This is a genomic window from Rosenbergiella australiborealis (genome assembly GCF_018494035.1).
GTDB classification, from domain to species: domain Bacteria; phylum Pseudomonadota; class Gammaproteobacteria; order Enterobacterales; family Enterobacteriaceae; genus Rosenbergiella; species Rosenbergiella australiborealis.
Genome location: NZ_JABBFO010000001.1, coordinates 288,358 through 519,043 on the forward strand (window position 1 = coordinate 288,358; position 230,686 = coordinate 519,043).

The following is a 230,686-nucleotide window of genomic DNA, read 5'->3' on the forward strand; positions in this document are numbered from 1 at the left end:
CGGTCGGCTTTATTCGTCACCTACCGCACGATCTTGTGGCGGCATTTAAGGCGACGTTACAAGAGACACGTGAAGCGACACTGTTATTACATGTGATTGATGCCGCTGATCTCCGGGTCAACGAAAATATCGATGCGGTCGATGAAGTGCTCGCCGAAATTGAGGCGGATGACATCCCGACTCTTCATATTATGAATAAGATCGATCAATTAGAGGGTTTTGAACCGCGTATTGATCGTAATGAAGAGGGAGTGCCTATTAGAGTATGGTTATCCGCCCAAAGTGGTGTCGGTTTATCGTTACTTTGGCAGGCGCTTTCTGAACGCCTTTCAGGCGAGATTGCTCAGCATACGCTTTGCCTTCCACCGGAAGCAGGGCGTTTGCGTAGTCGTTTTTATCAGCTTGATGCTATTAGAGAAGAATGGAATCAAGATGACGGCTCAATCGGCTTACATGTTCGTTTGCCGATCGTTGAATGGCATCGCTTGGGTAAACAGTATCCTTCATTATCAAGCTACGTTATAAAATAAGTTTTTCGGCCCCTAGTTTGGGGCCTCCACAATGTCACTAAATGGAGATTAGTATGATGTGGAAACACCCGGGTAATCAGGAAACCCGATACCGTCCTCTCGCGCACAATAGCGGCGCTGATTCTCAACATGCAAGTTTACAACATGGCCCGCCGGATCTGGATAAACTGATTCGTCACTATCTGACGAAATGTTTTTTCCGCGTAAAACACCGTCATGGAGGTACCCCCCCGTTAAACAATAAAAACTATCTGCTTTTAGTGTTACCTATCGTCATCGTCCTATCTGGCCTGTGGTTTGTAAGCGGTTTCTATACAATTGGTGAAGCAGAACGTGGCGTCGTCACACGATTAGGAAAATTTCATCACTTAGTTCAGCCTGGTCTTAATTGGCACCCACCTTTTATTGACCGAGTGACGGCTGTCAATGTGGCCTCAGTGAAGGAATTGGCGACAACCGGCAGTATGCTTACAGCAGATGAGAATGTGGTACGAGTAGAAATGAACGTACAATATCGCGTAGTTGATCCAGAGCGTTATCTCTATTCCGTGGTTAATGCGGAAGATAGTTTACGCCAGGCGACCGATAGCGCGTTACGTGGCGTGATTGGACGGTCAACGATGGATCGCGTGCTAACAGAGGGTCGAACGGTGGTGCGTAGTGAGACTCAACGCGAAATCGAACAGACAATACTGCCTTATCAAATGGGGCTAGCGGTCTTGGATGTTAACTTCCAAGCCGCTCGCCCGCCTGAAGAGGTGAAGGCGGCTTTTGATGATGCGATTGCCGCTCGCGAAAACCGTGAGCAGTACGTCAGAGAAGCAGAAGCCTATGCCAATGAAGTTCAGCCTAGGGCCAACGGACAAGCCCAACGTATTCTTGAAGATGCCCGGGCATATAAAGCAAGAACGGTACTTGAAGCAGAAGGTGAGGCTGCCCGATTTAGTAAAATTTTACCGGAATATCGTGCGGCGCCTGCGGTCACCAAACAGCGCCTTTATATTGAAACGATGGAAAAAATTCTCGCAGGTACTCCCAAGGTACTTAATGGCCAGCATGGTAATACGGTAACTTTGCTTCCTTTAGATCAACTCTTCAAACGCCAAGAACATCCACCATCGGTGGGGTCATCCGAAAGTGAAAAAACAGAATTTGGCGTTGATGGACGGCACTTAGGAGATTTCTATCGCCAAGGAGGGCGTGATAATGAGTAAAGTCGTACTGGCAATCTGTTTAAGTGTGTTCGTTGTGTTATGCAATGCATGGTTCATTATTCCAGAAGGTGGCCGTGGCATTGTCGTTCGTTTTGGTAAGGTACTGCGCGATGAGCAAAGTATCCCTGTGGTTTACCAGCCGGGATTGCATGTAAAGTGGCCACTAGTCTCCACTGTTAAAATCTTGGATGCCCGTATTCAGACCCTAGATAATCAAGCCGATCGTTTTGTCACTAAAGAGAAAAAAGATCTGATCGTGGATTCTTATATCAAATGGCGAATCAGTGATTTTAGTCGTTACTATCTGGCTACAGGTGGGGGTGATCTATCACGTGCTGAACTATTGTTAAAACGTAAATTTAGTGATCGGCTACGTTCGGAAATAGGCAGACTTGATGTTAAAGATATAGTGACCGATTCGCGTGGACGGCTGACGACCGATGTGAGGGATACCCTGAATAAAGGCAGTGCTAACGTGGAACAGGATGAGAGCGATCTTGGTATGCCAACACAGGTTGATCCGGCCGAGGTTGATAATCTGCACGTCAACAGTATGGCTGCGTTAGGGATTGATGTTGTCGATGTACGAATTAAGCAAATTAACCTACCCGCAGAAGTGTCAGAAGCTATCTTTAATCGTATGCGGGCTGAACGTGAATCAGTAGCGAGGAGTCAGCGTTCGCAAGGTAAAGAGGAAGCTGAAAAACTGCGTGCTCAAGCTGATTATGGTGTCACTAAAACGTTATCTGAGGCACAGAAGCAGGCTTTAATTCTGCGCGGGGAAGGTGAAGCTGAAGCCGCTGCTATATTTGCTACAACCTACTCTCAAGACCCACAATTTTTTAGCTTTTTACGCTCACTCTCGGCCTATGAAAAGAGTTTTCAATCGAGTAATTCGTTGCTTTTTTTAGATGCTGATAGCGAGTTTTTACGCTTTATGAAATCGCCATAGCACTGTATTTAACTTTAATTCCGAGTAAACTAGAGGGCGGTGATGTTACCGCCTCTTTTTTATGTCAAGGAATCCTCATGCATTCAGCGATATGGACAGCCGTTTCATTGTTTTTAATTGTGGAAGGACTTGGCCCAATGTTACTGCCTAAGGTCTGGAAAAGAGGTATCATTACTCTTATTAGCTCACCAGAAAAGTTATTAAGGCGCTTTGGTGGTGCCTTTGTGGTGGCAGGGTTAGTAATATTTTATATGGTAAATAAGTAGACAGTTGAGTGATCGTGCTAATTACTGTTTTTTTTTGGTGAAAAATTAAGGTGTTAAGAAAAAAGCGAATTTCGACTATTAAAAAAGCTGAAACCGATAAAAGCTGGTGGTAGAATCCATTTTTAAGCAATCAATGGTTTTAGAAAATGGGTAATAATGTTGTCGTACTTGGCACCCAATGGGGTGACGAAGGCAAAGGTAAAATTGTAGATTTGCTGACTGAGCGTGCAAAGTATGTCGTCCGTTATCAAGGTGGACACAATGCAGGTCATACGCTTGTCATCAACGGTGAAAAAACCGTTCTTCACTTAATTCCTTCAGGTATCCTGCGTGATAACGTTACTAGTATCATCGGTAATGGTGTCGTGCTCTCTCCAGAAGCTCTGATGAAAGAGATGAAAGGCCTGGAAGATCGTGGTGTCCCAGTACGTGAACGTTTGCTGATTTCTGAAGCCTGTCCTTTGATCTTGCAATATCATGTTGCTATGGATATGGCACGTGAGAAAGCACGTGGCGCAAAAGCAATTGGTACAACTGGCCGGGGCATTGGTCCTGCTTACGAAGACAAAGTGGCTCGCCGTGGCTTACGCGTTGGCGACCTTTTTGATAAAGAAGGTTTTGCCGTTAAGCTGAAAGAAATTGTTGAATACTACAATTTCCAACTGGTGCATTACTACAAAGAACCTGCTGTCGATTACGACGCTATCTTAAATGATACTCTAGCGATGGCTGACATATTGACCTCAATGGTTGTCGATGTTTCAGACCTGCTCGATAAAGCGCGCTTACGTGGCGACTTTATGATGTTTGAAGGTGCTCAGGGTACGCTTCTCGATATCGATCACGGTACTTACCCTTATGTGACCTCCTCAAACACTACGGCGGGTGGTGTTGCGACCGGATGTGGTCTTGGCCCTCGCTATATTGATTACGTGCTGGGCATTGTCAAAGCCTACTCGACCCGCGTGGGTGCTGGTCCATTCCCGACTGAACTTTTCGATGATATCGGTGAATTCTTAGGTAAAAAAGGTAATGAGTTCGGTGCAACGACTGGACGCCGCCGTCGTACCGGTTGGCTGGATATTGTTGCAGTACGTCGTGCTGTGCAAATCAACTCTCTTTCAGGTTTTTGTCTAACTAAACTGGATGTTTTAGACGGTTTAAAAGAAGTGAAAATCTGTGTTGGTTATCGTTTACCGAACGGTAAAGAAGTTGATACTACGCCGCTAGCAGCAGAAAATTGGGAAGGCCTTACCCCGATTTATGAAACAATGCCGGGTTGGGATGAGACGACTTTCGGGGTAAAAACCCGTGACGGTCTGCCACAAGCCGCGCTGAATTACATTAAGCGCATTGAAGAATTAACCGGTATTCCTGTCGATATTATTTCTACAGGTCCGGATCGTAGTGAAACAATGATCTTAAGAGATCCGTTTGACAGCTAATGTTATAAGAATGGCCGGTCTTAAATCGGCCATTGTTTTTCTGACCTGCCTGATTAAATCTTCCTCGTATTGTTCCCTATGTATTGACCTGAAAACAAAAGGCCCGCACTATCGATATTGGTTTATAATTTTATTGGACCAATTATCTTTTTCTCCGGAATATTATTGGGATTGATGTGCAACTGACCAGTCTTACTGATAACAAGTTATGTACATTAATTTTCATGGTTAATTTACCCGTGGAATCCGCGAGATTAGTCACTAAAACGACTACGCATTATTTTATCCCTTATCAGCAGAGGGGCATCATGATTCCTAAGCTGAGTCGTGAAGCCTTTATTAAATCTAGCCGGCGAAAAACCAATCGAATTGGCCTTACTCGGCTGGTAAAACAGAACAATATCGGGGATGTTCTGGGCACTTTGAAATCCCGACAACAGGTTGATAGCGACCTTTGCTTAATTACATCGTCCTGTCATCTGAGCAGAGTACTCTCAAAAGCGATGAATAAATTTATTGCTAAGCGAGTGAGTGATACCTTGGTAGATATCGCGGGTGGCTGGAACTTAAAACGGATTTTCAATGTTGAAAATACCGTAGAGAACTTATTTTAAAGACATTGGAGGACCCTATGTCACAAGATCCTTTTATACAGCGGGAAACGGAAAAATATGAAAATCCGATCCCTAGCCGCGAGTTTATTCTCGCCCATTTAGAGAAGCGAGAAACACCTGCTCGCCGTGATGAGATTGCGGCAGAACTAAACATAACGAGCGAAGAGCAACTTGAGGCTTTACGCCGTCGATTAAGAGCGATGGAGCGTGATGGTCAGTTAGTTTTCACCCGTCGTCAATGTTATGTCTTACCTGAACGTTTAGATTTGATTCGCGGAAAAGTGATTGGCCACCGTGACGGATACGGTTTTTTGCGTGCAGAAGGCTATAAAGACGACTTTTATCTTTCTGCAGAACAGATGAAGCTCTGTTTACACGGCGATATTATTCTCGCGCAACCGATGGGAGCAGACCGTAAAGGTCGACGTGAAGCGAGAATGGTTAGGGTCGTGGAACCGCGTAATCCACAAATCGTTGGGCGTTACTTTACCGATGCTGGCGCTGGGTTCGTTGTCCCGGATGACAGTCGTTTAAGTTTTGATATCTTAATTGAAGCCGATCCTACTATGCAGGCTCGTATGGGTGCTGTTGTGGTGGTTACCCTAGAGAAACGCCCAACACGTAGAATGAAAGCGATCGGAAAAATTACTGAAATTCTTGGTGATGAAATGGGGACTAGCTTAGCCGTTGATATGGCGCTGCGTACTCATGAAATCCCGAATGAATGGCCGAGTGACGTCGATGCTGAAATCAATCATCTGAGTGAAGTTGTCCCGGAAAGTGCTAAACAGGGGCGTGTTGATTTACGTCAACTACCACTAGTCACCATCGATGGGGAAGATGCACGCGACTTCGATGATGCCGTCTACTGTGAGAAAAAACGTGGGGGTGGATGGCGATTATGGGTAGCGATTGCTGATGTGACTTATTATGTGCGTCCGGGAACGGCCCTTGACCACGAAGCGGAGAAACGAGGGACGTCGGTCTATTTTCCAACCCAAGTTGTACCGATGCTTCCAGAAGTTCTGTCAAACGGTCTATGTTCACTCAATCCTCAAGTGGATCGCCTCTGCTTAGTGTGTGAAATGACGATTTCAGCACGCGGTAAACTTACCGGTTACAAACATTACGAAGCGGTTATGAACTCTCACGCGCGATTGACCTATAATAAAGTCTGGTCAATTTTAGAAGGCGACGAAGCTCTGCGTGAACAGTACGCTGCTCGGGTTAACGATCTCGAGGAGCTTTACGCTATGTACCAAGTGTTGGAGACAGCACGTAGCCAACGTGGCGGTATTTCTTTTGAGACGGAAGAGCCTAAGTTTATTTTTAATGCAGAGCGCCGTATTGAGCGTGTTGAGCGTCTACGCCGTAACCCTGCTCATAAATTAATCGAAGAATGTATGATTTTGGCAAATATTGCCTCCGCACGGTTTGCCGAGAAATATCAAGAACCTGTGCTATTCCGTGACCATGACCGTCCGACAGACGAAAGTATTAAAAGTTTCCGTAAAGTATTAGGGGAACTAGGTTTAACACTTGGTGGGGGGAATAAACCAACGCCGTTAGATTATGCACAACTCCTCGAGGCGGTTGCGGAGCGTCCGGATGCAGAAATGTTACAAACCATGCTGCTGCGTTCTATGAAACAGGCGATTTATGATCCAGAAAATCGTGGTCACTTTGGTCTAGCCTTAACCTCCTATGCACATTTTACTTCGCCAATTCGTCGTTACCCTGATTTATTGCTTCATCGCTCACTCAAGTATTTGATTGCTAAAGCAGAAGGTCAGGCGGTTGAGACGGTTACCGCAGGGGGGGGCTGTCATTATGATATGCAGCAAATGTTACAACTGGGTCAGCACTGTTCATTGACGGAGCGCCGGGCTGATGAAGCAACCCGTGATGTGGCTGACTGGCTAAAATGCGACTTTATGCAAGACCAAGTTGGAAACGCGTTTACAGGTGTTATCTCTAGTGTAACCAATTTTGGCTTTTTCGTTCGTCTTGCGGATCTTTTCATTGATGGCTTAGTTCATGTATCAACCCTTGATAACGACTATTACCGTTACGACCAAATTGGCCAACGATTAACAGGTGAAGCCAGTGGGCAGGTATTCCGTCTCGGTGACACTGTTGAAGTTAGAGTCGATGCGGTACATATGGATGAGCGTAAGATCGATTTTGCATTGATCTCAAGTCAGCGAAAGGCCCGCGGCGAGGGTAAAACCGAAAAGGATCGCGCGAAGAAAGCAACCTCTGACACAGTAAAAAAACGTCGGAAGGGAGCGAAAAAAGCGAATTTCGAGCCAGACAGTACTTTTCGTGGAACGAAGCAAAAAGCCAGCGATAGCCATCCTAAAACGGCAAAGAAAAAATCTAAAAAAGTCTCTGAAAAAACCCGTAAAATAGCGGAAGCTACAAAAGCTAAACGTAGTGCGAAGAAAAGTCGCTCAGAATAAGAGCAAGCAGAATATGCTGGCAATGTTTTGTTGCCAGCCACCTCAAGGTAATTGATAGAAAAACTATGAGTGAAAAAATTTTTGGCATCCACGCGGTTCAAGCCTTACTGGAACGCCAACCTCAGCGCTTCCAACAGGTCTTTATCTTAAAAGGTCGTGACGATCGCCGCCTACAACCGTTGATTCAGCAGTTGGAATCACAGGGTATTACGCTACAAGTTGCTACTCGGCAATGGTTAGATGAAGCATCTGAAGGTGCTGTTCATCAAGGTATTCTCGCGTTAGTAAAACCTGGACGTCAATATCAGGAAGGGGACTTACCCGACCTACTTGAGAATATCGAGAAACCGTTGATCCTTATTCTCGATGGCGTCACTGACCCCCATAATCTCGGTGCGTGTTTACGGAGTGCTGATGCTGCCGGTGTCGCCGCTGTGATTGTTCCAAAAGACCGCTCCGCAGCGTTAAATGCCGTCGCCAAGAAAGTTGCATGCGGTGCAGCAGAAACGGTTCCGTTAATTCGGGTCACTAATCTGGCGCGAACCATGCGATTACTGCAAGAATATCATATCTGGATTGTTGGTACGGCCGGCGAAGCTGATCATACGCTTTATCAAAGCAAAATGACCGGGGGAATGGCTCTAGTGATGGGTGCTGAAGGGGAAGGTATGCGTCGCCTTACGCGCGAGCATTGCGATGAACTGATTAGTATTCCTATGGCAGGTTCTGTCTCTTCGTTAAATGTCTCCGTGGCAACAGGGATCTGTTTATTTGAGGCTGTACGTCAGCGTCAATAGCCGCAGGATTGAGCATTTTCTTTTTACGAGAAGATGCTTAGTCTTTTAATCTGTTCGGAGGGAGTTATCCATTTTAAGGTCAGTTTGCAAACGGCTAAATACGGCTCGATTATTCAGGTACACAAAATAGTTACACTTCTCTTATCGCATCCTCTATTTTCTCTATTTCTTAAAAACTCAATAAGTTTGAACCCTCTGATCGGTAAAGGGGAGAGCTTGCTTCATTATTGAGCAAAGTGTGTATGGTTCAGCCTCTTTTTTATACGGGGGGTTGATTTCATTATGGAATGATTTATGCATGTTTCTGGGTGCACTCTGTGGTGCTACTTTTTTGGAGCTTATTTTGAATCGTTCAAATCAATCCTTAACCCCGTTAGAGTCCACTCAACAGGCATTAGATTTTATTCATAGTGATTATCTCACCTCTGAGCAACTTGCTCTTCTCAATGAACTGACCATTAACGGCTTTCGCCAGCATATTAATCCGGGATTTTTAGAGTACCGCAAATCGGTCACCTCGGGTGGGGGATATGCTGCCGTTGAATGGCGTGCCACGAGTCTAAATACCCTAGCGGATACCCGTGGAAATGAGTATATCGACTGTTTAGGTGGTTATGGTATTTTCAGCGTAGGCCATTGTAACCCAACGGTCGTCGATGCAGTTGAACAGCAATTACATAAGCAACCCTTGCATAGTCAAGAATTACTTGACCCATTGCGGGCTTTACTCGCCCAGACCTTAGCGGGATTAGCGCCTGGTGAACTGAATTATTGTTTCTTTGGTAATAGCGGTACCGAGTCTGTGGAAGCAGCACTGAAATTAGCCAAAGTATATCAGGCCCCAAATGGGAAATTCAGTTTTATCGCTACCAATGGTGCCTTTCATGGCAAGTCATTGGGGGCGTTATCCGCCACCGCAAAACCTGTTTTTCGCGAGCCTTTTCAACCTCTCGTTCCTGGTTTTCACCATGTTGATTTCGGTGATATTGATGATATGCGGGCAAAAGTCGCTGAATGTGCGGCACGAGGAGAAGGAATTGCGGCGATTATTCTTGAACCGATTCAGGGCGAAGGGGGGGTTATTTTACCGCCGGATGATTATTTGCCAGCAGTACGAGCCTTATGTGATGAGATCGGGGCATTGCTCATTCTTGACGAAGTACAAACCGGTATGGGAAGAACAGGTAAAATGTTTGCCTGCGAACATTATGGTGTTGAACCCGATATTCTCTGCTTAGCCAAAGCACTGGGCGGTGGTGTGATGCCAATTAGTGCGACTATCGCCAGTAAGCGTATTTTTTCGGTACTTTTTGATAATCCGTTTTTACACACGACGACATTTGGTGGCAACCCAATGGCCTGTGCGGCCGCGTTGGCAACGATTAATGTCTTATTACGGGATGACCTTGCCCAACAGGCGGAGATTAAAGGGGAGTTTCTACTGCGTGGCTTACAAGAGTGTGCGAAGCGTTATCCACAGCTTATCGCAGAAGCCAGGGGTATGGGATTCTTACAAGCCTTGGAGTTTCGTGATAATGAAACCGGTTATGCTTTTGCGAGTGAAATGTTCCGTCGTGGTGTGTTAGTTGCGGGGACGTTGAATAATGCCCGCACTGTACGTATCGAACCCCCCCTAACGTTAACGCTCGAACAGTGTCAACAAGTTCTTGAGCATGTTGAACATGTGTTAGCTAAGTTATCCTCAATGGTGGAACATGTCTCGGTGACGGAGACATCGACATCAATGTTACATTAATCATCTCCCACCGCCTAATAGGCGGTGGGAGTCTTTCTTAGTGGCTAAAAACAAGCTCTCGTTTCGTCCACCAAAACCATACCATCCACCCTATACCGATAGCGGTCCATACCAAACCCAGTCGCATTGCATCTTGATCTAAGTTCAGCCACATTACGCCAACAGAAAGTATTCCCAAGACGGGAATGATCAGGTGAGTCACCCACTGCGTCACCGTGCGTAATTGTTTTTGTTGGATAGCATAATAGGCAATTACCGATACATTAACAGAAGTGAAGGCCACTAAGGCACCAAAACTAATCAGCGATACCGCTGTATCAAGGTTAAAAAAGACGGCCGACATCGCTAATGCCCCTACGAATAACACACAGTAGAGTGGGCAGCCTAGTTTGGGGTGGATATAGCGAAATTTAGCGATAGGGAAAATACCATCTCTACCCATTATGTGCAGTAAACGTGCGGCACTGGCATGAGAGGCTAAGCCAGAAGCGAATGTGTTAACAAGAATCGCTACTAAAAAGAGTGATTGGAAAAACTTGCCACCGACATATAGGACAATTTCAGGCATCGCTTCAGTGGGATTTTTAAAGGCGACGTTGGTCGGGAAGTAGAGCTGGGTAAACCAAGCGGCAACAAAGAAAATAAGGCCCCCAATCAGCGCCGTTAACATAACTGCTCGGGGAATAGTACGATGAGGTTGGTGAGATTCATCGGAAAGAGTAGTGACTGCATCAAATCCGAGAAAAGAAAAGCAGAGTACTGCCGCGCCACTAATCAAGGGCAGTAAAGTATGATCACCGTTCCACAGTGGTTGTAGTGTCCAAACTGCATCATTACCGTGCTGATGGCCAACACCTTGAATCACCAACCAAACAAATACCGCCATCAACAACACTGGGAGGCCGACAAATAAAAAGTTGAGGTTGGCCAGTAAGCGAATATTACGGCTATTTACCCAAGTGACTAAACTTGTGAAAGCAACAATCCATAGCCAAGATGGAATTTCAGGGAACAATGAACGCAGATAAATGCCTGCTAAAAGTGCATTAATCATCGGTAATAGCATGTAGTCTAACAGTGACGCCCATCCGACCAAAAAGCCCGCTCGGTTTCCACAGGTTTTTCGCGCATAGGTGTAAGCTGATCCAGCATTGGGGAAATTTTTAACCATTTTCCCGTAGCTAAAAGCCGTGAGTAAGACGGCGAAAAGCGCCAGTAAGTAGGCAAGTGGGACGCGACCTGAGGTCATCCCTGATACGATACCAAAAGTGTCGAATACCGTCATAGGTGTCATGTAGGCTATCCCGACAATGACGACCTGCCATAATCCTAAATTACGTTTATATGTTACATTTTGAGTCATTCAATACCACCTTGGACAAGATTCGATAAATAGTATTTAAGCAATTTCTATGCCCAGTGCTTAGTGGAGGCAGCGTAGAAACGAATTTTAGCGAGCTAAAATAGGCCTTTTTTCCAAGGAGTAAAGAATAAATAGACGGGCGAGATAAAGAGTCTTAGGTTGGGAAGATATAGCGGTGTTGAGCTTAACAATTAACCCACTTTAATCAGTGGGTTAGGAGACTTATTTTACGGCTACTTTTTCATCGCCATAATTAAAAGCATCGGGATGGTTGTCAAGGCTACCGCTCAGGGCAGCGTAAAGTACGGTTTTGCCATCAATGGACAGTTCGTCACTAATATTAAGCCATTGCAGGGTTTCGCGATGTGATTTCTCATTATTTTGCAAATAGAGTCCACTCATCTGTTTTAATTTCGCTGAGTAGAGCACGGCAAATTGCTGGTTACCACAGTTATGAGGTTTACAGACAGTATATACCTGATAGCTATTGCCCTTGAGTACTACGGTTTTTGCCGGGGACTCTACTCCTCCAGTTTTAATCCACCTTGGTAAAGATTGGTGGCTAATTAATGCGTTGAGTGCTTTTCCCCCTTCAGGGGTGTTGATTAAGTCACTAAACATCGGGTCAGCAGCAAAGGCGCTGTGTGCGATCATGAATGACGCGATGATACTGAAGCGTTTTAACATACATCCTCCTTTCATTATTGCTGTTAAGTATAGCCACTAAGGCCGTGGTATCAGAAGAAAGTCGTTAGAGTAATAAATAACGGCGTGGTTGGCTTGTATTTAAGCGCTAGTACCAGTATGATTACGCGTCAAATTTTTCAACCGCATTTTAAAACGTTCCTTGCTTCCATGGGCCGCGGTTGACCCTGACAGGAGGCTGAATAATCCGTAAGGAGCAACCGATGCGTCATTACGAAATCGTATTTATGGTTCATCCTGACCAGAGCGAACAGGTTCCTGGCATGATCGAGCGTTACACTGGTGCTATCACTGGTGCAGAAGGCAAGATCCACCGTCTGGAAGACTGGGGCCGCCGTCAGTTGGCTTACCCAATTAACAAATTGCACAAAGCTCACTACGTTCTGCTGAACGTTGAAGCGCCGCAAGAAGTGATTGATGAGCTGGAAACAAACTTCCGCTTCAACGACGCCGTTATCCGCAGCATGGTCATGCGCGTTAAGCATGCGGTAACTGAAGCATCACCAATGGTTAAAGCAAAAGAAGAACGTCGTGATCGTCGTGATGACTTTGCAAATGAAGCCGCTGATGACTCAGATGCTGAGGATTCTGAAGAGTAATTCTTGATGGTGGCTAACCGTCTACAGCTGTCTGGGCATGTTTGCACAGCGGTGGTAAGAAAAACTAGCCCCTCAGGAATCCCGCATTGTCAATTTGTGCTAGAGCATGAATCGATGCAACGGGAAGCCGGTATCAACCGGCTAGCTGTTTGTCGTATCCCTGTGATTATCAGTGGACATGAACATCAGTTAATTACTCAACATATAACGGTCGGTAAGCAGCTTTTACTGCAAGGTTTTGTTCATAGCCATAAGGCGAGAACAGGCCAAAGTAAACTTGTGCTGCATGCCGAGCAGATTGAATTGATAGATTCTGGAGACTAGCCAAATGGCACGTTATTTCCGTCGTCGCAAGTTCTGCCGTTTCACCGCGGAAGGCGTTCAAGAGATCGATTATAAAGATATCGCAACGCTAAAAAATTACATCACTGAAAGCGGTAAGATTGTACCAAGCCGTATTACCGGTACCCGTGCAAAATACCAGCGTCAGCTGGCCCGTGCTATCAAGCGCGCGCGTTACCTGTCTCTGTTACCGTACACTGATCGTCATCAGTAATCGGTAGCTGTCCATTAACGACTTTAAGAGGATAAGGTAATGCAAGTTATTCTGCTTGATAAAGTAGCAAACCTGGGCAACCTAGGTGATCAGGTTAACGTGAAAGCGGGTTACGCCCGTAACTTCCTGGTACCACAAGGTAAAGCTGTCCCAGCAACTAAAAATAACATCGAGTTTTTTGAAACTCGTCGTGCTGAGTTAGAAGCTAAATTAGCGGAAACTCTGGCTGCTGCTAACGCTCGTGCTGAGAAAATCAATGCACTGGGCTCAGTCACCCTCGCAACTAAAGCGGGTGACGGCGGTAAACTGTTCGGTTCAATCGGTACTCGCGATATCGCTGATGCTGTGACCGCTGCAGGTGTTGCTGTTGCTAAAAGTGAAGTGCGTTTACCAAATGGTGTTCTTCGCACCACTGGTGACCACGAAGTTGATTTCCAAGTTCACGGCGAAGTTTTCGCTAAACTGGTTATCAAAATCGCTGCTGAGTAATATCAGTTGTGAGAAAAATGCCGGCGTAAGCCGGCATTTTTGCTTTCATTATTGCACACGTAAAAAACGTCCATCCTTCTGACGGACGAATAATACCTGCCCTTGGGTATTTTCCAGCGTTAATCCCGTCACATCTCCTTGTAATGTCATCCGTATTTTCACCTGCTGACCCGCAGAGAGTGTACTCAATGGTTTATCATTTCCTTGTACACTGACCATGGCATAGAGTGACTCCGTCGGTAATCCATGATCACGGAAGAGTTGTGCTAAGGTTTCGCCTTCAGCCACAGAATACCGATGCCAAACACCTTGTGAATCACTTTCTTCAGTCAGCATGGCTGGAGGATCGATGTGGTGTAACGTAACATCGGGTTTAGGCGTTGGGCCAGGTAGTAGAAGACCAATAATAATGATGAGTAGGGCGATGGCTAGCGCTCGTCGATGCCAAACCGAAAGCGAGGCAACAATGGGGCAAAGTCGGGGGTGTACTTTTGTGGAATAACACTGCTTAATAGTGTTCAGCAATGCCAATATCTTCTCCTTCATCACTGCCTCCATTAGCCTTGGGCTAAGATTTCACTACCGTAATGGTCACTATTGTTAATCTTTCTTAAGAAAAAGTCATTACTCCGCGGATCAATTTTACCAATAGCTCACACACTGCTATTCTTGCGGTTCAATTTATTTAGAGAAAAGGAACAGAAATGACGACTCTTTCTTTTGACAGTGTCGAAACGCAAGCAAGCTATGGCATCGGTCTGCAAGTTGGACAGCAATTATCAGAATCAGGATTACAAGGTCTTGAGCCTGAAGCTCTGCTCGCCGGTTTGCGTGATGCGCTGGAAGGAAACTCGCCGGCTGTACCTATGGATGTTTTGCATCGTGCATTACGTGAGATGCATGAACGTGCTGAAGCGGTTCGAGAAGAACGTACGAAAGAAATGGCCGCTGAAGGTGCTAAATTCTTGGAAGAGAATCGCCAACGTGAAGGTGTTAACAGTACCGAATCAGGCTTACAATTTCGTGTGTTAACACAGGGTGAAGGTGCGATTCCTTCCCGCCAAGATCGTGTTCGTGTTCATTACACGGGTAAACTCACTGATGGCACAGTATTCGATAGTTCTGTCGCCCGGGGTGAACCGGCGGAATTCCCAGTAAGTGGGGTTATCGCAGGTTGGATTGAAGCATTAACGCTGATGCCAGTCGGGTCGAAGTGGGAGCTGGTTATTCCTCAACACTTAGCTTATGGCGAACGCGGCGCGGGTGCATCAATTCCACCGTTTAGCACGCTGGTGTTTGAAGTCGAATTACTCGAAATTCTTTAACAGCAGAATGATGATTAACCGGCCTTGTGCCGGTTTTTTTTCGCCCCTGTAATAAGGTTTACCCTGACCCTTTTTTAGCGTAGGGTCATCGGCAACCTAATAGAGTTCATAACCATAATGCGCGTTGATAGGAGGCTGACAATGTTAGAACAGATTAATCATATTGCACGCTTAGCCGGTGAAGAGATTTTGAAAATCTACCATCGCGCAGAAGGCCTCGGCGTTCAAGTAAAAGCCGACGATTCTCCGGTGACGGCTGCTGATCTTGCAGCGAATAAAATCATTATTGAAGGCTTACAGGCTTTAACACCCGATATTCCTATTTTATCTGAAGAGTCTACTGTTGAATGGTCAGAACGACAGCATTGGACACGTTATTGGCTTGTAGATCCGCTTGATGGAACTAAAGAGTTTATTAAACGTAATGGTGAATTTACCGTTAATATTGCGCTTATCGACAATGGAAAGCCTGTGTTGGGTGTCGTTTATGCTCCTGTGTTAGAAACCTTATATTGCGCAGCAGAAGGTAAGGCATGGAAAGAGGTTAAACAACAAGGGCTTGAGACGATACAGGTAGCCATTGCTCATCCTCCTTTAGTCGTCGTCAGCCGCTCCCATGCGAATAATGATCCGGAATTGAAAGATTATCTCCAACAGCTCGGTGAGCACCAAACGGTCGCAATCGGTTCTTCTTTGAAGTTTTGCCTAGTTGCAGAAGGACAAGCTCAGCTTTATCCACGCTTTGGCCCGACCAATATTTGGGATACCGGAGCAGGTCATGCCGTTGCGCTTGCTGCAGGGGCTCGAGTCACTGATTGGCATGGTATTCCTCTCGATTACACTCCACGAGAATCGTTTTTAAATCCCAATTTCCGTGTTTCACTCTTCTAAATAGTCCGTTTTTTTGTTCCCTTATTTGAGGGAGCAAAAAAATATAGGATTGCCATAAATTTGTCACTCAACTTGCCGATAATCTCCATAAGTTTCTTCTTAGTGAGAAATAAAGCGCTTAGATTTCCGTATCAATCACCGCCTTATACCGATAAGCACTTTTATTGATATGTTAATCAAAGATTGTTTGTATGTGCTTTTTGTGTTTTCTGGATAACAAACTACACTCTATCTCAGAATGCAGGAGCAAAGAGAGAAAGATAAAGTGAAAATTTATAAACGCTATAACCCAATTCAGATCGCCCGCTACGTGAAGACGTTATTTAAAGGCGTGATTTATATAAAAGATATTGGTGAATTTCATTTTGACCAAGGACGGGTATTAAAACCTTTGAACAGTGATATTCAGCGACTCAGCATCATGTCTGAAATTAATCGTCAGGTTAACGAATTACAAATAAAATTTTAGACGTTTGGCCACAGCCCTATGATTGCTGTGGCCGAATTTTCTGGCCGTTTTTTTTATCCCATCCTAGAAATCTTGTTTTTCTCCTACGGATATAGTATTGGATGCGAATAAGTCTTTTCTATTTTTCATATCGACCCATCCGCAAGATATTCCATATTTAATACCTCATAGTGAAATAAAAAATTTACGGTTTTCGATAAGATTATCAGACGGTGTGTTGTCGTCTGGACTAGTCGCAGCAAAGTTAAAAGTTTGGCTTCATCTGTACGATTTATTAATGTTGTTTTCAGAAGATGTTTACGTGATATACGTAGTAAAGTCCCACGGTAGAATAAATTTTAGAGTGAGATTATTTGTGACAAATAGCCAACGTTTGAACTATGCAATTGATCTTAGAAAAAAAGGATTTTTTGAGGAAAGCAGGAATATACTTTTATCGTTATTAGCATCTGATAGTGGGCAAGGTACCCTCTATCTCAACATAGCATGGTCGTATGACAACCAAGGTTTAGAAAAAGAAGCGTTAGAGTATTACACTAAGTCGCTAAATGAAACGCTATCTGAAGATGAGTATTTTGAAGCCAAGTTTGGACTAGCCTGTACACATCGATGCTTAGGTAATCTTCACGATGCGGAGCTAATTTTTGAGATATTGATTAAGGACTATCCGTCTAAAACAGAAATCGTTCCGTTCTTTGCACTTTGCCTAATGTCATTAGATAAAATGGGTCGAGCTTGTGAACTTCTGTTTGAACTTTTAATTCAACATTCACCGACTCAAGCTATTTCTAGCTATCGACGTGCACTCTTGGAGTATTATTCTCCGCGATAATATGGGTTCGTTTTAGGGAGGCCACGAATAGGGTGGAAGGTATAAATCGTTATATTTAGAGGGTAATGTTAATTTTCGTTCTAGGTCGACGCTGATTACTTTATGTGGAACATAATCAAGGACTGTTCACTCAGTTGCTGACTCGGAGCGGTCGGTTTCAGTTTAAATTGCCTGAGAAACCTCGCTCCCCGCGATGGTAAACCATCACGGAGAACGTAGCGGCCGTCGTTAATGATTATTTCCCATTAATTTCGTCGATGACCTGTCCTGCTGGTGTCAACGGAGTAGGGCGTTCATCAATCACGCGTGTAACAAGTAATTGGTCGATGCGGTAATTATCAATATCGACGACTTCAAATTTGTAACCAGAGAAAATGACAAAGTCTGTACGTTTAGGAATTTTACGCAGCATATACATCATAAAGCCGCCAATAGTTTCGTAGTTGCCGGAGTGAGGAAACTCTTCGATATGCAGCACCCGCACTACGTCATCAATCGGCGTTCCGCCTTCGACTAGCCATGAGTTTGCGTCACGGGCGACAATCTGCTCTTCAAAACCTTGTCCCACTAAATCGCCCATTAATGTGGTCATGACATCGTTAAGCGTAATGATACCGACTACTAGCGCGTACTCATTCATGATGACCGCAAAATCTTCACCGGCAGTTTTAAAACTCTCTAAGGCTTCAGAAAGCGTTAACGTATCCGGGACAATTAATGCAGAACGAATCTGAACACCGCTACTTAATGTCATGCTTTGATTGCCTAACACACGCAATAGCAGCTCTTTAGAGTCGACATAACCGACAATATGGTCAATATCGCCGTTACAAACTAAGAACTTGGAATGGGGATGATCGGCGATCTTCGATTTTAGTACCGATTCTTCCTCATTAAGATCAAACCAGACAATATTTTCACGCGAAGTCATTGATGAAGGGACGGTGCGCGATTCTAACTCAAAAACATTTTCAATTAATTCGTGTTCTTGTTTACGAAGCACCCCCGCTAAAGCACCGGCTTCAACCACTGCATAAATATCGTCCGGCGTAATATCGTCTTTACGATCCATTGGAATTTTAAAGAGGCGGAAGACATTGTTCGCCATACCATTAAAAAACCATACTAGGGGGCGGAAGATCAATAAACAGATACGCATCGGGCCAATAATACGCAGCGCAATGGCTTCGGGTGCAATCATCCCGATACGTTTCGGTGTCAGGTCAGCGAAGAGAATAAATAAGCTGGTTACGATGGTAAATGAACAAATAAAACTTAATTGCTCTGATAACTCAGGTGAAAGAAAGCGCCGGAAGAAATCTGAGAAGACCGGCATAAAAGCTGAATCACCGACGATGCCCCCTAAGATGGCGACCGCATTGACGCCAATTTGCACGACGGTAAAAAACATACCCGGTGACTCTTGGAGTTTGAGCACATGCTCAGCACGAATATCGCCATCATTAGCGAGGAGTTTGAGCTTGATTTTACGCGCCGCGGCCAGAGAGATTTCTGACATGGCGAAGAAAAAACTAATAACAATTAATACTAGGATGACAAGTAAGCTATCTAACATAAGAAGTCCGAAGTTTATAAGCTTGTCATTTTTGGCCTGGGCAACTTCTCAACAAAGCAACGTTCAGGCAGTCAGTGAGGAAGAACACGTTATCCGTGCCAAAAATGTCTGTTAGGGCATATTCACTATGAATAATGCTCAGCAACAGAAAAGACAGTAATGACTGCCTACGCAGAGTATAGCAGTTGCGATGATTAAGTCGCTAGAGGGAAATGTGCAGAATTGCAGCATTATCGATTGCTTTACGATCACCGGTTGTAATTTATGCAGGGTTTTTGGACAATGGGATAATCGATTAGAAAAATTATCTTTTGATTTTTGATTTCTCAGGTCCGATAGAGACTATGCTTATAACTCTGTGTATATTTTAATTAATTTACGCGATTTGCTGTTGCAAATGGATGGTTAACAGGAGAGTTCGTGTCACGTTTAACACTTTATAGTATGGCAGCACTTTTGTTAGCCACCCCTTCATTATTGCAGGCAGCCACAGTTAGGGTAAACCTTGAAGGGCTTTCTGGTGAATTACAAAATAATGTCAGGATCAGGCTATCTACCATTACCAGTGAAGAAATCAGTGCAGATGGTCGTTTTCAAGCGCGTCTGGATGCTGTGATTAAACTCGGGCTACGGGCTCTCGGTTATTATCAACCTATTATCACTTACCGACTCTCTCCTGAACAGGCACTACCTTCTGGCCAAGTGTTAACGATTCATGTTGACCCCGGCGTACCGGTTAAGATTGGCGGTAGCACGATCCTGGTGGAGGGTGAAGGGAAGAGTGATACTGATTACCAGCAGTGGGTTGAAAAAGGACGCCCAACAGTTGGGGCAGTGCTTAATCACGGCGATTACGATAAATTTAAATCAGGGTTTTCGAGTATTGCCTTACGAAAAGGCTATTTCGATGGTGTATATCGTAAAAGCGAGTTAGGCGTATCACTTCCTCTCCATAAAGCGTTTTGGGATATTGATTATGATACGGGGCAGCGTTATCGCTTCGGCAAAGTGACCTTTACTGGTTCGCAAATACGGCAAGAGTATCTCGAAAAGTTAGTCCCTTTTCATGAAGGCGACTATTACGATTCGCGTAGTCTTGCCGAATTGAACCGTCGCCTATCTGCAATGGGATGGTTTGGATCTGTCGTTGCTGCGCCTGAATTTAAGGGGTCGCAAAAAACAAAAGTTTTACCGATAAATACAGCGCTTACTCCAGCGGTAAAAAATAGTTTAGAAGTCGGTGCCGGTTTTTCGACTGATGTTGGCCCACAACTTAAATCAACATGGAATCGACCTTGGGTTAATGAATATGGGCACAGTATTACTGCGACCACCTATCTTTCTCAACCTGAGCAACAACTTGATTTTACCTACAAAATACCTCTTTTAAAAAACCCACTTGAACAGTATTACCTGATCAAAGGGGGGCTTAAACGCACTGACTTAAACGATACGAAGGCAGATTCGACAACAATTGTTGGGTCGCGTTATTGGGAAAACAGTAGTGGTTGGCAGAAAGCGATAAATCTGACTTGGCGTTTAGATCACTATACCCAAGGAACCTATACCAATACGACAATGTTACTTTATCCAGGTGTTAGTGTGAATAGGACACGCTCACGGGGCGGATTAATGCCCACGTGGGGGGATACACAGCGTTATTCGGTTGATTTCTCGGATACTACTTGGGGGTCAGGCGCTAATTTCGTTATTTTGCAGGCGTCTAATGTATGGATACGTACTTATGCGGAAAGAAACCGCTTTGTGGTACGTGGAAACCTAGGTTGGATAGAAACGGATGATTTCGACAAAGTCCCACCTGACCTGCGTTTCTTCGCCGGGGGAGATCGCAGTATTCGCGGTTATAAATATAAAAATATCTCTCCTCGCGATAGCGAGAATAATTTAACCGGTGCGAGCAAAATGGCGACGGGCTCTTTTGAATACCAATATAACGTTACCGGTAAATGGTGGGGGGCAGCCTTCATTGATAGCGGTGAGGCGGTTAATAACATCAAAGATACTGATATTAAAACTGGGGCAGGGGTCGGTGTTCGTTGGGCCTCGCCGGTAGGGCCGATTAAATTTGATATTGCCACACCTATTGGTGACAAAGATAACCACAGTCTCCAATTTTACATTGGCTTAGGACCTGAATTATGAGTTGGTGGAAAAAGGGGCTTATCGGCCTACTCGTCGTCGTATTACTCTTAATCACAACGGTAGCCTGGTTAGTGGGCACCACGTCTGGCTTACATCTACTTTTTAAGGGGGCAAATCGTTGGGTCCCTGGTTTGCATATTGCTGAGGTTCAAGGTGGTTGGCGTAATCTCCTTTTGCGTGATATTACCTACCAGATGCCGGGTGTTGCGGTAAGAAGTGGACAGTTTCATCTTGCCGTAAATACGTCATGTCTATGGCATTCGTCAGTGTGTGTTGATGATCTCGCGTTAAGTGATGTGAGTGTGGTGGTCGACACCAGTAAAATGACACCTTCTGCCCCCGTTAAACAAACCGAAAGTACGCCGTTAACGAATATTTCCACGCCTTACCCACTAACACTTCAACGACTCGCTTTGCAAAATATTAATGTGAAGGTTGATGGTACAAGTATTGCTCTGGGAGAATTTAGTACAGGTATCACTTGGCAAAAACGGCAAATTACATTAGCTCCGACTCAGATCACTAATTTCCTGTTGGCGTTGCCAACGGTGACCCAAGTTGCAGTAGAAAAAGCGGCAGAAACGACACAAAAAGCGATAACCCAAACGCCTGAACAGGCTGCACAGCAAAAGAAAGCGGCCGACGAACAAGCCCGGATCGCCGCCCAACAACCGCCGCTGGGGGATACCTTACGAGCGCTATTTGCTAAGCCACTACTCAATTTACCCGCTGTGACTTTACCAGTTGATGTCGATGTGCAGGGAATTACTGCCCATAATTTACAAGTTACAGGTGATACCAATTTAACCATTACTCAGCTTATGCTGAAAGCTAACGCTATTAACAATCATATCGCGTTACAACAACTGCAAGTACAGGCGATTCAAGGGCAACTTCATGCGAGTGGCGACGTCAATTTGGCGGATAACTGGCCTGTGAATCTGACCCTTAATAGCACCGTCAATGTCGATCCCATTAAGGGACAAAAGGTGAAGTTGCAGTTAAAAGGAAACATGAAACAGCAGGTTAACCTTGGTATCAATCTATCGGGGCCAGTCAAAGCCCAGCTTGATGCTATGGCCCAACCTGCCACTATTGGGTTACCTTTCTCCTTAGCCGTTAATAGTCCGCGTATTCGTTGGCCCTTAACTGGGCCTGCTGAGATTCAAGTGGATAATCTTAATCTCAACACATCCGGTAAAGCATCAGATTATCAGATCCACCTGGCTTCCTATGTAACAGGAACCAGTATTCCGCCTGCGCAAATTACGGTAAATGGTAAGGGTGATCTGGGGCAGTTTAATTTAGATCGATTACGTCTGGCAGTGTTACAGGGGAATATCGACCTGACAGCCTTGGTTGATTGGAATAAAGCAATTAGCTGGCACAGTGATTTGACCTTAAATAATATCAATACTACCCGTCAATATCCGGATTGGCCTGCGAAATTGAACGGTGAAATAACCACGAAAGGCAGCTTATTTGGTGGAACGTGGCAAGTAAGTGTTCCGAAAATCGATATAAAAGGGAATGTTAAACAGAGCCCCGTTAACATTGAAGGTAGCCTACAGGGGAATAGTTATATGCAGTGGAATGTCCCGCGACTGCTTGTGGCGTTGGGGCGTAATCACCTTGATATTCAAGGTAAATTGAATGAGACATTAATGTTGGATGCGACGATTGATGCACCAGCATTAGACAATGCGTTGCCGGGACTCGGTGGTACGATTAAAGGCGTGGTGAAGGCAAGAGGAACGCTAAAACAGCCACAGCTCCAGGCCGACCTTCAGGGCCGAGCTTTGCGCTGGCAGCAACTACGCTTACAGTCATTGGCGTTGACGGGGAATGTCACCTCGGCTGAGCAAATTTCCGGTAAGTTAATGTTAAATTTACAGAAATTTCAGCAAGACGGTATCGATATCAATCAGATCTTGCTGAATGCTGGTGGTAACGAGCAAGCCCATCAATTAACGCTTAAGGTTACAGGAAAGCCTGTTGCTGGCGAATTAGCATTAACCGGACATTTCGATCGCCAGCAACAGCGTTGGCAGGGAAGTTTATTGCGTAGTCAATTTACAACCCCTGTCGGTAATGTCACTCTCAGTCGTGCTGTGAGCTTAGATTATCAAAATAGTCGACGCACTATTACCGTCGGGAGTCATTGTTGGTTAAACCCTAATGCAGAGATTTGTGTCCCTGAACCGATTGTTGCAGGGCCAGAGGGGCATGCACACTTACAGATTCGACGCTTCGATCTCGCAATGTTGAAGTCCTTTTTACCTGCGCAAACACAACTCTCTGGACGTTTTAGTGGTGATACCCGTGTAAACTGGACTGAGAAGGGCGGCTTGCCTGATGCTAACTTGAGCTTAATTGGCCAAGGGGTCGAAGTTCGTCAATATGTTCAAGGTAATACTCTGCCTATCGCGTTTGATCGATTAGAGGTGAAAGCAGCATTGGTAAAAGGTAAAGCCCAATTACAATGGCTGATTAAGCTGGTGAACAATGGGCAATTGACCGGTAATGTACAGATTGCGGATCCTGAAAATCGTCGATTACTCGGGGGAAATGTTAATATAGATAATCTTTCCCTAGCACTGCTTAATCCGGCATTGATGAAAGGGGAAAGTGTACAAGGTATTTTAGACAGCCGGTTACGACTTGGCGGATCGTTACAAAATCCTCAAATTTTCGGGCAGCTTAATTTAAAAAATGCGAAAGCGTTAACCAGTGCCATGCCAGTGGAACTGACCGATGCTAATCTCTCGATGTTTTTTAATGGTATGTCATCGACACTGGATGGTCTGATCCAAACGGGACATGGAAATCTCTCTCTTTCGGGGAATGCGGATTGGCGACAGTTAGACAATTGGCGTGCACATATTGCTGCCAAAGGTGAAAAAATCCGAGTAACTGTTCCGCCAATGGTACGAATGGATGTCTCCCCAGATATCACTTTTGATGCAACGCCCGCGGCCTTCAACCTAAATGGTAGAGTCGACATTCCTTGGGCAAGGATTATCGTGCAAGACTTGCCACAGAGTGCAGTGGGCGTATCTTCGGATGAAGTGATGTTAAACGCACAATTGCAACCGATTCAACCGACGACAGCCAGTATGGCGATTAATAGTAATTTAATCATACATGTCGGTAATGATGTGAAGATCTCAGCCTTTGGACTAAACGCCAGTCTCAACGGTGACCTTAGTGTTGGGCAAGGGAAAAATGGATTGGGCTTGAATGGACAAATTAATATTGCTTCAGGTCGTTTCCATGCCTATGGTCAAGATTTAATCGTCCGCAAAGGGCAGCTTCAGTTCTCTGGTCCACCGGATCAACCTTATGTCAATCTTGAAGCTATTCGTAATCCTGATGCCACAGAGGACAATGTAACCGCTGGAATTCGTGTAACAGGATTAGCAGATGAGCCGAAAGTTGAGGTATTCTCTGATCCGACCATGTCACAACAAGCAGCCCTGTCTTATCTATTAAGAGGGCAAGGCCTTGGCGAAGGTGATGACAGTAATGCACTAACTTCGGCTTTAGTGGGGTTAGGGGTTGCACAAAGTGGTCAGGTTATGGGTAAAATCGGCGAGACTTTCGGTGTCAGCGATTTAGCGCTAGATACTTCTGGCGTAGGTAATAGCCAGCAAGTCCAAGTTAGTGGCTATGTGTTACCAGGCCTACAAGTAAAATACGGAGTGGGAATCTTCGATTCGTTAGCAACGCTTACGCTACGCTATCGTTTGATGCCTAAACTCTACCTGGAAGCAGTGTCTGGCGCAGATCAGGCACTGGATGTGCTTTATAAGTTTGAGTTTTAGCTATGCGAATCATTGTCTATGGCAGTTTAAGACGTAAGCAGGGAAATAGTCATTGGATGACCAATGCTCAATGGCTCGGCGACTATCAAGTTGAGGGCTATGAGCTGTATAATTTAGGCCACTATCCAGGGGTAATCCCCGGTGAAGGGAAGATTGAAGGCGAAGTTTATCGTATTGACGCAATGACGCTAGGGGAACTTGATGCGTTGAGAACCAAAGGGGGGGAGTACAAGCGCCAGCTTGTTCCTACACCTTATGGCAGCGCATGGATGTATATTTACCAACGATCTGTTGCTGGCCGTCAGCATATTCCGAGTGGAAATTGGCTTGATAGGGTAGATCACGCGTAAGACAAAAACGCCGTCATTACATTTGACGGCGTTTTTCTTTCTGAAAAAGATTTTACTTCTGTTTTGCACGCTCGAAAGAAGAGACGATTTCAGCTTTCGCTGCTGCAGCATCACCCCAACCTTCAACCTTCACCCACTTACCTTTTTCTAATGCTTTATATTGCTCGAAAAAGTGTGCGATTTGGCCACGTAGTAATTCAGGCAGATCGTTAACGTCTTTAATGTGGTCGTATTCTTTAGACAGTTTGCTGTGTGGAACAGCAATCACCTTAGCATCTTCACCCGATTCATCTGTCATTTTTAATACGCCAACAGGACGACAACGGATCACTGAACCTGGTTGTAGTGGGTAAGGTGTTGGAACAAGCACGTCAACCGGATCACCATCTAAAGAGAGGGTATGGTTGATGTATCCATAGTTGCATGGATAGAACATTGCCGTTGCCATAAAGCGGTCAACAAAGAGAGCGCCTGATTCTTTATCAACTTCATATTTAATCGGTGCCGCATTTGCAGGGATTTCAATAACAACGTTGATATCTTCAGGTAAGTCTTTACCCGCTTCGACGAGGTTCAAGCTCATGGTTGATTCCTATTACCAGTAAAATTTGTGGTGCGTATTATAACGAATTACGCACCGGTATGGTTCGATTTTTTATCTGCCTAGCTATTTTCACTGATAAAACGTTCAACATCTTCAACCATCTGCCGGTTACCCACGTAAAATGGGCAACGCTCATGAATTGTTTTCGGTTTCAAATCGAGAATACGGTTTACCCCATCGCTGGCCTTACCACCGGCTTGTTCTGCCAAGAACGCCATTGGATTGCATTCGTACAGTAAGCGTAATTTACCTTTTGGATAGCTAGCAGTTTGCGGATAAAGATAAATCCCACCTTTTAATAGATTTCGGTGGAAATCCGCGACTAATGAACCGATATAGCGAGAAGTGTAGGGGCGATGAGTCGCAGTGTCTTCCTCTTGACAAAATTTCAGGTATTTTTTTACCCCAACAGGGAAGTGAACATAATAGCCTTCGTTGATCGAATACATTTTACCAATAGCTGGATAAGTAAGACGCTCTTGATTTAAGCAGAATACCCCTAGAGAAGGGTCGTAAGTAAAGGCATTGACACCATTACCTGTGGTGTAAACCAGCATGGTTGACGAGCCGTAGACTACGTAACCGGCGGCGACTTGTTGGCTACCTGGCTGCATAAAATCTTCTTCAGTAATCGGTGTGCCAACTGGCGAGATACGGTGATAAATAGAAAAGATCGTTCCAACAGAGACGTTCACGTCAATATTAGAGGAGCCGTCTAGGGGATCCATTAATACAACATAGCGCCCATCTTCAACACCATCAAAAATAACGAATTCATCTTCTTCTTCTGAAGCAATACCTGCAACAATTCCCCGAGCTTTCAGTGCTGATTTCAACTTTTCGTTAGCATATAAGTCGAGCTTCATTTGCTGCTCGCCCTGAACATTCTCAATACCGTTCGCGCCGAGAATATCTAATAACCCAGCTTTATTGATATCACGATGAATAATTTTCGCGCCAAGTTTAATTGCTGAAAGAAGGGCGGTTAGTTCACCAGTGGCGTGGGGGAAGTCTGCTTGTTTTTCAACAATAAATTCGCCTAAAGTCTTCATTGCGTATCCTGCTTGTTAGTTGGCTAATTTTTTAGTGACGATACAGCCAAGCTACACCGCGGTTAGGATCAAATCAATGCTGCGAGTTGCTCCTGAATGCGATATAGGTAAACTGTACAAAAAACTTAGTGGTAGATCTATTTATGCGAATTCATATTCTCGGTATTTGTGGGACATTCATGGGCGGCCTAGCGATTCTCGCGCGCTCATTAGGGCATGAAGTGACAGGATCGGATGCAAATGTTTATCCACCGATGAGTACGTTGTTAGAGCAAGAAGGCATTAGTCTTACCCAAGGTTATGATCCTCAACAATTAGTACCCGCACCTGACTTAGTGATTATTGGCAACGCTATGACCCGCGGTAATCCCTGTGTTGAAGCGGTATTAGAAAATAATATTCCCTACCTTTCCGGCCCACAGTGGTTGCATGATTTTGTATTGCGTGATCGGTGGGTGTTAGCCGTTGCAGGTACGCATGGTAAAACAACAACAGCGGGTATGCTGACGTGGATTCTTGAGTCTTGTGGCATGGCTCCGGGGTTTGTGATTGGTGGCGTACCGGGTAATTTTAGCGTGTCAGCGCGATTAGGTGAGACACCATTCTTTGTGATCGAAGCAGACGAATACGACAGTGCCTTCTTCGATAAACGTTCAAAGTTTGTACATTACTGCCCACGCACGTTAGTTTTAAATAATTTAGAGTTTGACCACGCCGATATCTTTGAAGACTTGAATGCCGTGAAGAAGCAGTTTCACCATTTACTGCGTATCGTGCCGGGGCAAGGTAAAGTTATTTGGCCGGAACAGGATGCTAACTTACGTAGCGTTGTTGCAATGGGCTGCTGGAGCGAACAAGAGACAACTGGGGCTCAGGGGCAATGGCGAGCACAGAAAAATTGTCCTGATGCTTCACGTTGGACGATTTACCTCAATAATGAAGCCGTTGGTGATATCGAATGGGGGTTAGTGGGCGAGCATAATATGCACAATGGCTTGATGGCAGTTGCTGCGGCTCGACATATCGGTATTACGCCACACGATGCAGCAAATGCATTGAATAGCTTTATTAACGCCCGACGTCGTTTGGAGCTTCGGGGGGTGGTCAATGGTATTGAGGTGTATGATGATTTTGCGCATCATCCTACCGCGATTCTCGCTACATTATCAGCTTTACGCAGTAAAGTTGGTGGCACACGTCGTATTATTGCCGTTTTGGAGCCTCGTTCTAACACCATGAAATTGGGTGTCAGTAAAAATGAGCTTGCTCCTTCGTTAGCTCGCGCCGATGAGGTGTTTTTATTTCAACCCAGTCACATTCCTTGGCGGGTCTCAGATGTCGCTGATGCCTGTGTTCAGCCAGTGCAATGGAGTGCGGATATTAATAATTTAGTCACGATGATTACGAAGTCGGTTAAGCCAGGCGATGTCATTTTAGTCATGAGCAATGGTGGCTTTGAAGGGATCCATCAAAAACTGTTGGACAGTCTGTCGACTTTACACGCAGTGTAATCGAGTTATGCCGCTCAGTGTTGACGCTGGGCGGCAATGAACGATTAGGCTCCGGCCAGTTCACGCAAGTATTGGAAAATCTGGCGCGATGATTTCGGTGGCTTATTCGTTGCTTTCTCTTTTTGTGCATTACGGATCAAGCTGCGAAGCTGTTGGCGATCCGCCGTAGGATACAGCTCAATCACTTCATCCATCGCACTATCACCTTGCTCAATCAGACGATCACGCAGGACTTCTAATTTATGGAAAAGGGCAACTTGTTGGTTGTGTCTGTTTTTCAGCTTATCGAGCGCGAGGCGGATTGGCTGCTCGTCACGTGAACGCAGCATTTTACCAATTAATTGAATTTGGCGACGGCGTCCTTCTTTTTTGATCCGTTGCGCTAATTCAATGGCTTGACGTAGCTCTTCATCAAGTGGGATTCGATCGAGTTCATTTTTACTTAACTCCATCATCTCCATACCGAGACGCTTAAGCTCTTCTGCATCACGTTTGATTTCGCTTTTACTGACCCAGATAATCTCTTCGTCTTCTTCATCTTGCGGATCAGGTTGGTGGTCGAGCCACTCATCGGGCGGGTTAATCATGGTAGGGCTCCTAAAAAAAGTGGCTTATGCTATCAGGTTACAGCCAGACTGCGAAATTGTTCTCTGACTCTGTTAAACTCATTCTACCTTCAGATAACAGCAGATGGCAGAGCAATGAGTGAATCTCTTCAAGTTTTAGAACAACAACAGGTTCTTGAACAAGCAGTCGAACATGCCTTAGCATTCGCAAAAACCCGCACTGACGGCGCAGAAGTTGCGGTAAATAAGACTACAGGCCTGAGTGTGAGTACTCGCTATGGCGAGGTAGAAAATGTTGAATTCAATAGTGATGGTGCGCTCGGCATTACTGTCTATTTAGGACAACGTAAAGGGAGCGCGTCATCGACGGATTTAAGTCCAGCAGCGATTGAGCGCGCGGTACAGGCGGCGACAGATATTGCCCGTTATACCTCTGAAGACCCTTTCTCCGCAGTTGCCGATGCCTCGTTGCTGGCTTGGGATGCCCCAGATTTAGACCTCTATCATCCCGTTGATATTACGCCAGACCAAGCGATTAGCTACGCCGCCGCTGCTGAGCAGGCCGCATTACAAAGTGATTCGCGGATTGTTAACAGTGAAGGCGGAAGTTTTAGTAGTCATGCAGGCATTCGAGTTTTCGGGAATAGTCATGGTTTTCTGAAAAGCTATAGCTCGACGCGTCATTCACTGTTTAGCTCGGTCATTGCGGAACAAGATGGACAGATGGAGCGGGACTATGCGTATACATCGGGTCGTGATTTCGCCGATCTAAAGAGCGCAGAGTGGGTGGGTAAAGAGTGCGCGCGACGCACGTTATCACGACTCTCGCCACAAAAACTGTCGACGCGCAAAGCACCGGTCTTATTTGCACCTGAAGTAGCGAGTGGATTAATCGGTCATCTTGTCGGTGCGATCAGTGGTAGTAGTGTTTATCGTAAATCGACATTTTTGCTTGATAGCCTAGGGAAGCAAATTTTTCCGGAATGGTTATCAATTGTTGAGAAACCACATCTACTGAAGGGAACTGCTTCTTCGCCTTTTGATAGTGAAGGCGTGCGGACTCAAGACCGTACTATTGTTTCTCAAGGGATCCTACAGACATGGTTACTGACTAGCTATTCAGCACGTAAACTTGGCTTACAGAGTACGGGTCATGCAGGTGGGATCCATAACTGGCGTTTAGCTGGCCAAGGTCAGAGCTTTGAGCAACTACTTAAGCGTATGGGAACCGGATTAGTGGTGACTGAGCTCATGGGTCAGGGTGTGAGCGCCATGACGGGTGATTACTCCCGAGGCGCTGCTGGATTTTGGGTGGAGAATGGTGAAATTCAGTATCCAGTTAGTGAAATTACGATTGCCAGTAATCTCCAAGATATGTGGCGTACGATGGTAACAGTCGGGGATGATATTGATGAGCGAGGCAATATCCAATGCGGTTCCATTTTGTTAGAACAGATGAGTATTGCCGGCCAGTAATAAGAGGGAAACAGCGATGCGAACAGTGAGTCTCGTTATACTTAGCACAACACTACTTTGTTCCGCGCTATCGCTTTCTGCTCAAGCTGCGGATTTAGAAGGCGATATGATGAGCCTTTCCGATGGGCTGAGTACGGTGACAAGCAGTAACAATAATCAAGCGATGCAGCAGGCACTGACTGATATGCGTCATGCAGCAGAAGATGCCAAGACGGCAACGCCTCCATCGTTAGCGGGTAGCGCGCCACAAAGCCCAGCGATGCAGGGATGGCGTAGCGCTTTTGACCAACTGCTTGGGAAAATTTCACAAGCCGATCAGCTAGTTAAACAAGGGAAGTTAACCGAAGCGAAGCAAGTCGCACAGCAGATTGCGGTACTGCGAAATGAAAACCACCGTAAATACCGGTAGAGTATTTATCCTATCAGTGACGATTTCTCATTACTGAGATCAGCCAGGTAAGGGCGCGCGTTGTACAGCCAACTTGGGAAGGGTAGGGCTCTATCGGCGTTAGTGGCTGACGAAAAATTCGGCTGAGCGACCAATAAAAAAGAGGTTACTGCAAAGCAGTAACCTCTTTTCAAAAAAAGGTGAAGCTGACCGATAAGCCGGGTTCTGTCGTGGACAGTCATTCCTCTAGGCCAGCAATCGCTCACTGGCTCAAGCAGCCTACCCGGGTTCAGTACGGGCCGTACCATGTGAACCCCTATTTGGCCTTGCTCCGGGTGGAGTTTACCGTGCCACGGACTGTTGCCAGCCGCGCGGTGCGCTCTTACCGCACCCTTTCACCCTTACCTGATCCCCTACGGGCCATCGGCGGTTTGCTCTCTGTTGCACTGGTCGTAGGCTTGCGCCTCCCAGGCGTTACCTGGCACCCTGCCCTATGGAGCCCGGACTTTCCTCCCCTCCGCCCGTCTCCCTTTCGGGACGACGACGAAGCGGCGACTGTCTGGTCAGCTTCGGCGGCGGATGATAGGGGAATTCGCCGCAATTGTCACGTTTTTCTGTTATTTACTCCGCCGATTGTTGTGTTAATGCATATTTATAAAGGGCATTTTTCTTTACTCCGTGGATCTCTGCGGCCAGCGCGGCGGCTTTTTTCAGGGGCAGTTCCGTTTGTAAAAGCGCAAGGGTGCGTAGGGATTCGATCGGCAGTGTCTCTTCCTGAGATTGATAGCCTGCGACAATGAGTACCATTTCACCTTTACGGCGATTATCATCTTCTTGTACCCACGCGAGTAATTCAGCAACTGGGGCACCGTAAATAGATTCCCACGTTTTGGTTATTTCACGGGCGAGAACGACATGTCGATCTTCCCCTAGCTCGGCCACCATATCGGCCAAACAATCGAGTAAACGATGGGTCGACTCGTAAAAAATTAAGGTGCGCGGTTCTTCAACTAATGCCCGTAGTGCATCACGCCGACCTTTACTTTTTGCCGGAAGAAATCCTTCGTAACAAAAACGATCGGAAGGTAAGCCCGAGGCACTTAATGCGGTGATTGCTGCGCATGCACCGGGCAGCGGGACCACTTTTAGACCTGCTTGACGACAGCGCGTGACAAGGTGATAGCCGGGATCGTTGATCAAAGGGGTTCCAGCATCGGAAACCAACGCTATACTTTCACCTTGTTGCAATTTATTTATCAGCACATCTGCTTTTTGCTGTTCATTGTGGTCATGTAATGAGAATAAGCGCGCATTGATGGCGAAATGTTGTAGAAGCATACCGGTATGGCGTGTATCTTCTGCTGCAACAAGATCGACACTGGCTAATATGGTGAGTGCGCGTTGGGTAATATCGGCCAAGTTACCAATAGGGGTAGGAACAATATATAATGTCCCTACAGAAATCTCTGACTGATCGAGTTGTTTCATTGTTTCATCCGAATTGCCGTTTTACTATAAGGCGTTCTGAAAAAAACATAATAGGTACTCTATGCTTTCTTCATGTGTGAATCGTCGTAACGCAGGGCGTTTTGTTCCTGTTGTGTTGGCCGGATTGATTTTGGCGGCTTGTAGTGTAAATCAAGATACTCAAGCCCCGTCGGCTACTGTTCAAGCCACTGCGAATCAAGGGTCTGCCTATTATCTACAACAGATGCAGCATAGCCAAGATGATAGCAGGACTCACTGGCAATTACTTGCAATACGCGCATTGCTGGATGAGGGGAAAATGCCAGAAGCGGCACAGCAGCTGCAACAATTACCCCATTCACTGGCGGGTGAGCAGCAGGTTGAGAGCCATTTACTCAAGGCCCAATATGCGATCAGTCAACAGCAATTTCCCGATGCTGCACGGCAACTCACGGCGTTACCTGTCTCCCAGTTGAATGATAACCAACGGCAGCGCTATTATCATTTACTCATTGCCAGTGCGCCCGCAGAAGCACCCATAGATTTGCTACGTGCCTATATCGCCCTACAACCAACACTTTCCGCCGTTGACCAGCAAAAAAATCTCGACGCTACTTGGCAAGTGTTAGTCACCATTCCTCAGAGTCAAGTGGGCAATATTACCATTAACGCCAATGAGAATATTTTGCAAGGTTGGTTGGACTTACTGGGCGTGTACTATCAAAATCGCGATCAGCAGGATAATTTAAAACGTGCGGTCAAAGATTGGCAGACCCGTTATCCTGACAACCCGGCCTCAAAAACTTTACCGACTGGGTTACTTCAAGTGATGAATCTCTCAGCCGCATCCACCAATACTATTGCCTTACTTCTCCCGTTGACTGGCCCGGGTGCCGTATTCTCAAAAGCAATCGAGCAAGGGTTTGAAGATGCGCGTAACGGCAACTTATCTGCGAGTGTGCCTGAGGTCAATAATGCGGTAATTCAGGCGCCTCAAACGCAGATCAGTCCTACAGCGAACACTGTTGTTAGCCCATCGGCAACGTCTATCCCGACGCAACCCGTCGCATCGGTTACTCCTTCTACTGCTAGCCCAACAGCTTCTGTTCCGGGAACAGCCAGTGCGAATACCGCTGCACAAATTAAAGTGTACGATACCAATGGTCATCCTATCGACCAATTGTTACAACAAGCGCAACAAGACGGTGCCACCTTGGTGGTAGGCCCTTTGCTTAAAGAGGATGTTGCTAAAGCGGTGACTACGCAAACCACGCTGAATATCTTAGCGTTGAATGAGCCGACTGATTTACAAAATCATCCTAATGTTTGTTACTTTGCGTTATCCCCTGAGAACGAAGCTCGGGATGCGGCGCAACATATGTGGGCTCAAGGTAAACGCTCTCCCATTTTATTGTTGCCTAACAACTCGTTAGGGGATCGCGTCGCGAATGCCTTTACCCGTCAATGGCAAGCACTAGGGGGCTCAACAGTACTGCGTCAAACAATTGGCTCAGAGAGCGACTTACGAAGTGAAATTAATAGTAAGGCTGGCATCAGCCTAACCGGGGTTCCCGTGATACCGGCTACAAGCCAAGCGACCTCATCCTCAGCTATAACAGTGGCAGGAATGACCTTTGATGCCCCAATGTCGCAGCCTGTTTCTAGTAGTGGGGATGTCGATTCGGTGTATATCGTCGCCAATCAAGCATCTCTAGATTTAATTAAGCCGCTTATCACGATGAAAATTGGTTCGCAAAGCCATGTCGCTTTTTACGCGAACTCCCTGAGTTCTCAAGCAGGGGCAGGGCCTGATTTCCGATTTGAAATGGAAGGATTACAGTTTAGCGATATCCCTCTTCTTTCTGGTGCTAATCCCGCCTTAAAACAGCGTGTTACTGCGCAATTCGATCAGGATTATACCCTTACCCGGTTGTATGCGATGGGCGTCGATGCGTGGACACTGGCAAACCATTTTACACCGCTTCGTCAACAGGCCGGATACCAAATTCAGGGTAATACTGGACTGCTTCAAGCAACGCAAAATTGTGTGATAAACAGGACGTTATCATGGAACCAATATACCCACGGAGATATTGTGCCCGTCAATTAACCCGTAAGCAGCAAGGTGAGCTAATGGAAAAGCTCGCCTGCGATTATTTACAGCGTGCAGGGTTATACTCGGTCGCAAAAAATGTCACCTATCGACAAGGTGAGCTGGATCTGATTATGCTAGACGGGCTAACCTATGTTTTCGTTGAAGTGCGCTATCGTAAAAATCATCATTTTGGCGGTGCAGCAGCGAGTATTACTTGGCGTAAACAGCAGAAAATTAAGACTGCGGCGGCATACTGGTTATTAACCCAAAATAAGTGTTTATCAACAGCTGATTGTCGGTTTGATGTGATTGCGATAACCGGATCGCAGATTGACTGGATAAAAAACGCTTTTTATTGAGATTAACAAAGTTAGGTGATGGAGTGCAGGATAGAATTAAAGCGTGTTTTACTGAAAGTATACAAACACAAATCGCGGCTGCTGAGGCACTCCCCGATGCTATCTCACGTGCGACGGTGGTGATCGTTCAGTGTTTATTAAACGGCAATAAAGTGCTCAGCTGCGGTAATGGCGCATCCTCGGCAAATGCCCAGCACTTTACTGCCACAATGATTAATCAATTTGAGAATGAACGACCGAGCCTTCCTGCTTTTTGTTTAAGTGCAGATAATATTATGCTGACTGCGATTGGTAATGAACGCCAGCATGACGAAATATATGCAAAGCAAGTGCGGGCATTAGGTCAAGCGGGTGACATTTTATTAGCGATTTCAACGCGCGGTAATAGCCCGGACATCGTGAAAGCTGTTGAAGCAGCGGTAACTCGTGATATGACAATTGTAGCCTTGACCGGTTTTGATGGCGGAGTCTTGGCCGGGCTCTTAGGGCCGCAGGATGTTGAAATCAGGATCCCGTCACACCGTAATGCTCGTATTCAAGAAATGCATATGCTGACAGTGAATTGTTTAAGTGAGTTAATTGATAATTCACTTTTCCCGCATCAGGAAGGTTAAGGAGAAAAGTCATGAAATTACCCTTTGTAGTTATTTTATTAGGTAGCACGCTAGCCCTGCAAGGATGTGCGGCTGTGCTAATCGGATCAGCGGGTGTTGCTACCAAGTCGGCCACCGATGCGCGTACGGTAGGCACTCAGGTAGATGATGGTACCTTGGAGCTTCGTGTTGCGAATGCCTTAGCTACCAATAAAGAGCTTAAATCGACTGCCCATATCAACGAAACCGCTTATCAAGGAAAAGTGTTACTGACAGGGCAAGCACCTAGTCAGGCCTTGGCTGATAAGGCTCGAGAAATTGCGGCGAAAACTGAGGGAACCACTGAGGTGTATAATGAGATCCGCATTGGTAGTAATGTCAGTTTAGGAACATCCTCAACAGATACCTGGATTACGACAAAAATTCGTTCTCAACTCCTCGCCAGTGACCAAGTGAAATCGTCCAGTATCAAAGTTACTACTGAAAATGGTGAAGTTTTCCTAATGGGATTAGTGACAGCAGCGGAAGGACAAGCTGCCGCGGAGCTGGCTAGTCGAGTCAATGGTGTGAAGCACGTCACCACGGTATATACTTTTTTAAAGTGAACCTATGCTTAAAGAGCGCGCATTAACCTTAGAAGCCTTACGTGTGATGGATGCCATTGAACGGCGAGGAAGTTTTGCTGCCGCAGCGGAAGAGCTGGGTAAAGTGCCTTCTGCACTCAGTTATACCATGCAAAAGCTAGAAGAAGAGCTTGATGTCGTTCTCTTTGACCGATCAGGTCACCGTACTAAATTTACTAATGTTGGACGATTGCTGCTAGAGCGTGGTCGCTTTCTTCTTGATGGGGCAGAAAAATTAGCCCGCGATGCGGAAGCCTTAGCAAGAGGTTGGGAACCGCAATTGACCATAGTGTGTGAAGCGTTGGTCAATTGTGAATACCTCTATCCGTTAGTTAATAAGTTGACAGAAAAAAGTCATACTCAGCTCAATTTACTGACCGAGGTATTAGCAGGGGCTTGGGAGAGTTTGGAAGAGGGACGTGCTGATATCGTTATTGCTCCTACACTGCACTATCGGACTTCCACAGAGATCAACAGTCGCAAACTGTGTAGTATTAAAAGCCTTTATGTAGCGAGTGTTGATCATCCTATTCTTCAAGAGCCTGATCCTGATGCAGAATCTGTACGCCTAAAGTATCGAGGAATCGCTGTTGCTGATTCTGCTCGTAAAAGACCGGCGATTACCGTACAGGTTCTGGATAGGCAAAGCCGCTTGACTGTAAGTAGCATTGAAAATAAGTACCATGCCATTATCGCCGGTTTAGGGGTTGGGACTTTACCTTATCCGATGATTGAGGACGATTTGCGTCAAGGACGTTTGAAAGTTATTTCTGATACTTATCAACGTGATATCGATGTGATTATGGCTTGGCGGCGAGACAGTATGGGCGAGGCAAAATCTTGGGCCTTACGTGAGATACCGAAGATTTTTGCCAAGCGATTCCCGCATATTTAGCGGGAGTCGCTTAGGAAGTGTTAGCGAGGAATTAGTTTTTTAATCATTCGCCAGCTACTCCAAAGTCCAAACCCTTTTTTGACTAGCTTACCTAAGGTTTTGGGGCGCCGAGCGACCCATAGCGTGAGTAGGCTTCCACCAATCGCGAAGTATCGGCGGGCGGCATAGGCAGCAGACCATATCTGGTCATAACGTGAAGTGGCAACAATCCACTGCTGCTGACAAGACGCAAGATCCATACGCTGCGTTTGAATAGTGGTTAGCAATTCTTGCTTGCGAGCTTCACGTTGATGACGGTTCATGCTTGCTTCTCCTCGAGTTGTTTACGGTCAGTATCCAACTCCTTACGGGTGTGCTTGAGTAGCGTCGAACGGCGTGATTTCACTAGCGCCCAGACCCCGAAGATTACCGCAAGTGCAAAAAGAACAACGGTAGTGATGATGATGGCATAGAGCCTTGCACTTGGCGGAACAGCAAGTATGACAAGGATCATCAAACTCATTAAGCCAAAGGCAGTAAAGATCATCGTCAGGCCTACCATCAGTAGCATTTGTAAGAGGTTGGCTTTCTCTTCTTCTAATTCAACGATAGCTAAGCGGATACGGGTCTCAGCAATACTGACTAGGGTGGTTAATATGCGTTGTCCCACACCTAGGATCCCTTGTCCTGGTGCTGAGCCAGGTCTTGAGCTACTCATCTTAGCGCCGAGAAATAAGAATGCCGACGACTAAACCGATCGCCGCGCCGAGTCCAACACCATGCCAAGGTTTATCATGAATATAGGTGTCAGCTTTTTGTGCAGCGTCACGGGTAGATTGAGCGAGACGTTCGCTTGAATCACCCAATTGGTCGCGTGTATTTTGCAAAGCATCCTGTGCTTTCTGATGTAAGCGAGAAAGTTCAGTACGAGATTTGTTGCTACCTTGATTTAACACTTCTTCGAGCGTGTCTGCTAATGAAGCTAACTCTGCGCGTAGATCGTTGGAAGCATTATTTTTCGACATCAGAGACTCCTTTAGGGGGGAATTAAGTCCAGTTTACTCAATCCATAGAGACGGGGTTTGCTTGATGGCCCTTTCGCTATGTACTTCAATTAAGTATAGATGGGCTTTTTGAAAGTTCAACGATAGGAATTAATATATTCTCAACATTACTCAATACGATAGCTATCATCAAAAATTCTTTTAAGCACTTTTTCGGCAGCGCGACTGTCTTCCGTCGAATTGAAGCTGATCACTAAGGAATCGCTTCCAGAGGTGATACTTTTTATCGTGATTCCTTCTGCACTGAGGTGCTGGTAAAGGAAAAAGCCATCAGGTAATGAGATACCCCGATTAGTCACATTAATTTTTACTACAGCCTCAGGAGCTTGCCAAGCGTGTTGGTAGGCGAATACGCCCACAGTCAGCAGGATTAAAAAGATAACAGTCCCGAAGATGAGCTGTCGTTGAGAGTGAATCAGAGGTATACGCATTAATGTTGAGGCCTTGAAGCCGCTTTACGTTTACGCCAGAGTAGAACTAATGAACCAATAAACCCTGCCACTAATAAAACGACGGGTAATAACATTAGGCAAAACATTAGCTTATCTTCGTACTTCTGAAATAATGATGTTTTCCCTATCGCATAACCTGCACAAGTTAAAATCATTACCCACAGAAAGCCACTTAACCAGTTGAAGATTTGAAAGCGAGTGCTGCGTAAACCTGAAACGCCGGCTAACGTTGGTAATAACGTGCGGACGAAGGCGATAAAACGCGCAATAAGTAGTGCAGCAAGACCATGACGTTCAAAAAGCGTATGGGTACGTTCATGATATTTTTGTGGAATATGAGACAGCCATTTCTTCACCAATGGGGTATTGCCCAGCCATCGGCCTTGAATATAGCTTAGCCAACAGCCCAAACTTGCCGCAGTGGTAAGGATAAAAATAGTCAATGGGAAGCCCATCGTTCCTTTGGCAATTAATACACCGACTAAGATGAGCAAGCTATCACCCGGCAAAAATGCTGCAGGTAAGAGTCCGTTTTCGAGGCTAATAATAATAAACAAGATACCGTAAAGCGCCCAGACTAATGAGGGGTCGGCGAGTGTGTTGAAATCCTGATGCCAGAGTGCGGTGAGCAGGGCCTGTAAAGTATCCATCTACTTTTCCTAATGAATAAGGTAACTGGCACCAGTGCCAATCTATGACACACTAACGCCTATACACTGTGATTATGTACCGTGAAAACGATATGGTAAGTAAACGTTTATCAACTTCCTTGCTTGCATAATCGGATTAAGTGTAACAAAAATTTAGGTTGATAAACATTTTAATTGTCCTATAGCCGTGAGTTTTACGTAGGGGCAGGTGTTACCCCAATACTTTTTACATAGGCTGACATTTTTCGTTTTTTTTTGACGCAAAAGCAGATAGCCAGAGCCGCACAACACGCGGGGCTCTGGCCAACGACTAGGACTCTTTTTGTGAAGGGGACAGCGATTGACAGACAGTAGCGGTAAATAGGAGGTCCGTGGACGAATTTAATGCAGTTTCTGCAGAGTCTTGTAACACACTAATTAGAAAACCGATGGCGACAACTTGCATAGCAATTTCGTTAGGAATACCAAACATGTTACAGGCAACAGGTACTAACAGCAGTGATCCGCCCGCGACACCCGACGCACCACAGGCACATAGAGAAGCAACTAAGCTCAACATAATCGCAGTTGGCACATCGATAGCAATATGCAGGGTATTTACGGCTGCGAGGGTTAGTATGGTAATGGTAATGGAGGCTCCTGCCATACTGATATTAGCACCCAACGGAATGGAAACGGAGTAGGTATCCTCGTCGAGGCCTAAGCGTTTAGCAATCGCCATATTAACGGGAATATTGGCAGCAGAACTCCGTGTGAAGAATGCAGTCACACCGCTCTCTTTCAAGCAGAGAAAAACTAAAGGATAAGGATTACGCCTAATTTTCATAAAGACGAGCAGGGGATTGACGATCAGTGCCATGGTCAACATACAGCTTATTAGTAGAATCAGTAAGTTGATATAGCTCGAGAGCGCGGAAAAACCATTGGTCCCTAACACCGAGGCGACAAGGCCAAAAATACCGATTGGCGCACAACGGATAACTTTTGCGACTAACCAAGTAATCGCGGATGAGAAATCATTGAGCACATGACGCGTAGCTGCTGAACTATGGCGAAAAGCAAGCCCCAGCGCAATGGCCCACACTAGAATACCAATATAGTTGGCGTGCATTACTGCATCCACCGGATTAACGACCATACTTAATAGTATGCCTTGAGCGATAGCCAGTATTCCTTTCGGGGCTTCGGTTCCTTGATGGACATCAGTCAAGATCAGTGTTTGTGGAAAATGGTAGCTGGCAACAACAGCGACAACGGCAGCAAAAAAAGTACTCAATAAATATAGCGTCACAATAGGGCGAATATTCACTTTTTGCCCTTGCTGATGATTAGCAATCGACGCAATGACTAACAAGAGAACAAGAATAGGGGCGACCGCTTTTAATGCATGAACGAAAAGTTCGCCAAGGAGAGAAACGCCTTGTGCGGCCGGTTTAGAAACAAGCGCCAGCACAATGCCTGCTATAAGCGCCACGATAATTTGTGTAATAAGGTTTCCTGAGCGAATCCAGTTTACCAATCCTGAGGTTTTAAAAGTCATAGTTCTTTCTTAATTCATCATTTTCTTAAAAGAGCTTCATGTGATCACTTATCGCAGAAGCGTGTTTGCCGCGGCAGTATAAGAAAACGAGATTTAAGATAAAGCGATTCTTGATGGTATAATGGTATTGGGAATTATTTTATATGCTGATATTTTAAATAAAATCGGTGTTTTTCGCTATTAATAAGGATTTTCTTGATTAAACCACAAGGGAATTCTCTCCCCTTATAGTTTTTTTTGCTGTTATATTTTTTTTCTTATATTCAGCCAGTGATTGATAGCTAGTGTCGAAATCAAGATAACGGCAATAACACTGAGTGAAATAGTAGTAGGAATGTGCCACACATCAATCAATAGCATTTTAACGCCAATAAAGGTCAAAATAACCGCCAACCCATATTGTAATAAGCTAAATTTTTCGGCAACACCGGCTAATAAAAAGTACATCGCTCGTAGCCCTAAAATGGCAAAAAGATTCGATGTTAAGACAATAAATGGATCAGTCGTTACTGCAAAAATTGCCGGTATACTGTCGACGGCAAAAATAACATCGCTAAGCTCGACCATAATCAGTGCAAGCAGTAATGGCGTTGCATATCGAATACCTTGTCGTACAACGAAGAACTTTTCGCCTTCAAGCTGCTCGGTAACCCGTAACCGTTTCTTTATCCCTTGCAGTAAACGCCCGTCCTCGGGATTGTCATGGTCAGATTTCGACATAAACATTTTTATGCCAGTGATAACCAAAAAAGCGCCAAAAATATAAAGTATCCAGCTAAATTCGTTAACCAGCCAACTCCCAGCAAAAATCATTATGGTTCTCAGCACAATAGCGCCTAATACACCGTAAATCAGAACACGTTGTTGTAACGCCGGCGGAATCGCAAAGGCGCTAAAAAGCATTAACCAAACAAAAACATTATCAACGGCGAGCGCTTTTTCTAATAAATAGCCGGTTAAGAAATTGAGTGTTTGTGCCGATGCTAGGGCACTTCCAGAAAGATGTCGTAGGTAAAACCATAGCCCAGTGGCGAAAGCTAATGAGACACAGACCCAAATTAACGACCATATGGCGGCTTGTTTGACCCCCATACTTCCCGTTCGTCCGGTGCTTTTTAATTTTAAGTCTATGATAATCATCGTTATGACGATAACTGAGAATATTCCCCATAGAAGTGGGGTGCCAACAGTTTGCATAAGAAAATCCCTTAGAGATAGGTCTAGGAGGGTGATGGCAGCGGACAAAATGGAAGCATTGCAAACCTCACCAAGTGGCAAGGTCTCACTTACAATACTTATCATATTGCCTGACGACCGGTGCTTTCACACGTAATGACGATCGGTCAGCGTTGAAGTTACTCCCCTTTGCTGTTAATAGATTAGGAAATTTGTGGTTGTAAGGCAATTAAAGTATGTAATAGTTTTAAATACTTTACGTAAAAAAGAATCATTGAGCGAACAAGCTGTAGTCTTTGTTGAAGGGGATGTCAGCCTTTATGCAGCGAAAAGCTGTAGGGGAGGAATAGGTGAAAATACAGAATAGTTCACTGAGTTGGTATGGATTGTCTCTAGCGGTCCCTATAGGGATTGCCGGCGCTTGTGTGACGCTCATGTTTCGATGGGCAATAGCCCTCTTTAATTTAGCCGTTTTTGGCCGTAGCGATGATATTACTCAGGCCATGCGAGTCTGGCCTTGGTACGATTGGCCGATTATCGTGGCAGTGGGTGGGGCCATTGCTGGAATTTTATTACACTTTGCCGTGAAGTTTGAAAAACAGACAGCCATCAAATCTGATTATTTAGATGTCATCAATGCCCGTTTGAATGCGGTACCGACTCGCTCTTCCATTTTACGTGCCTGCTCATCAATGATCAGCATTAGCAGCGGTGCATCAATTGGTAAAGAAGGGCCAATGGTCCAGCTTGCGGCATTATGCGGAAGTTGGTCAGGGCGTTTTGTGCCGAGAAGACTTGCCATAGCAAACACTGACCTTGTCGCAATGGCCGCTGCGGCAGGATTAGCATCGGTATACCATGCTCCCTTAGCGTCAACCGTCTTTGTGGCTGAAATTGCATTTGGTATTTCTGCGCTACAACGTACGATGCCTATTATGTTAGCGGCAGTTACCGCTGTTTTGACTATGTGGCTATTCGGTTTTCGATCGCCACTGTACCCGTTGATGGATATCCAATTCACTGTACAAATTATTCCCTTGCTTATCACCCTTTTGGTCGGCGTATTGAGCGGCTTCATGGGGGTCGGGTTTATTACGCTCACTCAAAAAACACGGCAATTATTTACTATCATCCCCTCACTACCTGTTCGTTTAGCTTGCGGTGGTGCGGTGGTCGGAGGATTAGCCATTATCTCTCCAGCGATATTGGGTAACGGTTATGAAGTGATCGTCAATCTTTTTGCCGGACACTACTTACTACCTATGTTGGTCGTATTGTTAGTGCTTAAAATGATTGCGACCAGTTGTTCGGTGGGCTCAGGGGCGGTAGGGGGGATGTTTACGCCAGCATTAATGATTGGTGCCACCTTAGGAGGGATTTGCGGTGTAGCGAGTCAGCATTTGGGAGTGACTCTTGCGAGTCCTTGGCTATTTGCGGCAATCGGTATGGCAGCTGTGCTTTCTGCTATTTCTCAGGCACCCTTAATGGCTATCTTGATGGTTATGGAGATGACCCTTAATAGCAGCCTGTTATTACCATTAATGATCGCTTGTGTCGTGGCAACAATGATCGCCAATCAGTGTCACTCTTCTTCCACTTATCCGCTTATCGGAACACATTTTTCTCGTGCAAATGCTAAATTTACCTTTGATCAAACCCGGATTAGTGAAGTTATTATTCCTGGTGCGTGTTTGTTTCCCCAAGATTCCGTAGAACAGGCACTTAATGCTAGCAAACATAAGCGGGAACGGTATGTCTACGTCGTAGACGAAAAAAATACATTTCTTGGTGTTGTCTCTATACATAAAATTGTTGAAAAAGTATTAGCGAAAGAAATTACCCTTACTTCGCCGGTTGAGAAAGTAATGGAAATCGATTTTCCCTATGTTTATCAAGAACAAACATTAAGAGAAGGGTGGGAAGCCTTTAGCCGGGTAACGCTTGAGCGTTTGCCAGTATTAAATGATCCACAGCAGCGACAGTTCGTCGGAGCCTTAACGAAAACGAGCTTAATTCAGCAAGCTGAAAGTTTCTTATAGTTCGGATTCGAGGGCATGTTGGGTTTAGGTGAGAAACTGCGTATACTTCTGAACGTTAACGACTATCCGATTTTACAGAGAACAATGTAATGAATGAACTGCAAGTAAGTGGGCGATCGCTTACCCTTAATCGATTCCCGACCAATGCGACAGATCCTAATTTACAAGCTTGGGATGCCGCAGATGAATATTTACTGCAGCAACCATTACCAGATGGACCCGTATTAGTCTTCAACGACAACTTTGGTGCGTTGACCTGTGCTCTGCAACCTCGGGAAGTATGGCAAGTTAGTGATTCTTTTATTAGCCAGCAAGCCACGTTACATAATTTTTCCACAAATGACTTAGCAGTAGGGCAAGTCCGATTTCTCGATAGTTTAGCGTCATTACCCCAAGGCGTTGCTGCAGTATTAATTAAAATACCGAAAACTTTAGCGCTGTTGGAACATCAGTTGCAGGCTTTGCGTGAAGTGATTACACCGGATACGCTAATTATTGCTTCCGCCAAAGCGAAAGATATTCACCGCTCAACACTCGAGCTGTTCGAGAAATGGATAGGGGAAACCCGTACCTCACTTGCGTGGAAAAAATCTCGCTTAGTCTTTGCCTCGTTGACAGCAGAAGCTCCGGTCGCGACTAGCGGGATATTGAGTTGGCCGTTGGACGGCACTCCGTATGTCTTACATAACCATGCGAATGTGTTTGCTCGCCAATCTTTAGATATTGGTGCTCGTCTCTTTACCCAACACTTACCGCATCAACTAGAAGGTACTATCGTTGATTTAGGGTGTGGTAATGGTGTGATTGGCCTTTTAGCCTTGGAACAAAATCCAGAGGCTCGCATTCATTTTGTTGATGAGTCTTGGATGGCGGTAGCTTCAAGCCAGTTAAACGTCGAGAAAAACCTCCCTGCTGAGATGAGTCGGTGTGAATTCACAGTCAATAATAGTTTAAGTGGCTTTACTGGCGGAAGTCTGCAAGCGGTATTGTGTAACCCTCCTTTCCATCAGCAGAGCGCGATCACTGACCATATTGCTTGGCAAATGTTTAGAGACGCTAAGCGATGCCTCGGATACGGTGGCGAGTTACGGGTGATCGGTAATCGCCATCTGGATTATCATCGTAAGCTAAAAAAACTGTTTGGCAATTGCCAATTAGTGGCTTCAGATGCACGTTTTGTTGTTTTACGTGCAGTGAAGCTGTAATTATTTTTTATTATAAGGTAACTGGCCATGACGTATATTGTAAAATTAATGACTGGTATACTACTGGTCAGTTATCTGAGTGCTTGCTCAACTACTGAAAAAAAAGCTGACCAACGTTTAGCCGACCAATCGGTGATGGCGGTTAACTGGATGCAGCAGTCAGGTGAGTACCAAGCTATAGCGCTGCAAACGTTTCGATTTGCCACCTCTGCGTTTCAGCAATCTGTGGATGCCGGGGTTCGCTCACCTGCGGTGATTGTTGATTTAGATGAAACGATGATTGACAACAGTGCTTATCAAGCATGGGCTGCACAGCAACAGGCCCCCTTTACAGATAAAACATGGTCTCAATGGACACATGCCGAGCAGGCGCTGGCGATTCCGGGTGCGGTTGATTTTGCTCGTTATGTCGACAGCCACGGGGGGACTTTATTCTATGTATCAAATCGCTCTGTACACGATCGCGAAGCGACGATTGCCAATCTACGCGTACTCGGTTTTCCGGGTATTACCGACCAGACACTATTGCTCAGTACTTCAACGAGCAATAAACAAGCCCGTTTCGATACCATTCATGCTGAAGGCTTTCAGGTGGTGGTATATGTTGGTGACAATCTCAATGATTTCGGTGCAGCTACCTGGCATAAAAACAATAGTGAGCGACGGGCTTTTGTTGAAAAAAATCGTGCAAAATTTGGGACGGAATTTTTCCTATTACCTAACCCGAGTTATGGCGATTGGGAATCAGGGTTGAGCAATGGTTACTCTGCAATGCGGCCATCAGAAAAATTACATACGCGTTTGCAGGCATTGCGTGTTTGGAAAGCGCCCCAATAATTATTTTTAGCTGACCAGAGTTTGATGTGATCCATTTAATGAATTTATGATTAAATAACCCAGTAGGCTAACCTTTTTTGGTTACCCGCTTTAAATCACTATAGATGTCAGTGCATTAAGCATTGTCTAATTAGGGAAAAATGTCGTTTCTGAATAAATATCGCAAGATTACTGATACTGTTATTTTGTTTTTATTGACCTTTTTTTTCTGCTATGTCGGCGGTCATCTTCGTTTACCTTTCGTTTTTTCTATGTTTTGGATTGCTAATGCGGTAATTGCCGGGATCTTTGTTCGCTATCCTTCGACTCATCGCCCCATTAATTATCTGGTTTGTGCCCTCGCGATGTTTCTTAACGATTACCTTTTTTCGGGGTGGCTTTACTCGGCTATTTTAATAAACACGGCTAACATTATTTTTATAGCGATAGTTGCACTTGGCCTAAAAGGGTTATGGAAGCATCATTCTAAACAACTGACACCTAAGCAAGTGCTTATCTTATTTCCAGTCTGTTTAGCCGCTGCATTAGCCTCGGGGATTTGGGGGGGGATCGTTAGCACGAGTGGAACAGTCGCGTCGGATATTGTGATCAACATTAGTCTATGGGTTAGTGAACAGTTATCGACCGGGTTGATGATTCTACCGCTAATCCTTAGCTTTAAACGCTCGAAAAAATTTGAATGGCAATACACATCAGTATTAGCTGTACTCTCTGTACCCGTTCTGTTTCTCTTTGCTTCGTTGATTAAAGGTCCTGGTAGTATCGTATTTCCACTGCCGATACTGATCTGGTGTGCATTAGTCCTGCCCGTCTTTATCTCAACACTGATTACTTTTCTAGTTGGCGTGTTAGAAATTATGATGGTGTATGAAGATATTATGAGTAATCACGCTCTCGATAGCTACCCAGAAGCTATGGCACTGGTCTCAATTCGATTAGGTGTTGCTGCGATGGTGCTTACGCCTTTTATGGTCTCAGTAACCATTGATGCTATCACAACGCTTAATAAACAACTTGAAATAAGAGCAAATACCGATTTTTTAACACAATTGCTTTCGCGAGCGGGATTATTTGAAAAACTCAGTAGACTGCCGCTTAAAAATGGGCAATCCGTTGGTATGATTTTGTTTGATATCGATTATTTCAAATCCATCAATGATACCTTTGGTCATCAAGCCGGTGATGAAGTGCTCAGTGATCTGGGTTACCTTTTACGACGCGACTACAAAAAAAAGTTTTATATTGCTCGTTTTGGGGGAGAGGAGTTTGCGATGATAGGGTTAAATATTTGTCAGCAGGCCTTGTATGAACAAGCTGAACTATTGCGTCAACGCGTTGCTCAGCATGAATTTTCTCTTGGCGATCGTTCGCTGTCGATTACCATTAGTCTTGGCTTAGCGATGGGCACCACTAAAAGTAATGAAGGCTGGCAGCAGTTAATTACGCGTTTAATGAGCCAGTCTGATACTCGACTCTATCTTTCCAAAGCGGGAGGACGGAATCAAACTACCCCCAATTGGTCTGAGGGTAGCTTACTCATTAGTGATCAAAGGCAGACATAATTTTCGTTTGTTGCTGATGGCGCTCAATCGCGAGTTCGATCAGCGTGGTGATGAGATCTTGGTAGGGGAGTCCGCTCGCTTGCCATAATTTTGGATACATACTGATATTGGTAAACCCTGGTAATGTATTAATCTCATTGATGATGACTTCATTGTCGGGAGTTAAAAATACATCAACACGTGCAAGGCCAAAACATTCAACGGTTTGGAAAGCTTTGAGTGCGATTCGTTGAATTAAGGCTTCAGTTTGATCGTCAATCGCGGCAGGGACTTTGACTTGCGCGCCTTGCTCATTGATATATTTCGTTTCATAAGAGTAGAATTGATCAGCGAGCTCGATTTCGCCACAACGGCTGGCTTTTGGTTGCTCGTTACCTAATACCGCGCATTCGACTTCTCGGCCAATAATCGCCTTTTCAATCAAAATCTTACGATCAAAGCGTAGGGCTTCTTGAATTGCCGGTAGCAACTGTGCTTGAGTTTCTACTTTGCTCACCCCAACAGAAGAGCCTTGATTTGCTGGCTTCACAAATAATGGTAAGCCCAGTTGTTGGATCACATCATCAAGATTGACGGTATCAACATTACTTGGGGTTAGCGTAATAAATGGAGCAACATTGAGGCCAGCATCACGCAAAAGACGCTTAGTGACATCTTTGTCCATACTTATCGCTGATCCCAGTACGTCGGAACCGACAAAAGGTAAGTTTAGGGTACGTAATAAGCCCTGTAATGTACCATCTTCACCAAGTGTACCGTGTACGATAGGGAAAATAACATCCAGTTTTGCTAAATGGCTCACTGAATTTGAGGTGATAGCCTGAGCATGTCCCGGTTGAAGTTGTAGCTCGCCTTCTTCGTGAGCTAAACTAATACGTTTAGGATCGGTAGGATTCTCAAGGAAATGATCGACATGATAGCTGCACCATTGACCTTGTTTCGTGATCCCTAGCAGAACAACATCAAATTTTGTTTTATCAATCGCCTCTAAAATATTGCGTGCTGATTGTAGTGAAACCTGATGTTCTGCTGATTTTCCGCCAAAAATGATACCGACCCGCTGTTTCATAAACTCTTATTCCGTAACTTAACTGTATGACGACAACATAGCAGGTCAGGCTAGGAGAGACAATGCTCAGCTATAATGATAAGAGTTGTTAATATCCAACGATTAAACTTCGCTCCATTCCCGTAGCAAGTTATGGTAAAGATTGAGTAAATTCATCCGCACTTCACTGCTTCCTTCATGCTTCGCAAGCTGTTGTATATCGTTGTCAAGTTGGCTCAGCATTGCCCGTTTTTTCTCGTCACGCACCATTGATTGGATCCACATAAAGGAGGCGAGACGTTGGCCGGTAATGACCGGAGTTACACAATGTAAACTGCTCGACGGATAGATCACCATATCGCCAGCCGGAAGCTTCACCTTATGTTGTCCAAAGGTATCTTGTATCACCAGTTCCCCGCCCTGATAGCTTTCAGGATCATTAAGAAATAGCGTGGCGGAAATATCAGTGCGTAGCCAAATGTTTTCTTCGCGGCGTATCGCGCCATCAACATGAAAACCATATGCACCGCCCCCTTGGTAACGATTGAACAGTGGTGAGGAGATATTTACTGGGAGGGTCGCACTGAAAAATTGCGGGTGTTGGTTGATCGCCTGTAAAACACATTGTTGTAGGTCGTTGTATAGGGCCGACTGTGTATTGACCTGCTCATTACTTTTTACTGCCGCCCCTTGTACCCCGGTAGTCACTCTACCGTCGATCCATTCAGCATGCGCTAATTGTTGCGTTAGGGCGGTGAGCTGTTCGGTATTCAATATACCTTTAATGTGATGCATCATAATCTTGGAACTCAATAGCAATAGGCTGTGGCAAATTGCCACAGCCATAAAGGAAGATTAAAAATGAACATTCGCTGTTAGCATCCAGCTGCGTTCTGCCCCTGGATGGTAACGATAGCCACTTTTGTTGATCGATTGCACATAGTGCTTATCAAACAAATTATACACGTTTAGCTGAAGATCAAGATTACGATTCACCTTGTAACCCGCCATCGCGTCTGCGACCCAATAATGATCAATAGTATTTGGTGTTCCGACAGCTCCGTCTGTACCACGATGCATACTTCCTACATAGCGAGCACCTGCACCGGCGACCAGTTCAGGGGTTATTTGATATGTTGTCCATGCAGTAAAAGCATGACGCGGAGTATAACTGAGGTATTTAGACCCATCGTTGTTGACCGCGCTACCTTCAGAGACTTTCGCATTTTGCAGCGTATAACCCGCTAACGCATGCCAGTTATCTGTAATATCGCCACTTACCGTTAGCTCGTAGCCTTCAACGCGTTTACGGCCAACTTGTGAATACTCTTTGGTACTGGAGTCTTGTTCGACTTCATTTTTAATATCGGTACGGAAGAGGGCAGCAGTAAGTAATAACCGACTATCCATTAAATTCCACTTAGTACCAACTTCAGCGGTTGCCGCTTTTTGCGGCTTAAAGTCGGTACTATTCGCCGTTTTCGTTGCAGTGGAACTGGCGGTTAGTTGGAAGTTATTCCCTCCAGGAGGTTGTTGCGCAACGCCATAGTTTACATAGACATTCCCCTGTTCTGTCAGGTGGTATAGCGCACCAGCCTTCCAGTTGAATAGATTACCGCTTTTACTTGCATCCACGGTCTTAATCGGGGTTCCTTTAGAAACGCCTGCCGTACAGGCAACAGCTCCACGTCCAGTGCCACCACAGGCAGTGGAAGAGTTATACTCGGTATGGTAACTGTCTACACGTGCGCCGCCATTGATCTCAAACTTATCCGTCAGCTGTAAGGTATCAAAGGCATAAATCCCAAACGTATCAGTGGTACCGTGAGCATCGGCACCATTTCGTGATAGCCCACCGACTAAGATTGAGCTATCCGGATGGTAGATATTTACAGCAGGTGGCGAGAGGGTATTAAGACCTCGAATAGTTTGGCTTTCGTGCGTAAATTCGATACCAGTACTGATATCATGCTTTACTGTTCCAGTCTGAAATTTGGTGGTTAAGTTGGTTTGGTTAGTCAGAATTTTATTGACCGAATCCCGAGTATTCGCCAAGCGACTCCACGTCCAATCGTTCACATTACTCGAATTATTGGTTTGGATATTTGAGGCTCCGCCCATTACGGCGGTCATCAGATATTTTTGGCTGGTTTGTGCCCAACGGGTGGTATTTCTAATCGTCGTGACGTCAGAAATATCATGTTCAAAACGCATCGTTGCGCTATCAGTTGTCGACTTATCGTAGTCAGAATCTGTGCCGTAGAAACTATGTCGGTTAACTTTTCCCGAGTTATTGAGTGCGGAATAACCTTTAGGTGCACTATACCCAGGTAGACCGATCGTTGGGATACCTCCATCGGGGGTATTATTCTGATGCACATGAACATAATCAAGATACAAGCGGGTAGCGGTATCTAAACCGAAAGCGATAGAGGGTGCAAATCCATATTTTTCATGGCTGACTTTATCTCGGGTATTATCATTACCTTTATCGCCCATCATATTGATTCTAAACGCACTATTTTCGTTGATCATTTGGTTATAATCGACCGTTGCGCGTCGAGTAGAAGCACTGCCATAACTCAATGATCCATCAATGCTAGTGGCCAACTGCGGCTTTTTAGTAATCATATTGATAGAGCCTGAAGGCGCGCTGCGCCCATAATCTGATCCTGACGGCCCTTTTAATACTTCCACACTGCTGATATTGAATGTATCTCGGCTCACTGCAGCGATATCGCGAATACCATCGACATAAATGCTATTTGAGGTATCGACGCCACGCATATAGATCGCATCACCGGTCGTGGAGTTTCCATTTTCGCCTGCAAAAAATGCTCCCGCTCCGGCAATATTTTTCATCGCCTCGGTCAAGGTGGTGGCATGTTGCTCTTGTATCACTTTTTCCGGCACGACGGTGACGGTACGCGTAGTGTCGGCGAGTGGTCGTGTAAATTTAGGATCAGAGAGCGATTGCGGCACATACAGAGAAGGAACGGAGGCTTGAACGACAAGTGTATCATCGCTCTTTTTGCCATCATTGGATTGACTAGCTTGTGTAGAAGTGTTGCTAATTGTGTCGGCGATAGCGGGTGTAGTTAAGCTGACACATAATCCGGCAAAAACGCCTAGTGTCGTCATTTCCCTAAATGACGGTGTAATGTTTTTATTCTTTTTCACTCGGTTACCTTATTAATGCCAATGAGAATGGTTATCAGGATCATTCTCATTATTCATATTTTTAAGGAAAAGGTAAAGAGTTGTAACGATTTAATAGGGTGATTTTTAGACTATTGTCATAAATATTTCTATTTATGAATTTGTCTGAATGATTGGCACCGCGATGATAGGGGGGATTGGGAAAGAAAAAGGTGATGCAATATGCATCACCTTGAAGAATATAATGGATTATCTCAAGCCTATAAATTAGGTGAGTTTACGCATTGGTGGTCGGCGAACAGGGGCATCACCGGCAACATAGTAACTCGCAGTACTACGGGGTAAGGGTTGTTTACCGCGAATGATGTCAGCGATTTTTTCACCAATCATAATCGTGGTCGCATTCAAGTTACCGGTAATAATTTCCGGCATAATCGATGCATCCACAACACGAAGTCCTTGCATACCATGCACTCGACCTTCGGCATCGACCACTGCCATCGGGTCAGTACCCATTTTACAGGTTCCGCATGGATGGTAGGCGGTTTCACCGTGGTTACGCACGAACTCATCAAGCTGCTCATCGGTTTGACAATCGAGTCCAGGGCTGATTTCACGACCGCGATATTTATCCAGTGCGGGTTGATTGATGATCTCACGCGTTAGACGAATACAATCGCGGAACTCATGCCAATCTTGCTCATGCGACATGTAATTGAACAGGATTGCAGGATGTTCGTAAGGGTCGGTTGATTTAATTCGCACATGACCGCGGCTTGGCGAACGCATGGATCCGACGTGACACTGAAAGCCATGCTCATTAACGGCATTCGTCCCGTTATAATTGATCGCAACAGGTAGGAAGTGATATTGAATGTTTGGCCATTCAAACTCTTCACGGCTACGGATAAATCCACCAGCCTCAAACTGGTTACTGGCTCCGATACCTTTACCCTGAAATAGCCACTGTGCACCAATTTTTGGTTGATTGTGCATTTGTAATGCCGGGTATAAGGAAACAGGCTCTTTACACTCATACTGTAAGTAGAGTTCTAAGTGATCCATTAAGTTTTCGCCCACACCGGGTAGGTCATGGACGACCGGGATAGAAAACTTATTGAGTAACTCAGCAGATCCCACACCTGAACGTTGCAGAATTTGTGGTGAAGCAATGGCACCGGCACAAAGCAATACCTCACGGCGTGCTTCTGCATGTTGTGGTGTTTTTCCGCTACCGGTTAAATAATCGACGCCGGTGGCGCGCTTACCGCTAAAAACAATTTTATCGGTAGTTGCGTGCGTAATAATGGTCAAGTTACTGCGATCTTTCGCTTGATCGAGATAGCCCCGTCCAGTACTTGCACGACGTCCATTAGGGGTTACCGTACGATCCATCGGACCAAAGCCTTCTTGCTGATAACCATTCAGGTCATCCGTTCTTGGGTAACCCGCTTGCACTCCAGCTTCGACCATAGCGGCGAATAGTGGGTTGTTACCTGTTTTCGGTGTGGCGACGCTAACCGGGCCTTCACCACCATGATAATCGTTCGGGCCGATATCACGCGTTTCTGCTTTACGGTAGTAAGGCAGGCAGTCTAAGTAGCTCCAGTTTTCCAAGCCCGGACGTTTTGCCCAGCCATCAAGATCCATCGCATTACCACGGATATAGCACATTCCGTTAATCAGTGATGACCCGCCAAGACCTTTACCCCGACCGCACTCCATACGACGGTTATTCATGTAGGGTTCAGGCTCGGTTTCATAGGCCCAATTGTAACGGCGACCTTGCAGAGGGAAGGCGAGGGCGGCTGGCATCTGGGTACGAAAATCAAGGCGATAATCCGGACCGCCCGCTTCAAGTAATAGTACAGTGATGTTTTCATCTTCGGTGAGGCGTGTCGCCAGTACGTTACCGGCAGAACCTGCACCGATAATGATATAATCGTATTCCATTATTCGTTCCTTAATTCTGTGGATTAAAATACTGACTGGAAGCGTTCCAGTTCAACTTGTACCGATTTAATTTGGGTATAGTGCTCAAGAGTCACTAATCCATTTTCACGGCCCACGCCAGAGTGTTTGTAGCCCCCAACAGGCATTTCTGCGGCAGACTCCCCCCAAGTATTTATCCAACAAATACCTGCTTCTAATTGATGAATGATACGGTGTGCACGGTTAAGCTCTTTTGTCACAACGCCTGCCGCAAGTCCGAAATCGGTATTGTTTGCACGCTGGATAACGTCCGCTTCATCGTGGTAGGTAAGGATAGACATGACTGGACCAAAAATCTCCTCTTTGACGATTTCCATGTCGTCACGACAATTGGTAAATACCGTCGGCTCCACCCATGCTCCTTGGTCGAATCCCTTGCCGGTCATTCGTTTTCCACCAGCCAATAAGGTCGCGCCTTCATTAATACCAGACTCAATAAAACGCATCACATTGTCGCGATGAACGAAGCTGACTAATGGCCCAAAGTTGGTGTTGGCATCATTCAGGTCGCCCGCACGAATATTTTTTAGGCGATCTAAGATTTTCTGCTCAAATTCCGCTTTATGTTGTTCGGGGATGAACACTCGGGTACCGTTTGTACATACCTGTCCGGAACTATAGAAGTTCGCCATCATGGCGATATCGGCCGCTAAATCAAGATCGGCATCGTCACAAATAATGAGGGGGGATTTCCCGCCCAATTCCATTGTGACATCTTTGAGTGTTGATCCGGCTGCGTTGGCCATCACTTTGCGGCCGCTGACTACGCCACCGGTAAAGGAAACTTTATCAATGCCAGGATGTTCGGTGAGTGCCTGTCCTGTTTCTGCGCCTAAACCCGGTAACACATTGAATACCCCGTTGGGGACACCAGCTTCGGTATAAATCTCAGCCAGTTTTAATGCTGTGAGCGGGGTCACTTCGCTCGGCTTAAAAATCATAGCGTTACCTGCGGCTAACGCGGGTGCTGATTTCCATAAGGCAATCTGGATCGGATAGTTCCAGGCGCCGATTCCGGCCACAACACCTAGGGGTTCACGACGTGTATACACGAAAGAGGTATCGCGCAGTGGGATTTGTTGTCCTTCGATCGCTGGGATCAGTCCCGCATAATATTCTAAAACGTCAGCACCGGTGACGATATCAACGGCAGAGGTTTCACTAAACGGCTTGCCGGTGTCTAAGGTTTCTAACGCTGCCAGTTCGTCATTACGTTCACGAAGAATATCGACGGCCTTACGCAGAATGCGCGAGCGCTCCATAGCTGTTTTTGCTGCCCAAATTTTCTGGCCTTTACGCGCCGCCGCTACAGCTTTATCAACGTCTGCTTTACCGGCAGCATGGACAGTGGCTAACACATCACCATTTGCAGGGTTAACCGTCTCAAACGTGGAACCGCTCTGTGCAGGGACGTAGGTACCATCTATATACAGTAACTGTTCAGCGAATTGGGACATTGTTATTCTCCGTCATTATGAGTGGATACCCGCCAATTGTTGGCGAATAAATTGTCGAGTAATGGTTCTAATCATGTGTGGATCAAAAGGATTTCCGCTGAGTGCCGCGCGTAACCATAATCCATCGATCAATGCGGCTAGCCCATATCCGGCAACTCGAGCCGCATCCTTGTCTAAGACTTTATGAAACTCAGCCGTGAGGGTTGAGTACAACCGACGACTGCTAATTTTTTGTAAACGATGCAATCCCGGTTGATGCAAGCTGCTGGCCCAGAAATCTAACCACGCTTTAGTCACGGCGGGGTGAACTTGCGTTTCGTCGAAGTTTGCATCAGCGATAGCAGCTAATCGCTCTTCAACGGATACTTGGGTTAGGGTTTTTAATCTTCCCAAGATTGCCAGTTGAAGTTTAGACGTAATATCGCGCATTGTGGCTTCGAGTAGCCCATTTTTATCACCAAAGTAGTGACTGATGATGCCGGTTGAGACACCAGCCCGTTTTGCTATCTGAGAAATTGTTGCGTAGTGCAACCCGACCTCGTTAATGGTTGCGAGGGTGGCATCTATCAGTTGCCGTTGACGAATCGGCTGCATACCAACTTTAGGCATCACCTATACTCCGAGATAATCTTTTCACCGCTATTAAAACTTTTTTTGATTGATTGTTCAATATAAAAAAATAAATTGTTATGCTAAGGGGGATAAAAAAGCGTAAACCTTTCAAAAATGCTAATTGATGTAATACTTAGTCAATTGAAGTAAGGCGTTTTGAATTTTGTTTATCCTAGAAAAAGGATTAAGGTAAAGCATGACAACACCACCTGCTACCGGAAATAATAAGATTAACCCGGTTGTTTTTTATACGTCAGCCGGACTGATTTTATTATTTTCGCTGACGACTATTTTTTATAGTGACCTCTCTGCTGCATGGATACTTAAAGCGGTCAACTGGGTATCCGCGACCTTTGGCTGGTACTACATGTTGGCCGCGGTACTTTATATGGTCTTTGTGTTGTATATCGCGGTGTCACGCTACGGTTCGATCAAGTTGGGGCCTGAACAATCTAAACCTGAGTTTAGCTTATCAAGTTGGGCGGCCATGCTCTTTGCTGCGGGTATCGGTATTGATCTCATGTTCTTCTCCGTGGCAGAGCCTGTGACACAGTATATGCAGCCCCCTCAAGGCGTGGGGCAAACGATTGAAGCCGCTCGTCAATCAATGGTGTGGACACTTTTCCACTACGGGATTACGGGCTGGTCGATGTATGCCTTGATGGGGATTGCGCTGGGCTACTTTAGCTATCGGTATAACCTTCCTCTGACCATTCGTTCTGCGCTATACCCCATATTTGGTAAACGTATTAATGGGGCTATTGGGCACACGGTTGATATTGCAGCTGTTATTGGGACTATCTTTGGAATCGCCACTACACTTGGTATTGGTGTAGTTCAGCTTAACTATGGCTTGAATGTTCTTTTCCACATCCCTGATAGCCTTGCTGCGAAAGCAGCGTTAATTGTCCTGTCGGTTGTGATAGCAACGATTTCGGTTACCTCTGGAGTCGATAAGGGAATTCGACTGCTGTCGGAGCTAAATGTTCTGCTGGCCCTTGGATTAATTATTTTTGTGTTATGTGTGGGCGATACGAGCTTTTTGCTTAATGCAATCGTACTGAATATTGGTGATTACGTTAACCGTTTTATGGGCATGGCACTGGATACCTTTGCCTTTGACCGCCCAACCGAATGGATGAATAACTGGACACTCTTCTTCTGGGCATGGTGGGTTGCTTGGTCACCATTTGTTGGGCTATTTCTTGCTCGTATTAGTCGTGGACGAACTATTCGCGAATTTGTATTGGGAACACTTATTATTCCTTTTACCTTCACTCTATTGTGGTTATCGGTTTTTGGTAATGCTTCGCTTTATGAAATTATCCACGGCGATCACGCATTTGCCGAAGAAGTTCTGGCACACCCAGAAAGAGGTTTTTATAGTTTATTAGCACATTATCCAGGCTTTACCTTTAGTGCTTCAGTTGCCACGATCACCGGATTGCTCTTCTATGTGACATCGGCAGATTCGGGATCGTTAGTATTAGGGAACTTCACCACACGTTTAAAGGATATTAATTCAGACTCACCTAATTGGATTCGGATATTCTGGTCAGTGACCATCGGTGTATTAACCCTAGGCATGCTGATGGCGAATGGTATTTCTGCTCTGCAAAATACCACGGTCATTATGGGGCTACCGTTCAGTTTCGTGATTTTCTTCGTGATGGCCGGGTTATTTAAATCGCTGCGCGTAGAAGACTACCGTCGTGCAAGTGCCAATAGAGAAACCGCCCCCTATTTGGCTAATGCTAATGATAGGCTTTCATGGAAAAAACGCCTGACACGACTGATGACCTATCCGGGAAGTCGTTATACCGAGCAGATGCTGGATACTATTTGTTATCCAGCAATGCAAGAGGTTGCTAAGGAACTGGAAGTAAGAGGAGCAAATGTACAGTTACAACGTTTGCCTCCAGAAGAAGAAGGGGGGCTTGGGCATTTGTCTTTGATGGTTCATCTGGGTGAGGAACAAAACTTCCTATATGAGATCTGGCCTCAAAAATATGCAATTCCCGGTTTTACTTATCGGGCACGAAGTGGTAAATCAACGTATTACCGTCTGGAAACCTTCTTGGTAGAAGGTAGCCAAGGTAATGATTTAATTGGTTATAGTAAAGAACAGGTTATTATTGACATACTTGATCAGTACGAAAGACACCTGAACTTTATCCACCTTCATCGTGAAGCGCCGGGGAATCATATTAACTTCCCTAATTTATAATTTGGGCTAAGGGTTGGAGGTTTCCAACCCTTTATTTTAGCTTTCCGTGTCGGCACCATCGTAAACACTCTTTGGAATACTGCTATGCACAAAATTATTAATGCCTTTCTACCTTTATATATTGCGACACTATTATTACTTCTTGGATCGGGGTTACTGACAACGTGGGTATCTTTGCGTTTGACCCACCAGCATGTTTCCGGTGCAATGATTGGTGCCATTACAGCAGCTAACTACATAGGGTTAGTGATTGGCGGAAAGATTGGGCATAACTTAATTGCACGGGTCGGCCATATTCGTGCTTATGTAGCTTGTGCTGGGATTATCACGGCATCGGTAATCGGCCACGGCATGACTGATTCCATTCCAGTATGGATAGTATTACGGTTTATTATCGGTCTATCGATGATGTGCCAATACATGGTGCTGGAGAGTTGGTTAAATGACCAAGCTGAACCACAGCAACGTGGTGTGATTTTTGGCATTTATATGATTGCGACCTATCTGGGACTCTCTGCGGGACAAGTGATCCTGACACTCCACTTTAGTAATCAGATCCTGCCGTTATTAATTGTCGGACTTTGTTTCTCGCTATGTTTAGTTCCCATCGCGTTAACAACGCGAATCAGTGTGCAACCTATGTCGCCAGCACCATTAGAAATCGGGTATTTTTTTAAAAATATTCCCCGTATCTTGCTGATTACCTTAGTCACCGGCATGATTATTGGTGCTTTTTACGGTATGGCTCCGGTTTATGCCAGTAGTATGTCACTGGACACCTCGCAGGTCGGTTTGTTTATGGCCTTGACGATTTTTGCAGGTTTAGTCACGCAATTCCCCCTCAGTTGGCTTTCTGATCGTTATGAGCGTCAGCGTTTACTACTGGGTGCGGCAACTCTGTATGTTTTGGCTTCTCTGCCCTTAGTTTTTTTAGTCCATTCATCTTTTGTTGTCCTTATCTCGATCGCGTTTGTGGCCAGTATGGTTCAGTTTGCGCTCTATCCTTTGGCCGTAGCGATTGCTAATGACCGTATTACGCCAGAGAGGCGGGTCTCTTTAACCGCCTGTTTACTGATGTCTTATGGTATTGGCGCGAGTATTGGCCCATTACTAACGGGAACACTTATCCAATCGTTCGGCGGCAATATGCTCTATCTTTTCTTCGTGTTATGCGGAGGAACGATTTTTGCGTTGAGTTGGAAAACGTTACCTGTTCCCAAGCGCCTACAAGAAGAAGGCGTGGCACACGTACCTCTGACCGATGGATTGGTCAGTTCACCTCTAACGGCGGCATTGAACCCGGTGATTGATGAAGTAGATATTATTAATGCAATGGTGAATACCAGTGATGAGGAGAACAGCGTGGAGGCCGACAGTGAAGAGAATCCGCCTGCGCAATAAGGCTAAGTTGTTCTCAATTACAGAATAACTTTATCTTTATTATTCATTTTTATTAGTGTTAAAAAACGCTTAATGTTATCGACAACGCTAATAATTCTGTTAAGAGGTTGCAATGTCACATCCACATTCCCGTAATCCTGCTAATGGTCAATTGATCAAAGAATATCCTTTTATCAGCCAAAACGACTGTGAAGCAATTGTCAGTCGTACGGCGACGGCACAAAAAGTGTGGCGAGATACCCCGATCGCCGATCGCCGCGACGTATTACTGCAGCTTGCTGCTGCGTTGCGTGAGCGTAATGAAGAATTAGCGTTAATGGCAACCCATGAGATGGGTAAACCAATCAGTCAGTCTCGCGCTGAAGTGAACAAATGCGCACAGGTGTGTGAGTGGTATGCGGAACATGGTCCAGCCGTATTGGCCCCGCAGCCGACCCAAGTTGAGAATAACAAGGCATGGCAAGAATTTAGGCCTTTAGGGACCATCTTGGCGGTTATGCCGTGGAATTTTCCTTATTGGCAGATTCTCAGGGGCGCGGCGGGAATGCTACTAGCAGGTAACACTTATTTGCTAAAGCATGCACCAAACGTAATGGGGTGTGCTTTTTTGATGAAAGATATTTTCGATAAGCTCGATGCTCCAGCGGGTATCTTTGACGTGGTCAATATCGATAATAACGGAGTTTCTTCATTAATTGCTGACCCACGTATTGCTGCGGTAGCAGTAACGGGTAGCGTGCGTGCGGGATCAGCGATTGCGGCACAAGCGGGAGCTGCGTTGAAGAAAACGGTACTTGAATTAGGGGGATCGGACCCTTTTATCGTATTAGCCGATGCAGATCTGGATGAAGCGGTGAAAGCTGCAGTCATTGGTCGTTACCAAAACACCGGGCAAGTCTGTATGGCTGCAAAACGGTTTATTATCGAAGCGGAGATTGCCCAGCAATTCGAGCAGAAATTCACTCAAGCGGTGGCAAATTTATCAATGGGCGACCCTACCCTTGAAAGTACGTATTTAGGGCCAATGGCACGTTATGATCTACGCGACGAATTACACCATCAGGTCGAAAAGACATTAGCGGAGGGGGCTCGGCTGGTCTGCGGAGGCGAAAAAGTGGCTGGCGAAGGCAACTATTATGCACCGACTATTTTGGCTGATGTCAAAGAAGGTATGACGGCATTTCGTGAAGAAGTCTTTGGCCCGGTTGCGACATTGACGGTAGCACGGGATGCAGAACATGCACTCGAACTGGCAAACAACAGTGAGTTTGGCTTAGCCGCCACGGTTTGGACCGCGAATTCGGCGGTTGCCGACTCATTAACGCGCCAATTAGAAACTGGCGCAGTGTTCGTCAATGGTTATGGTGCTTCAGATCCACGCGTCACCATCGGTGGTGTGAAGAAAAGCGGCTATGGACGTGAATTGAATCATTTCGGTTTACACGAATTCTGTAATATTCAAACTGTTTGGGTTGATCGCCGTTAGCCGATCATAGTTTACCTTTCTATAATTCCTTCCTGACAAAGACACTCTCTTAGCGCGGTAAATGCAGTGAAGAGCGTTGGTTCGTCTACACAAGCGTAACCCAATAGCAATCCACGGTCTTGCTGGGGTCTAAAATAGTACTGTGATAGTGCGCGAACGATGACACCCTTATGTAAGGCTCGAGTGGCAATAGCGATATCATCACAGCCATCGGGGAGCGAGAGCACTAAATGGAGTCCTGCATCATGATTATAGCGGGGGAGAAATGCATAGCCTAAGTACCGTGAAATCAGCCCTAAGAGATATTGCCGACGTTGGTGGTAAAGCAGTCGCATCCGACGTATATGAGCGGCAAAATGGCCTTCACGGATAAATTCTGCGATGGCGCGTTGTTTGATTAAATGGCCACCCCGATACAGCTCTGCCGCCGCAGTGCGTAAGGGATGACTTAAACTCTTAGGTACTATCAAATATCCCATTCTTAACGCGGGATAGAGTGTTTTACTAAATGTTCCCATATAGAGAACAGGGGCATTTTCTTCCAATCCTTGTAAGGCTGGATGAGGCGGGTTCGAGAAGCGAAACTCGCTATCATAGTCATCTTCAATGACCCAGAAACGATGACGGCGGGCTATTTCTAATAATTGTTGGCGTCGGGGGAGAGACATCAACCCACCTAGTGGATATTGGTGCGATGGTGTTACAAAAACCATCTTAGGAATAGGAGAGTGGGTTGTATCGGGGATCAACCCATCTGCGTCGACTGGTAGCGCGTGAAGTTGCAACCCGTTGCAACGTAATACATTACGGGTGCCCCAATAACCGGGATCTTCGACCCAGACTGGATCATTGACGTCTGCGAGTACCCTAGAGATGAGATCGACGGTTTGATGAATGCCTTCTGTAATAATAATCTGTTCGGCATCGGCATGGACAGATCGAGTGACGCGTAGGTATTCGCTGAGAGCTTGGCGTAATTGTAAGCATCCACCGCTATTACTATAAATTAACTGGTCTATATCTGGCGCTTTTTGTAGGCGATTTTCGATTTTTCGTAATAATTGATGAGGGAAAGCCGTGACATCTGGTGCGCCGGGGACAAACGCTCCCCACTGGTAAGGGGAAGCATTTGCATAGCCGAGAAGTTCTGAGCCGCGCTTTGATAAACTATGTGCTAGAGAGCTGCGTTGACTATCCTGGAGCTGAGGTTGCACTTGATCTGGGGAAAATTCAGGTAGCATTTTTGCTACCCAGGTGCCACTCCCTGTACGTGCGGTCACATACCCTTCAGACATTAATGCTTCATAGGCATTAAGCACAGTATTTCGCGAGATATTCAATTCTTTGGCAAGATCGCGGCTGGCAGGTAAGCGTGTCTCAGCCGGAAAAATCCCTTCCAGAATCGCCTGCTGTAAAACCTGCAATAATCGATGGTGTAGTTTCCCTTTAGGATTTTTTTGTAATCTTGCCAGCAAGTGATCGGCATACAGTGATCGCAATTGGTACCTTCTTTTTAGTGATAAATGGCTCTCGCTATCGATCTGTATCAAGGATAAATAATGAAGTCTATTTATTTAATTGTTATGGATAAGCACAAATGAGCGAAAGTCACCAAAATTTAAATCAGCGTAAGGCGCAAGCCTTGCCCCGTGGTAGTGCAGTGATGTGTGATTGGTACGTTGATCGTGCAGAGAATGCCACAATTTGGAGCACGGATGGTCGAGAATTCATCGATTTTGCTGGTGGCATTGCAGTATTAAATACAGGTCATCGACATCCCAAAATTACAGCCGCCGTCACGGAACAACTTCAGAAATTTACGCATACTGCGTTTCAGATCGTTCCCTATGAAAGTTATATTACTTTAGCAGAGCGTATCAATCAGCGTGTTCCTGTGGAAGGACCTGCGAAAACAGCTTTCTTTTCCACTGGGGCGGAAGCATTAGAAAATGCGGTTAAAATCGCGCGTAGTGCAACCGGCCGTCATGGGGTGATCACTTTTACCGGTTCTTTTCATGGCCGTACGATGATGACAATGGCGATGACGGGTAAGGTTGCACCTTATAAGCAAGATTTTGGCCCAATGATGCCCTCCGTGTTTCACGCTCGCTTCCCAGATGAAAAAAAGGTGAGTAGCGAGCAAGCCTTAGAGAGTTTGCACGATATTTTTGCTTGTGATATTGCGCCACATAATGTCGCGGCAATTGTGATTGAACCGATACAAGGTGAAGGCGGATTTCGTGTTGTTCCACCTGCATTTATGCAAGCCCTGCGTGATATTGCCGATCAACATGGAATTTTGCTGATTGCCGATGAAGTGCAGAGTGGATTTGCAAGAACTGGCAAGATTTTTGCAATGGAACACTTTAGTGCGAAAGCTGACATCATTACGATGGCGAAGAGTCTCGCGGGAGGCTATCCGCTCTCAGCAGTAAGTGGGCGCGCTGAAGTCATGGATGCTCCGAATCCAGGTGGGTTGGGGGGAACTTATGCCGGTAACCCTTTAGCAATTGCGGCAGCGAACACCGTACTTGAGATCATTGAAGAAGAAGATCTCTGTGCGAGAGCTAACACGTTAGGCAATGAACTTGTTGAAACGTTGACTCGCTTATCTCAGCAATGCTCGGCAATTGAGCAAGTCAGAGGGTTAGGATCGATGATTGCGGTAGAAGTTAGGGATGCTCATACCGCTAAAGCTGTTCAAGATACTGCAATGTCACAAGGTTTACTGCTGTTAACCTGTGGTCAGAAAGGTAATGTGATACGTTTTCTTTATCCGTTAACTATCCCAACTGACCAATTCCGTAAAGGCGTTAAGATCTTAAGTGAAGCGTTAGTACAGCATGCCACATAATTCACGGGGCTATTGACTCGATAGCTTTGAACATTAGTCAGGAAGAGTCAGGATAGCTTTGTACTATCCTGATTCGGGGAACAAGTATGAATGAACTACCAGCTAGTCAAGACAATTTGTCTCAAGGGCTCCAATCTCGGCATATTCGTATGCTATCAATCGGTGGTGTTATCGGCGCCGGATTATTTGTAGGATCAGGTCACGCTATTGCCGCCGCAGGGCCGGCAGTATTGTTTGCCTATATTATTGCTGGAGCATTGGTCGTCTTTATCATGCGTATGCTGGCAGAGATGGCTGTTAACACACCTGATTCTGGATCATTTTCTACTTATGCTTCCCAAGCCTTGGGCCGCTGGGCGGGATTTACGATTGGTTGGCTCTACTGGTGGTTTTGGGTATTGGTGATTCCGCTGGAAGCAAATGCGGCGGCAACGATCCTTAATGCATGGATTCCGCAAGTCGCCATATGGGAATTTACGTTAGCCATTACTCTTATTTTGACAGTCACCAATCTTTTTAGCGTCAAAAACTATGGTGAATTTGAATTTTGGTTATCACTCATCAAAGTCTGTGCCATTGTCGCCTTCCTTGCATTAAGTGCTGCGGCAATATTCGGGGTATTACCGGGAAGTCAGGTAAGTGGTATTAGTCATCTCTACGATAGCGGAGGTTTTATGCCGCATGGTATTGGTGCTGTCTTATCCGCTATTTTGACCACTATGTTCTCCTTTATGGGCACAGAGATTGTCACTATCGCAGCGGCTGAATCACGCAATCCAGGTAAAGAGATATCCCGTGCCACTAACTCGGTGATTTGGCGTATTGCCCTGTTTTACCTTTTATCAATTTTCTTTATCGTTGCTTTGGTTCCGTGGAACACCTCAGACCTTGCTGCGAAAGGATCTTATCAAACGGTTTTAGAGATGATGGGTATTCCTCATGCTCGTTTGATTGTTGATGTCATTGTTTTAACAGCCGTGTGCAGTTGTTTAAATTCGGCCCTTTACACCTCTTCACGTATGTTGTTTTCTTTAGCTAAGAGAAAAGATGCTCCTGCTGTTATTGGGAAAACCAATGCTAAAGGAACACCGTTTATGGCCGTTATTTTCTCAACTGCCGTGGCCTTTTTAGCGGTAATTGCTAACTATCTAGCGCCTGCTGCCGTCTTTGACTTCTTATTGGCAAGCTCTGGTGCGATTGCCTTACTGGTTTATCTAGTAATTGCTTTCTCTCAATTAGTTATGCGTCGTCGCTGCGAATCACAAGGTCAATCACTGGACTTCAAAATGTGGTTATTCCCAGGATTAACCTATGCGATTATCGCGGTGATTATCGGTATTCTGGCGAGCATGCTGTTTATTCCAGGCCATCAGTCAGAAGTGATCTCTACCGGGATTTTGACGATAATCGTTATTGCTACTGGCTGCATTGTGCATCGTCGACAAAAGCGTAAGGTATCAACAACGGTACTCGCACGTAATAGTTAATCGGCGGATATAAATTGCAAAGAGAGCGACATGTCGCTCTCTTTTTTATTGATACTGATTACCACGGTCTTTAACAAAAGACTATCCACATAAAGACCTTAAATACCCCGTCTATAGCGTCCTTTCTTTCTGATAATAGCCACGATCTTTCAGCAATAACTGATCGTCAAATCCCTAACTAATGCTATGATATAAGCCTTAGCCATCACGTCCGTTGTTGTACGGTTTTCAGGTCATCAGGAGTAAGTATGTTTAATTCATTGTCTTCCACCGCTAAGGCGTTACTGGTGGGGCTAACCGTTTCATTCCTAACCGTTAGTTGTGCTGATCATCATGACACCGATGACAGTGAAACTACCGTTAATCAGCCAGCTCCGGCACCTGATGTTCAACAACCTGCGGTTGAGCAACCAGCTCCTTCCGTACCGAGTGAACCTGAAGCGAAAAAGTTTGATGATCCCTTAGAACTTTCGAGCTTTACGGGGGACTTTAAGCAATATCAAGCAGGCGATACCGTACCTGCGATGTATCGGACGGCACAGTACAACATTAGCAAATGGCAGTTACGTAAATTACCTGCCCCCACCGCAGGAAGCCATTGGACATATTTTGGTGGCAGCTATGTATTGATTACTGATGCAGAAGGTAAAATTTTGCGGATGTTCTCAGGTGATATTATTTACCGTTAAGCGGGCGGGGGGCTTTCAGTCTCCCTGCCAATACTGACGTTAATTATCCCCACTTTTTGATGAAAGGGGGATAATGACCTTTCACTCTTTCCCCTCGTTATCTTGTCCTCCTCAGCTTAAGTCCTCTTAAAAAGCTCAGTTAATTGTTACATTTAGTATTTTGTGACGGGCGTTACGCTTTATCTGCCTGCAAATGATGTTATAAATGTTAAATATAATTACAAGGTTCCCGTCGTATTCGCGATAGCGTCGGGCATATTCACTTTTGTGGGTTAGGATAAGACGATGATGGGTTGGACATCAACGCAGCGTAATGTTGCGACCGCGTGTTTTTTAAGCTGGATGCTAGATGCATTTGATTTTTTTATTTTAGTTTTTCTTCTCAGTGATCTGGCCGGATACTTTAAGACCACGGTGACAGATATTTCTATTGCTATTATGTTGACACTGGCAGTGCGTCCAATTGGAGCCTTAATTTTCGGGCGGTTAGCTGAGAAATATGGCCGTCGTCCTATTTTGATGCTCAATGTGGTGCTATTTTCGGTATTTGAACTGCTATCGGCGTGGTCTCCTACTTTTGCCATATTTTTACTGCTAAGGGTTATTTATGGTGTTGCAATGGGCGGAATATGGGGAGTCGCTTCATCACTCGCAATGGAAACTATACCCGACCGTTCACGTGGGGTAATGTCTGGAATTTTTCAAGCTGGATACCCTTGTGGCTATCTTCTTGCATCGATTATTTTTGGACTATTTTACGAGCATATCGGATGGCGAGGAATGTTCTTAGTCGGCGCACTTCCAATCTTTTTACTCCCGTTTATCTATTTTAAAGTACCTGAATCTCCGGTTTGGCTAGCAGCGAAAGCACGCAAAGAAAGCCATGCGCTACTGCCTATCATTAGGAGCAATCTGAAGATATGTGGTTATCTGGTACTACTGATGGCCTGCTTTAATTTCTTTAGTCATGGTACTCAAGATCTCTATCCTACTTTTTTGAAGGTGCAACACCAATTCGATGCACACACAGTGAGTATTATTGCGATTTGTTACAACATAGCAGCGATGCTAGGTGGTGTTTTCTTTGGGGCTTTATCTGAAAAAATTGGCCGTAAAAAAGCAATAATGATTGCGGCCTTTCTTGCACTACCCGTCATACCTTTATGGGCATTTGCAAGTGGTTCAGTGATGGTGGGGCTAGGAGCATTTTTGATGCAGTTTATGGTTCAGGGAGCATGGGGTGTTATTCCCAGTTGGTTAACGGAGTTAGTTCCTGCAAACGCTCGGGCAGTGTTACCCGGCTTTGTGTACCAACTTGGTAATTTGATTGCCTCAGTCAATGCGACACTTCAGTCAAAAATAGCTGCTGTACAGGGTGGAAACTATGGTTTGGCGATGGCGATTGTCGCCGGCACAGTGGCGGTATTAATTTTTCTTTTGGCTGCATTTGGGCGTGAAACGCGAGGGATGAAAATTTCTGGCGCAGAGAGTGTTGAGCGCCAGTAAATTTATAGGCAGACGTCAATCCACTTGGCGTCTGTTAATTCAGCCATACGTTGTGGTGAAAGGCGAACTGCACTGTAAGTTGCGCCAGCAGCCGGAAGGACTTCGTGAAAATCGTTTAAACTTTGGTCACAGTAAACCTGCAGCGGATTTTCAAGCCCGAAGGGGCAGACACCTCCGACAGGATGTCCAGTCGCCGTGATGACTTCGTCAACGGAGAGCATGCGTGCTTTAGCGCCAAACGTCTCTTTAAGTTTTTTATTATCTAATCGTGCATCACCACGCATCACAATAAGTACAATATTATTTTTAATTTTTAGTGACAGGGTTTTTGCAATTTGACCAGGTTCAACGCCATGAACGCGTGCGGCCATATCCACGGTTGCCGTACTTTCATTCATTTCGATAATTTCAATATCAGGGGCATGCTCTGCAAAAAAATCGCGCACAGATTGCAGGCTCATTGGTCTTCTCCGTTGTAATAGGTATGCCTAGTTTCACTATTAGGTGGCAAAGTATAAACGAAATTAGATAAATGTATTACAGAAATAAAGGCCATAAAGCGGGTAAAGGGGAGATTGGTGGTCTGTCGAAGAAAATAGAAAAATAAAAAAGTCATGTGTAACGTTTACGCCTTACTGGCACTATTCACGTAGCATATTCATAAATCATTACCTTGGTACATTTATTCTTATTCCTGTCTACTAAACATATTAACAGGCTGGCTATTGAGTGTGCATCCTATGGCAGATTCTCCGCATTAGGGCGGAGAATCTGTACGGTCTAGCACGTTAAGAAGGAATAATTAACGTTTATTGCGACCCCAAATACTGCGGTAAACGCGAAATTTTCCGGTTTGTGCCAAAATTTCGTAATTGCCGAAGGTTTCTTCCAATGCTTGCGGATAGGGTAAAAAAGCATTCGCGACAATACGTAATTCACCGCCACTGCTAAGATGATTAGCCGCACCTCGAATCAATGCATTGGCTGCCTCTAAACTTGTTTGTAGGCCTTCGTGGAACGGCGGGTTTGATAAAATCATATCAAACCGACCTTGTACGTTTGAAAATACATTACTGGCGAATACGTCACCTTCAATATTGTTGATAGCAAGAGTTGCTTGGCTTGCAGCAATCGCAGCAGCATTCACATCAGTAAGCCATAAGCGTACTTTTGGTGAATGTTGCTTTAAACTGGCAGCTAGTACGCCTGCACCACAGCCGAGATCCAGCACTTTTCCTTTGGTATGAGGGGTCAGTGTTGATAATAACAACGCACTGCCATTATCTAGACCATCACGGCTAAAGACACCGGGAAGTGTTTTAATCGTGAGGTTATCCAGCGGGTATTCGTTATAATAGCTGTCGAGATTAAAGTCGGGGTGTTGATCAAGGCGCCCGTGATACAGGCCGCAGCGTCTGGCGCTGTCGATTTTTTCAAGTTTGCTATACTTCTCAAGAACTGTTTCTGCACTACGTACACCACTACGGTTTTCACCGACAATAAAGAGGTCACTCCCTACTGGTAATAGCGCAAGCAAATTTTCGAGTTGGAAAGCGGCTTCTGGCTTATTTTTAGGCCAGTAGTAAATCAGGGTATCACAGCCGGCTACATGTTCAGCGGTGGCGTAAAGCCCAAAGTGTGCACGCTCTTCTAATGGCTTGCTTAACGCTTGCCAGTGATGATATTGCTGTGTAAAAACACGGGTAGAGGCCGTGGTTAATTGTGCCGGTAACATATCCTGCAGATCACCCGCAAAAATAATATGGCGATGTTCAAACTCTTCCTCGTGGCGCAACAGCACTTCGCTGGCCGGCATATAAGCTGACATGGTAACTCCTCTTTCATAAGTAGAGCGATTATAGAGGTTTATTGGCGTGGGTTCGATGGTTTTGCTAGCATAGCAACGTAAGCATTTGTTGAGTGGATAAAAATGACAGAGAGACGAGACTGGTTATTAGCGCAGATGGGGATCGACCAGTACCGTTTACGGCGTCCTGAAGTGTTACATGGCGAAGTGGCCATCGCCATCAAACCGACAACACAATTGGTCATTGTGGGATTACAACGCGACGAAATTCACCATCCTTTTATTCGCGACGTTTTACAGAGCTTATTGCTCGAATCAGCCTATGTGCTCTATCTTACGGTTGAACAGCTCCCATTATTGCCTCATCCTCTATCTTGTTTATTGTGGTTTGTTGGATATGAACCACAGCAGCACTATGCGGCGCGTCAATTCCACTCTCCATCCTTTGCTACGCTACTTCACAGCGCAGAGGCTAAACGTACTTTATGGCAGCAACTTTGTAATGACGACGATAATTTCCCAACTTCTGCCCGCTGACTTGGCACAAGCCTATAGGCTTGAAAAGCAGTGTCACTCTCACCCGTGGAGCCCCGAGACGTTTCAAACGAATCAAGGTGAGCGTTTTATCAATCTCAAAGCCAATATCAACGGTGAATTAGCCGGTTTCGCGATTTGCCAAGTGGTACTTGATGAGGCTTCACTGTTTAACATTGCCGTTTCCCCTGAATTTCAACGTCGTGGTGTCGCTCGCCAACTGATTACGACATTAAGTGAACATCTTATAGAGCGTGATGTGATGATGTTGTGGTTAGAAGTTCGGGCATCAAATTTACCGGCAATTCGCTTGTATGAGTCCCTCGATTTTAATGAAGTCTCTAGACGTCATCGCTACTATCCGACCGAAACTGGACGAGAGGATGCATTGATTATGGCGTTAACACTGTAACCATTTTGGGAGCACTATGCTGATTAAACACTTTGACTGTATTCTTTTTGATGCAGATGAAACGCTTTTCGAGTTCGATGCTTATCGAGGTCTTAAAAAAATGTTCGCTCAGTACGGAGTGTCGTTCAGTGGTGACGATTACCAAGACTATCAAGCGTTAAATCGGCCATTATGGGAAGCATACCAGCGGCATGAAATCGATGCGGAACAGCTTAAAATACAACGTTTTGACCTTTGGGCACAAAAAATAAATGTTCCTGCCAGTACGTTGAATGAGCAGTTTTTGATTGCGATGGCTGATATTTGTCAGCCTTTACCCGGTGCGAAAGCGCTATTACAAGCGATGGTACCCCATGTAAAGATGGGGATCATTACTAATGGCTTCACTGACTTACTACATGCGCGCTTAGCCAGTACGGGGTTGGCACATTACTTCCAAGTATTGACCATATCAGAACAATTTGGTCTTGCTAAACCGGCAGCAGCGATTTTTCATCATACCTTATCGCAATTTCCAGGCTGTTCTCCTGAGCGTACATTAATGATCGGTGACACTCCTGAATCTGATATTGCAGGCGGAATCAATGCTGGAATGAAGACATGCTGGTTAGATCATGGCGATAAGCAACTTCCTGATACAGTGAAACCTGATTGGCAGGTGCCTACGCTAACAGCATTGCACGCATTATTATTGTAGTACTAGGTTATTGGGCATCCTTTGGACCATGTTGTTTATCGATCGAGCCATAAGTATTCAACAAATAGGCCCTAGGGGCGCTGATCGCCTAATAATGTGCGCGTTAAAATAATCCCAATCCCTAGCGCAAGTAGCAACATCAGGCGTAATACATGGGGGGTGTTGTTTATAGGCAGAACGTCACTGGCTGACGTATGGGTATCAAGCGTTAGCCTCAGGTAGCCTTGCGGTCCATTTTTGGTTTGTAGCGGAACGACTATTTGGCGGGTAGCGTCACAGTCCGCTTGTTTGCCAGTTAAACCGAGCCGTTCACGCACACCGATTGACTGGCCACTGTGAACAAGACGTGTTCCATCAATGTCGTATACAGACGCGTCAATAATACGAGGCTGTTGAGTTAAATGCTGAAGTGCATCGCTAATTGCGGGTAAATCGATCTCAAGCTGTGTGAAGTAAGGAAGCAAACTATATGCTGTTTGATTCGCTAAACCCTGCGAGAGTTCTGCAACTTGGGAGCTTTGTGCGCTCTGATGGTTGGCGCTAAACCATGAGGCGCCTTGCATTAGTACGACTATTAATGTTAAACACGCCAAAATAATCAGCGTCCTATGAAGTTGAATATTAATTTTAGGGCTCTGCATGTGAATAAGATCTCATTTTTTTCTATAAATCATCGGCTCAGATGCGGGTTTCTGTTGCCAGAGCTGGGCCGATCGGGGTAGCCTTTGCCGGGTTTTAATGTTTGTTCAGGAGCACCAATGCCAAACCGATTAAGTTGGTCTGATTTACCCACGGATGTTACAGCATGGCCAGGATTGCCGCTTTCATTGAATGGGGACGAAGTTATGCCCCTCGATTATCGTGCAGGTCGAAGTGGCTGGCTATTATTTGGTCGCTCTCTTGATAAACAGCGCCTTACCGATTACCAGCAGCGATTAGAGGGGGCTCTAGTCTTAGTCAGTGCTTGGCGTGTTGCTGACTATACGGTATTGCGACTTGCCGGCTCACTCACTACTGAAGCGCGTAAATTGGCCTACCAATTTGAACTCGATGTTGCTGCACTGGGTCAACTTCCTGAATTACAACAGCCTGGTCTGTTAGTCATGGATATGGATTCTACGGCAATTGAGATTGAGTGTATTGACGAAATTGCCCTATTAGCAGGTTGTGGCGAGAAAGTGGCAGAAGTGACCGAAAAAGCGATGCGGGGCGAGCTAGATTTTCAACAAAGCCTACGCGAACGTGTTGCACAACTTGCAGGGGCTGATGAAGCTATTTTACAGCAGGTTCTGGATACTCTGCCGTTAATGGCTGGACTTGAGAATCTGGTTAACACCTTACAAGCCCGCGGCTGGCATGTTGCTATTGCATCGGGTGGTTTTACCTTTTTTGCTGACTATCTCAAACAAAAACTAAAATTAAGTGCAGTTGCAGCAAATCAACTTGAAATCGTTAACGGAAAGTTAACCGGGAAGGTTATTGGCGATATTGTCGACGCGAAATATAAGGCAACCTTCCTTGAAAAGTTGGCGAATAGCTATGAACTTCCGCGTACTCAAACAGTGGCTATCGGTGATGGCGCTAATGACTTAGTGATGATCCAAGCTGCAGGATTAGGAATCGCCTACCATGCAAAACCGAAAGTCAATGAGAAGAGCGAAGTTGCCGTCCGTTTTGCAGATCTTACCGGCGTATTGTGTATTCTTACTGGTAGTCTTAACCACGAGTCACGCTAATTAAGGAGTCATTTTGGCCAAAGCAGCAAAACGTGCATTTGTCTGTAATGAGTGTGGTGCTGATTATCCACGTTGGCAAGGGCAATGCAGTGCCTGCCAGGCGTGGAACACCATCACCGAAGTTCGTCTTGCTGCTTCGCCAACTGTCGCGAGAAATGAGCGTTTATCAGGTTATGCGGGCAGCAGTGGCGGCACTAAAGTCCAAAAACTGTCAGAGATAAGTCTTGAGGCTTTACCACGATTTTCAACCGGATTTAAAGAGTTTGATCGGGTCTTAGGCGGTGGTGTCGTACCGGGAAGTGCTATTCTGATCGGTGGCAGTCCAGGGGCGGGGAAATCAACATTACTGCTTCAAACATTGTGTAAGCTCTCCGAGAAGATGAAAACCCTTTATGTCACCGGTGAGGAGTCGTTACAGCAAGTAGCGATGCGGGCACATCGTCTTGGGTTACCTACGACCCACTTGAATATGCTCTCAGAAACGAGTATTGAAGAAATCTGCCAAATTGCCGAGACCGAAACGCCACAATTGATGGTAATCGATTCGATTCAAGTGATGCATATGGCAGATGTACTATCTTCTCCAGGCAGTGTCGCGCAAGTGCGTGAGACCGCCGCCTATCTGACCCGTTTTGCGAAGACGCGTAATGTCGCCATTATTATGGTCGGACATGTGACAAAAGACGGATCTTTAGCAGGACCGAAAGTCTTAGAACACTGTATTGATTGTTCGGTGTTACTCGATGGTGACACAGATTCACGCTTTCGTACCTTACGTAGTCATAAAAACCGTTTTGGCGCGGTTAATGAGCTCGGTGTGTTTGCTATGACCGAGCAAGGGATGCGTGAAGTGAGTAACCCCTCTGCTATTTTCCTTTCACGGGGTGATGAAGTAACACCCGGCAGTTCGGTAATGGTGGTATGGGAAGGCACTCGGCCCTTATTAGTTGAAATACAGGCCTTAGTCGATCACTCCTTAATGGGTAATCCGCGTCGTGTCGCGGTAGGTCTTGAACAGAACCGTTTAGCGATATTGCTGGCGGTGTTGCATCGTCATGGTGGGTTACAAATGGCCGACCAAGATGTATTTGTCAATGTAGTAGGGGGCGTGAAAGTCACAGAAACCAGTGCCGATCTTGCTTTACTGTTAGCGATGGTTTCAAGTCTACGTGACCGTGCCTTACCGTTAGATTTAGTCATTTTTGGTGAAGTCGGCCTTGCTGGAGAAATTCGCCCAGTTCCGAGCGGTCAAGAGCGTATTGCCGAGGCCAGTAAACACGGGTTTACCCGAGCTATTGTTCCTGCCGCTAATGCCCCGAAGCAGGCACCAGGCGGTATGAAAGTCTATCCAGTGAAGAAGTTAGCAGATGCTTTAGCGATATTCGATGAATTAACCTAATGCACTGTTTCGTCAGGGCGTAAAGCAATCAGGAATCGGCGCGATGCAAAACTACGAGTATTTGAAAGTTGCTATACAACAAAAAGGCGTGACTTTCCAACAGGTTGCTGAAGCCTGTGAAATGACTAAGGGATATTTAAGCCAGTTACTTAATCAGAAAATAAAAAGTCCGAGCGCCTCGAAACTTGAGGCATTACATCATTATCTCGGTCTCGAATACCCTTATCGCAATAAAGTCGTGGGGGTTATTTTCGGTAAGTTCTATCCCTTACATACGGGACATATTTATCTGATTCAACGGGCGTCAAGCCAAGTTGATGAGTTACATATCATTATGGGACATGATGAGTCTCGTGATCGGCAATTGTTTGAAGACAGTGCCATGTCTCAGCAGCCGACAACCGCTGACCGGCTACGTTGGTTACTTCAGACGTTCAAATATCAAAAAAATATCCGTATTCACTCCTTTAATGAAGAGGGAGTCGAACCCTATCCTCATGGTTGGGATGTGTGGAGTCAGGAAATTACGGCGTTTATGGCTGAAAAGCAGATCCACGCGCAACGGATCTACACCAGTGAACAAGACGATGCTGAGATGTTTGAACGCTATCTTAATATCGAGACTGTTGTTGTCGATGCACAACGGGTCTTTATGAATATCAGTGGCCATCAGATACGCCAAGATCCTTTCCGCTATTGGGAATATATTCCGACCGAGGTGAAGCCTTTTTTTGTCCGTAGAGTGGCACTACTAGGAGGGGAGTCGAGTGGTAAATCAACACTCGTCAATAAACTCGCAAATATCTTTAATACTACCAGTGCTTGGGAATATGGGCGTGACTATGTCTTCTCGCATTTGGGAGGGGATGAGATGGCGCTACAATATTCTGATTACGACAAAATTGCGTTGGGTCAGGCTCAATATATCGACTTCGCTGTGAAATACGCAAATAAAGTCGCCTTCATTGATACTGACTTTATTACTACGCAAGCCTTTTGCCTAAAATATGAAGGTAAAGCTCACCCATTTGTGCAAGCATTGATCGCTGAATACCGATTCGATCTGGTCATCTTATTAGAAAATAATGTGCCTTGGGTGGCAGATGGCCTACGTAGTTTAGGCAGTTCGGTTGATCGAAAAGAGTTTCAGTCACTACTCATCGACCTATTAACACAGAATGGTATTCCGTTTGTCCATGTCAAAGAAGATGACTATGACAGTCGTTTTTTACGGTGTATTGGCCTAGTGGAACAAGTTTTGCTGAACTCTACGCCTTCGCGCACTGAGTAGTATTTGGGGTAAAGAGTGGTGTAAAAAAATCGTTGAGAGCTAATTCATCGCTCTCAACGAGAAGACTTATTACTTACTCATTTTTTTATACTTCATTCGTTTCGGCTCGAGGGCTTCGTGGCCTAACGTGCGTTTACGATACTCTTCGTATTCGCTAAAGTTTCCTTCAAAAAAGGTCACATTACCTTCATCTTGATAATCAAGAATATGGGTAGCGATCCTATCGAGGAACCAACGGTCGTGCGAGATAACCATCGCACAGCCTGGAAACTCCAGTAAGGCATTCTCTAGGGCGCGTAAGGTCTCAATATCTAAATCGTTGGTGGGTTCATCGAGTAACAGTAAATTACCCCCCACTTGCAGTAATTTAGCTAAATGTAAGCGACCGCGTTCGCCTCCTGACAACTCGCCAACGCGTTTTCCTTGATCAGTACCTTTAAAGTTGAAGCGCCCGACGTAAGCACGGCTTGGCATCTCAAAGTTACCGATACGCATGATATCTTGGCCGCCAGAGACTTCTTCCCATACTGTTTTACTGTTATCCATTGCATCACGGAATTGATCAACGGATGCCAGCTTAACGGTTTCACCCAATGTAATATCACCGGAATCAGGTTGTTCTTGGCCGGATAGCATACGAAACAGGGTGGATTTACCTGCACCGTTGGCACCAATGATCCCTACAATTGCACCTTTTGGAATCGAGAATGATAGATTGTCGATCAGGACGCGATCACCGTAAGATTTAGTTAAGTTATTCACTTCAACCACTTTATCACCCAGACGTGCACCTGGCGGAATAAAGAGTTCACTGGTTTCATTGCGTTTTTGGTATTCAACACTGTTTAGTTCATCAAAACGTGCGAGACGTGCCTTACCTTTCGATTGGCGGCCCTTCGTGCCTTGGCGGACCCATTCCAGCTCTTTTTCGATCGATTTACGACGTGCAGCCTCAGCCGAAGCTTCCTGTGCAAGACGTTGATCTTTTTGCTCTAACCATGAAGAGTAGTTTCCTTCCCAAGGGATCCCCTCACCACGGTCAAGTTCTAAAATCCAGCCGGCAACATTATCGAGGAAGTAACGGTCGTGGGTAATGGCTACGACGGTACCCTCAAAGTCGTGCAGGAAGCGCTCTAGCCACGCCACAGATTCAGCATCTAAGTGGTTAGTCGGCTCATCAAGCAGCAGCATATCCGGCTTTTCAAGCAGCAAGCGACAAAGTGCGACACGACGACGCTCCCCCCCTGAAAGGTTAGCTACTTTCGCGTCCCATTCAGGTAAACGCAGCGCATCGGCGGCACGCTCTAATTGTGTGTTTAGATTGTGCCCGTCATGAGCTTGTATAATTTCTTCAAGCCGACCTTGTTCTGCCGCGAGTTTGTCGAAATCGGCTTCAGGTTCTGCATAGAGTGCATAGACTTCATCGAGGCGTTTCAAGGCGCCGACAACTTCTGAAAGGGCCTCTTCAATTGACTCTCGAACCGTGTGTTCGGGATTGAGTTGTGGCTCTTGTGGAAGGTAACCGATTTTGATACCAGGCTGGGGTCTTGCTTCACCCTCGATATCTTTATCGATACCGGCCATGATGCGTAAGAGCGTCGATTTTCCGGCACCGTTCAGGCCGAGTACTCCGATTTTTGCCCCTGGAAAGAAGCTAAGAGAAATATTTTTTAAAATATGTCGTTTTGGAGGAACAACTTTCCCCACACGGTGCATACTGTATACGAATTGCGCCACGAGATAAGCCTCTTAGTAGTCGTTAAACGTGTTATTTGCTGAGAAGTGTATCTGTTTTCACTGCATATTCACAGCAACAGCGCAGAGGAAAGCGCTATAATCGAGGCGACTGATTGGAAAGCTCAACGAAGTCTTGAAAACATGTTAGCGTAATGACTATTCACTATAGCGACGATAAGGGGTAAAACGTGGCAGACTGGAAGCATTGGGTAGCGGGAATATGTCTTACCGCCGTGAGCTGTACTGCATTTTCTGACTCGTTAGATGAGCAGCGTCAACGCTATAATCAAGTACGTCAAGCCTGGGATGCAAAGCAGATGGATGTTGTGGCTCAGTTAATGCCAACATTAAAAGATTATCCACTTTATCCCTATTTAGAATATCGCCAACTTTCCCAAGATCTCAGCCAAGACACGGCTCTTGGTGTCAGTAACTTTGTGAATAGTTACCCCACATTGCCTGCCGCGAAAAGTTTAAGAAATCAGTTTGTCAGTGAATTGGCTCGGCGTGACGATTGGCAAGGACTGCTTAGTTTTAGTCCACAAGAGCCCCCTACAGACCAAGCGAAATGTAATTGGTATTACGCTAACTATGCGACGGGACATCAACGTCTTGCATGGCAGGGGGCTCATTCTATCTGGATGACAGGACGTTCATTGCCTGCTGGCTGTGATCGGTTGTTTACTGCTTGGCAAAGCAGTGGTGATTTTAACGCAGACCAGTATCTTTCCCGTGTTTTACTTGCCATCAAAGCGGGTAATGATCGCTTGACCAATCAGCTTATTTCACAGTTACCTTCTGATTACGATACGTTAAGCCGCGCACTTAAGGTGCTACAAAACTCTCCTCAAGGAGTATTAACGTTCGCACAAAGCGTTTCACCGACTGAATTTAGTCGTGCGGTAACTATTTTTGCCTTCAATCGCTTAGCACGAGATAACGCCGATCAAGCGCAGGATATGATCCCGCAACTGGTCTCGGCACAACAGATGGATCAACAAGGGACCCAAGCCTTAAAAGAAGCCGTCGCTTGGCAGTTAATGTCTACTGATATCAGCGCGCAGCAGCAACACTGGCGTGATGAAGTTGTCATGGACAGTGAGTCGGAAACCTTATTGGAAAGACGTATTCGTCTCGCGTTAAGCCAGAACGATCGTCGCGGATTAAATACGTGGATTGCTCGGCTACCGATCGAAGCTAAGCAAAAAGATGAGTGGCAATATTGGCAGGCAGACTTGTTGCTAGAACGAGGAAGAAAAGCAGAAGCGGATGATATTCTCCACCAGTTGATGAAAGAGCGCGGTTTTTATGCAATGGTCGCGGCTCAGCGCTTAGGTGAACCCTATTCCCTGCAAATTGATAAAGCACCAGAAGCCGATAGCTCAGTGACACAAGGCCCAGAGATGGCTCGGATCCGTGAGTTGATGTATTGGAATCTCGATAATCTGGCGCGAAGTGAGTGGGCGAGTCTAATTCGTAGTAAAAATCTCACTCAGCAACAAATGCTCGCCAGCTATGCTAATTCTCAAGATTGGTGGGATTTGAGTGTACAAGCGACGATTACTGCAAAAATGTGGAACAGTTTAAAAGAGCGTTTCCCGATTGCTTGGCAAACTTATTTCCAACGTTATGCATCAGGGAAACTCATTCCGACCAGTTTCGCGATGGCAATTTCACGTCAGGAGAGTGCTTGGAATCCGAAAATTCAATCGCCGGTGGGCGCAAGTGGTCTTATGCAAATTATGCCTGGCACCGCCAGCCATATGGTAAGCATGTATGAAATTTCTCAATATAGCGACAGCAGCCAATTATTAGATCCTGAGATGAACATTCAGATTGGTATGCAGTATCTCGATTATGTTTATCGCCAGTTTGATAATAACCGCATTCTTGCCGCTGCGGCTTATAATGCGGGCCCAGGCAGGGTTAATCGCTGGCTAGGGGTAAGCCAAGGACGTTTAGATCCTGTAGCGTTCATTGAGACTATCCCTTTCTCTGAAACACGAAATTATGTCAAAAATGTTTTGTCATACGATGTTTACTATCGATATTTAATGGGCTCACCCGATAAAATCTTCGCAGACAGCGAGTGGAATCGACGTTACTGAGTGTGTTATGCTTCCGTACTCGTTAATGAGTACGGAAGCCATGCTGATGACTATTTCCCAAGATACAACGCTATCGGAGCTAGATTGGTCTCGTTTTGTCGAATTACTTGCGCAGGCTTTCACTTCAGGCCAAGGCGAAGCTTTACTGAATTTAATGCTGACTTCAGACGAGCGCCAGGCATACAGCACTCGTTTATGCATTATCGAAGAACTGTTACGCAATCAGCTCAGCCAGCGACAGCTGAAAGAACAACTAGGCGTTGGTATAGCAACCATTACTCGCGGTTCTAACGGATTAAAATCCGCCTCGCCAGATCTTCTTTCTTGGCTTAGGGAGCAGCTTCTGTGTAAAAAGGATGAATCAGCGGACTAATGGCTAAAATAAGGGCTTGTTGGTAGACAGCACTTCGCGTCAGGATACCCGATGTGATAGCGCCAATTGCGCCGCCCTTATGCTTAATATTATCAATTCCTGTTAGTGTCGACATTAACGGTCCCAATTCTGCCCCTTGCTTAAGCGCTTGTAGGATGGAGGTTGGTAACATGAAACTCGCTGACCGTGACTCGCTGCGTTGAACTCTATTTTCAGCAATAATCCATGCAAAAGCATGATTATTATCGATACCCGCTTCGATTGAAATCCATAACGCTGCATCAGGAGTGCGCTCCTTCGCTGACAATAAACGGTTATTTGCCCCTTGCCAGGTTTCATCATTGGTGAGAGGCTGAGCAGAGACACCACTGGCGACATCAATGCCTTCTATAGAGAGCGGTTGATCAGGAAAGAGTGATTTACAGGCTTCTGATACGGCTAAAATTTTAGCCGGGTTGCGGGTTGCTACGACAACATGATACATAATAGTAGCTCAAGGGCAGTAGAATTTTTTTGATCATATAATGGAAAGGGTTATGCAACAAGTTTTGCTGGTTCGTCATGGAGAAACGCTATGGAATACGGAGCAACGGATACAGGGGCAAAGTGATAGCGGGTTAACGGAACAGGGAATACAACAAGCGAGACAAACGGGACAACGACTCCAAAAAGCAGGAATAACTCATATTATTACCAGTGATTTAGGTCGTACTCAGCAAACTGCAGCGATTATCGCTGAGTATTGTGGCGGTATCTTAATGACTGATGCCCGGTTACGAGAAATCAACATGGGTGTATTGGAAGGTCGAGCTCTTACCAGTTTGACGCCAGATGAAGAGCAGTGGCGAAAATCACTATTAAATGGTGATCCCGCAGGGCGGATACCTCAAGGAGAAAGCATGGAAGAGCTAGCTCAACGAATGCGTGGTGCTCTTGATGCCGTTCGTACCTTACCCGCGGGGAGTCAGCCACTGTTGGTCAGTCATGGTATTGCCTTGGGGTGCTTGTTAGGGACTTTGCTCGGATTACCTGCATGGGCAGAGAGACGTCTGCGATTACGAAATTGTTCGGTCTCCCGTGTCGATTATCAATCAAGCTCATGGTTAGCGGAAGGGTGGATTGTCGAAAGTACGGGTGATATTGCCCATCTTAACGCACCTGCGCTTGATGAAATGAAAGCATAACAATTTTCCCGGGCTCGGCCGGGAAAATACCCTGTTATGCGCTTTTTCTGATAGGGATTAGATAATCACAGCGAATATCTGCTGTGGTTAACCCCTGAGGAGTATAAAAACGCTCAATATCTTGGCCAGAACGGCGTGTCAAGTTCAAGGTAGGCATACAGGTACTGTATAGGACAAGGATAAAGTCTTGTAGTCCCTCTTTTAACCCATCGTAGCTGAACTGTACGTAATCGCCACCCTGTAGAGTAATGACCTCAACAGAATCAAGCGTTTTTGCGAAATGATCATCTGCGATAGCTGTCGTGTAGAGAATTTCTTGCTCATCCTCTTTATCCATACTGCTACGAACTTGATGGAGTCCATACACGACATCGGGAATATTGCTTTTGGCATTATGAAGAAACTGTTGCCAGAAATGTTTTCGCATTTCAGCCCGATGGTTAGAAATTTGTTCTAAAGTACAGGTGTAACACTGAGTGTGCCCATAAAGTTTTATTTCAGGCAGGTTAACCATTGTCGGTTGTGGCATAGAGAAAGCTCCCATCCGAATAGGTGGGCGCAGGCCAAACGATGACCAGTCTAATGCTCGGCGATAACTCGCGGGTGTTTGGGTAAACTGTTTTTTAAAAGCACGTGTAAAGGTTTGTTGAGAGTCAAAGCGATATTGTAGCGCAATATCAAGAATTGGCCTTCCTGTTAATCTTAGCGCAACCGCCGCCTTAGAGAGACGTCGCGAACGTATGTAAGCACCAATAGCGTGACCTGTGATATTTTTGAACATACGCTGTAAATGCCATTTGGAGTAGCCTGCTTTGTGGGCAACATTATCGAGTGACAATGGCTGGTCCAAATGACTCTCTAACCAAACCAATAAGTCTCTGATAATTCCAGCTTGGTCCATACTAAATCCTCTTATCCATTGGCAGGTTGAGCCGTTTTGAGCGATGTATTATACGCTAGATTTCAATTTTCTGAATCTATTGCCAGCTATTATTGAAGCTATTAATATCAATATTTGTCCACGTAGTCATATTCAATAAAATAACTTAACGTTATTATCACTTTTAGTTATTTAATGCTTCTTTTATTAAGGTAATCAATTCGATGAATATTCGATATTCTGCACGTTATTTTAAGCGTCTATTAGCTGCTTCTCTGCTGATACTAACCGTCGCCCCACAAGCCGCTAACAGTGAGGAAATTGGCTCAGTCGATACCACATTTAAAATATTGGGAGCGAATCATAAAATTGTCATTGAAGCATTCGATGATCCCGATATCAGTAACGTGACCTGTTACCTGAGTCGAGCAAAGACTGGGGGAATCAAGGGAAGTTTAGGATTGGCGGAAGATACGGCTGATGCGGCGATTTCTTGTCATCAAGTAGGGCCAATTGTGGTACCTGATGCGATTAAAGCGGGTAAAGAAGATGGTGACGCGGTATTTAAGCAACGAACTTCTCTGATTTTTAAGAAGTTACAAGTTAACCGTTTCTACGATAAGAAAAGAAATACGTTGGTGTATCTGGCTTATTCTGATCGGGTCGTTGATGGTTCTCCGAAAAACGCGTTGAGCGCAGTACCAATTATGCCTTGGCATTAAAGAGACAGCCCAGAAAGTCTGGGCTGTGTTAACGTAATCGTATTACTGGTCAATTTCACCGCAGAAACGGTAACCTTCACCATGTATTGTTGCGATGATTTCTGGTGTACCCGGTGTTGACTCGAAATGCTTACGAATACGGCGAATTGTAACATCCACGGTACGGTCATGGGGTTTGAGATCACGACCAGTCATTTTTTTCAGTAATTCAGCTCGAGGCTGAATTTTCCCAGGGTTTTCGCAGAAATGTAACATTGCTCTAAATTCGCTGCGTGGCAATTTATATTGCTCTCCTTGCGGGCTTATTAAAGAGCGACTATTAATATCAAGCACCCAGCCATTGAAGCGATAGTTTTCAACGTGCTTTTGTTCTTCTTGGCTTGGCGCAAGATTCATAGTGCGTGATAAAAGATTACGCGCGCGAATCGTTAATTCCCGAGGGTTGAACGGCTTAGTAATATAATCGTCGGCACCAATTTCCAGTCCGAGAATTTTATCAACTTCATTGTCGCGCCCGGTTAAAAACATCAGTGCAACACTTTGTTGCTCACGAAGTTCTCGGGCCAGTAATAGACCATTTTTACCGGGTAAATTGATGTCCATAATGACTAAGTTAACAGTATGCTCGGTCAGCGCTTGATGCATTTCTGCACCATCTGTTGCTTCATATACGGTGTAACCCTCGGCTTCAAAAATACTTTTGAGAGTGTTACGAGTGACTAACTCATCTTCGACGATAAGGATTTGTGGGATCTGCATGTTTTGCTACCTAAAATTTGCCAACGAAATTGATACAAGGCCACAGCGCTGATGTTGTGTAGAGTGAGTTAAATCAATTAATGCTGGGCGATGACGTACTGGGTTCGATATTTTGATTTTTAGCACGGACAATAAACATTAATAAATAACCAAAATTCTCTATTTTATGTTTAGTTAGCCAATAGGTTGTGAACCTATCCTAACGCCTTTAACACTCAGCTAACAGCGTGAATAACATTCAGGAAGCAAATAAATGTGCTTCGTTGACTTATATCAAAGCTAAGTGTAGCACGTTAACAGTTGTATGAAAAATGACTATTTTGTTTTCCTTTACTAGTAGAATCAGTAACTTCTGTTTTAACTTCATAAAAAAAACCCCACAATTCTGTAGGTTGCTTACATGGTACCGATTCCTGCAATCGATAGGAAAGGGGGCATGATTGGTGAAAAAATTAACAATATCCTCACCTTTACTAGCGATGTTGAGACGACTAGCCAAGGGAAATGGAGAGGTCTATGATAGCGACTTGCTGAGAACTGAAGGTCTATACATGTTTTTTCCAATAATTTTAGTCGCCCCTGCCCGTGCAGAAAATGTGGGTGCAGCCGCGCGTGCCATGAAAACGATGGGATTCACTCAGTTAAGGATCGTGAATAGCCAAGTTCATCTTGAACCGGCTGCCCAATGGACAGCACATGGTGCCACCGATATTTTAGATAATGTTGAAACCTTTTCGACGTTACAAGAAGCCTTAGCGGATATTGATTTTTCTATTGCAACTACGGCACGAAGCCGAGCTAAATTTCGTTATTATGCGACGCCCACCGAAGTGTTAGAGCAATTGAGTGAGAAACGTCAATGGATGAATCGATTTGCATTAGTGTTTGGCTGCGAAGAGAGTGGTCTGAGCAATGCTGACCTGGAGTGTGTCGATTTACTCACCGGCATACCGATGGCTGTTGATTATCCTTCTCTAAATTTGGGGCAAGCCGTAATGGTCTTTTGCTATCAACTCTCATCGCTACACTTACAAGCAGAGGTTGATAATGAAGAGACTCCATCGCAGCCATTGAGAGCTTTACGCGAAAGAATTTCACATTTACTCGATAAAATTGATGTTAGCAACGATCAAAAGTTGGTGGATTGGCTTGATCAACGGCTAGGATTTGCACAATCGAGAGATACAGCAATGCTACATCGCTTAGTTCAAGATATTGAAAAAAAGCTATCGAAATAAAGTTCTGTAAAGTAGGTGATTTTAAGATTTTAATCTTGCGTTGATCGATAAGGCTACTGTTTTAGCTAACTGATAATCGCTTTTTAAGTGTTTCTGCACGATTTTCGATCAGGGTTTATAGAATAAATTCGTTGACTTAACGTGCAGTTTGCTTTACTTCTGTTACCGACAGATTTCCAAGACAGACAAATAGAGAAAAAATGCGTACAACCAGCCTGAACATTATTATTACAATTACCACCATTACAACAGGTAATGGTGCGGGCTGACGCATAACAGGAAAGATAGAAAAGCCCGCACCCTATTCAGGTGCGGGCTTTTTTTTTGAAATAAATTCAGGAGCTAGAGCCCCATGCGTGTACTGAAATTTGGTGGAACCTCAGTTGCTAATGCAGAACGTTTTCTTCGCGTAGCTGAGATTATTGAAAATAATGGACAACAAGAACAGGTTGCGACCGTACTGTCTGCCCCAGCTAAAATAACCAATCATTTAGTGGCTTTGATTGAGAAAACGATTGTTGGTCAAGATACCAGTGAAAATCTCGCGGATGCACGTCGTATTTTTGATGAATTATTAGTAGGGCTTTCTGCCGTTGAACCGAATTTTGATTTAGCGGCGATGCAATTTGTTGTACAACATGAATTCGCACAGCTTGAACAAGTTCTTTTGGGAATTAGTCTGCTACAGCAATGTCCAGACAGTATTAATGCCGGAATTATCTGCCGTGGAGAAAAACTCTCCATTGCTATTATGCAAGCGCTACTTATTGCACGTGGGCATCAGGTGAGTGTTATTAACCCTGTTGAAAACCTACTGGCACAAGGCCATTATTTAGAATCTACCGTTGATATTGCTGAATCAACTCGACGTATTGCCGCGCGGGAAATTCCTCGCTCGCATTATATTCTTATGGCGGGCTTTACCGCGGGTAATGAAGCGGGGGAATTAGTCGTACTAGGGCGTAATGGTTCCGATTATTCTGCGGCAGTACTTGCAGCCTGTTTGCGTGCAGATTGTTGTGAGATCTGGACCGATGTTGATGGCGTTTACACTTGTGATCCTCGTCAAGTTCCTGACGCTCGGTTATTGAAGTCAATGTCCTATCAAGAAGCGATGGAACTGAGCTATTTTGGTGCCAAAGTTCTCCATCCACGGACTATTTCACCGATTGCCCAATTTCAAATCCCTTGTGTGATAAAAAACACGGCTAACCCACAAGCACCTGGTACGCGTATTTCAGCTCAAGGTGGCGAAGATAAAACGCCGGTTAAGGGAATTACTAACCTTAATAATATGGCGATGTTCAGCGTTTCTGGACCAGGTATGAAAGGGATGGTCGGGATGGCAGCGCGAGTTTTTGCTGTGATGTCACGCAAATTTATCTCGGTTGTCTTAATTACCCAATCCTCATCCGAATACAGTATTAGTTTTTGTGTCCCACAAGCGGAAATGCTGCATGCCCGTCGTGCACTAGAAGAAGAGTTTGTGCTTGAGCTCAAAGAAGGGCTACTTGATCCTATCGATGTGACCGAAAAATTAGCCATTATCTCGGTTGTTGGCGATGGTATGCGTACCTTACGTGGAATTTCTGCGAAATTCTTTTCCGCCTTGGCTCGTGCTAACATCAATATCGTTGCTATTGCACAAGGCTCGTCTGAGCGTTCTATTTCCGCGGTAGTTAGCAATGACAGCGCAACAACCGGTGTTAGAGTCGTACATCAAATGCTTTTTGCGACCGATCAAGTGCTTGAAGTTTTTGTTATCGGCGTTGGTGGGGTCGGTAAGGCATTACTGGAGCAACTTGAGCGTCAGCAAAGTTGGCTAAAGAAAAAGCATATTGATTTACGCGTTTGTGGTATCGCAAATTCGAGCAAAATGCTGACTAATGTTAATGGCATTGATCTGGCCACGTGGCAAGACGACTTGGAAGGCGCTGAATATCGCTTCTCATTAGATTATTTAACACAACTGGCAAAAGACTATTATTTGCTTAATCCGGTTATTATTGATTGTACATCTAGCCAATCTATGGCGGATCTTTATGCCGACTTTTTGAAACAAGGTTTCCATGTGGTTACGCCAAATAAGAAGGCCAATACCTCTAGTTGGAAATACTATCAAGAGTTACGTGCTGCTGCAGAAAAATCACGACGCAAATTCCTCTATGATACTAACGTCGGCGCAGGGTTACCGGTTATTGAGAATCTACAAAATTTACTCAATGCAGGTGATGAGCTGGTGGAGTTTAACGGCATTCTTTCAGGCTCTCTTTCGTTTATTTTTGGTAAATTAGATGAAGGGATGAGTCTTTCAACCGCTACCAATTTAGCACGCGAATTAGGTTTCACAGAACCCGATCCACGTGATGACCTCTCTGGCATGGACGTTGCGCGTAAGCTGCTGATTTTAGCTCGTGAAGCCGGTTTATCGTTAGAGTTATCAGATATTGAAATTGAACCAGTATTACCAAAACGCTTCCTCGATTTACCAGATGCTGAAAGTTTCATGCAACAGTTACCTGAATTGGATGAACACTTTAAAGAGCGTTTAGCTCAAGCACAGTCGCAAGAGAAAGTTTTACGTTTTATCGGTTCCATTGATGAGTCGGGCAAATGCCGTGTGGCATTAGGCGAAGTTGATGCCAATGATCCACTGTATAAAGTAAAAAATGGTGAGAATGCATTAGCCTTTTATACCCGTTACTACCAGCCTATCCCGTTAGTATTACGTGGATACGGTGCCGGTAATGACGTGACAGCGGCTGGTGTGTTTGCTGATTTATTAAGAACGCTATCATGGAAGTTAGGAGTATGAGCGTGGTAAAAATCTATGCACCTGCCTCAATAGGTAATGTCAGTGTCGGCTTTGATGTGCTTGGGGCTGCGGTATCGCCTATCGATGGTTCGTTATTAGGCGACTGTGTTACGGTTGAGGCCGCTGAGAACTTTTCGCTGAAAACCCTGGGTCGTTTTGTCCGTAAGTTGCCGACAGATCCAGAACAAAATATTGTATACCAGTGCTGGAAACTCTTCTGTGAAACTCTCGGTAGAGAAATACCTGTTGCTATGACGCTGGAAAAAAATATGCCGGTTGGTTCAGGACTAGGATCAAGTGCCTGTTCTGTTGTCGCAGCATTGGTGGCAATGAATGAATTTAGCCAATGCCCATTAACCGACCACCAGCTACTCCTTCTAATGGGGGAGCTAGAGGGGCGCATTTCAGGGAGTGTACACTACGATAATGTCGCTCCTTGTTTCTTAGGCGGCTTACAACTCATGCTAGAAGAGCAGGGGATTATCTCGCAATCAGTCCCTGCTTTTGACGAGTGGTATTGGGTAATGGCATATCCGGGAATCAAGGTCTCTACCGCAGAGGCTCGCGCTATCCTACCCGAAAATTATGCGAAGGCAGATATCGTTCGTCATGGTCGACTCTTGGGAGGGTTCATTCATGCCTGCCACTCTCGACAACCTGCACTGGCGATAGCCATGATGCAAGATATTGTTGCTGAACCTTATCGCACACAATTATTACCAAAATTCGCTGAGGCGCGACAACGCTCCTTAGCAGCGGGTGCGCTCGCTTGTGGAATTTCTGGATCTGGGCCAACGCTTTTTGCCGTTTGTGATACGTTATCGGCCGCAGAACACGTTAAAGAACAACTCGTTAACCATTATCTGCAAAATGATGAAGGTTTTGTCCATATTTGCCGACTGGATACTGCCGGCGCACGTAAACTGGGATAAATGATGAAACTCTACAATCTTAAAGATCACAATGAACAAGTTAGTTTCACTCAGGCCGTTAAACAGGGATTAGGATCTCAACAAGGACTCTTTTTCCCCCATGAGGTCCCTGAAATAGAATCTACTGTGATCGAAGAGTGGCTCTCGCTCGATTTTGTGACGCGTAGTAGTAAAATTTTATCTGCCTTAATTGGTGATGAAGTTTCTGAAGAGGAATTATTCCAGCGCGTTAGCACGGCATTTACTTTTCCAGCCCCCGTTAAAGCGGTTTCTGACAATGTGGCAAGTTTAGAGTTATTTCACGGCCCCACCTTGGCGTTTAAAGACTTTGGCGGTCGTTTTATGGCGCAAATGTTAGCACTGGCCAAGCAGCCTGATGAAAAAATTACGATTCTTACGGCGACATCCGGTGATACCGGCGCTGCTGTTGCCCATGCTTTTTATGGTATGGAAAACATTAATGTCGTGATTCTTTATCCAGAAGGTAAAATCAGTCCACTTCAAGAAAAGCTATTTTGTACGCTAGGCGGTAATATTACTACGCTGGCTATTGCTGACGATTTTGATGCTTGTCAAAGCCTGGTGAAGCACGCCTTTGATGACCAAGAATTGAAAAAAGCGATTGGTCTCAACTCGGCTAACTCAATCAATATTAGCCGTTTATTAGCTCAAGTATGCTATTACTTTGAAGCGGTCGCACAGCTTCCTCAAGAGAAACGTAATCAGTTAGTGATTTCTGTTCCGAGTGGCAATTTTGGTGACTTAACCGCCGGCTTAATTGCGAAAGCGATGGGCTTACCCATTAAGCGCTTCATCGCGGCGACCAATGCTAATGATACAGTACCGCGCTTCTTAGCATCCGGACAATGGACCCCAAATAAAACGGTCGCGACCTTATCCAACGCCATGGATGTCAGTCAGCCTAATAACTGGCCTCGGGTTGAAGAGTTATTCCGCCGTAAAAACTGGGCATTGAACACATTAGGTTACGGTGCGCTAAATGATGAGCAGACACGTGCTGCAGTTCGTTCATTGGCGAGTCAAGGCTATGTATCCGAGCCACATGCTGCAATTGCATGGCAAGTGTTGACCGAACAGCTGCAAGAGGGGGAATATGGACTATTTCTTGGAACCGCTCATCCAGCGAAATTCAAAGAAAGCGTCGAAGATATTTTAGGTCAGACGTTGCCACTTCCTGAGCCTTTAGCGGAACGGGCTGATTTACCGCTGTTATCGAAAACGATTTCCGCCGATTTCTCCGTATTGAGAGAGATTCTTTTAGACAGTGTTAGTCACAATTAATATGGTAAGGCGGACAAATGTCCGCCTTAATTATTAGGCCTCGCGGCGACAAAACACCATTTCATGTTCTGTACTACGTTGAGGGTCATAAAAATATCCCTCCATAGCAAACTCAGTTAATTTTTCAGGCTGAGTTATGTTGTTCTCAATAATAAAACGACACATCATGCCACGCGCTTTTTTGGCATAAAAACTGATGACTTTGAAGTTACCGTTCTTTTCATCAAGAAATACAGGCTTAATAAGTGTTGCTTTGAGCTTTTGCGGCTTAACGGCTTTAAAATACTCATCGGAAGCTAGATTGATTACCCACTGCTCATTCTGCTCGGTCAGTGTTTCATTAAGTTGTGCCGTGATAGTCTCCCCCCAAAACTGATAGAGATCCTTGCCTGCCGCATTCGCCAGTTTTATTCCCATTTCTAATCGATAAGGTTGCATTAAGTCCAGCGGGCGTAGCACGCCATAGAGACCAGACAATATTCGTAAGTGCTGCTGAGCAAAATGAATATCTGCTTCAGATAACTGGTTGGCTTGTAACCCGGCATAAACATCGCCCTTGAAAGCAAACAGAGCTTGACGTGCATTTTCCGTTGAGAATGGTGTCGACCATTGATTAAATCGGTCAGCATTTAAGTGGGCGAGTTTATCGCTAACATGCATGAGTGACGCAATATCAGATGGAGAGAGCTTTTTCGCTATATCGATTAATTGCTGAGAGTGTTTGAGCAGTTGCGGCTGAGTATACTCAGACATGGCAACGGGTGATTCATAATCCAGCGTTTTAGCAGGAGAGATAAGCATTAGCATGGTGCGATCCTCAGTGTGTTCAGCATCGAATGACAATATCTTGCCAGTGTAACAAATAAGTTGCACAAATCGACAAATGGGTCTGACACGAACAGGCTATGGTTAAGGTCAATAAGGTTCTTTTTTATCACAATGAACGGGATGACTGTTTTTGCAGTCGATAACAAGACTTACTTCGTCCGTTCGCTTGCGCGATTGACCGTGCGTGATATTATCGAAACAGGCTTTTAACACTTACTGTCAAACAGAAGAGAAGCAAAATATGACCGACAAACTCACATCACTGCGTAAGTTGACAACCGTTGTAGCCGATACTGGCGATATTGAAGCGATGAAGCTTTATAAGCCTCAAGATGCGACGACTAACCCATCATTGATTCTTAATGCAGCTAAAATTCCTGAGTACCGCCGCCTCATTGATGAAGCTATTGAATGGGCGCGTAAACAGAGTAACGACCGCGAAGAGCAGATTGCACTGACTTCAGATCGCCTTGCCGTTAACATCGGCCTTGAAATTCTAAAATTAGTGCCTGGTCGTATTTCAACTGAAGTCGATGCGCGTCTGTCTTATGACACTGAAGCAAGCCTAGCAAAAGCACGTAGTTTGATGAAACTGTATAACGATGCTGGTATTAGCAATGATCGCGTACTGATTAAGCTGGCATCGACCTGGCAAGGGATCCGTGCTGCTGAGCAGTTAGAGAAAGAAGGCATTAACTGTAACCTGACACTATTATTCTCTTTTGCACAGGCGCGTGCGTGTGCTGAAGCAGGTGCCTACCTGATTTCGCCGTTTGTTGGCCGTATTCTGGATTGGTACAAAGCCAATACAGATAAGAAAGAGTATGCGCCACAAGAAGATCCGGGCGTTGTGTCAGTGACCGATATCTACAATTACTACAAGCAACATGGTTATGAAACCGTTGTGATGGGCGCGAGTTTCCGTAACGTTGGTGAAATTATTGAACTGGCCGGTTGTGATCGCTTGACCATTTCACCTGCTTTACTTAAAGAGCTCCATGAGTCTGAAGGTGAGTTAGAGCGTAAACTCAGCTATAGCGGTGAAACTAAAGCTCGTCCTGAGAAAATGACCGAAGCGGAGTTTTATTGGGAACATAACCAAGACCCAATGGCAGTGGCTAAGCTCGCAGAAGGGATCCGTAACTTTGCGATCGACCAAGGTAAATTAGAGAAAATGATCGAAGAACTTCTCTAATCATCTCCTCCGCGGCTGTTCAGCCGCGGTTTTATTTGAAAGAGCTATCATGACGTCACTACGCATTGGAATTGTCTCCATCTCAGATCGTGCTTCGCAAGGGGTTTATCCCGATAAAGGTTTACCGGCTCTAACCGACTGGTTGACGCAGGCGATTATCACCCCTTTTACCCTCGAAAAACGCCTTATTGCTGATGAACAATCACTTATCGAACAAACGCTTTGTGAGCTTGTCGACCAACATGCCTGTCATTTAGTTTTAACGACAGGGGGAACTGGTCCTGCGTTGCGTGATGTCACGCCTGATGCAACCTTGGCGATCGCCGACCGAATTATGCCCGGTTTCGGTGAGCAGATGCGCCAAATCAGCTTACATTATGTGCCAACGGCAATTCTCTCACGACAAACAGGCGTGATTCGAGGGCAATCGCTCATTTTGAACTTACCTGGGCAACCGAAATCGATTAAAGAGACTCTAGAGGGCGTGAGGGATGAGCAAGGCAACATTATTGTCACGGGCATTTTCGCCAGTGTTGCGTACTGTTTACAGCTGCTTAATAGTCCTTGGTTAGACACGGATAAAGCGATTGTGGACTCTTTCCGACCGAAAAGTGCCCAACGACCCGCCTAATAGCAAATGATGAGGCACAGTAATAATCATTAATTTTCTTAATCTTTATATCCCGCTATAGTCGAGACTTCAGCCATCATTTTGGAGACGTTTCGCTTATGGAGCAATCCGGCACTCGCCTTTATTCACTTACACGACATGATATCAAAACGCTGAGTTTAGCCTCAGTGGGAGGTGCTTTAGAGTTTTACGATTTCGTGATCTTTGCATTCTTCGCTTTGGTAATAGGCGAGCGTTTTTTTCCTGCTGACCTTCCTGATTGGTTACGACAGCTTCAAACTTTTGCATTATTCGCCGCCGGCTACCTTGCCCGTCCTCTGGGGGGGGATTATTTTAGCGCACTACGGGGATAAACTAGGCCGCAAAAAAACCTTTACGCTGAGTATCTTAATGATGGCTGTACCCACAACATTGATGGGATTACTGCCAGATTACGGAACTATTGGTATTGCAGCGCCACTCATTATGCTGTTATTTCGGTTATTACAAGGAGCAGCTATCGGTGGTGAGGCACCTGGAGCCTGGGTATTTGTTGCCGAGCACGTTCCTGCATCTCGCGTTGGTCTAGCTTGTGGATTACTGACTAGTGGATTGACGCTAGGTATTCTCTTAGGCTCATTGATTACGCAAGTTTTAACGCATAATCTTTCCGCGAGTCAATTGGCTGATTTTGGGTGGCGTATTGCTTTTTTGATTGGCGGTGGATTCGGGCTAATCGGAGTATTTCTACGTCGTTGGTTACAAGAGACCCCCGTTTTCCTTGCTATGCAGCAGGAGCGCAGGCAGGCTCAAGTGCCTATAAAAACCTTATTCAGTTCTCACCGTCCAGCATTATTTTACTCTATTATTCTGACTTGGCTGCTTGCTGCATCAATAGTTGTATTAATTTTGATGGGCCCTATCTTAGTTCAAAAATGGTTTTTTATTCCTTCTACAGCAACCTTATCCGCGAATACATTAGCGACGTGTACCTTAATGATAGGGTGTGTGTTGGGGGGAATGGCTGCTGACAAATGGGGAATGAGGAAAAGTATAGCAATTGGATGTCTGGGGTTGGCTTGCGCGATCATCGTTTTTTTTAGTTGTCTGACTTATGCACCTACCTACTTCTATTGGTCTTATGCGTGTGTCGGTCTCACCATGGGCGTACTGGGTATCATTCCTGCGATGATGGTGATGGCCTTCCCTGTAGCGATTCGATTTACTGGACTTGCTACGGCTTACAATATTGGTTATGCCCTATTTGGTGGATTAACGCCGCTACTGATTACTTGCCTGATGCCTTACTCCCGACAGTTCCCGATATTTTATCTCGTCGGCCTTTGTATCAGCGCGGCACTGATAAGTGCGAGTGTCAGAAATAAAGAGACGGCATAGTTGAAAAAAATGAATTTTTTTTCTTTTTATCCCTTGATGCCGGATAAACCGCCCCCATCTGGTAACTATCGAACGTTATCAACGAAAAAAACTGAGATCGACGTCTTGAAATTTATCAATTAGACCGCATCTATAGTTTATAACCGAATAAAACAGAATTTACGTGGGAGATGTTTATAATGGGTAAGATTATTGGTATTGACCTTGGTACTACGAACTCTTGTGTGGCTATCATGGACGGCGGTAAAGCGCGCGTACTTGAAAATGCCGAGGGCGATCGTACTACTCCATCAATCATTGCTTATGCACAAGACGGTGAAACTTTAGTTGGACAACCAGCTAAGCGCCAAGCAGTGACCAACCCGCAAAATACGCTATTTGCTATCAAACGTTTGATCGGCCGTCGCTTCCAAGACGAAGAAGTTCAGCGTGACCTAAAAATCATGCCTTACCAAATTGTGTCTGCCGACAACGGTGATGCATGGTTAGACGTGAAGGGCCAAAAAATGGCTCCACCACAAATTTCTGCTGAAGTTCTGAAGAAAATGAAGAAAACAGCTGAAGATTATTTAGGTGAGCCAGTAACCGAAGCCGTTATCACTGTACCGGCTTACTTTAACGATGCGCAGCGTCAAGCGACTAAAGATGCAGGTCGTATCGCTGGTTTAGAAGTGAAGCGTATCATTAACGAACCTACTGCTGCTGCATTAGCCTATGGTTTAGATAAAGGCCAAGGTAACCGTACTATCGCGGTTTATGACCTGGGTGGGGGTACTTTTGATATCTCAATCATTGAGATTGACGAAGTTGACGGCGAAAAAACGTTTGAAGTATTAGCGACTAACGGTGATACCCACTTAGGTGGTGAAGACTTCGATAGCCGTATGATCAATTATTTAGTTGCTGAGTTTAAGAAAGAGCAAGGCATTGATCTGCATAACGATCCGCTGGCAATGCAACGCCTGAAAGAAGCGGCTGAGAAAGCGAAAATCGAACTTTCTTCAGCACAGCAAACTGACGTTAACCTGCCGTATATTACTGCAGATGCTACCGGTCCTAAGCACTTAAACTTAAAAGTGACTCGTGCGAAATTAGAGTCATTAGTTGAAGATCTGGTTGCGCGTTCTATCGAGCCACTAAAAATCGCATTACAAGATGCTGGTTTATCTGTGTCTGATATCGATGATGTTATCTTGGTCGGTGGTCAAACACGTATGCCACTGGTTCAAAGCAAAGTGAAAGATTTCTTTGGTAAAGAGCCACGTAAAGATGTAAACCCAGACGAAGCTGTTGCGGTCGGTGCTGCAGTACAGGGTGGTGTTTTAGCGGGTGATGTTAAGGATGTTCTGTTACTTGACGTAACGCCTCTGTCTTTAGGTATTGAGACAATGGGTGGCGTGATGACGTCACTGATCAGTAAAAACACTACGATCCCAACAAAGCACAGCCAAGTCTTCTCAACAGCAGAAGATAACCAGTCTGCGGTGACCATCCATGTGCTGCAAGGTGAGCGTAAGCGTTCTGGCGATAATAAATCATTAGGACAGTTCAATTTAGACGGTATTCAAGCGGCACCACGCGGTATGCCTCAAATTGAAGTTACCTTCGATATCGATGCGGATGGTATCCTGCACGTTTCTGCTAAAGATAAAAACAGTGGAAAAGAGCAGAAGATCACCATTAAAGCCTCTTCTGGTCTAAATGATGAAGAAGTGGAAAAAATGGTTCGTGATGCCGAAGCGAATGCTGAGTCTGACCGTAAGTTCGAGGAATTAGTTCAAACTCGTAACCAAGGTGACCAGATTGTTCACAGTACGCGTAAGCAACTTGAAGAAGCGGGTGACAAACTGTCTGCAGACGACAAAGCACCTATCGACACAGCGTTAACTGAGTTAGAAACAGCGTTACGTGGTGAAGATAAAGCGGCTATCGAAGCGAAGATCCAAGCACTGGCAGAAGTATCAGGAAAACTGATGGAACTGTCTCAACAGCAGGCACAAGCGGGTCAAGCTGACAGTGCATCGAAAGACAACGATGCCGTTGATGCTGAATTTGAAGAAGTTAAAGATAAAAAATAATTGCCCATGACCGGGCTCAATACAGCCAATCTGTATTGCTAACCAGCACGGGCGTAGGAGTTTCTCCACGCCCGTGCACTCATGTTAAGGGCATGAATAATGGCGAAGAGTGATTATTATGAGATTTTAGGCGTATCCAAGTCTGCGGATGAGCGTGAAATCAAAAAAGCATACAAACGTTTAGCAATGAAGTTCCATCCCGATAGAAACCCGGGAAATGCTGAAGCTGAAGAAAAATTCAAAGAAGTCAAAGAAGCCTATGAAATCCTAACGGATGAGCAGAAGCGTGCCGCCTACGACCAATATGGTCACGCTGCCTTTGAGCAAGGTGGTATGGGTGGCGGTGGTGGCTTTGGCGGCGGCGGGGCTGACTTTGGTGATATTTTCGGTGATGTTTTCGGTGACATTTTCGGTGGCGGTCGTCGTCAGCGCGCTGCGCGTGGTGCCGATTTACGCTACACAATGGAACTGACTCTCGAAGAGGCAGTCCGTGGCGTCACCAAAGAGATCCGCATCCCTACTTTGCAAGAGTGTGAAAAGTGCGAGGGCAGTGGAGCCAAGGCGGGGTCGAAACCGCAAACTTGTTCAACCTGTCACGGTGCAGGACAAGTTCAAATGCGCCAAGGCTTTTTTGCGGTGCAACAGCCTTGTCCAACCTGTCAAGGCCGTGGAACAGTTATTAAAGATCCTTGTGATGCTTGCCACGGACACGGTCGTGTTGAGAAAACAAAAACCTTGTCTGTGAAGATTCCGGCAGGGGTTGATACTGGCGATCGTATCCGTCTTAGCGGTGAAGGGGAAGCGGGTGAGCAAGGAGCACCTTCAGGTGATCTCTATGTTCAAGTTTCAGTGAAGAAACATGCCATCTTTGAACGTGAAGATAGTAATCTTTTCTGTGAAGTCCCCGTTAATTTTGCGATGGCTGCATTAGGTGGCGAAATTGAAGTTCCTACGCTTGATGGACGTGTGAAACTCAAGATACCTGCTGAAACGCAAACGGGTAAGCTGTTCCGTATGCGCGGTAAAGGGGTTAAATCAGTGCGTGGTGGTGCAGTCGGCGACCTACTCTGTCGTGTCGTTGTTGAAACACCTGTGAAGCTGAATGAGAGACAAAAACAGCTGTTACAAGAACTGGGTGAATCCCTCGGTGGACCCTCAGGAGATACAAACAGTCCTCGTTCCAAAAGTTTTTTAGATGGTGTGAAGAAGTTCTTTGACGATCTTACGCGCTAATGACTATAAAAATTGGCCAGCTATTATGCTGGCTTTTTTTTAGCCATATTTTATGGATGAGTAAAATACTCACACAAAATTACTGCGTTACGATAGGTTAGCTTGCAGAGAAAAGAAGTAAAAGAATGGCTAAAAAGGATACAAAAAAACCGACCAGAGGCCGGTTTTTTATAAATATCAACGCGTAGCGATTAAGCCATTTTGTTGATTTGTGCAGTCAAGTTAGCTTTATGACGTGCAGCTTTGTTCTTGTGGATCAGGCCTTTAGCAGCTTGACGGTCCACGATTGGTTGCATTTCGTTAAATGCATTTTGTGCAGCTTGCTTGTCGCCAGTCGCGATTGCAGCGTAAACTTTCTTAAGGAAAGTACGCATCATAGAGCGACGGCTAGCATTGTGTTTGCGACGCTTTTCAGATGTTACCGCGCGCTTCTTAGCTGATTTGATATTAGCCAAGGTCCAACTCCCAAATTAGTTCTTTATGGACAAATCAAAGGTCGAGGACTATGCCTTTTGTCCCTTCATTTGTCAATGGATTTGTGCAAATAAGCGTCGCTTGTTTCACGGCGCTCGGTTACGTAATTGATGGCGCAGGATTCTAACAGTTTCCCTGTCTTGAATACAGTCTTTCGCAACAAAATTGTGCGGAATTTACACCCGTAGCGTGAGAACAGGATAAAAACGACAAAACAACTGCCGAAAGCCGACATCAACGGGTTAATTTTGAACGCTGAACAAGGTATAATCGGGCATTTTCAGCAAATCGAGTTTGCCATGAAGTTTATCCGTGGGCTACATAATCTCACACAGCATCAACAAGGTTGCGTTCTAACGATTGGAAACTTTGATGGCGTTCATCGGGGGCACCAAGCATTGCTTCGTCATTTGCGGCAAGCAGGTTCTCACCTAAATTTACCGGTTGTAGTGATGGTTTTTGAACCCCAGCCCTTAGAGCTTTTCCAAGCCAAAGTTGCTCCGCCGAGATTGACGCGCCTGCGTGAGAAAATAGAAAACTTAGAGAAGTTCGGTGTTGATGAAGTCGTCTGTATTAATTTTGACCAGCAGTTTGCGAAACTCACCGCAGAAAAATTTATCAGTGAGTTATTGGTAAAAAGGTTAAATGTAAAATTACTGGCGATTGGTGATGATTTCCGCTTTGGTGCTGGTCGCCGAGGTGATTTCCTGTTATTACAACAGGCTGCCAAGCAGTATGGTTTTGATGTCGTCAGTACTGAGACTTACATTGAACAAGGCAAACGTATTAGCAGTACATCGATACGTCAAGCGTTGGCCAATAACGATTTTCAACAGGCAGAAATTTTACTGGGCCGTCCTTGGGCGATTACTGGGCGAGTGGTGCATGGCGATGCGTTAGGTAGAACGCTAGGCTTCCCAACGGCTAATGTGCCCTTAAAACGCTTAGTAACGCCAGTAAAAGGGGTTTTTGCTGTTGAAGTTTACGGCATCAGTGATAAACCGATCAAAGGGGTAGCCAATATCGGTACTCGGCCTACGATAAAAGGCATCCGCCAGCAACTGGAAGTCCATCTTTTGGATACAAAGATCGATCTTTATGGGCAGCGGATCCAAGTAGTGATTAAACATAAAATACGTGATGAGCAACGGTTTACATCCCTAGAGGCATTGACGCAGCAAATTGCGCTGGATGTGGAAACGGCCCGAAACTATTTTGTTCAACGAACAACGGTGTAATCCCAAAACCTGGAACTAAAATCAAATGAGTGACTATAAAGCAACCCTGAATCTTCCTGAAACAGGTTTTCCAATGCGCGGTGATTTAGCGAAAAGAGAACCGGACATGCTCAAACGTTGGTATGCCGATGAACTCTACGCATCCATTCGTGCAGCGAAGAAAGGGAAAAAGACGTTTATTCTGCATGACGGCCCTCCGTATGCGAACGGTAATATTCATATTGGTCACTCAGTTAATAAAATCCTTAAAGATATTATCGTCAAGTCTCGGGGTATGGCCGGTTTTGATGCGCCCTACGTTCCAGGATGGGATTGCCACGGTTTACCAATCGAACACAAAGTTGAGCAGATGATTGGCAAACCGGGTGAAAAAGTGACGGCGGCTGAGTTTCGTCAGGCCTGCCGAGAATATGCTGCGGAGCAAGTTGAAGGTCAAAAGAAAGATTTTATCCGTTTAGGTGTCCTCGGCGATTGGGATCGTCCTTACCTTACAATGGATTTTAAAACGGAAGCTAACATCATCCGTGCACTTGGCAAAATTATTGGTAATGGACACCTTCACAAAGGTGCGAAGCCGGTGCAGTGGTGTTTAGATTGCCGTTCGGCGTTGGCTGAGGCTGAAGTTGAATACTACGATAAAACATCATCATCTATCGATGTCTTATTCAACGCGGTGGATGCTCAGGCGGTTGCCGCCAAATTTGGTGTTCAAGACGATGGTCATGCCATCTCGCTAGTCATTTGGACAACGACACCGTGGACATTACCGTCTAACCGAGCCATTTCACTGAATGCTGAATTTACGTATCAGTTATTGTCAGTGAACGGACAGCGAATGATTTTAGCTAAAGACCTTGTTGAAACAGTCATGGCAAAAATCGGTGCAAAAGAGTGGGAAGTGTTAGGCGAATGCCAGGGTGAAGAGCTTGAACTGTTACGCTTTAAACATCCATTTTTAGCGTTAGATGTTCCTGTATTGTTAGGCGACCATGTTACGTTAGATGCAGGTACTGGTGCGGTCCATACTGCCCCAGGCCATGGTCCGGAAGACTATGTGATTGGTCAAAAATACGGTATCGAAACGGCGAATCCGGTTGGTGGTGATGGTTGTTATCTTGCAGGCACCTATCCCTCACTTGATGGTATCAATGTCTTTAAAGCTAACCCGCTGGTAATTGATATTTTACGTGATAAGGGCGCTTTACTTCATGTTGAAAATTTACACCATAGCTATCCGCACTGTTGGCGTCATAAAACACCGGTTATTTTCCGTGCAACGCCACAATGGTTTATCAGCATGGATCAGAAAGGCTTACGCGCGCAATCGCTGAAAGAAATTAAAGGTGTACAGTGGATCCCTGACTGGGGTCAAGCACGTATCGAATCGATGGTTGAGAACCGTCCAGATTGGTGTATCTCACGTCAAAGAACGTGGGGGGTACCAATGTCCCTTTTCGTCCATAAACAGACGGGTGCTATCCATCCAGAAACCTTAGACTTGATGGAAAAAGTCGCGAAGCGTGTTGAGCAAGACGGCATTCAAGCATGGTGGGATCTCGATAGCGCTGATTTATTGGGTAGCGATGCCGACAATTATGAAAAAGTCCTTGATACATTAGACGTTTGGTTTGACTCCGGTTCGACCAGTTGTAGCGTGGTGGATGTTCGTCCTGAATTTAATGGTCACAGTGCAGACATTTATCTTGAAGGTTCGGATCAGCATCGCGGCTGGTTTATGTCATCCTTGATGATCTCGACGGCTATTAAATCAAAAGCGCCTTATCGCCAAGTGTTAACCCACGGATTCACTGTTGATGGTCAAGGCAGAAAAATGTCTAAGTCCATTGGCAATACGGTCAGTCCGCAAGATGTAATGGATAAATTAGGGGCCGACATTTTACGTTTGTGGGTCGCCTCTACGGACTATTCGGGTGAGATGGCGGTCTCTGACGAGATCTTAAAACGTTCGGCAGATGCTTACCGTCGGATTCGTAATACCGCACGTTTCTTACTCGCTAACTTGAATGGCTTCAATCCAGAGACCGATAAAGTTTCCCCTGAACAAATGGTGGTTGTCGATCGTTGGGCGGTAGGCCGTGCATTAGCCGCGCAGCAAGATATTCTTGCCTCCTATGAAAAATATGATTTTCATGAAGTCGTACAACGCTTAATGCACTTCTGTTCTGTTGAGATGGGGTCGTTTTACCTTGATATTATCAAGGACCGACAATACACCGCGAAAGCCGATGGCCTTGCTCGTCGTAGTTGTCAAACCGCACTTTGGCATATCGTTGAAGCGCTGGTACGTTGGATGGCGCCTATTTTATCCTTTACCGCGGATGAAATCTGGGGACACTTGGCGGGTGAGCGAGCAAAATACGTCTTCACCGAAGAGTACTATCAAGGGCTGTTCGGCCTTGCGAACGATGAGCCAATGAATGATGAGTATTGGGATCAATTATTAAAGGTTCGCAGCGAGGTCAATAAAGTTATTGAACAAGCGCGTTCAGATAAAAAAATTGGCGGTGCATTAGAGGCATCTGTAACCCTCTATGCTGATACTGACCTTGCTCAGCGTCTTCAGTCATTAGGTAACGAGCTACGCTTCGTATTATTGACTTCTGAGGCACAGGTGGCTGACATCGCAATGGCTCCAGCGGGTACCGTGGATAGCGAGCATGTCAAAGGTTTGAAAATTCTGTTAGGCAAAGCTCAAGGTGAGAAATGTCCACGTTGCTGGCACTACAGCAGTGATATTGGAACTAACCCTGAGCAGGCACAGATTTGTGGCCGTTGTTACAGCAATGTGGCAGGCAGTGGTGAAGAGCGTAAGTTTGCCTAATGAAAAAATCATTGTGTTCGAGCGGATTACGTTGGTTATGGGTCGCACTTTTGGTCATTGTCGTCGATTTATCTAGTAAATACTGGGTTATGACGACGATGGAATTGCATGAATCGCGGGCACTCATACCGTTTCTCAATCTCTTTTACGCCCATAATTACGGTGCAGCTTTTAGTTTTCTGGCTGACAAAGGGGGATGGCAGCGTTGGATGTTTGCCGCAATTGCGGTTGCGATTGCGGTTTCACTATTAGTGATGATGTATCGTGGTCGTGCGGAACAAAAACTGACTAACATTGCTTATTCCATGATTATTGGCGGGGCTTTAGGTAACCTCTTTGACCGTGCATGGCACGGTTTTGTGGTCGACTTTATCGATTTTTATATCGGTGATTGGCATTTTGCGACATTTAATATTGCAGATTGTGGTATTTGTGTTGGTGCTGCGCTTATTGTGTTGGAAGGTTTTTTACCTAAGCGCCAGAATGATGCTGAGTCAGGAGAGCCGTCATGAGTGAATTAACCGTTACTGCCGACAGTCGGGTACTCGCACAGCTGGTACTGACACTGGCTGATGGCTCCGTCGCTGAATCAACACGAGTTAATAATAAACCGGCATTGCTGACATTGGGTGACCAATCCCTATCACCTAAATTAGAAGCTGAGTTGATGGGATTAACCGTGGGTAGCCAGCATAAATTTAGCTTAGCGGCTGAAGATGCATTTGGGCCAACGAATCCAGATCTCGTACAATATTTTTCCCGCCAAGCTTTTCTTGACGCGGGAGAACCTGAGGTCGGAACAATTATGTTATTTGGTGCTATTGATGGTAGTGAAATGCCCGGGATTATTCGAGAAGTTTCCGGCGACTCGATTACCGTTGATTTTAACCATCCGCTAGCCGGTCATGACATCAGCTTTGATATTGAAATTGTCGAGATCAATCCGGTGTTGGAGGAGCAGAATGAAAATCTTACTGGCTAACCCACGTGGATTTTGTGCTGGCGTTGATAGAGCCATCAGCATCGTTGAACGCGCACTAGATATGTATGGTGCGCCGATTTATGTGCGTCATGAAGTTGTCCATAACCGCTATGTGGTCGAAGGATTACGAGCGAGAGGGGCGATTTTTATTGAAGAGATCAGTGAGGTACCGGATGGTGCTATCCTCATCTTTTCAGCACACGGCGTCTCACAAGCAGTTCGTGCTGAAGCGAAAGCGCGGCAGCTGACCATGCTCTTTGATGCAACCTGTCCATTGGTCACTAAAGTCCATATGGAAGTTGCAAGAGCAAGCCGTAAAGGCACAGAGGCCATTTTAATCGGTCACGCTGGGCATCCTGAAGTTGAGGGTACAATGGGCCAATACAGTAATCCGCAAGGAGGAATGTATTTGGTTGAGTCACAGGAAGATGTTTGGACATTGACGGTAAAAAATGAAGCCAATCTCTGCTTTATGACACAAACTACCTTATCAGTCGATGATACCTCGGATGTGATCGATGCATTACGTCAACGCTTTCCACTGATCATTGGTCCTCGTAAAGACGATATCTGTTATGCCACGACCAACCGTCAAGAGGCGGTAAGGCAGTTAGCCACGGAAGCGGAAGTGGTGCTAGTCGTCGGTTCTAAGAACTCCTCGAACTCTAACCGCCTAGCTGAATTGGCGCAACGCGCAGGACGACTGGCAAGACTTATTGATAGCGCTGAAGATATTGATCCAAAATGGTTAGAAAATATCGCCTGTGTAGGCGTTACTGCCGGGGCTTCTGCGCCAGATATCTTGGTTCAGCAAGTTATTGAACGCCTGATGCAGCACGGTGGAGAGCCTGCTATTGAGCTTTCCGGCAGAGAAGAGAATATCTTTTTTGAGGTGCCTAAAGAACTGCGCGTGCCTGTTAAAGAAATTCACTAACCGATTATTCGCTAACATCAAAACCCGCCTCTTAATCGAGCGGGTTTTTTCTTATTGATGGCCTGAATTTCCTATAATTTACGCTGGAGTTAGCTCCACAGCCCCGTTATGCTGCATCAAGAATTTAATACAGATAGGGTTAATGTTATGGGTGTAACACGTATTGCCATCATCGGCGCATCGGGACGTATGGGAAAACAATTAATCGAAGCGGTGCAGGCGAACGATTCGGTTGAATTGGGTGCGGTGATTGTTCGTCCAGGTTCCTCGTTAACAGGATGCGATGCGGGAGAACTTGCCGGTATTGGAACGTTAGGACTTCAAGTCGTTGATGATATCAACGCTGTCATTAACGATTTCGATTTAGTGATTGATTTTACCCGACCTGAGGTCACTCTGAATTTATTGACGCTTTGCTGCCAACATCAAAAAGCGATGGTTATCGGTACTACAGGTTTTGATGAGCAAGGTAAACAGCAGATTGCCGATGCGGCTAAGCAGATCCCTATCGTATTTGCTGCAAACTTTAGTGTTGGTGTAAACCTTGTACTTAATCTGCTTGATCAGGCGGCAAAGGTTATGGGTGATTACGCAGATATTGAAATTATAGAAGCACATCATCGGCATAAAGTGGATGCACCCTCTGGCACGGCATTGGCAATGGGGGAAGCGATTGCCAATGCGATGGATTGGTCGCTCAATGAGCATGCCGTGTACGCGAGAGAAGGCATTACAGGTGAGAGACAGGCTGGGACTATCGGTTTTTCAACGATTCGAGCCGGTGACATTGTCGGTGAACATACCGCAATTTTTGCCGATATAGGCGAGCGAGTAGAGATTACCCATAAGGCTTCAAGTCGTATGACCTTTGCAAAAGGCGCTGTTAAAGCATCAGTATGGCTAAGTTGCAATAAATCCGGTCTTTACTCAATGAAAGATGTGCTAGGTTTCTAGTTATATTTATTTTTATATATAAATAAGCCATAGATATAAAAGAGTTTTTTTATTGAATTTGTTATATCTATGGTGTTTGTATATTTTTTAACATATAGCCATGATAATTATATTTTTCAGAGAAAAATTTTACCAAATGGTCTATTTTTTTAGTGCGTTTGGTGGTTAATTGTACTTTTTGTTGACTCTAAAATGGTTTATCGAAAAATCTTGCTTGGTAAACGATTTTTTTTTGGAGATAAGGTTAACTTTTAATGCGATATGCTGAAAATGCCCCTGAGAGGCGTAAAAAAAATAAATTAATTTCGTTTCAGTATAGACATCAGGTACAGGGATCATTAGAATGCCGCCAATTTGCCAAAATCCAGATAGGCAGGCATTTTTGCGTTGATTTGATCCTATTAATTGAATTAATATGCATGCACAGTGACTATTTATTCCCTGGAGGAAGTTTTGACTAAGTCAGCAATTTTGGTTCTGGAAGACGGAACCGAGTTTCACGGCCGGGCGATCGGCGCATTGGGATCGGCAGTTGGAGAGGTCGTTTTCAATACATCAATGACCGGTTATCAAGAAATCCTTACTGATCCTTCCTACTCTCGCCAAATCGTCACTCTTACTTATCCCCATATCGGTAATGTCGGTACTAATCCTGCTGATGAAGAAGCCTCTTCAGTTCATGCTCAAGGTCTTGTTATCCGTGACCTACCGCTAATTGCCAGCAACTATCGTAGTACCAATGATTTATCGTCCTATCTAAAACAACATAATATCGTGGCCATTGCGGACATTGATACGCGTAAACTGACTCGTCTTTTACGTGAAAAAGGTGCACAAAATGGTTGCATCGTTGCTGGCGATAATCCAGATGTAGCATTAGCTTTACAGAAAGCGAAGGCCTTCCCTGGATTAAAAGGGATGGATTTGGCCAAAGAAGTCACAACGCCTGAACGTTATAGTTGGAAGCAGGGAAGTTGGACATTAGAAGATGAATTACCGGCTGCGCGTGATGACGCAGATCTACCCTTCCATGTCGTTGCTTACGATTTTGGTGCGAAACACAATATCCTACGGATGTTAGTGGATCGTGGATGCAAGCTGACTGTCGTACCGGCACAAACCTCTGCGAAAGAAGTCCTAGCGCTCAATCCTGACGGTATCTTCCTATCAAATGGCCCAGGGGACCCTGAACCTTGTGACTATGCGATTAGCGCGATTCAGGAATTCCTGAAGACTGAGGTCCCTGTATTTGGAATCTGTTTAGGTCACCAACTTCTCGCCCTCGCCAGCGGTGCTAAAACCGTAAAAATGAAGTTAGGCCATCATGGTGGTAACCACCCCGTTAAAGATTTCGATAATAACGTTGTGATGATAACGGCTCAAAACCACGGTTTTGCCGTAGATGACCAGCAACTGCCAGACTGCTTGCGCGTCACCCACCGTTCATTGTTTGACCAGACGGTACAAGGGATCCATCGCACAGATAAACCAGCATTCAGCTTCCAAGGTCACCCAGAAGCGAGTCCTGGCCCGCACGATGCGGCACCGTTATTTGACCACTTTATTGAACTTATTCATGCTTACCGTAGTGCAAAAGCATAATCAGGAGAGAAGCAATGCCAAAACGTACTGACCTCAAGTCTATCCTGATCTTAGGGGCTGGCCCAATTGTTATTGGTCAAGCCTGTGAATTTGATTACTCAGGCGCACAAGCCTGTAAAGCGTTGCGGGAAGAAGGTTACCGGGTCATTCTGGTTAACTCTAACCCGGCAACGATCATGACTGATCCTGAGATGGCGGATGCCACTTATATCGAGCCGATCAATTGGCAAGTCGTAAGAAAAATTATCGAGAAAGAACGCCCTGATGCCGTGCTACCGACGATGGGTGGCCAGACGGCACTGAACTGTGCATTAGAACTTGAGCGCCAGGGTGTGCTTGAAGAGTTTGGTGTTACGATGATCGGTGCGACGGCGGATGCGATTGATAAAGCAGAAGATCGCCAACGCTTCGATAAAGCGATGAAAAAAATTGGCTTAGACACTGCGCGCTCCGGTATTGCCCATAATATGGAAGAAGCGCTGGCTGTTGCCGAAGATGTTGGTTTCCCCTGTATTATCCGTCCTTCCTTTACGATGGGAGGCACCGGTGGCGGTATCGCTTATAACCGTGAAGAATTTGAAGAGATCTGTGAACGTGGTTTAGATCTCTCTCCGACCAATGAGTTATTGATTGATGAATCGCTTATTGGCTGGAAAGAATATGAAATGGAAGTGGTGCGCGACAAAAATGATAACTGCATCATTGTTTGTTCGATTGAAAACTTCGATGCGATGGGTATTCATACCGGTGACTCTATTACGGTTGCCCCCGCGCAGACGCTGACTGATAAAGAATACCAAATTATGCGTAACGCCTCGATGGCGGTGCTGCGTGAAATTGGTGTTGAAACCGGTGGCTCAAACGTACAGTTCTCCGTTAACCCGGAAAACGGACGTTTAATTATTATTGAAATGAACCCACGGGTTTCACGTTCTTCCGCCTTGGCGTCCAAAGCAACAGGTTTCCCAATTGCTAAAATTGCTGCAAAGTTAGCGGTGGGGTATACCCTAGACGAATTGATGAACGATATTACGGGTGGTCAAACGCCAGCTTCGTTTGAACCGTCTATCGACTATGTCGTTACCAAAATTCCACGTTTTAACTTTGAAAAATTCGCAGGAACAAATGACCGTCTGACAACGCAAATGAAGTCTGTCGGCGAAGTGATGGCGATTGGTCGCACTCTGCAAGAATCTATGCAGAAAGCATTACGTGGCTTGGAAGTCGGCGCAACGGGCTTTGATCCGAAAGTGGATGCCGATGATGCCGAAGCCTTGACGAAAATTCGTCGTGAATTGAAAGATGCGGGCGCCGATCGTATTTGGTATATCGCTGATGCTTTCCGTCACGGAATGTCTGTCGAGGGTGTTTTTAACCTGACCAATATCGATCCGTGGTTCCTCGTACAAATTGAAGAACTTGTTCGCTTAGAAAATCAAGTGACTCGCGGTGGTGTACAACTGTTAACAGCTGATTTTCTGCGCCAACTAAAACGCAAAGGCTTTGCCGATGCACGTTTAGCAACCTTGACTGGTGTAGCCGAAGCGGAAATTCGTAAACTGCGTCAGCAATATAATTTATACCCTGTCTATAAACGTGTTGATACCTGCGCGGCTGAATTTGCGACGGATACTGCTTATATGTATTCGACCTATGAAGAGGAATGCGAAGCTCAACCCGATACTGATCGTGAAAAAATCATGATTTTAGGTGGTGGGCCAAACCGTATTGGTCAAGGTATCGAATTCGATTACTGTTGTGTCCATGCGGCCTTAGCATTGCGTGAAGATGGTTATCAAACCATTATGGTTAACTGTAACCCAGAAACGGTATCAACCGATTATGATACTTCTGACCGCCTCTACTTTGAACCCGTGACTTTTGAAGATGTGTTGGAAATCGTCCGTATTGAGAAACCGAAAGGGGTTATTGTCCAGTACGGCGGGCAGACACCACTCAAATTAGCCCGTGCGTTAGAAGCGGCAGGTGTTCCGGTGATCGGAACCAGCCCGGATGCGATTGATCGTGCAGAAGACCGCGAACGCTTCCAACAAGCCGTTGACCGCTTAGGCTTAAAACAGCCAGCGAATGCCACGGTGACAGCACTTGAGCAAGCAGTTGAACGCGCAGCAAACTTAGGTTATCCGCTTGTCGTTCGTCCTTCTTACGTGTTGGGCGGTCGGGCTATGGAAATCGTTTATGACGAGCAGGATTTAAAGCGCTATTTCCAAACGGCAGTTTCTGTTTCAAATGATGCGCCGGTTCTCTTAGACCGCTTCCTCGATGATGCTGTTGAAGTTGACGTGGATGCGATCTGCGATGGTGAACGCGTATTAATTGGCGGCATCATGGAACATATCGAACAAGCCGGAGTTCACTCAGGTGATTCAGCATGTTCACTTCCTGCTTATACCTTGAGCAAAGAAATTCAAGATGTAATGCGTAAGCAAGTTGAGCAACTGGCTTTTGAACTGAACGTTCGTGGCTTGATGAATGTACAGTTTGCGGTTAAAAACAACGAAGTTTACTTAATTGAAGTTAACCCACGTGCTGCACGTACTGTCCCTTTTGTTTCTAAAGCGACAGGGGTACCGTTAGCGAAGGTAGCTGCTCGGGTCATGGCGGGTAAAACACTTGCTGAACAGGGTGTAACCGAAGAAGTCATCCCACCGTATTACTCTGTAAAAGAAGTGGTATTGCCCTTCAATAAATTCCAAGGGGTTGACCCAATCCTTGGGCCTGAAATGCGCTCTACAGGCGAAGTGATGGGTGTGGGGCGTACGTTCGCAGAAGCGTTCTCTAAAGCGATGCTCGGTGCTCAAGCGATCATGAAAAAGCAAGGCCGTGCGTTACTCTCTGTACGCGAGGGTGATAAAAAACGCGTGGTAGATTTAGCCGCGAAACTAGTAAAATTCGGCTTTGAATTGGATGCAACGCATGGTACCGCAGTCGTCTTGGGTGAAGCGGGAATTAATCCTCGTCTCGTCAACAAGGTTCACGAAGGTCGTCCACATATTCAAGACCGTCTGAAAAATGGTGAATATGCTTACATTGTGAATACGACTGCAGGTCGTCAAGCGATTGAAGATTCACGTCTCATCCGTCGTAGTGCGCTGCAATATAAAGTTCACTATGACACCACCATGAACGGTGGCTTTGCAACTGCCATGGCGCTTGATGCAGATCCTACTGAGCGGGTAATCTCTGTACAAGAGATGCATGCTGAGCTTAAAGCTTAAGTCTAATCAAAAACGGCCTCGCAATGAGGCCGTTCTTTTTTCCAAATTCTAATTTCTTTTGCCTCTCGACTAACGTCATTGCTTCTCGTATGATTGCGCGTCTTTTATGCAGAGAGCACCACTATGTTAAGCCTAATTGCCGCGATGGCAATCGACCGTATTATCGGTAATGAAAATCAAATGCCGTGGCATTTACCTGCCGACTTCGCTTGGTTTAAACAGCAGACTCTTGGTAAACCGATTATCATGGGGCGTAAAACCTTTGAGTCCATCGGGCGTCCGTTACCAGGGCGTAAAAATATCGTTATCAGTCGCCAATCTCAGCCCGCACAAGAGGGGATTTTCTGGGTAACTTCTGTGGAGCAGGCTTTAGCTGCTGCAGGAGAAGTTGAAGAAATTATGGTTATTGGTGGCGGAAATCTTTATCAGCAATTCCTGCCTTATGCCCAAAGACTATATTTGACTCATGTGGATGCTGAGATTGAAGGGGATACACAATTCCCGGAATACGATGCCGATCAGTGGGAATCTGTCTTTAGCGAATTCCGGGATATGGATGATGCAAATTGCTATGGTCTATGTTTTGAGATCTTAGAACGACGTCAAGAGTGTTAAGGATACCGATATAGAGATATCCTTTCCCGATTATTCATCGGCCTTCGGTTGTAATGAGGGCTGATGAAAGTAGCGACCATCTTCCCAGCGTAACAGTGTTAATTCTCCCCCCCAACAACAGCCGGTATCAAGTCCGATAATTTGAGTCGGCGTTCCTTTTCTCTCTAACGATGCCCAGTGTCCAAAGACAATCGTGTAGCCATCGGGTATTTGTCGTGGAATATCGAACCAGGGTTTTAAGGGCGGAGTCGCTGCGTCAGGTTTTTCTTTACAAATCATATCTAACTGGCCGCCCGGAAAGCAGTAACGCATACGCGTCAAAGCATTAGTACTGAAGCGTAAACGCGCAAGCCCGGTGAGATTTTCTGACCAATTGTTAGGCATATCACCGTACATGGCATCCAGTAATAGCGGATAACTATCACTCGCTAATACTGCTTCGATATCCTTTGCACAGCGTTGAGCTGTGTCTAAATTCCACTGCGGAGTGATTCCAGCATGTGCCATGATAATTTTTTTATCATGGTCAATTTGTAGTAAAGGCTGACGCCGTAACCAATTAATCAATTCGTCGCAATCTTTAGCATCAAGCAAAGGATTTAAGCGATCTTTTGTCTTATTCTTACTGATCCCAGCAAAAACCGCTAATAAATGTAAGTCGTGATTCCCTAAGACGATACGTGCTGAGTCACCCAAGGACTTGACTTTCCTTAGCACATTTAAGGAATCAGGACCTCGGGCAACAAGATCACCGGTTAACCACAATTCGTCATGGGCGGGATCAAAATTGACTTGTGCAAGGAGAGCACAGAATTCTTGATAGCAGCCATGAATATCGCCGATTAAATAGGTACTCATCTTTTACCTTTGAGACAAAATTTAAGCTTAGTGCAATGCGCCGTCTACGGCTAATAGAAAAATAGGGATAGGTGCTTTAAATTCGCTCCCATCTTCATTTCTCATGAGATAGTGGCCTTGCATCGTGCCAACGGGGGTTTCTAACATCGCGCCGCTTGTGTATTGAAACCGTTCACCGACATTAAGATGAGGTTGTTTACCGATGACACCTTCACCTTCAACTTCGATAACTTTTTCATTACCATCAGTAATTAACCAGTAGCGCTCGAGGAGTTGCACGGGTTGGTGGCTCTGGTTCTCAAGGGTGATGGTGTAGGCAAATTGATACTGATTAGCTTCCGGCGCTGAGTGCGCCGGAAGATAGTGAGTTGTCACACTTATTACCACTGCAGTGTTCTCTGACATTATTCCTCACGGCTTTGCTGAGGCGGGTTTTCTGCCAACCAAAGCGCAAGCTGACAATATTGGGCAACCGTGACATTTTCCGCACGCAGTGTACCGTCGATACCAAGCTGTTCTAACACATCAGCACTAAAAAGATGACCCAGACTATTACGCAATGTTTTACGCCGCTTACCAAAAGCCTCAAGGGTAATACGACCCAGTACGCGGACATCGACCTCTGGGTAAGGCGACTGTGAGTAAGGGACTAAACGCACAACAGCGGAGTCGACTTTTGGAGGAGGGGTAAAGGCATGAGGAGGCACTTCTAATACCGGAATAACTTGGCAATAATATTGCGCCATTACGGTAAGACGTCCATAAGCTTTACTATTAGGGCCAGCGACTAGGCGATTTACTACCTCTTTTTGCAGCATAAAGTGCATATCTTTAATCGCTTTGGTGAAGCTAAAAAGATGGAACATCAGAGGCGTTGAAATATTGTAGGGTAAGTTACCGAATACGCGTAGCGATTGGCCTTTTTGTTCAGCCAATTCACCAAAGTTAAACGTCATCGCATCTTGCTGAAAAATCGTTAACTTAGGACCTAGAAAAGGATGGGTTTGTAAGCGTGCTGCCAAATCGCGGTCTAATTCAACCACGGTTAGAGCGTCAAGTCGCTCACCGACAGGCTCGGTTAATGCTCCGAGTCCAGGGCCAATTTCCACCATAGCATCCTGTTTGGTCGGATGAATAGCGGCAACAATGCTTTCAATAACATAGCTGTCATTGAGGAAGTTTTGTCCAAAACGTTTGCGGGCAAAATGGCCCTGATGTACGCGATTATTCATTACTACTCTTAATCATAGTGATAGCAAGGCGAAGGGCAGTGATAAAGCTCCCTGTATCCGCCTGATGTGTGCCGGCTAAGTCGAGGGCGGTGCCATGATCGACTGAAGTCCGGATAAAAGGTAAGCCGAGTGTAATATTAACGGCACGACCAAACCCCTGATATTTCAGTACTGGGAGTCCTTGATCGTGATACATCGCGAGTACGGCATCGGCATGTTGTAAATATTTCGGCTGAAACAAGGTGTCTGCGGGTAGTGGGCCACTCAGCCGATAACCGGCATGACGTAATTCGGCCAATACTGGTTCGATAACATCGATCTCTTCACGACCCATATGCCCATTTTCTCCGGCATGAGGGTTCAGCCCGCTTACTAAGATGTGCGGATTATCAAGACCAAATTTGCTACGCAAATCACGATGTAGAATCGTAATGACCTCGCGCAAACTTTGCCGGGTAATGGCGGCTGAGACGTCTTTTAACGGGAGATGAGTCGTAGCGAGTGCAACACGTAACTCTTCTGTCGCAAGCATCATCACGACACGAGAAGTTAACGATCGTTCGGCAAAGAACTCGGTATGGCCAGTAAAGGGAATGCCGGCATCGTTAATAATCCCTTTATGTACGGGGCCTGTGACTAAGGCATCAAACTCACCGTTGAGGTTACCATCACAAGCGCGCGCGAGTGATTGTAAGACGTACTGACTGTTCGCGCTATTAAGTACACCCGGCGTTGTCGTTTCCGCTAAGGTGATAGGGCAGAGAGTCAGGCTCCCCGCAGCTTGGGGCTGTGCCGGTAAATGTGACCGATAATCATGTAGAACCAGCGGTACATTCAATTGGTTGGCTCGTTGAAGAAGTAACTGGCGATCGGCACAGACTACCAGTTCTGCAGGCCAGGCCTGCTGTGCTAATTGCACAATCAGGTCTGGACCAATCCCGGCGGGCTCGCCGGGAGTTATCGCGATACGAGGGATCTTAGCCATTAGGATCTAAGATTTTGACATAAGCTGAAGCACGCTCTTCTTGCATCCATGATTGCGCTTCTTCGGCAAACTTACGGTTGAATAGAATACGGTAAGCCCTGTCTTTCTCTGCTTCATCGGTTCTATCGACTTGGCGTGTACCCAACAATTCAATCAGGTGCCAGCCAAACGAAGAGCGAACCGGTTGGCTTAATGTATTTGGCGAAAGGTGCATTAATGCATCACGGAACGCTGGGTCATAAATCGTCGGTGAAGCCCAACCTAAGTCACCGCCTTGGTTAGCTGAACCGGGGTCATCTGAATATTGACGTGCAGCATTGGCAAAAGTCGTTTTACCACTGCGAATATCAGCGGCAATTTGCTCAATTTTAGCGCGTGCTTGAGCATCATTCATGATCGGTGATGTTTTGATCAGAATATGGCGAGCATGCACTTCAGTGACGGAAACATTTTTGCTTTCGCCACGCATATCGTTAACTCTCAGAATATGGAAGCCAACACCTGAGCGGATTGGACCAATGATATCGCCTTTTTGCGCGGTGCTGAGTGCTTGGCTAAATAGGGAAGGGAGTTCTTCAATTTTTCCCCATCCCATATTGCCGCCTTTCAGTGCTTCAGGTGCAGCAGAATAGGTCACGGCCATTTTTCCAAAGTTAGCGCCGTTACGCAGTTCACCCACCAATTTTTTCGCTAAATCTTCTTCATCATCCACCTGTTGCTGGGTAGGATTTTCAGGGAGAGGCAGCAAAATCATACTCAGGTTCATCTCAGTACCTGGAACATTCTGAGCGGCGACCTGTTTGGCTAAAGCATCGACTTCTTGGGGCAGAATAGTAATACGACTGCGTACTTCATTATTTCTGACCGCAGCTATCGTCATTTCATGGCGGATTTGTGTACGGTATGTCTGATAGTTCATGCCGTCGTAGGCTAAACGACTACGTAGTTGATCCAACGTCATATGGTTTTGATCCGCGATATTTTGAATCGCTTCATCTAACTCTTGGTCACTGATCGTGACACCTGCGCGTTGACCTTGCTGCATGATAATACTGTCCATGATCTGACGCTCAAGGATCTGATGACGCAGTGTCGCATCATCCGGCAATTGTTGACCGGCTTGACGTGCTTGGCTCTTGACTGACGCCATCATATTATCTACATCACTTTCTAGTACCACACCGTTGTTAACAACGGCTGCAACTTTATCAATGACCTGAGGTGCAGCAAAGGCAACGCTTGCATTCGCCATTAAGGCACCTAGCATCAGGAGTTTCCAATTCTTCATACATTTTCCATCGTTAAGACCGCAATGCGGAAATTACCGGTTATCGACTAATGATTAAAACGTTGGCTGATAAGGGATAATTCCCTGAGTCCGCATTTCTGCGGTGCCTAAACCGTAGTTAGTCCCTAATCCTCTGAACTCAATATTAAATGAGATTTGATTATCGTACTGACTGGTATTGTTTTGCCAGCCATTGATTTTCCGTTCATAACCTAAGCGCACCGCATAGCAGCATGAGCTATATTGGACACCAAGCAGCTGTTCCGCAGGCTTACTGTTACGAGTATCGTAGTAGTAAGCCCCGACGACTGACCACGCATCGACAATTGGCCAGCTGGCGGTGCCCCCAACTTGAGATATCCCATTCTTATAAATTGCGCTCGTTGCATAGACAGAGTTGTTCATCGCACGGGCGATATATTCAGGACTGCTATAGCGATAGCCTAATTGTACGACGCGATCATTGTCTTGGCGGTATTCTATACTCGCATTACCTTGAGCTACGCTATTGAGGTGGGTGTCATACTGTAACCCCCCGCGTAACCCCCACTGATCAGTCATACGCCAATAGGTGTCTCCTGCCCAAACAATCGTGCCTGTATCGCTATCATCTGTCGTATCACCCGTCCGAGAACGTGTGAAAGCGTAGATTTGACCTATAGAAGCATTAAAACGTTCAACTAAATTTTCATCATAGATGCGGGTCGTGACACCGGTCGCTAACTGGTTAGTCGATGCAATACGATCTAATCCACTATAAGTACGGTCACGGAAGAGGCCCGTATAGTCGGTTTGCAGTAACGTGGAGTCGTACGGATAGATATTGCTTTGATTACGATAAGGGGTATAGAGATACTGAACACGCGGCTCCAACGTCTGAGTATAGCCTTGCGCCCAGTCCATATCGCGGTCAAAGACAAGTTTGCCATCCACTTTAAACTGCGGCAGCGTCCGGTTGACAGAGCTTTTTAAATTATAATCACCGCCATTAGGAAGCTCGTCGGCGTGCTGTAAGTTATCTTGCTGGTAGTGAGTTGCCAGCAATTTTGCTTCGGTATTTAAACTTGCCCAGCCATTAGAGAGCGGTAAATCAATGGTGGGTTCGATATGTAGTCGTGTGGCGCTCGGTAAGCGTGAATTGGTATTCGTAAAGCGAGCAAATTGACCGTACACATGTGTATCAAAGGGGCCAACATCATTTTGATAGAGGTTGACATCCAGTTGTGGCAGGGTGCGGTAAATACTGGTGTCTAACTTATTGAAAGTTTGGAAATCGCGCGTTGAAAGTGTCGCATCCCAGTTTTTATCTGCATAGCCTAAACTGAATTTTTGATCAGCGTAGCCGTCGGTTGAACTGTAATATTTAGAGGTGAGATCATTAAAATAGTATCGGTCGCTAACCTTGGTGTAGTTCGCGTTAAAGCGCCAATGCTGATCGTAGACACCACTGTGTTGCCAATAGAATAACCAACGTTTTGAACTGTCGGAGTCCGAAAGGCCACGTGCACTTTTTTGTTTGTCGTACTGGCTGTCTGATCCTAAATAATCAAATTCCATCAAGCCCGCACCGATGGTCGATAAATATCGGAATTCATTCTGTAACTGTGTGCCCCGTTTACTCATATAGTGTGGAGTAATGGTGGCGTCCATTTGCGGGGCAATGTTCCAGTAATAGGGCAACATAAACTCGTAGCCATTTTTACTGTCATATTTCGCATTAGGAATAAGAAAACCAGAACGGCGGCGGTCACCAATTGGCATTTGAAGGTAGGGGCTGTAAAACACAGGTACTGAGCCGATTTTAAAACGAGCGTTCCAAATTTCGGCAACCTCTTCTTGACGGTCTTCAATAATTTCAGAGCCTACAACACTCCAGCTGTTGGTGTTGGGTAAACAGGTGGTAAAACTACCCTTTTCGAGGATAGTGTAGCGGTTATTACCACGTTGCTTCATTTCCGCACCGGTACCTCGACCTTGGCGGTCGACCATTTGGTAATTACCGTCCCAGACATTGGTATCTTTGGTATTCAGGTTAGACCAGGCTTTGGGGCCTTTTAAAATAACCTGATTATCGTCGTAATGAACATGGCCCAATGCATCGACTGTTCGCGTCGGTGTTGTTTGTCCGGCGGCTTGTCGCTGATGGAGCTGAACTTGGTCAGCAAGAAGTCGACTGTTACCTTGATTAACGTCTACCTTACCAGTAAAAACAGCGTCATCCGGATAGTTGCCCTTAACACTATCGGAATGGATAGTGACTGGTTGAGTATTCGGATCGCTGTTGACCAGCGGACGGTTATAAGAAGGCACGCCCAGCATACATTGCGACATCAGATCGTCAGCAAGCGAATACTGGCTGTATAGGGCTGTTCCAATCATAGTGGCCAGCAATGTAGGTAGTCTTTTATTCATACGCGGTATCTAAGATTCCGTTAGTTCTGGCAAGGGGCCAGCAGTCCGATAAAGAGTAACTTACCGAAAGTATCAGCGCCAGCGATAATCGTGATTAAGCTGGTTTAGCGATAGGCGGTTTAGTGAATGACGGGTATGATAATCGAAAATGAAAATATTAGCATGGCGAATTGAGGAGTTTATGCGCTACCGAGGCAAAGTAATTGGTTTTCTATTAGGGCTATTTTCCGGTATTGGATTTTGGGGAATTATTGGTGGGCTGCTCCTCGGACATCTTATCGATTCAGTGATGGCTAATGCTGGGCTGGGCTTCAAAAATAATGCGAATTCGCGACAGAATTTATTCTTTATTACGACCTTCCAAGTGATGGGGCACCTTACTAAATCTAAGGGGCGCGTGACAGAGGCTGACATCCAGTTGGCGTCAAGCATTATGGATCGTATGCAGCTACAAGGCGAGGCTCGACAACTGGCACAACAAGCCTTTCGTGAAGGGAAACAATCCGAATTTCCTCTGCGGGATAAATTACGGCAATTCAGACAAGCCTGTATGGGGCGTATTGATCTGATTAAAATTTTTCTGGAAATTCAGATCCAAGCCGCACTGGCTGATGGAGAGCTACACCCTAACGAGCAACAGGTTCTCTACATTATCGCTGAAGAGTTGGGGATTTCTCGCCAGCAGTTTGATCTGTTTATTAGCATGATGACTGGCGGTAATCATTTTGGCCAACAAGGATATTCCCAGCAAAATAGCGGTTTTCGTTCTGCCTCGCCAGGGCCAACATTAGAGGATGCTTGCTCTGTACTGGGTGTTTCAGTCCAAGATGATGCGCTAACGATAAAGCGTGCTTACCGCAAGTTGATGAGTGAACATCATCCCGATAAGTTAGTGGCAAAGGGGTTACCGCCAGAGATGATGACTCTTGCAAAAGAGAAGGCGCAGAAGATTCAATCCGCTTACGAGCTAATTCGTACACAGAAAGGATTTTGATTTTCACGCCTGCGTCAATGATGTGGGCTAAAAATCAGCAGGCTGTTTAAACGTCATGCTGTTTGCAAAAGCAGGATGGATAATGGTTAAACGCTCAGCATGCAGTAACAACCGAGGTGATAGGGCTTTTGCTTCGGGGGAAGCATAAAAATTATCGCCTAAAATGGGGTGCCCTAACGCTAACATATGCACGCGTAACTGGTGAGAGCGGCCGGTAATGGGTTTAAGTTGTACACGACAACTGAGCGTATCGCGGGCTAAGACTTCCCATTGCGTTTGAGCGGGTTTGCCCGTTTCCATGCAGACTTTTTGTTTAGGACGATTTGGCCAATCACAGATTAAGGGTAAATCCACCAGCCCTTCGTCAGGCTGTAATTGTCCCCATACTTGTGCAATATAGGTTTTTGACGGCTCTCTTTCGCGGAACTGACGTTTTAACTCTCGCTCCGCCGCCTTCGTCAAGGCGACTACCATCACGCCACTGGTTGCCATATCAAGCCGATGTACAGACTCAGCATTAGGGAAGTCACGTTGTACGCGCGTCATAATGCTATCGTGATGTTCCGGCAAGCGCCCTGGCACCGATAGTAAGCCACTGGGCTTATTCACGACTAAGATATGCTCATCCTGATAAAGAATGTGCAGCCAAGGTTCAATCGGAGGGTGGTATGGTTCCATTTTCTATCCTAGAGGGGGATTTTTCCCCCTCGTTTATCTTACTGATGGGTAACAACAATCAAGCGTAATGCGTCCAAGCGCCAATTAGCTTGCGATAGGCTTTCAAGCACCTCTTGACGGTTATCTCGTAGCGCATCTATTTCGTCTTCACGAATGTTCGGGTTAACGGTTTTTAAGGCTTCTAAACGCGCTAACTCGGCAGTTAATTGTGTTTCTGCTGCGTGTTGTGCTTCGAGAATGACAGCTTGAGCACTTGCCGCAACCTGTTTTTCACCAACAGTTAAAATTTGGTGAACATCTTGCTGCACGGCATTAACCAGCTTACTTCCCGTATGGCGATTGACGGCATTAAGTTGTCGGTTAAAACTTTCAAACTCAACTTTGTCAGCGAGGTTGTTCCCTTTACTATCCACAAGTAAACGCAATGGAGTCGGCGGTAAGAAACGCGTGAGTTGTAAATGTTTAGGGGCTTGCGCTTCAACAACATAAATAAGTTCAAGCAATAAGGTTCCTACCGGGAGAGCCTTATTTTTTAGCAACGATAATGCACAACTGCCTGTATCCCCAGACAAAATTAAATCAAGACCATTGCGGATAAGAGGATGTTCCCATGTGATGAATTGGGTATCTTCACGAGATAAGGCTTGATTACGGTTGAAAGTGATAGTGCAGCCTTCTTCTGGTAACCCTGGGAAATCGGGTACCAGCATATGGTCTGAAGGGGTGAGCACAATCAGATTATCGCTCCGATCTTCCTGATTAATTCCGACAATATCGAATAGATTAAGCGCGAAGTTAACTAACGCGGTATCGTTATCTTGCGCTGCGATTTCATCCGCCAATTGCTCGGCTTTTTCGCCCCCATGCGAGTGCAGTTCCAATAAGCGGTCACGTCCCGACTCTAATTGGGCTTTTAAGCTATCATGCTGGGCGCGGCAAGTTTGAATAAACTCGTCTAATCCCTCATTTTTTTCTGGGGCGACTAAGAATTCTAATAACTGTTCATGCACACTGTCATAAAGGGTGCGGCCAGTCGGGCAAGTGCTTTCAAAAGCATCAAGTCCTTCATGGAACCAACGTAAAAGTACGGCTTGTGCTGTATTTTCTAGCCAAGGAACCATAATTTCTATGTCGTGCAGTTGGCCGATACGATCTAACCGCCCAATACGTTGTTCTAACAAGTCGGGGTTAAAAGGCAGGTCAAACATCACCATACGACTCGCAAACTGGAAGTTACGACCTTCTGAACCAATTTCTGAGCAGAGTAGGACTTGTGCTCCCTCTTCTTGTGAAGCGAAGAACGCTGCGGCTTTATCGCGCTCAATGATCGATAAGCCTTCGTGGAATACCGCCGCACGGATGCCTTCACGCTCACGTAATACTTGTTCCAGCTGCAACGCGGTGGCCGCTTTAGCGCAGATGACTAAGACTTTCTCTTTGCGGTGTTCAAGTAAGTATTGCGTTAGCCATTCAACTCGCGGATCAAAGGCCCACCAAGTACCGTTATCCCCTTCAAATTCTTGATAAATTTGCTCAGGGTAGAGAAGATCACGCGCTCGTTCTTCTTTACTTTTCCGCGCCGACATGATGCCTGATACCTTGATAGCCGTTTGGTACTGGCTTGGTAATGGTAAACGAACCGCATGGAGTTCGCGCTTAGGAAAACCTTGTACCCCTTGGCGAGTGTTACGGAACAGAACTCGACTAGTACCATGACGATCAGTAAGCATGGCGATCAATTGCTGACGAGCGAGCAAGCGCTCATCACTGTCACTATTAGCTTGTAGGATCAGTGGGCGAATATCTTGTTCTTTGATGAGCCCGTTAATGACGGCGATCTGCTGATCATCAAGTGATTGCTCGGCCAATAGGCTGGCTACCGCATCGGCGACAGGTTGATAATGACGCTGCTCTTCGACAAATGCGTCAAAGTCATGGAAGCGGTCAGCATCAAGTAGACGTAAACGGGCAAAGTGACTTTGCATCCCTAGTTGTTCCGGCGTTGCGGTCAATAGCAGCACGCCCGGTACAACTTCCGCGAGTTTCTCAATGACTTGATATTCCCGCCCGGGTTTACCTTCTGACCAAGCAAGGTGGTGGGCTTCATCAACCACCATCAAGTCCCAATCGGCTTCGAGCATATCTTCTAGACGTTGCTTGTTTTTGCAGACAAAGTCCAAGGAACAAATCACTAACTGCTCAGTAAAAAATGGGTTACTGCTGTCAAACCGAGCTTCATTGTAACGCTCATCATCAAATAGCGAGAAGTGCAGGTTGAAGCGGCGCAGCATCTCGACAAGCCATTGGTGTTGTAGCGTTTCAGGAACAATGATTAATACGCGTTCGGCACGTCCAGCCAGTAGCTGTTGCTGAATAATCATGCCAGCTTCAATAGTTTTTCCAAGCCCAACTTCGTCGGCAAGTAGGACACGGGGGGCATGACGACGGCCAACGTCTTTTGCAATATGGAGTTGGTGAGGAATGAGGTTGGTACGCATACCTCGCATTCCGCTGGTGGGTAACCGGTACTGTTCACTTTGATATTTTCTGGCACGAAAACGTAACGCGAAGCGATCCATCCGATCCAGCTGTCCAGCAAATAAGCGATCTTGCGGCTTACTAAAAATTAATTTGCTGTCTAGCATAACTTCGCGTAGCAGCACACCGGTTTCTTCTGTGTCGCATCGGGTACCGATATAGGCGATTAGACCATTTTCATCTTGCACCTCGTCAACCACCATTTGCCAACCTTCGTGGCTAGTAATGGTATCCCCTGGATTAAACATTACACGAGTGATTGGAGAATCATTACGGGCGTAAAGTCGGTTTTCGCCGGTGGCAGGAAAAAGTAGGGTTACCATACGTGTATCAATGGCAACGACCGTTCCCAGTCCAAGTTCACTTTCTGTATCACTAATCCAGCGCTGACCAAGTGTAAAAGGCATAAATTTGCTCGATTCTCTTAATTATAGGGATGTATTCATTTATGGATAACGGGCCGATTGACGTTTACCACCCTGGTAGTGGTAATCGGCCTACTTCATTTTTAAGGGCGCTATGGTACTGGAAGGCAACAGATTCGTCACCTATCAAAATAGCCCCATTTGGCCGGTCATCACATTTTCAAAATTTCCACCGACAAAACCGAGAATGGCTTCTGCTATCGGTTGTAGCTGCTTGGTTAAGTAATGAGTGTAGTCAAGCGGTGCTGTGATCGCACTGATCGGCTCAGGTCCAGCCAGGGTAATCACATAACGTATTGCGCTACCTCGGCGATAAGTTTTGCCTTGTCCTCGGGCGATAGCGGCTTTTTCCGCGAGGCGAGCAGCTCGTACATGGGGGGGAATATTTTTTTCATAATCGGCAAGGGGGCGACGTAGCCGTTTTTTGTAGACAAGTTGATCGTCGAGTTGTCCTGCAAGTAATTGTTGCACAGTACGTTGTACATAGGCTTCCCAGGGTTGATCGCGAAAAATTAGACCATAAAGGGTTTGTTGGAATTGTTGGGCAAGAGGTGTCCAGTCAGTACGTACTGTTTCAAGACCTTTAAATACGAGCTTTTCCTCGCCATGCTCAACGACTAATCCGGCATAACGTTTTTTACTGCCTTGCTCTGCTCCGCGTATAGTCGGCATTAAAAAACGGCTAAAGTGGCGCTCGTACTCAATTTCTAAGGCACTGGTCAGCCCAAATTCTTGCTGAAGTTTTTCTTGCCACCACTGATTGATCATCGTAACCAATTGATGACCTATTATATCAGCATGTTGTTGATCACACTGTTTACCCAGAGAGATAAAGGTAGAGTCGGTATCACCGTAGATAACTGAATAACCTTGTTTTTCAATTAATTGTCGTGTCTGTTGCATTATTTCGTGACCACGCAGCGTGATAGATGAGGCGAGGCGTGGATCAAAAAAGCGGCAGGAAGGCGTTCCCAGTACGCCATAAAAGGCATTCATAATGATTTTGAGTGCTTGTGACAACGGCGCATTTTTCTCTCTTTTGGCTTTTTCTCGCCCTTGCCATATTTGCTCAACAATGGCCGGTAAACAGTGTTCGGTTCGAGAAAATTTAGCCCCCAGAAAACCTTCTACCGCATTATCAGGATTAGCTAAACCCGCGACTAAGCCAACAGGGTCAATCAAAAATGTACGAATAATCGAGGGGTAGAGACTTTTATAATCTAATACAATAACTGAGCGATAGAGGCCGGGATGTGAATCCATGACAAATCCACCGGGGCTATGTTGTGGCGGAATATCGCCCAAATTCGGCGCAACATAGCCTATACGATGCATTCTCGGTAAATAAAGGTGCGTAAACGCCGCAACAGATCCTCCATGGCGATCAGCCTGAAGGCCATTTGTACTTGCTCGCTCAAGCAGAAACGCCATTAATTCAGTTTTTTGAAATATCCGTGTGACTAATTCGCAGTCTTTAAGATTATATCGGGCAAGTGCCACTTTATCATTTTGAAAGCGCTGATTAATTTCCGCCATTCTGTCATGGGGCGTTGCGCTGTCTTTCCCTTCCCCCAATAATGTCTGTGAAACATTTTCTAAACTAAAGGATGGGAAATCCCAAAAAGCAGATTTTAGTGCCTCAATACCATCTACGATCCAGCGTCCTGCAGCCTGAGCACTAAATACACCGGGTTTAAACCCCTGCTCGTGCCAGATTAAGCGGCTGTTCCCGCGCCCAAGTAACAGTGGCTGACCAAAGCGTTCGGCTTCACGATGTAGAATGCGCAGATCAAACTGAATAACGTTCCAGCCAATGATGACATCAGGATCGTGATGCGCCATCCATCGATTTAATGCTTGGATAAGCTCGCGCGGATGGGAAAAATAAGTTAGTTGGAAATCAGGAGCTTCACTGTTTGGTGTTGCAGGCCCCAACATAAAGACCTGTCGTTGGCCGCATCCATGTAAACCCATACAATAGAGTTCACCGTGTTCATTGGTTTCAATATCTAAAGAAACCCAATTAAGTTTAGGGCGGTAATCAGGATGAGGTTTTAGACGCGTAGGAGTACGGGGGACTGGACGGCTTACCCATACTGGCGCGGTAATAAATCGCTCCATCATATAGCGATCGGCTGGTCGAATATCCGCTTCATAAAAAGGAATATTATTTAATGACAGCTGCTTTGATACTGTTTTCAGTAAGTTCTGCTGGGGCAAATAAAGAATCGTTTGTGATCGCCCGGAAAAATCTTTTAGCGATGAGTTTTGTAAGGTGGCACCCTGGAAATCGGCTAGCAGGCGCTCTACGTCGGGTCGATAAATTGATGGAAAGAATGCCGTAGCACGCTGCAAAGGAACAGTTATCGCTAACGGACCATTATCGGTTGCCAGCCAAAAAGAGACCTCAATACCTTGCGGAGTATCACGCCAATGGCGAGTTAAGATAAAACCTGCTGTGATACTGTCCACTTTGCCCCCTCAATGTTCTACGTTCACAGTGTAGTCTAGTTCGACTTCCGCAGACAAAAACCATTTGGCTAATAGAGGGGGCAGTTGCCTGACTCGTCTTTTCTATCAGGGAATCACTTAACCTTTAGCCGCGCTATCGTTGAAGAGTTACTAGGTGCTTAAATAATCAAAATGAGACGGTAAGGCATAAGTCAATCGCATCTCAATGAACGTAAGATTTATTCAGGTGCGATATTTGTCCTCAATATTTATCAGTTATAGTCGTGTTCATTGTATTAACTCTGTTCGCGAGCAGGTAATGCGTCGCCCTAAATGATCGTTGAGGACTTATGCGTAAATTAGTCTTGTTGTGCTTATTAATGATGGCGGCTACGTGTCATGCCGAAAGTACCTTTGTCTTTTTTCGCCATGCGGAAAAACAGATGAATTTTAGTGGTCAACTCTCCTGCCAAGGGATGAATCGGGCACTACGTCTGCCGAAAGTTTTATTAAGCCGTTTTGGTGAGCCGGATCAATTATACGCATCGGCACCTATAGAAGAGAAAGAGGGCAGCTCGGTACGGGCGTTAGCGACACTTATGCCAACGGCTATTCAAATTTCTAAAGATATTATTTTAAAATATCATGCCAATAATACTGATGGGCTGATTAATGCTTTAAAGGCAAGAGGTAACCATCAAACTATTTTTATTGCTTGGGAACATGAACATCTTGTTGAGGCGGTGAAATCATTAATTACGACGACTGGCGGTGATGCGTCATCGATTCCGTTTATTTACCCCTTTGATTATGATTCTATCTATGTGGTTAAACTTGATAAAGTCGGACATTTTAAATCCTTCACACTGGAACAAGAGGGCTTAGACGGTCTGTCATCAACCTGTGTGGATTCAGTCAATAATTAATATTGAAATCCACTCATAGCACTTTATGATTTCAGTGAGACTATCTATAACGAATTTGTATCGGAGTGTTTAATCCCTCGAACTTCACTTGACGTAGCCATGACAGATCGCAACAATCCGGGCTTGCGAATTAAGAGGATAGTTAATGGAAGCCTGGATCCAACATCTATTGGAGCAATCGGTCGGCTGGGCGATAGGCGTCGTAGCAGTTGTCACTTTTTTAGAATCTCTAGCGCTAGTCGGTCTCATTTTACCGGGAACGGTGATGATGGCCTCGTTAGGTGCGCTTATTGGTAGTGGGCATATCAGTTTGTATCCAGCGTGGGGGGCAGGTTTAGTCGGCTGTTTAGTTGGTGATTGGCTCTCATTTTATATTGGCTGGAAATTTCAAGGCCCGTTACATCGTTGGAAATACTTACAAAAATACCAAGCTCTGCTTAGTAAGACTGAGCATGCATTACATAATCATAGTATTGCCACGATTATTATCGGCCGCTTTGTCGGGCCGACGCGTCCTCTCATCCCGCTAATAGCGGGGATGCTGGAGCTTCCTGTTAAAAAGTTTCTACTTCCGAGTATCGTTGGCTGCCTATTATGGCCTCCCGTCTATTTACTTCCAGGGATCTTAGCCGGTGTTGCAATTGATATTCCAGCAGGTACACAGGATAGTCTATTCAAATGGTACCTCGCTGGCGTTGCAGTATTAATCTGGTTAAGCGTCTGGCTAAGTTGGCGTTGGTCTCGCTCAAGTAAAGTAGCAAGCACTCCGAGTGTGTTAACGGCCACCCGGTTACGCTACTTGACCCCATTGACTCTACTTGTCACGATCGTTGCTTTTGTTCTATTACTCCGTCATCCCATGATGCCAATTTTTGGGCATTTGGTATGGAAAGTTTTTATTGGCCACTGATCGGTGCGATTCCCAGTAGTGTGGCGGCATGATTGTCGCCACCTGCGAGTTGCTGCCAGTTCCCTTCCCAAGCCACCTTTCCTTGATCAATGACCATACAGCGGTCAGCAATTTCCTGTGCATCCGTCAATTGGTGGGAGACCATCAACAAGGTTAATTGATTCTCACGACACAATTCATCCGTTAGCATTAACATCTCTTGGCGGAGTGCAGGATCAAGTGCAGAGAAGGGTTCATCCAACAACAATAAAGGTCGATTACGCAATAAACAACGCGTTAGTGCGACTCGCTGGCGTTGGCCTCCAGAAAGCTGATGCGGTAGCCTATCTAATAACGAGAGGAGTCCCGTACGCTGCGCTAAGGCAAGCATACTGTCTGTTTGTTGTGATGAAAGATGCATTGATGGAGTAAGGCCGAGAGCTAAATTTTGCCGAACACTGAGATGAGTAAAAAGATTATTTTCCTGAAATAGCATCGATAGCGGCCGCTTTGCTGGGGGATAGTCAGTGATATTCTCACCCGCGATCCAAATATTGCCGTGCGTTGCTGGAATAAAGCCAGCGAGTAAATTGAGCAGGGTACTCTTACCGGCACCGCTAGGCCCAAGAAGTACGATTCGTTCCCCCGCCGATACCGAGAGTGTAAAGTTCAGGGGGAATTGTGGATAGTGGCAACTGAGTTGGTTAACTGTCAGCATGAGGGTCCGCCAGTGTCTCGATAAGCATAAAGAAGAGAAAGCAGATCGCAAGTAATAGTAGGGCGGTTACCGCTGCCTGCTGACTGCGATAGGCACCAATTTGTTGATATAAGTAGAAGGGAAGTGTTTGAAAATCCTGACTACCGAATAAAGCAATGACACCGAAGTCGCCAAGCGACATTAATGCCGAAAAGGCAAAAGCTTGCAATAGGGGGTGTCGAAGTGCCGGTAATTCGATATGTCGTAGCCGTTGCCATCCCCGTATATCAAGTGAAAGACACAGTCGTGCATACTGACTGGCAAGATCTCGCATAGGACTTTCCAGCAATTTGGTGGCGTAAGGTAACGCCATTAAAGTGTTAACGACAATCACTAAAAACATTGGCGAGCGGGGCAGGCCAACCGTGCTGTTTAAGAGCAGAAACGCACCGGTCGCCAAAACAATACTGGGTAGCGCTAATATGGCCAGAGCACTCCCTTCAATACTGATTGCAGCAAGCGTTTGTTGGCGCAACCGGTATTCGCGCGACGTCCACACCAGCATTAAGGTCACGCAGGTGCTAAATACCCCGGCGAGGACGGCAATGCGTAACGATAACCATACGGCTTGCCATAGGGCGGGCTCTTTAAGCGCATCAAGAGTGTGTGAATTTATCCCTGCGCTGACAACAGCGATTAACGGTGGGAGTAGTAATAAGCTAAAAAAGAGTAAGGCGAATGAATCGATAATAAGTGCGACTTTTCCCTCAACCTTGGGCTGCCAGCGAGTACGATAACTAATGCTATGTGACCGTTGTGGTGTTAGCCAATAAGTCACTAGGACTAAGAGTACACAGCATAATAATTGTATCAGGGCCAGCAGTGCAGCTTTCCCCGGATCGTAATCGAAGGTTAGGGCTTGAAATATGGCTAATTCTAATGTTGTGGCCTGGGGGCCTCCGCCCAAGGTCAATACGATAGCGAAGCTGGTAAAGCAGAGCATAAAAATTAATGCGAAAGCAGGAATCAGTTGCCGTTTTAACCAAGGCCATTGAAGAAATCTAAAGAGATACCAGCCGCGCATACCGAGTTGATCGGCGAGTTGCCACTGTTCGCTGGGGATTGATTGGAAGGCCTGCAAAAGCAACCGAGTCGCCAAGGGTAAGTTAAAAAAAACATGCGCCAGTAAGATGCCAGAAAGACCATAAGGACTTAAGCGATAGGGAATATTCATTGCTCTGCATAGAGAGGCAATCCAGCCTTCGTGGCCATAGACGGTAAGTAGGCCAAAAACAGCCACCAGTACGGGTAAAATAAGCGTCATACTGGATAGGCGTAGCAGTAGTGTTTTACCAAAGAAATGACGGCGGTGTAGAGCACGTGCGACAGGGATTGCCATAAGCGTAGCAAGCAGTGCAGAGAGTGTCGCTTGTTTAAACGAGAACACTAAGAGATGGTGCAAATAAGGATCACTCAGCACCTTGCTGAGTGAAGGGAGTGGCGCTGAAATAAACAGCGCCGCAAGGGTTGTGCAAAGCAGCGTGATGATGAGGAGTGCTGCAATGCTACCCGGAATGCGCCAAGCATTCATTAATGGGAAACAGCCGTTTGCCAGGTTGCGATCCACGACGAGCGCGATGCTTCGACTTGTTCAGCGCTGTATTGTAATGCTTTTTGAGGGATAGGCAGGCGCTTGATCTCATCCGGTAATGGTTGATGAGTGGCGGGATACATCCAGTTTCCTGTCGCAAGATTTTTTTGGAAATCATTAGAAAGAATAAATTGCATAAATTGATGAGCGAGTACAGGTTGTGGGCTATTCGCTAACTGTCCGGCGACTTCTACTTGTAAGTAGTGCCCTTCGGAAAAATCTGCTGCGGCATAATCGGGATTATGTTCCTCGATGCTGTGGTAGGCAGGAGAGGTGGTATAACTGAGTACAAGGTCAGCTTCACCTTTCAAAAATAGGCCATAAGCTTCGCTCCAGCCACGCGGAATGGTCACCGTTTTTTTCGCTAATTGCTGCCATGCTTGCGCAGTTTTATCGCCAAAGACTTTATTCATCCATAATAGTAGTCCCAATCCTGGGGTGCTGGTACGCGGATCTTCGTAAATGACTCGCCATTTTTTAGGGCTTTCCACTAATTCGTGTAAACTTTTTGGCGGATCAATTAATCTTTTTTTGTTATACACAAAGGCAAAATAGCCATAGTCATAGGGTACAAAAGTATCATTATGCCAGCCATCAGGTAATGCTAAGGCCTTCATGTCGACGTGTGCAGGAGCAAATAGCCCGGTTTTAGTGGCTGAGTCCAGTAAATTATTATCCAGTCCAAGCACAACGTCTGCCTGACTCCGCTTACCTTCCATTCGTAGACGATTGAGCAGTGAAACACCATCTTCAAGTGTAACGTAATGCAGCTCACAGCCACAATTTTTCTCGAAAGCTTGTTTTATTGCAGGACCGGGGCCCCATTGAGAAGCGAATGAATCATAGGTATAGACCGTAAGCACAGGCTTGGCAGCGAGTGCGGGCATGGCTGATAGTGTGAGTAACAATCCTGAGATGATTTTCTTTGAAAAATACACTTTGCGCTCCTTACTATGACATTGCCAATTGGCGCAAAGGATCTGAGTGGTATCGCCTCAAATCCCTCCGCCGGTATTAACCGGATCAGGTTCTACGGGTCTCTCTCAGCAGTTTTCACTGCACCCCGTTGAGTCAGAGCATTCTAGGTAATTATTGATTAGGAGGGAAGTAAAGATCGTTATGCTGTCGCGCAATATAGGAGCTTGCGCGACAGAAGGTCGGTTAGTGCGTTAATTGTTGCAGTGCGTGGTCGAGGGCTCCGACCAGCCAATCAATGTCTTTCGCTTGGAATGCCAGTGGGGGGCGGAGTTTAAGGACATTTCCATAAGGTCCTGCAACTGATGTGAGGATACCTTGATCGCGCAAAGATTCTATGAGATCCAATGCCAAGGCTTTATTCGGCTTCTTACTTTCGGGGTCCGTGACCAATTCAAAACCGATAAATAATCCAGCACCGCGTATATCGCCAACACATGAATATTTTTTCTGTAAGCTACGCAGTTCTTGTAAAAGCATCGCACCCATTTCACGGCTATGTTGCTGCAAATTTTCTTCTTGAATAACTGTCAATACGGCCTGTGCCGCAGCCATTGAAACCGGGTTTCCGCCAAAAGTATTAAAATAAGGAATGTGATCGCTAAAAGAAGCTAACACATCACTTTTTGCGAACAGAGCAGAGACCGGGATACCATTCCCCATAGGTTTTCCAGTAGTTATAATATCGGGCACAACGCCGTGGCGGGCAAATCCCCAGAAGGTATCCCCGGTACGGGCAAATCCGGGTTGAACTTCATCAGCAATGAAAATCCCACCATTTTTATGCACAACCTCTATTGCTGCTTTTAAAAAGCCTGGTGGATTTGGTAACACACCGTCGGATGAGAATATAGAGTCGGCTAAAAAGCCCGCAAATTTAATTCCATTTTTCTGCATATCATCGATCTGTGCCTGAATGTGGTCAGCAAACCACTTTCCGGGATCGTTGGGTTGTAATCGGTAGAAATCGGGAGCCGGTACAACACGGGTCGTCGAGGCGAGCGCTTGACCGCTGCCTAAAGCAGGTGAGGCACCGGATGTTAATTCACTGGTACCGTGGTAAGCCTCTTGCGTAACAATGATCCCGGTTCCACCACTGAATGATTTGGCGACTCGAATCGCGAGATCATTAGCTTCTGAACCTGTACACATGTACATCGCGCGATCGATATCATCGGGAGTAGTGGCGAGAATTGATTCGGTATAATTTAAGATATTTTCATGTAAATAGCGGGTATGAGTGTTCAGTTGCTGCATTTGTTCAGTTACTGCTCTAATAACAGCAGGGTGGCAGTGGCCGATACTCGCGACGTTGTTATACACATCCAGATATTTACGTCCTTTGGCATCCCAGAGATATTGGCCCTCTCCTCTAACAAGGTGTACCGGGTTACGGTAAAACAAGCGATAAGATTCACCCAGTACGCGATCGCGTTTATCCGTTAATTCACGAATTTCCGGACTTAAGGCTTCGGCATGTTCAGCACGAAAACTGTTGGTATCCATTATTGTGGAACGTGTAGCCATCATTAACTCCTTGTACTGCAATCTTAAATAATAAATAAAGGGACGGTAAGGTGTTGTCTTCCTAGGCAAAAGGCCTTATTTGGTGTCGACAGTTGTCAGTCTCAGTGACGGGCTTGATTGACGTCTTACTTTAGTGGTTAAGAAATAGAGGTAGCCGACTACCATTAATCCGATAAATAGAGCACCGATCACCGGGTTGAACCATAACATGGTGATAAAACAGAGAACTGACAGCAGTAGAGCGATTCCGGGAATCCAAGGATAACCTGGGGCACGATAACTACGCTCAAGTAGCGGGGCCGTTTTACGCAAGCGAAAAAGACTTAACATACTCATGATATACATGACGTTCGCACCAAAAACGGCCATAGTGATCATGGCAGCCGTGAGACTCATTCCCTGTAATGTCATCCCATCATTTAGGATAATGATCATACCAATAATGCCCCCCACAATAATTGCACGGTGTGGAGTTTGGAAACGATTAAGTTGACTCAGCGATGCAGGAAGATACCCACTGCGTGATAGTGCAAAAAATTGACGTGAATAACCGAGAATAATGCCATGAAAACTGGCAATCAATCCGAAGAGCCCAATCCAAACCAGCATGTGCATCCAAGAAGAGTGCTCACCAACGATCATTTTCATCGCTTGCGGGAGTGGATCGTTGATTCCAGATAATACTCGCCAATCTCCAGCTCCTCCGGCAAACAGCATGACACCTAGAGCTAAAAAGACTAAGGTTAAAATCCCTGTAATATAGGCGATAGGAATGGTTTTTTTAGGGTTTTTAGCCTCTTCTGCTGCCATTGCAGCCCCTTCAATGGCGAGGAAAAACCAGATAGCAAACGGAATCGCAGCAAATATACCGGGAAGTGCAGCCATCGAAAAATGGTCATGGCCAGCCCAGCCATGAGCAGTAAAATGACTGAGGCTAAAGCCCGGAGATACCACGCCCATAAATACGAGCAGTTCAAAAACAGCCAGTACGGTGACCACCAGTTCAAACATGGCCGCAAGTTTTACGCCAAGAATGTTTAGGCCCATAAATACGAGGTATGCGCCCAAGGCAGCATATTTGGGGTCGAGGGTGGGAAACTGAATATTTAAATAGGCACCAATTGCCATCGCGATAGCCGGAGGGGCAAAAACGAACTCAATTAAGGTGGCAAGGCCTGCGATGAGTCCACCAGTATCACCAAAGGCAGCACGACTATATGAAAAAGGACCACCAGCTTGCGGTATTGCGGTAGTAAGTTCGGTAAAACTGAAGATGAAGCAGGTGTACATAATTGCAATGATAAGTGTCGTCACTAAAAACCCTAGGGTGCCTGCAACCCCCCAGCCATAGCTCCAGCCAAAATACTCTCCTGATATGACAAGTCCTACGGCAATACCCCACAAGTGGAGAGCACCGAGTGTCGGTTTTAATGTTTTTATCATAGTGAACCCCGTTAGCATTATGTTGAATATCGTCGAAGGTGAATGACTCACTAAGAAAGATAATGCAGTGACTAAAGGGGATAAACTTGACCGTAGAGAACAGTTTATTGTCGTTAACGGTAAAATAACCGGCCACATGGAATAATTTGTTCTCTGCGGTCAACTTTTACTATTTTCTCGTCAAGCTCAGGTTTGCACTCTAATAGATGCTAGGTCCCAAGTTAGAGTCTTAATACCGTTTAGGAGCAGATGATGAGTGTTAAACAATATGATGACCTTGACCAAGCGGTACTCATGCATATCGCCAATTGTGTCGTGCAGGCCTACCCACAACTTAACGCCGCGCAAATCCGTTTGCTTTGCCGTTCAGAGAATGCAACCTTTCTAGTAACCGCACAGGGTAAGCGTTATGCCTTACGTTTACATCGCGGTAACTATCACGATAAGGCCGCGATTGAAAGCGAACTATTATGGCTTGATGCACTCCGGGAAGAAGGCCTTCAAGTCCCGGAAGCTTTGTTCGATGGAACAGGAAAACGTATCCAAACCTACGTTTTGTCGGCGAATGAGCAACGACACGCTGTTATTTTTCACTGGATTGCCGGTGAGATGCCGACCAGCGAGGTTTCAGTGAGTGCTTTTCGTCAACTCGGCGAAATTACTGCACGTTTGCACCAGCATAGTCGTCAATGGCAACGACCAGAAGGATTTCAGCGCCTCGCTTGGGATCATGCTTCAATGGTAAGTGCTTCAAGTCACTGGGGAGATTGGCGTGATATCACTGATATGTCATCGAATGACCATCAGTTATTAGAAAGTGTACTCGACGATGTTCAAGCTAAACTCACTCGTTATGGAAAACGAGGCGAACGCTTCGGACTGATCCATGCCGATCTGCGGTTAACAAATTTATTAATAGAGCATGGTGAGACACGAGTCATTGATTTTGATGATTGCGGTTTTGGGTGGTACTTACATGATTTAGCCGCGGCTATCAGTTTTGTCGAACACCATGCGAATGCCCCATTGTGGGTAGAAAATTGGATTGAGGGCTATCAAAAAATTTGCACGCTTAGTGACGAGGATTTTGCCATTCTACCGGCGCTGTTTATCCAACGTCGAGTACAACTAACAGCTTGGCTGGCATCGCATCACGAGACAGAAATGGCGAAGAGTGTGGCGAACGGCTGGTCAAGCCAAACGGTGGCACTCTGCCGGACTTATTTGGACGGTAAGCATCTACCAATCGGTGGCGGTATGCACTACTAAGAAGCAGATTGGGGGTTGGTTTATGAATGAAATGTATTGATAGACTGATTTTTAAAGATTTTATTTTTGGTATGAAACTTGCTGACTGAATAACGAATTTTATTAATCTTTCTTTTGAGGTCAGTACGATGCCATCACTCTTCTCAATGTCTCATCAGGCTGTTCATCATGGCGTACTGGCAGCCGCTGCCAGTGGCCTGAGCCAATTTATTGCCCAGCAGGGTGGGGATGTCGATCGCGTTTTTGGGATGAGTGGAATAAACCCAGAGCTGCTCGGCAATCCCACGATGAGTTTGAGTTTGGTTAATTATTGCCGTGTGATGGAGGTCGCTGCTAAAAATTCAGGTATTGATAATTTTGGACTTTATTATGGTAAGCAGTTTAAACCCCAATCTCTTGGCTTGATTGGTTACATAGGGATCTGCTCTGAAAATGTTGAGCATGCATTACGTAACGTTGTCCGTGCATTTCCTTATCACCAACATGACACACTGGTACAGCTTGTCGATAAAGGTGATTGTTGGCAACTGCACTATCAAGTCCGACATGGTGCAATTTTACAGCGGCGGCAAGATGCTGAATTAACACTATGTATGTTTTTAAACCTTATTCGTCATGCTCTTGGGGGGAGTTGGTCACCACGTGAAGTGCATTTCGAGCATCCTCGTCCTGCTGCTTGGCATGAGCACTGTAAAATTTTTGACGCGCCTATCTGGTTTGAACAACCGACGAATTGTTTAGTGATCCCTAAGAACGATGGTTACCGTATGATGCCAGACAGTGACCCTATACTATTAACGGTCACGCAAGATGCTATCCGCCAATTAAATTGTCAGGCATTACATCAACCTCTGATTGATCAAATTAGAGCACAAGTACAACTCGCTATTGGTCAGGGTGAACCGGAGCTTGAACGGGTGGCCGATCAAGTTAATATGACCCCTTGGTCACTTCAGCGTCGTTTACGTCAGGAAGGATTAAGTTTTTCAGCTATGGTTGACAAAGTACGCAGCGAAATGGCCTTAAGCTACCTTGAACAGCGTCAATTGTCGGTCACTGATATGGCGTTATTACTTGGTTATTCGGAAGTTAGTGCTTTTTCACGGGCGTGCAAACGCTGGTTTGGGACCAGTCCGCGTCAGTGGCGACAGGCTCAACGAGAAATGCATTTTGATCATGTTTCGATGACAGGCTAACTGCTATGATAACCGGTACCTTTTGACCCATATCTCGCTAAAATGAGGTATATCAGTTTGAATTAGGCCTATCATGCAACCTTATATCCCTCCTTCTCCAAAAGGGAATAACCCTGTTTTTATGATGTTTCTGCTGGTCACTTTTTTTGTTAGCATCGCGGGCGCTCTGCAATCTCCGACGCTGAGCCTTTTCCTTAGCCAAGAGCTCAAAGCTAAACCTTTCATGGTGGGCTTATTCTTTACGATTAATGCCGTCACAGGAATTATCATTAGTTTTATTCTGGCAAAACGTTCAGATAGCCAAGGCGACCGCCGCAATCTTTTGATGTTCTGCTGCGTAATGGCAATAGCGAATGCGCTAATGTTCGCCTTTGTTCGCCAATATTGGTTACTGATTACCCTTGGGCTAATACTCTCAGCATTGGCCAGCGTAGTGATACCGCAACTCTTTGCATTAGCACGGGAATACGCAGATCGTACCGGGCGAGAAGTTGTGATGTTCAGTTCAATAATGCGCACACAAATATCGCTAGCATGGGTGATCGGCCCTCCCATTTCCTTCGCACTGGCGCTTAACTACGGTTTTATTACTCTATATTTTGTTGCGGCAGCCTTATTTCTGTTCGCACTCATTTTAATCAAAACAACGTTACCTTCCGTTACCCGTATCTATCCGGCAGAAGATCTGGCTAAAAGCGCGGTCAGTGGTTGGAAAAGGGCGGATGTACGTTTGCTGTTCATTGCCTCGGTATTAATGTGGATATGTAACTTGATGTATATCATTGATATGCCTCTTTATATTAGCCAGCGCTTAGGTATGCCAGAAAGTTTTGCTGGCGTACTGATGGGAACTGCCGCAGGGCTTGAAATTCCAGTCATGCTACTGGCGGGCTATCTTGCTAAGAAGTTTGGTAAACGGTTATTGGTCATTATTGCTGCCGTTTGTGGGCTGCTCTTCTATCCTTCAATGTTGCTATTTACCCATCAAATTGGCTTGTTAGTGGTTCAATTGCTGAATGCGGTGTTTATCGGGATTGTGGCCGGATTAGTTATGCTGTGGTTTCAAGACTTAATGCCCGGTAAAGCCGGGGCGGCAACGACGTTATTTACCAACTCCGTTTCGACAGGAATGATTTTCGCCGGTCTGTTTCAAGGTGTATTAAGTGATTGGTTCGGTCATCAAGCCATTTACATGCTAGCGACGGTATTAATGGTGATGGCATTGGTATTGCTTATAAGGGTAAAGGAAAAAGTGTAAGAAAGCGGGGAGCAATGCTCCCCGATAGCCTTAGTCTAGCGAGTGACCACGGTTAGGCGCTAATGAACGAATATCCGCACTGGTCGGTGATTGATGGACTCGCAAACCAAAAGCCGGTAAGGCTGCATAAATATAGTCAAAGATATCACTTTGAATCGCTTCGTACTCTGCCCAGATAACGGTATTAGTAAAAGCATAAATCTCAATAGGTTGACCATGATCGGCCGGCGCTAATTGGCGAACCATTAAGGTCATATCTTGACGAATTTTAGGATGCGATTTTAGCCAGCTTTCGAGCCAAACTCGAAAAGTACCAATATTAGTGAGGGCTCGGTGATTCAGCAGCGAAGCGCTATCGACCCCTTGTTGTGCATTCCACTCGCTAATTTCCTGCTGCTTATCTCCTAAATAGGGAGTAAGTAAGCGTGCTTGCGCGAGCTGTTCAATTTCCGTCTGAGAGAGAAAGTGGATACTGGTTGTATCGATATTCACGCTACGTTTGATTCGCCGTCCGCCCGATTCAGACATACCTCGCCAATTTTTAAATGAATCAGAAATTAACGCATAAGCTGGAATGGTGACGATAGTTTTGTCCCAATTATGGACTTTGACCGTAGTTAAATTAATATCGATTACTGCCCCATCGGCGCCATATTTGGGCATATCTAACCAGTCACCAATCTTAAGCATATCGTTGGCAGAGAGTTGAATACCCGCGACAAGCCCGAGGATGGGATCGCGAAAAACGAGCATTAATACGGCAGTCATTGCGCCTAATCCGGTCAATAAACTGCCAGGTGATTTCCCTAATAGCAAAGAGATCATCAAGACGACGACCAAAATAGCCATGATTAATTTAATACTTTGAACAATTCCCCGTAATGGAATTTGTTGGGCAAATGCGCTTTTTGATGTAATCGCTTGAATAACATCCAGCAATGAAAAACCGATCAATAAGCATAATAGCATCATCCACAGCTGGCAAAGGGTGGTTAGCGCGGTGAAGAGTATACTGTGGGGATCAAAGAGTAGCTGTAAAAGTAACTGAAAGAGTACAGCCTGTAATAACCAGGTTGCGCGGTTAAACAGTAAATGTTTAAACAGCGATTTAGACCAAAGATGTGGGCTTTTATCAGACTGTTTTTTTAAAATAGGTAATAAGACTTTATGTAGCAGAACATGGATGACTAAACACAGCCCCCCCATTGCGGCTAACATTATTAAGGTAGCGATAATATCGGTATAGCGGGTTAGGCCGTATGCCTGAAGCCAATGTTGTAGAGAGAGTTGCATAATCATCCTAGAAACCGCAACGATTTAAAGAGCGGAAGAACAGTCGAGTAAAGATTACCCCCTAACGTCTTAGGGGGCAACGCAGTTAAAGTTTACCTGCGTTTTGTGACAGATATTTGGCAACGCCTTCTGGTGAAGCACCCATACCTTCTTTACCTTTTTCCCATTGCGCCGGGCATACTTCGCCATGCGTTTCATGGAATTGTAGTGCATCAACCATACGTAACATTTCATCGATATTACGTCCTAATGGCAAGTCGTTGACGACTTGATGGCGTACGACACCTTCTTTGTCGATTAAGAATGAGCCGCGCAGTGCAACACCGGCTTCAGGATGTTCAATACCGTAGGCTTGTTGAATTTCGCGCTTAATATCTGCGACCATCGCATATTGAACGTTACCGATACCGCCGTTTTCGATAGGGGTATTACGCCATGCGTTGTGAACGAATTCAGAATCGAAGGAGACGCCAACGACTTCCACGCCGCGTTCTTTAAAGTCAGCATAACGCTTATCAAAAGCAATCAGTTCTGATGGACAGACGAACGTAAAGTCCATCGGCCAGAAAAAGAGTACGGCAGGTTTGCCGGCAATGTGTTCATGGAAATTAAACTTCTCAACAATTTCACCATTACCTAAAACTGCTGCGGCGGTAAAATCAGGGGCTGAACGGGTCACAAGTACCATACATACTCCAAGTATTAATGAATAAAATCGTTTAAGGATCCCGCTACGATTTTGCGCAGGGGATCTCGTCTCTCACTCTGCTCAGGCAGTGTATCAGAACCGAATCAGTCGCGGGGGGTTAAAGGCGATTTTCTTTGGCACGTTGCATGAGTTGTGGATAAAAGCGGTAGAACAGTGCTTCAAGGTCGGCATAGTGTGTGACGAAATCGTGATAACACTCGGCAAGACTAGCCAGACGAGGTCTGCGCTGTGCCATCTGCCTTAGGACATTTTCCAAATTCTCAGCGTGGGCATAGCGCTCTAACCAGTGCTGTGACCAAATTAGTTGGTTTAACTGACGGAAATTTTCTGGCGTTGAAGCTAAGTCGCTACTGATGCTCTGCTCAGCCATAAGACAAAAATCTGACAGTTTTATTTCTTTATGAAGGATTGACCAGTCACGCGCTAGAAAATGATCCCAGATGACATCAAGTGCAATCGGTGCGACTCGCCGCGTGGGTAGAGTAAAAAGTTGTTTTGCTTCACGGACTTCAGGAAGTTTATCTGAAAGGCTATCCAGTCGTCGATGCATATGAATCCCATCGACTACGGCTGCTGTCCAACGACCATTAGGGTCACCCCGAACAAAATCGGCCAGTAAGTTACCCGTCAATGAGCTCTTCGCAAGATGCGCTAAGTGTAAATGTGCAAGAAAATTCATGGCTCTATTATCGCTAGAGTTTCATTAAAAGCCAGAGGTTCTGTAATACACGCTTTTCCGTTACACTGTGCGCCTAAATTTTTACCGGAATAAGTCACCATGCGTGTTGCTGATTTTAATTTTGAATTACCTGAATCGTTGATTGCCCATTATCCACAACCTGAACGTAGTGCTTGTCGGTTATTATCGTTAGAAGGTGCGTCAGGAGAGTTGCAACATGGCGTTTTTACGGATGTACTCGATAAGCTACAAGCCGGTGATTTATTAGTTTTTAATAATACTCGGGTTATTCCTGCGCGGGTATATGGGCAGAAAGCCAGCGGCGGTAAATTAGAGTTGCTGGTGGAAAGGATGCTTGATGATAAGCGTGTCTTGGCCCATGTCCGAGCGTCAAAATCCCCTAAGCCAGGTGCGCAGTTACTCCTTGGTGATGCATTAGAAGTGCGCGCTACAATGGTGGCTCGTCATGATACCTTATTTGAAATTGTGTTTGATGATCCGCGCGACGTGCTGGATATTCTTAATCAAATAGGCCATATGCCACTGCCTCCCTATATCGATCGTCCCGATGAAGAGGCTGATCGTGAGCTGTATCAAACCGTGTATAGTGCAAAACCCGGAGCGGTAGCGGCTCCCACCGCAGGTCTGCATTTTGATGAGCCGTTATTGAATGCACTTCGTCAGAAAGGCATTGAAACGGCATTTGTTACGCTTCATGTAGGAGCCGGAACTTTCCAGCCAGTGCGTGTTGAGAGTATTGAAGACCATATTATGCACGCGGAGTATGCGGAAGTTCCACAAGAGGTTGTTGATGCCGTTCTAGCCTGCAAGGCACGAGGGAATAAAGTCGTAGCGGTGGGGACAACTTCAGTACGATCACTTGAAAGTGCAGCTAAGGCGGCAAAAGATGCATTGATTGCCCCATTTTTTGATGACACGCAGATATTTATTTATCCCGGCTACCAGTACCAAGTGATCGATGCATTAATCACCAACTTCCATTTGCCGGAATCGACATTAATCATGCTAGTGTCAGCGTTTGCTGGGTATAAAAATACCATGCATGCTTATCAGCAAGCAGTGGCCGAACAATACCGCTTCTTCAGCTATGGCGATGCCATGTTTATCACTAAGAATCCGCAAGCAATACACGAAATATCAATAGATTAAAATAAAGCTATAGCCAGCATTAAGAGCTAACCGTGACAACAATTTTACGCGTTTGTCACAAGGGCGTTGTAGAAGAGAACCGGAGGATTTTCAGCATCCCGCATTATCGTATCGGTTCAAAAATGCATGCAGTCTTTCATTATAGGCAGTGGGTTGCTCAATAATCGGCTTGATAAAGCCTGTGGAATAGGGAAATCGCTGCGATTGTGATAGCATCTTTCACGCAGAATTTAGGTGTGTCGACGGGGTGTCAATCCTAAGTCGAATCTTGGCATAATAGTGCAAAATTCTATGGAGGCGATTTAGCGTAGGCTGGCTAAGTCGCGGGTTTAACGGGGTTTTTACTTCGTATTTATTAGCATCTAATCAGACTGTTTCTCTGATGGAGAGTTGTTGTGAAATTTGAATATATAAAGCGTGACGGCCGAGCACGTCGCGGGCGTCTGGTCTTTGATCGTGGCGTCGTTGAGACACCTGCGTTTATGCCTGTCGGGACTTACGGTACGGTAAAAGGCATGACACCGGAAGAGGTGAAGGATACCGGCGCACAAATCCTTTTGGGAAACACCTTCCATCTTTGGCTACGACCTGGCCAAGAGATTATGAAACTGCACGGTGATTTACACGATTTTATGCAGTGGCAAGGCCCAATTTTAACCGATTCTGGCGGTTTTCAAGTATTTAGCCTAGGTGATATTCGCAAAATCACGGAAAAGGGTGTTCATTTCCGTAATCCGATCAACGGTGATCCGATCTTCCTTGATCCTGAAAAATCCATGGAAATCCAATATGACTTGGGTTCTGATATCGTGATGATTTTTGATGAGTGCACACCGTATCCGGCCGATTGGGACTACGCTAAACGCTCAATGGAAATGTCATTGCGTTGGGCGCAGCGCAGTCGTGATAGGTTCGATGAGTTAGGCAATAAGAACGCCTTGTTCGGTATTGTGCAAGGTGGTGTTTACGAAGATTTACGTGATATCTCCGTCAAGGGACTGGTAGATATCGGCTTTGATGGGTACGCTGTCGGCGGTTTAGCGGTTGGTGAGCCTAAAGCCGATATGCATCGTATTCTTGAGCACGTTTGCCCACAGTTACCTGAAGAGAAGCCTCGCTACCTCATGGGAGTCGGTAAGCCTGAAGATTTAGTGGAGGGGGTTCGTCGCGGAATCGATATGTTCGATTGTGTGATGCCGACACGTAATGCACGTAATGGACACTTATTTGTGACCGATGGCGTAGTCAAAATTCGTAATGCTAAGCATAAAAGTGATACGTCACCGCTTGATGCTGAATGCGATTGTTATACCTGTAAAAATTACACACGTGCTTATCTTTATCATTTAGACCGTTGTAATGAAATTCTCGGAGCAAGACTGAATACCATTCATAATCTACGCTATTATCAGCGACTTATGGCTGGTCTACGTCAAGCGATCGACGATGATAAGTTAGACGCTTTCGTGACTGACTTTTACCAGAAAATTGGCAAAGAAGTGCCAGCTTTACCATTTTGATTTTCAATTAATGAGGGATAGTTAATGAGTTTTTTCATTTCTGATGCAGTTGCTGCCGCTGGAGCTCCAGCACAAAACAGTAGTTTTTCGATGGTAATCATGCTGGTCGTTTTCGGTCTGATTTTCTTCTTTATGATCCTACGTCCACAGCAAAAGCGTGCTAAAGAGCATAAAAAGTTAATGGAATCTATTGCGAAAGGTGATGAAGTCATGACGACCTCAGGTTTTGTGGGTCGCGTTACTAAAATCTCTGAGACGGGATATGTTGCTATTGCGCTCAATGAAACCAATGAAGTAGTTGTTAAGCGTGATTTCGTCGCTGCCGTTCTGCCTAAAGGCACAATGAAAGCATTATAATTGAACTCTTCCTTAGGGAACTGCCGTGTTAAATCGTTATCCTTTATGGAAGTACATCATGCTGATCGTCGTGCTATTGGTCGGCTTGTTGTATGCACTTCCAAACCTTTATGGTGAGGATCCGGCTGTTCAAATCACTGGCGAGCGCGGTGCCGCCGCCAGTGAGCAGACGTTGGATCAGATCCAGACCGTACTTAAGCAACAACATATTGATACGCGCTCCATTGTTTTAGAAAACGGCGCAATTCTGGCTCGCTTTTCTAATACCGATATCCAATTACGCGCTCGTGAGGCATTGGTTAGTGCATTAGGAAGCAACTATGTGGTGGCTCTTAACTTAGCGCCGGCCACACCACGTTGGCTCGCGGCACTCTCAGCTGAACCTATGAAGTTAGGCTTAGACTTACGAGGTGGTGTGCACTTCCTAATGGAAGTGGATATGGACACGGCTTTAGATAAGTTACAAGAACAGAACACTGAGACGCTGCGCAGTGATTTACGCACTGCTAAGATTGGTTATACCACAGTCGGGAAAATGGATAACTATGGCGTGCAGATTCAGTTTCCTAACTCACAAACGCGTGATGCGGCTATTAGCTATTTAAGTCCACGTCATCGTGATCTCGTGATCCGTAGCCGTGGCGATAACCAGCTCACTGCGGTAATGACCGATGCGCGTTTAAGCGAAGCGCGTGAATACGCGGTACAGCAAAACATCACTATCCTACGTAATCGTGTCAACCAGCTCGGTGTCTCTGAACCACTTGTTCAGCGTCAAGGTTCTGACCGGATTGTAGTCGAGTTACCGGGTATTCAAGATACGGCGCGTGCTAAAGAGATCTTAGGGGCGACAGCAACCCTAGAGTTTCGCTTAGTTAACACCTCTGTCGATCCTGCTGCTATCGCTGCGGGGCGCGTACCGGGTGATTCTGAAGTTAAAACCATGCGTGATGGCCAACCGGTCGTTCTCTACAAACGCATAGTCTTGACCGGCGATCATATTACCGATTCTACGTCTACGATGGACGAGTATAATCAGCCGCAAGTTAACATCTCGCTCGATAGTGCGGGGGGGAACGCGATGTCTGAATTTACTCGTAATAATATCGGCAAACCAATGGCAACGCTGTTTGTTGAATATAAAGATAGCGGTAAGAAAGATGCAAATGGTCGTGCTATTTTAGCAAAACAAGAAGAAGTGATTAACGTAGCCAATATCCAATCACGTCTGTCTAATAGCTTCCGCATTACCGGTATTAATAACGCTAATGAAGCACACCAGCTCTCCTTGCTGTTACGTGCGGGCGCACTTATCGCACCTATTCAGATTGTCGAAGAGCGCACCATCGGCCCGACAATGGGACAACAGAATATCCAACAAGGCTTACATGCTTGCTTGTGGGGCGTTGCTGTATCGATTCTGTTTATGCTGGTGTTCTACAAGAAATTTGGTGTTATTGCGACTACGGCGTTGATTGCTAACTTAATCTTGATTATCGGTATCATGTCATTACTTCCTGGGGCGACCTTGACCATGCCAGGTATTGCTGGGATTGTCTTGACCCTTGCGGTAGCCGTCGATGCGAACGTATTGATCAATGAACGGATTAAAGAAGAGTTACGTAATGGTCGTACTGTACAGCAGGCTATTCACGAAGGCTATCGCGGTGCATTCTCCAGTATTGTTGATGCAAATGTGACAACGCTGATTACTGCCATCATTCTTTACGCTGTGGGAACAGGCTCGATTAAAGGGTTTGCTATCACGACAGCGATTGGGGTGGCGACCTCCATGTTTACGGCGATTGTTGGTACACGAGCGATTGTGAACCTGCTTTACGGCGGTAAACGTATCAGCAAGCTGTCGATTTAAGGAGCCTGTTGTGGCACAAGAATATAGTATTGAACAACTTAACTATGGTCGGAAAGTGCATGATTTTATGCGCTGGGACAAGTTAGCGTTCGCGCTGTCAGCGTTGTTGTTAATCGCATCTGCCATCATTATTGGTGTTCGTGGTTTTAATTGGGGTCTCGATTTTACTGGCGGTACAGTGATTGAGATTACGCTTGAAAAACCCGGCGAGCTTGATGTGATGCGAAGTGCATTACAGCATGCCGGCTTTAGTGATCCACAAGTTCAAAACTTCGGCAGTAGTCGTGAGGTGATGGTACGTCTGTCTCCTCATGATGGTAATGCTGGACAAGAACTTGGCACCAAAGTGATTAGCGAGATCAACCAAGCGACTCAGCAAACGGCAATCGTAAAGCGTATTGAGTTTGTTGGGCCGAGCGTAGGTAGCGATTTGGCGCAAGCCGGTGCTCTAGCGCTACTTGCGGCATTAATTTGTATTTTGATCTACGTCGGTTTTCGTTTTGAATGGCGTCTGGCACTCGGGGCGGTATTAGCGCTTGCTCATGACGTCATTATCACGATGGGTGTCTTATCACTGTTTCATATTGAGGTTGATCTGACGATTATTGCCTCACTCATGTCAGTGATTGGCTATTCACTGAACGACAGTATTGTGGTTTCTGACCGAATCCGTGAAAACTTTCGTAAGATCCGTCGTGGCACACCTTACGATATCGTGAATATTTCTCTGACACAGACCTTGAGTCGGACATTGATGACCTCAGCAACTACTTTAGTCGTTGTACTGATGCTGTTTATCTTTGGTGGGGAACTGTTACGCGGATTCTCTCTGACAATGTTAATCGGGGTCACTATCGGTACGATTTCTTCTATTTACGTAGCGTCGGCGTTAGCGTTGAAGCTCGGCATGAAGCGTGAACATATGTTAGTGCAAAAGGTCGAAAAAGAAGGCGCGGATCAACCTCGTATTCAGTAAGTTGTTGGTGGTTAGCGTGAAAAAGCCCGGTGAATATCACCGGGCTTTTTTTTAATATCGGATAAGCGAGTCGCTCAGTATCTTTTATCGATGATTGACCATTTATTCCCTTACCTGACGTCTCTCTACCATGCGTTATTTCTATCTTTCGCCACTCAACCCACCCGAGTCGAGCAGCTTTCAGCATAGAGGCGCTGATTGATGCAGGAGAGGGTGATTCATTGAGGTAAAGGACCGATAAAAAAAAGGGACATAAAAATGTCCCTTATTAAAACGATAGGTGTACGACGTTATTGCAGAAAAGCTGGCTGTTTTGCTTCATAAGCATCGATTGATGCTTCGTGCTGCAAGGTCAGTCCAATACTATCTAAACCATTTAACATACAGTGACGACGGAAGCTATCCAAATCAAAGGTGTATGTTTTGTCTCCAGCCTTAATGGTCATTGCTTCTAAATCCACTGTAAAGTGAATTCCTGGTTGTTGCTCAACCAGTTGGAAGAGTTCATCTATCTGCGCTTCGCTTAATTTCACCAAAAGTAGTTGGTTATTAAAGCTATTGCTGTAGAAAATATCCGCAAAAGAGGGGGCGATAACGACACGAAAACCAAAGTCCGTTAATGCCCAAGGTGCGTGCTCACGAGAAGAACCACAGCCAAAGTTCTCACGCGTCAATAAAATACTGGTGCCTTTATAAACAGGTTTATTAAGCACAAAATCAGGATTAGGGATATTGCCTTGATCGTCAATAAAGCGCCAATCATTGAAGAGATGCTGGCCAAAACCGGTACGGGTAACCTTTTGTAGAAACTGTTTTGGAATAATTGCATCCGTGTCGACGTTGGCCGCATCAAGCGGTGCGACCAGTCCAGTATGTTGGGTAAATTTAATTGCCATGATGCAGTTCCTTAGTTCAAGGTACGGATGTCAGTGAAGCGTCCGGTGATAGCAGCTGCTGCGGCCATAGCTGGGCTGACTAAGTGCGTGCGTCCACCACGGCCCTGACGTCCTTCAAAGTTACGGTTACTGGTTGAGGCGCAACGCTCACCGGCATTCAGTCGATCGTTGTTCATCGCTAAACACATTGAACAGCCAGGTAAACGCCATTCAAATCCAGCCTCTAGGAAGATCTTATCTAATCCTTCCTCCTCCGCCTGAGCTTTAACAGGGCCTGAACCTGGCACTACCATTGCAACGATACCCGGCGCGACTTTACGACCTTTCGCAATAGCTGCGGCCGCACGTAAATCTTCGATACGTGAGTTGGTGCATGAACCAATAAAGACTTTATCAATAGCCACATCGGTTAGACGAATACCACCTTCTAATCCCATGTAGGCTAAGGCTTTTTCTGCAGAAGCTCGTTCAACCGGATCACTGAACTCTTCAGGACGTGGGATCGGTTGGTCAACAGCGATCACTTGCCCGGGGTTGGTTCCCCAAGTGACTTGTGGTGCGATATCGGCGGCATCGAGCGTTACGACGGCATCAAAGTGTGCATCGTCATCCGACTTTAACGTTTCCCAATAGGCAACAGCTTGATCCCATTGTTCGCCTTTCGGCGCAAACTGACGCCCTTTTAAGTAGGCGAAGGTAGTTTCATCTGGAGCAACTAATCCCGCTTTTGCCCCTAATTCAATCGCCATGTTACATAAGGTCATGCGGCCTTCCATACTTAGCGCTCGGATTGCCTCGCCACAGAACTCAACAACATAGCCAGTACCGCCGGCACTGCCTGTTTTACCGATGATGGCCAACACAATGTCTTTCGCCGAAATCCCGCCGATCGCTGAACCGGTGACTTCGATTTTCATGGTTTTCGCTCGGCCTTGTTTTAAGGTTTGCGTGGCCATGACATGTTCAACTTCTGAAGTACCGATACCAAATGCTAAGGCGCCAAAGGCACCGTGCGTTGCGGTGTGCGAGTCACCACAGACAATAGTCATACCGGGTAGGGTAATCCCCTGCTCTGGTCCAATAACGTGCACAATCCCTTGGAAAGGATGATTTAAGTCATAAAGGCTGACACCAAATTCCGCGCAGTTTTTAATTAGTTCCTGCATTTGGATACGAGCCATCTCACCGGAAGCATTAATATCTCGAGTTTGTGTTGAGACATTATGATCCATCGTGGCGAATGTTTTCGATGGCTGGCGAAGTTTACGGCCGTGGGCTCGTAGACCATCGAAAGCCTGTGGTGAGGTGACTTCGTGAACCAAGTGACGATCGATATATAGGATGGGCGTCTCTTGTGGTGCTTCATACACGACATGTGCATCAAATAACTTCTGGTATAAGGTTTTGCTCATTTTATTATTTTTCCTCGGCAATATACCGGGCAATGATATCACCCATTTCGTCAGTACTCACTGCGTGCCCTTCACCGGCTAAATCGTGGGTACGGTGGCCCGCTGCTAGGGCTTGACTGATGGCTTTTTCAATGGCATCAGCCGCATCGTTCTGCTGTAAACTGTAGCGTAAAAGTAGGGCTAACGATAAAATTTGTGCAATGGGATTAGCAATATTTTTTCCAGCAATATCTGGCGCGGAGCCTCCTGCTGGCTCGTAAAGGCCGAAGCCTTCTTCATTAAGACTGGCTGACGGTAGCATGCCCATTGAGCCGGTGATCATGGCACACTCATCGGACAGAATATCCCCAAATAAGTTAGAGCATAGCAGGACATCAAATTGCGAAGGGTCTTTGATTAGCTGCATCGTGGCATTATCAATGTAGATATGCGATAGCTCAACATCAGGGTAATCTTTCGCAATTTCTGTTACCGTTTCTCGCCACAAAATGGATGATTGTAAAACGTTCGCTTTATCAACCGAGGTCACTTTATGACGACGTTTACGGGCTGATTCAAAGGCCAAGCGCGCAATACGTTCAATTTCGTAACGGTGATAGATTTCTGTATCAAAAGCACGTAATTGGTCGCCACTTCCTTCGCGCCCTTTAGGTTGACCAAAGTAGATGCCACCAGTTAATTCCCGAACACATAAAATGTCAAAGCCCCGTGCAGCAATATCACTACGCAGCGGACAGTAGGCTTCTAAGCCTTTATAAAGGGCAGCAGGACGTAAGTTGCTAAATAATTTGAAGTGTTTACGTAAAGGCAGCAGGGCACCACGCTCAGGTTGCTCATCGGGAGCGAGATGTTCCCATTTCGGGCCGCCGACTGAACCAAATAAGATAGCGTCAGCATTCTCACAGCCACTAACGGTTGCCGCTGGCAGCGGTGATCCTTGATTATCAATGGCTATGCCACCAACATCAAAATGTTGGGTATTGACCTGAAAACCAAAGCGTTGGCTAACAGCCGCCAGCACTTTTTCGGCCTGTGCCATGACTTCTGGCCCAATCCCATCACCCGGTAAAACTGCAACATTATAGTGAGTCGACATAATTACACCGTTTCCTTAATTTCATTCTGAGACTTACGCTTCAATTCTTGTTCGACCTGGCGTGCGCGCCAAATTGTATTTAAGGCATTAACCATCGCTTTGGCAGAGGCTTCAACGATATCAGTCGCTAGGCCAACCCCGTGGAATTTGCGGTCATTGTATTTTACGACGATATCGACTTGGCCTAACGCATTTTCGCCTTGGCCCTTCGCTGTCAATTTGTAATTCACCAATTCAGTTTCTAAGCCTGAAATACGATTAATGGCTTGATAGACCGCATCAACAGGGCCGTTACCCGTAGCAGCTTCTTCTTTTGTTTCGTTACCAATGGCCAATTTGACTGAGGCGGTGGCAGTAATGCTGCCGCCGGACTGCACAGTAAAATCGTGCATAACGAAGTTATCACTTTCATCCGCTTGGTTATTAATGAACGCTAATGCCTCTAAATCGTAATCAAATACTTGGCCTTTCTTATCGGCTAATTTTAAGAATGCTGCGTACAAGGTATCTAAATTATAATCCTGCTCTTGATAGCCCATCTCCGCCATACGGTGTTTGACCGCTGCGCGCCCGGAACGTGATGTCAGGTTTAACTGAACTTGGTGTAAGCCAATGGACTCTGGGGTTAAAATTTCGTAGTTTTCACGATTTTTTAAAACACCATCTTGGTGGATGCCAGATGAGTGAGCAAAAGCATTACTGCCAACGATAGCTTTATTTGCTGGGATGGGCATATTACAAATTTGGCTAACGATTTGGCTCGTCCGATAGATTTCTTGATGATTGATTCCAGTATGGACATTCATCATGGCTTGTCGGGTTTTAATCGCCATAATGACTTCTTCCAAGGCACAGTTACCTGCACGCTCACCTAATCCGTTTAAAGTTCCCTCGACTTGACGAGCACCCGCCATGATAGCTGCCATTGAATTTCCTACGGCCATCCCTAAATCATCATGGGTATGGACGGATAGTATGGCTTTATCAATATTTGGTACGCGTTGAATTAACGAGGAGATGATATGGGCATATTCGTGGGGCAAGGTATAGCCAACGGTATCAGGAATGTTGATTGTTCTTGCGCCAGCATTAATCGCAGCTTCGACAACACGGCACAGATCATCAATAGGAGTCCGTCCGCCATCTTCACATGAAAATTCTACGTCATCAGTATAATTACGAGCACGACGAATCATAAACTCAGCGCGTTCAATGACTTCAGGTAAAGTTGAGCGTAATTTTGTCTCGATATGCATCGGTGAAGTTGCTAAAAAGGTATGAATACGAAAAGCCTCTGCAACCTTTAAAGATTCATACGCCGCATCAATATCTTTTTCCACACAACGAGCCAATGCACAGACACGGCTATTCTTAATGGTACGAGCGATGGTTTGTACTGATTCAAAATCGCCCGGTGAAGATACAGGGAAACCGACTTCCATGACATCGATTTTCATTCGCTCTAGGGCCAGCGCGATTTGTAATTTATCCTTCACACTTAAACTCGCCTGTAAGGCTTGTTCACCGTCGCGTAAGGTAGTATCGAAGATAATAACTTGCTGGCTCATAATTGCTTCCTTAAATTTCTTATATTTAATGGCCTTAGCGCATAAAAAAACCCGCGCTGTTCGGCGCGGGTTTTTCAGTTCTTCAGGCTTTAATCTTTATTCGTTTTCGCCCACAGAACAACCGCGCTGGTATTTAGCGAGGAGGAGGAGTTCTGTGAGTGAAGTAAAACGAATCATTATTAGAGCCTGTAGAAACAACGTGTGCCTATATTGGTACGTGAATAAGCGTGCAGTGTCAATAAAAAATAACGTTAGCCTTGTATTTATTGATCAGAAAAATTCAGTGTGAAATCTTGTAAAAAGCATCACATAACGAAAATTTTAATATGCTGATTTTTAATGAATTATTTCATCATGGGGGATTTTTAATAGATGAATACTCTGCATTTTAAGTCATTTTTAGATATTTTAATTGCTAATATCAAAATAATCCCGATAGTCAGCTTAAGGTTTTTTTTACTCTGAGAGGTATAAGTCTTCCTCTATTTCCACTTTTATGTCGAGTAATACCCTGATTAAATTGCTCACTCTAGTTTTTAATTTAAGCTGAATAAAACTTTAATAGAATAATTATCTATTAATGAGATGCCTGGTTTTTTTTCACTTATTTTCTCTGCCGAGAAGTTCAGGGGTATGTTAACGTACACCTTCGCGCGCGCGACCAATAAAAACGAAAATTGGAGTCTTGATGCGCAAAACCGTTTTGATAAAAAAACATGAGTTATCTTGAGAAATTCACGAGCCGTATGAGTGAGAAGCCGGAGGCAGTAATGCAGATGTTGTCAGGTGCGGAAATGGTCATTCAGTCATTGATTGACCAAGGTGTGAAGCAGGTATTTGGATATCCAGGGGGGGCTGTACTGGATATTTATGACGCAATAGAGACGGTGGGGGGCCTCGACCATATTCTTGTGCGTCATGAACAAGCTGCTGTGCACATGGCGGATGCGGTAGCGCGCGCTACCGGTGAGCCAGGAGTTGTGTTAGTCACTTCTGGGCCTGGGGCAACGAATGCGATTACCGGTATTGCGACCGCTTATATGGACTCTATTCCAATGGTCGTGCTTTCTGGCCAAGTCGCCTCTTCTTTGATCGGCAGTGATGCGTTTCAAGAGTGCGATATGATTGGTATTTCTCGTCCAATCGTAAAACATAGCTTTTTAGTTAAACGTACTGAAGACATTCCGGAAATGATCAAAAAGGCATTCTGGCTAGCGTCTACAGGCCGGCCGGGACCCGTGGTGCTCGACCTTCCGAAAGACATCCTTAATCCTGCAGTCAAACTGCCTTACCAGTACCCGGAAAGTGTTAGCTTACGCTCTTACAATCCAACGGTACAAGGGCATCGCGGACAGATTAAGCGTGCGCTCAGTACATTACTCGACGCAAAGCAGGCAGTTATTTATGCTGGTGGCGGTGTGATTACTGCAAATGCTGAGTCGGCATTGAAAACCTTAGCAGAAAAAATTCGATTACCGGTAACTACAACGCTGATGGGCTTAGGGTGCTTCCCAGGGACTCATCCGCAAAGTGTTGGGATGCTAGGCATGCATGGTACCTACGAAGCTAATATGACGATGCATAATGCGGACGTGATTTTTGCCGTAGGGGTACGCTTTGATGATCGTACCACCAACAATATTGCGAAGTACTGTCCTAATGCGACGGTGATTCATATTGATATTGACCCGGCTTCGATCTCCAAGACCGTCAATGCGGATATCCCTGTTGTCGGTGATGCTCGTCAAGTGCTGGAACAAATGCTGGAGTTACTCGATAAAGTGCCTGCGATTTCAGAGACGAAAAATGCAGAGTGGTGGGCAAAAATAGATCAATGGCGTGCACGTGACTGTCTGGCTTTTGATACTGATGCTGAAAAGATCAAACCCCAAGCGGCAATTCGTGCGTTATGGAAACTGACTCACGGGAAGGCTTATGTTGCGTCGGATGTGGGGCAGCATCAGATGTTTACTGCTCTGCATTATCCGTTTGACCAATCGCGTCGTTGGATTAACTCCGGTGGACTCGGCACGATGGGATTCGGATTACCCGCAGCTCTAGGGGTAAAGCTCTGCTTACCCGATGAAACCGTCGTCTGTGTAACGGGTGATGGCAGTATTCAGATGAATATTCAGGAGCTCTCTACGGCATTGCAGTACGGATTACCGATTCTCGTTCTGAACCTAAATAACCGTTACTTGGGAATGGTTAAGCAGTGGCAAGATATGATCTATTCTGGCCGTCATTCTCATTCATATATGGAATCATTGCCGAATTTTGTCAAAATTGCTGAGGCTTACGGACATGTCGGGATTGCGATTACCTCACCCGATGAGCTTGAGGAAAAGTTACAGCATGCCCTCGATTTAGTGGCCGAAGGGCGGTTAGTTTTCGTGGATGTGATGGTGGATGGTAGTGAGCATGTCTACCCAATGTTGGTACGGGGTGCTGGGATGAATGAGATGTGGTTAAGTAAGACGGAAAGGAGCGAATAATGCGGCGGATACTATCAGTACTTCTTGAGAACGAATCTGGAGCATTATCTAGAGTGGTGGGGCTTTTCTCCCAACGCGGTTATAACATCGAAAGTTTGGCTGTGGCACCGACTGAAGACCCGACACTCTCACGTATTACGATACAAACGATCGGTGATGAAAAGGTTTTGGAGCAAATCGAAAAGCAGCTTCATAAACTCGTTGATGTCTTACGTGTAAACGAATTGGGGCAGAGTCCATTTGTTGAGCGTGAAGTGATGTTGGTAAAAATTATTGCTGAAGAGTCAGTTCGCGACGAGATTAAACGTTGTGCTGATATTTTTCGTGGGCAAATTGTCGATGTCAGTCCACGTTTCTATACCGTGCAATTGGTAGGTAGTGCGGAAAAGCTGGATGCATTTTTGACGGCAGTCAGGGCGGTAACCGAGATTGCTGAGGTCGTGCGCTCCGGTGTTATCGGTATTTCCCGCGGAGATAAAACACTGAATTAGTCGTGATAAAGGGGGAGTTGATCTAACTTCCCCGTTTCGCCAGTTGCCGGTTAATCCTATCATAAGGTATATAGTCTGAGTGTTGAGTTGGAAACGCACTTTAGCCGGTGATGAGTGAGGGAACGGTGAAATTAGAGGAAATAGCACGACTAGCTGGGGTTTCTAGGACGACCGCGAGTTATGTGATTAATGGGAAAGCGAAGCAATATCGAGTCAGTGATAAAACAGTCGAAAAAGTTATGGCCGTTGTCCGAGAGCATAACTACCATCCCAACGCCGTGGCCGCAGGCCTTAGAGCAGGTAAAACGCGCTCTATCGGTTTAGTTATTCCTGATCTGGAAAATACCAGCTATACCCGTATCGCTAAATATCTTGAAAGGCAGGCCCGTCAGCGTGGTTACCAACTGCTTATCGCGTGTTCGGAAGATCAGCCAGAAAATGAGATGCGGTGTATCGAGCATTTATTACAACGAAAAATTGATGCTTTAATCGTATCGACGTCGCTTCCGGCACAACATCCGTTTTATCAGCACTGTGCGGAACGGCAGCTACCTATCATTGCGTTGGATAGACCGTTGGACCAAACTTTATTCTGTAGTGTTGTCGGTGCGGATCGTGATGATGCCTTTGAGCTCGCCAATGCACAACGTACACAGCCGGTGAAGAACGTTTTATTCTTTGGTGCACTACCGGAGTTATCCGTAAGTTTTTTACGAGAGCAGGGATTTCGTGAAGCGTGGCACAGTGATACACGCACCCCTCAATTTTTATACAGCGAAAGTTTTGATCGTCAGTCAGCCGCTCAACAGTTCATCGCGTATCTCGAAAAAAATAGCCTGCCTGATGCCATTTTTACGACTTCCTTTGGACTTTTACAGGGGGTTATGGATGCTTGCCTATCCACCCTCGGCGAATTACCTTCCGCTCTTTCGATTGCCACTTTTGGTGACCATGAGTTACTAGACTTCCTCACTTGCCCTGTACTTTCTGCTGGCCAACGTCATTACGCTATCGCGCAATCTGTTTTGGAATTGGTAATGAAAGAGCTTGAAGAAAATGAACGGCCGCAAGCAGGAATGACTATAATTCGCCGACATTTATATGCGCGAGGCGCTTTGCTTCGTGTCACACGCCGATAAAACACCCGCTTATTCCCACTATCTGCTCAGTGTAATAGGAGCGAGATGATTTGTAGGAATTTACAGAATATCTCCCGTTACAGATTATTCTGTTACTTGGAAACCTCTTCTAATAAAAATCATTGAGTTATCTTTGTTTCTGGTAAGAAAAGCTATTTTCTTCTAAAAAAAATGGCGCCAATAATATGAAATATTACATAGCGAGAGTCGAAGCCGCTTGACAAGGTTTTCCTCCGCTCCGTAAACTCGCCTCGTGGGAAAATGTGGGGCAAAGTGGTATTTTTTCCAAAAAATAAGGTCAAGTCATGTTTCGTGGGGCCAATTCTGTCAATCTCGACAGTAAAGGACGAATTACGATTCCAATGCGCTATCGTGAGCAACTTCACACGCTGTCAGCCGGAAACGTGGTCTGTACTATTGATATACATCAACCTTGTTTATTACTTTACCCTTTGCCGGAATGGGAACGTATTGAGCGGAAACTCGCTAATCTATCATCAATGAATCCTGCTGAACGCCGTATACAGCGTTTATTACTCGGGCATGCCATAGAAGGGCAGCTCGATAGTGCCGGAAGAGTGTTGTTAACTGCCCCATTACGAACCCACGCCACGCTGAATAAACAGATTATGTTGGTTGGCCAATACAATAAATTTGAAATTTGGGACGAACATGCTTGGTATCACCAAGTAAAGCAGGACATTGAGGCTGAGCAGCATGCTCAGGGTGTATTATCTGAGCGTTTGCAGGACTTATCGTTATAATGACGTCTGAAAATTTTAAACATACTACCGTACTTCTTGATGATGCCGTCAATGGATTAAATATTCATCCTGATGGTATCTATATCGATGGCACTTTCGGCCGTGGAGGACACTCCCGACTCATTCTTTCCCAGTTAGGTGAGAAGGGGCGCTTAGTCGCGATTGATCGCGACCCACAGGCAATCGCTGCGGCTGCTGAAATCAATGACCCACGTTTTTCGATTATTCATGGTCCGTTCTCTCAGCTTGGCGACTATGTAGAACAACTCGGCTTGGTTGGAAAAATTGACGGCATTTTACTCGATTTAGGGGTGTCTTCCCCACAATTGGATGATGCCGAACGAGGCTTCTCGTTTATGCGTGACGGGCCATTAGATATGCGTATGGACCCTTCACAAGGGGAATCTGCCGCGCAATGGCTAATGCGAGCCGCGGAAGAGGACATCGCTTTCGTTATTAAGACTTATGGCGAAGAGAAATTTGGTAAACGTATTGCGCGAGCGATCGTTGAACGTAACCGTCTCGCGCCGATGACGCGCACCAAAGAGCTCGCTGAAGTCGTCGCTGCGGCAATGCCCGTGAAAGATAAACATAAACATCCTGCGACACGTAGCTTTCAGGCGATTCGTATCTGGATTAATAGTGAACTAGACGAGATTGAGCGAGCATTAACGGCTTCCATTAAAGCCCTTGCACCACAAGGACGTCTTTCAATTATTAGTTTTCATTCTCTGGAAGATCGATTAGTGAAACGTTTTATGCGTTCGCATAGCCGAGGTGTCCAAGTGCCAGCCGGCGTCCCTATGACTGAAGCGCAAATTCAAGCACTAGGAGGACGTGAACTTCGCGCATTGGGGAAATCGGTACCAGGCCCTGCAGAAGTGGCTGAGAACCCACGAGCGCGTAGCTCAGTGTTGCGTATTGCTGAAAGGAGCTCATCGTGATCAATAATGAGCGTCATAGCCTGCCTGCGGTGATTGGTGGAGATTTACTACGGCATGGAAAAATTCCACTCATTTTACTTATTGCGGTGCTGGTTACGTCGGTTATGGTCGTGATTATTACGCAAAAAACACGGTTACTTACGGCTCAACGTGAGCAAATGGTACTTGAAAAAGATTCACTTGATATAGAATGGCGGAATTTAATTCTCGAAGAGAATGCGTTAGGTGATCATAGTCGTGTTGAACGTTTAGCAGTTGAAAAACTACATATGCAGCATGTTGACCCATCTCAGGAACATATAGTGGTTCAACCATAGGAATAGAAAGCTGATGGCCGGCGCAAAAAGAACGCTGAAAACAAAAAAGCATGATATCAAAGCCAACTTTATCCGTTGGCGTTTTGCATTGTTATGCGGCGTAATTTTATTAGCATTATCAGGCTTGCTAATGCGTGTCGCTTGGTTACAAGTCGTAAAGCCCGAGCGGTTGGTAAAAGAAGGGGACATGCGATCGTTACGCGTCCAATCGGTCCCCAGTTCACGTGGAATGATCAGTGACCGAAATGGCCGTCCTCTTGCTGTTAGTGTACCCGTTAGTGCCATTTGGGCGGATCCTAAAGAGATAAATGCCCAAGGGGGTATCGGTTATGATAGCCGGTGGAAAGCGTTGGCTGACGCGCTATCGCTCTCTTTAGATCAACTTTCTTCACGGATCGACGCCAATCCTAAAGGGCGCTTTGTTTATCTCGCTCGTCAGGTAAACCCCGCTGTGAGCAGTTACATCAAGCAACTAAAGCTGCCTGGCATTAATTTAAGTGAAGAATCTCGACGTTATTATCCCGCAGGGCAAGTGGCTTCTCATCTAATTGGCTTTACCAATATTGATGGCCAAGGGATCGAAGGGGTCGAGAAGAGTTTTGATAAATGGCTAACCGGAACGCCGGGGGCTCGAGTGGTACGTAAAGATCGGCAAGGACGAGTCATCGAAGATATTTCCTCGACGGATAGTCGTGTTGCGCATCATCTTACTCTCAGTATCGACGAGCGGCTGCAAGCTCAAGTTTATCGTGAATTAAATAATGCAGTGGCTTTCAATAAGGCGGAGTCTGGCACCGCGGTGCTGGTGGATGTCAACACTGGAGAAGTGTTAGCGATGGCTAATAGCCCTGCCTTTAATCCAAACAATTTAGATAACACGCCTAGCGAAGCCATTCGTAATCGTGCGATTACCGATATTTTTGAGCCGGGGTCGACCGTTAAGCCGATGGTCGTTATGACGGCCTTAAAACGTGGAGTAGTACAAAGGAACAGCGTTTTGAATACCGTTCCTTATCGGATTAATGGCCATGAAATTAAAGATGTTGCACCCCGAGCAGAATTAACCTTGACGGGGGTATTGCAAAAATCCAGTAACGTCGGGGTTTCCCGTTTAGCGCTGGCTATGCCGTCGTCAGCGTTGGTGGAAACCTATTCACTTTTTGGATTAGGGCAGCCGACAAAATTGGGATTAGTTGGAGAGAGCAAAGGGATCTATCCCAATAAGCAACGTTGGTCGGATATCGAGCGTGCGACGTTCTCCTTTGGCTATGGATTGATGGTCACCCCGCTTCAGTTGGCACGGGTGTATGCCACCATTGGTAGCTATGGTATTTCAAGACCACTTTCGATTACTAAAGTCGATCCTCCTGTAGCCGGTACGCGAGTCTTCGATGAGGCTACGGTAAAAACCGTGGTGCATATGATGGAAAGTGTTGCATTGCCTGGGGGCGGAGGGGTAAAAGCGGCTATCAGAGGCTATCGTATTGCGATTAAAACCGGTACTGCCAAGAAAGTCGGCCCTGATGGTCAATATATTAATAAATATATCGCTTATACCGCTGGCGTGGCTCCGGCGAGCCGCCCACGATTTGCATTAGTTGTGGTGATTAATGATCCGCAGGGCGGCAAGTATTACGGAGGGGCCGTCTCTGCCCCAGTGTTTGGAGCCATTATGGGCGGAGTTTTACGTACCATGAATGTTGAACCCGATGCACTCACCACACAAAATAAAGACTTAACGACAATCAATGAGGGATCCAGTGACAGATCGTAACCTACAACAGGTATTGGCACCTTGGGTACCCAATGCTCCTGCTAAAGAGCTAAAGGAAATGACACTCGATAGCCGGAATGTGAAAACCGGCGATCTATTCGTTGCCGTATTAGGCCACCATAGTGATGGACGCGAGTATATTACTCAGGCTCTGGCACAAGGTGCAGCAGCGGTTATTGCCGATGCAAAAAATTATGCCGATGACGGCGAAATTCGCTTTATCAATCAGGTTCCAGTCGTCTATCTGGCTCAGTTAACTGAGCGTTTATCCGCTTTAGCGGGACGTTTTTATGCACGACCTTTAGAGGCTATGCGAGTTATCGGTGTTACGGGCACTAACGGTAAAACGACGGTGACACAACTACTTGCGCAGTGGGTGGCACTGCTCGGTGAATCCAGCGCAGTGATGGGAACGGTCGGTAACGGGCTTTACGGTCACTTAGTCCAGAGTGAGAATACTACAGGTTCTGCCATTGATGTTCAGCGTACACTGGCTCAATTTGCATCGCAGCACGTTACAACGACCGCAATGGAAGTGTCTTCTCATGGGCTTGTCCAACATCGTGTGGCAGCGCTACCTTTTGCTGCCGCGATTTTTACCAACCTCAGTCGTGACCATCTTGATTATCATGGGGATATGGAGAGTTATGCCGCGGCTAAACTCTCCCTCTTTACCGAGCACCGCGTAGGCGTAAGTATTATTAATGCCGATGATGCAGTCGGCGAACAATGGTTGACGCTATTAACCAACTCGGTTGCGGTCAGTTGTCGTGGATTAACGTCGTCACAACGTCATGGTCTTTGGTTAAGTGCTACCTCTATTACCTATCATGATCAGGGTGTTTGTGTTGCGTTTGATTCGACATGGGGGACGGGCACTTTTATTAGTGCATTGATGGGTGAGTTTAATGTCAGTAACTTACTTTTAGCCTTAGCGACATTATTAGCTTTGGGGTATCCCTTCGAGGCCTTAATGGCAACAGCAGCACAACTCTCGCCTGTGTGCGGAAGGATGGAAGTCTTCAAAAAAGAAGGTCATGCGGTTGCAGTTGTTGATTATGCCCACACGCCTGACGCGTTACAAAAAGCATTAGAAGCCGCTCGTTTACATTGCCAAGGCCAACTGTGGTGCGTCTTTGGCTGTGGCGGCGACCGAGATAGAGGCAAACGTCCTTTAATGGGCGCCATCGCAGAAGAGTTTGCAGACAACGTTGTGATTACCGATGATAATCCGCGCAGTGAATCACCGACGGCTATCACTCAAGATATTCTTTCAGGCTTGATTGATCCTGGTAGGGCGAGGATCATTGCGGGCCGGGCTCAAGCCGTTACAACAGTATTAAAACAGGCCGCCGCGCAGGACATGGTATTGATTGCGGGTAAAGGTCATGAAGACTACCAAATCATCGGTCAGCAGCGCATCGATTATTCAGACCGCCAAACGGTCGCAACTCTTTTAGGAATGATGGCATGATCCCAGTTACTAGCGGACAACTTGCGCTGATCACTAAAGGTCAATTGGTCGGTGAGGATATCAGTCTTAGCCACGTCACCACCGATACTCGTAAAATTATTGCCGGAAGTTTATTCGTCGCATTAATAGGTGAGCGATTTGATGCCCACCAGTTTGCTGAACAAGCCATCGACGCTGGAGCTAGCGCATTGTTGGTTAGCCGGCGTTTAGCCGTCTCGGTTCCTCAGATTGTGGTCGAGGATACACGTATCGCCTTTGGTAATATTGCGGCATGGGTTCGTCAGAATGTGCCTGCAAAAGTTGTAGGATTGACCGGATCATCGGGAAAAACATCAGTGAAAGAAATGACCGCTGCGATTTTAAAGCAGTGTGGTAACACTCTGTATACCGCCGGTAATTTGAATAATGATTTTGGTGTTCCGATGACACTGCTTCGCCTGACACCTGAGCACCGTTATGCAGTGATCGAAATGGGGGCAAACCATCAAGGTGAAATTGCTTATACGACAGCTTTAGTCAAACCTGATGTCGCCTTGGTAAACAATTTAGCCGCTGCACACTTAGAGGGCTTTGGTTCTCTTGAGGGTGTTGCTCAGGCGAAAGGTGAAATATTTCAAGGGTTACCCGCGAATGGTATTGCCATTTTGAATGCGGAGAGCCATGACCGTGAACGTTGGCAACCGGTACTTGAAAATAAACAAGTTTTGACCTTTTCTGCCTGCCAGCACCATGATGTAGATTACTACGCGACGCATATAGACGTTACGCTTGAAGGCACCGCATTCCAGCTACATACCCCGCAAGGGATATGTGACGTGATTTTACCGTTACCCGGTCAACATAATATTGCCAATGCATTGGCTGCCGCTGCATTGGCGCAATCCGTTGGTGCACCGTTATCGGCCATTCGCGACGGACTAACGATGTTAAGCGCAGTGCCCGGACGGCTTTACCCAATCAAGCTGTCTGAGTCTGTCTTATTACTTGATGACTCTTACAATGCGAATGTTGGGTCGATGAAGGCTGCGGCTCAAGTATTATCTACCCAGCCGGGCTATCGTATTATGATTGCCGGTGATATGGGGGAGTTGGGCCACGATACTGAGTCCTGCCATCGCGAAGTGGGTAAAGCATTACAACAGGCGGGCGTGGATAAAGTTTTAACCGTAGGAAAGTACAGCCAATGGATCGCCGAAGAGAGTCAAGTCGGTGAGGTCATGGCGACTAAATCAGCGCTTGCAAAGCGTGCATGTGAATTAATCCAGACCCATCAAGTCGTGACGCTACTCGTTAAAGGCTCACGGAGTGCGGCAATGGAAGATATCGTCGAATTATTACAGGAGAAAGACGTATGTTAGTTTGGCTAGCCGAACATCTGGCTAAATTTTATTCAGGATTTAACGTCTTCTCATATTTGACGTTTCGCGCCATTGTGAGTTTGTTAACCGCTCTGTTTATTTCGCTATGGATGGGACCGAGGCTTATTGCTTGGCTTCAGAAGTTACAGATTGGACAAGTTGTGCGTAATGATGGTCCTGAATCACACTTCAGTAAGCGGGGAACCCCAACAATGGGGGGGGTGATGATCCTCACCTCCATTACTATTTCTGTACTGTTATGGGCCTATCCTTCAAACCCCTACGTCTGGTGTGTATTAGTCGTTCTAATCGGTTATGGCATTGTCGGCTTTGTTGATGATTACCGTAAGGTAGTGCGTAAAGATACTAAAGGCTTGATTGCGCGCTGGAAGTATTTTTGGCAATCAGTCATTGCATTAGGGGTGGCCTTTGCACTTTATGCGATCGGGAAGGGTACACCTGCAACGCAATTAGTCGTTCCTTTCTTTAAAGATATCATGCCGCAACTGGGTCTGTTTTATCTGCTTTTAACCTACTTTGTTATTGTGGGTACCAGTAATGCGGTAAACTTGACTGATGGGCTGGATGGTTTAGCGATTATGCCGACTGTTTTTGTGGCGGCAGGCTTTGGACTGGTTTCATGGGCGACAGGGAACGTTAATTTCGCCGAATATCTCCATATCCCTTATCTGCGTCATGCGGGAGAATTAGTTATTGTCTGTACGGCCATTGTCGGCGCAGGGCTAGGTTTCCTCTGGTTTAATACCTATCCAGCTCAGGTCTTTATGGGGGATGTTGGTTCTTTAGCACTCGGCGGCGCGCTTGGTACTATAGCCGTATTACTGCGCCAAGAATTTCTCCTAGTGATTATGGGGGGGGTATTTGTGGTCGAAACCTTGTCGGTTATCTTGCAGGTAGGATCATTTAAATTGCGTGGGCAGCGTATTTTCAGAATGGCACCTATCCATCACCATTATGAGCTCAAAGGATGGCCAGAACCTCGGGTCATTGTTCGATTCTGGATCATTTCATTAATGTTAGTGTTAATCGGTCTCGCCACTCTGAAGGTACGTTAATCATGGCAGAATACCAAGGTAGAAAAATTGTTATCGTTGGTCTCGGTATTACCGGGCTTTCTTGCGTTGATTTTTTTATTGCGCGAGGTGTTGTACCCAAGGTTATTGACTCGCGTAACACTCCACCTGGTATTGATAAACTGCCCGAATATGTTGAACGTTGGGTGGGGGAGATTAATCAGCAATGGTTGCTGGAGGCCGATCTGATTGTCCTTAGCCCAGGTGTTGCGCTCTCTCATCCGGCAATCAGTGCTGCTGCCGCTGAAGGTATTGAAATTGTGGGCGACGTTGAGTTGTTTTGCCGTGAAGCGCAAGCGCCTATCGTCGCCATTACCGGTTCTAATGGAAAAAGTACCGTAACAACTTTAGTGGGTGATATGTCCCGTGCAGCGGGATGGAACACGGCAGTAGGGGGGAATATAGGCCTTCCTGTACTATCTCTTCTTAACCCACAAGTCCAACTCTATGTACTTGAATTATCGAGTTTTCAGTTAGAAACCACTCATAGTTTACAGGCAGCGGCGGCGACTATCTTAAATGTTACTGAAGATCATATGGATCGTTATCCATTAGGGTTTCAGCAATATCGTGCGGCAAAGCTACGAATTTATGAGAATGCAAAGCACTGTATTGTGAATGTGGATGATGCGATGACAATGCCTATTCGCGGCGTTGACCGTCGCTGTATCAGTTTCGGAGTAACGTTTGGTGATTACCACTTAAATCAGCAGCAAGGCCAAACTTGGTTACGAGCCAAAGGCGAGAAAGTGCTGAATAGCGAAGAGATGCCTATTACTGGACAGCATAACTTTACCAATGCGTTAGCCGCGTTAGCGCTTGCTGAAGCTGTTGGCATTCCTCGAGCTAGCTGTTTAAAGGCATTGACGACCTTTAATGGCCTTCCTCACCGTTATCAACGCGTCCATCGTAACGCGGGTGTCGATTGGATCAATGATTCCAAAGCGACCAATGTTGGTAGTACGGAAGCGGCACTAAAAGGTGTACAGTGCGAAGGAACATTATGGCTATTACTGGGTGGTGATGGAAAATCTGCGGATTTTTCTCCGCTGGAACGATTAATACAAGGTAACAATATAAAGGTTTACTGTTTTGGTCGAGATGCGGAATTGTTATACGCGTTGCGTCCCGAGGTCTCGGTCAAAGTTGACCGTCTGGAGGATGCGATGCGCGCGATCAGTCAACAGGTCAGTAAAGGTGATGTTGTATTGTTGTCCCCTGCCTGTGCCAGTCTCGATCAATTTAAAAATTTTGAACAACGTGGCGAACGGTTTGCCGCGCTTGCGAAGGAGTTGGGCTAATGCATATCCCAGGGCTGAACCTCTTAGGACGCGGTATTGCCGCAGTTTCAAGACGGTTACAAGATTGGGTAATGGGATCACGGGAAAATGATACTTCCACAGTGGTACTTTATGATCGCACCCTGTTATGGCTAACCTTTGGTTTAGCCATCATCGGTTTTGTTATGGTTACCTCTGCCTCGGTTCCCGTTGGACAACGGATGAACGATGATCCTTTTTATTTTGCTAAACGTGATGCATTTTATCTTGGTTTAGGGTTTGCCATATCGTTAGTAACCTTACGTTTACCCATGTCTTTTTGGCAAAAGTACAGTAACGTCATGTTACTGCTTTCGGTGGTTATGCTACTGGTCGTGCTGGTTGTCGGAAGCTCAGTTAACGGTGCTTCACGTTGGATTGCCCTCGGTCCGCTGCGTATTCAGCCGGCAGAGTTCTCTAAACTTTCGCTGTTTTGCTATCTCGCCAGCTATCTGGTCCGCAAGGTAGATGAAGTCAGAAGCAACCTGTGGGGATTTCTAAAACCGATGGGCGTGATGGTTATTTTAGCTGTACTCCTACTGGCTCAGCCTGATTTAGGGACGGTTATTGTACTCTTCGTGACGACGCTTGCTATGTTGTTTCTCGCTGGCGCTAAGCTCTGGCAATTTTTAGCCATCATTGGTTGTGGACTGTTTTCGGTTGTACTACTCATCATGGTAGAACCTTATCGGATGCGTCGTGTGACTTCGTTCTGGAACCCTTGGGCAGACCCTTTTGGTAGCGGATACCAACTAACCCAGTCTCTGATGGCATTTGGTCGCGGAGAATTTTGGGGGCAAGGCCTAGGTAATTCGGTACAAAAATTGGAATATTTACCTGAAGCGCATACCGACTTTATCTTTGCAATAATAGGTGAAGAACTCGGCTATTTTGGTGTGGTTCTTGCACTATTAATGGTATTCTTCGTGGCTTTTCGTGCGATGTCCATTGGCCGTAGAGCCCTAGAACTCGATCAGCGTTTTTCAGGCTTTTTGGCCTGTGCAATCGGGGTTTGGTTTAGTTTCCAAGCCTTAGTTAACGTCGGTGCGGCGGCTGGAATGTTACCGACGAAGGGACTGACACTACCATTAATTAGTTATGGTGGGTCGAGTTTAATTATTATGTCTACGGCAATTGTACTGCTGTTGCGTATCGATTTTGAGACGCGCTTAGCGAAAGGCCATGCAGTAACTCGAGGTAATCGATGAGTAGTAAAAAACTGATGGTCATGGCGGGAGGGACGGGAGGACATGTTTTTCCAGGTCTCGCGGTCGCTCATCAATTAATGGAAGAAGGTTGGCAAGTTCGTTGGTTGGGTACTGCCGACAGGATGGAAGCTGATTTAGTCCCTAAGCATGGTATCGAGATCGATTTCATTACAATTAGTGGGTTACGGGGGAAGGGGATTAAGGCATTACTCCAAGCTCCGTGGCGTATTTTTTCTGCATGGCGGCAAGCCCGAAAAATCATGAAGCAATGGCAGCCTGACGTTGTGTTGGGAATGGGCGGTTATGTATCGGGCCCTGGCGGGTTAGCGGCGTGGAGCTGCGGTATTCCGGTGGTATTACATGAACAAAATGGCATTGCCGGACTTACCAATCAATGGCTATCGAAAATTGCCCGTAAAGTCATGCAGGCTTTTCCCGGTGCTTTTCCCCATGCTGACGTCGTTGGAAATCCAGTACGTAAAGATGTATTAGCCCTACCATCGCCGTCACAACGATTCGAGGGTAGAGAAGGGCCAATAAGAGTATTGGTTATGGGGGGTAGCCAAGGGGCTAGAATCCTTAACCAACAGTTACCGGAAGTGGCGCAAACGTTAGGTGATCAAGTGACGCTTTGGCACCAAACGGGGAAAGGCAATCAACCTTCTGTTGAACAAGATTACCGTCAACGAGGAATGACTGGCCATAACATAACTGAGTTTATTGATGATGTTGCCGCGGCGTATGCTTGGGCGGATGTCGTCGTTTGTCGCTCAGGTGCTCTGACAGTAAGTGAAGTTGCAGCAGCAGGGGTTGCTGCTATTTTTGTTCCTTTCCCGCATAAAGACCGGCAACAGTATTGGAATGCTTTGTCATTAGAAAAAGCTGGCGCTGCAGTTATCTTGGAGCAGCCACATTTTACGGCTAAAGCAGTGGTGGACTGCTTGCAGCGCTGGAACCGTGAAGCACTCTTGGTTCAGGCAATTAATGCCCAGAGCACCGCTGTTAGAGATTCTACGCAACGCGTCGCACAAGAAATTAACGTTATTGTCACTCACTAATTTTGAGGGATGAGTCGATCATCTCTCTCGTAAGTTATAGGTAAGAAGTTATTCATGAATACTCAACAATTAGCAAAATTACGTTCCATCGTGCCTGAAATGAGACGAGTGAAACACATCCATTTCGTCGGAATTGGCGGTGCGGGTATGGGCGGTATTGCTGAAGTGTTGGCCAATGAGGGGTATCAAATCAGTGGTTCTGATTTGGCTCCCAATGCAGTCACTAAACATTTGACGGGATTAGGTGCGACGATTTACTTCAATCATAGCCCAGAAAATATCGAAGGTGTCAGCGTGGTGGTGGTATCAAGCGCTATTGCTGAAGATAATCCCGAATTAGTTGCGGCACGTGAGTCTCGTATCCCTGTTATTCGTCGGGCTGAAATGCTGGCGGAACTGATGCGTTTTCGACATGGTATCGCCATTGCCGGTACCCACGGAAAAACCACGACAACCGCGATGGTATCGAGTATTTATGCAGAAGGTGGACTTGATCCGACTTTTGTTAACGGTGGCCTCGTTAAGGCGGCGGGAACACATGCGCGACTAGGAAGCAGTCGTTATTTAATTGCTGAAGCAGATGAAAGCGATGCCTCATTTCTTCACTTACAGCCGATGGTGGCAATTGTCACTAATATTGAAGCTGACCATATGGATACCTACCAAGGTGATTTTGAAAATTTAAAACAGACTTTTGTTAATTTTCTCCATAATCTTCCTTTTTACGGCCGCGCAGTACTTTGCGTGGACGATGAGGTTATTCGTCAACTCCTTCCAGAGGTTGGCCGTCAAGTAACCACCTATGGTTTTAGTGCTGACGCGGACGTTCGCATCGCTAACTATGAACAAAACGGTGCAACTGGGCGTTTTACTGTTTATCGCCAAGATAAACCCGAAATGCTCGTTACGTTAAATGCGCCTGGCCGTCATAATGCGTTGAACGCGGCAGCCGCCATTGCCGTTGCGAGTGAAGAGGGGATTGACGATGCTGATATTTTGATGGCACTCGAAAGTTTCCAAGGAACAGGTCGTCGTTTCGATGTGCTAGGGGATTATGCGACGGAAGCAGTCAATGGTCCAAGCGGTAGCGCAATGTTAGTCGATGACTATGGGCATCATCCAACGGAAGTCGACGCCACTATCAAGGCAGCAAGAGCAGGTTGGCCAGATAAAAAATTGATTATGGTGTTTCAGCCCCATCGTTATACCCGTACTCGTGATTTATTTGACGATTTTGCCAATGTGCTCTCGAATGTTGATGTATTGTTAATGCTCGACGTCTATTCTGCGGGAGAAACACCCATTGCGGGAGCAGACAGTCGAACACTCTGTCGTTCGGTTAGGTCTCGTGGAAAGGTCGATCCTATTTTAGTGACCGACCAAGAGGCATTATTAGATTTTCTCGCTCCAACATTGAGTGGTAATGACCTTGTGCTACTTCAAGGCGCTGGCACAGTTGGGCGTATCGCACGGCATTTGGCGGAAAATTGGGCAGTCCCTGTTTCTCAGGCTAACAGCTAGCCTACTGCCGAGCGCTATTGTGTCGATGAGAGGCAGCTTGCTAGAGCAAGCCCTCTCGTTACCGCTAAGACGGGGTCTTATCGACGAATATAAAATAGAGATGTCGGTAGAACTGGAATCGATACCTGAAAAAATTAATCAATTAATTTGATAAAAATAAGGCTGAATTGGTAGCTTTTGATTTCGCCGCTGGGTAACAGTGACGAAAATTGAGAGGAGGGGACGAGACTGACAAAATACTCCCCCAACTTCATGACTAAGGTGATAGTCTTTGTCACGATGAGGTCATTTATGATAGAGAGAAAATACTGAAGCCAAGTGGCGGCATAGTGATCGACGATCGATTAACGACAGTTCACCTGTGGTCAATCAGAGTATTAATTATCACTAAAGGTTGATATCACGCTATTGATCGAAGGTTTTTTAAGCAGTACTGAATATACGAGTGCAATAATTAGTGACAAAATATTGCCATCGATACAGATTCGGACTATTAATGAATTTTATGATTATAATGCAAACTATCATTTTGATGAGACTCGATATTTTGTCCTTCGCTGCAGACAGTGAATGAAGAACAATAATTAGCGCGATCAGCATGGTAAATTATTGGCTGCCAAGGATGGGGGAGAGTAGATGTGATGCGAATTGATAACGACAATTTTCAGCTACTTGAGATGAAAGCCTCCCAGGGTATGACAAACCTAAGTTTGCCTCCCATAGCAGCCAAGCAAGTTGAAATCGATATTTATCAGCTTGTTCAACAGATTCTGGAGTAAACAGACTGATATGTCTCAGGCTGCACTAAATACGAAAAATAAAGAAACGCAAAAACGCTTACGCACAGGTCGGAGTAATGGCACTCGTCTTTTTGGCGTTGTTTTTCTTCTGATGGTGGTTGGGACCATCGTGTTTGGTGGAATGGCGGTCGTAAATTGGATGAATGATGTTTCGCGATTACCGCTTTCAAAACTGGTGGTGACGGGGGATAAACGTTACACCTCTAATGATGATGTACGCCAAGCGATACTCTCATTAGGGCCTCCAGGTACTTTTATGTCGCAAAATGTCGACATTATTCAGCAACAGCTTGAACGGTTACCTTGGATCAAACAAGTTAGTGTGCGTAAGCAATGGCCAGATGAATTAAAGATTCATCTGGTTGAATATGTTCCCGTAGCAAGGTGGAATGACCAGCATGTTGTCGATGCATCCGGTACCTCTTTCACACTTCCTTTCCACTCTGGCGCACCTAAGCAAGATATGCCTTTGCTATATGGGCCTGAAGGAAGCGAGAACGAGGTCATGGCCACCTTTTACCAAATGGCCGACAAATTGCGTACGATACACCTAACGCTAAAGGCGACGGCCATGACGGCGCGTCACTCTTGGCAACTTATTACCAGTGATGGAATGAGAATTGAATTGGGTAGAGGGGACGATGAGAAACGGCTAAAACGTTTTATCACCCTCTATCCGGAACTGGTTAAACAGGCACAAGCTGATAATAAAACGATCAGCTATGTTGACCTCCGTTACGATTCGGGTGCCGCAGTAGGATGGGGCCCCGCACCCGTAGAGATGCAAGCAGGTAATCAGCAACAAAATCAGGCACAGGCTAAACAACAATGATCAAGGCAACGGACAGAAAACTGGTAGTAGGACTAGAGATTGGCACCGCCAAGGTTGCTGCCTTGGTAGGGGAAATTCTGCCCGACGGTATGGTCAATATTATTGGGGTTGGTAGCTGTCCTTCTCGTGGCATGGATAAGGGTGGTGTTAATGATCTTGAGTCGGTTGTAAAATGCGTACAACGTGCGATTGACCAAGCAGAGTTGATGGCAGATTGCCAAATTTCATCTGTTTATCTCTCCTTATCGGGCAAACATATTAGTTGCCAGAACGAAATCGGCATGGTGCCAGTTTCGGAAGAGGAGGTAACTCAAGATGACGTAGAAAATGTCGTGCATACCGCGAAGTCTGTTCGAGTACGCGATGAGCATCGCATTTTGCACGTCATCCCACAAGAATATGCCATCGATTACCAAGAAGGTATTAAAAATCCTGTTGGTTTATCTGGGGTAAGGATGCATGCTAAAGTACACCTTATAACCTGTCATAATGATATGGCAAAAAATATCGTTAAAGCGGTAGAACGCTGTGGGCTAAAAGTTGATCAGCTTATTTTTGCTGGTCTGGCTTCAAGTTATGCTGTTTTAACGGAAGACGAGCGCGAACTAGGCGTCTGCGTGGTAGATATCGGTGGCGGTACCATGGATATGGCGGTCTATACTGGCGGTGCATTACGTCATACGAAAGTGATACCTTATGCCGGTAATGTGGTAACTAGCGATATAGCCTATGCTTTTGGTACACCACCAACAGATGCCGAAGCAATCAAGGTTCGTCATGGTTGTGCACTAGGGTCGATTGTCGGCAAAGACGAAAATGTCGAAGTGCCAAGTGTCGGAGGGAGACCACCGCGTAGCTTGCAACGCCAAACTCTCGCCGAAGTCATTGAACCGCGTTATACCGAACTATTGAATCTGGTTAATGACGAGATTCTGGAAATACAAGAACAATTACGCCAACAAGGTGTAAAGCATCACTTAGCAGCGGGCATTGTGTTGACAGGGGGCGCAGCTCAAATCGAAGGATTAGCAGCTTGCGCCCAGCGAGTTTTTCACACCCAAGTGAGAATTGGGCAACCTTTGAATATCACAGGTTTAACGGATTACGCCCAAGAGCCTTATTACTCAACAGTAGTCGGGCTTTTGCATTACGGTAAAGAGTCTCATTTAGGCAGCGAATCAGAGTCGTCTAAACATTCACCTGTTGGTACTTGGTTCAAAAAATTTAATAGTTGGTTAAAAAAAGAGTTTTAATTTTGATTAAAGAGGATCATCCTACGTCTATTAAGTGATCCTCTGGCAACAGGCACATAACGGAGAGTAATCATGTTTGAACCTATGGAATTAACCAACGATGCGGTGATAAAAGTCATCGGCGTCGGGGGTGGTGGCGGTAACGCTGTCGAGCACATGGTACGTGAGCGTATCGAAGGTGTTGAGTTTTTTGCAGTGAATACCGATGCCCAAGCATTACGTAAAACAGCCGTCGGTCAAACAATCCAAATTGGTAATAATATTACTAAGGGATTAGGCGCAGGGGCAAACCCAGAAGTGGGACGTAACTCCGCCGAAGAAGATCGTGAAGCGTTACGTGCAGCTTTGGACGGTGCCGATATGGTATTTATCGCAGCAGGAATGGGCGGTGGTACCGGTACGGGTGCCGCACCTGTGGTTGCTGAGGTCGCTAAAGACCTTGGTATCTTAACTGTAGCTGTGGTAACTAAACCGTTCAACTTTGAAGGCAAAAAGCGTATGGCATTTGCTGAACAAGGAATTGCGGAACTGTCTAAGCACGTTGATTCCTTGATCACCATACCGAATGATAAGTTACTAAAAGTATTAGGCCGTGGTATCTCTTTACTAGATGCTTTTGGTGCAGCGAACGACGTGCTTAAAGGTGCGGTGCAGGGTATCGCTGAGCTGATTACCCGTCCGGGTCTGATGAACGTCGACTTTGCCGATGTGCGTACTGTGATGTCTGAAATGGGTTATGCCATGATGGGATCGGGTATCGCTTGTGGTGAAGATCGTGCTGAAGAAGCTGCTGAAATGGCGATTTCCAGTCCATTACTTGAAGATATCGATCTTTCAGGCGCACGTGGCGTGTTGGTCAACATTACCGCTGGCTTTGATTTACGCCTCGATGAGTTTGAAACTGTCGGGAATACTATTCGCGCCTTTGCTTCAGACAACGCGACAGTTGTTATCGGTACCTCTCTGGATCCAGAGATGAACGATGAATTACGCGTAACCGTTGTTGCCACGGGAATTGGTATGGACAAGCGTCCAGAAATTACCTTAGTGACGAACAAGAATAACGCACAACCTGTGGTTGACCATCGTTATCAGCAACATGGCTTAACGCCTTTACCGCAAGAGAACAAAACTGCGGCAAAAGTGACCAATGAGCCAGCTTCACAGCCGAATAAAGAGCCGGATTATCTCGATATTCCAGCGTTCTTACGTAAACAAGCTGATTAAGATATTACTGAAAATTGGCGGCTGCCGCTTTTTGTGCTAAAGTCTCCAACCGTTTATGGGGTATATTCCCATTTGGAAAAGTAATTTTGCGAGATTGATACGATGATCAAACAAAGGACATTAAAACGTATAGTTCAGGCCACTGGTGTCGGTTTACATACCGGTAAGAAAGTGACGCTGAACCTGCGGCCTGCGCCAGCAAATACTGGGGTCATCTATCGCCGCACTGACCTGAATCCACCGGTTGATTTCCCGGCTGATGCTAAATTTGTGCGCGACACGATGCTTAGTACTTGCCTTATCAACGACCAAGGAATTCGCATTTCTACGGTTGAACATCTTAATTCAGCATTGGCTGGGTTAGGGATTGATAATATTATTGTTGAAGTCGATGCGCCTGAAATTCCTATTATGGACGGCAGTGCAGCTCCTTTCGTGTACTTACTGATGGATGCTGGCGTCGAAGAACTCAACAGTGCGAAGAAATTCTTACGTGTTAAACAAGCGGTTCGCGTTGAAGATGGCGATAAATGGGCTGAAGTTAAGCCTTATAACGGTTTTTCACTCGATTTCACAATAGACTTTAAGCACCCGGCTATTGACTCGAGTTCACAGAACTATCGACTGAATTTTTCAACGGAAGCCTTTATTCGTCAGATTAGCCGCGCCCGTACTTTCGGTTTTATGCGCGATATTGAGCAACTACAGTCTCGTGGCCTGTGCCTGGGCGGAAGTCTTGACTGTGCAATCGGACTGGATGATTTTAGAGTCTTAAACGAAGAAGGCCTGCGTTTTGATGACGAATTTGTTCGTCACAAGATGTTAGATGCGATTGGCGATTTATTTATGTGCGGCCATAACATGATTGGCGCTTTTTCAGCATATAAATCTGGGCATGGTCTTAACAATAAACTACTTCAAGCTGTTTTAGCTAATCAAGAAGCCTTTGAATGGGCAACGTTTGAAAGCGAAGCTGAAATTCCACAATCGTTTAGACTGAAAAACTTCGTCCTCGCGTAATATTATTAACGGTTTATTCCGTGACTTAAGACGGGCCATGCTGATTTCTCTCCGTTCAGCTGGCTCGTTTTTATTTGTACGAAATCTATGCGGTTAAACGCTTTTTCAGTTGCTCACTGTAATCATTAGTGTGGCATGAGTAGATTGATGCTACTATCAACGTTATTCTGTAGGCAGGAAAATCAGGAAAAGACTTCACCTATCCTTAATAACGATAATAGAAGATATTTTTCAATATCAATGGATGACTTGTGATTGGTTTGATTTCGCGCTGGGGACAACTGGGTAGACGTTATTTGTGGCCGCATCTCTTATTAGGGATTGTTGCGGCAGGATTAGGTTTACCTTTTACTAGCGGCCTGATAGCCAATACCAACGATGTTGCCGTATCCAACAGACTCTCATTGTCCGCGCAAGCGCAAAACGACAATATTATTCGATTGCGTGAACTGGTCTCTCGCCCAACTTATATCCATCATTTTTGGCATCAACAAACCTTGCGTGCGGTTATCCGTCACCTTTCTTTCTCACTACCCAGAACGACGACGGTAGATACTGCTTATACCAAGTTAACGGTAAAAAGCCTGACGGCTCTTTATTCATTAATTGCCTTATTGACGTCAACAGCTGCCATTCAGTTAAACAGACGTCGTCGTACCCCCCTACAAACAAGACCCTATAATATTTTTTCCACGGGGCATTGGTTAGCTCAAGTTCAAGGTATACGAGCTGGCCCACTTCACGGTTAAAAAATAAAAATAATGTTAGTTAGAACACGTGAAATTGTTGTCAAAATAGAGAATTTATAATCATGGTAATGAAGTTATTAACAAAAATATTTGGTAGTAGTAATGATCGTACCTTACGTCGTATGCGTAAGGTGGTTGATGTTATCAATAAAATGGAACCTGACTACGTTGCGCTGAGTGACGAGCAGCTGAAAGCAAAGACGACTGAGTTCCGTCAACGCCTTGAAAAAGGCGAAAGCCTCGAAAGCCTTATTCCTGAAGCCTTTGCGACGGTACGCGAAGCAAGTAAACGTGTTTTCAACATGCGTCATTTTGATGTGCAATTATTAGGCGGCATGGTATTGAATGAACGCTGCATTGCAGAGATGCGTACTGGTGAAGGTAAAACCTTAACCGCCACCCTTCCTGCTTATCTTAATGCGTTAAGTGGTAAAGGTGTACATGTCGTCACTGTCAACGACTACTTAGCACAGCGGGATGCTGAAAATAACCGTCCATTATTTGAGTTTTTAGGCCTGACAATCGGGATTAACTTACCGGGTATGCAAGCGCCAGAAAAACGTGCAGCTTATGCCGCCGATATCACTTATGGGACGAATAACGAATATGGCTTCGATTATCTTCGCGATAATATGGCATTCAGTCCAGAAGAACGCGTTCAGCGAAAACTTCATTACGCCTTAGTCGATGAAGTTGACTCCATCTTGATCGATGAAGCGCGTACGCCGTTGATTATCTCTGGACCAGCGGAAGACAGTTCCGAGCTTTATATTCAAGTAAATAAAATTATTCCTCATCTAGTCCGCCAAGATAAAGAGGACTCCGATACTTTCCAAGGGGAAGGCGATTTCTCGGTTGACGAAAAAGCCCGTCAAGTGCATCTGACTGAGCGTGGTTTGGTAAAAATTGAGCAGTTGCTTGTTGCACAACATATCATGGAAGAGGGCGAGTCACTTTACTCACCGACGAACATCATGCTAATGCACCATGTAACGGCGGCGCTACGTGCTCATGCGCTTTTTACCCGTGACGTTGACTACATTGTCAAAGATGGTGAAGTGGTTATTGTTGATGAACATACCGGACGTACCATGCAAGGGCGCCGCTGGTCAGAAGGGTTGCACCAAGCCGTTGAAGCGAAAGAAGGGGTTGAGATTCAGAATGAAAACCAAACCTTAGCCTCGATCACGTTCCAAAACTATTTCCGTATTTATGAAAAATTGGCGGGAATGACCGGTACTGCAGATACAGAAGCCTTTGAGTTTAGCAGTATTTATAAATTGGACACGATCGTTGTTCCGACGAACCGTCCGATGGTACGTAAAGATAACGCTGACTTGGTCTATATGACCGAGAAAGAAAAAATCGATGCGATTATTGAAGATATTAAAGATTGTACTTCTCGTGGACAACCGGTGTTAGTGGGTACGATCTCGATTGAAAAATCAGAAGTCGTCGCCGATGCGTTAGCGCGAGCAGGTATCAAACACAGTGTATTGAATGCGAAATTTCATGCAAGCGAAGCTGATATCATTGCACAAGCCGGTCAACCTGGCGCCGTGACTATCGCGACTAACATGGCTGGCCGTGGTACGGATATTATGTTAGGTGGTAGCTGGCATGCAGAAGTTGATGCTTTAACTGATCCAACTGAAGCTCAAATCGCTGAAATTAAAGAGGCTTGGCAAAAACGCCATGATGCGGTACTTGACGCAGGCGGCCTACACATTATCGGTACAGAGCGTCATGAATCACGTCGTATCGATAACCAGCTTCGTGGACGTGCGGGACGTCAAGGTGATAAAGGATCATCACGTTTCTATCTTTCGATGGAAGATGCTCTGATGCGTATTTTCGCCTCAGATCGCGTGTCGGGTATGATGCGTAAGCTAGGTATGAAACCTGGAGAAGCCATTGAGCATCCTTGGGTGACTAAAGCGATTGCGAATGCACAACGTAAAGTTGAAAGCCGTAACTTTGATATTCGTAAACAACTATTAGAATATGATGATGTTGCGAATGATCAACGTAAGGCTATTTATTCACAGCGTAATGAACTGCTCGATGTATCTGATGTGAGCGAAACCATTAGTAGTATCCGCGAGGATGTTCTGAGCTCAACGATTAGCCAATTTATCCCACCACAATCGTTAGAAGAAATGTGGGATGTATCAGGTTTAGAAGAACGTTTACGTACTGACTTCGAGTTGCACTTGCCTATTGCTGAATGGTTGGATAAAGAACCTGAGCTGCATGAAGAAGTGCTACGCGAACGTATTTTGCAACAGTCGTTGGAACAATATGCTGATAAAGAAGCGGCGGTGGGTGTAGACACTATGCGCAGCTTTGAAAAAGGGATTATGTTGCAAACGCTTGATACGCTATGGAAAGAGCACCTTGCAGCGATGGATTACCTACGTCAAGGTATCCACTTACGTGGTTATGCGCAAAAAGATCCTAAGCAGGAATATAAACGTGAATCTTTTGCGATGTTCGCTAATATGCTTGAAGCGCTGAAATACGAAGTTATCAGTACGTTGAGCAAAGTACAAGTACGGATGCCTGAAGAAGTGGAAGCAATGGAACAGCAGTTTCGTGAAGATGCAGAACGGTTAGCTGAGCAACAACAACTTAGCCATGTCGATGATGAAACCGCTGTTGCTAATGAGCTGGCTAATCAAGTGGGTGAGCGCAAAGTCGGACGCAACGATCTTTGTCCTTGCGGTTCAGGTAAGAAATTTAAACAATGTCATGGACGCCTAGCATAATTTTATCCCGTCATGGCAGATAATAAGAAAAAGGTTCATGGAAACATGGACCTTTTTACTGTCCGTAATATCACAGTGGTTGTTCAGCGAGGAAGTGAGTAATGAAACATCTCCAAGTTGCGGTAGGTATTATTCGTAACGATAAAAAAGAAATTTTTCTCACACAACGGGCATCAACGTCGCATATGGCGAACAAGTGGGAATTTCCGGGTGGAAAAATCGAAGCTGGCGAGTCAGCGCTAGAGGGATTAACGCGCGAGTTGATGGAGGAGACTGGAATAGTGGTTACCGAGGCGCTAGCGGTCGGAACGGCAAACCATACTTATCAAGAAGTCAGCGTTATCTTGCATTTTTATTTAGTGGAACAGTGGGGTGGAGAACCATGGGGCAAAGAGGGACAGCCTCAGCGCTGGGTCCCCCAGACTCATTTAAATGCTGATGAGTTCCCACCAGCGAATATTGAAATGGTTGAACGATTAGTAAGAGGAGAACTGTAGCGAAAGTTATTGAGTTCTATGACTCAGGGTCTTGTTCGCTCCATGCTTCATGATCGAAATGTGTTGGTTGGCCTGGAATAGATTTTTCTTCAGCGGCCCATTCCCCTAAGTCGATCATTTGGCAACGTTTAGAGCAAAAAGGACGCCAAGGGCTTAACGCATCCCAAATGACATCTTTTTGACATTGTGGGCAGTTCACTGTGGTAATTTCTGGTTGCATAATATCTCTTAACAGCAAGCGAGCTGGAACAATAAAGTTTCAGGGACTCTACCATCGTTTTCAAATGGAAAAAAGCGAATCGAAAAACGGGTCTTGTGGCCAGAGAGTAGCGGATAAATTTCATCGTCACGATTGAGGAATAAACGAACCAAATCTTTATCCTCAGCGGAATGTTGATAAAATCCTTGTTGAGCTTGTACATCATGAAGTCGGCTACTTTGCCTGATTAAATGTAAAATCGTCTGCAAACAAAGATGTAACGATGCCAATTCAGAATACCAATGGTCCAGTTGTGCTTGGCGTTTTTCTACTGGGAGATGCTGCCAAAGATGGAGCGTTGGTGTATCAAAATTACAGTAGCCTCCGGGTATAGACAAACGTTGACGTAGTTGACCGATAAATCGGTCTTCTTTAAAAGTGCTACCAAATTTGGGTGCAATATTAATTGTTTGACTATGAGTAATCAGCCGGTTGATCAATTCGTGAACGGTTTGGATATCAATACCTGGAACGTTTAACCACTGATTTAATTTCCCCTGTTGTTTTTCAAGTTCTTTAAGTAAATCAGCACGCAGTTCATTACGCTCAAAAATATCAAGAAGTTCGGTAAGGGTACGTAGGAACAGTAAGCAAGCCTGTGGCGAATCTGTATCTTTTGAAGCCACTAATTGTTGCAGAAGATATTCGACACGTAGCCAGCTACGCATTTTTTCATTAAGTGGGTATTCAAAACAGATTGTTGACTGAGTCATAGGTTGCGCCCCTTATATTCCGATGCCAATTGATTATAAGTCAAAATAAGTTGAGCAACTTTTTCGGCTAAAGCGCTTTGAGGCAAATTATTATCGATAATATCATCGGCGATGGCTAAGCGTTGTTGTCGTGTTGCTTGTGACTGAATAATCGCAATGGCTTCTGACTTCGTGATGTGGTCACGTTGACAGACTCGTTCAATTTGCCGATCTTCATCGCTATCGACGACTATCACTCGCTGTGCCAAAGAGTGAAGGCGATTTTCGACTAAAAGTGGTACGACCCACAAACACCATTCAGCGGAACATTGTGCAATTTTTTGCAGCGTTCTTTGTTGAATTAATGGGTGGAGTAGCTGATTCAACCATTGTTTATGCTCAGGATCGGAAAAAATAATAGTCCGTAAGTGTTTACGATTTAGGCTGCCATTTTCTAATAAAATCTGATTACCGAAGTATGTAGTCATTGCCTGTAACGCTGGCTGTCCAGGTTCAACCACTTCACGCGCAATTACGTCTGCATCAATAATGTCGACCTGATGTTCTGCAAAAAGATTAGCGACTGTCGATTTACCACTCGCAATGCCACCCGTTAGCGCCACAATATACGTCATCTTTTATCGTCCTAATTTTGTTAATTAGTCTTACTAATGCGCTTAATTCCTCAGTTATTGGGTCAGTATGAAGATGATATGCAGGCGTGTAAACCTCGGGTGTAAAGGGATTAACTTAATGCCTCGCCTAGATAAAAGATAGGGAGATAGAGTGCAATGACGACGCTACCGACTAATCCACCACTGAGTGCCAGTATCACCGGTTCTAGCCCCTGAGTGAAACGTTGTCGCAGGGTAGTTGCCTGTTGAGAATACCAATTTGCCAACTGAAGAAATGCATTTTCTAATTGCCCAGTTTCTTCTGCTGAACGAATGAGTAGTAAAGATAATGCAGGATACTCCTCATAATGAGCCATTGCTTGAGATAATTTTTCCCCACGATGCAGGGATTCGTAAATAGCTTCAGTACGTTTTTTCCAAAGTGGAGAAGTAAAAATTTCAGTGACCAGCTGTAAACCATTAACTAGGGTAAGTCCAGCTTGCTGGGTACTGGCTAGCGTCGAAAAAAATAATGAAAGCTGTCTGCTTTGCCATAATCGCCCTAAAACAGGTACTTTCAATAACCGTCGATGACGAGTCAATCTCCATTTAGGGTATCGTTTATCCAAATAGTAGATGGTAGAGAGTAATGGAGCCAAGATAATGAAAAATAGCGGGGTGTAATGATTTAAAAATTGAGAAGTCGTTAAGAGCCATTGCGTAAATAGAGGGAGCGGTGTATTGAGCGACTGATACATAAGTGCGAATTCAGGTAGGATAAAAAGCAGCAGCCCGCTAGTTGTCATTATAAGGAAAAAAAGGGTGATACAAGGATAACGTAAGGCGGCAACCATCTCTTCGTGCATTATCTGTTGTTGTGTTAAAAGGTTAGAAACTTGTCGGCAGCTGTTAGGAAGATGTCCAGTAAACTCACCCGCACGGATTAATGCTGAAACCGTTGGCGAGAAAATTTGTGGCCATTGTTCAAGAGCTGTAGACAATTTTTCACCGGCTGAAATTTTTTTAACTAGAAGCTCTATCATTATCCGCCAAGGCAGAGATGACTGGTTCTCGATTAATAATTCAAGACTGGCGGTTAACGTCAGCCCGGCATTAAGCATGGATTCAAGTTGTTGAAAAAAGATGATGAGCGTTTTCCGATGCCAAGATGTGAAATAGCGATAATGTATGCGTGTGAGTTGATAGGGAATAATTCCTTCTGCGAGTAAAAGAGCCTCAGCGCGATATCGATAAGGTGAAAATTGATAGCCTGTACAATATTGTCCATCCATATCAATGCCGTGCCATCGATATAAATTAAGATTCGACATCCTGTACCCCTATTACTCTTATAATTTCTTGATATGTTGTTGTTCCTTTGGTCACTGCATCGATGCCTGCCTCGTATAAGTCCTTTATCTTCTTTTCTTTTAAGAGATCTCGTATCTGTTGAGGGGGGAAATGCTGAATAAGGGCATTTTGGATTACTGCATCTATCGGGAGTAATTCAAACAATGCTACACGACCACTATAACCAGAAAAACAGTGTTGGCACCCTTTGGCCAGCCAATGTTGAGATGATGGCTGAGACGGACGGAATGCTAACGGCTCAGGAGAGGGAGTACGGCAGCGAGGGCAGAGTCGCCTCACCAAGCGCTGAGCGATGATAAGTTTTAATGAGCTGGCAAGGAGATACTCAACAATTCCCATTTGAGTCAGCCGGCTTAAGGTATCGACAGTAGAATTAGTATGTAGAGTACTAAGAACAAGGTGGCCGGTTTGTGCGGCCTTTATTGCAATATCCGCCGTTGGGTTATCTCGAATTTCACCAATCATGACGATATCAGGGTCTTGGCGTAGGAGCGCACGTAGGATGAGCGGAAAATCGAGGCCCGCCTTGAGGTTAATTTGTGTTTGGTTAATTCCCGCAAGAACGAGTTCAATCGGATCTTCCACACTACAGAGATTACGCTCAGTACTATTCAGCGAGTTGAGCGCACTATACAGAGTGGCGGTTTTACCGCTCCCTGTCGGACCGGTCACAATGATGAGTCCTTGTGGGTTATTTAATGCTTTTTTAAGCAGATTCAGTTGTTCAGTAGGCATGCCTAAATGATCTAAAGTTAGATCACCTTTAAAGGTTTCAAGCAATCGCAACACTACTTTTTCACCAAACTTTGTCGGTAATGTGGCTAATCGAAAAGAATACTCGATCTCTTGGTGCGTAAAACAGAGTTGGCCATCTTGAGGTCGTCGATTTTCTGCGATATCGACACCGGCTAAAAGTTTAAACCGGCTCTCAATCGCGGTTGTTTCATCTAAATTGAGATGTGTATAAGGGTGCAAAACGCCATCGATTCTAAAGCGAATTCTTGCTCCTTTCGCGTTAGGTTCAATATGGATGTCGGAGGCTTTTTGTTGCACGGCTTGCAAGAGAATTTTTTGGCAATACGCTACGGTAGTCAATGGCTCGTCTTCAATAGGATCTAGATAAAACGTGGCTGACCGAGCTGTAGTTAAAGAGTGATATTGTGTCTCTGGTACACTTTCGATATGAATTTCTTTCTGACATGAAAAAGTCAGTTGGGCAACCTCTTCAGCTGAAGGGAAAGAGACCACAATGAGATAGATGGCATCATCATCTTCCTTAACAAGGATGGCAGGATGCCCATCACAAAATCCTTTTAGAGCCTCGGCTTTTGTACTCATGGTTTATTTCCTGCATCATCATAACGTAGTTGCTGTTCGCAATTTTCACGCAATGTTTGATTTGCTGCTCTACAACGTCTTTGCCAACTGAGTGCACCTTGTTCTGCATTCAGTGTCGGGATTAATTCAGCGCTTAATCCCTTTAGCGTGTTTGTCCCCTGTGCGCTGATCAGTCCCTGATTAATAGTCAGCTCTGCAATATAACGTGTTGTGCGGGTATGCGGTATTCCCTCTTGTCCGGCGTTACAATGGTTGAGTTGTCCTTTTTCCAATGCGCACAGTTCAACGGCGGTTTTATAGGGCTGAAGCACTTGAAGCAAATCGGTCAGTGCCGCTTTTTGTAAATAGCCTTGGTAGGCCGGTATACCCAGCGAACTTAAAATAGCGATAATTGCAATGACGATCATCAGTTCGATCAATGTAAATCCCTGTTCCATTCTTATCCTCCTGAGTAAATATTACTTCAGTAATAAGGGGATAATAGGGTATTAGGAAGTGCTAGAGTCAGGGGGTGCGAGTTATCTCTAAGAAGCAGCATTGATTTTCTAGAGCACTAATATAAAGCTTGTGAGTTATCCTGAAATAGCTGTGGTAATCTTGTCCGCAAACTGGCTACGACTCAGCCAACCTTAATGACTAAAAGGGCCACTTAGACGAGTGGTTAACGATATTGACCATGTTGAAGATAAAAGATCATTGGTTAACGCTAGCGCGTAGAGTTCCTTCTACCCATTACAATGAGCGACCTGAAGGCGTGACACCGAATTTACTGGTTATCCATAATATCAGTTTACCCCCTGGTGAGTTCGGCGGGCCCTATATTGACCAGCTATTTACCGGGACCTTATGTGCTGATCAGCACCCTTATTTTGCTCAGATAGCACAGCTACGCGTTGCTGCACATTGCCTGATTCGCCGAGAAGGTGAGATAGTGCAATATGTGCCATTTGATAAACGAGCATGGCATGCCGGGCAGTCAGTTTATGAGGGTATTGAAAATTGCAATGATTTTTCAATCGGGATTGAACTGGAAGGTACCGATGAATTGCCCTATACCGAAAATCAATATCAAGCATTGACGGCTGTTACTCACGCACTTATACAGACTTATGCGTTAAAAAGTAAAAACATAGCCGGGCACTCTGCTATATCACCGGGTCGTAAAACTGACCCAGGCGAGTCTTTTGATTGGAATTATTTTTATTCACTTATTGCATCATCACGATAGTTATCCAAGGGAGTCGAATTACCCCATGACGTTATTTACACTTTTATTAGTTCTTATTTGTGAACGTTTATTCAAGTGGGGCGAGCGTTGGCAGCTTGAGTGCCGACTTGCACCTTTATTTCGCCAACAACATCATTTTTCAATGACGCGGACTGTCGGATTGGTCGTTTTAGTAATGCTGGTATTTACGCTTATTCTTCATGCGATTTCGGGTCTATTATTCGGCATATTATCGTTAATCGTCTGGATAGTCGTCGGTGTCTTATGTATTGGCGCAGGAGAAAGCCGTCAGCATTACCGTGATTACCTCCGCTCTGCAAATCAACAGGATGTTACTGGACGTCAAGCTATGGCTGAAGAGCTGAGCGCGATACACCCCATGCCGAGTAATACCACAGATAAACTCTATTTACGCGAACTCCAAAATGCGCTTTTATGGATAAACTACCGTTTTTACTTGGCTCCTTTGTTTTGGTTTGTAGTAGGGGGAAGTTATGGTCCCGTATGCTTACTTGGCTACGCGTTTTTACGGGCTTGGCAGGGATGGCTAGCGAAACAAAATCCGTTAGACCGTGATAAATCGGGTATTGACCAGCTATTATTTTGGATAGATTGGATCCCCGTGAGGATTGTTGGCTTGGCCTATGTCTTTCTAGGACATGGAGAAAAGGCGCTTCCTGCATGGTGGCGTTTTATGACTGATTTGCGACATAAACCTTATCATGTACTGTCAGTCCTCGCGCAATTTTCTCTGGAACGTGATCCCTGTAAAGATAACGTCGAAATGCCCCGTATTGCTGTTGCTCTAGCAAAACGTATTACATTAGTCGTCGTGTTGGTCACAGCATTACTGACTTTGGCGGGGGTGATTTTTTAAAATATGGGGGGGAGTCCCCCCCGTTATATCTATTTGGCTGTTTTTTTCTTGATAAAATAACCAACACCTAAAATAGCGATCCAAATAGGGATTAACCAGACGGAAATTGCCATCCCCGGAATCGTCAGCATAATTACCAAAATCGCAATCATGAATAGCAGGCATACCCAGTTACCAAGCGGATAAAATAGTGCTGGGAAGCGCGGGGTAATTCCTTGGCGAGTTTTCGCTTGACGAAAACGCATATGAGCCAAACTAATCATCGCCCAATTAATGACCAGTGCGGATACGACAAGCGACATTAATAAGCCAAATGCTTGGCCGGGTTTAAGATAGTTCAGTAGAACCACTAAAGCGGTGGCTAATGCGGATACCCCTAATGCAACGTACGGTACACCGCGTTTATCGACATTAAGCAGAGCCTTCGGGCCATTCCCTTGTTTGGCTAGACCGTAGAGCATCCGGCTATTAGAGTAGACACAGCTATTGTAGACGGATAAGGCGGCTGTCAAGATGACAACGTTCAGTGTATTCGCGACCAGTTTATCGCCAAGTTCATGGAAAATTAAGACAAAAGGGCTGGTACCCTCAATAACTTTTGTCCAAGGATAAAGCGATAGCAGAATAGCTAATGATCCGATATAGAAAATCAAGATACGGTAGATCACTTGATTAGTGGCTTTAGGAATACTTTGCTGTGGATCGGCAGCTTCTGCTGCAGTGATGCCAACGAGTTCTAGTCCACCAAAGGAAAACATGATGATGACCATCGCGGTGATTAATCCCGATGCACCATGAGGGAAAAATCCACCATAAGCCCAGATGTTAGTAATAGAGGCTTGTGGACCGCCGTGACCACTCAATAGCAGCCATGCACCAAAACCAATCATTGCAATGACCGCGGCAACTTTAATGATTGAGAACCAAAATTCTAACTCACCGTAAATTTTGACATTAGCGAGATTGATGGCATTAATCAGGATAAAAAAGACTGCTGCGGAGGCCCATGTTGGAATTTCTGGCCACCAGTATTGGATATATAGGCCAACCGCTGAGAGTTCCGCCATGGCGACTAACACATAGAGAGCCCAGTAATTCCACCCTGAAGCAAACCCAGCAAACCCGCCCCAATATTTATAAGCAAAGTGACTGAAAGAGCCTGCAACTGGCTCTTCAACGATCATTTCACCTAATTGGCGCATAATCAGAAAGGCGATGAAACCACCAATCGCATACCCCAATAGCACGGATGGGCCTGCCATTTTAATCGTCTGGGCGAGACCTAAGAACAACCCTGTACCTACTGCTCCCCCTAAGGCTATCAACTGAATATGCCTGTTTTTCAGCCCCCGTTTTAACGAACTGGTTTGTTGCTCGCTCATAAATTCCTCTCGCGTTATTTTCTTATACCTTATTTCAGGCTGTAAGGAGAATGTGACAGACTGTGTCATTTATTTTACGGGGTTATGGGACTGAATTACTACGCTGAAATTAAGGAATTGTCAGATAAATGCAGTACACACTAAGTAAAATAGTGAGCAGGAAAAGTGTATTTGTCTTTCTATTTACTATTTATACTGGATAATATTATGATCATATGACAATAAATAGTTTTTAATTTTATCCGATATGGATTATTCAGAGCTTGATGTTGTGGTTTTTTTCGAGGATTGGACGATTTTTATGACAAGAAGCGCTTTTGGTATTCAGTGAATAGCAGATAAATTTTTTGATCTGTCGCTAAGTTCAGTGAACGTAATATAGACAGTAAGTAAATGTTTTGTTAGCTTACACCGTCTTGTGGAAAATTGGTATGACCAATTCAAAAGAGCAACAATGACGACGAGTATAATGGCTTATAGTAAAATCAGGCAGCCGAAGCTTTCTGATGTTATAGAGCAGCAAGTAGAGTCCTTGATTCGAGAAGGGACCCTGCGACCTGGTGAAAAACTACCGCCAGAGCGTGAACTTGCTCGACAATTTGATGTTTCTCGTCCCTCTGTACGAGAGGCTATCTTGCGTTTGGAGGCAAAAGGATTATTGTATCGTCGCCACGGTGGTGGCACGTATGTTCAAGACAGTCTTTGGCAAAGCGTGAGTGATCCGCTTATAGGACTATTGGCACAGCACAGTGAATCTCAATTCGATTTACTTGAGATGCGTCATGCATTGGAAGGTATTGCAGCCTATTATGCAGCCCTAAGGGGCACAGAAGACGATTTACTGAGAATCAATCATTACCATCTCGCGATTCAAAAAGCGCAAGACAGTGGCGATTTAGACGCTGAAGCGGATGCGGTTATTGATTATCAAATTACTGTGACTGAAGCCGCGCATAACGTAGTTTTGCTGCATTTAGTTCGGGCTATGGGCCCAATACTCAAGCAAAACGTACGCTCGAATTTTGAATTACTCTACTCTCGTCGTGAGATGTTGACGAAAGTCAGTGGGCATCGTGCCAGAATTTACGAAGCCATTGTTGCACGACAACCTGAAAAAGCCCGTGAAGAATCTAATTCACACTTGGCCTTTCTTGAAGAGATTTTATTGGAAAGAAATCGGGAGCAATCCCGGCGTGAGCGCTCGCTACGTCGTTTACAGCAAAGAAAAGATTGAGTTATCGAGTTACAAAGAGTGAGAATGGGTTAATAGCTAAACTGTGGCCTCTTCTCAGCAATATTATCAATTTCAATGTACAGATACAGATAAGGAATCCCCCATGTCAGACCATCTACAAAATGACGTGGATCCGATTGAAACTCGCGACTGGCTACAGGCGATTGAATCGGTCATCCGTGAAGAAGGTGTTGAACGCGCACAGTATTTGATAGACCAAGTATTGAGTGCGGCTCGCAATGGTGGTGTCAATGTCGCGGCTGGTTCAACAGTCAGAGATTATATTAACACCATCCCAACGGAAGATGAGCCAACCTATCCAGGTAATAGCAGTTTAGAGCGTCGCATTCGTTCAGCCATTCGTTGGAATGCGATCATGACTGTACTGCGTGCTTCTAAGAAAGATTTGGAGCTGGGCGGGCATATGGCTTCATTTCAATCCTCAGCGACTATTTACGAAGTTTGCTTTAACCATTTTTTCCGTGCACGAACCGAAAAAGATGGCGGTGACTTAGTTTATTTCCAAGGTCACATTTCCCCAGGGGTTTATGCACGTGCTTTCCTTGAAGGACGTCTGACGGAAAAGCAGATGAATAACTTCCGCCAAGAAGTTGACGGTAAAGGTCTTTCATCTTATCCGCATCCTAAATTAATGCCTGATTTTTGGCAGTTCCCAACAGTATCGATGGGATTAGGGCCTTTGGGTGCGATTTATCAAGCTAAATTCTTGAAATACCTTGAACACCGTGGCCTCAAAGATACCGCAGCACAGACTGTCTATGCCTTTTTAGGTGATGGCGAAATGGATGAGCCGGAATCTAAAGGTGCAATTACTATCGCAACGCGCGAAAAACTCGATAATTTAGTTTTTGTGATTAACTGTAACTTACAGCGTCTGGATGGACCTGTTACAGGTAATGGTAAAATCATTAACGAATTAGAAGGTATCTTTGGTGGCGCGGGTTGGGAAGTTATCAAAGTCATTTGGGGCGGTCGTTGGGATGAATTGCTACGCAAAGACACGAGTGGCAAACTGATCACCCTAATGAACGAAACCGTTGATGGTGACTACCAAACCTTTAAATCTCGTGATGGTGCCTATGTGCGTGAACACTTCTTTGGTCGCTACCCGGAAACAGCTGCCTTAGTTAAAGATATGTCAGATGAAGAGATCTGGGCATTGAACCGTGGTGGCCACGATCCGAAGAAAATCTATGCAGCGTTTAAAAAAGCGCAAGAGACTAAAGGTAAGCCAGTTGTCATCCTTGCTCATACCGTTAAAGGTTATGGCATGGGAGAAACAGCAGAAGGTAAAAACATCGCTCACCAAGTGAAGAAAATGAACATGGAAGGGGTACGTTATATTCGCGACCGCTTCAATGTTCCTGTAGCTGATGAGAATCTTGAAAAACTCCCTTATGTGACGTTCTCTGAAGACTCTGAAGAGTATAAATATCTGCATAAGCAGCGTGAAAACTTGGGCGGTTATTTGCCAACACGCCAAGCAGAATTTACTGAAGAACTTCAGATGCCAGCGTTAAGTGAATTCCAATCTTTGTTAGAAGAGCAAAACAAAGAGATTTCAACGACCATCGCTTTCGTTCGTGCGCTGAATGTGATGTTGAAAAATAACTCTATCAAAGAACGTCTCGTCCCGATCTTAGCGGATGAAGCGCGTACCTTTGGTATGGAAGGTCTATTCCGTCAAATTGGTATTTATAGCCCGAATGGTCAGCAGTATACGCCGCAAGACCGCGAGCAAGTGGCTTACTATAAAGAAGATGAGAAAGGCCAAATTCTACAGGAAGGTATCAACGAATTGGGTGCAGGCGCGTCATGGTTAGCGGCCGCGACTTCTTATAGCACGAACAATTTGCCCATGATCCCATTCTATATTTACTACTCAATGTTTGGTTTCCAACGTATCGGCGACTTGTGTTGGGCAGCCGGTGACCAACAGGCACGTGGGTTCTTAATTGGCGGAACGTCAGGACGCACGACCTTAAACGGTGAAGGGCTACAGCACGAAGATGGCCATAGTCATATTCAATCGCTAACCATCCCTAACTGTATTTCTTACGATCCGGCTTATGCTTATGAAGTCGCTGTCATCATGCAAGATGGCTTAGAGCGTATGTATGGCAAAGCGCAAGAGAACGTTTATTATTACATCACGACCTTAAACGAAAATTACCATATGCCAGCAATGCCTTCAGGTGCTGAAGAGGGGATTCGTAAAGGGATCTACAAGCTTGATACGTTAGCGGGTGATAAAGGTAAAGTTCAGCTACTCGGCTCAGGAGCGATTCTTCGTCATGTCCGTGACGCAGCGAAAATCCTCTCTGAGGAGTATGGGGTGGGCTCAGATGTTTATAGCGTAACCTCTTTCACTGAATTAGCCCGTGATGGTCAAGATTGTGAGCGTTGGAATATGCTGCATCCGGCAGAAGAGCCACGTGTGCCTTATATTGCTCAAGTTATGAGTGACGCACCTGCTGTCGCCTCAACCGATTATATGAAGTTATTTGCTGAGCAAGTCCGTACCTATGTTCCAGCCAGTGACTACCGTGTATTAGGAACGGATGGTTTTGGTCGTTCTGACAGCCGCGAAAATTTGCGTCACCATTTTGAAGTAGATGCTTCCTATGTGGTGGTGGCAGCATTAGGCGAACTGGCTAAACGTGGTGAAGTTGATAAACAAGTGGTTGTCGACGCGATTAAGAAATTTAATATTGATGCAGACAAAGTCAATCCACGTCTGGCGTAAGAGGTAAGAGTAGATGTCAATTGAGATCAAAGTTCCAGATATCGGTTCTGACGAAGTCGAAGTCACCGAGATCTTGGTCAAGGTTGGAGACAAGGTTGAAGTCGAACAGTCTCTGCTTACTGTTGAAGGCGATAAAGCTTCAATGGAAGTGCCTTCACCTCAAGCAGGCGTGATTAAAGAGATCAAAGTTGCGACGGGTGATAAAGTCGAAACTGGCTCGTTAATCATGATTTTTGAAAATGAAGAAAATGCAGCAGCCCCAGAGGCTGCTCAACCTGCCGTAGAAAAAGCGCCTGCTTCGGCTTCGGCAAAAGACGTGATGGTGCCAGATATCGGTGGTGATGAAGTGGAAGTCACCGAGATCCTTGTTAAGGTCGGCGATACCGTTGAACTTGAACAGTCGCTACTTACCGTCGAAGGCGATAAAGCCTCGATGGAAGTGCCTGCACCTTTTGCCGGAAAAGTGAAAGAGATTAAAGTGAGTACCGGTGATAAGGTAAACACCGGATCGCTCATTATGACATTTGAGGTTGCGGGTGAAGCCTCAGCACCTGCTAGTACGTCCTCGAAGGAAGACTCCGCGCCTGCTGCAACGACAGCTGCGTCTAGCCAAGTGGTTAACGTTCCGGATATCGGTGGTGACGAAGTTGAAGTGACGGAAATTCTAGTGAAAGTCGGTGATAAGGTTTCACTGGAACAGTCACTGATCACCGTCGAGGGCGACAAAGCATCGATGGAAGTTCCAGCACCTTTCGCCGGTACGGTTACCGAAATTCAAGTAACTGTTGGCGATAAAGTCAGCACGGGTTCTGCCATCATGGTCTTTAGCAGCGATGTTCCAGCCGCTGAAAAAGCGCCTGCGGCTACGCCTGATAAATCTTCCGCACCAACCACGGCCCCAGCTAAGGCTGCCTCGACTACGGCACCTTCCGTTGCACCTACGGCGAAGGATGAATTCGCCGAGAATAGCGCCTATGTACACGCGACGCCGGTTATTCGTCGTCTAGCACGTGAATTTGGTGTTAACTTAGCGAAGGTTAAAGCGACTGGGCGTAAGGGACGTATCGTTAAAGAAGACGTTCAGTCTTATATTAAAGATGCACTAAAACGTGTGGATGCAGCACCTGCGGCGGTAAGTGGCCTTCCAGGAATGCTACCTTGGCCGAAAGTCGACTTCAGTAAATTCGGCGAAGTCGAGGAAGTGGAACTAGGTCGTATCCAGAAAATTTCTGGTGCTAACCTCAGTCGTAACTGGATGGTGATTCCGCACGTTACTCACTTTGACGAATCGGATATTACCGAACTAGAAGCTTTCCGTAAGCAACAAAACGTTGAAGCCGATAAACAAAAACTGGATGTTAAAATCACGCCAGTCGTGTTTATTATGAAGGCGGTTGCTAAGGCACTGGAAGCTTATCCGCGTTTTAACAGCTCTTTATCTGAAGATGCTCAACGTTTGACCTTAAAAAAATACATTAACATTGGTGTTGCGGTCGATACCCCGAATGGATTGGTCGTACCAGTATTTCGCGATGTTAATAAGAAAGGCATTATTGAGCTTTCTCGTGAACTGATGGAAGTCTCTAAAAAAGCGCGTTCTGGTAAATTAACTGCGGCTGATATGCAAGGAGGATGCTTTACCATCTCAAGTTTAGGTGGCTTAGGCACAACCTCCTTTACACCTATCGTTAATGCCCCAGAAGTCGCGATATTAGGGGTTTCAAAATCGTCCATGAAACCCGTGTGGAATGGAAAAGAGTTTGCACCGCGTTTAATGCTGCCACTTTCACTCTCGTTTGATCATCGAGTGATAGATGGTGCTGACGGTGCTCGCTTTATTTCTTACATTGGCCAAGTGCTTGGCGATATTCGCCGTCTGGTGATGTAATACTTTGAGGTCGGCGTTTGCCGGCCTCAATCTTATTAGGGAAGAGTGCAATGCCTCGATTGGAATATTCATCTGCGATTCCCTAAAGTATTTAACCTTTACGCAATCTGGTTTGCACAATTTTAACGATTATGTAAACTCTTGCATTACACAGGTTCCGGGACAGTATGGGCATGAACGGTAATTGCACTATCACGCCCGGAGAATCGAATAAGAGGTCATGATGAGTACAGAGATTAAAGCCCAAGTTGTAGTACTTGGAGCCGGTCCTGCAGGTTATTCTGCAGCATTTCGCTGCGCCGATTTAGGCTTAGAAACCGTTTTGGTTGAGCGTTACAGCACTCTTGGTGGAGTCTGTTTGAATGTCGGGTGTATTCCATCTAAAGCGTTATTACATGTCGCGAAAGTGATTGAAGAAGCGAAAGCCTTAGAAGCTCACGGAATTGTCTTTGGTAAACCTGAAACCGATATCGATAAAGTACGTTCTTGGAAAGACAAAGTTATTGGTCAACTTACCGGCGGCCTCGCGGGTATGGCAAAAGGCCGTAAAGTCACAGTAGTTAATGGAGTGGGCAAATTCACTGGGGCGAACACCTTGTCTGTAGAGGGTGAAAGCGGTACGACCACTATCAACTTTGACAACGCTATTATCGCGGCGGGTTCACGTCCTATCACGCTGCCGTTTATTCCGCATGATGACCCACGCGTATGGAACTCAACTGATGCGCTTGCGCTGACGACTGTCCCTGAGCGTTTACTGGTGATGGGCGGAGGCATTATCGGCCTAGAGATGGCTACTGTCTATCACGCATTGGGATCATCGATCGATGTGGTAGAGATGTTTGATCAGGTTATTCCTGCCGCAGATAAAGACGTTGTTAAAGTCTTTACTAAGCGTATTAGTAAGCAATTTAACCTCATGCTTGAAACGAAAGTGACTGCTGTCGAAGCTAAAGAAGACGGTATTTACGTCACAATGGAAGGTAAAAAAGCGCCTTCCGAGCCACAGCGTTATGATGCAGTACTTGTTGCGATTGGTCGTGTACCGAACGGTAAAGGCCTTGATGCTGAGAAAGCGGGAGTTAATGTCGATGAGCGTGGCTTTATTCGTGTCGATAAGCAACTGCGTACTAACGTACCGCATATCTATGCTATCGGTGACATTGTAGGGCAACCGATGTTGGCCCACAAAGGTGTCCACGAAGGTCATGTTGCCGCGGAAGTGATCGCCGGTAAGAAACACTACTTTGATCCGAAGGTTATTCCATCGATCGCTTACACTGAGCCAGAAGTTGCTTGGGTCGGTCTGACTGAGAAAGAAGCTAAAGAGCAGGGGATTAGCTACGAAACGGCTACATTCCCGTGGGCAGCGTCAGGCCGTGCCATTGCTTCCGACTGTGCTGATGGCATGACAAAGTTAATTTTCGATAAAGAAACACATCGTGTTATTGGTGGAGCGATTGTCGGAACTAATGGTGGAGAATTATTGGGCGAAATTGGCTTAGCAATCGAAATGGGTTGCGATGCGGAAGATATCGCATTAACCATTCACGCTCACCCAACCTTGCACGAGTCTATTGGGTTAGCCGCTGAAGTGTTTGAAGGTAGTATTACCGACCTGCCAAATCCTAAAGCGAAAAAGAGATAATTCTTGCTTGTTTTGTTACTAAGAGCCGCAATGATTCTATTGCGGCTTTTTTATTTTTACAATTCGCGAAATGTTAAGCATTTTTAAAGAAAAAAGCTCGACAGCTTTAGAAATTAGGCGTTTAGTAAATGATAAATTTTTAAATGAGAAGCCAGTGTGTTTAGCGTTTGTGTGGATTTTCTTTAAGTGGCTATATAACCAGTTAAGGTAAAGAGACCTCTATTCATTGGATTATTTTATGCTGGGTACAGCATGATTCTCTAATACCTCATAAAAAATGATGACTTTTATAATGATTATGCTTTCAATGAGGTAGTAATTATGTTGTGTTTTTGTAAACGGATTAACAAAGGTTAAAAATACTGCTATTCTCAATAGGCTAAACTACCCATCAAAAATCCATAAAATGATGATAATTTATCGGTAGAAGATGGTCGTAAAGCTATAACAATGTGAGCGAGGAGAACGTCGTGCTAGAAGAATACCGTAAGCACGTTGCTGAACGTGCTACCCAAGGGATCGTGCCTAAACCTTTAGATGCTACCCAAATGGCTGCCCTAGTGGAACTACTTAAAAATCCACCGCAGGGTGAAGAAGAGTTTCTGATCGACTTATTAGTAAATCGAGTTCCACCTGGCGTTGATGAAGCCGCTTACGTAAAAGCCGGTTTTTTAGCCGCGATTACGAAAGGTGAAACAACATCTCCATTAGTTTCTCGTGAGAAAGCCACTGAACTGTTAGGAACGATGCAAGGTGGGTACAATATCCATCCCTTGATCGAGCTATTAGAAGATGATTCTCTCGCCCCTTTAGCGGCAAAAGCCCTATCCCATACTCTTTTAATGTTCGATAATTTCTATGACGTTGAGGAAAAAGCGAAAGCGGGCAATCCCCATGCACAGCAAATTCTCAAGTCGTGGGCCGAGGCTGAGTGGTTTAACGCTCGCCCTGAATTAGCTGAAAAAATCACTGTTATAGTATTTAAAGTAACAGGCGAAACGAACACTGATGATTTATCCCCTGCACCAGACGCATGGTCTCGTCCTGATATTCCATTACATGCTTTAGCCATGTTAAAAAATGAACGCGAAGGCATTGTTCCAGACGAGCCTGGGAACGTCGGCCCGATCAAGCAAATTGAACAACTAGCGACTCAAGGTTACCCATTGGCTTATGTGGGGGATGTTGTTGGTACAGGATCGTCGCGTAAATCCGCCACTAACTCTGTATTATGGTTTATGGGTGACGATATCCCATATGTTCCAAATAAAAAGGGCGGCGGCGTTGTTCTAGGAAGTAAAATTGCGCCAATATTTTTCAATACGATGGAAGACGCCGGGGCATTACCGATTGAAGTTGATGTCAGCGATCTTAATATGGGAGATATCATCGATATCTACCCTTATAAGGGTGAAATTCGCCGGCATGACAGCGATGAAGTCCTTGTTCGCTTTGAATTAAAGACCGAAGTGTTGTTGGACGAAGTTCGCGCGGGTGGCCGTATTCCGTTAATTATTGGTCGTGGATTGACGACAAAAGCTCGCGAATCGTTAGCATTACCGGCGAGTGATGCTTTCCGAATTGCTAAGCCTGTGGAAAAAAGTACCCGCGGTTACTCTTTAGCGCAGAAAATGGTTGGAAGAGCGTGTGGGGTAGAAGGGATCCGTCCTGGTGAATATTGTGAACCTAAAATGACTTCTGTGGGTTCACAAGATACGACAGGTCCAATGACGCGCGATGAATTAAAAGATCTTGCTTGTCTAGGATTTTCAGCAGATTTAGTCATGCAATCGTTTTGCCATACAGCGGCTTATCCTAAACCCGTCGATGTTCAAACCCATCATACATTACCGGATTTTATTATGAACCGCGGTGGCGTTTCGCTCCGTCCGGGAGATGGTATTATTCATAGCTGGTTAAACCGTATGTTACTCCCTGACACGGTAGGAACAGGGGGAGATTCCCATACACGTTTCCCAATTGGTATCTCGTTCCCAGCCGGTTCAGGACTCGTTGCCTTTGCCGCTGCCACGGGCGTTATGCCATTAGATATGCCAGAATCGGTATTAGTTCGCTTTAAAGGTGAACGTCAACCGGGTATTACCTTGCGTGATCTCGTTCATGCAATTCCTCTTTATGCAATTAAACAAGGTTTATTAACCGTAGAGAAAAAGGGTAAAAAGAACGTCTTTTCGGGGCGTATTTTGGAGATTGAAGGCCTTCCTGACCTTAAAGTTGAACAAGCGTTTGAGCTTTCTGATGCTTCAGCAGAACGCTCGGCAGCAGGATGTACTATTAAGTTAGATCAAGCTCCTATTATTGAATACCTTAACTCGAATATCGTTCTATTGAAGTGGATGATCGCGGAAGGCTATGGCGATCGTCGGACGATCGAACGTCGCATTCAAGGTATGGAAAAGTGGCTCGCTGATCCACAGTTGCTTGAGGGTGATGCCGATGCTGAGTACGCTGCAGTAATCGAGATTGACCTTTCCGAAATTAAAGAGCCTATCCTCTGTGCGCCAAATGATCCTGATGATGCGCGTACTCTCTCTGATGTACAGGGCGAGAAAATCGATGAAGTTTTCATCGGCTCGTGCATGACTAATATCGGCCATTTCCGTGCGGCAGGTAAACTACTTGATAAATACAAGGGGCAACTGCCAACACGCTTATGGGTTGCGCCACCGACGAAAATGGATGCTGCTCAACTGACCGAAGAAGGCTATTACAGCATCTTTGGTAAGAGCGGAGCGCGTGTTGAAATACCGGGTTGTTCACTGTGTATGGGTAACCAAGCGCGTGTTGCTGAGGGAGCTACGGTGGTATCGACATCAACGCGTAACTTCCCGAATCGTCTTGGCCAAGGGGCTAATGTGTTCTTGGCCTCTGCTGAGCTGGCAGCTGTTTCCGCACTATTAGGAAAATTACCAACAGCTGATGAGTATCAGGCTTATATGAACGAAGTGGATAAGAGCGCTGAAGATACCTATCGTTATCTGAATTTTGATCAGCTTAATCAATATACCTCAAAAGCGGATGAAGTTATTTTCCAAACAGCGGTGTAATCGTCGCTAGCTTGTGAAATAATATTTGTAGAGGGGAGCCACTGGCTCCCCTTTTTATATTTAGCCACTGCATAATATGGCCACTACACCATAAAATACGTCTACGTCCAAAAGGGGATAGTGTGGATTACCAGTTTGTAAAGGATATTGATGGAACTATTCGTGTCCAAGTTTCGATGGATCACGAGGTCATCGGTCAATGGTTCAATGAAGAAGTTAAAGCAACGCCTACCTTGTTAGACGAGGTTATACTCGCTGCTGAGTCAATAAAAGGGACCGAGAATCAATGGCAGCATATTGGGCGCGAATATACGATAGCCCTTCATGACGATGAAGTCATGATTCAAGCTAATTTGCTCGCAATCAGCATCGATGAGCTGGATGAAGGAATGAGTTACTACGATCAAGAATCCCTCGCATTTTGTGGATTTGAGGATTTCTTTGCCTTAGTTTCTGCCTACCGCCAATTTATAGGTCAGTAATATTGCTGATCAACCATAGGCTAACAAGCCTAATGTTTTTTCTGCGAGAAGACGGCACTTATCTTCATTCTTAATATGGATACCACGTAAGTCTTCATAACTGCTTTCACCACGTTGTTGCATATTAAAACTATTGTAGTTACTTAAATTCCAGCCATTATGTTGTGCAAAATAGATAAGCGCATTACGTATTTGCGGATCGGGAAGATCATGATAGCCACAGTCATTTTTTAAATAGATGAAAACCGCGGTTAAATCCGCCATATCATCGGCTTGTGAATCATCTAAAGCGTAGCAATAACTGGATAACAAAAAAAATAGAGGAAAAAATAGAATCTTAGCTAAGATTTTCATGGGAATTCTCATCACTACAAATATCTCCAAACGTTAGCACAAAATAGGGAAGAATGACGAGATGTTTACGTTGGGAGACTTGACCTTCCCTTAAGGGAATAGCGTAACGTTTAATGACTGGATATTTTGAGGGGATACGCATGCAACGTCGAGACTTTTTAAAACTTAGCTCGTTATTGATCGGCGCCGGTGCTCTGCCAGCTTGGAGTCGAGAGGCAATGGCATCACAACGCCCGCTACTGACTACACCTATTTTGCTTGAACCCGATTTGCATCAACGTATTGATATCACGGCGATGGCAGGGAAAAGTCTCTGGAATAATAAAACTGTTTCGACGTGGGGCTACAATGGTGCTTATTTAGGGCCGACGATAAAACTGCGCCGTCACCAGCCGGTTTCCTTACGTGTTTATAATCAACTCCCTGTGGAGACTACTGTTCACTGGCACGGATTAGTGGTTGGGGGGGAGGTAGATGGTGGCCCACAAGAGGTCATCAAACCCGGAACGTATCGTGAGGTCGCTTTTACGCCTGATCAGCCAGCCGCGACCTGCTGGTATCACCCACATCCTCATATGACATCTGGTTTTCAAGTCGCTAAGGGGTTAGCTGGACTTCTAGTTATAGAAGATGAGCCGATTAAGACGCTCCGCATCCCATCACAATGGGGGGTTGATGATATCCCTTTAGTTTTTCAAGATAAAAAATTGACGGCTGAAGGTACGGATATTGATTATCAACTGGATATTATGCATGCGTCGGTAGGATGGTTTGGCGACATGATGTTAACCAATGGCAGCCAGTACCCTCAAATTGGTTTACCTAGTGGTTGGGTACGTTTACGGCTATTAAATGGCTGTAATGCTCGCTCTATGAATTTAGCACTGAGTCACGGAAAACCGATGTATGTCATCGCCAGTGATGGGGGATTATTAGCTGAACCCGTCAAGGTTGAGCAGTTACCGATATTACCCGGTGAGCGTTTTGAAGTGATGATTGAGCTTACGGATACGACCCCTTTTGATCTTGTTACCTTGCCTGTCACCCAAATAGGCATGACGCTCCCTCCTTTCGACCAGCCTTTGCCGGTGTTAAAAATTTTACCGCTGCGCATTGAGGGTAGCGCAGAACTCCCTGATAAATTGGTAACACTTCCCTCTGTACCTAGCACGGATGGCTTGATACGACGTCGTGTTCGCTTGTCGATGGACGCACAACTTGATGCAATGGGAATGCAGCAGCTAATGCAGCGTTATGGGCAAAAAGCAATGGCGGGCATGCCGATGCATTCGATGTCTTCGATGCCGGATAAAATGAGTGACTCAATGCAGAATAGCCATGCTTCGATGCCAGGCATGGCTAGCGGCCAGATGGCCGATCATAACTACGATTTTCATCAAGGTAATAAAATTAATGGTAAGGCCTACCAGAACAATGATATTTCTTGGCAAAGTTCACAAGGGCAGCACGAAATTTGGGAAATAAGTGGTGAAGGAGACATGATGCTACATCCTTTCCACATTCATGGTACGCAATACCGTATTCTTAGCGAAAATGATCAGCCTGTTCCAGCTCATCGTCAAGGATGGAAAGATACTGTCCGTGTTGAAGGTGGCGTAAGCCAAGTCATGGTATTGTTCCCGCATACTGCAGATCGTCAATCTCCTTATATGGCGCATTGCCATTTATTGGAGCATGAAGATACAGGAATGATGATGAGTTTCACTGTAGGCAAGAATGTATAGTTAAGGGAATAACAGGGTTTTTATCTCAAATAAAATCCCTGTTATACTCCACCCTTTAATTTTTAGCGTTAAATTCTCAGGAAAATGTGTATTCCTATAAAGCCTTTACCGCTAAGCGTACAATAAAAACTGAGTGTGCTCAGTGAGACAGAAATTATGAAACATACCGTTGAAGTGATGATTTCCGAACAGGAAATAAAGAGCCGTATTACAGCATTAGGGCAACAAATTACCGATGCTTATCAAGATCGTGGCAAAGATATGGTATTAGTCGGCTTACTACGCGGTTCATTTATGTTTATGGCCGATCTCTGCCGGGCGATAAATGTCTCCCATGAAGTCGATTTTATTACTGCCTCAAGTTACGGTAATGGCATGTCATCGACTCGTGATGTGAAAATTCTCAAAGATCTCGATGAAGATATTCGTGGCAAGGATGTTCTAATTGTCGAAGATATTATCGATTCAGGAAATACACTGAGTAAAGTCCGCGAAATTTTACAACTACGTGATCCAGCTTCGCTGGCTATCTGTACTTTGCTGGATAAACCTGAGCGTAGAGAAGTGGAAGTTAAAGTGGAATATGTTGGCTTTTCTATCCCTGATGAGTTTGTCGTTGGATATGGTATTGACTATGCTCAGCGCTATCGTCACCTTCCTTACATTGGACGGGTTGTACCAGAATAAAAGTGCGAACCGCACAAAGTTTCAGGCCAGCATTGCTGGCCTGTTCTATAATTGAGGTCGAATAAATATGCTCTGTATGTGTAAGACTCTGATGTAGTAGGGAATACACTATATTTATTGTGGGGTATTGTGATCTTGACGACCGTACGCTGATAGTTTTTAAGTCGAGCGGTAGAAGTCTTTCCTACACAGCGTTGTTATGTCGCATTTGCACTGCATACTTCGTTTATTATTGCGAGAAAGCCTAGGATGACTGATTTATCGTTCACCGCCCCCTCTCTGTCCGTATCGGAATATCAATCAATATGATTATGCTTTTATGCGGTATTGGGGGAATAACCTAACGGGTTGCTCCAGTCATTAGCGGGTGATGAGGTATAGGACGGCAATAACGATAGTGTGAGCAGTGCTATTTGTCGTCATTCATCATGGCTCTAAGTATTTTCAACCTTAACAAGTCAGGCTTATGCCGACCAAATTCCCCTTTGTGCAAGACAGGGGGATAGCGCGAACACCCATTATTCATAATAGGCATGGAGTTGATATGAATTTTGCACTGGAAATTTCCGGGCTAACGAAAACCTATGGTAATCAAGTTAACGCATTGAAGGGTATCGACTTAACCGTTGAAGCAGGCGATTTTTATGCATTACTAGGTCCTAATGGTGCAGGAAAATCAACGACGATCGGTATTATTAGCTCCTTAGTTAATAAAACCTCTGGAAGCGTCAAAGTGTTTGGTTATGATCTCGATAGCGATAAAGTGAGAGCAAAACTACAACTTGGTTTAGTCCCACAAGAGTTTAATTTCAACCCGTTTGAAACCGTGCTTCAAGTTGTCACCAATCAAGCCGGTTATTATGGCGTAGAAAAAAAACTGGCCCTAGTGCGCGCAGAAAAGTACCTGCGTCAGTTGGACTTATGGGAAAAGCGCCATCAAAAATCACGTATGCTTTCCGGAGGGATGAAGCGACGTTTGATGATAGCGCGGGCTTTGATGCATGAACCCAAACTTTTGATCTTAGATGAACCCACCGCGGGCGTCGATATTGAACTAAGACGTTCTATGTGGGGATTTTTGAAACAGCTCAATGAGTCGGGTACCACTATTATTCTCACTACTCACTATCTCGAAGAGGCCGAAATGCTTTGCCGTAACATTGGCATTATTCAGCGTGGCGAGCTGGTCGAGAATACGAGTATGAAAGCATTGCTGGCAAAAGTGGAATCGGAAACTTTTGTACTTGATTTAGCCCCCCACAACTCAGTTGCAGCCTTAGAGGGATTTCGTTATCAAAATATTGATGCAACTACCCTAGAGGTTGAGGTTCAGCGTGAACAGGGGATGAACGAAGTGTTTAGCCAGCTATCAGCCCAGCAGATACAAGTGTTGAGCCTGCGTAATAAAGCAAACCGTCTGGAAGAATTGTTTGTTGATTTAGTCAGCAATACGGGGAAGAGTAATTAATGGCACACTTATATTGGGTCGCACTTAAGCGGCTATGGGCGAAAGAAATCCATCGATTTGGCCGTATCTGGATTCAAACGTTAGTCCCACCTGTCATTACCATGACGCTCTATTTTATCATTTTTGGTAATCTTATTGGGTCTCGTATTGGGGATATGCATGGCTTCACATATATGCAGTTTATTGTACCTGGCTTAATTATGATGTCGGTGATCACCAACTCTTATTCTAATGTAGCCTCTTCATTTTTCAGTGCTAAATTTCAGCATAACATCGAAGAGTTGCTCGTTGCTCCGGTACCCACGCATGTGATTATCGCAGGTTATGTGGGGGGGGGTGTGGCTCGTGGTATCTGTGTTGGCGCGTTAGTCACGGCTATATCGCTCTTATTTGTGCCTTTTCACGTCTTTTACTGGCCGATGGTTGCCTTGACCATCTTACTGACCGCTATCGTATTTTCCTTAGCGGGATTATTAAATGCAGTTTTTGCACGCAGTTTCGATGATATTAGTTTAATCCCCACTTTCGTGCTGACACCGTTAACCTATTTAGGAGGCGTTTTTTATTCACTATCACTGCTCCCTCCTTTCTGGCAAGGGGTTTCAAAATTGAACCCGATCGTGTACATGATCAGTGGGTTTCGTTATGGATTCCTCGGTATTCAAGACGTTCCTGTGGCGTTAACCTTAGTGATACTCGTGATCTTTGTGGCAGTATTTTATGCCATTGTCTGGGGATTGATTGAGCGTGGGAAAGGATTGCGTAGCTAGCCCCCCACACTAAGTACCCATAGTGTGAGGAGGCCGATCACTCATGCTATGGGGAGTATGACTTGTTGATTATCGATCAATCGGGCTTTACCTAACCAAGCGGCCATGAGGATAATGGCCTTGCGGCTCTTATCAGTCAGTGGCATTAAGGTATCTGCATCGCAGATTGCAATACCGTCAGGCTGCCAACCTCTACATCTTAGGCGCTCTTCTGCGCGGCTAATTAGCGTGGCAAGCTCTTTTTCACCTTGGCTTAAATGCTCAGCCATCCAGTGCATAGTTTGACTCAATTCAACCGCTTGCAGCCGCTCGGCTTCAGTTAGATAGCCGTTACGGGAACTTAAGGCTACGCCATCTTCTGCACGAACTGTCGGTACGCCTACGATAGTAATCGGATAATTGAGGTCGATCACCATCTTACGAATAATAGCGAGCTGTTGAAAATCTTTTTCGCCAAAACAGGCAATATCAGGTTGAACGATATTGAAGAGCTTACTGACTACCGTACTGACACCTTTGAAGTGACCAGGCCGGCTTGCGCCTTCTAACAGTTCAGATAATCCTGGAACAAACACTGACGACTGTTCATCGAGTCCAGCGGGGTAGAGCGTACCCACATTAGGAGTAAACAAAAAATCGGCTTTTCCTTCCAATAGCTGTTGATCATTTTCCAGAGTACGTGGATAACGAGCCAAATCATCTGGCCGATCAAATTGCATCGGGTTAACAAAGATAGACACGACAACGACTTCAGCAAGCTCCTTTGCCTTCTCGACTAAGGTAATATGACCTTGATGAAGGTTACCCATTGTTGGTACAAATGCGATGGTTTTTCCTTGACGACGCGCGTTTGCTAAAGTGCGTTGTAGTCCGGGGATATCGTGAAAAGTTTGCATGAGCGAGACCCTTTATCCTTTAAAACTATGTTCTAGGCTTGGGAAGGTGCCGGCAAGAACTTGGCGTTGGTACTCTTCAACAGCAGCGGCAATTGACCCCGTTTCGGTCAAGAAATTTTTTGCAAACTTAGGCACATATCCTGATGTAATGCCTATCATATCTTGCATCACCAATATTTGTCCGTCGGTCTGGGTACCAGCACCAATTCCTATAACCGGAATAGAAAGCGCTTCGGTAATACGTTTGGCCAAGGAGAGGGGGATACATTCTAAAACCAGTAATTGCATGCCCGCAGCTTCTAGGGTAAGAGCATCGCTTAATAGTTGGTCAGCGTGTTCTTCGGTTTTACCTTGAACCTGATAACCTCCGAAAATATTGACTGATTGAGGGGTTAAGCCAAGATGTCCACAAACAGGTACGGCGCGTTCAGTAAGGTAACGAATGGTATCAGCGAGCCAGGCTCCGCCTTCAATTTTAACCATGTTTGCCCCAGCTTGCATGACGCGTGCTGCATTATGGCCTGCTTGTTCTTTCGTGGCATAGCTCATAAAAGGGAGATCCGCGAGCAGTAGGACGTTGGGGGCACCCTGACGAACATGGCGAGTGTGATAAACCATATCATCGACGGTAACTGGAACCGTCGAATCGTGGCCCTGTATGGTCATCCCTAAGGAGTCTCCGACGAGTAAAACCGGAATTCCCTGCTCTGCAAATAAGCGCGCAAAGCTATAATCATAAGCGGTCAGTGAGGCGAATTTTTTACCTTCAAGTTTCCACTGACGTAAATTCTTCAGGGTAATAGGTTTCATTTTACACTCTTGTCAAGGATCAGCATGACGCGGAGTTTACATTAACTCTTTCTACTCGGGAATCCCTCCGCGAATTTTGCTAAATCCTTAGCGACTTACCAAAGTGTAATGGCAGAGGTGTCGAGTGAAGCGAGGTAATGTGAGACGGTTTTATTCTCACCAATGGTGAGATCACCACTCGCAACTTCTGCGAGCGGCACCAGCATAAAAGCGCGATTGTGCATATCGTAGTGCGGCAGTATCAGTCTCTCGGTGTTTAACGTCAGATCACCGAACAGTAGCAAGTCGAGATCAAGTGTGCGCGGTCCCCAACGCTCATCTTTACGTTCGCGGCCTTGCTCTTGTTCAATACGTTGAGTGTGATCAAGCAACGCTAAGGGAGATAATGCGGTATCAAGTACGACCACTGCATTAAGAAAATCCGGCTGATCTTGCGGGCCGTAAGGCGGGGTTCGGTAGAAAGACGACGTGGCGACAAGTGTTGACATCGGCAACGCCGCAAGGGCGTCTATCGCCCTCCGACATTGCTCTAATGGGTCACGTAAGTTACTACCTAGTGCAATATAAACCCTAACCATTGTCTAGCTCTCGTTACGGCGTGGAGCATGGCTTTTAGTTGTACGTTTACGCGGACGGTTGTAGCGTCGACGTTGCGCCGGGTCACTGCCTAAATCTTGTAACATTGCGGCCTGATCATTTGCACTCTTGGCTTGGAATTCCGTCCACCAATCGCTTAAACGTTGTAGTTCGACTGAAGATTCCACGCTTGCACGAAGGACGAGAAGGTCGTAGGCGGCTCTAAATTTCGGAAGTTCCATCAATTTCCAAGCACGTTTTCCATGTCGCCGTGAGATTCGTAACTGTAGTGTCCAAATATCACGAATCATAGTGGTGAAGCGTTTTGGAATAGCAATCGCCCGACAGGCTTCATCTAAGGTGTCGTTCATTGCTAAAGCAAAGGCTTCAAAAAAGGGTAGGCCACTTTCTTGGGCAATTTGTTGTGCTTTTTCCTGTAATGGATACCAATACATCACCGAAAAGAGAAATGCCGGATTAACACGCTGATCATTGTGCAGTCGATGGTCGGTATTCTTTAGTACTTGCACTAAAATTCGTTCCATTGGGCTGTCGCCACTTTCGGTGAAGCAATGGTGAATTAAAGGAAATAACGGTTCAAATAAATGATACTTACGCAATAGCGGATAGGTCTGTTCACCGTATCCTGATTGTAAGAGCTTCAATGTCTCTTCAAAGAGTCGAGCTGGTGGAATATTCTGTAAAAGTCCCGCTAATTCAGGTATCGGTGCAGCAGTTTCTGGAGCGATTTGCATACCTAATTTGGCGCTAAAGCGGATAACTCGTAGCATCCGTACTGGGTCTTCGCGATACCGTGTTTCAGGATGACCAATAAGACGAATAATTCCTTGTTCTAGGTCTCTTAACCCATTGACGTAGTCGCGTACGGTAAAATCAGCCGCACTGTAATAGAGGCTGTTGATGGTCAGATCACGACGCTGGGCATCGTCTTCAATACTTCCAAAAATATTATCACGTAAGAGCATTCCATTTTGCCCTTGCTGCGATGTATTACGGTCGACAGCCTCTTCCTGTTCATGGTGGCCACGAAAGGTGGCGACCTCAATCACTTCTGGACCAAACATGACGTGGGCAAGACGAAAACGGCGGCCGACTAACCGACAGTTACGAAATAATTTTCGCATCTGTTCGGGGGTCGCATTGGTCGTAATATCGAAATCTTTCGGTTTGTTACCCAGTAATAGATCGCGAACACCACCGCCCACTAAATAAGCCTCGAAACCTGACTTATTTAGACGATGCATCACTTTCAGTGCATTATCACTGATATCTCGACGAGAGATGGTATGTTGATCGCGTGGAATGATCGTTATCGGCGAAGGGACGTCTTCTGCAGAGGTGTTCTCCTCGTCACGCGTGAGGATTTTTCTGCAAAATTTAGCGACTCGGGTAAAAATAGTACACCTCAACAATAAAAGTAAACACTGTTCTAAATTAATCACTCATCATAGCCTGTTGTGGAGCATTTTAGAATGTTGATAACACATCTGTAGTAACGAAAGTGTTATTAATTGGGATTTTTGTTCTGTCCCACTGTTCTATAGCCTGATGAATGAGTTGTTCTACGCTGAAATCCTGCCACTCATCGTTGACGGTTTGTCCTAATGCAGATAACGCAAGAATGAGGATGCGTTGCGGTGATGTGACTGGTAGGGCGGGTGCACGGTTTTGCTTGGAGAGTTTATTACCAGCCTGATCGAGAGCGAGGGGCAGATGTAGATAATCAGGAATTGGCCAGCTAAGCTGTCGATAAAGCGCGATTTGACGAACTGTTGGCTCAATTAAATCTGCACCACGCACTACTTGAGTGATCCCCTGATCGTGGTCGTCTATCGTTACGGCTAGGTTATAGGCAAATAAGCCATCACGACGATGAATAATAAAATCTTCTTGTGCTAGTCGAAGATCGCAGTTCACGGTGCCGCGTAACATATCGTGAAAATGCATCACGGGAGATCGTTGATAGAATCGTAGGGCGGCTCCATGGCTATTATGCTGTTGATCGCGACAGCTCCCTAGATAGTAACCTCCGGATTGTTGAATTGATTTTCTCGTACAAGTGCAATAGTAGCTATGATGGTGGGAGATAAACCACTGCAATATTTCTCGATAACGAGCATGATGTTGCGATTGCCAACTGACCGAACCATCCCATTCTAATCCATAGACTTCGAGTTGTTCCAATATCCGCTTAGACGCGCCCTTGATTTCTCTAGGAGGATCAATATCCTCAATACGAACAAACCAGCGGCCTTGCTGTGAACGAGCGTCAAGATAGCTTCCGAGTGCGGTCATTAATGAACCGAAGTGAAGGTCACCAGAAGGTGATGGCGCGAAGCGGCCAGTAATGGGAGATTTATGGGTCATAATGGGAGTCATGGCACAGCCACTTGCAAAAATGCAGTGCGGCCGTGCAATAAGGTATATCCTTGGTCAGATGGAAGATTAACCAGCCATCTGTTTTTCACGAATTTCTGCTAACGTCTTACAATCGATACACATATCGGCGGTAGGACGGGCTTCTAAACGGCGAATACCGATTTCTACACCACAAGCGTCACAAAAACCGAAGTCGTCATCTTCGACTTTTTTCAGCGTTTTTTCTATTTTCTTAATTAACTTGCGTTCACGATCTCGATTACGCAGTTCCAGACTGAACTCTTCTTCCTGTGTTGCGCGATCTGCCGGGTCAGGAAAGTTAGCCGCTTCGTCTTGCATATGACTGACTGTACGGTCTACTTCATCCCTGAGTTGATTACGCCAAGCAACAAGAATTTTCTTGAAGTGTTCCAGCTGGGCTTCGTTCATATACTCTTCGCCCGGTTTCTCCTGATACGGCGCCACCCCAGCGATGGCGAGGATACTCAGAGACGATGTTTTACGTTTTTGCCCTTCTTGCATGGTGCTTCTCCTGGATAACACGCACTATCGATTCCTGATTCCCTTAAGGGGAAAAAAAACAGGGCGCTATAAATATCAGAATCTCTAGGGGTTGGCAATTACTGATAACGATGAGTTTTGTGTTCTTGATAATATGTTTATAATAAAAGAGAGAAAAGTCCTTAAAGAAAACATTTCACACGTTATTTAGTAAATGGTATCGGATCCACTAATGTTAACTGTTGATGAGTGACTTGTGCGCGATAAGCGATAACTTCTACGCCAAGCTCAATGGCCTCATACAAAAGATGAGCATAAGCCGGATCAAGGTGTTGTGCTGCCCTAACTTGAGTAATACCGGTATGCAAAACGGCAAAAAATAATACTGCACGTTTTCCTTGTTTGACGATAGACATCAATTCCCGTAAATGTTTTTGCCCGCGTAGTGTGATGGTATCGGGAAAGTAACCTGAAGAATTCTCTAATAACGTCACCGATTTCACTTCAAGATAACATTGCTCCCCGTCTTTATTTGATAGCACGAAATCAATTCTGCTTTTTTCATCACCAAACCGGACTTCTCGTTGCCAATGTGTAAAGTGGCTCAGTGACGGAATTTTCCGATGCTCAATAAGTTCTTCAACCAGCTGATTCGCGCGAAGTGTGTTGACACCTATCCAATGATCGTTGGCCGTTTGCGTTAGCTCCCAGCTACAAGGATACTTACGCGTTTTTGAGGAAGAGAACGAGTACCATACGGTATCACCAGGGGTGGCACATCCAGTCATTGCCCCAGTATTGGCACAATGAAGGGTGGTTATCTCCCCATTAGGGAGACGAACGTCTGCTAAGAAACGTTTATAACGTTTAATTAATTGAGCCGGCTGGAGTGGGGGGATAAATTCCATTAATTATTATTCCCGAAAAGTGGGTAATCATGCTCGGTATTGAGGATAACTCGGCCTTGGTGGTAACGGCTGCTTAGCAACGAAAACTGTCGGCAATGAACTGGCCAAGAGAAATCCGGTTTGGCGAGTGTCAGTGATGGGTTAGCCTGTCGTAAAAGCGTGATATGTGGGTGGAAAGGTTGAGAAGGTTGTGGGCAGCCAACTCTCGCTACCCTTGATCGTAATAATTCGGCCAATTGTAATAAACCACGGGGGGCTGGCCGACAACCTACCCAAACCTGTCCAGACCGAGACCAATACCCGGCATCATTAAGTGTAAAAGAAAATGCAGGCGGGCGCAGTGATTCCGTCAGCGAGTGTAGTTGCGCGAGCTGTGTCATACTGGGCTGCGTCATCCAAGCTAACACCATATAAAGATGTTCTTTGGCAACCGGTCTACCTTCATCAGCCGGCAGTGCCGTTGACCGCCAATTGACGATCTGTTCAGCCACTGTGTTAGGCAGGGTTAAGGCAAAAAAATAGTGGCAGTTGGCAGTTTTTCTCGGAGAAGGCACAGAGTTCCTCATCGTGCTCAAGGGGAAAATAAGAACGCGAAACGAATTGATGGTATTATCGTTATAGTATCATAATTTTATATGGAGCGAATATTGAGCCTCCTTCCTATCCATGATGTTCTTGATGAGTTGCTACATTCTCTCATTCACTCTCCACAAGTTATCTTGCAAGCGCCCCCTGGTGCGGGTAAATCGACGTGGCTACCCATTCAATTACTCCAGCATCTTCCTCTTACCGGAAAAATTATTATGCTTGAGCCTAGGCGAGTCGCGGCGAAAAATGTGGCGTATCGTCTTGCACAATGCTTAGGTGAAGTACCGGGCGTTACGGTAGGTTATCGAATGCGAGCCGAGCAATGCGTGGGGAAAGAGACGCGATTAGAGGTTGTCACTGAAGGAATATTAACTCGACGGCTTCAGCAAGATCCAATGTTAGAAGGCGTGTCGCTCGTTATTATCGACGAATTTCACGAGCGGAGTTTGCAGGCTGATTTAGCCTTAGCATTTTTGCTTGATATTCAAAATGGTTTACGCGATGACCTTAAGCTACTGATTATGTCAGCAACATTGGATAATCGCCGCTTAGCTGAGTGCTTACCCGATGCACCCACCATTTATTCTGCGGGAAGATATTTTCCGGTTGAGCGTTTTTATCAGGCACTGTCTTCTCAACGGCCGTTTTCGACAACTCTCGCCAGTAAAATTATTGAAGTACTGAAAAATGAAGAAGGCGATATGCTGGTCTTTCTACCGGGAGAGCGTGAGATCCACCAAGTTATCAATGAGGTGGCAGCACATTGCCCAGCAGGTATCGCATTAACCCCTTTGTATGGTGCTCTCTCGATTGACGAACAGCAGCAGGCGCTTAGCGTCTCAATGGCCGGACAGCGAAAAGTGGTATTCGCTACCAATATCGCTGAAACCAGTTTAACCATTGAGGGGATCCGTTTAATTATCGATTCAGTGTTAGAACGAGTTTCGCTTTTTGACTTACGAGCAGGCTGTCATCGCTTAAAAACGCAATTCATTAGCCAAGCTTCAATGACACAACGTGCCGGACGTGCGGGACGCATAATGTCTGGAAAATGCTGGCATTTGGTCACGCGTGAACAGGCCGAACGGTTAGCAGAGCAAGCAGTTCCTGAGATTTTACGTACTGAACTTACTGGAATGTTGCTCAATGTATTGGCATGGGGATGCCAAGATGTCGCGAGTTTACAATGGATTGATCTCCCTCCACAGGCGGCCCTTCGCCACGCTCAAGGACAATTATACCAACTAGGTGCCGTTGACCTATCCGGTAAACTTACGGCGAAGGGACGGCGAATGGCAAATCTCGGGGTAGCTCCACGTCTCGCCGCGATGCTAGTGGCAGCCGAAGGTCTTGAAGGAAGTCTCTCCACCGCAGCGTTACTCACTGCGATTATTGAACAGCCGGAACGGCGTGGTGAGGGGGATTTACGTGATAGTCTTGCTGCCCCTAGTTCATTATGGAATAAACGCGCTCGGCAAATGACACAACGACTAGGCCAAACCTTTACTTCTGTTAAGCCGGACAGCGTTATTCCCTTATTATTGAGTGCTTTTGCTGATCAAATGGCTTACCGTCGTGGTACGAGTCACCGCTTTCAACTGGCGAACGGACGTGGTGCGACCTTAGCATATGAACATCCACTTGCAGGTTATACATGGCTTATCGCTCTACAGTTACAATTAGCGACGGATCGACACGATGCGAGTATTCAGCTTGCGATGCCGGTTACTCTTGATCAGATTCGTTGTGACGCTCCCGAGCTGATCACTTTTCGCCATGGATTGGAATGGGATGAGCGGCTCGCTCGCTTTACGTTCTGGCAACATGAAGTTATCGGCGAAATTATTATTAGCTCACGTCGTGCAGAGAAGCCTGATTCACGGCAGTTGATTGCGGCTTATTTGACGTGGGTGAAAGATAAAGGGCTTACTGCATTACCTTGGGACAAACCAGCCATCGAATTACGGGAACGCTTACGTTTCGCCCAGCGATGGCTGCCTGAAATAGCCTGGCCATCAATGGCTGATACGGATTTACAAGAAACCTTGGCTCTGTGGTTAACTCCAGAATTAGAAAAGCTCCCCCCAACGGGCGATTTTTCACGTATCAATCTTTATGAAGCGTTAAAAGCGCAGCTCACATGGGAACAATGGCAATGCCTTGAGACGGAAATCCCGACGAAAATCCGTGTCCCTACAGGACGTTATGTGGCCATCGACTATACTTCTCCCCGAGCGCCCCTGTTATCGATCAAAGTACAAGAAATGTACGGTCAGTCGCAGGAATTAACTTTAGCACGGGGTCGAGTGGCTCTGGTGATAGAGTTATTATCGCCGGCACAGAGACCTATACAAATTACTCAAGATTTAGCGGGTTTCTGGCAAGGGAGCTGGCGTGAAGTTCAAAAAGAGATGAAAGGGCGCTATCCTAAACATCTTTGGCCAGATGATCCGGCTAATACCTTACCAACGATAAAAACACGAAAATAGAGACGTTGAAATTTAGTAACGAATCTTTCGGAAGGTTCTGTATTTTTGAACCTAAAATAAAGATAAAGTATGTCGCCGATTATGGCAAAGCTTGGAGAGAGAATCCATGTCTGGGAATGATCGTGAACCTATTGGACGTAAAGGAAAATTAACGTCCAAGGGGAAAAGCCAATCGGCTTCACAGCGTAATACGCAGTATCAAGAAGATCAGGATAGCTATGATGAGGAGAATACGTCATTGCCTGCAACTAAAAAACGTGGAAAAACCCCGCGAAAAAGCCAAAAGAAAAGAAGTTGGCTAGGTCTACTACTTAAAATTATCTTAGTCGTCGCTGCGGTTATCGCCGCATGGGGTGTTTATCTTGACGCTGAAATTCGTCATCGGATTGATGGACGCGTTTGGGATCTTCCTGCGACCGTCTATGGACGGATGGTGAGTCTTGAGCCGGGTATGGCTTTTGATCGTAAAGATATGATTGCACTCCTTGAGGGCACGCAATACCGGCAAGTGACGAAAATTTCACGGCCTGGTGAGTTCTCAGTAAAAGGTAATAGTATTGAATTATTACGTCGCCCTTTTGATTTCCCCGATGGGAAAGAAGGACAAATTCATACTCAACTTAATTTTGCTGACGGCGAACTGAGTGAGATAAAAAATCTCGATACCGGACGTGACTTTGGTTATTTCCGTCTTGATCCACGCCTTATCACAATGATGCAATCACCTAATGGTGAGCAGCGTCTATTTGTGCCTCGCTCAGGATTCCCGGATCTATTGGTTGATACACTTGTGGCAACTGAAGATCGCCATTTCTATGAGCATGATGGGATCAGTTTGTACTCAATTGGCCGTGCCTTTGTTGCTAACTTGACGGCAGGTCGTGCCGTTCAGGGAGGGAGTACGCTTACCCAGCAGTTGGTTAAAAATTTATTTTTGACCAACCAGCGTTCACTTTGGCGTAAAGTTCGTGAAGCCTATATGGCGGTGATTGTTGATGCTCGCTATAGCAAAGATCGTATCCTTGAGCTCTATCTGAATGAGGTTTATTTAGGTCAGGCGGGTAATGACCAAATTCGAGGCTTCCCTCTGGCAAGTCTGTATTATTTTGGGCGTCCGGTCGATGAGTTGAGTCTTGATCAACAAGCGTTGTTAGTAGGTATGGTTAAGGGGGCTTCACTGTATAACCCTTGGCGCAATCCAAAATTAGCGTTAGAGCGCCGTAATTTAGTGCTTAGATTATTGCAGCAACAGAATGTCATTAATCAAGATCTGTACAATATGTTGTCGGCGCGTCCGTTAGGAGTGCAGCCAAAAGGGGGCGTGATTACTCCTCAGCCAGCCTTTATGCAAATGGTACGTAACGAACTACAACAAAAATTGGGAGATAAGGCCCAAGATCTTTCTGGGGTGAAAATTTTCACTACGCTTGATCCAATATCTCAAGATGCTGCAGAAAAAGCCGTAGAAGAAGGGATCCCAGCTTTACGTAAGCAACGGCATCTTGCTGATCTTGAAACGGCAATGGTCGTTGTAGACCGTTTTAGTGGTGAAGTGCGTGCCATGGTAGGTGGCTCGAATCCACAGTTTGCCGGATATAATCGGGCTATGCAGGCTCGTCGTTCAATCGGTTCACTGGCTAAGCCTGCCACTTACTTGACAGCACTGAGTCAGCCACAACTGTATCGATTAAACAGTTGGATCGCGGATGAGCCTCTGGCACTAAAACAGTCTAATGGTCAAATATGGCGTCCTGAAAATGATGACCATCAGTTTAGCGGTAAAGTGATGCTTGTTGATGCACTGACACGTTCTATGAACGTGCCGACCGTGAATCTAGGGATGACCCTCGGCCTAAAAAGTGTTGTCGACACATGGACAAAACTGGGTGTTAACCAAGATCAGCTTTCACCAGTACCTGCGATGCTATTGGGTGCCCTAAACTTAACGCCTGTTGAAGTTGCTCAAGCCTTCCAGACGATTGCTAGTGGTGGGAACCGCGCTACGCTTTCAGCGGTAAGGTCAGTGATCTCTGAAGACGATAAAGTCTTGTATCAAAGCTATCCACAAGCTCAGCAAGTCGAACCTACTGAAGCCGCTTACTTGACGTTGTATGCTATGCAACAAGTTGTGGATCATGGTACGGCTCATGCTTTAGGTAGTGAGTACAGTACGATGCATCTTGCGGGTAAAACTGGAACAACCAATGATTTAGTCGACAGCTGGTTTGCCGGTATTGATGGCAAAGAAGTGGCAATAACGTGGATCGGTCGTGATAATAACCAATCGACCCGGTTATACGGTGCAAGTGGTGCGATGCAAATTTACCGTCGTTATCTTGCAGGACAGCCTCCAACACCATTACAGTTGACACCACCGGACGATGTTTCAATGATGCCTATTGATTCTGCAGGAAATTTTGTCTGTAACTCAGGGAGCAGCACCTGGCGTAGCTTGCCTGTATGGACAACGGATCCTAATACATTATGCCAACAACAACAGCAGCAAGTTGAACAGCAGCAACAGCAATTACAGCAACAAGAGCAACAGGAACAACAAGGTAGTCAAAGTAACGGCGTTGCGGGTTGGATAAAAGACATGCTTGGCCACTAAAACGGTCAATCTTAAAAAGATGTTGTGTTAAACGGCTCAAACCATTTGGGTCGTTTACTTAATCAAAGACGGCGTTCTGTAAAGGATGCCGTTTTTGTCGTTTTAGGCTTGTGAACGTAACAACAGGAAAAGCAAAAGAGGACTATAAACTTGGTGTGAACTAAACCACACCCCAGGGGTTGGGGTGTGGTGGGTGACTTAACGATGGCTTACTACGATAATTTTGCGAAACTACGGCTTGCTGCCTCAATGGTACGGTCAATATCCTCTTCGCTGTGTGCTAAAGACATAAATCCAGCTTCAAAGGCGGAAGGGGCAAAATAAATACCTTCTTCAAGCATTAAGTGGAAAAATTGCTTAAAGCGTTCAGTATTACAGCGTGTTACCTCTGAATAGCAGGTGACTTGCTTATCTTCCGTAAAGAAAATACCAAACATAGCTCCGACTTGATTCGTTACCAGTGGAATATGGTGCTGCTCAGCAACGCGTTGAAGACCATTACAAAGGCGCTCGGTCAGTGAGGTAAGCGTACTGTGCACCCCAGTCTGAGACAATTGTTGTAAGCATGCATAACCGGCTGCCATTGCCACAGGGTTACCAGAGAGGGTACCTGCTTGGTAAACGGGGCCAATAGGTGCGAGGGCTTCCATCACTTCTTTACGTCCGCCAAATGCTCCCACAGGCATCCCCCCACCGATGATTTTCCCTAAGCAGGTTAGGTCAGGTATTACGTCGTAATAGGCTTGTGCCCCGCCGAGTGCAACGCGAAAACCGGTCATTACTTCATCAATAATAAACAGTGCACCAAATTCATCACATAACTCGCGCAATCCCTGTAAAAAACCAGGTTGTGGTGGAATACAGTTCATGTTTCCAGCAACAGGTTCGACGATAATACAGGCAATATCATCAGGATACTGCTCAAAGGCTTGGCGTACTGAATCGAGATCGTTATAAGTACAGGTTAATGTATGGCGTACAACATCTGCCGGGACGCCTGGTGAGTTAGGTTGCCCGAGAGTGAGAGCGCCAGATCCTGCCTTCACTAACAAATGGTCGGCATGGCCGTGGTAGCAGCCTTCAAATTTAATTAACTTATCACGTTGGGTATAGCCTCTTGCTAAGCGAATCGCGCTCATGGTTGCCTCTGTACCTGAGTTAACCATGCGAACCATATCCATAGACGGAACGAGTTCGCAAACCAATTCGGCCATTTTGACTTCCATTTCTGTCGGTGCGCCGAAACTTAGCCCGCGTTCTGCCGCGGCGATGACGGCATTACGGATCGCCGCATTATTGTGTCCGAGCACCATTGGCCCCCATGACCCAACATAATCGATATAAGCCTTTCCGTCTGCATCATAGATATAGGCGCCTTCGGCCCGCTCAATAAAAAGGGGCGTGCCGCCTACTCCGGAAAAGGCACGAACCGGAGAGTTCACACCACCTGGAATAACAGATTTGGCTTCTTGAAACAGTGTTTCGGACTTGTTCATGAAAAATTCCTGCGTAACAGAGAAAGATTATCCTACAGTGTAATGGAAAATTGCTTTTGCTGTTAATGGCATGAAAGAGGGACTTGTATGAATAACGGCACAGTCCGTTTAGTTGGGCGCTTGATTGCTAAGCTAGGCTGACTGATAATGGGGAATAAGGTTGATACTTGACCCTCTCTTGTTGGAGCAGAATAATGAGCGATGATATGGCGAGCGTGCCGTTACAATTTACCGATGCGGCAGCAAATAAGGTTAAAACCTTAGTTGCCGACGAAGAAAACCCTGAATTGAAATTACGTGTTTATATCACCGGTGGAGGCTGTAGCGGCTTTCAATACGGTTTTACTTTTGATGATAAAGTTAACGACGGTGATATGACGATAGAGAAACAAGGCGTTGCCTTGGTTGTTGACCCTATGAGTCTACAATATTTGGTTGGCGGTTCGGTGGACTACACTGAGGGCCTTGAAGGGGCGCGTTTTATCGTGACTAACCCCAATGCTAAAACCACCTGCGGTTGCGGTTCTTCCTTTAGCGTATAACGGTTTTCTTACTTGCATCTATGCTTAGTGCCTCGTGGCACTAAGCATTTTCTCTCTTTTCTCATCACAGCATCTTGAACCCTTCTCGTGGTTCGCAACCGCTGTTGTTAGCCTTATCTCATCTTATTTTTGTAGTGTTATCGATAACTTCATACTCTCTTCGCATCAAGAGAATAAAAAATGAAGGCGGCGAAATGACTTTAAAAATATGTCGAGTTATTGTGAGTTTTTTTGAGTTATTTTGAACTGGCGTAAAGTTTTATAGGTGATAAATCCCGCATTTTGCGGGATCTTAGTGACCAAGATTAGCCAAGTTTTTTTACAATAGCTTCGACTAATAACGACGATTGTCGCGCAGCTGTTGTTAGAAACTCATCAAAACTCAAATGAGATTCTTGATCAGCAACATCTGAAATGGACCGCACGACCACAAATGGTGTCGCAAATTGATGGCATACGTGGCCAATCGCTGTCGCTTCCATTTCGACGGCAATCGCCTGTGGGAAAGTAGTACGAATACGCGTTAACGACGCAGCTCCGTTAATAAAGGCATCACCACTGACGACAAGGCCAGTTACTGTATGCAGTGCTAAATCGTTAGCGCAGGCTTTTACGCTAGCAATAATACTTTCATCCGCCGTGAAGGCCTCTGGACAACCTGCCATTTGACCTGGTACGTAGCCAAAAGCAGTCACGTCGGCATCGTGATAACGGACTTCATTCGATACCACGATATCACCAATTTTCAGGCTACTTTCCAAGCCACCCGCAGAACCGGTATTTATGACAACGTCCGGTTTACAGAGTTGAAGTAAGAGGGTGGTGCCTAAGGCTGCGGATGTTTTACCTATTCCAGATTTGAGTAATGCGACTTCAACACCTTGAAGTTTCCCCGTATAAATTTCGCAACCTGCCAAACTAAGCGTCTGTCGTTGTTCGATTTTTTCACGTAACAAGGTAACTTCTTGTTCCATAGCTCCGATAATGCCTATTTTCATGGTATTCCCTACTAAAACGGTGGATTCATTTATACGAGTTAGCATAGTCTATCATGGCAAACGCAGGAATTGATGCCGTCTAAATGGAGGAATAGGTGAGGATTAATTTTAAAGACAAAATCAGTGTAAAAAGACCTTTTAATCATGGACGGACTCCTGAGACGGAGGAGCAGATCAGTCGTGTTTTTGAAAGCGATCGAGGTCGTATTATCCATTCCGCGGCACTGCGTCGCTTACAGCATAAGACTCAAGTATTTCCTCTAGAGCGTAATGCCTCCGTCCGCTCGCGATTAACTCATTCTCTCGAAGTTCAACAAGCCGGTCGCTATATAGCGAGAGAAATTTTACTAAAATTACAGAAGCAGGCGGGTCTCGCCCATTATGGTTTAGAAAACTTTGCCCGGAGCTTTGAAAGTCTCGTCGAGATGGCCTGCCTACTGCATGATGTTGGAAATCCTCCTTTCGGTCATTTTGGTGAAGCTGCATTAAAAGATTGGTTTAAAGAACACCTTGTCGCAGGCATTCCTAATTTTAATATTGAGGATAGCTCTTTAACTCCATTGGTGTCGCAAGTTTGTACGGATCTGAGTAATTTTGAAGGGAATGCTCAGGGGATCCGTTTAGTGCAAACAATTTTGCAGCTGAACCTTAGTTATGCTCAAGTGGCTTGTATTATGAAGTACACTGCCCCTGCTTGGTGGCAAGGAGATAAACCGCAAGCCTACTCGACGTTGATGAAAAAACCGGGTTTTTATCTTTCCGAAAAAAGCTATATCGAAAAATTAAGAGAAGAGACGCAACTTACTGAATTTCAGCGTTTTCCTTTGACCTATATTATGGAAGCTGCGGATGATATTTCTTATTGTATTGCAGATTTAGATGATGCCGTTGAAAAAGCCATTTTTAATGTTGATGCGCTATATGGCTATTTAGTGTCGGAGTGGGGGGCTGTTCAGGCGAATGATCTTTTTTCACGAACGGTAGAAGAAGCATGGACAGAAGCTCGCACGAAAAAACGTCGTAGTAAAGGTGATCAATTCTTTATGTCTCTACGAGTCTCTGTGCAGCGTGAACTGGTCAAACATGCGGTACAGCGTTTTATTGATCATTTACCTGATATTTTCGCCGGAACGTTTAACCACGCATTACTAGAAGATCAAGGCGAGTCAGGACGTTTATTGGCAATGTTTAAAAAAGTAGCGCGTAAATACGTTTTTCGACACTCCGAAGTCGAGCAGCTTGAATTACAAGGATATCGTGTTATTCGGGGATTACTGGATATTTACCGACCGATGATGTTGCTTTCTTATGAGCACTTTAATCGCTTGATCACTGATGATGAATTGCCGGGATATCCGATTGAAACCCGATTGTTTCATCGCTTATCCGATAAACACTGTAAAGCCTATTGCCATCATCTACAGCAGTGTAAAAATCTACCTCGGACAGAACTCATGTTATGGGAGCGTTATTACCGTTATCGGTTGATCCAAGACTATGTCAGTGGAATGACAGACCTCTATGCGTGGGAAGAATATCGTCGTTTGATGGCGGTCGATTTCGTCTAGGAACTGTCAACGGTTCAAATATATTTTTACGATTTTACAGGGAGTTGAGAAGGAACTAATTGGTATACATTCATTCTTAGATCACATCACAGCAATGATTCAGGAAAGTAAAAATAAGAGAATCCGATTATGAAAAAAAGCACATTAACACTCAGTATGGTTGCACTCAGTTTAGGCTTAGCATTCAGTTCGATGAATGTAACGGCGGCGCAAACGGCTTCAGCAGATAGTCAACAAATGCCCAGTTTGGCACCTATGCTACAAAAGATAATGCCATCTGTAGTTAGTATTAATGTCGAAGGCTCTGCAACAGTTAAGAATCAAGGTAATCAACAGTTCCAGCAATTTTTCGGTAATATGGCTCCCTTTTGCCAAGATGGATCACCCTTTCTGAATTCTCCTTTTTGTCAAATGCCTAATCAAAGCCAGGGTAGCCAAAAAGAGAAGTTCCAAGCATTGGGGTCAGGGGTAGTGATTAATGCTCAAAAAGGTTATGTCGTAACGAATAACCACGTGGTTGAGAATGCTTCAAAAATCACTGTACAGCTCAGTGACGGCCGTCGTTTCGATGCTAAAGTCTTAGGTAAAGATCCTCAATCAGATATTGCGCTTCTTCAGCTCAAGGATGCAACAAACCTGACTGAAATAAAAATGGCTGATTCGGATAATTTACAAGTCGGCGATTATACCGTTGCCATTGGGAACCCCTATGGTCTTGGCGAAACAGTGACCTCAGGTATCGTTTCTGCATTGGGTCGCAGTGGGTTGAACGTCGAAAATTATGAGAACTTTATTCAAACTGATGCGGCGATTAATCGGGGCAATTCAGGCGGTGCACTGGTCAACCTACGGGGTGAGTTGATTGGAATTAATACCGCGATTTTAGCACCGGATGGTGGCAATATCGGTATTGGTTTTGCTATTCCAAGTAATATGGTTAAAAACCTTACTGCACAGATGATTGAGTACGGTCAGGTCAAACGTGGCGAGCTTGGGATAATGGGTACGGAGCTTAACTCTGAGTTAGCTAAGGCTATTCACGTTAATGCACAACGAGGGGGTTTTATCAGTCAAGTATTGCCAAATTCATCCGCAGAGAAAGCAGGTATTAAACCGGGTGATGTGGTTGTTTCCATGAATGGTAAGCCTTTAAATAGTTTTGCGGCGCTGCGTGCGGAAGTAGGTTCGTTACCGGTAGGCACTAAACTGGTATTAGGGCTGATTCGTGATGGAAAACCGCTTGACGTCACCGTCGAACTGCAACAAAGCCGTCAAGATAATGTTCCTTCTGCCACTATTTATGCAGGGATCGAAGGTGCTGAGTTAAGTAACTCAGTTAGCGATGGCGCGAAGGGAGTGAGAGTTGATGCTGTTAAAGCCGGTTCAACGGCAGCTCGAATTGGTCTGCGTAAAGGAGACATTATTTTAGGTGTTAACCAACAGCTTGTCTCGAATCTTGGTGAGTTACGTAAAGTCCTCGATAGTAAACCGCCGGTATTGGCGTTAAATATTCAACGTGGTAACGCTGTGCTGTACCTACTTGCCCAATAAAATACGATTACTCGCAGCTCACTTAAGAGTGTGGGCTGCGTCATCTTAGGTGATTTATTATGTTTACCCCAAAAGATAGGTATTTTTTGAAAAAAAGGTTGTGTAATCATATCGAGTATGTCTATTATAGATGCATCGGTTTGTAGTACAGACCTTATGAAAGCAATTTTAGTAAAGCAGTCTTCAGTTCAAGCGTTATCCATCGATATCCTTCCTCATGAGTCTCCTTTTAATTGAACATAAGCTATTTACTGTATAGCAGATCAGATTCGCCATTCTGAGCGGATCGTTAAGTAAGGATTCAACAACGATGTCTAACAAAATGACTGGTTTAGTAAAATGGTTTGATGCAGGTAAAGGTTTTGGTTTCATCTCTCCTACCGATGGTAGCAAAGATGTTTTCGTACACTTTTCTGCTATTCAAAGCAACGATTTTAAAACTTTAGATGAAGGCCAAAAAGTAGAATTCTCTATCGAGAATGGTGCTAAAGGTCCATCAGCGGCTAACGTTGTAGCGATTTAATTTACGCTTCATCAAGTGATGGTTACGATAGCGATGATGGCCAATGACCGGAGCAGTTAAGCATCACAATAAAATCCCGCACTAAGCGGGATTTTTTTTATCTTGATTAACCTTTATTTGTGGCGAGTGAGGCGATCAAGGTCAGCTTCGATTTCCGCAATCTTATTCGATACGACCGCTTCTAAATGGCGTAAATCCTCAAGGATTTTATTTTTCAAATCGACTTCTAAAGGGTCTTGCTGGCATAACTGATCCAGCTCTTCAATCACATAAGCCAGATTTGGATTAATTTCTGGTGCCGCATTCTCGAACAGACTATCAACCGCTTTAAGTTGACGAGGATATTTAAACTTTACGCTTTTAGCGAAAAATTCACCTTTATCCTTCCTAAAGTAAATTTTTAAAATATCGTGATGCGCTTCTTGCCGTAAATTATAGCGGTCAATCTCTTCAGGGTGGGTGATCCCTAAACTTTTTAAATTATCAAACATAGTTGTTAACCTCTTGAGTTCACCCTTGTCCAAGATGATTCACATGCTAGACAAGAAGCGAGTGGATCAATTAATCGTTAATGCTACGCAAGAGTTCGTTAACGCCGACTTTTGCACGTGTTTTTGCATCAACCCTTTTTACGATAACCGCACAATAAAGACTATGGCTACCATCTTTCGCTGGCATGCTACCGGAAACAACCACGGAGCCGGCAGGGACACGACCATAGAAAATTTCACCGGTTTCGCGATCATAGATACGAGTACTTTGGCTAATATAAACGCCCATTGAGATGACTGAACCCTCTTCGACGATAACACCTTCTACAATTTCAGAGCGGGCACCGATAAAGCAGTTATCTTCGATGATAGTTGGGTTTGCTTGTAGCGGCTCCAATACACCACCAATTCCGACGCCTCCCGATAAGTGAACGTTTTTACCAATTTGTGCACAAGAACCCACAGTTACCCAAGTATCGACCATAGTTCCTTCGTCAACGTAGGCACCAATATTCACGTAAGAAGGCATTAACACGGTGTTGCGGGCAATATAGGCCCCTTGACGCACTGCGGCAGGGGGGACAACCCGTAATCCTTCTTGACGAAAGCGCGCTTCATCGTAGTTGGCGAATTTTAATGCAACTTTATCGTAGTAGCGTGTCTCTGAACCTTCCATAACTTGGTTATCATTGATGCGAAACGAGAGAAGAACTGCTTTTTTAAGCCACTGATGCGTGACCCATTCCCCCTCGATTTTCTCAGCGACGCGTAATTCGCCTTTATCGATCAGTTCGATGATTTGCATGACGGCATCACGAGTTTCACTATCAACATTATTAGGGGTGATCTCAGCACGGCGTTCAAAAGCAGCTTCAATAATTTTTTCTAACTGTTGCATCATAATTTCCCAAAAATTCTCATTGTCTAAGTAAGCAGTAAATAAAATTTAACTACCAGTGTGGGCACAGTAAATATCTTTGCCCGTTAAAATCTTCCATGAACTATGTTTTATCGGTTGGATTGAGGGTCTCTGTCAACCTTTGACGTAACTGCTCGCGCATTTTTTTACTTAAACCGCGGCGTTCGTTGTCAGCAAGGATAAATAAATCTTCAACACGCTCACCGATTGTACTAATACGAGCACCATGAAGTGAAATATCGAGCTCGGCAAAAATTGCGCCGATTTGCGCCAATAATCCTGGCTGGTCGAGGGCGACTAGCTCTAAGTAGGTACGACGATCTGTATGTCCCGGTAGATAGTGAACGCGGGTTTCGACAGTAAAATGGCGTAGTCGAGATGATGTTCTGCGTGTTTTCGGTATTATCCACGCTTCCTGCTGTAGAGATTGGGTGAGCCCTTGAATAATAGAGGCGTGTCGATCAGCGGCCAGAGGGTTTCCTTCAGGTTCCAGTACGATAAACGTGTCCATCGCCATACCGTCACGATTAGTAAAGATTTGCGCATCGTGAACGCTCAAATTCCGCCTATCAAGCTCCCCAGCAACCGTGGCAAATAAATAGGCGCGGTCAGGACTCCAAATAAAAATCTCTGTTCCGCCACGCGCCGATTGCGGACTGATTAATACTAACGGGAGGCTTAAATCATGCTTCAATAAATTTTGAGCATGCCACGCCAATTGTGTAGGAGTATGGCGTAGAAAATAGTCGGCCCGACAGCGGTTCCATAGATGAAAGAGGCGGTTCTCATCAACATCATTCATCCGTAGCAGCGCAAGTGCTTGTTGACGATTATGACGTACCCGCGAACGCAGATCTGGACGTTTATCTTTTCCTCGGCGTAACTGTTTTTCTGTTGCAAAGAAGAGTTCGCGCAATAGGCTCTGTTTCCAACTATTCCATAAACTTTCATTCGTAGCACAGATATCTGCGACGGTTAAACAGGTTAAAAATTTTAGCTGGCGTTCATTTCCCATTATTTCAGAAAATTGCTGTATCACTTCGGGATCTTGAATATCTCGACGTTGAGCAGTCACTGACATCAATAGATGATGCTCAACAAGCCAGGCAATCAACTCGCTATCGCGTGAATTGATCTGGTGGAGCTTCGCAAAAGCCAGAACATCTTCAGCACCGAGCAGACTATGATCCCCCCCTCTACCTTTAGCAATATCATGGAAAATTGCTGCAATAATCAAAATTTGATGATGGGGTGAACGTTGCCAGATTTCTACACATAAGGGATGCTGCGGACGATTCTCTTCGCGGCCAAAACTCTCTAGCTTTTGGAGTACACGCATCGTGTGTTCATCGACGGTATATGCGTGGAACAGATCGAATTGCATCTGACCGACTATTGATTGCCATTGCGGGAGATAAGCGGCAAGCACCCCATGATGATGCATCGGCATTAAGGCGCGGCTTACCGCACCATTACTGTTGAGGATTTCAAGAAATATGAGTCTAGCTGCGGCGATATTACAAAGGGGGGTTTCTAGCTGCTGTAACGCAAGGCGAAGTTGTCGTAAAGTAGCGGAGTAAATACCTGTAATTTCTGGATGCTTTACCATGACCGAAAACATTTTTAATATCGTTTCCGGTGCTGTTACGAAACTCTGACTATCGCGTAGCTCAATTAAATCGCCTCTTAATCGAAAAAGTTCATCGATTGGGCGTGGTCGTTCAATAGTTGGCAGCGTCAGAATGGCTTCATCAAACAACTGCAGTAACATAGTGTTAAGTTCGCGAATACGGCGTGTAACGCGGTAGTAATCCTTCATCATTTTCTCAACTGGCACATTTCCTTCGCCGTGATAATTCAGGCGAGTTGCCACTGAGAGCTGGCGATCAAAAAGTAACCGGTTGTCATAGCGTGTTAAGGTTTGATGAAGAGCAAACCGTAAGCGCCATAGAAAAGATTGACACTCTTTAAGCTCATCGCGTTCCTCAGCAGTAAGGAAACCAAATTGCACCATATTATCAAGAGACGTCGCGCCAAAATGACGATGAGCGACCCATTGTAGGGTGTGGATATCACGAAGCCCACCTGGGCTACTTTTAATATCCGGCTCGAGGTTATAGCTTGTACCGTGGTAACGAAGATGACGTTCAGATTGTTCTTTGATTTTTGCTGAGAAAAAATGCACAGAAGGCCAGAATTCCTCACTGAAAATATTCTTTTGAAGTTCTAGAAACAGTGATACATCGCCAATTAGCATTCGTGATTCGATTAAATTAGTGGCGATGGTTAGGTCAGAGAGCCCTTGATTAATACATTCATCAAGAGTGCGTACACTTTGGCCAACCTCAAGTTTCACATCCCACAAGAGCGTGATCAATGCACTGACCTGTTGGGCTTGGTTATCATTAAGAGGATGGCGGCTAATGATAAGTAAATCGATATCGGAAAGAGGCAGTAACTCTTCTCGGCCATAACCACCAACCGCAACTAACGCTATCTCTGGCGATTCACTTAAAGTGTAGAATTTCCATAACCGTTGCAATAAGTGATCAATAAAATGGCTGCGTGCAGTAATCAAATTATCGACCGGTACGTGGTGATCAAAAGCCTCGGCGCAGAGCTGTTGAAAACGGTCAAGAGCAGCTTTGATAACATCACGATGAAGCTGGTCATCTTGCCAACTGTCGGGAGCATGGATTAATGCTGTCAACGCTTGAGGTAAAAGATCACTCATTACTCATTCTCATTATAAAAAAACCGGCTTATAGCCGGCTTTATTCTTATTTCAGTAAGATTTTACTTAGTTGACGAGAACCGCAGGTAGGGTTTCATCTTTACGAAGCGTTAAAATCTCACAGCCCGTGTCTGTGACCACAATAGTATGCTCATACTGTGCAGACAAGCTCCGATCTTTAGTTTTTACCGTCCAGCCATCTTTCATGCTACGAATACGATAATCACCCGCATTGACCATAGGTTCAATAGTGAATGTCATACCAGTCTGTAACACCACACCTTGGTCATCAGCATCGTAGTGCAGAACTTGAGGTTCTTCATGAAACCCTTTACCAATCCCGTGGCCACAGTATTCGCGGACAACGGAAAAGTTATGGCCTTCAACAAATTTTTGAATTTCTTTGCCCAGTGTCCGTAAACGAATACCAGGTTTAACAAGGCGCAGTGCAAGGTAGAGACTTTCTTGCGTAATTTTACAGAGACGTTCGCCCAAAATCGTTGGTTTACCGACGATAAACATCATTGAGGTATCGCCGTGATATTCATCTTTAATCACGGTTACGTCGATATTGACGATATCCCCATCTTTAAGCAGGCGTTCATCGCTAGGGATACCGTGGCAGACAACCTCATTGATGGAAATACAGACAGATTTAGGGAATCCATGATAGCCAAGGCAAGCGGAAATGGCCTGTTGTTGTTCTGTAATATAAGTATGGCAAATACGATCTAATTCGCCTGTTGAGACGCCAGGTTTGACGTAAGGGGCGATCATCTCAAGTACTTCTGCAGCAAGCCGTCCGGCTACACGCATTTTTTCGATTTCTTCAGGTGTTTTAATTGAAATAGCCATAAGTAGGGTTTCCATAGTGGCCAGAATTAATATCGCTGGCAATTACGTCATAATATATCGGCCATGTTAACAGGACGCTCCTACGCTGCCAATACGCCAACCGGAAAGCAGGAGGATGCCAGCTAAAAGTGAACAAAATATAGCACTGACGCTCGTTTTATGGTATAAAGCGCGCCGATGATTCTTTAACTGTCGCCTTGATAGTTAAAGACTCGCAAACACTCATTTTGTGAAAGGTGATTTTCACTTTTTTTGTGGAAGTCAAACCAAAACACACATGTACCGACACATACCCCGGGGTGCCTGCAAAGGTCGGTGGTATGGGGTACATGGAGGCTCAACCCCAACTCAAATTTTAGAGGTTATAATGGCAACTGTTTCAATGCGCGACATGCTGAAGGCTGGTGTTCACTTTGGTCACCAAACTCGTTACTGGAATCCAAAAATGAAACCTTTCATTTTTGGTGCTCGTAATAAAGTTCATATCATCAACCTTGAGCAAACTGTACCAATGTTCAACGACGCTCTGGCTGAGTTGCACAAGATTTCTTCTCGTAAAGGGAAAATTCTGATGGTTGGTACTAAGCGCGCAGCAAGCGAAGCTGTTAAAGAAGCAGCACTAAGCTGTGACCAGTACTTCGTTAACCATCGCTGGTTAGGTGGTATGCTGACTAACTGGAAAACTGTTCGTCAGTCAATCAAACGCCTGAAAGATCTTGAATCACAATCACAAGACGGTACTTTCGAGAAGTTAACTAAGAAAGAAGCGTTAATGCGTGGTCGTGAGCTGGCTAAACTGGAAAACAGCTTAGGCGGTATCAAAGACATGGGCGGCCTGCCTGATGCACTATTCGTTATCGATGCTGATCACGAGCACATCGCAATCAAAGAAGCAAACAACTTAGGTATTCCAGTATTTGCTATCGTTGATACCAACTCTGATCCAGATGGTGTTGATTATATCATCCCTGGTAACGACGATGCGATCCGTGCTGTGACCCTGTATCTGACCGCTGTGGCGACTACTGTTCGTGAAGCGCGTTCACAAGATCTGGCTGCACAAGCAGAAGCTGCATCTTTAGAAAACGCCTGATAATCTTTACTCGTAAGAGTACTGGCATCAGATGTAATCTGTCAGGGGCCAGCAATGGCCCCTTCGTATATTTAATGTATTGAACGGTTTCTCTGACACGTTTGATACATAATCACTCCTACGAAAATGATGCTATTGACCACCCAATGTGGGGATAAATAGATCACAATTAACCGAGGAAAATAGAATGGCTGAAATTACCGCTGCTCTGGTAAAAGAACTGCGTGAGCGTACTGGCGCAGGCATGATGGATTGTAAAAAAGCGCTGACTGAAGCGAGTGGCGACATCGAGCTTGCAATCGAAAATATGCGTAAGTCTGGTGCGATCAAAGCGGCTAAAAAAGCCGGTAACGTAGCAGCTGACGGCGTGATCAAAACTAAAATTGCTGGCGATTTCGCTGTCATTTTAGAAGTTAACTGCCAAACTGACTTCGTTGCTAAAGATGCGGGTTTCCAAGCATTCGCTGATAAAGTATTAGAAGCTGCGGCGGCAGACAAAGTGACTGATGTTGAAGTCCTGAAAGCGCAATTTGAAGAAGAGCGCGTTGCACTAGTTGCAAAAATCGGTGAGAACATCAACATTCGTCGTGTTGCAGTACTAGAAGGTGACGTGTTAGGTAGCTACCTGCATGGCGCACGTATCGGTGTTGTTGTTGCTGCGAAGGGTGCGGACGAAGAGCTGGTTAAGCAAATTGCTATGCACATTGCTGCAAGTAAGCCAGAATTCGTTAAACCTGAAGATGTATCTGCAGAAGTTGTAGAGAAAGAGTACCAAGTACAACTCGACATCGCGATGCAATCTGGTAAGCCGAAAGAAATCGCAGAAAAAATGGTTAAAGGCCGTATGGAGAAGTTCACCGGTGAAGTATCACTGACTGGACAAAGCTTCGTTATGGATCCAAGCAAAACCGTTGGTCAACTGCTGAAAGAAAAAGGCGCTGACGTTACTGGCTTTATCCGCTTTGAAGTGGGTGAAGGTATCGAGAAAGTTGAGACTGATTTTGCTGCTGAAGTTGCGGCAATGTCCAAGCAGTCTTAATGCTAAAAGGAACCGCCCGTTAGGCGGTTCTTTTTTACCTTAAGTGATACTCTCTGATTTTTTCTTATTCTGTATTTACTTGTGAAAAATATGGAATAATCAACCCGAAAAATACTCCTATTATTCAGCCAATTTCCGGGAATAAATTATTATGGCGACGAACGCAAAACCTGTATATCAACGTATTCTTCTTAAACTGAGTGGTGAAGCGCTTCAGGGAACTGAGGGTTTCGGTATTGATGCGAGCATTCTAGATCGCATGGCTCAGGAAGTTAAAGAGTTAGTGGAGCTTGGTATCCAGGTCGGTGTCGTTATTGGTGGCGGCAATTTATTCCGTGGTGCAGGCTTAGCAAAAGCAGGCATGAATCGCGTTGTCGGTGACCACATGGGGATGTTAGCAACCGTGATGAATGGTTTGGCAATGCGTGATGCACTACATCGTGCCTACGTCAATGCACGTTTAATGTCAGCAATACCGTTAAATGGCGTCTGTGACAATTATAGTTGGGCTGAAGCAATTAGCTTATTACGCCAAAATAAAGTGGTTATCTTTTCAGCAGGAACCGGGAATCCTTTTTTTACAACTGATTCAGCAGCTTGTTTACGCGGTATCGAGATTGAAGCTGATGTCGTGCTAAAAGCAACGAAGGTTGATGGCGTCTATTCTGCAGACCCTGTCCAATGCCCGGATGCAGTGTTATATGATAAGCTCAACTACCAAGACGTGTTAGAACGTGAATTGAAAGTTATGGATCTTGCGGCATTTACCTTAGCTCGTGACCATAATTTACCTATTCGTGTATTTAATATGAATAAGCCCGGTGCACTACGCCGTGTAGTAATGGGTGAAAATGAAGGTACATTGATCTCACAATAATTCCTGTGCCCGACAAAATAAGGTATATTCTGGTGTATAGCGTTTCGGGGCTGTCGGCCAGAGTGACAGGTAAAGTGAATTACTCCGAGAATTATCGGAGCGCATTAACTAATCCAAGGGTTTCAAAGTGATTAACGATATTAAAAAAGATGCTGAAGTACGTATGGATAAATGTGTTGAAGCATTTAAAACTGCGATCAGCAAAATTCGTACTGGACGAGCGTCACCATCACTGCTTGATGGGATTATCGTAGAATACTACGGTACGCCGACGCCATTGCGCCAACTAGCCAGTGTAACCGTTGAGGATTCTCGTACTCTGAAGATCAACGTTTTTGATCGCTCAATGGGTCCGGCTGTTGAAAAAGCAATCATGGCTTCAGATTTAGGACTTAACCCGAGTTCTGCTGGCGCGGATATTCGTGTACCTTTACCAGCACTGACTGAAGAGCGTCGTAAAGATTTGATCAAAATCGTTCGTGCTGAAGCTGAACAAGGTCGTGTCTCTGTTCGTAATGTCCGCCGTGATGCGAATGATAAAGTCAAAGCGTTATTAAAAGATAAAGAAATCAGCGAAGACGATGACCGTCGTTCACAGGATGATGTTCAAAAGCTTACCGATATCAGTATCAAAAAAGTGGATGCTGCATTAGCGGATAAAGAGAAAGAACTGCTCGATTTCTAATATTTTATTTTGTTTTATAACGCCGTAATGAAGGCTCAGTCACTGGGCCGTCTTACGGCGTTTTGTTTATGTTTTCAGTAATTATGCAATTCTCACCTGACAAAGAGAATGGAAAAGTAATGCAACGACTAACGATACTGGGTTCAACAGGCTCAATTGGCACGAATACACTGGACGTAGTGAGAAAAAATCCAGAACTTTACGAAGTTAGTGCGCTGGTAGGCGGAAAAAATGTTGCTTTGATGGCTGAGCAATGTGCTGAATTTCGTCCAAGTTCAGTGGCGATGGCTGATGAAGCCGCAGCTAGTGAACTGCGTGAACGGTTAACGGCATTGAAACTAAATATTGATGTTTCCTCTGGAATACAAGCTGCATGTGATCTTGCCGAATTACCAGACGTCCATCAAGTTATGTCGGCGATTGTCGGTGCTTCAGGATTACTTCCCACTCTTTCTGCAATAAAAGCGAGTAAACGTGTGTTGCTCGCCAATAAAGAGTCTTTGGTGACCTGCGGTCAATTATTTATGGATGCAGTTGAGCGTCACAATGCCTGCTTGGTACCGGTTGATAGTGAGCATAATGCTATTTTCCAAAGTCTACCTGAGGCACTACAGCATCAACTCGGTTATGGCGACCTTAACGAACACGGCGTTGACTCAATTATTCTGACCGGTTCTGGAGGACCTTTTAGAGAGGTCCCCGTTCATGAGCTCGCCAGTAAAACCCCCGATCAAGCCTGCGCTCATCCAAATTGGACCATGGGAAGAAAAATTTCTGTCGACTCAGCTACCATGATGAACAAAGGGTTGGAATATATCGAAGCAAGATGGCTATTTAATGCTCGACGTTCACAGATGGAAGTAATACTTCATCCCCAATCAGTCATTCATTCGATGGTGCGTTACCGAGATGGCAGCGTGATTGCACAACTGGGAACACCCGATATGAAAACCCCGATTGCGCATTCCCTTGCTTGGCCTCATCGTATACCGACTGGGGGTAAAACATTAGATTTTACAAAATTAGCACCGCTATCTTTTGAACAACCTGACTTTCAGCGTTATCCCTGTTTGGCACTGGCTATTGCAGCATGCGATAAAGGACAGTCGTTCACTACCGCGTTGAATGCAGCCAACGAAGTGGCCGTCGCGGCTTTCTTAGAAGGTAGGATTTTATTTACTGATATCGCTCGCGTTAACACCGATGTTTTGGATCGGATTAGCATGATTGAACCCCGCTGTATCGATGATGTCTTAGACATCGATGCAAAGAGTCGATCGTTAGCCGCTGAGCAGATTGCACGATTATCTTAACACGGCTGGAAGGGTAACAGATTTGTCGGCCTATCAGTAAAATGGTATAGTCGCTCGCCATCTTTTTCTGATTCGAGTTTTTGCCTAGATAAGTTGTTTTCGGCAAACAGGGAAGGGTTGGGAATAAATTGATGCGTTTTGATAAGAGAGTATAGCCCTATATGTTTTCACAAGGCGGAAATGAAGCGACATGGCTGCCCCCGATTTTACCTCAACACGTTGCCATTATTATGGACGGGAATGGTCGTTGGGCAGAAAGCCGTGGAAAGTTAAGGATGACGGGCCATAAAGCTGGGGCTAAAGCGGTCAGAAAAGCAGTGCGTTTTGCAGCAAATCAGCATATAAAAGCGCTGACTCTTTATGCTTTCAGTAGTGAAAACTGGCGTCGTCCACTGCAAGAAGTGACGGCTTTGATGGAGCTTTTTATCTGGGCGTTAGAAAGTGAAGTCAAATCTTTGCATAAGAATAATGTTCGTTTACGAGTTATCGGTGATATTTCGGGCTTTGATCAAAAAATTCAAAGTCGTATCGCGAAAGCAGAACAGTTAACGGCCGGTAATGATGGATTAACCTTAAATATAGCGGCTAACTATGGCGGACGATGGGATGTCGTTCACGGCGTAAAACAGTTAGCAGAACAAGTTAAAAAGGGAGTACTACAACCAGAAGATATTACGGAAGATAGGTTGCACTCACACCTTTGCCTCGCGGATTTACCCCCTGTAGATTTAGTCATTCGGACCGGTGGTGAATACCGAATTAGTAATTTTTTAATATGGCAAGTGGCTTATGCTGAGTTATATTTTAGCCCGGTACTTTGGCCGGATTTTGATGAACAAGAATTTCAAGGTGCGTTGGATGCATTCTCTCAACGAGAACGCCGTTTTGGCGGTGTTGTGTCCAATGAAACCTAAAACCCGGGGGTTTTTTTGTTAAAGTCTCGACTGTTAACGGCACTTATTCTGATACCACTCGTCATTGCTGCGCTGTTTTTTTTGCCGGCTAATGGATTCATCCTGATTGTACTAGCAATCACCATGCTCGCAGCGTGGGAGTGGGGGCAGTTTGCAGGGCTAACAACGCCTTTATCACGTATTTTACTCGCGCTGGTGTTTGGTTTATTACTGGCCGGTATGGTGTTTATGCTTCCCCCCTATCAGCGAGATGTTCATCAACCTTATGTTGCGCTCTCTCTATGGATTTCACTGAGTTGGTGGTGTGTCGCCCTTTTGATGGTCCTTGTTTACCCCAAATCAAAGGCTTTATGGCAACACTCGCGTGTTTTACCTATGATTTTCGGCGCATTGACACTCGTTCCTTTCTTCTGGGGTATGCTCGTTCTACGCCAATATCATTATGATTTTGACCGCTATGCTGGTGCGTGGTGGTTATTGTTTGTATTACTTCTGGTGTGGGGGGCTGACTCCGGTGCCTATCTCTTCGGTAAACTCTTTGGTCGTCATAAGCTCGCACCAAAAGTTTCTCCTGGTAAAACCCTTGAAGGTTGTTTAGGTGGTCTATTTACTTCAGCAGTTATTGCTTGGATATTTGCTCATTATGCGCCCCTCAATGTTGCGTCAACGAGCCTTATCTGTAGTGCGATTATTGCGACACTGGCCTCTGTGTTAGGGGATTTGACCGAAAGTATGTTTAAACGTGCCGCTGACATCAAAGATAGCGGTAATTTGATCCCAGGTCACGGCGGCATATTGGATAGAATTGATAGCTTAACGGCAGCCGTCCCTGTTTTTACGTGCATGTTGTTACTCATATTTCAGGTGAAATAAGGAGTTGACCTTTGGGAAGTTTTTTCTGGAGTCTTGCGGCTTTTATCGTTGCGATAGCAATATTGATCACCATCCATGAATTTGGTCATTTTTGGGTCGCACGGCGTTGTGGTGTATGGGTTGAGCGATTCTCGATTGGGTTTGGGCCAGCAATATGGCGGCGTAAAGATAAAAAAGGGACAGAGTTTGTCGTCGCGGTGATTCCTCTTGGCGGTTATGTCAAAATGTTGGACAGTCGCGTCGAAGCCGTTCCAGAAAGTCGCCATCACGAAGCTTTCAATTTTAAAACAGTGGGGCAACGTAGTGCCATTATTGCGGCAGGCCCTATAGCAAATTTCCTATTCGCCATTGTTGCTTATTGGTTAGTCTTTATGCATGGTGTTCCTGCGTTAAAGCCAATAATAGGTCAAGTTGTAAGCGGCTCGATTGCAGAGCAAGCGCAATTAATCCCGGGAATGGAACTTAATGCTGTAGACGGTATCGAAACGCCTGATTGGGATGCTGCCCGTTTAGCCTTGATATCAAAAATTGGTGATGCTTCAGCTGAACTTAAGTTCACATTACATGGTCAACAGGGACAGATTGAAAAAAAGGTTGATTTACAGCAATGGAAATTTGACCCTGAGAAGCAAGATCCGTTAATCAGTTTGGGCTTAGTTCCTGTTCAACCCAAAATTGAACAAGTCTTGGCAGAAGTACAAAAAAACTCTCCGGCAGATAAAGCCGGTTTGCAAGCCGGTGACAGGATCGTTAGAGTCAACGGCCAGCCTATTATTGATTGGGCCTCTTTTGCCAAAACGATTAGAGATAATCCACGTCAACCCATACCGTTAGAGGTAGAGCGTCGCGGCGGTGTTTTGGCTCTTACCTTAACTCCTGAGGTAAAACCAGGTTCCAGTCAAGAGGGGTTTGCAGGGGTAATACCTCGTGTTGAACCATTGCCTGATGCTTATAAGACAGAGCATCGCTATGGTCCATTTTCAGCCTTGACAGAAGCCACGACAAAATCTTGGCAACTGATAAAGCTGACTGTAACAATGCTGGGTAAGTTAGTCGTGGGTGATATTAAGCTGAATTCTCTTAGCGGGCCAATTTCAATTGCGCAGGGTGCAGGAGCTTCAGCAGGATATGGTATGATTTACTACTTAATGTTTTTGGCATTAATTAGTGTGAATCTTGGGATCATTAATCTTGTTCCCTTACCTGTGTTAGATGGTGGACACTTGCTTTTCTTATTGATGGAAAAAATCAAAGGTAAGCCTGTGTCAGAGCGAGTTCAGGAGTTCGGTTATCGTATTGGTTCTTTATTGCTAATACTGTTAATGGGTCTTGCACTTTTCAATGATTTCTCTCGCTTGTAGAGTATTGACTCTGCCTGTGGGGACTAGTTAGGAACACGCATAAAAACGATGGCGATGAAAAAATTGCTCATAGCGTCGCTGCTGTTCGGCAGCGCCACCGTGTACGGTGCAGACGATTTCGTAGTGAGAGACATTCATTTCGAAGGCCTGCAGCGAGTCGCTGTCGGCGCGGCCCTGCTCAGTATGCCGGTACGTGTTGGCGACACAGTCAACGATGATGATATTAGAAATAGTATTCGTTCTCTCTTTGCAACGGGTAACTTTGAAGATGTTCAGGTTCTACGTGACGGGAACAATCTAATTGTTCAAGTTAAAGAAAGACCGACCATTGCAAGTATTACCTTCTCAGGTAATAAAGCAGTCAAAGATGATCAACTTAAGCAGAACTTAGAAGCTTCTGGTGTGCGTGTAGGCGAAGCCCTCGATCGTACAACTATCTCTTCCATTGAGAAGGGGCTAGAGGACTTTTATTACAGTGTGGGT

The 230,686-nt window shown here is 45.4% G+C and carries 202 protein-coding genes, 1 other RNA gene, 1 pseudogene, 1 riboswitch and 1 other annotated feature (2 of these 206 running past the window's edge); of the genes and pseudogenes, 129 read left to right on the top strand and 75 right to left on the bottom strand.

Annotated features, from left to right (window positions below):
- The 9 genes from hflX to HGT73_RS01460 all read left to right on the top strand — a co-directional run.
- A protein-coding gene (gene hflX, locus HGT73_RS01420) for a ribosome rescue GTPase HflX (protein ID WP_214211873.1) crosses the window boundary here: on the top strand, nt 1–530 show its end. It extends 754 nt beyond the left edge of the window; only the last 530 of its 1,284 coding nucleotides appear in the window; its start codon lies off the left edge, out of view; its stop codon occupies nt 528–530.
- Between the two features lie 53 nt (nt 531–583).
- Complete coding sequence (gene hflK / locus HGT73_RS01425) at nt 584–1,744, top strand: FtsH protease activity modulator HflK (RefSeq protein ID WP_244968396.1); 1,161 nt, start codon at nt 584–586, stop codon at nt 1,742–1,744.
- Nucleotides 1,737–2,696 (top strand): protease modulator HflC, encoded by a 960-nt coding sequence (gene hflC / locus HGT73_RS01430; RefSeq protein ID WP_214211875.1) that lies wholly within the window; start codon nt 1,737–1,739, stop codon nt 2,694–2,696. Before hflK ends, hflC begins: the two co-directional genes overlap by 8 nt.
- A gap of 77 nt (nt 2,697–2,773) precedes the next feature.
- Complete coding sequence (locus tag HGT73_RS01435; RefSeq protein ID WP_214211876.1) at nt 2,774–2,962, top strand: DUF2065 domain-containing protein; 189 nt, start codon at nt 2,774–2,776, stop codon at nt 2,960–2,962.
- Between the two features lie 146 nt (nt 2,963–3,108).
- Entirely contained in the window at nt 3,109–4,407 is a 1,299-nt protein-coding gene (locus HGT73_RS01440; RefSeq protein ID WP_214211877.1) for an adenylosuccinate synthase, read from the top strand.
- Between the two features lie 308 nt (nt 4,408–4,715).
- Complete coding sequence (locus HGT73_RS01445; protein WP_214211878.1) at nt 4,716–5,021, top strand: helix-turn-helix domain-containing protein; 306 nt, start codon at nt 4,716–4,718, stop codon at nt 5,019–5,021.
- 17 nt (nt 5,022–5,038) lie between these two features.
- On the top strand, nt 5,039–7,483 hold the full coding sequence (gene rnr / locus HGT73_RS01450) for a ribonuclease R (RefSeq protein WP_214211879.1): 2,445 nt from the start codon (nt 5,039–5,041) through the stop codon (nt 7,481–7,483).
- Between the two features lie 65 nt (nt 7,484–7,548).
- Nucleotides 7,549–8,280 carry a 23S rRNA (guanosine(2251)-2'-O)-methyltransferase RlmB gene (gene rlmB / locus HGT73_RS01455; RefSeq protein ID WP_214211880.1) on the top strand — a complete coding sequence of 244 codons (732 nt, stop codon included), beginning with the start codon at nt 7,549–7,551 and terminating at the stop codon, nt 8,278–8,280.
- A gap of 343 nt (nt 8,281–8,623) precedes the next feature.
- Nucleotides 8,624–10,036, top strand: coding sequence for a putrescine aminotransferase (locus tag HGT73_RS01460; protein WP_244968397.1), 1,413 nt, complete (start codon nt 8,624–8,626; stop codon nt 10,034–10,036).
- Nucleotides 10,037–10,073: 37 nt separating this feature from the next.
- Here HGT73_RS01460 and HGT73_RS01465 read toward each other — a convergent pair whose 3' ends face one another.
- Together HGT73_RS01465 and HGT73_RS01470 are read right to left on the bottom strand one after the other, a co-directional pair.
- On the bottom strand, nt 10,074–11,399 hold the full coding sequence (locus HGT73_RS01465) for an APC family permease (RefSeq protein ID WP_214211882.1): 1,326 nt from the start codon (nt 11,397–11,399) through the stop codon (nt 10,074–10,076).
- Between the two features lie 222 nt (nt 11,400–11,621).
- Complete coding sequence (locus tag HGT73_RS01470; protein WP_244968398.1) at nt 11,622–12,086, bottom strand: Ivy family c-type lysozyme inhibitor; 465 nt, start codon at nt 12,084–12,086, stop codon at nt 11,622–11,624.
- 221 nt (nt 12,087–12,307) lie between these two features.
- Here HGT73_RS01470 and rpsF point away from each other — a divergent pair, with 221 nt between their 5' ends.
- From rpsF to rplI, 4 genes are read left to right on the top strand one after another with little or no spacing between them, the layout of a single operon-like run.
- Entirely contained in the window at nt 12,308–12,703 is a 396-nt protein-coding gene (rpsF, locus tag HGT73_RS01475; protein WP_048912783.1) for a 30S ribosomal protein S6, read from the top strand.
- A gap of 9 nt (nt 12,704–12,712) precedes the next feature.
- Entirely contained in the window at nt 12,713–13,027 is a 315-nt protein-coding gene (priB, locus tag HGT73_RS01480; RefSeq protein ID WP_241607421.1) for a primosomal replication protein N, read from the top strand.
- A 4-nt stretch (nt 13,028–13,031) separates the two neighbouring features.
- The gene (rpsR, locus tag HGT73_RS01485; RefSeq protein WP_000135199.1) at nt 13,032–13,259 is read left to right on the top strand and encodes a 30S ribosomal protein S18; all 228 of its coding nucleotides are present in this window, start codon (nt 13,032–13,034) and stop codon (nt 13,257–13,259) included.
- A gap of 39 nt (nt 13,260–13,298) precedes the next feature.
- The gene (gene rplI / locus HGT73_RS01490; protein WP_214211884.1) at nt 13,299–13,748 is read left to right on the top strand and encodes a 50S ribosomal protein L9; all 450 of its coding nucleotides are present in this window, start codon (nt 13,299–13,301) and stop codon (nt 13,746–13,748) included.
- A 48-nt stretch (nt 13,749–13,796) separates the two neighbouring features.
- On the opposite strand, the gene HGT73_RS14925 is transcribed toward rplI, so the two are convergent.
- Nucleotides 13,797–14,294, bottom strand: a complete 498-nt coding sequence (locus HGT73_RS14925) for a LysM-like peptidoglycan-binding domain-containing protein (protein WP_276516136.1) — start codon at nt 14,292–14,294, stop codon at nt 13,797–13,799.
- Between the two features lie 158 nt (nt 14,295–14,452).
- On the opposite strand from HGT73_RS14925, the gene fklB reads away from it, so the two are divergent.
- The 4 genes from fklB to HGT73_RS01515 all read left to right on the top strand — a co-directional run bounded on the left by fklB (nt 14,453) and on the right by HGT73_RS01515 (nt 17,265).
- The gene (fklB, locus tag HGT73_RS01500; protein ID WP_214211886.1) at nt 14,453–15,073 is read left to right on the top strand and encodes an FKBP-type peptidyl-prolyl cis-trans isomerase; all 621 of its coding nucleotides are present in this window, start codon (nt 14,453–14,455) and stop codon (nt 15,071–15,073) included.
- Between the two features lie 141 nt (nt 15,074–15,214).
- The gene (cysQ, locus tag HGT73_RS01505) at nt 15,215–15,964 is read left to right on the top strand and encodes a 3'(2'),5'-bisphosphate nucleotidase CysQ (protein WP_214211887.1); all 750 of its coding nucleotides are present in this window, start codon (nt 15,215–15,217) and stop codon (nt 15,962–15,964) included.
- A 265-nt stretch (nt 15,965–16,229) separates the two neighbouring features.
- A complete protein-coding gene (locus tag HGT73_RS01510; RefSeq protein ID WP_214211888.1) occupies nt 16,230–16,433 on the top strand; it encodes a DUF1107 domain-containing protein in 204 nt (67 codons plus the stop codon).
- A gap of 355 nt (nt 16,434–16,788) precedes the next feature.
- On the top strand, nt 16,789–17,265 hold the full coding sequence (locus HGT73_RS01515; RefSeq protein WP_214211889.1) for a tetratricopeptide repeat protein: 477 nt from the start codon (nt 16,789–16,791) through the stop codon (nt 17,263–17,265).
- Between the two features lie 235 nt (nt 17,266–17,500).
- On the opposite strand, the gene HGT73_RS01520 is transcribed toward HGT73_RS01515, so the two are convergent.
- A complete protein-coding gene (locus tag HGT73_RS01520; RefSeq protein ID WP_214211890.1) occupies nt 17,501–18,841 on the bottom strand; it encodes a hemolysin family protein in 1,341 nt (446 codons plus the stop codon).
- A gap of 444 nt (nt 18,842–19,285) precedes the next feature.
- Here HGT73_RS01520 and tamA point away from each other — a divergent pair, with 444 nt between their 5' ends.
- The 3 genes from tamA to HGT73_RS01535 are packed head-to-tail and all read left to right on the top strand — an operon-like array spanning nt 19,286 to nt 25,178.
- On the top strand, nt 19,286–21,004 hold the full coding sequence (gene tamA, locus HGT73_RS01525) for an autotransporter assembly complex protein TamA (protein ID WP_214212087.1): 1,719 nt from the start codon (nt 19,286–19,288) through the stop codon (nt 21,002–21,004).
- Nucleotides 21,001–24,828 (top strand): autotransporter assembly complex protein TamB, encoded by a 3,828-nt coding sequence (gene tamB, locus HGT73_RS01530; protein ID WP_214211891.1) that lies wholly within the window; start codon nt 21,001–21,003, stop codon nt 24,826–24,828. Before tamA ends, tamB begins: the two co-directional genes overlap by 4 nt.
- 2 nt (nt 24,829–24,830) lie before the next feature.
- Nucleotides 24,831–25,178 carry a gamma-glutamylcyclotransferase family protein gene (locus HGT73_RS01535; RefSeq protein ID WP_214211892.1) on the top strand — a complete coding sequence of 116 codons (348 nt, stop codon included), beginning with the start codon at nt 24,831–24,833 and terminating at the stop codon, nt 25,176–25,178.
- 52 nt (nt 25,179–25,230) lie between these two features.
- Here HGT73_RS01535 and ppa read toward each other — a convergent pair whose 3' ends face one another.
- Both ppa and fbp read right to left on the bottom strand, forming a co-directional pair.
- Nucleotides 25,231–25,761: an inorganic diphosphatase gene (gene ppa / locus HGT73_RS01540; protein WP_214211893.1), complete on the bottom strand. Its 531-nt coding sequence runs from the start codon at nt 25,759–25,761 to the stop codon at nt 25,231–25,233.
- An 80-nt stretch (nt 25,762–25,841) separates the two neighbouring features.
- Nucleotides 25,842–26,834 carry a class 1 fructose-bisphosphatase gene (gene fbp / locus HGT73_RS01545; protein ID WP_214211894.1) on the bottom strand — a complete coding sequence of 331 codons (993 nt, stop codon included), beginning with the start codon at nt 26,832–26,834 and terminating at the stop codon, nt 25,842–25,844.
- Nucleotides 26,835–26,977: 143 nt separating this feature from the next.
- Here fbp and mpl point away from each other — a divergent pair, with 143 nt between their 5' ends.
- Nucleotides 26,978–28,345, top strand: a complete 1,368-nt coding sequence (gene mpl, locus HGT73_RS01550) for a UDP-N-acetylmuramate:L-alanyl-gamma-D-glutamyl-meso-diaminopimelate ligase (protein WP_214211895.1) — start codon at nt 26,978–26,980, stop codon at nt 28,343–28,345.
- Between the two features lie 44 nt (nt 28,346–28,389).
- Here the strand turns inward: mpl and yjgA are convergent, their stop codons facing one another.
- The gene (gene yjgA, locus HGT73_RS01555) at nt 28,390–28,932 is read right to left on the bottom strand and encodes a ribosome biogenesis factor YjgA (RefSeq protein ID WP_214211896.1); all 543 of its coding nucleotides are present in this window, start codon (nt 28,930–28,932) and stop codon (nt 28,390–28,392) included.
- 114 nt (nt 28,933–29,046) lie between these two features.
- Between yjgA and pmbA the strand changes: the two genes are divergently transcribed.
- Both pmbA and cybC read left to right on the top strand, forming a co-directional pair.
- Nucleotides 29,047–30,387, top strand: a complete 1,341-nt coding sequence (pmbA, locus tag HGT73_RS01560) for a metalloprotease PmbA (RefSeq protein ID WP_214211897.1) — start codon at nt 29,047–29,049, stop codon at nt 30,385–30,387.
- 16 nt (nt 30,388–30,403) lie between these two features.
- Nucleotides 30,404–30,796 (top strand): cytochrome b562, encoded by a 393-nt coding sequence (cybC, locus tag HGT73_RS01565; RefSeq protein WP_214211898.1) that lies wholly within the window; start codon nt 30,404–30,406, stop codon nt 30,794–30,796.
- A 177-nt stretch (nt 30,797–30,973) separates the two neighbouring features.
- Here the strand turns inward: cybC and rnpB are convergent.
- An RNA gene (gene rnpB, locus HGT73_RS01570) (RNase P RNA component class A) lies at nt 30,974–31,346 on the bottom strand.
- 50 nt (nt 31,347–31,396) lie between these two features.
- Entirely contained in the window at nt 31,397–32,263 is an 867-nt protein-coding gene (gene rsmI / locus HGT73_RS01575) for a 16S rRNA (cytidine(1402)-2'-O)-methyltransferase (RefSeq protein WP_214211899.1), read from the bottom strand.
- Between the two features lie 61 nt (nt 32,264–32,324).
- On the opposite strand from rsmI, the gene HGT73_RS01580 reads away from it, so the two are divergent.
- The 5 genes from HGT73_RS01580 to HGT73_RS01600 are packed head-to-tail and all read left to right on the top strand — an operon-like array spanning nt 32,325 to nt 36,807.
- A complete protein-coding gene (locus tag HGT73_RS01580) occupies nt 32,325–34,352 on the top strand; it encodes a penicillin-binding protein activator (RefSeq protein WP_214211900.1) in 2,028 nt (675 codons plus the stop codon).
- Nucleotides 34,310–34,696 (top strand): YraN family protein, encoded by a 387-nt coding sequence (locus tag HGT73_RS01585; RefSeq protein ID WP_214211901.1) that lies wholly within the window; start codon nt 34,310–34,312, stop codon nt 34,694–34,696. The genes HGT73_RS01580 and HGT73_RS01585 overlap by 43 nt, the downstream gene beginning before the upstream one ends.
- 23 nt (nt 34,697–34,719) lie before the next feature.
- A complete protein-coding gene (gene diaA, locus HGT73_RS01590) occupies nt 34,720–35,310 on the top strand; it encodes a DnaA initiator-associating protein DiaA (protein ID WP_214211902.1) in 591 nt (196 codons plus the stop codon).
- Nucleotides 35,311–35,321: 11 nt separating this feature from the next.
- Complete coding sequence (gene dolP, locus HGT73_RS01595) at nt 35,322–35,894, top strand: division/outer membrane stress-associated lipid-binding lipoprotein (RefSeq protein ID WP_214211903.1); 573 nt, start codon at nt 35,322–35,324, stop codon at nt 35,892–35,894.
- A 4-nt stretch (nt 35,895–35,898) separates the two neighbouring features.
- Nucleotides 35,899–36,807, top strand: coding sequence for a LysR family transcriptional regulator (locus HGT73_RS01600; RefSeq protein WP_214211904.1), 909 nt, complete (start codon nt 35,899–35,901; stop codon nt 36,805–36,807).
- A gap of 20 nt (nt 36,808–36,827) precedes the next feature.
- Here the strand turns inward: HGT73_RS01600 and HGT73_RS01605 are convergent, their stop codons facing one another.
- From HGT73_RS01605 to HGT73_RS01635, 7 genes are all read right to left on the bottom strand, one after another.
- Nucleotides 36,828–37,109: a YqjK-like family protein gene (locus HGT73_RS01605; protein ID WP_214211905.1), complete on the bottom strand. Its 282-nt coding sequence runs from the start codon at nt 37,107–37,109 to the stop codon at nt 36,828–36,830.
- Nucleotides 37,106–37,504, bottom strand: coding sequence for a phage holin family protein (locus HGT73_RS01610; protein WP_214211906.1), 399 nt, complete (start codon nt 37,502–37,504; stop codon nt 37,106–37,108). The genes HGT73_RS01605 and HGT73_RS01610 overlap by 4 nt, the downstream gene beginning before the upstream one ends.
- Nucleotide 37,505: 1 nt before the next feature.
- Nucleotides 37,506–37,811, bottom strand: coding sequence for a DUF883 family protein (locus tag HGT73_RS01615; RefSeq protein WP_214211907.1), 306 nt, complete (start codon nt 37,809–37,811; stop codon nt 37,506–37,508).
- Nucleotides 37,812–37,957: 146 nt separating this feature from the next.
- Nucleotides 37,958–38,281, bottom strand: coding sequence for an EnvZ/OmpR regulon moderator MzrA (gene mzrA / locus HGT73_RS01620; protein WP_214211908.1), 324 nt, complete (start codon nt 38,279–38,281; stop codon nt 37,958–37,960).
- Nucleotides 38,281–38,952, bottom strand: coding sequence for a DedA family protein (locus tag HGT73_RS01625; protein ID WP_214211909.1), 672 nt, complete (start codon nt 38,950–38,952; stop codon nt 38,281–38,283). The genes mzrA and HGT73_RS01625 overlap by 1 nt, the downstream gene beginning before the upstream one ends.
- Nucleotides 38,953–39,262: 310 nt before the next feature.
- On the bottom strand, nt 39,263–40,492 hold the full coding sequence (gene sstT / locus HGT73_RS01630; RefSeq protein WP_214211910.1) for a serine/threonine transporter SstT: 1,230 nt from the start codon (nt 40,490–40,492) through the stop codon (nt 39,263–39,265).
- Nucleotides 40,493–40,735: 243 nt separating this feature from the next.
- Nucleotides 40,736–41,689: a TerC family protein gene (locus HGT73_RS01635; protein WP_214211911.1), complete on the bottom strand. Its 954-nt coding sequence runs from the start codon at nt 41,687–41,689 to the stop codon at nt 40,736–40,738.
- 329 nt (nt 41,690–42,018) lie between these two features.
- Between HGT73_RS01635 and HGT73_RS01640 the strand changes: the two genes are divergently transcribed.
- The 4 genes from HGT73_RS01640 to HGT73_RS01655 all read left to right on the top strand — a co-directional run bounded on the left by HGT73_RS01640 (nt 42,019) and on the right by HGT73_RS01655 (nt 47,311).
- Nucleotides 42,019–43,707: a chloride channel protein gene (locus tag HGT73_RS01640; protein ID WP_338111568.1), complete on the top strand. Its 1,689-nt coding sequence runs from the start codon at nt 42,019–42,021 to the stop codon at nt 43,705–43,707.
- An 89-nt stretch (nt 43,708–43,796) separates the two neighbouring features.
- Nucleotides 43,797–44,912 carry a 23S rRNA (guanine(1835)-N(2))-methyltransferase RlmG gene (gene rlmG / locus HGT73_RS01645; RefSeq protein ID WP_214211912.1) on the top strand — a complete coding sequence of 372 codons (1,116 nt, stop codon included), beginning with the start codon at nt 43,797–43,799 and terminating at the stop codon, nt 44,910–44,912.
- 27 nt (nt 44,913–44,939) lie between these two features.
- Nucleotides 44,940–45,749, top strand: a complete 810-nt coding sequence (locus HGT73_RS01650) for a 5'-nucleotidase, lipoprotein e(P4) family (protein WP_214211913.1) — start codon at nt 44,940–44,942, stop codon at nt 45,747–45,749.
- Nucleotides 45,750–45,889: 140 nt separating this feature from the next.
- The gene (locus HGT73_RS01655; RefSeq protein WP_214211914.1) at nt 45,890–47,311 is read left to right on the top strand and encodes a GGDEF domain-containing protein; all 1,422 of its coding nucleotides are present in this window, start codon (nt 45,890–45,892) and stop codon (nt 47,309–47,311) included.
- Here HGT73_RS01655 and ddlA read toward each other — a convergent pair.
- The 6 genes from ddlA to betI all read right to left on the bottom strand — a co-directional run bounded on the left by ddlA (nt 47,289) and on the right by betI (nt 55,576).
- Nucleotides 47,289–48,380: a D-alanine--D-alanine ligase gene (ddlA, locus tag HGT73_RS01660; RefSeq protein WP_214211915.1), complete on the bottom strand. Its 1,092-nt coding sequence runs from the start codon at nt 48,378–48,380 to the stop codon at nt 47,289–47,291. The two genes, HGT73_RS01655 and ddlA, sit on opposite strands and share 23 nt — an antisense overlap.
- A 102-nt stretch (nt 48,381–48,482) precedes the next feature.
- Nucleotides 48,483–49,157, bottom strand: coding sequence for a Fe2+-dependent dioxygenase (locus tag HGT73_RS01665; RefSeq protein ID WP_214211916.1), 675 nt, complete (start codon nt 49,155–49,157; stop codon nt 48,483–48,485).
- A 57-nt stretch (nt 49,158–49,214) separates the two neighbouring features.
- Nucleotides 49,215–51,539: a catecholate siderophore receptor Fiu gene (locus HGT73_RS01670; RefSeq protein WP_214211917.1), complete on the bottom strand. Its 2,325-nt coding sequence runs from the start codon at nt 51,537–51,539 to the stop codon at nt 49,215–49,217.
- A gap of 246 nt (nt 51,540–51,785) precedes the next feature.
- A complete protein-coding gene (gene betA, locus HGT73_RS01675; protein WP_214211918.1) occupies nt 51,786–53,471 on the bottom strand; it encodes a choline dehydrogenase in 1,686 nt (561 codons plus the stop codon).
- A 23-nt stretch (nt 53,472–53,494) separates the two neighbouring features.
- Nucleotides 53,495–54,967, bottom strand: coding sequence for a betaine-aldehyde dehydrogenase (betB, locus tag HGT73_RS01680; protein ID WP_214211919.1), 1,473 nt, complete (start codon nt 54,965–54,967; stop codon nt 53,495–53,497).
- Between the two features lie 15 nt (nt 54,968–54,982).
- The gene (betI, locus tag HGT73_RS01685; RefSeq protein ID WP_214212089.1) at nt 54,983–55,576 is read right to left on the bottom strand and encodes a transcriptional regulator BetI; all 594 of its coding nucleotides are present in this window, start codon (nt 55,574–55,576) and stop codon (nt 54,983–54,985) included.
- 199 nt (nt 55,577–55,775) lie between these two features.
- Between betI and HGT73_RS01690 the strand changes: the two genes are divergently transcribed.
- The 3 genes from HGT73_RS01690 to HGT73_RS01700 all read left to right on the top strand — a co-directional run bounded on the left by HGT73_RS01690 (nt 55,776) and on the right by HGT73_RS01700 (nt 60,693).
- Nucleotides 55,776–57,806, top strand: a complete 2,031-nt coding sequence (locus tag HGT73_RS01690) for a choline transporter (RefSeq protein ID WP_214211920.1) — start codon at nt 55,776–55,778, stop codon at nt 57,804–57,806.
- An 84-nt stretch (nt 57,807–57,890) separates the two neighbouring features.
- Nucleotides 57,891–59,207: an MFS transporter gene (locus HGT73_RS01695; RefSeq protein WP_214211921.1), complete on the top strand. Its 1,317-nt coding sequence runs from the start codon at nt 57,891–57,893 to the stop codon at nt 59,205–59,207.
- Nucleotides 59,208–59,319: 112 nt separating this feature from the next.
- Nucleotides 59,320–60,693 carry an aldehyde dehydrogenase family protein gene (locus HGT73_RS01700; RefSeq protein WP_214211922.1) on the top strand — a complete coding sequence of 458 codons (1,374 nt, stop codon included), beginning with the start codon at nt 59,320–59,322 and terminating at the stop codon, nt 60,691–60,693.
- 11 nt (nt 60,694–60,704) lie between these two features.
- Here the strand turns inward: HGT73_RS01700 and pdxR are convergent, their stop codons facing one another.
- The gene (gene pdxR, locus HGT73_RS01705) at nt 60,705–62,192 is read right to left on the bottom strand and encodes a MocR-like pyridoxine biosynthesis transcription factor PdxR (protein ID WP_214211923.1); all 1,488 of its coding nucleotides are present in this window, start codon (nt 62,190–62,192) and stop codon (nt 60,705–60,707) included.
- 98 nt (nt 62,193–62,290) lie between these two features.
- On the opposite strand from pdxR, the gene gabT reads away from it, so the two are divergent.
- The 4 genes and pseudogenes from gabT (at nt 62,291) to HGT73_RS01725 (ending at nt 67,229) form a co-directional block, all read left to right on the top strand.
- Complete coding sequence (gene gabT / locus HGT73_RS01710) at nt 62,291–63,547, top strand: 4-aminobutyrate--2-oxoglutarate transaminase (protein ID WP_214211924.1); 1,257 nt, start codon at nt 62,291–62,293, stop codon at nt 63,545–63,547.
- An 86-nt stretch (nt 63,548–63,633) separates the two neighbouring features.
- Entirely contained in the window at nt 63,634–65,034 is a 1,401-nt protein-coding gene (gene gabP, locus HGT73_RS01715; protein WP_214211925.1) for a GABA permease, read from the top strand.
- Between the two features lie 455 nt (nt 65,035–65,489).
- A pseudogene (locus HGT73_RS14740) lies at nt 65,490–65,723 on the top strand (RcnB family protein); the annotation flags it as partial.
- A 285-nt stretch (nt 65,724–66,008) separates the two neighbouring features.
- Nucleotides 66,009–67,229 (top strand): MFS transporter, encoded by a 1,221-nt coding sequence (locus HGT73_RS01725; RefSeq protein WP_214211927.1) that lies wholly within the window; start codon nt 66,009–66,011, stop codon nt 67,227–67,229.
- Nucleotides 67,230–67,231: 2 nt separating this feature from the next.
- Here HGT73_RS01725 and HGT73_RS01730 read toward each other — a convergent pair whose 3' ends face one another.
- Together HGT73_RS01730 and rsmC are read right to left on the bottom strand one after the other, a co-directional pair.
- Nucleotides 67,232–67,690, bottom strand: a complete 459-nt coding sequence (locus tag HGT73_RS01730; RefSeq protein WP_214211928.1) for a YbaK/EbsC family protein — start codon at nt 67,688–67,690, stop codon at nt 67,232–67,234.
- 341 nt (nt 67,691–68,031) lie between these two features.
- A complete protein-coding gene (gene rsmC / locus HGT73_RS01735) occupies nt 68,032–69,057 on the bottom strand; it encodes a 16S rRNA (guanine(1207)-N(2))-methyltransferase RsmC (RefSeq protein ID WP_214211929.1) in 1,026 nt (341 codons plus the stop codon).
- A gap of 102 nt (nt 69,058–69,159) precedes the next feature.
- On the opposite strand from rsmC, the gene HGT73_RS01740 reads away from it, so the two are divergent.
- From HGT73_RS01740 to yjjG, 3 genes are read left to right on the top strand one after another with little or no spacing between them, the layout of a single operon-like run.
- Nucleotides 69,160–69,573 (top strand): DNA polymerase III subunit psi, encoded by a 414-nt coding sequence (locus tag HGT73_RS01740; RefSeq protein WP_214211930.1) that lies wholly within the window; start codon nt 69,160–69,162, stop codon nt 69,571–69,573.
- Nucleotides 69,539–69,982 (top strand): ribosomal protein S18-alanine N-acetyltransferase, encoded by a 444-nt coding sequence (rimI, locus tag HGT73_RS01745; protein ID WP_214211931.1) that lies wholly within the window; start codon nt 69,539–69,541, stop codon nt 69,980–69,982. Before HGT73_RS01740 ends, rimI begins: the two co-directional genes overlap by 35 nt.
- A gap of 19 nt (nt 69,983–70,001) precedes the next feature.
- Entirely contained in the window at nt 70,002–70,679 is a 678-nt protein-coding gene (gene yjjG, locus HGT73_RS01750; RefSeq protein WP_214212090.1) for a pyrimidine 5'-nucleotidase, read from the top strand.
- A gap of 71 nt (nt 70,680–70,750) precedes the next feature.
- Here the strand turns inward: yjjG and HGT73_RS01755 are convergent, their stop codons facing one another.
- Nucleotides 70,751–71,320 (bottom strand): AhpA/YtjB family protein, encoded by a 570-nt coding sequence (locus tag HGT73_RS01755; protein WP_214211932.1) that lies wholly within the window; start codon nt 71,318–71,320, stop codon nt 70,751–70,753.
- Nucleotides 71,321–71,437: 117 nt separating this feature from the next.
- Between HGT73_RS01755 and serB the strand changes: the two genes are divergently transcribed.
- From serB to nadR, 3 genes are read left to right on the top strand one after another with little or no spacing between them, the layout of a single operon-like run.
- A complete protein-coding gene (serB, locus tag HGT73_RS01760) occupies nt 71,438–72,415 on the top strand; it encodes a phosphoserine phosphatase (protein WP_214211933.1) in 978 nt (325 codons plus the stop codon).
- 13 nt (nt 72,416–72,428) lie between these two features.
- A complete protein-coding gene (radA, locus tag HGT73_RS01765) occupies nt 72,429–73,814 on the top strand; it encodes a DNA repair protein RadA (protein ID WP_214211934.1) in 1,386 nt (461 codons plus the stop codon).
- Between the two features lie 43 nt (nt 73,815–73,857).
- A complete protein-coding gene (gene nadR / locus HGT73_RS01770) occupies nt 73,858–75,105 on the top strand; it encodes a multifunctional transcriptional regulator/nicotinamide-nucleotide adenylyltransferase/ribosylnicotinamide kinase NadR (RefSeq protein ID WP_214211935.1) in 1,248 nt (415 codons plus the stop codon).
- A gap of 69 nt (nt 75,106–75,174) precedes the next feature.
- Here the strand turns inward: nadR and ettA are convergent, their stop codons facing one another.
- Nucleotides 75,175–76,842, bottom strand: coding sequence for an energy-dependent translational throttle protein EttA (ettA, locus tag HGT73_RS01775; RefSeq protein ID WP_214211936.1), 1,668 nt, complete (start codon nt 76,840–76,842; stop codon nt 75,175–75,177).
- A gap of 188 nt (nt 76,843–77,030) precedes the next feature.
- On the opposite strand from ettA, the gene sltY reads away from it, so the two are divergent.
- Together sltY and trpR are read left to right on the top strand one after the other, a co-directional pair.
- Complete coding sequence (gene sltY / locus HGT73_RS01780) at nt 77,031–78,950, top strand: murein transglycosylase (RefSeq protein WP_214211937.1); 1,920 nt, start codon at nt 77,031–77,033, stop codon at nt 78,948–78,950.
- A gap of 46 nt (nt 78,951–78,996) precedes the next feature.
- Complete coding sequence (gene trpR, locus HGT73_RS01785; RefSeq protein WP_244968400.1) at nt 78,997–79,323, top strand: trp operon repressor; 327 nt, start codon at nt 78,997–78,999, stop codon at nt 79,321–79,323.
- Here trpR and yjjX read toward each other — a convergent pair.
- The gene (gene yjjX / locus HGT73_RS01790) at nt 79,280–79,807 is read right to left on the bottom strand and encodes an inosine/xanthosine triphosphatase (protein ID WP_214211939.1); all 528 of its coding nucleotides are present in this window, start codon (nt 79,805–79,807) and stop codon (nt 79,280–79,282) included. The genes trpR and yjjX overlap by 44 nt on opposite strands.
- 52 nt (nt 79,808–79,859) lie before the next feature.
- Here yjjX and gpmB point away from each other — a divergent pair, with 52 nt between their 5' ends.
- On the top strand, nt 79,860–80,507 hold the full coding sequence (gene gpmB / locus HGT73_RS01795) for a 2,3-diphosphoglycerate-dependent phosphoglycerate mutase GpmB (RefSeq protein ID WP_214211940.1): 648 nt from the start codon (nt 79,860–79,862) through the stop codon (nt 80,505–80,507).
- Nucleotides 80,508–80,541: 34 nt separating this feature from the next.
- Here gpmB and robA read toward each other — a convergent pair whose 3' ends face one another.
- Nucleotides 80,542–81,408, bottom strand: coding sequence for an MDR efflux pump AcrAB transcriptional activator RobA (gene robA, locus HGT73_RS01800; protein ID WP_214211941.1), 867 nt, complete (start codon nt 81,406–81,408; stop codon nt 80,542–80,544).
- Nucleotides 81,409–81,611: 203 nt separating this feature from the next.
- On the opposite strand from robA, the gene creA reads away from it, so the two are divergent.
- A complete protein-coding gene (creA, locus tag HGT73_RS01805) occupies nt 81,612–82,109 on the top strand; it encodes a protein CreA (protein WP_214211942.1) in 498 nt (165 codons plus the stop codon).
- Between the two features lie 42 nt (nt 82,110–82,151).
- Here creA and arcA read toward each other — a convergent pair whose 3' ends face one another.
- Nucleotides 82,152–82,868: a two-component system response regulator ArcA gene (arcA, locus tag HGT73_RS01810; protein WP_214211943.1), complete on the bottom strand. Its 717-nt coding sequence runs from the start codon at nt 82,866–82,868 to the stop codon at nt 82,152–82,154.
- Nucleotides 82,869–83,419: 551 nt separating this feature from the next.
- Between arcA and HGT73_RS01815 the strand changes: the two genes are divergently transcribed.
- The 4 genes from HGT73_RS01815 (at nt 83,420) to thrC (ending at nt 89,155) form a co-directional block, all read left to right on the top strand.
- Nucleotides 83,420–84,106: a tRNA/rRNA methyltransferase gene (locus tag HGT73_RS01815; protein ID WP_214211944.1), complete on the top strand. Its 687-nt coding sequence runs from the start codon at nt 83,420–83,422 to the stop codon at nt 84,104–84,106.
- 207 nt (nt 84,107–84,313) lie between these two features.
- Nucleotides 84,314–84,432, top strand: a sequence feature (Thr leader region).
- A gap of 26 nt (nt 84,433–84,458) precedes the next feature.
- Complete coding sequence (gene thrA / locus HGT73_RS01820; protein ID WP_214211945.1) at nt 84,459–86,921, top strand: bifunctional aspartate kinase/homoserine dehydrogenase I; 2,463 nt, start codon at nt 84,459–84,461, stop codon at nt 86,919–86,921.
- A gap of 2 nt (nt 86,922–86,923) precedes the next feature.
- Entirely contained in the window at nt 86,924–87,853 is a 930-nt protein-coding gene (thrB, locus tag HGT73_RS01825; RefSeq protein ID WP_214211946.1) for a homoserine kinase, read from the top strand.
- Between the two features lie 3 nt (nt 87,854–87,856).
- Nucleotides 87,857–89,155 (top strand): threonine synthase, encoded by a 1,299-nt coding sequence (gene thrC / locus HGT73_RS01830; protein WP_214211947.1) that lies wholly within the window; start codon nt 87,857–87,859, stop codon nt 89,153–89,155.
- Nucleotides 89,156–89,188: 33 nt separating this feature from the next.
- Here thrC and yaaA read toward each other — a convergent pair whose 3' ends face one another.
- On the bottom strand, nt 89,189–89,962 hold the full coding sequence (yaaA, locus tag HGT73_RS01835) for a peroxide stress protein YaaA (RefSeq protein ID WP_214211948.1): 774 nt from the start codon (nt 89,960–89,962) through the stop codon (nt 89,189–89,191).
- A 262-nt stretch (nt 89,963–90,224) separates the two neighbouring features.
- Here yaaA and tal point away from each other — a divergent pair, with 262 nt between their 5' ends.
- The 6 genes from tal (at nt 90,225) to dnaJ (ending at nt 96,497) form a co-directional block, all read left to right on the top strand.
- Nucleotides 90,225–91,178: a transaldolase gene (gene tal / locus HGT73_RS01840; protein ID WP_214211949.1), complete on the top strand. Its 954-nt coding sequence runs from the start codon at nt 90,225–90,227 to the stop codon at nt 91,176–91,178.
- Nucleotides 91,179–91,227: 49 nt separating this feature from the next.
- Nucleotides 91,228–91,809, top strand: coding sequence for a molybdopterin adenylyltransferase (gene mog, locus HGT73_RS01845; RefSeq protein WP_214211950.1), 582 nt, complete (start codon nt 91,228–91,230; stop codon nt 91,807–91,809).
- Between the two features lie 98 nt (nt 91,810–91,907).
- Entirely contained in the window at nt 91,908–92,162 is a 255-nt protein-coding gene (locus tag HGT73_RS14745; protein WP_244968402.1) for a hypothetical protein, read from the top strand.
- Nucleotides 92,116–93,186, top strand: coding sequence for an MFS transporter (locus tag HGT73_RS01850; protein ID WP_244968403.1), 1,071 nt, complete (start codon nt 92,116–92,118; stop codon nt 93,184–93,186). The genes HGT73_RS14745 and HGT73_RS01850 overlap by 47 nt, the downstream gene beginning before the upstream one ends.
- A 179-nt stretch (nt 93,187–93,365) precedes the next feature.
- Nucleotides 93,366–95,264, top strand: a complete 1,899-nt coding sequence (gene dnaK / locus HGT73_RS01855; protein WP_214211951.1) for a molecular chaperone DnaK — start codon at nt 93,366–93,368, stop codon at nt 95,262–95,264.
- A gap of 99 nt (nt 95,265–95,363) precedes the next feature.
- Entirely contained in the window at nt 95,364–96,497 is a 1,134-nt protein-coding gene (gene dnaJ / locus HGT73_RS01860) for a molecular chaperone DnaJ (protein ID WP_214211952.1), read from the top strand.
- Nucleotides 96,498–96,688: 191 nt separating this feature from the next.
- Here dnaJ and rpsT read toward each other — a convergent pair whose 3' ends face one another.
- Nucleotides 96,689–96,952, bottom strand: coding sequence for a 30S ribosomal protein S20 (gene rpsT / locus HGT73_RS01865; protein WP_048911476.1), 264 nt, complete (start codon nt 96,950–96,952; stop codon nt 96,689–96,691).
- 318 nt (nt 96,953–97,270) lie between these two features.
- On the opposite strand from rpsT, the gene ribF reads away from it, so the two are divergent.
- The 9 genes from ribF to folA all read left to right on the top strand — a co-directional run bounded on the left by ribF (nt 97,271) and on the right by folA (nt 109,377).
- Complete coding sequence (gene ribF / locus HGT73_RS01870; RefSeq protein WP_214211953.1) at nt 97,271–98,209, top strand: bifunctional riboflavin kinase/FAD synthetase; 939 nt, start codon at nt 97,271–97,273, stop codon at nt 98,207–98,209.
- A 25-nt stretch (nt 98,210–98,234) separates the two neighbouring features.
- On the top strand, nt 98,235–101,051 hold the full coding sequence (ileS, locus tag HGT73_RS01875) for an isoleucine--tRNA ligase (RefSeq protein ID WP_214211954.1): 2,817 nt from the start codon (nt 98,235–98,237) through the stop codon (nt 101,049–101,051).
- Nucleotides 101,051–101,563, top strand: coding sequence for a signal peptidase II (gene lspA / locus HGT73_RS01880; protein WP_214211955.1), 513 nt, complete (start codon nt 101,051–101,053; stop codon nt 101,561–101,563). The genes ileS and lspA overlap by 1 nt, the downstream gene beginning before the upstream one ends.
- Complete coding sequence (fkpB, locus tag HGT73_RS01885; protein WP_214211956.1) at nt 101,560–102,033, top strand: FKBP-type peptidyl-prolyl cis-trans isomerase; 474 nt, start codon at nt 101,560–101,562, stop codon at nt 102,031–102,033. The genes lspA and fkpB overlap by 4 nt, the downstream gene beginning before the upstream one ends.
- A complete protein-coding gene (gene ispH, locus HGT73_RS01890) occupies nt 102,014–102,967 on the top strand; it encodes a 4-hydroxy-3-methylbut-2-enyl diphosphate reductase (RefSeq protein WP_214211957.1) in 954 nt (317 codons plus the stop codon). Before fkpB ends, ispH begins: the two co-directional genes overlap by 20 nt.
- Before the next feature lie 147 nt (nt 102,968–103,114).
- Nucleotides 103,115–103,921 carry a 4-hydroxy-tetrahydrodipicolinate reductase gene (gene dapB / locus HGT73_RS01895; protein ID WP_214211958.1) on the top strand — a complete coding sequence of 269 codons (807 nt, stop codon included), beginning with the start codon at nt 103,115–103,117 and terminating at the stop codon, nt 103,919–103,921.
- Nucleotides 103,922–104,374: 453 nt separating this feature from the next.
- A complete protein-coding gene (gene carA / locus HGT73_RS01900; RefSeq protein ID WP_214211959.1) occupies nt 104,375–105,523 on the top strand; it encodes a glutamine-hydrolyzing carbamoyl-phosphate synthase small subunit in 1,149 nt (382 codons plus the stop codon).
- Nucleotides 105,524–105,537: 14 nt separating this feature from the next.
- The gene (gene carB, locus HGT73_RS01905; protein ID WP_214211960.1) at nt 105,538–108,762 is read left to right on the top strand and encodes a carbamoyl-phosphate synthase large subunit; all 3,225 of its coding nucleotides are present in this window, start codon (nt 105,538–105,540) and stop codon (nt 108,760–108,762) included.
- Nucleotides 108,763–108,885: 123 nt separating this feature from the next.
- A complete protein-coding gene (gene folA, locus HGT73_RS01910) occupies nt 108,886–109,377 on the top strand; it encodes a type 3 dihydrofolate reductase (protein WP_214211961.1) in 492 nt (163 codons plus the stop codon).
- Between the two features lie 30 nt (nt 109,378–109,407).
- On the opposite strand, the gene apaH is transcribed toward folA, so the two are convergent.
- Genes apaH through lptD form a run of 6 tightly spaced genes read right to left on the bottom strand, consistent with a single transcriptional unit; the run spans nt 109,408 to nt 116,152 of the window.
- Entirely contained in the window at nt 109,408–110,235 is an 828-nt protein-coding gene (gene apaH / locus HGT73_RS01915; RefSeq protein WP_214211962.1) for a bis(5'-nucleosyl)-tetraphosphatase (symmetrical) ApaH, read from the bottom strand.
- Between the two features lie 27 nt (nt 110,236–110,262).
- Nucleotides 110,263–110,640: a Co2+/Mg2+ efflux protein ApaG gene (apaG, locus tag HGT73_RS01920; protein ID WP_214211963.1), complete on the bottom strand. Its 378-nt coding sequence runs from the start codon at nt 110,638–110,640 to the stop codon at nt 110,263–110,265.
- Nucleotides 110,640–111,467, bottom strand: coding sequence for a 16S rRNA (adenine(1518)-N(6)/adenine(1519)-N(6))-dimethyltransferase RsmA (gene rsmA, locus HGT73_RS01925; protein ID WP_214211964.1), 828 nt, complete (start codon nt 111,465–111,467; stop codon nt 110,640–110,642). Before rsmA ends, apaG begins: the two co-directional genes overlap by 1 nt.
- Nucleotides 111,460–112,452: a 4-hydroxythreonine-4-phosphate dehydrogenase PdxA gene (pdxA, locus tag HGT73_RS01930; RefSeq protein WP_214211965.1), complete on the bottom strand. Its 993-nt coding sequence runs from the start codon at nt 112,450–112,452 to the stop codon at nt 111,460–111,462. Before pdxA ends, rsmA begins: the two co-directional genes overlap by 8 nt.
- Nucleotides 112,445–113,740, bottom strand: coding sequence for a peptidylprolyl isomerase SurA (gene surA / locus HGT73_RS01935; protein WP_214211966.1), 1,296 nt, complete (start codon nt 113,738–113,740; stop codon nt 112,445–112,447). The genes pdxA and surA overlap by 8 nt, the downstream gene beginning before the upstream one ends.
- A 54-nt stretch (nt 113,741–113,794) precedes the next feature.
- A complete protein-coding gene (gene lptD, locus HGT73_RS01940; RefSeq protein ID WP_214211967.1) occupies nt 113,795–116,152 on the bottom strand; it encodes an LPS assembly protein LptD in 2,358 nt (785 codons plus the stop codon).
- 181 nt (nt 116,153–116,333) lie between these two features.
- Here lptD and djlA point away from each other — a divergent pair, with 181 nt between their 5' ends.
- Nucleotides 116,334–117,146, top strand: coding sequence for a co-chaperone DjlA (djlA, locus tag HGT73_RS01945; RefSeq protein WP_214212091.1), 813 nt, complete (start codon nt 116,334–116,336; stop codon nt 117,144–117,146).
- Nucleotides 117,147–117,173: 27 nt separating this feature from the next.
- Here the strand turns inward: djlA and rluA are convergent, their stop codons facing one another.
- The 3 genes from rluA to HGT73_RS01960 all read right to left on the bottom strand — a co-directional run bounded on the left by rluA (nt 117,174) and on the right by HGT73_RS01960 (nt 123,259).
- A complete protein-coding gene (gene rluA / locus HGT73_RS01950; RefSeq protein WP_214211968.1) occupies nt 117,174–117,824 on the bottom strand; it encodes a bifunctional tRNA pseudouridine(32) synthase/23S rRNA pseudouridine(746) synthase RluA in 651 nt (216 codons plus the stop codon).
- Nucleotides 117,825–117,862: 38 nt separating this feature from the next.
- Nucleotides 117,863–120,769, bottom strand: a complete 2,907-nt coding sequence (gene rapA / locus HGT73_RS01955; RefSeq protein ID WP_214211969.1) for an RNA polymerase-associated protein RapA — start codon at nt 120,767–120,769, stop codon at nt 117,863–117,865.
- Between the two features lie 144 nt (nt 120,770–120,913).
- Nucleotides 120,914–123,259, bottom strand: a complete 2,346-nt coding sequence (locus HGT73_RS01960) for a DNA polymerase II (protein WP_214211970.1) — start codon at nt 123,257–123,259, stop codon at nt 120,914–120,916.
- Between the two features lie 329 nt (nt 123,260–123,588).
- Here HGT73_RS01960 and HGT73_RS01965 point away from each other — a divergent pair, with 329 nt between their 5' ends.
- Complete coding sequence (locus tag HGT73_RS01965) at nt 123,589–124,164, top strand: histidine phosphatase family protein (RefSeq protein WP_214211971.1); 576 nt, start codon at nt 123,589–123,591, stop codon at nt 124,162–124,164.
- A gap of 145 nt (nt 124,165–124,309) precedes the next feature.
- On the top strand, nt 124,310–125,074 hold the full coding sequence (locus HGT73_RS01970) for a DedA family protein (RefSeq protein WP_214211972.1): 765 nt from the start codon (nt 124,310–124,312) through the stop codon (nt 125,072–125,074).
- Here the strand turns inward: HGT73_RS01970 and thiQ are convergent.
- From thiQ to eat, 5 genes are all read right to left on the bottom strand, one after another.
- Nucleotides 125,061–125,771 carry a thiamine ABC transporter ATP-binding protein ThiQ gene (gene thiQ, locus HGT73_RS01975; RefSeq protein WP_214211973.1) on the bottom strand — a complete coding sequence of 237 codons (711 nt, stop codon included), beginning with the start codon at nt 125,769–125,771 and terminating at the stop codon, nt 125,061–125,063. The genes HGT73_RS01970 and thiQ overlap by 14 nt on opposite strands.
- The gene (gene thiP / locus HGT73_RS01980) at nt 125,758–127,365 is read right to left on the bottom strand and encodes a thiamine/thiamine pyrophosphate ABC transporter permease (protein WP_407073136.1); all 1,608 of its coding nucleotides are present in this window, start codon (nt 127,363–127,365) and stop codon (nt 125,758–125,760) included. Before thiP ends, thiQ begins: the two co-directional genes overlap by 14 nt.
- A complete protein-coding gene (gene thiB / locus HGT73_RS01985; protein WP_214212092.1) occupies nt 127,341–128,288 on the bottom strand; it encodes a thiamine ABC transporter substrate binding subunit in 948 nt (315 codons plus the stop codon). Before thiB ends, thiP begins: the two co-directional genes overlap by 25 nt.
- Before the next feature lie 95 nt (nt 128,289–128,383).
- A riboswitch (TPP riboswitch) is annotated at nt 128,384–128,477 on the bottom strand.
- An 85-nt stretch (nt 128,478–128,562) separates the two neighbouring features.
- A complete protein-coding gene (locus HGT73_RS01990) occupies nt 128,563–129,903 on the bottom strand; it encodes an aspartate aminotransferase family protein (RefSeq protein WP_214212094.1) in 1,341 nt (446 codons plus the stop codon).
- Between the two features lie 75 nt (nt 129,904–129,978).
- Nucleotides 129,979–131,346: an ethanolamine permease gene (gene eat, locus HGT73_RS01995; RefSeq protein ID WP_214211974.1), complete on the bottom strand. Its 1,368-nt coding sequence runs from the start codon at nt 131,344–131,346 to the stop codon at nt 129,979–129,981.
- A 252-nt stretch (nt 131,347–131,598) separates the two neighbouring features.
- Between eat and HGT73_RS02000 the strand changes: the two genes are divergently transcribed.
- The 3 genes from HGT73_RS02000 (at nt 131,599) to HGT73_RS02010 (ending at nt 135,069) form a co-directional block, all read left to right on the top strand.
- Nucleotides 131,599–132,615 (top strand): phosphotransferase enzyme family protein, encoded by a 1,017-nt coding sequence (locus HGT73_RS02000; protein WP_214212095.1) that lies wholly within the window; start codon nt 131,599–131,601, stop codon nt 132,613–132,615.
- Between the two features lie 128 nt (nt 132,616–132,743).
- Entirely contained in the window at nt 132,744–133,811 is a 1,068-nt protein-coding gene (gene qhpR, locus HGT73_RS02005) for an AraC-like transcriptional regulator QhpR (RefSeq protein WP_214211975.1), read from the top strand.
- A 73-nt stretch (nt 133,812–133,884) separates the two neighbouring features.
- Entirely contained in the window at nt 133,885–135,069 is a 1,185-nt protein-coding gene (locus HGT73_RS02010) for an MFS transporter (RefSeq protein WP_214211976.1), read from the top strand.
- 30 nt (nt 135,070–135,099) lie between these two features.
- On the opposite strand, the gene HGT73_RS02015 is transcribed toward HGT73_RS02010, so the two are convergent.
- The 3 genes from HGT73_RS02015 to HGT73_RS02025 form a co-directional block, all read right to left on the bottom strand.
- Entirely contained in the window at nt 135,100–136,362 is a 1,263-nt protein-coding gene (locus HGT73_RS02015) for a mechanosensitive ion channel family protein (protein ID WP_214211977.1), read from the bottom strand.
- Between the two features lie 85 nt (nt 136,363–136,447).
- Complete coding sequence (locus HGT73_RS02020) at nt 136,448–137,050, bottom strand: peroxiredoxin C (RefSeq protein ID WP_214211978.1); 603 nt, start codon at nt 137,048–137,050, stop codon at nt 136,448–136,450.
- 118 nt (nt 137,051–137,168) lie between these two features.
- Complete coding sequence (locus HGT73_RS02025) at nt 137,169–137,750, bottom strand: ACP phosphodiesterase (RefSeq protein ID WP_214211979.1); 582 nt, start codon at nt 137,748–137,750, stop codon at nt 137,169–137,171.
- A gap of 99 nt (nt 137,751–137,849) precedes the next feature.
- Here HGT73_RS02025 and queA point away from each other — a divergent pair, with 99 nt between their 5' ends.
- The 5 genes from queA (at nt 137,850) to secF (ending at nt 143,646) form a co-directional block, all read left to right on the top strand.
- Entirely contained in the window at nt 137,850–138,920 is a 1,071-nt protein-coding gene (gene queA / locus HGT73_RS02030; protein WP_214211980.1) for a tRNA preQ1(34) S-adenosylmethionine ribosyltransferase-isomerase QueA, read from the top strand.
- Between the two features lie 395 nt (nt 138,921–139,315).
- The gene (gene tgt, locus HGT73_RS02035) at nt 139,316–140,440 is read left to right on the top strand and encodes a tRNA guanosine(34) transglycosylase Tgt (protein ID WP_214211981.1); all 1,125 of its coding nucleotides are present in this window, start codon (nt 139,316–139,318) and stop codon (nt 140,438–140,440) included.
- A 24-nt stretch (nt 140,441–140,464) separates the two neighbouring features.
- A complete protein-coding gene (gene yajC / locus HGT73_RS02040; protein WP_214211982.1) occupies nt 140,465–140,797 on the top strand; it encodes a preprotein translocase subunit YajC in 333 nt (110 codons plus the stop codon).
- Nucleotides 140,798–140,822: 25 nt separating this feature from the next.
- Nucleotides 140,823–142,670 carry a protein translocase subunit SecD gene (gene secD, locus HGT73_RS02045; protein WP_214211983.1) on the top strand — a complete coding sequence of 616 codons (1,848 nt, stop codon included), beginning with the start codon at nt 140,823–140,825 and terminating at the stop codon, nt 142,668–142,670.
- 10 nt (nt 142,671–142,680) lie between these two features.
- Nucleotides 142,681–143,646, top strand: a complete 966-nt coding sequence (secF, locus tag HGT73_RS02050) for a protein translocase subunit SecF (protein WP_214211984.1) — start codon at nt 142,681–142,683, stop codon at nt 143,644–143,646.
- A 290-nt stretch (nt 143,647–143,936) separates the two neighbouring features.
- On the opposite strand, the gene leuD is transcribed toward secF, so the two are convergent.
- From leuD to leuA, 4 genes are read right to left on the bottom strand one after another with little or no spacing between them, the layout of a single operon-like run.
- The gene (leuD, locus tag HGT73_RS02055) at nt 143,937–144,542 is read right to left on the bottom strand and encodes a 3-isopropylmalate dehydratase small subunit (RefSeq protein WP_214211985.1); all 606 of its coding nucleotides are present in this window, start codon (nt 144,540–144,542) and stop codon (nt 143,937–143,939) included.
- Nucleotides 144,543–144,553: 11 nt separating this feature from the next.
- A complete protein-coding gene (leuC, locus tag HGT73_RS02060; protein WP_214211986.1) occupies nt 144,554–145,954 on the bottom strand; it encodes a 3-isopropylmalate dehydratase large subunit in 1,401 nt (466 codons plus the stop codon).
- A gap of 4 nt (nt 145,955–145,958) precedes the next feature.
- Nucleotides 145,959–147,050: a 3-isopropylmalate dehydrogenase gene (gene leuB / locus HGT73_RS02065; protein WP_214211987.1), complete on the bottom strand. Its 1,092-nt coding sequence runs from the start codon at nt 147,048–147,050 to the stop codon at nt 145,959–145,961.
- 2 nt (nt 147,051–147,052) lie between these two features.
- On the bottom strand, nt 147,053–148,618 hold the full coding sequence (gene leuA, locus HGT73_RS02070) for a 2-isopropylmalate synthase (RefSeq protein WP_214211988.1): 1,566 nt from the start codon (nt 148,616–148,618) through the stop codon (nt 147,053–147,055).
- Between the two features lie 770 nt (nt 148,619–149,388).
- Between leuA and ilvI the strand changes: the two genes are divergently transcribed.
- From ilvI to mutT, 23 genes are all read left to right on the top strand, one after another.
- Entirely contained in the window at nt 149,389–151,113 is a 1,725-nt protein-coding gene (gene ilvI, locus HGT73_RS02075; RefSeq protein WP_214211989.1) for an acetolactate synthase 3 large subunit, read from the top strand.
- On the top strand, nt 151,113–151,604 hold the full coding sequence (gene ilvN / locus HGT73_RS02080; RefSeq protein ID WP_214211990.1) for an acetolactate synthase small subunit: 492 nt from the start codon (nt 151,113–151,115) through the stop codon (nt 151,602–151,604). The genes ilvI and ilvN overlap by 1 nt, the downstream gene beginning before the upstream one ends.
- A gap of 125 nt (nt 151,605–151,729) precedes the next feature.
- Nucleotides 151,730–152,743: a catabolite repressor/activator gene (gene cra / locus HGT73_RS02085; RefSeq protein WP_214211991.1), complete on the top strand. Its 1,014-nt coding sequence runs from the start codon at nt 151,730–151,732 to the stop codon at nt 152,741–152,743.
- Nucleotides 152,744–153,048: 305 nt separating this feature from the next.
- Nucleotides 153,049–153,507, top strand: coding sequence for a division/cell wall cluster transcriptional repressor MraZ (gene mraZ, locus HGT73_RS02090; protein WP_214211992.1), 459 nt, complete (start codon nt 153,049–153,051; stop codon nt 153,505–153,507).
- Nucleotides 153,507–154,451, top strand: coding sequence for a 16S rRNA (cytosine(1402)-N(4))-methyltransferase RsmH (gene rsmH, locus HGT73_RS02095; RefSeq protein ID WP_214211993.1), 945 nt, complete (start codon nt 153,507–153,509; stop codon nt 154,449–154,451). The genes mraZ and rsmH overlap by 1 nt, the downstream gene beginning before the upstream one ends.
- Nucleotides 154,448–154,768 carry a cell division protein FtsL gene (ftsL, locus tag HGT73_RS02100; protein WP_214211994.1) on the top strand — a complete coding sequence of 107 codons (321 nt, stop codon included), beginning with the start codon at nt 154,448–154,450 and terminating at the stop codon, nt 154,766–154,768. Before rsmH ends, ftsL begins: the two co-directional genes overlap by 4 nt.
- A gap of 13 nt (nt 154,769–154,781) precedes the next feature.
- Nucleotides 154,782–156,542 carry a peptidoglycan glycosyltransferase FtsI gene (gene ftsI / locus HGT73_RS02105; protein ID WP_214211995.1) on the top strand — a complete coding sequence of 587 codons (1,761 nt, stop codon included), beginning with the start codon at nt 154,782–154,784 and terminating at the stop codon, nt 156,540–156,542.
- Nucleotides 156,529–158,016 carry a UDP-N-acetylmuramoyl-L-alanyl-D-glutamate--2,6-diaminopimelate ligase gene (gene murE / locus HGT73_RS02110; protein WP_214211996.1) on the top strand — a complete coding sequence of 496 codons (1,488 nt, stop codon included), beginning with the start codon at nt 156,529–156,531 and terminating at the stop codon, nt 158,014–158,016. The genes ftsI and murE overlap by 14 nt, the downstream gene beginning before the upstream one ends.
- The gene (gene murF, locus HGT73_RS02115; protein WP_214211997.1) at nt 158,013–159,374 is read left to right on the top strand and encodes a UDP-N-acetylmuramoyl-tripeptide--D-alanyl-D-alanine ligase; all 1,362 of its coding nucleotides are present in this window, start codon (nt 158,013–158,015) and stop codon (nt 159,372–159,374) included. Before murE ends, murF begins: the two co-directional genes overlap by 4 nt.
- Nucleotides 159,368–160,450: a phospho-N-acetylmuramoyl-pentapeptide-transferase gene (gene mraY / locus HGT73_RS02120; protein WP_214211998.1), complete on the top strand. Its 1,083-nt coding sequence runs from the start codon at nt 159,368–159,370 to the stop codon at nt 160,448–160,450. The genes murF and mraY overlap by 7 nt, the downstream gene beginning before the upstream one ends.
- Nucleotides 160,451–160,452: 2 nt before the next feature.
- The gene (gene murD / locus HGT73_RS02125) at nt 160,453–161,769 is read left to right on the top strand and encodes a UDP-N-acetylmuramoyl-L-alanine--D-glutamate ligase (RefSeq protein WP_214211999.1); all 1,317 of its coding nucleotides are present in this window, start codon (nt 160,453–160,455) and stop codon (nt 161,767–161,769) included.
- Nucleotides 161,769–162,995, top strand: coding sequence for a cell division protein FtsW (gene ftsW, locus HGT73_RS02130; RefSeq protein WP_214212000.1), 1,227 nt, complete (start codon nt 161,769–161,771; stop codon nt 162,993–162,995). Before murD ends, ftsW begins: the two co-directional genes overlap by 1 nt.
- On the top strand, nt 162,992–164,053 hold the full coding sequence (gene murG, locus HGT73_RS02135; protein WP_214212001.1) for an undecaprenyldiphospho-muramoylpentapeptide beta-N-acetylglucosaminyltransferase: 1,062 nt from the start codon (nt 162,992–162,994) through the stop codon (nt 164,051–164,053). Before ftsW ends, murG begins: the two co-directional genes overlap by 4 nt.
- Before the next feature lie 54 nt (nt 164,054–164,107).
- Nucleotides 164,108–165,574, top strand: coding sequence for a UDP-N-acetylmuramate--L-alanine ligase (gene murC / locus HGT73_RS02140; RefSeq protein ID WP_214212002.1), 1,467 nt, complete (start codon nt 164,108–164,110; stop codon nt 165,572–165,574).
- Nucleotides 165,575–165,973: 399 nt separating this feature from the next.
- On the top strand, nt 165,974–166,144 hold the full coding sequence (locus HGT73_RS15030; protein ID WP_407073137.1) for a hypothetical protein: 171 nt from the start codon (nt 165,974–165,976) through the stop codon (nt 166,142–166,144).
- A 38-nt stretch (nt 166,145–166,182) separates the two neighbouring features.
- The gene (locus HGT73_RS15035) at nt 166,183–166,353 is read left to right on the top strand and encodes a hypothetical protein (protein WP_407073138.1); all 171 of its coding nucleotides are present in this window, start codon (nt 166,183–166,185) and stop codon (nt 166,351–166,353) included.
- Nucleotides 166,354–166,363: 10 nt separating this feature from the next.
- The gene (gene ftsQ, locus HGT73_RS02155) at nt 166,364–167,206 is read left to right on the top strand and encodes a cell division protein FtsQ (RefSeq protein WP_214212005.1); all 843 of its coding nucleotides are present in this window, start codon (nt 166,364–166,366) and stop codon (nt 167,204–167,206) included.
- The gene (gene ftsA / locus HGT73_RS02160) at nt 167,203–168,459 is read left to right on the top strand and encodes a cell division protein FtsA (RefSeq protein ID WP_214212006.1); all 1,257 of its coding nucleotides are present in this window, start codon (nt 167,203–167,205) and stop codon (nt 168,457–168,459) included. Before ftsQ ends, ftsA begins: the two co-directional genes overlap by 4 nt.
- A gap of 72 nt (nt 168,460–168,531) precedes the next feature.
- Nucleotides 168,532–169,686, top strand: a complete 1,155-nt coding sequence (ftsZ, locus tag HGT73_RS02165; RefSeq protein WP_214212007.1) for a cell division protein FtsZ — start codon at nt 168,532–168,534, stop codon at nt 169,684–169,686.
- 102 nt (nt 169,687–169,788) lie between these two features.
- On the top strand, nt 169,789–170,706 hold the full coding sequence (gene lpxC / locus HGT73_RS02170; protein ID WP_214212008.1) for a UDP-3-O-acyl-N-acetylglucosamine deacetylase: 918 nt from the start codon (nt 169,789–169,791) through the stop codon (nt 170,704–170,706).
- A gap of 251 nt (nt 170,707–170,957) precedes the next feature.
- Nucleotides 170,958–171,455, top strand: coding sequence for a secA translation cis-regulator SecM (gene secM / locus HGT73_RS02175; RefSeq protein ID WP_214212009.1), 498 nt, complete (start codon nt 170,958–170,960; stop codon nt 171,453–171,455).
- 62 nt (nt 171,456–171,517) lie between these two features.
- On the top strand, nt 171,518–174,223 hold the full coding sequence (gene secA, locus HGT73_RS02180; RefSeq protein ID WP_214212010.1) for a preprotein translocase subunit SecA: 2,706 nt from the start codon (nt 171,518–171,520) through the stop codon (nt 174,221–174,223).
- A 101-nt stretch (nt 174,224–174,324) separates the two neighbouring features.
- Nucleotides 174,325–174,720: an 8-oxo-dGTP diphosphatase MutT gene (gene mutT / locus HGT73_RS02185; protein ID WP_214212011.1), complete on the top strand. Its 396-nt coding sequence runs from the start codon at nt 174,325–174,327 to the stop codon at nt 174,718–174,720.
- Nucleotides 174,721–174,736: 16 nt separating this feature from the next.
- Here the strand turns inward: mutT and yacG are convergent, their stop codons facing one another.
- From yacG to ppdD, 6 genes are all read right to left on the bottom strand, one after another.
- On the bottom strand, nt 174,737–174,940 hold the full coding sequence (gene yacG / locus HGT73_RS02190; protein ID WP_214212012.1) for a DNA gyrase inhibitor YacG: 204 nt from the start codon (nt 174,938–174,940) through the stop codon (nt 174,737–174,739).
- An 8-nt stretch (nt 174,941–174,948) separates the two neighbouring features.
- Entirely contained in the window at nt 174,949–175,692 is a 744-nt protein-coding gene (gene zapD / locus HGT73_RS02195; protein ID WP_214212013.1) for a cell division protein ZapD, read from the bottom strand.
- The gene (gene coaE / locus HGT73_RS02200) at nt 175,689–176,306 is read right to left on the bottom strand and encodes a dephospho-CoA kinase (RefSeq protein WP_214212014.1); all 618 of its coding nucleotides are present in this window, start codon (nt 176,304–176,306) and stop codon (nt 175,689–175,691) included. The genes zapD and coaE overlap by 4 nt, the downstream gene beginning before the upstream one ends.
- A 110-nt stretch (nt 176,307–176,416) precedes the next feature.
- A complete protein-coding gene (locus HGT73_RS02205) occupies nt 176,417–177,616 on the bottom strand; it encodes a type II secretion system F family protein (protein WP_214212015.1) in 1,200 nt (399 codons plus the stop codon).
- Complete coding sequence (locus HGT73_RS02210) at nt 177,603–178,994, bottom strand: ATPase, T2SS/T4P/T4SS family (protein ID WP_214212016.1); 1,392 nt, start codon at nt 178,992–178,994, stop codon at nt 177,603–177,605. Before HGT73_RS02210 ends, HGT73_RS02205 begins: the two co-directional genes overlap by 14 nt.
- On the bottom strand, nt 178,991–179,437 hold the full coding sequence (gene ppdD, locus HGT73_RS02215) for a prepilin peptidase-dependent pilin (protein ID WP_214212096.1): 447 nt from the start codon (nt 179,435–179,437) through the stop codon (nt 178,991–178,993). Before ppdD ends, HGT73_RS02210 begins: the two co-directional genes overlap by 4 nt.
- A 236-nt stretch (nt 179,438–179,673) precedes the next feature.
- Between ppdD and ampD the strand changes: the two genes are divergently transcribed.
- The gene (gene ampD / locus HGT73_RS02220) at nt 179,674–180,222 is read left to right on the top strand and encodes a 1,6-anhydro-N-acetylmuramyl-L-alanine amidase AmpD (RefSeq protein ID WP_214212097.1); all 549 of its coding nucleotides are present in this window, start codon (nt 179,674–179,676) and stop codon (nt 180,220–180,222) included.
- Nucleotides 180,223–180,247: 25 nt separating this feature from the next.
- Nucleotides 180,248–181,099: a beta-lactamase regulator AmpE gene (gene ampE, locus HGT73_RS02225; protein ID WP_214212017.1), complete on the top strand. Its 852-nt coding sequence runs from the start codon at nt 180,248–180,250 to the stop codon at nt 181,097–181,099.
- 29 nt (nt 181,100–181,128) lie between these two features.
- Here ampE and HGT73_RS02230 read toward each other — a convergent pair whose 3' ends face one another.
- On the bottom strand, nt 181,129–182,481 hold the full coding sequence (locus tag HGT73_RS02230) for an amino acid permease (RefSeq protein WP_214212018.1): 1,353 nt from the start codon (nt 182,479–182,481) through the stop codon (nt 181,129–181,131).
- Between the two features lie 469 nt (nt 182,482–182,950).
- Here HGT73_RS02230 and pdhR point away from each other — a divergent pair, with 469 nt between their 5' ends.
- The 6 genes from pdhR (at nt 182,951) to HGT73_RS02260 (ending at nt 193,568) form a co-directional block, all read left to right on the top strand.
- Entirely contained in the window at nt 182,951–183,715 is a 765-nt protein-coding gene (gene pdhR, locus HGT73_RS02235; protein WP_214212098.1) for a pyruvate dehydrogenase complex transcriptional repressor PdhR, read from the top strand.
- 103 nt (nt 183,716–183,818) lie between these two features.
- On the top strand, nt 183,819–186,482 hold the full coding sequence (aceE, locus tag HGT73_RS02240) for a pyruvate dehydrogenase (acetyl-transferring), homodimeric type (RefSeq protein ID WP_214212019.1): 2,664 nt from the start codon (nt 183,819–183,821) through the stop codon (nt 186,480–186,482).
- 13 nt (nt 186,483–186,495) lie between these two features.
- Nucleotides 186,496–188,370: a pyruvate dehydrogenase complex dihydrolipoyllysine-residue acetyltransferase gene (gene aceF, locus HGT73_RS02245; RefSeq protein ID WP_214212020.1), complete on the top strand. Its 1,875-nt coding sequence runs from the start codon at nt 186,496–186,498 to the stop codon at nt 188,368–188,370.
- Nucleotides 188,371–188,593: 223 nt separating this feature from the next.
- On the top strand, nt 188,594–190,018 hold the full coding sequence (gene lpdA, locus HGT73_RS02250) for a dihydrolipoyl dehydrogenase (protein ID WP_214212099.1): 1,425 nt from the start codon (nt 188,594–188,596) through the stop codon (nt 190,016–190,018).
- Between the two features lie 470 nt (nt 190,019–190,488).
- Nucleotides 190,489–193,086: a bifunctional aconitate hydratase 2/2-methylisocitrate dehydratase gene (acnB, locus tag HGT73_RS02255; protein ID WP_214212021.1), complete on the top strand. Its 2,598-nt coding sequence runs from the start codon at nt 190,489–190,491 to the stop codon at nt 193,084–193,086.
- 122 nt (nt 193,087–193,208) lie between these two features.
- The gene (locus HGT73_RS02260) at nt 193,209–193,568 is read left to right on the top strand and encodes a YacL family protein (RefSeq protein ID WP_214212022.1); all 360 of its coding nucleotides are present in this window, start codon (nt 193,209–193,211) and stop codon (nt 193,566–193,568) included.
- A gap of 9 nt (nt 193,569–193,577) precedes the next feature.
- On the opposite strand, the gene HGT73_RS02265 is transcribed toward HGT73_RS02260, so the two are convergent.
- Nucleotides 193,578–193,922, bottom strand: coding sequence for a YacC family pilotin-like protein (locus tag HGT73_RS02265; RefSeq protein ID WP_214212023.1), 345 nt, complete (start codon nt 193,920–193,922; stop codon nt 193,578–193,580).
- 140 nt (nt 193,923–194,062) lie between these two features.
- Between HGT73_RS02265 and cueO the strand changes: the two genes are divergently transcribed.
- From cueO to HGT73_RS02285, 4 genes are all read left to right on the top strand, one after another.
- On the top strand, nt 194,063–195,667 hold the full coding sequence (gene cueO / locus HGT73_RS02270; RefSeq protein ID WP_214212024.1) for a multicopper oxidase CueO: 1,605 nt from the start codon (nt 194,063–194,065) through the stop codon (nt 195,665–195,667).
- A gap of 156 nt (nt 195,668–195,823) precedes the next feature.
- Complete coding sequence (hpt, locus tag HGT73_RS02275; RefSeq protein WP_214212025.1) at nt 195,824–196,354, top strand: hypoxanthine phosphoribosyltransferase; 531 nt, start codon at nt 195,824–195,826, stop codon at nt 196,352–196,354.
- Between the two features lie 544 nt (nt 196,355–196,898).
- Nucleotides 196,899–197,822 (top strand): ABC transporter ATP-binding protein, encoded by a 924-nt coding sequence (locus tag HGT73_RS02280; RefSeq protein WP_214212026.1) that lies wholly within the window; start codon nt 196,899–196,901, stop codon nt 197,820–197,822.
- A complete protein-coding gene (locus tag HGT73_RS02285) occupies nt 197,822–198,592 on the top strand; it encodes an ABC transporter permease (RefSeq protein WP_214212027.1) in 771 nt (256 codons plus the stop codon). The genes HGT73_RS02280 and HGT73_RS02285 overlap by 1 nt, the downstream gene beginning before the upstream one ends.
- A 41-nt stretch (nt 198,593–198,633) precedes the next feature.
- Here HGT73_RS02285 and panC read toward each other — a convergent pair whose 3' ends face one another.
- The 8 genes from panC to thpR form a co-directional block, all read right to left on the bottom strand.
- Nucleotides 198,634–199,488: a pantoate--beta-alanine ligase gene (gene panC, locus HGT73_RS02290; protein WP_214212028.1), complete on the bottom strand. Its 855-nt coding sequence runs from the start codon at nt 199,486–199,488 to the stop codon at nt 198,634–198,636.
- A 12-nt stretch (nt 199,489–199,500) separates the two neighbouring features.
- The gene (gene panB / locus HGT73_RS02295) at nt 199,501–200,298 is read right to left on the bottom strand and encodes a 3-methyl-2-oxobutanoate hydroxymethyltransferase (RefSeq protein ID WP_214212029.1); all 798 of its coding nucleotides are present in this window, start codon (nt 200,296–200,298) and stop codon (nt 199,501–199,503) included.
- 95 nt (nt 200,299–200,393) lie between these two features.
- Nucleotides 200,394–200,876 (bottom strand): 2-amino-4-hydroxy-6-hydroxymethyldihydropteridine diphosphokinase, encoded by a 483-nt coding sequence (folK, locus tag HGT73_RS02300; RefSeq protein WP_214212030.1) that lies wholly within the window; start codon nt 200,874–200,876, stop codon nt 200,394–200,396.
- Between the two features lie 3 nt (nt 200,877–200,879).
- Nucleotides 200,880–202,292 carry a polynucleotide adenylyltransferase PcnB gene (pcnB, locus tag HGT73_RS02305; protein WP_214212100.1) on the bottom strand — a complete coding sequence of 471 codons (1,413 nt, stop codon included), beginning with the start codon at nt 202,290–202,292 and terminating at the stop codon, nt 200,880–200,882.
- 70 nt (nt 202,293–202,362) lie between these two features.
- A complete protein-coding gene (gene gluQRS / locus HGT73_RS02310) occupies nt 202,363–203,262 on the bottom strand; it encodes a tRNA glutamyl-Q(34) synthetase GluQRS (protein WP_214212031.1) in 900 nt (299 codons plus the stop codon).
- 78 nt (nt 203,263–203,340) lie between these two features.
- Nucleotides 203,341–203,796, bottom strand: coding sequence for an RNA polymerase-binding protein DksA (dksA, locus tag HGT73_RS02315; RefSeq protein WP_214212032.1), 456 nt, complete (start codon nt 203,794–203,796; stop codon nt 203,341–203,343).
- 182 nt (nt 203,797–203,978) lie between these two features.
- Entirely contained in the window at nt 203,979–204,683 is a 705-nt protein-coding gene (sfsA, locus tag HGT73_RS02320) for a DNA/RNA nuclease SfsA (protein ID WP_214212033.1), read from the bottom strand.
- Nucleotides 204,683–205,237, bottom strand: a complete 555-nt coding sequence (thpR, locus tag HGT73_RS02325; protein ID WP_241608612.1) for an RNA 2',3'-cyclic phosphodiesterase — start codon at nt 205,235–205,237, stop codon at nt 204,683–204,685. The genes sfsA and thpR overlap by 1 nt, the downstream gene beginning before the upstream one ends.
- A gap of 93 nt (nt 205,238–205,330) precedes the next feature.
- On the opposite strand from thpR, the gene hrpB reads away from it, so the two are divergent.
- Nucleotides 205,331–207,760 (top strand): ATP-dependent helicase HrpB, encoded by a 2,430-nt coding sequence (gene hrpB, locus HGT73_RS02330; protein ID WP_244968406.1) that lies wholly within the window; start codon nt 205,331–205,333, stop codon nt 207,758–207,760.
- Between the two features lie 106 nt (nt 207,761–207,866).
- A complete protein-coding gene (gene mrcB, locus HGT73_RS02335) occupies nt 207,867–210,371 on the top strand; it encodes a bifunctional glycosyl transferase/transpeptidase (protein ID WP_214212036.1) in 2,505 nt (834 codons plus the stop codon).
- A gap of 212 nt (nt 210,372–210,583) precedes the next feature.
- On the opposite strand, the gene hemL is transcribed toward mrcB, so the two are convergent.
- Nucleotides 210,584–211,867, bottom strand: a complete 1,284-nt coding sequence (gene hemL / locus HGT73_RS02340) for a glutamate-1-semialdehyde 2,1-aminomutase (protein ID WP_214212037.1) — start codon at nt 211,865–211,867, stop codon at nt 210,584–210,586.
- 194 nt (nt 211,868–212,061) lie between these two features.
- Here hemL and erpA point away from each other — a divergent pair, with 194 nt between their 5' ends.
- Nucleotides 212,062–212,409 (top strand): iron-sulfur cluster insertion protein ErpA, encoded by a 348-nt coding sequence (gene erpA, locus HGT73_RS02345; protein WP_214212038.1) that lies wholly within the window; start codon nt 212,062–212,064, stop codon nt 212,407–212,409.
- Between the two features lie 305 nt (nt 212,410–212,714).
- On the opposite strand, the gene mtnN is transcribed toward erpA, so the two are convergent.
- Complete coding sequence (gene mtnN / locus HGT73_RS02350) at nt 212,715–213,407, bottom strand: 5'-methylthioadenosine/S-adenosylhomocysteine nucleosidase (protein ID WP_214212101.1); 693 nt, start codon at nt 213,405–213,407, stop codon at nt 212,715–212,717.
- Nucleotides 213,408–213,502: 95 nt separating this feature from the next.
- On the opposite strand from mtnN, the gene dgt reads away from it, so the two are divergent.
- The 3 genes from dgt (at nt 213,503) to cspE (ending at nt 217,049) form a co-directional block, all read left to right on the top strand.
- Entirely contained in the window at nt 213,503–214,975 is a 1,473-nt protein-coding gene (gene dgt, locus HGT73_RS02355; RefSeq protein ID WP_214212039.1) for a dGTPase, read from the top strand.
- A 129-nt stretch (nt 214,976–215,104) separates the two neighbouring features.
- Nucleotides 215,105–216,526 (top strand): serine endoprotease DegP, encoded by a 1,422-nt coding sequence (degP, locus tag HGT73_RS02360; protein ID WP_214212040.1) that lies wholly within the window; start codon nt 215,105–215,107, stop codon nt 216,524–216,526.
- A 310-nt stretch (nt 216,527–216,836) separates the two neighbouring features.
- Nucleotides 216,837–217,049: a transcription antiterminator/RNA stability regulator CspE gene (gene cspE, locus HGT73_RS02365; protein ID WP_214212041.1), complete on the top strand. Its 213-nt coding sequence runs from the start codon at nt 216,837–216,839 to the stop codon at nt 217,047–217,049.
- A 113-nt stretch (nt 217,050–217,162) separates the two neighbouring features.
- Here the strand turns inward: cspE and HGT73_RS02370 are convergent, their stop codons facing one another.
- From HGT73_RS02370 to map, 4 genes are all read right to left on the bottom strand, one after another.
- Nucleotides 217,163–217,540: a DUF3461 family protein gene (locus HGT73_RS02370; RefSeq protein WP_214212042.1), complete on the bottom strand. Its 378-nt coding sequence runs from the start codon at nt 217,538–217,540 to the stop codon at nt 217,163–217,165.
- Between the two features lie 70 nt (nt 217,541–217,610).
- Nucleotides 217,611–218,438: a 2,3,4,5-tetrahydropyridine-2,6-dicarboxylate N-succinyltransferase gene (gene dapD / locus HGT73_RS02375; RefSeq protein ID WP_214212102.1), complete on the bottom strand. Its 828-nt coding sequence runs from the start codon at nt 218,436–218,438 to the stop codon at nt 217,611–217,613.
- A 103-nt stretch (nt 218,439–218,541) separates the two neighbouring features.
- Complete coding sequence (glnD, locus tag HGT73_RS02380) at nt 218,542–221,193, bottom strand: bifunctional uridylyltransferase/uridylyl-removing protein GlnD (RefSeq protein ID WP_214212043.1); 2,652 nt, start codon at nt 221,191–221,193, stop codon at nt 218,542–218,544.
- Between the two features lie 66 nt (nt 221,194–221,259).
- Nucleotides 221,260–222,048, bottom strand: coding sequence for a type I methionyl aminopeptidase (map, locus tag HGT73_RS02385; RefSeq protein ID WP_214212044.1), 789 nt, complete (start codon nt 222,046–222,048; stop codon nt 221,260–221,262).
- Nucleotides 222,049–222,415: 367 nt separating this feature from the next.
- Here map and rpsB point away from each other — a divergent pair, with 367 nt between their 5' ends.
- The 9 genes from rpsB to bamA all read left to right on the top strand — a co-directional run.
- The gene (gene rpsB / locus HGT73_RS02390) at nt 222,416–223,141 is read left to right on the top strand and encodes a 30S ribosomal protein S2 (RefSeq protein ID WP_214212045.1); all 726 of its coding nucleotides are present in this window, start codon (nt 222,416–222,418) and stop codon (nt 223,139–223,141) included.
- Between the two features lie 187 nt (nt 223,142–223,328).
- Complete coding sequence (tsf, locus tag HGT73_RS02395; RefSeq protein ID WP_214212046.1) at nt 223,329–224,180, top strand: translation elongation factor Ts; 852 nt, start codon at nt 223,329–223,331, stop codon at nt 224,178–224,180.
- 151 nt (nt 224,181–224,331) lie between these two features.
- Nucleotides 224,332–225,057 (top strand): UMP kinase, encoded by a 726-nt coding sequence (pyrH, locus tag HGT73_RS02400; protein WP_214212047.1) that lies wholly within the window; start codon nt 224,332–224,334, stop codon nt 225,055–225,057.
- A 127-nt stretch (nt 225,058–225,184) separates the two neighbouring features.
- Nucleotides 225,185–225,742: a ribosome recycling factor gene (gene frr / locus HGT73_RS02405; protein ID WP_214212048.1), complete on the top strand. Its 558-nt coding sequence runs from the start codon at nt 225,185–225,187 to the stop codon at nt 225,740–225,742.
- Nucleotides 225,743–225,861: 119 nt separating this feature from the next.
- Nucleotides 225,862–227,055, top strand: a complete 1,194-nt coding sequence (gene ispC / locus HGT73_RS02410; protein ID WP_214212103.1) for a 1-deoxy-D-xylulose-5-phosphate reductoisomerase — start codon at nt 225,862–225,864, stop codon at nt 227,053–227,055.
- Nucleotides 227,056–227,216: 161 nt separating this feature from the next.
- Nucleotides 227,217–227,969 (top strand): (2E,6E)-farnesyl-diphosphate-specific ditrans,polycis-undecaprenyl-diphosphate synthase, encoded by a 753-nt coding sequence (ispU, locus tag HGT73_RS02415; RefSeq protein WP_214212049.1) that lies wholly within the window; start codon nt 227,217–227,219, stop codon nt 227,967–227,969.
- A 15-nt stretch (nt 227,970–227,984) separates the two neighbouring features.
- Nucleotides 227,985–228,842: a phosphatidate cytidylyltransferase gene (gene cdsA / locus HGT73_RS02420; protein ID WP_214212050.1), complete on the top strand. Its 858-nt coding sequence runs from the start codon at nt 227,985–227,987 to the stop codon at nt 228,840–228,842.
- An 11-nt stretch (nt 228,843–228,853) separates the two neighbouring features.
- Nucleotides 228,854–230,203, top strand: coding sequence for a sigma E protease regulator RseP (rseP, locus tag HGT73_RS02425; RefSeq protein WP_214212051.1), 1,350 nt, complete (start codon nt 228,854–228,856; stop codon nt 230,201–230,203).
- Nucleotides 230,204–230,251: 48 nt separating this feature from the next.
- A protein-coding gene (bamA, locus tag HGT73_RS02430; protein ID WP_214212052.1) for an outer membrane protein assembly factor BamA crosses the window boundary here: on the top strand, nt 230,252–230,686 show its start. Its footprint extends 1,980 nt past the window's final position; 435 of the gene's 2,415 nt are visible here — the first part of the coding sequence; the start codon lies at nt 230,252–230,254; the stop codon falls past the right edge of the window.

Bases quoted from the DNA above. Each gene is read 5' to 3' on its own strand.
- aceE (WP_214212019.1), top strand. From the start codon at position 183,819: ATGTCAGACCATCTACAAAATGACGTGGATCCGATTGAAACTCGCGAC.
- gpmB (WP_214211940.1), top strand. From the start codon at position 79,860: ATGCAACAAGTTTTGCTGGTTCGTCATGGAGAAACGCTATGGAATACG.
- HGT73_RS01700 (WP_214211922.1), top strand. From the start codon at position 59,320: ATGTCACATCCACATTCCCGTAATCCTGCTAATGGTCAATTGATCAAA.
- tsf (WP_214212046.1), top strand. From the start codon at position 223,329: ATGGCTGAAATTACCGCTGCTCTGGTAAAAGAACTGCGTGAGCGTACT.
- gabT (WP_214211924.1), top strand. From the start codon at position 62,291: ATGAGCGAAAGTCACCAAAATTTAAATCAGCGTAAGGCGCAAGCCTTG.
- djlA (WP_214212091.1), top strand. From the start codon at position 116,334: ATGCGCTACCGAGGCAAAGTAATTGGTTTTCTATTAGGGCTATTTTCC.
- serB (WP_214211933.1), top strand. From the start codon at position 71,438: ATGCCAAACCGATTAAGTTGGTCTGATTTACCCACGGATGTTACAGCA.
- hflC (WP_214211875.1), top strand. From the start codon at position 1,737: ATGAGTAAAGTCGTACTGGCAATCTGTTTAAGTGTGTTCGTTGTGTTA.
- ampE (WP_214212017.1), top strand. From the start codon at position 180,248: ATGACGTTATTTACACTTTTATTAGTTCTTATTTGTGAACGTTTATTC.
- murC (WP_214212002.1), top strand. From the start codon at position 164,108: ATGAATACTCAACAATTAGCAAAATTACGTTCCATCGTGCCTGAAATG.
- HGT73_RS02265 (WP_214212023.1), bottom strand. From the start codon at position 193,922: ATGAAAATCTTAGCTAAGATTCTATTTTTTCCTCTATTTTTTTTGTTA.
- secA (WP_214212010.1), top strand. From the start codon at position 171,518: ATGGTAATGAAGTTATTAACAAAAATATTTGGTAGTAGTAATGATCGT.
- HGT73_RS01535 (WP_214211892.1), top strand. From the start codon at position 24,831: ATGCGAATCATTGTCTATGGCAGTTTAAGACGTAAGCAGGGAAATAGT.
- ftsZ (WP_214212007.1), top strand. From the start codon at position 168,532: ATGTTTGAACCTATGGAATTAACCAACGATGCGGTGATAAAAGTCATC.
- mzrA (WP_214211908.1), bottom strand. From the start codon at position 38,281: ATGCGTATACCTCTGATTCACTCTCAACGACAGCTCATCTTCGGGACT.
- HGT73_RS02285 (WP_214212027.1), top strand. From the start codon at position 197,822: ATGGCACACTTATATTGGGTCGCACTTAAGCGGCTATGGGCGAAAGAA.
- carB (WP_214211960.1), top strand. From the start codon at position 105,538: ATGCCAAAACGTACTGACCTCAAGTCTATCCTGATCTTAGGGGCTGGC.
- HGT73_RS01470 (WP_244968398.1), bottom strand. From the start codon at position 12,086: ATGTTAAAACGCTTCAGTATCATCGCGTCATTCATGATCGCACACAGC.
- thrA (WP_214211945.1), top strand. From the start codon at position 84,459: ATGCGTGTACTGAAATTTGGTGGAACCTCAGTTGCTAATGCAGAACGT.
- cybC (WP_214211898.1), top strand. From the start codon at position 30,404: ATGCGAACAGTGAGTCTCGTTATACTTAGCACAACACTACTTTGTTCC.
- HGT73_RS01755 (WP_214211932.1), bottom strand. From the start codon at position 71,320: ATGCAGAGCCCTAAAATTAATATTCAACTTCATAGGACGCTGATTATT.
- HGT73_RS02370 (WP_214212042.1), bottom strand. From the start codon at position 217,540: ATGTTTGATAATTTAAAAAGTTTAGGGATCACCCACCCTGAAGAGATT.
- betA (WP_214211918.1), bottom strand. From the start codon at position 53,471: ATGGAATACGATTATATCATTATCGGTGCAGGTTCTGCCGGTAACGTA.
- rpsB (WP_214212045.1), top strand. From the start codon at position 222,416: ATGGCAACTGTTTCAATGCGCGACATGCTGAAGGCTGGTGTTCACTTT.
- HGT73_RS01615 (WP_214211907.1), bottom strand. From the start codon at position 37,811: ATGTCGAAAAATAATGCTTCCAACGATCTACGCGCAGAGTTAGCTTCA.
- mutT (WP_214212011.1), top strand. From the start codon at position 174,325: ATGAAACATCTCCAAGTTGCGGTAGGTATTATTCGTAACGATAAAAAA.
- HGT73_RS01585 (WP_214211901.1), top strand. From the start codon at position 34,310: ATGGAACCAATATACCCACGGAGATATTGTGCCCGTCAATTAACCCGT.
- rplI (WP_214211884.1), top strand. From the start codon at position 13,299: ATGCAAGTTATTCTGCTTGATAAAGTAGCAAACCTGGGCAACCTAGGT.
- pyrH (WP_214212047.1), top strand. From the start codon at position 224,332: ATGGCGACGAACGCAAAACCTGTATATCAACGTATTCTTCTTAAACTG.
- rlmB (WP_214211880.1), top strand. From the start codon at position 7,549: ATGAGTGAAAAAATTTTTGGCATCCACGCGGTTCAAGCCTTACTGGAA.
- HGT73_RS01605 (WP_214211905.1), bottom strand. From the start codon at position 37,109: ATGAACCGTCATCAACGTGAAGCTCGCAAGCAAGAATTGCTAACCACT.
- dapB (WP_214211958.1), top strand. From the start codon at position 103,115: ATGGGTGTAACACGTATTGCCATCATCGGCGCATCGGGACGTATGGGA.
- fbp (WP_214211894.1), bottom strand. From the start codon at position 26,834: ATGAAGACTTTAGGCGAATTTATTGTTGAAAAACAAGCAGACTTCCCC.
- HGT73_RS01520 (WP_214211890.1), bottom strand. From the start codon at position 18,841: ATGTTAGATAGCTTACTTGTCATCCTAGTATTAATTGTTATTAGTTTT.
- yjgA (WP_214211896.1), bottom strand. From the start codon at position 28,932: ATGATTAACCCGCCCGATGAGTGGCTCGACCACCAACCTGATCCGCAA.
- HGT73_RS01650 (WP_214211913.1), top strand. From the start codon at position 44,940: ATGACGTATATTGTAAAATTAATGACTGGTATACTACTGGTCAGTTAT.
- HGT73_RS01580 (WP_214211900.1), top strand. From the start codon at position 32,325: ATGCTTTCTTCATGTGTGAATCGTCGTAACGCAGGGCGTTTTGTTCCT.
- HGT73_RS02015 (WP_214211977.1), bottom strand. From the start codon at position 136,362: ATGCAACTCTCTCTACAACATTGGCTTCAGGCATACGGCCTAACCCGC.
- HGT73_RS01695 (WP_214211921.1), top strand. From the start codon at position 57,891: ATGCACAAAATTATTAATGCCTTTCTACCTTTATATATTGCGACACTA.
- yacG (WP_214212012.1), bottom strand. From the start codon at position 174,940: ATGCAACCAGAAATTACCACAGTGAACTGCCCACAATGTCAAAAAGAT.
- HGT73_RS02210 (WP_214212016.1), bottom strand. From the start codon at position 178,994: ATGAGTACAAAAGCCGAGGCTCTAAAAGGATTTTGTGATGGGCATCCT.
- HGT73_RS01610 (WP_214211906.1), bottom strand. From the start codon at position 37,504: ATGAGTAGCTCAAGACCTGGCTCAGCACCAGGACAAGGGATCCTAGGT.
- map (WP_214212044.1), bottom strand. From the start codon at position 222,048: ATGGCTATTTCAATTAAAACACCTGAAGAAATCGAAAAAATGCGTGTA.
- leuB (WP_214211987.1), bottom strand. From the start codon at position 147,050: ATGTCGACTCACTATAATGTTGCAGTTTTACCGGGTGATGGGATTGGG.
- mraY (WP_214211998.1), top strand. From the start codon at position 159,368: ATGTTAGTTTGGCTAGCCGAACATCTGGCTAAATTTTATTCAGGATTT.
- rnr (WP_214211879.1), top strand. From the start codon at position 5,039: ATGTCACAAGATCCTTTTATACAGCGGGAAACGGAAAAATATGAAAAT.
- coaE (WP_214212014.1), bottom strand. From the start codon at position 176,306: ATGACGTATATTGTGGCGCTAACGGGTGGCATTGCGAGTGGTAAATCG.
- panC (WP_214212028.1), bottom strand. From the start codon at position 199,488: ATGCAAACTTTTCACGATATCCCCGGACTACAACGCACTTTAGCAAAC.
- betB (WP_214211919.1), bottom strand. From the start codon at position 54,967: ATGTCCCAATTCGCTGAACAGTTACTGTATATAGATGGTACCTACGTC.
- ilvN (WP_214211990.1), top strand. From the start codon at position 151,113: ATGCGGCGGATACTATCAGTACTTCTTGAGAACGAATCTGGAGCATTA.
- ilvI (WP_214211989.1), top strand. From the start codon at position 149,389: ATGCAGATGTTGTCAGGTGCGGAAATGGTCATTCAGTCATTGATTGAC.
- queA (WP_214211980.1), top strand. From the start codon at position 137,850: ATGCGTGTTGCTGATTTTAATTTTGAATTACCTGAATCGTTGATTGCC.
- erpA (WP_214212038.1), top strand. From the start codon at position 212,062: ATGAGCGATGATATGGCGAGCGTGCCGTTACAATTTACCGATGCGGCA.
- HGT73_RS01600 (WP_214211904.1), top strand. From the start codon at position 35,899: ATGCTTAAAGAGCGCGCATTAACCTTAGAAGCCTTACGTGTGATGGAT.
- ftsI (WP_214211995.1), top strand. From the start codon at position 154,782: ATGGCCGGCGCAAAAAGAACGCTGAAAACAAAAAAGCATGATATCAAA.
- fkpB (WP_214211956.1), top strand. From the start codon at position 101,560: ATGAGTGAATTAACCGTTACTGCCGACAGTCGGGTACTCGCACAGCTG.
- dapD (WP_214212102.1), bottom strand. From the start codon at position 218,438: ATGCAACAGTTAGAAAAAATTATTGAAGCTGCTTTTGAACGCCGTGCT.
- surA (WP_214211966.1), bottom strand. From the start codon at position 113,740: ATGAAGAATTGGAAACTCCTGATGCTAGGTGCCTTAATGGCGAATGCA.
- nadR (WP_214211935.1), top strand. From the start codon at position 73,858: ATGCAAAACTACGAGTATTTGAAAGTTGCTATACAACAAAAAGGCGTG.
- rsmH (WP_214211993.1), top strand. From the start codon at position 153,507: ATGACGTCTGAAAATTTTAAACATACTACCGTACTTCTTGATGATGCC.
- murF (WP_214211997.1), top strand. From the start codon at position 158,013: ATGATCCCAGTTACTAGCGGACAACTTGCGCTGATCACTAAAGGTCAA.
- ribF (WP_214211953.1), top strand. From the start codon at position 97,271: ATGAAGTTTATCCGTGGGCTACATAATCTCACACAGCATCAACAAGGT.
- leuC (WP_214211986.1), bottom strand. From the start codon at position 145,954: ATGAGCAAAACCTTATACCAGAAGTTATTTGATGCACATGTCGTGTAT.
- thiQ (WP_214211973.1), bottom strand. From the start codon at position 125,771: ATGCTGACAGTTAACCAACTCAGTTGCCACTATCCACAATTCCCCCTG.
- dksA (WP_214212032.1), bottom strand. From the start codon at position 203,796: ATGCAAGAAGGGCAAAAACGTAAAACATCGTCTCTGAGTATCCTCGCC.
- cueO (WP_214212024.1), top strand. From the start codon at position 194,063: ATGCAACGTCGAGACTTTTTAAAACTTAGCTCGTTATTGATCGGCGCC.
- mtnN (WP_214212101.1), bottom strand. From the start codon at position 213,407: ATGAAAATAGGCATTATCGGAGCTATGGAACAAGAAGTTACCTTGTTA.
- pdhR (WP_214212098.1), top strand. From the start codon at position 182,951: ATGGCTTATAGTAAAATCAGGCAGCCGAAGCTTTCTGATGTTATAGAG.
- rimI (WP_214211931.1), top strand. From the start codon at position 69,539: ATGACGACGATAATTTCCCAACTTCTGCCCGCTGACTTGGCACAAGCC.
- HGT73_RS01970 (WP_214211972.1), top strand. From the start codon at position 124,310: ATGGAAGCCTGGATCCAACATCTATTGGAGCAATCGGTCGGCTGGGCG.
- thiB (WP_214212092.1), bottom strand. From the start codon at position 128,288: ATGCCCGCACTCGCTGCCAAGCCTGTGCTTACGGTCTATACCTATGAT.
- HGT73_RS01725 (WP_214211927.1), top strand. From the start codon at position 66,009: ATGATGGGTTGGACATCAACGCAGCGTAATGTTGCGACCGCGTGTTTT.
- sstT (WP_214211910.1), bottom strand. From the start codon at position 40,492: ATGACTTTTAAAACCTCAGGATTGGTAAACTGGATTCGCTCAGGAAAC.
- apaG (WP_214211963.1), bottom strand. From the start codon at position 110,640: ATGTCAGAGAACACTGCAGTGGTAATAAGTGTGACAACTCACTATCTT.
- cysQ (WP_214211887.1), top strand. From the start codon at position 15,215: ATGTTAGAACAGATTAATCATATTGCACGCTTAGCCGGTGAAGAGATT.
- leuD (WP_214211985.1), bottom strand. From the start codon at position 144,542: ATGGCAATTAAATTTACCCAACATACTGGACTGGTCGCACCGCTTGAT.
- HGT73_RS02230 (WP_214212018.1), bottom strand. From the start codon at position 182,481: ATGAGCGAGCAACAAACCAGTTCGTTAAAACGGGGGCTGAAAAACAGG.
- lptD (WP_214211967.1), bottom strand. From the start codon at position 116,152: ATGAATAAAAGACTACCTACATTGCTGGCCACTATGATTGGAACAGCC.
- HGT73_RS01965 (WP_214211971.1), top strand. From the start codon at position 123,589: ATGCGTAAATTAGTCTTGTTGTGCTTATTAATGATGGCGGCTACGTGT.
- rsmI (WP_214211899.1), bottom strand. From the start codon at position 32,263: ATGAAACAACTCGATCAGTCAGAGATTTCTGTAGGGACATTATATATT.
- sfsA (WP_214212033.1), bottom strand. From the start codon at position 204,683: ATGGAATTTATCCCCCCACTCCAGCCGGCTCAATTAATTAAACGTTAT.
- HGT73_RS01445 (WP_214211878.1), top strand. From the start codon at position 4,716: ATGATTCCTAAGCTGAGTCGTGAAGCCTTTATTAAATCTAGCCGGCGA.
- HGT73_RS01655 (WP_214211914.1), top strand. From the start codon at position 45,890: ATGTCGTTTCTGAATAAATATCGCAAGATTACTGATACTGTTATTTTG.
- apaH (WP_214211962.1), bottom strand. From the start codon at position 110,235: ATGAGTACCTATTTAATCGGCGATATTCATGGCTGCTATCAAGAATTC.
- yjjX (WP_214211939.1), bottom strand. From the start codon at position 79,807: ATGTATCATGTTGTCGTAGCAACCCGCAACCCGGCTAAAATTTTAGCC.
- degP (WP_214212040.1), top strand. From the start codon at position 215,105: ATGAAAAAAAGCACATTAACACTCAGTATGGTTGCACTCAGTTTAGGC.
- thrC (WP_214211947.1), top strand. From the start codon at position 87,857: ATGAAACTCTACAATCTTAAAGATCACAATGAACAAGTTAGTTTCACT.
- panB (WP_214212029.1), bottom strand. From the start codon at position 200,298: ATGAAACCTATTACCCTGAAGAATTTACGTCAGTGGAAACTTGAAGGT.
- ispU (WP_214212049.1), top strand. From the start codon at position 227,217: ATGTTTTCACAAGGCGGAAATGAAGCGACATGGCTGCCCCCGATTTTA.
- HGT73_RS01815 (WP_214211944.1), top strand. From the start codon at position 83,420: ATGTTTTTTCCAATAATTTTAGTCGCCCCTGCCCGTGCAGAAAATGTG.
- HGT73_RS01740 (WP_214211930.1), top strand. From the start codon at position 69,160: ATGACAGAGAGACGAGACTGGTTATTAGCGCAGATGGGGATCGACCAG.
- rsmA (WP_214211964.1), bottom strand. From the start codon at position 111,467: ATGAATAATCGCGTACATCAGGGCCATTTTGCCCGCAAACGTTTTGGA.
- betI (WP_214212089.1), bottom strand. From the start codon at position 55,576: ATGCCTAAAGTTGGTATGCAGCCGATTCGTCAACGGCAACTGATAGAT.
- hpt (WP_214212025.1), top strand. From the start codon at position 195,824: ATGAAACATACCGTTGAAGTGATGATTTCCGAACAGGAAATAAAGAGC.
- gabP (WP_214211925.1), top strand. From the start codon at position 63,634: ATGAATGAACTACCAGCTAGTCAAGACAATTTGTCTCAAGGGCTCCAA.
- rlmG (WP_214211912.1), top strand. From the start codon at position 43,797: ATGAATGAACTGCAAGTAAGTGGGCGATCGCTTACCCTTAATCGATTC.
- ftsA (WP_214212006.1), top strand. From the start codon at position 167,203: ATGATCAAGGCAACGGACAGAAAACTGGTAGTAGGACTAGAGATTGGC.
- ftsW (WP_214212000.1), top strand. From the start codon at position 161,769: ATGCATATCCCAGGGCTGAACCTCTTAGGACGCGGTATTGCCGCAGTT.
- HGT73_RS01440 (WP_214211877.1), top strand. From the start codon at position 3,109: ATGGGTAATAATGTTGTCGTACTTGGCACCCAATGGGGTGACGAAGGC.
- zapD (WP_214212013.1), bottom strand. From the start codon at position 175,692: ATGACTCAGTCAACAATCTGTTTTGAATACCCACTTAATGAAAAAATG.
- gluQRS (WP_214212031.1), bottom strand. From the start codon at position 203,262: ATGACCCATAAATCTCCCATTACTGGCCGCTTCGCGCCATCACCTTCT.
- cspE (WP_214212041.1), top strand. From the start codon at position 216,837: ATGTCTAACAAAATGACTGGTTTAGTAAAATGGTTTGATGCAGGTAAA.
- ispH (WP_214211957.1), top strand. From the start codon at position 102,014: ATGAAAATCTTACTGGCTAACCCACGTGGATTTTGTGCTGGCGTTGAT.
- HGT73_RS01465 (WP_214211882.1), bottom strand. From the start codon at position 11,399: ATGACTCAAAATGTAACATATAAACGTAATTTAGGATTATGGCAGGTC.
- mpl (WP_214211895.1), top strand. From the start codon at position 26,978: ATGCGAATTCATATTCTCGGTATTTGTGGGACATTCATGGGCGGCCTA.
- HGT73_RS01690 (WP_214211920.1), top strand. From the start codon at position 55,776: ATGACAACACCACCTGCTACCGGAAATAATAAGATTAACCCGGTTGTT.
- arcA (WP_214211943.1), bottom strand. From the start codon at position 82,868: ATGCAGATCCCACAAATCCTTATCGTCGAAGATGAGTTAGTCACTCGT.
- ppa (WP_214211893.1), bottom strand. From the start codon at position 25,761: ATGAGCTTGAACCTCGTCGAAGCGGGTAAAGACTTACCTGAAGATATC.
- pdxA (WP_214211965.1), bottom strand. From the start codon at position 112,452: ATGGCTAAGATCCCTCGTATCGCGATAACTCCCGGCGAGCCCGCCGGG.
- aceF (WP_214212020.1), top strand. From the start codon at position 186,496: ATGTCAATTGAGATCAAAGTTCCAGATATCGGTTCTGACGAAGTCGAA.
- mraZ (WP_214211992.1), top strand. From the start codon at position 153,049: ATGTTTCGTGGGGCCAATTCTGTCAATCTCGACAGTAAAGGACGAATT.
- dnaK (WP_214211951.1), top strand. From the start codon at position 93,366: ATGGGTAAGATTATTGGTATTGACCTTGGTACTACGAACTCTTGTGTG.
- tamB (WP_214211891.1), top strand. From the start codon at position 21,001: ATGAGTTGGTGGAAAAAGGGGCTTATCGGCCTACTCGTCGTCGTATTA.
- yaaA (WP_214211948.1), bottom strand. From the start codon at position 89,962: ATGCTAATGCTTATCTCTCCTGCTAAAACGCTGGATTATGAATCACCC.
- HGT73_RS02010 (WP_214211976.1), top strand. From the start codon at position 133,885: ATGCAACCTTATATCCCTCCTTCTCCAAAAGGGAATAACCCTGTTTTT.
- murG (WP_214212001.1), top strand. From the start codon at position 162,992: ATGAGTAGTAAAAAACTGATGGTCATGGCGGGAGGGACGGGAGGACAT.
- glnD (WP_214212043.1), bottom strand. From the start codon at position 221,193: ATGAGTGATCTTTTACCTCAAGCGTTGACAGCATTAATCCATGCTCCC.
- trpR (WP_244968400.1), top strand. From the start codon at position 78,997: ATGACTATTTCCCAAGATACAACGCTATCGGAGCTAGATTGGTCTCGT.
- ispC (WP_214212103.1), top strand. From the start codon at position 225,862: ATGCAACGACTAACGATACTGGGTTCAACAGGCTCAATTGGCACGAAT.
- lspA (WP_214211955.1), top strand. From the start codon at position 101,051: ATGAAAAAATCATTGTGTTCGAGCGGATTACGTTGGTTATGGGTCGCA.
- pmbA (WP_214211897.1), top strand. From the start codon at position 29,047: ATGAGTGAATCTCTTCAAGTTTTAGAACAACAACAGGTTCTTGAACAA.
- ftsQ (WP_214212005.1), top strand. From the start codon at position 166,364: ATGTCTCAGGCTGCACTAAATACGAAAAATAAAGAAACGCAAAAACGC.
- HGT73_RS01435 (WP_214211876.1), top strand. From the start codon at position 2,774: ATGCATTCAGCGATATGGACAGCCGTTTCATTGTTTTTAATTGTGGAA.
- HGT73_RS02000 (WP_214212095.1), top strand. From the start codon at position 131,599: ATGAGTGTTAAACAATATGATGACCTTGACCAAGCGGTACTCATGCAT.
- mrcB (WP_214212036.1), top strand. From the start codon at position 207,867: ATGTCTGGGAATGATCGTGAACCTATTGGACGTAAAGGAAAATTAACG.
- rpsF (WP_048912783.1), top strand. From the start codon at position 12,308: ATGCGTCATTACGAAATCGTATTTATGGTTCATCCTGACCAGAGCGAA.
- folK (WP_214212030.1), bottom strand. From the start codon at position 200,876: ATGGTTAGGGTTTATATTGCACTAGGTAGTAACTTACGTGACCCATTA.
- rapA (WP_214211969.1), bottom strand. From the start codon at position 120,769: ATGCCTTTTACACTTGGTCAGCGCTGGATTAGTGATACAGAAAGTGAA.
- tamA (WP_214212087.1), top strand. From the start codon at position 19,286: ATGGCAGCACTTTTGTTAGCCACCCCTTCATTATTGCAGGCAGCCACA.
- fklB (WP_214211886.1), top strand. From the start codon at position 14,453: ATGACGACTCTTTCTTTTGACAGTGTCGAAACGCAAGCAAGCTATGGC.
- yajC (WP_214211982.1), top strand. From the start codon at position 140,465: ATGAGTTTTTTCATTTCTGATGCAGTTGCTGCCGCTGGAGCTCCAGCA.
- qhpR (WP_214211975.1), top strand. From the start codon at position 132,744: ATGCCATCACTCTTCTCAATGTCTCATCAGGCTGTTCATCATGGCGTA.
- HGT73_RS01990 (WP_214212094.1), bottom strand. From the start codon at position 129,903: ATGGCTACACGTTCCACAATAATGGATACCAACAGTTTTCGTGCTGAA.
- folA (WP_214211961.1), top strand. From the start codon at position 108,886: ATGTTAAGCCTAATTGCCGCGATGGCAATCGACCGTATTATCGGTAAT.
- HGT73_RS02020 (WP_214211978.1), bottom strand. From the start codon at position 137,050: ATGGTACTTGTGACCCGTTCAGCCCCTGATTTTACCGCCGCAGCAGTT.
- HGT73_RS14925 (WP_276516136.1), bottom strand. From the start codon at position 14,294: ATGAAGGAGAAGATATTGGCATTGCTGAACACTATTAAGCAGTGTTAT.
- rsmC (WP_214211929.1), bottom strand. From the start codon at position 69,057: ATGTCAGCTTATATGCCGGCCAGCGAAGTGCTGTTGCGCCACGAGGAA.
- eat (WP_214211974.1), bottom strand. From the start codon at position 131,346: ATGATAAAAACATTAAAACCGACACTCGGTGCTCTCCACTTGTGGGGT.
- murD (WP_214211999.1), top strand. From the start codon at position 160,453: ATGGCAGAATACCAAGGTAGAAAAATTGTTATCGTTGGTCTCGGTATT.
- HGT73_RS14745 (WP_244968402.1), top strand. From the start codon at position 91,908: ATGGAGCAATCCGGCACTCGCCTTTATTCACTTACACGACATGATATC.
- lpdA (WP_214212099.1), top strand. From the start codon at position 188,594: ATGAGTACAGAGATTAAAGCCCAAGTTGTAGTACTTGGAGCCGGTCCT.
- creA (WP_214211942.1), top strand. From the start codon at position 81,612: ATGAATATTCGATATTCTGCACGTTATTTTAAGCGTCTATTAGCTGCT.
- dnaJ (WP_214211952.1), top strand. From the start codon at position 95,364: ATGGCGAAGAGTGATTATTATGAGATTTTAGGCGTATCCAAGTCTGCG.
- dolP (WP_214211903.1), top strand. From the start codon at position 35,322: ATGAAATTACCCTTTGTAGTTATTTTATTAGGTAGCACGCTAGCCCTG.
- hemL (WP_214212037.1), bottom strand. From the start codon at position 211,867: ATGAACAAGTCCGAAACACTGTTTCAAGAAGCCAAATCTGTTATTCCA.
- HGT73_RS02025 (WP_214211979.1), bottom strand. From the start codon at position 137,750: ATGAATTTTCTTGCACATTTACACTTAGCGCATCTTGCGAAGAGCTCA.
- leuA (WP_214211988.1), bottom strand. From the start codon at position 148,618: ATGAGCCAGCAAGTTATTATCTTCGATACTACCTTACGCGACGGTGAA.
- robA (WP_214211941.1), bottom strand. From the start codon at position 81,408: ATGGACCAAGCTGGAATTATCAGAGACTTATTGGTTTGGTTAGAGAGT.
- mog (WP_214211950.1), top strand. From the start codon at position 91,228: ATGACGTCACTACGCATTGGAATTGTCTCCATCTCAGATCGTGCTTCG.
- HGT73_RS01730 (WP_214211928.1), bottom strand. From the start codon at position 67,690: ATGAGCCTGCAATCTGTGCGCGATTTTTTTGCAGAGCATGCCCCTGAT.
- ddlA (WP_214211915.1), bottom strand. From the start codon at position 48,380: ATGAAACAGCGGGTCGGTATCATTTTTGGCGGAAAATCAGCAGAACAT.
- HGT73_RS02205 (WP_214212015.1), bottom strand. From the start codon at position 177,616: ATGTCGAATCTTAATTTATATCGATGGCACGGCATTGATATGGATGGA.
- rpsR (WP_000135199.1), top strand. From the start codon at position 13,032: ATGGCACGTTATTTCCGTCGTCGCAAGTTCTGCCGTTTCACCGCGGAA.
- HGT73_RS01635 (WP_214211911.1), bottom strand. From the start codon at position 41,689: ATGCAAACTGTTGGCACCCCACTTCTATGGGGAATATTCTCAGTTATC.
- HGT73_RS01665 (WP_214211916.1), bottom strand. From the start codon at position 49,157: ATGATGCATCACATTAAAGGTATATTGAATACCGAACAGCTCACCGCC.
- tal (WP_214211949.1), top strand. From the start codon at position 90,225: ATGACCGACAAACTCACATCACTGCGTAAGTTGACAACCGTTGTAGCC.
- HGT73_RS01625 (WP_214211909.1), bottom strand. From the start codon at position 38,952: ATGGATACTTTACAGGCCCTGCTCACCGCACTCTGGCATCAGGATTTC.
- hflK (WP_244968396.1), top strand. From the start codon at position 584: ATGATGTGGAAACACCCGGGTAATCAGGAAACCCGATACCGTCCTCTC.
- rluA (WP_214211968.1), bottom strand. From the start codon at position 117,824: ATGGAACCATACCACCCTCCGATTGAACCTTGGCTGCACATTCTTTAT.
- ileS (WP_214211954.1), top strand. From the start codon at position 98,235: ATGAGTGACTATAAAGCAACCCTGAATCTTCCTGAAACAGGTTTTCCA.
- lpxC (WP_214212008.1), top strand. From the start codon at position 169,789: ATGATCAAACAAAGGACATTAAAACGTATAGTTCAGGCCACTGGTGTC.
- HGT73_RS02280 (WP_214212026.1), top strand. From the start codon at position 196,899: ATGAATTTTGCACTGGAAATTTCCGGGCTAACGAAAACCTATGGTAAT.